This is a genomic window from Microbacterium luteolum (assembly GCF_039533965.1).
GTDB classification, from domain to species: Bacteria; Actinomycetota; Actinomycetes; order Actinomycetales; family Microbacteriaceae; genus Microbacterium; species Microbacterium luteolum.
Genome location: NZ_BAAAUN010000001.1, coordinates 3,384,183 through 3,604,973, shown reverse-complemented (window position 1 = coordinate 3,604,973; position 220,791 = coordinate 3,384,183). Strand labels below are relative to the sequence as shown.

Annotated in this window: 239 protein-coding genes and 2 pseudogenes (2 of these 241 running past the window's edge); 97 read left to right on the top strand and 144 right to left on the bottom strand. The window is 69.3% G+C overall.

The genetic code is table 11. The annotated features are described in order from the left end of the window. The 35 genes from map to ABD648_RS17340 all read right to left on the bottom strand — a co-directional run. Positions 1–683, bottom strand: the 5' portion of a protein-coding gene (gene map / locus ABD648_RS17510) for a type I methionyl aminopeptidase (RefSeq protein ID WP_282216225.1). The gene continues 169 nt to the left of window position 1, outside the view; the window shows 683 of its 852 coding nt (coding positions 1–683); it begins with the start codon at positions 681–683; its stop codon lies off the left edge, out of view. A 9-nt stretch (positions 684–692) separates the two neighbouring features. Then, on the bottom strand, positions 693–1,289 hold the full coding sequence (locus ABD648_RS17505) for an adenylate kinase (protein WP_282216224.1): 597 nt from the start codon (positions 1,287–1,289) through the stop codon (positions 693–695). After that, positions 1,286–2,608, bottom strand: a complete 1,323-nt coding sequence (gene secY, locus ABD648_RS17500; RefSeq protein ID WP_136055209.1) for a preprotein translocase subunit SecY — start codon at positions 2,606–2,608, stop codon at positions 1,286–1,288. The genes ABD648_RS17505 and secY overlap by 4 nt, the downstream gene beginning before the upstream one ends. Before the next feature lie 153 nt (positions 2,609–2,761). Further along, entirely contained in the window at positions 2,762–3,412 is a 651-nt protein-coding gene (gene rplO, locus ABD648_RS17495) for a 50S ribosomal protein L15 (RefSeq protein ID WP_282216223.1), read from the bottom strand. Further along, positions 3,412–3,597, bottom strand: a complete 186-nt coding sequence (rpmD, locus tag ABD648_RS17490; RefSeq protein ID WP_046013417.1) for a 50S ribosomal protein L30 — start codon at positions 3,595–3,597, stop codon at positions 3,412–3,414. Before rpmD ends, rplO begins: the two co-directional genes overlap by 1 nt. Continuing rightward, complete coding sequence (gene rpsE / locus ABD648_RS17485) at positions 3,597–4,316, bottom strand: 30S ribosomal protein S5 (RefSeq protein WP_282216222.1); 720 nt, start codon at positions 4,314–4,316, stop codon at positions 3,597–3,599. The genes rpmD and rpsE overlap by 1 nt, the downstream gene beginning before the upstream one ends. Continuing rightward, positions 4,313–4,672: a 50S ribosomal protein L18 gene (rplR, locus tag ABD648_RS17480; RefSeq protein WP_029260926.1), complete on the bottom strand. Its 360-nt coding sequence runs from the start codon at positions 4,670–4,672 to the stop codon at positions 4,313–4,315. The genes rpsE and rplR overlap by 4 nt, the downstream gene beginning before the upstream one ends. A 2-nt stretch (positions 4,673–4,674) precedes the next feature. Further along, positions 4,675–5,211 (bottom strand): 50S ribosomal protein L6, encoded by a 537-nt coding sequence (gene rplF, locus ABD648_RS17475; protein WP_116635689.1) that lies wholly within the window; start codon positions 5,209–5,211, stop codon positions 4,675–4,677. Between the two features lie 6 nt (positions 5,212–5,217). After that, on the bottom strand, positions 5,218–5,616 hold the full coding sequence (gene rpsH / locus ABD648_RS17470) for a 30S ribosomal protein S8 (protein ID WP_046013414.1): 399 nt from the start codon (positions 5,614–5,616) through the stop codon (positions 5,218–5,220). Positions 5,617–5,747: 131 nt separating this feature from the next. After that, complete coding sequence (rplE, locus tag ABD648_RS17465; RefSeq protein ID WP_282216221.1) at positions 5,748–6,338, bottom strand: 50S ribosomal protein L5; 591 nt, start codon at positions 6,336–6,338, stop codon at positions 5,748–5,750. Continuing rightward, positions 6,338–6,697, bottom strand: a complete 360-nt coding sequence (gene rplX, locus ABD648_RS17460; protein ID WP_116635687.1) for a 50S ribosomal protein L24 — start codon at positions 6,695–6,697, stop codon at positions 6,338–6,340. Before rplX ends, rplE begins: the two co-directional genes overlap by 1 nt. Positions 6,698–6,699: 2 nt before the next feature. Continuing rightward, positions 6,700–7,068 carry a 50S ribosomal protein L14 gene (gene rplN / locus ABD648_RS17455; protein WP_116635686.1) on the bottom strand — a complete coding sequence of 123 codons (369 nt, stop codon included), beginning with the start codon at positions 7,066–7,068 and terminating at the stop codon, positions 6,700–6,702. Beyond that, positions 7,065–7,397 carry a 30S ribosomal protein S17 gene (rpsQ, locus tag ABD648_RS17450; RefSeq protein WP_282216220.1) on the bottom strand — a complete coding sequence of 111 codons (333 nt, stop codon included), beginning with the start codon at positions 7,395–7,397 and terminating at the stop codon, positions 7,065–7,067. The genes rplN and rpsQ overlap by 4 nt, the downstream gene beginning before the upstream one ends. Further along, the gene (gene rpmC, locus ABD648_RS17445) at positions 7,397–7,714 is read right to left on the bottom strand and encodes a 50S ribosomal protein L29 (protein ID WP_017829202.1); all 318 of its coding nucleotides are present in this window, start codon (positions 7,712–7,714) and stop codon (positions 7,397–7,399) included. Before rpmC ends, rpsQ begins: the two co-directional genes overlap by 1 nt. After that, the gene (gene rplP, locus ABD648_RS17440) at positions 7,714–8,133 is read right to left on the bottom strand and encodes a 50S ribosomal protein L16 (protein ID WP_045278748.1); all 420 of its coding nucleotides are present in this window, start codon (positions 8,131–8,133) and stop codon (positions 7,714–7,716) included. Before rplP ends, rpmC begins: the two co-directional genes overlap by 1 nt. Beyond that, positions 8,133–8,888 carry a 30S ribosomal protein S3 gene (gene rpsC / locus ABD648_RS17435; protein ID WP_017201587.1) on the bottom strand — a complete coding sequence of 252 codons (756 nt, stop codon included), beginning with the start codon at positions 8,886–8,888 and terminating at the stop codon, positions 8,133–8,135. Before rpsC ends, rplP begins: the two co-directional genes overlap by 1 nt. Then, a complete protein-coding gene (rplV, locus tag ABD648_RS17430; protein WP_116635684.1) occupies positions 8,888–9,286 on the bottom strand; it encodes a 50S ribosomal protein L22 in 399 nt (132 codons plus the stop codon). Before rplV ends, rpsC begins: the two co-directional genes overlap by 1 nt. Beyond that, the gene (gene rpsS, locus ABD648_RS17425; protein WP_116635683.1) at positions 9,286–9,567 is read right to left on the bottom strand and encodes a 30S ribosomal protein S19; all 282 of its coding nucleotides are present in this window, start codon (positions 9,565–9,567) and stop codon (positions 9,286–9,288) included. Before rpsS ends, rplV begins: the two co-directional genes overlap by 1 nt. 12 nt (positions 9,568–9,579) lie before the next feature. After that, positions 9,580–10,419 (bottom strand): 50S ribosomal protein L2, encoded by an 840-nt coding sequence (rplB, locus tag ABD648_RS17420; protein WP_116635682.1) that lies wholly within the window; start codon positions 10,417–10,419, stop codon positions 9,580–9,582. A gap of 20 nt (positions 10,420–10,439) precedes the next feature. Continuing rightward, positions 10,440–10,763, bottom strand: a complete 324-nt coding sequence (rplW, locus tag ABD648_RS17415; RefSeq protein ID WP_017829206.1) for a 50S ribosomal protein L23 — start codon at positions 10,761–10,763, stop codon at positions 10,440–10,442. After that, entirely contained in the window at positions 10,760–11,422 is a 663-nt protein-coding gene (gene rplD / locus ABD648_RS17410) for a 50S ribosomal protein L4 (RefSeq protein WP_282216219.1), read from the bottom strand. Before rplD ends, rplW begins: the two co-directional genes overlap by 4 nt. Before the next feature lie 2 nt (positions 11,423–11,424). Beyond that, on the bottom strand, positions 11,425–12,084 hold the full coding sequence (gene rplC, locus ABD648_RS17405) for a 50S ribosomal protein L3 (protein ID WP_223622187.1): 660 nt from the start codon (positions 12,082–12,084) through the stop codon (positions 11,425–11,427). An 8-nt stretch (positions 12,085–12,092) separates the two neighbouring features. Continuing rightward, the gene (gene rpsJ, locus ABD648_RS17400) at positions 12,093–12,401 is read right to left on the bottom strand and encodes a 30S ribosomal protein S10 (protein ID WP_030147986.1); all 309 of its coding nucleotides are present in this window, start codon (positions 12,399–12,401) and stop codon (positions 12,093–12,095) included. A gap of 842 nt (positions 12,402–13,243) precedes the next feature. Then, the gene (locus ABD648_RS17395) at positions 13,244–13,456 is read right to left on the bottom strand and encodes a hypothetical protein (protein ID WP_282216218.1); all 213 of its coding nucleotides are present in this window, start codon (positions 13,454–13,456) and stop codon (positions 13,244–13,246) included. 152 nt (positions 13,457–13,608) lie between these two features. Further along, the gene (gene tuf / locus ABD648_RS17390; RefSeq protein WP_116635678.1) at positions 13,609–14,799 is read right to left on the bottom strand and encodes an elongation factor Tu; all 1,191 of its coding nucleotides are present in this window, start codon (positions 14,797–14,799) and stop codon (positions 13,609–13,611) included. Positions 14,800–14,963: 164 nt separating this feature from the next. Then, a complete protein-coding gene (gene fusA / locus ABD648_RS17385; protein ID WP_282216217.1) occupies positions 14,964–17,081 on the bottom strand; it encodes an elongation factor G in 2,118 nt (705 codons plus the stop codon). Positions 17,082–17,165: 84 nt separating this feature from the next. After that, complete coding sequence (rpsG, locus tag ABD648_RS17380; protein WP_223622188.1) at positions 17,166–17,639, bottom strand: 30S ribosomal protein S7; 474 nt, start codon at positions 17,637–17,639, stop codon at positions 17,166–17,168. 5 nt (positions 17,640–17,644) lie between these two features. Beyond that, a complete protein-coding gene (gene rpsL / locus ABD648_RS17375) occupies positions 17,645–18,013 on the bottom strand; it encodes a 30S ribosomal protein S12 (protein ID WP_028502478.1) in 369 nt (122 codons plus the stop codon). 499 nt (positions 18,014–18,512) lie between these two features. Further along, positions 18,513–19,160 carry a spermidine/putrescine ABC transporter substrate-binding protein gene (locus ABD648_RS17370; protein ID WP_282216216.1) on the bottom strand — a complete coding sequence of 216 codons (648 nt, stop codon included), beginning with the start codon at positions 19,158–19,160 and terminating at the stop codon, positions 18,513–18,515. A gap of 60 nt (positions 19,161–19,220) precedes the next feature. After that, a complete protein-coding gene (locus ABD648_RS17365) occupies positions 19,221–19,595 on the bottom strand; it encodes a hypothetical protein (RefSeq protein WP_282216215.1) in 375 nt (124 codons plus the stop codon). A gap of 125 nt (positions 19,596–19,720) precedes the next feature. Continuing rightward, complete coding sequence (locus ABD648_RS17360) at positions 19,721–20,737, bottom strand: ABC transporter (RefSeq protein ID WP_282216214.1); 1,017 nt, start codon at positions 20,735–20,737, stop codon at positions 19,721–19,723. A gap of 120 nt (positions 20,738–20,857) precedes the next feature. Beyond that, positions 20,858–21,010: a hypothetical protein gene (locus ABD648_RS17355; protein ID WP_282216213.1), complete on the bottom strand. Its 153-nt coding sequence runs from the start codon at positions 21,008–21,010 to the stop codon at positions 20,858–20,860. A 157-nt stretch (positions 21,011–21,167) separates the two neighbouring features. Further along, positions 21,168–22,076, bottom strand: coding sequence for a sugar ABC transporter permease (locus ABD648_RS17350; protein ID WP_282216212.1), 909 nt, complete (start codon positions 22,074–22,076; stop codon positions 21,168–21,170). Beyond that, a complete protein-coding gene (locus ABD648_RS17345) occupies positions 22,076–23,680 on the bottom strand; it encodes an ABC transporter permease subunit (RefSeq protein WP_282216211.1) in 1,605 nt (534 codons plus the stop codon). Before ABD648_RS17345 ends, ABD648_RS17350 begins: the two co-directional genes overlap by 1 nt. A 70-nt stretch (positions 23,681–23,750) precedes the next feature. Continuing rightward, positions 23,751–24,959 (bottom strand): sugar ABC transporter substrate-binding protein, encoded by a 1,209-nt coding sequence (locus ABD648_RS17340; protein WP_282216210.1) that lies wholly within the window; start codon positions 24,957–24,959, stop codon positions 23,751–23,753. Positions 24,960–25,146: 187 nt separating this feature from the next. On the opposite strand from ABD648_RS17340, the gene ABD648_RS17335 reads away from it, so the two are divergent. Then, a complete protein-coding gene (locus ABD648_RS17335; protein WP_282216209.1) occupies positions 25,147–25,635 on the top strand; it encodes a YajQ family cyclic di-GMP-binding protein in 489 nt (162 codons plus the stop codon). A 294-nt stretch (positions 25,636–25,929) separates the two neighbouring features. Continuing rightward, positions 25,930–26,562 (top strand): GntR family transcriptional regulator, encoded by a 633-nt coding sequence (locus ABD648_RS17330; protein ID WP_282216208.1) that lies wholly within the window; start codon positions 25,930–25,932, stop codon positions 26,560–26,562. On the opposite strand, the gene ABD648_RS17325 is transcribed toward ABD648_RS17330, so the two are convergent. The 6 genes from ABD648_RS17325 to ABD648_RS17300 form a co-directional block, all read right to left on the bottom strand. After that, positions 26,537–27,574, bottom strand: a complete 1,038-nt coding sequence (locus ABD648_RS17325; RefSeq protein WP_282216207.1) for an alpha/beta hydrolase — start codon at positions 27,572–27,574, stop codon at positions 26,537–26,539. The two genes, ABD648_RS17330 and ABD648_RS17325, sit on opposite strands and share 26 nt — an antisense overlap. Positions 27,575–27,609: 35 nt before the next feature. Beyond that, entirely contained in the window at positions 27,610–28,647 is a 1,038-nt protein-coding gene (locus ABD648_RS17320) for a hypothetical protein (RefSeq protein WP_282216206.1), read from the bottom strand. Positions 28,648–28,711: 64 nt separating this feature from the next. Continuing rightward, positions 28,712–30,085, bottom strand: coding sequence for an FAD-dependent oxidoreductase (locus ABD648_RS17315; RefSeq protein WP_282216205.1), 1,374 nt, complete (start codon positions 30,083–30,085; stop codon positions 28,712–28,714). 61 nt (positions 30,086–30,146) lie between these two features. After that, positions 30,147–31,208, bottom strand: a complete 1,062-nt coding sequence (locus tag ABD648_RS17310) for a polyprenyl synthetase family protein (RefSeq protein ID WP_282216204.1) — start codon at positions 31,206–31,208, stop codon at positions 30,147–30,149. 47 nt (positions 31,209–31,255) lie between these two features. Continuing rightward, on the bottom strand, positions 31,256–31,975 hold the full coding sequence (locus ABD648_RS17305) for a class I SAM-dependent methyltransferase (protein WP_282216203.1): 720 nt from the start codon (positions 31,973–31,975) through the stop codon (positions 31,256–31,258). Continuing rightward, complete coding sequence (locus ABD648_RS17300) at positions 31,972–32,535, bottom strand: DUF402 domain-containing protein (RefSeq protein WP_282216202.1); 564 nt, start codon at positions 32,533–32,535, stop codon at positions 31,972–31,974. The genes ABD648_RS17305 and ABD648_RS17300 overlap by 4 nt, the downstream gene beginning before the upstream one ends. 56 nt (positions 32,536–32,591) lie before the next feature. Here ABD648_RS17300 and ABD648_RS17295 point away from each other — a divergent pair, with 56 nt between their 5' ends. Next, complete coding sequence (locus tag ABD648_RS17295; protein WP_282216201.1) at positions 32,592–33,845, top strand: isochorismate synthase; 1,254 nt, start codon at positions 32,592–32,594, stop codon at positions 33,843–33,845. Positions 33,846–33,849: 4 nt separating this feature from the next. Here ABD648_RS17295 and ABD648_RS17290 read toward each other — a convergent pair whose 3' ends face one another. The 3 genes from ABD648_RS17290 to ABD648_RS17280 are packed head-to-tail and all read right to left on the bottom strand — an operon-like array spanning position 33,850 to position 36,723. Next, a complete protein-coding gene (locus ABD648_RS17290; protein WP_282216200.1) occupies positions 33,850–34,692 on the bottom strand; it encodes a polyphosphate kinase 2 family protein in 843 nt (280 codons plus the stop codon). A 16-nt stretch (positions 34,693–34,708) separates the two neighbouring features. Then, complete coding sequence (menD, locus tag ABD648_RS17285; protein ID WP_282216199.1) at positions 34,709–36,376, bottom strand: 2-succinyl-5-enolpyruvyl-6-hydroxy-3-cyclohexene-1-carboxylic-acid synthase; 1,668 nt, start codon at positions 36,374–36,376, stop codon at positions 34,709–34,711. Beyond that, the gene (locus ABD648_RS17280; protein ID WP_282216198.1) at positions 36,373–36,723 is read right to left on the bottom strand and encodes a PLD nuclease N-terminal domain-containing protein; all 351 of its coding nucleotides are present in this window, start codon (positions 36,721–36,723) and stop codon (positions 36,373–36,375) included. Before ABD648_RS17280 ends, menD begins: the two co-directional genes overlap by 4 nt. A gap of 75 nt (positions 36,724–36,798) precedes the next feature. On the opposite strand from ABD648_RS17280, the gene ABD648_RS17275 reads away from it, so the two are divergent. The 3 genes from ABD648_RS17275 to ABD648_RS17265 all read left to right on the top strand — a co-directional run bounded on the left by ABD648_RS17275 (position 36,799) and on the right by ABD648_RS17265 (position 38,742). Beyond that, entirely contained in the window at positions 36,799–37,227 is a 429-nt protein-coding gene (locus ABD648_RS17275) for a hypothetical protein (protein ID WP_282216197.1), read from the top strand. A gap of 67 nt (positions 37,228–37,294) precedes the next feature. Then, positions 37,295–37,948 (top strand): DsbA family protein, encoded by a 654-nt coding sequence (locus ABD648_RS17270; RefSeq protein ID WP_282216196.1) that lies wholly within the window; start codon positions 37,295–37,297, stop codon positions 37,946–37,948. A gap of 41 nt (positions 37,949–37,989) precedes the next feature. Further along, the gene (locus ABD648_RS17265; protein WP_282216195.1) at positions 37,990–38,742 is read left to right on the top strand and encodes a hypothetical protein; all 753 of its coding nucleotides are present in this window, start codon (positions 37,990–37,992) and stop codon (positions 38,740–38,742) included. Positions 38,743–38,771: 29 nt separating this feature from the next. Here the strand turns inward: ABD648_RS17265 and arfB are convergent, their stop codons facing one another. Then, a complete protein-coding gene (arfB, locus tag ABD648_RS17260) occupies positions 38,772–39,212 on the bottom strand; it encodes an alternative ribosome rescue aminoacyl-tRNA hydrolase ArfB (protein WP_282216194.1) in 441 nt (146 codons plus the stop codon). Between the two features lie 54 nt (positions 39,213–39,266). Beyond that, positions 39,267–40,550, bottom strand: a complete 1,284-nt coding sequence (locus tag ABD648_RS17255; RefSeq protein ID WP_282216193.1) for an MFS transporter — start codon at positions 40,548–40,550, stop codon at positions 39,267–39,269. A gap of 70 nt (positions 40,551–40,620) precedes the next feature. On the opposite strand from ABD648_RS17255, the gene ABD648_RS17250 reads away from it, so the two are divergent. After that, the gene (locus ABD648_RS17250; protein WP_282216192.1) at positions 40,621–41,259 is read left to right on the top strand and encodes a TetR/AcrR family transcriptional regulator; all 639 of its coding nucleotides are present in this window, start codon (positions 40,621–40,623) and stop codon (positions 41,257–41,259) included. A 5-nt stretch (positions 41,260–41,264) separates the two neighbouring features. Here the strand turns inward: ABD648_RS17250 and ABD648_RS17245 are convergent. Beyond that, positions 41,265–41,340, bottom strand: a pseudogene (locus ABD648_RS17245). A 139-nt stretch (positions 41,341–41,479) separates the two neighbouring features. Between ABD648_RS17245 and ABD648_RS17240 the strand changes: the two are divergent. Further along, a complete protein-coding gene (locus ABD648_RS17240; RefSeq protein ID WP_282216191.1) occupies positions 41,480–42,397 on the top strand; it encodes a hypothetical protein in 918 nt (305 codons plus the stop codon). A gap of 115 nt (positions 42,398–42,512) precedes the next feature. After that, positions 42,513–43,232, top strand: coding sequence for a DUF3800 domain-containing protein (locus ABD648_RS17235; protein ID WP_282216190.1), 720 nt, complete (start codon positions 42,513–42,515; stop codon positions 43,230–43,232). Between the two features lie 113 nt (positions 43,233–43,345). Here the strand turns inward: ABD648_RS17235 and ABD648_RS17230 are convergent, their stop codons facing one another. Further along, the gene (locus ABD648_RS17230) at positions 43,346–44,344 is read right to left on the bottom strand and encodes a helix-turn-helix transcriptional regulator (protein ID WP_282216189.1); all 999 of its coding nucleotides are present in this window, start codon (positions 44,342–44,344) and stop codon (positions 43,346–43,348) included. A 62-nt stretch (positions 44,345–44,406) separates the two neighbouring features. Here ABD648_RS17230 and ABD648_RS17225 point away from each other — a divergent pair, with 62 nt between their 5' ends. Both ABD648_RS17225 and ABD648_RS17220 read left to right on the top strand, forming a co-directional pair. Continuing rightward, positions 44,407–45,456 carry an ATP-binding cassette domain-containing protein gene (locus ABD648_RS17225; RefSeq protein ID WP_282216188.1) on the top strand — a complete coding sequence of 350 codons (1,050 nt, stop codon included), beginning with the start codon at positions 44,407–44,409 and terminating at the stop codon, positions 45,454–45,456. Then, the gene (locus ABD648_RS17220) at positions 45,453–46,232 is read left to right on the top strand and encodes an ABC transporter permease (protein WP_282216187.1); all 780 of its coding nucleotides are present in this window, start codon (positions 45,453–45,455) and stop codon (positions 46,230–46,232) included. Before ABD648_RS17225 ends, ABD648_RS17220 begins: the two co-directional genes overlap by 4 nt. A gap of 66 nt (positions 46,233–46,298) precedes the next feature. On the opposite strand, the gene ABD648_RS17215 is transcribed toward ABD648_RS17220, so the two are convergent. Further along, entirely contained in the window at positions 46,299–47,309 is a 1,011-nt protein-coding gene (locus ABD648_RS17215) for an NADP-dependent oxidoreductase (RefSeq protein WP_282216186.1), read from the bottom strand. Between the two features lie 4 nt (positions 47,310–47,313). Beyond that, a complete protein-coding gene (locus ABD648_RS17210; RefSeq protein ID WP_282216185.1) occupies positions 47,314–48,027 on the bottom strand; it encodes an SDR family oxidoreductase in 714 nt (237 codons plus the stop codon). Positions 48,028–48,127: 100 nt separating this feature from the next. On the opposite strand from ABD648_RS17210, the gene ABD648_RS17205 reads away from it, so the two are divergent. Then, positions 48,128–48,730, top strand: a complete 603-nt coding sequence (locus ABD648_RS17205) for a TetR/AcrR family transcriptional regulator (protein WP_282216184.1) — start codon at positions 48,128–48,130, stop codon at positions 48,728–48,730. Between the two features lie 42 nt (positions 48,731–48,772). On the opposite strand, the gene ABD648_RS17200 is transcribed toward ABD648_RS17205, so the two are convergent. From ABD648_RS17200 to ABD648_RS17180, 5 genes are all read right to left on the bottom strand, one after another. Beyond that, positions 48,773–50,161 (bottom strand): DUF6716 putative glycosyltransferase, encoded by a 1,389-nt coding sequence (locus tag ABD648_RS17200; RefSeq protein ID WP_282216183.1) that lies wholly within the window; start codon positions 50,159–50,161, stop codon positions 48,773–48,775. After that, positions 50,158–51,030, bottom strand: coding sequence for an N-acetylneuraminate synthase family protein (locus ABD648_RS17195; RefSeq protein ID WP_282216182.1), 873 nt, complete (start codon positions 51,028–51,030; stop codon positions 50,158–50,160). The genes ABD648_RS17200 and ABD648_RS17195 overlap by 4 nt, the downstream gene beginning before the upstream one ends. A 95-nt stretch (positions 51,031–51,125) precedes the next feature. Next, positions 51,126–52,280: an acylneuraminate cytidylyltransferase gene (locus ABD648_RS17190; protein ID WP_282216181.1), complete on the bottom strand. Its 1,155-nt coding sequence runs from the start codon at positions 52,278–52,280 to the stop codon at positions 51,126–51,128. Positions 52,281–52,285: 5 nt separating this feature from the next. After that, complete coding sequence (locus ABD648_RS17185) at positions 52,286–53,638, bottom strand: polysialyltransferase family glycosyltransferase (protein ID WP_282216180.1); 1,353 nt, start codon at positions 53,636–53,638, stop codon at positions 52,286–52,288. Then, complete coding sequence (locus ABD648_RS17180) at positions 53,635–54,645, bottom strand: glycosyltransferase family 2 protein (RefSeq protein WP_344709595.1); 1,011 nt, start codon at positions 54,643–54,645, stop codon at positions 53,635–53,637. Before ABD648_RS17180 ends, ABD648_RS17185 begins: the two co-directional genes overlap by 4 nt. Positions 54,646–54,759: 114 nt before the next feature. Here ABD648_RS17180 and ABD648_RS17175 point away from each other — a divergent pair, with 114 nt between their 5' ends. Next, a complete protein-coding gene (locus ABD648_RS17175) occupies positions 54,760–55,656 on the top strand; it encodes a hypothetical protein (RefSeq protein WP_282216178.1) in 897 nt (298 codons plus the stop codon). 41 nt (positions 55,657–55,697) lie between these two features. Further along, the gene (locus ABD648_RS17170; RefSeq protein ID WP_282216177.1) at positions 55,698–55,988 is read left to right on the top strand and encodes a DUF4229 domain-containing protein; all 291 of its coding nucleotides are present in this window, start codon (positions 55,698–55,700) and stop codon (positions 55,986–55,988) included. A 132-nt stretch (positions 55,989–56,120) separates the two neighbouring features. On the opposite strand, the gene ABD648_RS17165 is transcribed toward ABD648_RS17170, so the two are convergent. From ABD648_RS17165 to ABD648_RS17155, 3 genes are all read right to left on the bottom strand, one after another. Further along, positions 56,121–57,116, bottom strand: coding sequence for a 1,4-dihydroxy-2-naphthoate polyprenyltransferase (locus ABD648_RS17165; RefSeq protein WP_282216176.1), 996 nt, complete (start codon positions 57,114–57,116; stop codon positions 56,121–56,123). A 70-nt stretch (positions 57,117–57,186) separates the two neighbouring features. Beyond that, positions 57,187–57,477, bottom strand: a complete 291-nt coding sequence (locus ABD648_RS17160) for a DUF4287 domain-containing protein (RefSeq protein ID WP_282216175.1) — start codon at positions 57,475–57,477, stop codon at positions 57,187–57,189. 14 nt (positions 57,478–57,491) lie between these two features. Next, a complete protein-coding gene (locus ABD648_RS17155; RefSeq protein WP_282216174.1) occupies positions 57,492–57,857 on the bottom strand; it encodes a cupin domain-containing protein in 366 nt (121 codons plus the stop codon). Between the two features lie 45 nt (positions 57,858–57,902). Here ABD648_RS17155 and ABD648_RS17150 point away from each other — a divergent pair, with 45 nt between their 5' ends. Continuing rightward, positions 57,903–58,928, top strand: a complete 1,026-nt coding sequence (locus ABD648_RS17150) for an ArsR/SmtB family transcription factor (RefSeq protein ID WP_282216173.1) — start codon at positions 57,903–57,905, stop codon at positions 58,926–58,928. Between the two features lie 120 nt (positions 58,929–59,048). Here ABD648_RS17150 and ABD648_RS17145 read toward each other — a convergent pair whose 3' ends face one another. Further along, a complete protein-coding gene (locus tag ABD648_RS17145) occupies positions 59,049–59,507 on the bottom strand; it encodes an Lrp/AsnC family transcriptional regulator (protein ID WP_116635623.1) in 459 nt (152 codons plus the stop codon). A 72-nt stretch (positions 59,508–59,579) separates the two neighbouring features. On the opposite strand from ABD648_RS17145, the gene ABD648_RS17140 reads away from it, so the two are divergent. Then, a complete protein-coding gene (locus ABD648_RS17140; RefSeq protein ID WP_282216172.1) occupies positions 59,580–61,040 on the top strand; it encodes a DUF6421 family protein in 1,461 nt (486 codons plus the stop codon). 94 nt (positions 61,041–61,134) lie between these two features. Then, entirely contained in the window at positions 61,135–61,776 is a 642-nt protein-coding gene (locus tag ABD648_RS17135) for an SDR family oxidoreductase (RefSeq protein WP_282216171.1), read from the top strand. 18 nt (positions 61,777–61,794) lie between these two features. Here ABD648_RS17135 and ABD648_RS17130 read toward each other — a convergent pair whose 3' ends face one another. Further along, positions 61,795–63,264, bottom strand: a complete 1,470-nt coding sequence (locus tag ABD648_RS17130) for an MFS transporter (RefSeq protein ID WP_282216170.1) — start codon at positions 63,262–63,264, stop codon at positions 61,795–61,797. Between the two features lie 85 nt (positions 63,265–63,349). Between ABD648_RS17130 and ABD648_RS17125 the strand changes: the two genes are divergently transcribed. Continuing rightward, positions 63,350–64,417 (top strand): threonine aldolase family protein, encoded by a 1,068-nt coding sequence (locus ABD648_RS17125; RefSeq protein WP_282216169.1) that lies wholly within the window; start codon positions 63,350–63,352, stop codon positions 64,415–64,417. A gap of 36 nt (positions 64,418–64,453) precedes the next feature. Here ABD648_RS17125 and ABD648_RS17120 read toward each other — a convergent pair whose 3' ends face one another. The 7 genes from ABD648_RS17120 to ABD648_RS17090 all read right to left on the bottom strand — a co-directional run bounded on the left by ABD648_RS17120 (position 64,454) and on the right by ABD648_RS17090 (position 71,822). Then, positions 64,454–65,176 (bottom strand): FadR/GntR family transcriptional regulator, encoded by a 723-nt coding sequence (locus tag ABD648_RS17120; protein WP_282216168.1) that lies wholly within the window; start codon positions 65,174–65,176, stop codon positions 64,454–64,456. A gap of 14 nt (positions 65,177–65,190) precedes the next feature. Then, a complete protein-coding gene (locus tag ABD648_RS17115; protein ID WP_282216167.1) occupies positions 65,191–66,633 on the bottom strand; it encodes an aldehyde dehydrogenase family protein in 1,443 nt (480 codons plus the stop codon). 1 nt (position 66,634) lies between these two features. Continuing rightward, the gene (locus ABD648_RS17110; RefSeq protein WP_282216166.1) at positions 66,635–68,008 is read right to left on the bottom strand and encodes a glutamine synthetase family protein; all 1,374 of its coding nucleotides are present in this window, start codon (positions 68,006–68,008) and stop codon (positions 66,635–66,637) included. Next, complete coding sequence (locus ABD648_RS17105) at positions 68,005–68,769, bottom strand: SDR family NAD(P)-dependent oxidoreductase (RefSeq protein ID WP_282216165.1); 765 nt, start codon at positions 68,767–68,769, stop codon at positions 68,005–68,007. The genes ABD648_RS17110 and ABD648_RS17105 overlap by 4 nt, the downstream gene beginning before the upstream one ends. Before the next feature lie 23 nt (positions 68,770–68,792). Then, on the bottom strand, positions 68,793–69,566 hold the full coding sequence (locus ABD648_RS17100; protein WP_282216164.1) for a gamma-glutamyl-gamma-aminobutyrate hydrolase family protein: 774 nt from the start codon (positions 69,564–69,566) through the stop codon (positions 68,793–68,795). 34 nt (positions 69,567–69,600) lie between these two features. After that, positions 69,601–71,085, bottom strand: coding sequence for an APC family permease (locus ABD648_RS17095; RefSeq protein ID WP_282216163.1), 1,485 nt, complete (start codon positions 71,083–71,085; stop codon positions 69,601–69,603). Between the two features lie 131 nt (positions 71,086–71,216). Next, complete coding sequence (locus ABD648_RS17090; RefSeq protein WP_282216162.1) at positions 71,217–71,822, bottom strand: DUF4916 domain-containing protein; 606 nt, start codon at positions 71,820–71,822, stop codon at positions 71,217–71,219. A gap of 70 nt (positions 71,823–71,892) precedes the next feature. Here ABD648_RS17090 and ABD648_RS17085 point away from each other — a divergent pair, with 70 nt between their 5' ends. After that, the gene (locus ABD648_RS17085; protein WP_282216161.1) at positions 71,893–72,552 is read left to right on the top strand and encodes an alpha/beta hydrolase; all 660 of its coding nucleotides are present in this window, start codon (positions 71,893–71,895) and stop codon (positions 72,550–72,552) included. Here the strand turns inward: ABD648_RS17085 and ABD648_RS17080 are convergent, their stop codons facing one another. Then, positions 72,553–72,798, bottom strand: a complete 246-nt coding sequence (locus ABD648_RS17080; protein ID WP_282216160.1) for a glycine zipper domain-containing protein — start codon at positions 72,796–72,798, stop codon at positions 72,553–72,555. A 353-nt stretch (positions 72,799–73,151) separates the two neighbouring features. On the opposite strand from ABD648_RS17080, the gene ABD648_RS17075 reads away from it, so the two are divergent. After that, positions 73,152–74,849, top strand: coding sequence for an ABC-F family ATP-binding cassette domain-containing protein (locus ABD648_RS17075; RefSeq protein WP_282216159.1), 1,698 nt, complete (start codon positions 73,152–73,154; stop codon positions 74,847–74,849). Here ABD648_RS17075 and ABD648_RS17070 read toward each other — a convergent pair. Further along, positions 74,846–76,135 carry a PA2928 family protein gene (locus ABD648_RS17070; RefSeq protein WP_282216158.1) on the bottom strand — a complete coding sequence of 430 codons (1,290 nt, stop codon included), beginning with the start codon at positions 76,133–76,135 and terminating at the stop codon, positions 74,846–74,848. The two genes, ABD648_RS17075 and ABD648_RS17070, sit on opposite strands and share 4 nt — an antisense overlap. Positions 76,136–76,225: 90 nt before the next feature. Here ABD648_RS17070 and ABD648_RS17065 point away from each other — a divergent pair, with 90 nt between their 5' ends. The 4 genes from ABD648_RS17065 to ABD648_RS17050 are packed head-to-tail and all read left to right on the top strand — an operon-like array spanning position 76,226 to position 81,604. Continuing rightward, the gene (locus tag ABD648_RS17065) at positions 76,226–77,554 is read left to right on the top strand and encodes a hypothetical protein (RefSeq protein ID WP_282216157.1); all 1,329 of its coding nucleotides are present in this window, start codon (positions 76,226–76,228) and stop codon (positions 77,552–77,554) included. Then, entirely contained in the window at positions 77,551–78,633 is a 1,083-nt protein-coding gene (locus tag ABD648_RS17060; RefSeq protein WP_282216156.1) for a hypothetical protein, read from the top strand. The genes ABD648_RS17065 and ABD648_RS17060 overlap by 4 nt, the downstream gene beginning before the upstream one ends. Then, positions 78,630–80,285, top strand: a complete 1,656-nt coding sequence (locus ABD648_RS17055; RefSeq protein ID WP_282216155.1) for a hypothetical protein — start codon at positions 78,630–78,632, stop codon at positions 80,283–80,285. The genes ABD648_RS17060 and ABD648_RS17055 overlap by 4 nt, the downstream gene beginning before the upstream one ends. After that, positions 80,279–81,604 carry a CHAT domain-containing protein gene (locus ABD648_RS17050; protein WP_282216154.1) on the top strand — a complete coding sequence of 442 codons (1,326 nt, stop codon included), beginning with the start codon at positions 80,279–80,281 and terminating at the stop codon, positions 81,602–81,604. The genes ABD648_RS17055 and ABD648_RS17050 overlap by 7 nt, the downstream gene beginning before the upstream one ends. 9 nt (positions 81,605–81,613) lie before the next feature. On the opposite strand, the gene ABD648_RS17045 is transcribed toward ABD648_RS17050, so the two are convergent. Beyond that, a complete protein-coding gene (locus ABD648_RS17045; protein WP_282216153.1) occupies positions 81,614–82,024 on the bottom strand; it encodes a DUF6157 family protein in 411 nt (136 codons plus the stop codon). An 88-nt stretch (positions 82,025–82,112) separates the two neighbouring features. Here ABD648_RS17045 and ABD648_RS17040 point away from each other — a divergent pair, with 88 nt between their 5' ends. The 6 genes from ABD648_RS17040 to ABD648_RS17015 all read left to right on the top strand — a co-directional run bounded on the left by ABD648_RS17040 (position 82,113) and on the right by ABD648_RS17015 (position 89,453). Beyond that, positions 82,113–86,729, top strand: coding sequence for an ATP-dependent helicase (locus ABD648_RS17040; RefSeq protein WP_282216152.1), 4,617 nt, complete (start codon positions 82,113–82,115; stop codon positions 86,727–86,729). A 42-nt stretch (positions 86,730–86,771) separates the two neighbouring features. Then, complete coding sequence (locus ABD648_RS17035) at positions 86,772–87,020, top strand: type II toxin-antitoxin system Phd/YefM family antitoxin (protein WP_282216151.1); 249 nt, start codon at positions 86,772–86,774, stop codon at positions 87,018–87,020. Then, entirely contained in the window at positions 87,017–87,283 is a 267-nt protein-coding gene (locus ABD648_RS17030) for a Txe/YoeB family addiction module toxin (RefSeq protein WP_282216150.1), read from the top strand. The genes ABD648_RS17035 and ABD648_RS17030 overlap by 4 nt, the downstream gene beginning before the upstream one ends. A 17-nt stretch (positions 87,284–87,300) precedes the next feature. Continuing rightward, positions 87,301–88,167 (top strand): EI24 domain-containing protein, encoded by an 867-nt coding sequence (locus tag ABD648_RS17025; protein WP_282216149.1) that lies wholly within the window; start codon positions 87,301–87,303, stop codon positions 88,165–88,167. Further along, entirely contained in the window at positions 88,167–88,940 is a 774-nt protein-coding gene (locus ABD648_RS17020; protein WP_282216148.1) for a DNA-formamidopyrimidine glycosylase family protein, read from the top strand. Before ABD648_RS17025 ends, ABD648_RS17020 begins: the two co-directional genes overlap by 1 nt. A 105-nt stretch (positions 88,941–89,045) precedes the next feature. Further along, positions 89,046–89,453, top strand: a complete 408-nt coding sequence (locus ABD648_RS17015; protein ID WP_282216147.1) for a DapH/DapD/GlmU-related protein — start codon at positions 89,046–89,048, stop codon at positions 89,451–89,453. A 24-nt stretch (positions 89,454–89,477) separates the two neighbouring features. Here the strand turns inward: ABD648_RS17015 and ABD648_RS17010 are convergent, their stop codons facing one another. Then, on the bottom strand, positions 89,478–90,137 hold the full coding sequence (locus ABD648_RS17010) for a LuxR C-terminal-related transcriptional regulator (protein ID WP_282216146.1): 660 nt from the start codon (positions 90,135–90,137) through the stop codon (positions 89,478–89,480). Continuing rightward, the gene (locus ABD648_RS17005) at positions 90,130–91,404 is read right to left on the bottom strand and encodes an ATP-binding protein (protein ID WP_282216145.1); all 1,275 of its coding nucleotides are present in this window, start codon (positions 91,402–91,404) and stop codon (positions 90,130–90,132) included. Before ABD648_RS17005 ends, ABD648_RS17010 begins: the two co-directional genes overlap by 8 nt. Before the next feature lie 114 nt (positions 91,405–91,518). On the opposite strand from ABD648_RS17005, the gene ABD648_RS17000 reads away from it, so the two are divergent. The 4 genes from ABD648_RS17000 to ABD648_RS16985 all read left to right on the top strand — a co-directional run bounded on the left by ABD648_RS17000 (position 91,519) and on the right by ABD648_RS16985 (position 95,067). Then, entirely contained in the window at positions 91,519–93,084 is a 1,566-nt protein-coding gene (locus ABD648_RS17000; protein ID WP_282216144.1) for a PspC domain-containing protein, read from the top strand. Beyond that, complete coding sequence (locus ABD648_RS16995; protein WP_282216143.1) at positions 93,081–93,419, top strand: hypothetical protein; 339 nt, start codon at positions 93,081–93,083, stop codon at positions 93,417–93,419. Before ABD648_RS17000 ends, ABD648_RS16995 begins: the two co-directional genes overlap by 4 nt. A gap of 134 nt (positions 93,420–93,553) precedes the next feature. Continuing rightward, positions 93,554–94,306, top strand: coding sequence for a LysR family transcriptional regulator substrate-binding protein (locus tag ABD648_RS16990; RefSeq protein ID WP_282216142.1), 753 nt, complete (start codon positions 93,554–93,556; stop codon positions 94,304–94,306). A gap of 44 nt (positions 94,307–94,350) precedes the next feature. Further along, positions 94,351–95,067, top strand: coding sequence for a glutamine amidotransferase-related protein (locus ABD648_RS16985; RefSeq protein WP_282216141.1), 717 nt, complete (start codon positions 94,351–94,353; stop codon positions 95,065–95,067). Here ABD648_RS16985 and ABD648_RS16980 read toward each other — a convergent pair. Beyond that, the gene (locus ABD648_RS16980; RefSeq protein WP_282216140.1) at positions 95,064–95,531 is read right to left on the bottom strand and encodes a glutaminase; all 468 of its coding nucleotides are present in this window, start codon (positions 95,529–95,531) and stop codon (positions 95,064–95,066) included. The two genes, ABD648_RS16985 and ABD648_RS16980, sit on opposite strands and share 4 nt — an antisense overlap. 86 nt (positions 95,532–95,617) lie before the next feature. Here ABD648_RS16980 and purU point away from each other — a divergent pair, with 86 nt between their 5' ends. Beyond that, positions 95,618–96,469 carry a formyltetrahydrofolate deformylase gene (gene purU, locus ABD648_RS16975; protein WP_282216139.1) on the top strand — a complete coding sequence of 284 codons (852 nt, stop codon included), beginning with the start codon at positions 95,618–95,620 and terminating at the stop codon, positions 96,467–96,469. Positions 96,470–96,602: 133 nt separating this feature from the next. On the opposite strand, the gene ABD648_RS16970 is transcribed toward purU, so the two are convergent. Further along, entirely contained in the window at positions 96,603–97,649 is a 1,047-nt protein-coding gene (locus ABD648_RS16970; protein ID WP_282216138.1) for an NAD(P)H-dependent flavin oxidoreductase, read from the bottom strand. 79 nt (positions 97,650–97,728) lie between these two features. On the opposite strand from ABD648_RS16970, the gene ABD648_RS16965 reads away from it, so the two are divergent. After that, a complete protein-coding gene (locus tag ABD648_RS16965; RefSeq protein ID WP_282216137.1) occupies positions 97,729–98,001 on the top strand; it encodes a DUF6412 domain-containing protein in 273 nt (90 codons plus the stop codon). 63 nt (positions 98,002–98,064) lie between these two features. Further along, positions 98,065–98,823 (top strand): YidC/Oxa1 family membrane protein insertase, encoded by a 759-nt coding sequence (locus tag ABD648_RS16960; RefSeq protein ID WP_282216136.1) that lies wholly within the window; start codon positions 98,065–98,067, stop codon positions 98,821–98,823. A gap of 23 nt (positions 98,824–98,846) precedes the next feature. Here the strand turns inward: ABD648_RS16960 and ABD648_RS16955 are convergent, their stop codons facing one another. The 3 genes from ABD648_RS16955 to ABD648_RS16945 form a co-directional block, all read right to left on the bottom strand. Beyond that, a complete protein-coding gene (locus tag ABD648_RS16955; RefSeq protein WP_282216135.1) occupies positions 98,847–99,764 on the bottom strand; it encodes an EamA family transporter in 918 nt (305 codons plus the stop codon). A gap of 59 nt (positions 99,765–99,823) precedes the next feature. After that, a complete protein-coding gene (locus ABD648_RS16950; protein ID WP_282216134.1) occupies positions 99,824–100,708 on the bottom strand; it encodes an SDR family oxidoreductase in 885 nt (294 codons plus the stop codon). 127 nt (positions 100,709–100,835) lie between these two features. Beyond that, positions 100,836–101,183 carry a DUF7882 family protein gene (locus tag ABD648_RS16945; RefSeq protein WP_282217448.1) on the bottom strand — a complete coding sequence of 116 codons (348 nt, stop codon included), beginning with the start codon at positions 101,181–101,183 and terminating at the stop codon, positions 100,836–100,838. A 75-nt stretch (positions 101,184–101,258) separates the two neighbouring features. On the opposite strand from ABD648_RS16945, the gene ABD648_RS16940 reads away from it, so the two are divergent. Then, positions 101,259–101,612, top strand: a complete 354-nt coding sequence (locus tag ABD648_RS16940) for a DUF7882 family protein (RefSeq protein WP_282216133.1) — start codon at positions 101,259–101,261, stop codon at positions 101,610–101,612. A 76-nt stretch (positions 101,613–101,688) separates the two neighbouring features. Beyond that, positions 101,689–102,258, top strand: a complete 570-nt coding sequence (locus ABD648_RS16935) for an FHA domain-containing protein (RefSeq protein ID WP_282216132.1) — start codon at positions 101,689–101,691, stop codon at positions 102,256–102,258. 33 nt (positions 102,259–102,291) lie between these two features. On the opposite strand, the gene ABD648_RS16930 is transcribed toward ABD648_RS16935, so the two are convergent. The 6 genes from ABD648_RS16930 to ABD648_RS16905 all read right to left on the bottom strand — a co-directional run bounded on the left by ABD648_RS16930 (position 102,292) and on the right by ABD648_RS16905 (position 108,895). Next, entirely contained in the window at positions 102,292–103,380 is a 1,089-nt protein-coding gene (locus tag ABD648_RS16930; RefSeq protein ID WP_282216131.1) for an alcohol dehydrogenase catalytic domain-containing protein, read from the bottom strand. A 13-nt stretch (positions 103,381–103,393) separates the two neighbouring features. Beyond that, complete coding sequence (locus ABD648_RS16925; protein WP_282216130.1) at positions 103,394–104,101, bottom strand: HAD family hydrolase; 708 nt, start codon at positions 104,099–104,101, stop codon at positions 103,394–103,396. Further along, positions 104,098–105,234 (bottom strand): TIGR03364 family FAD-dependent oxidoreductase, encoded by a 1,137-nt coding sequence (locus tag ABD648_RS16920; protein ID WP_282216129.1) that lies wholly within the window; start codon positions 105,232–105,234, stop codon positions 104,098–104,100. Before ABD648_RS16920 ends, ABD648_RS16925 begins: the two co-directional genes overlap by 4 nt. Continuing rightward, positions 105,231–107,033 carry a phosphonate ABC transporter, permease protein PhnE gene (gene phnE, locus ABD648_RS16915; protein WP_282216128.1) on the bottom strand — a complete coding sequence of 601 codons (1,803 nt, stop codon included), beginning with the start codon at positions 107,031–107,033 and terminating at the stop codon, positions 105,231–105,233. Before phnE ends, ABD648_RS16920 begins: the two co-directional genes overlap by 4 nt. Continuing rightward, complete coding sequence (phnC, locus tag ABD648_RS16910) at positions 107,030–107,857, bottom strand: phosphonate ABC transporter ATP-binding protein (RefSeq protein ID WP_282216127.1); 828 nt, start codon at positions 107,855–107,857, stop codon at positions 107,030–107,032. Before phnC ends, phnE begins: the two co-directional genes overlap by 4 nt. 108 nt (positions 107,858–107,965) lie before the next feature. Then, a complete protein-coding gene (locus ABD648_RS16905) occupies positions 107,966–108,895 on the bottom strand; it encodes a phosphate/phosphite/phosphonate ABC transporter substrate-binding protein (RefSeq protein WP_282216126.1) in 930 nt (309 codons plus the stop codon). 169 nt (positions 108,896–109,064) lie between these two features. On the opposite strand from ABD648_RS16905, the gene ABD648_RS16900 reads away from it, so the two are divergent. After that, on the top strand, positions 109,065–109,808 hold the full coding sequence (locus tag ABD648_RS16900; protein ID WP_282216125.1) for a GntR family transcriptional regulator: 744 nt from the start codon (positions 109,065–109,067) through the stop codon (positions 109,806–109,808). Positions 109,809–110,088: 280 nt separating this feature from the next. Here the strand turns inward: ABD648_RS16900 and ABD648_RS16895 are convergent, their stop codons facing one another. Continuing rightward, positions 110,089–111,231: a sensor histidine kinase gene (locus ABD648_RS16895; protein ID WP_282216124.1), complete on the bottom strand. Its 1,143-nt coding sequence runs from the start codon at positions 111,229–111,231 to the stop codon at positions 110,089–110,091. Between the two features lie 226 nt (positions 111,232–111,457). Between ABD648_RS16895 and ABD648_RS16890 the strand changes: the two genes are divergently transcribed. Then, positions 111,458–112,114 (top strand): response regulator, encoded by a 657-nt coding sequence (locus ABD648_RS16890; protein WP_282216123.1) that lies wholly within the window; start codon positions 111,458–111,460, stop codon positions 112,112–112,114. Between the two features lie 21 nt (positions 112,115–112,135). Here the strand turns inward: ABD648_RS16890 and ABD648_RS16885 are convergent, their stop codons facing one another. Then, the gene (locus tag ABD648_RS16885; RefSeq protein WP_282216122.1) at positions 112,136–112,999 is read right to left on the bottom strand and encodes an EamA family transporter; all 864 of its coding nucleotides are present in this window, start codon (positions 112,997–112,999) and stop codon (positions 112,136–112,138) included. Positions 113,000–113,240: 241 nt separating this feature from the next. Between ABD648_RS16885 and ABD648_RS16880 the strand changes: the two genes are divergently transcribed. From ABD648_RS16880 to ABD648_RS16870, 3 genes are all read left to right on the top strand, one after another. Beyond that, complete coding sequence (locus ABD648_RS16880; RefSeq protein WP_282216121.1) at positions 113,241–114,530, top strand: M18 family aminopeptidase; 1,290 nt, start codon at positions 113,241–113,243, stop codon at positions 114,528–114,530. Between the two features lie 35 nt (positions 114,531–114,565). Beyond that, the gene (locus ABD648_RS16875) at positions 114,566–116,008 is read left to right on the top strand and encodes a purine-cytosine permease family protein (RefSeq protein ID WP_282216120.1); all 1,443 of its coding nucleotides are present in this window, start codon (positions 114,566–114,568) and stop codon (positions 116,006–116,008) included. Between the two features lie 68 nt (positions 116,009–116,076). Then, the gene (locus tag ABD648_RS16870; protein ID WP_282217447.1) at positions 116,077–116,607 is read left to right on the top strand and encodes a cysteine hydrolase family protein; all 531 of its coding nucleotides are present in this window, start codon (positions 116,077–116,079) and stop codon (positions 116,605–116,607) included. A 4-nt stretch (positions 116,608–116,611) separates the two neighbouring features. On the opposite strand, the gene ABD648_RS16865 is transcribed toward ABD648_RS16870, so the two are convergent. Further along, the gene (locus ABD648_RS16865) at positions 116,612–117,322 is read right to left on the bottom strand and encodes an MBL fold metallo-hydrolase (protein WP_282216119.1); all 711 of its coding nucleotides are present in this window, start codon (positions 117,320–117,322) and stop codon (positions 116,612–116,614) included. Positions 117,323–117,400: 78 nt separating this feature from the next. Here ABD648_RS16865 and ABD648_RS16860 point away from each other — a divergent pair, with 78 nt between their 5' ends. Further along, the gene (locus ABD648_RS16860) at positions 117,401–117,925 is read left to right on the top strand and encodes a TetR/AcrR family transcriptional regulator (RefSeq protein WP_282216118.1); all 525 of its coding nucleotides are present in this window, start codon (positions 117,401–117,403) and stop codon (positions 117,923–117,925) included. Between the two features lie 12 nt (positions 117,926–117,937). On the opposite strand, the gene ABD648_RS16855 is transcribed toward ABD648_RS16860, so the two are convergent. Beyond that, positions 117,938–119,671 carry an ABC transporter ATP-binding protein gene (locus ABD648_RS16855; RefSeq protein ID WP_282216117.1) on the bottom strand — a complete coding sequence of 578 codons (1,734 nt, stop codon included), beginning with the start codon at positions 119,669–119,671 and terminating at the stop codon, positions 117,938–117,940. Beyond that, positions 119,668–121,248, bottom strand: a complete 1,581-nt coding sequence (locus ABD648_RS16850; RefSeq protein ID WP_282216116.1) for an ABC transporter transmembrane domain-containing protein — start codon at positions 121,246–121,248, stop codon at positions 119,668–119,670. Before ABD648_RS16850 ends, ABD648_RS16855 begins: the two co-directional genes overlap by 4 nt. 160 nt (positions 121,249–121,408) lie before the next feature. Between ABD648_RS16850 and ABD648_RS16845 the strand changes: the two genes are divergently transcribed. Next, positions 121,409–122,464, top strand: coding sequence for an alpha/beta hydrolase (locus ABD648_RS16845; protein ID WP_282216115.1), 1,056 nt, complete (start codon positions 121,409–121,411; stop codon positions 122,462–122,464). Positions 122,465–122,580: 116 nt separating this feature from the next. On the opposite strand, the gene ABD648_RS16840 is transcribed toward ABD648_RS16845, so the two are convergent. Together ABD648_RS16840 and ABD648_RS16835 are read right to left on the bottom strand one after the other, a co-directional pair. Next, the gene (locus ABD648_RS16840; protein ID WP_282216114.1) at positions 122,581–123,954 is read right to left on the bottom strand and encodes a pyridoxal phosphate-dependent decarboxylase family protein; all 1,374 of its coding nucleotides are present in this window, start codon (positions 123,952–123,954) and stop codon (positions 122,581–122,583) included. Next, entirely contained in the window at positions 123,951–124,604 is a 654-nt protein-coding gene (locus ABD648_RS16835; protein ID WP_282216113.1) for a TetR/AcrR family transcriptional regulator, read from the bottom strand. The genes ABD648_RS16840 and ABD648_RS16835 overlap by 4 nt, the downstream gene beginning before the upstream one ends. An 80-nt stretch (positions 124,605–124,684) precedes the next feature. On the opposite strand from ABD648_RS16835, the gene ABD648_RS16830 reads away from it, so the two are divergent. The 7 genes from ABD648_RS16830 to ABD648_RS16800 all read left to right on the top strand — a co-directional run bounded on the left by ABD648_RS16830 (position 124,685) and on the right by ABD648_RS16800 (position 131,817). Then, positions 124,685–125,713, top strand: coding sequence for an agmatine deiminase family protein (locus tag ABD648_RS16830; protein WP_282217446.1), 1,029 nt, complete (start codon positions 124,685–124,687; stop codon positions 125,711–125,713). A 72-nt stretch (positions 125,714–125,785) separates the two neighbouring features. After that, on the top strand, positions 125,786–127,525 hold the full coding sequence (locus tag ABD648_RS16825) for an amidase (RefSeq protein ID WP_282216112.1): 1,740 nt from the start codon (positions 125,786–125,788) through the stop codon (positions 127,523–127,525). A gap of 4 nt (positions 127,526–127,529) precedes the next feature. Beyond that, a complete protein-coding gene (locus ABD648_RS16820) occupies positions 127,530–127,736 on the top strand; it encodes a hypothetical protein (RefSeq protein WP_282216111.1) in 207 nt (68 codons plus the stop codon). A gap of 30 nt (positions 127,737–127,766) precedes the next feature. Then, on the top strand, positions 127,767–128,618 hold the full coding sequence (locus tag ABD648_RS16815; RefSeq protein ID WP_282216110.1) for a tryptophan 2,3-dioxygenase: 852 nt from the start codon (positions 127,767–127,769) through the stop codon (positions 128,616–128,618). Beyond that, the gene (locus tag ABD648_RS16810; protein WP_282216109.1) at positions 128,618–129,661 is read left to right on the top strand and encodes an amidohydrolase family protein; all 1,044 of its coding nucleotides are present in this window, start codon (positions 128,618–128,620) and stop codon (positions 129,659–129,661) included. The genes ABD648_RS16815 and ABD648_RS16810 overlap by 1 nt, the downstream gene beginning before the upstream one ends. Position 129,662: 1 nt before the next feature. Beyond that, the gene (locus tag ABD648_RS16805; protein WP_282216108.1) at positions 129,663–130,904 is read left to right on the top strand and encodes a kynureninase; all 1,242 of its coding nucleotides are present in this window, start codon (positions 129,663–129,665) and stop codon (positions 130,902–130,904) included. Then, positions 130,894–131,817 carry a PaaX family transcriptional regulator gene (locus ABD648_RS16800; RefSeq protein ID WP_282216107.1) on the top strand — a complete coding sequence of 308 codons (924 nt, stop codon included), beginning with the start codon at positions 130,894–130,896 and terminating at the stop codon, positions 131,815–131,817. Before ABD648_RS16805 ends, ABD648_RS16800 begins: the two co-directional genes overlap by 11 nt. Here ABD648_RS16800 and ABD648_RS16795 read toward each other — a convergent pair. Further along, a complete protein-coding gene (locus ABD648_RS16795; RefSeq protein WP_282216106.1) occupies positions 131,786–132,787 on the bottom strand; it encodes a LacI family DNA-binding transcriptional regulator in 1,002 nt (333 codons plus the stop codon). The genes ABD648_RS16800 and ABD648_RS16795 overlap by 32 nt on opposite strands. A 164-nt stretch (positions 132,788–132,951) precedes the next feature. Here ABD648_RS16795 and ABD648_RS16790 point away from each other — a divergent pair, with 164 nt between their 5' ends. Genes ABD648_RS16790 through ABD648_RS16775 form a run of 4 tightly spaced genes read left to right on the top strand, consistent with a single transcriptional unit; the run spans position 132,952 to position 138,401 of the window. Then, entirely contained in the window at positions 132,952–134,247 is a 1,296-nt protein-coding gene (locus ABD648_RS16790) for an ABC transporter substrate-binding protein (protein WP_282216105.1), read from the top strand. After that, on the top strand, positions 134,228–135,166 hold the full coding sequence (locus ABD648_RS16785) for a carbohydrate ABC transporter permease (protein ID WP_282216104.1): 939 nt from the start codon (positions 134,228–134,230) through the stop codon (positions 135,164–135,166). Before ABD648_RS16790 ends, ABD648_RS16785 begins: the two co-directional genes overlap by 20 nt. After that, positions 135,163–136,041 carry a carbohydrate ABC transporter permease gene (locus tag ABD648_RS16780; protein ID WP_282216103.1) on the top strand — a complete coding sequence of 293 codons (879 nt, stop codon included), beginning with the start codon at positions 135,163–135,165 and terminating at the stop codon, positions 136,039–136,041. The genes ABD648_RS16785 and ABD648_RS16780 overlap by 4 nt, the downstream gene beginning before the upstream one ends. A gap of 32 nt (positions 136,042–136,073) precedes the next feature. Continuing rightward, positions 136,074–138,401 carry a beta-xylosidase/alpha-l-arabinosidase gene (locus tag ABD648_RS16775; protein ID WP_425561733.1) on the top strand — a complete coding sequence of 776 codons (2,328 nt, stop codon included), beginning with the start codon at positions 136,074–136,076 and terminating at the stop codon, positions 138,399–138,401. Here ABD648_RS16775 and ABD648_RS16770 read toward each other — a convergent pair. After that, on the bottom strand, positions 138,398–138,892 hold the full coding sequence (locus ABD648_RS16770) for an FBP domain-containing protein (RefSeq protein ID WP_282216102.1): 495 nt from the start codon (positions 138,890–138,892) through the stop codon (positions 138,398–138,400). The two genes, ABD648_RS16775 and ABD648_RS16770, sit on opposite strands and share 4 nt — an antisense overlap. Positions 138,893–139,200: 308 nt before the next feature. Between ABD648_RS16770 and ABD648_RS16765 the strand changes: the two genes are divergently transcribed. Further along, complete coding sequence (locus ABD648_RS16765; RefSeq protein ID WP_282216101.1) at positions 139,201–139,548, top strand: hypothetical protein; 348 nt, start codon at positions 139,201–139,203, stop codon at positions 139,546–139,548. An 80-nt stretch (positions 139,549–139,628) separates the two neighbouring features. On the opposite strand, the gene ABD648_RS16760 is transcribed toward ABD648_RS16765, so the two are convergent. After that, complete coding sequence (locus ABD648_RS16760; RefSeq protein ID WP_282216100.1) at positions 139,629–139,988, bottom strand: four-helix bundle copper-binding protein; 360 nt, start codon at positions 139,986–139,988, stop codon at positions 139,629–139,631. A gap of 238 nt (positions 139,989–140,226) precedes the next feature. Here ABD648_RS16760 and ABD648_RS16755 point away from each other — a divergent pair, with 238 nt between their 5' ends. Beyond that, entirely contained in the window at positions 140,227–140,412 is a 186-nt protein-coding gene (locus ABD648_RS16755; protein WP_282216099.1) for a CsbD family protein, read from the top strand. A 33-nt stretch (positions 140,413–140,445) separates the two neighbouring features. On the opposite strand, the gene ABD648_RS16750 is transcribed toward ABD648_RS16755, so the two are convergent. Continuing rightward, on the bottom strand, positions 140,446–140,610 hold the full coding sequence (locus ABD648_RS16750; RefSeq protein WP_162836769.1) for a hypothetical protein: 165 nt from the start codon (positions 140,608–140,610) through the stop codon (positions 140,446–140,448). Between the two features lie 125 nt (positions 140,611–140,735). Here ABD648_RS16750 and ABD648_RS16745 point away from each other — a divergent pair, with 125 nt between their 5' ends. The 4 genes from ABD648_RS16745 to ABD648_RS16730 all read left to right on the top strand — a co-directional run bounded on the left by ABD648_RS16745 (position 140,736) and on the right by ABD648_RS16730 (position 144,332). Continuing rightward, positions 140,736–141,002, top strand: coding sequence for a DUF7218 family protein (locus ABD648_RS16745; RefSeq protein ID WP_282216098.1), 267 nt, complete (start codon positions 140,736–140,738; stop codon positions 141,000–141,002). A gap of 7 nt (positions 141,003–141,009) precedes the next feature. Then, positions 141,010–142,110 carry a carboxylate-amine ligase gene (locus tag ABD648_RS16740; protein WP_282216097.1) on the top strand — a complete coding sequence of 367 codons (1,101 nt, stop codon included), beginning with the start codon at positions 141,010–141,012 and terminating at the stop codon, positions 142,108–142,110. A gap of 44 nt (positions 142,111–142,154) precedes the next feature. Beyond that, the gene (locus ABD648_RS16735; protein WP_282216096.1) at positions 142,155–143,552 is read left to right on the top strand and encodes an MFS transporter; all 1,398 of its coding nucleotides are present in this window, start codon (positions 142,155–142,157) and stop codon (positions 143,550–143,552) included. Between the two features lie 84 nt (positions 143,553–143,636). Then, the gene (locus ABD648_RS16730; RefSeq protein WP_282216095.1) at positions 143,637–144,332 is read left to right on the top strand and encodes a DUF899 domain-containing protein; all 696 of its coding nucleotides are present in this window, start codon (positions 143,637–143,639) and stop codon (positions 144,330–144,332) included. A gap of 55 nt (positions 144,333–144,387) precedes the next feature. Here the strand turns inward: ABD648_RS16730 and ABD648_RS16725 are convergent, their stop codons facing one another. Then, positions 144,388–144,954, bottom strand: coding sequence for an NADPH-dependent FMN reductase (locus ABD648_RS16725; protein ID WP_282216094.1), 567 nt, complete (start codon positions 144,952–144,954; stop codon positions 144,388–144,390). Between the two features lie 96 nt (positions 144,955–145,050). Between ABD648_RS16725 and ABD648_RS16720 the strand changes: the two genes are divergently transcribed. The 5 genes from ABD648_RS16720 to ABD648_RS16700 all read left to right on the top strand — a co-directional run bounded on the left by ABD648_RS16720 (position 145,051) and on the right by ABD648_RS16700 (position 147,954). Further along, positions 145,051–145,899 (top strand): endo alpha-1,4 polygalactosaminidase, encoded by an 849-nt coding sequence (locus tag ABD648_RS16720; RefSeq protein WP_282216093.1) that lies wholly within the window; start codon positions 145,051–145,053, stop codon positions 145,897–145,899. Positions 145,900–146,017: 118 nt separating this feature from the next. Then, positions 146,018–146,173: a hypothetical protein gene (locus ABD648_RS16715; protein WP_282216092.1), complete on the top strand. Its 156-nt coding sequence runs from the start codon at positions 146,018–146,020 to the stop codon at positions 146,171–146,173. A 52-nt stretch (positions 146,174–146,225) separates the two neighbouring features. Continuing rightward, complete coding sequence (locus ABD648_RS16710) at positions 146,226–146,903, top strand: hypothetical protein (RefSeq protein WP_282216091.1); 678 nt, start codon at positions 146,226–146,228, stop codon at positions 146,901–146,903. Further along, positions 146,900–147,469 carry a hypothetical protein gene (locus ABD648_RS16705; protein ID WP_282216090.1) on the top strand — a complete coding sequence of 190 codons (570 nt, stop codon included), beginning with the start codon at positions 146,900–146,902 and terminating at the stop codon, positions 147,467–147,469. Before ABD648_RS16710 ends, ABD648_RS16705 begins: the two co-directional genes overlap by 4 nt. Then, a complete protein-coding gene (locus ABD648_RS16700; protein ID WP_282216089.1) occupies positions 147,466–147,954 on the top strand; it encodes a hypothetical protein in 489 nt (162 codons plus the stop codon). Before ABD648_RS16705 ends, ABD648_RS16700 begins: the two co-directional genes overlap by 4 nt. Here ABD648_RS16700 and ABD648_RS16695 read toward each other — a convergent pair. Then, positions 147,841–149,106: a hypothetical protein gene (locus tag ABD648_RS16695; RefSeq protein ID WP_282216088.1), complete on the bottom strand. Its 1,266-nt coding sequence runs from the start codon at positions 149,104–149,106 to the stop codon at positions 147,841–147,843. The genes ABD648_RS16700 and ABD648_RS16695 overlap by 114 nt on opposite strands. A gap of 134 nt (positions 149,107–149,240) precedes the next feature. On the opposite strand from ABD648_RS16695, the gene ABD648_RS16690 reads away from it, so the two are divergent. Then, complete coding sequence (locus tag ABD648_RS16690) at positions 149,241–150,284, top strand: iron-containing redox enzyme family protein (RefSeq protein ID WP_282216087.1); 1,044 nt, start codon at positions 149,241–149,243, stop codon at positions 150,282–150,284. Then, the gene (locus tag ABD648_RS16685; protein WP_282216086.1) at positions 150,281–150,508 is read left to right on the top strand and encodes a CDGSH iron-sulfur domain-containing protein; all 228 of its coding nucleotides are present in this window, start codon (positions 150,281–150,283) and stop codon (positions 150,506–150,508) included. The genes ABD648_RS16690 and ABD648_RS16685 overlap by 4 nt, the downstream gene beginning before the upstream one ends. Positions 150,509–150,510: 2 nt before the next feature. Here ABD648_RS16685 and ABD648_RS16680 read toward each other — a convergent pair whose 3' ends face one another. Continuing rightward, positions 150,511–151,995, bottom strand: a complete 1,485-nt coding sequence (locus ABD648_RS16680) for an HNH endonuclease signature motif containing protein (RefSeq protein ID WP_282216085.1) — start codon at positions 151,993–151,995, stop codon at positions 150,511–150,513. Between the two features lie 236 nt (positions 151,996–152,231). Here ABD648_RS16680 and ABD648_RS16675 point away from each other — a divergent pair, with 236 nt between their 5' ends. Further along, complete coding sequence (locus ABD648_RS16675; protein WP_282216084.1) at positions 152,232–153,083, top strand: MBL fold metallo-hydrolase; 852 nt, start codon at positions 152,232–152,234, stop codon at positions 153,081–153,083. Further along, positions 153,080–154,006, top strand: a complete 927-nt coding sequence (locus ABD648_RS16670) for a shikimate dehydrogenase (protein ID WP_282216083.1) — start codon at positions 153,080–153,082, stop codon at positions 154,004–154,006. Before ABD648_RS16675 ends, ABD648_RS16670 begins: the two co-directional genes overlap by 4 nt. Before the next feature lie 60 nt (positions 154,007–154,066). Here ABD648_RS16670 and ABD648_RS16665 read toward each other — a convergent pair whose 3' ends face one another. The 3 genes from ABD648_RS16665 to ABD648_RS16655 are packed head-to-tail and all read right to left on the bottom strand — an operon-like array spanning position 154,067 to position 156,455. Further along, complete coding sequence (locus ABD648_RS16665; RefSeq protein WP_282216082.1) at positions 154,067–154,597, bottom strand: phosphatase domain-containing protein; 531 nt, start codon at positions 154,595–154,597, stop codon at positions 154,067–154,069. Further along, a complete protein-coding gene (locus ABD648_RS16660) occupies positions 154,594–155,574 on the bottom strand; it encodes a transketolase family protein (protein ID WP_282216081.1) in 981 nt (326 codons plus the stop codon). The genes ABD648_RS16665 and ABD648_RS16660 overlap by 4 nt, the downstream gene beginning before the upstream one ends. Further along, positions 155,571–156,455 carry a transketolase gene (locus tag ABD648_RS16655; protein ID WP_282216080.1) on the bottom strand — a complete coding sequence of 295 codons (885 nt, stop codon included), beginning with the start codon at positions 156,453–156,455 and terminating at the stop codon, positions 155,571–155,573. Before ABD648_RS16655 ends, ABD648_RS16660 begins: the two co-directional genes overlap by 4 nt. 59 nt (positions 156,456–156,514) lie before the next feature. On the opposite strand from ABD648_RS16655, the gene ABD648_RS16650 reads away from it, so the two are divergent. Next, positions 156,515–157,222, top strand: a complete 708-nt coding sequence (locus ABD648_RS16650; protein ID WP_282216079.1) for an SDR family NAD(P)-dependent oxidoreductase — start codon at positions 156,515–156,517, stop codon at positions 157,220–157,222. On the opposite strand, the gene ABD648_RS16645 is transcribed toward ABD648_RS16650, so the two are convergent. Beyond that, positions 157,207–158,310 (bottom strand): zinc-binding dehydrogenase, encoded by a 1,104-nt coding sequence (locus ABD648_RS16645; protein ID WP_282216078.1) that lies wholly within the window; start codon positions 158,308–158,310, stop codon positions 157,207–157,209. The two genes, ABD648_RS16650 and ABD648_RS16645, sit on opposite strands and share 16 nt — an antisense overlap. 117 nt (positions 158,311–158,427) lie before the next feature. On the opposite strand from ABD648_RS16645, the gene glpK reads away from it, so the two are divergent. Next, positions 158,428–159,927, top strand: a complete 1,500-nt coding sequence (gene glpK, locus ABD648_RS16640; RefSeq protein ID WP_282216077.1) for a glycerol kinase GlpK — start codon at positions 158,428–158,430, stop codon at positions 159,925–159,927. Positions 159,928–159,969: 42 nt separating this feature from the next. Here the strand turns inward: glpK and ABD648_RS16635 are convergent, their stop codons facing one another. The 8 genes from ABD648_RS16635 to ABD648_RS16600 all read right to left on the bottom strand — a co-directional run bounded on the left by ABD648_RS16635 (position 159,970) and on the right by ABD648_RS16600 (position 167,584). Continuing rightward, positions 159,970–160,872 (bottom strand): MurR/RpiR family transcriptional regulator, encoded by a 903-nt coding sequence (locus ABD648_RS16635; protein WP_282216076.1) that lies wholly within the window; start codon positions 160,870–160,872, stop codon positions 159,970–159,972. A gap of 59 nt (positions 160,873–160,931) precedes the next feature. Continuing rightward, entirely contained in the window at positions 160,932–161,525 is a 594-nt protein-coding gene (locus tag ABD648_RS16630; RefSeq protein WP_282216075.1) for a glucose-6-phosphate isomerase family protein, read from the bottom strand. Continuing rightward, positions 161,522–162,583, bottom strand: a complete 1,062-nt coding sequence (locus ABD648_RS16625; RefSeq protein ID WP_282216074.1) for a zinc-dependent dehydrogenase — start codon at positions 162,581–162,583, stop codon at positions 161,522–161,524. Before ABD648_RS16625 ends, ABD648_RS16630 begins: the two co-directional genes overlap by 4 nt. Beyond that, positions 162,580–163,683 (bottom strand): galactitol-1-phosphate 5-dehydrogenase, encoded by a 1,104-nt coding sequence (locus tag ABD648_RS16620; RefSeq protein ID WP_282216073.1) that lies wholly within the window; start codon positions 163,681–163,683, stop codon positions 162,580–162,582. Before ABD648_RS16620 ends, ABD648_RS16625 begins: the two co-directional genes overlap by 4 nt. A 6-nt stretch (positions 163,684–163,689) precedes the next feature. Beyond that, a complete protein-coding gene (locus tag ABD648_RS16615) occupies positions 163,690–164,526 on the bottom strand; it encodes an SDR family NAD(P)-dependent oxidoreductase (protein WP_282216072.1) in 837 nt (278 codons plus the stop codon). 47 nt (positions 164,527–164,573) lie between these two features. Further along, positions 164,574–165,380: an ATP-binding cassette domain-containing protein gene (locus tag ABD648_RS16610; RefSeq protein WP_282216071.1), complete on the bottom strand. Its 807-nt coding sequence runs from the start codon at positions 165,378–165,380 to the stop codon at positions 164,574–164,576. A gap of 2 nt (positions 165,381–165,382) precedes the next feature. Next, positions 165,383–166,456 (bottom strand): ABC transporter permease, encoded by a 1,074-nt coding sequence (locus tag ABD648_RS16605; RefSeq protein WP_282216070.1) that lies wholly within the window; start codon positions 166,454–166,456, stop codon positions 165,383–165,385. A 93-nt stretch (positions 166,457–166,549) separates the two neighbouring features. Continuing rightward, a complete protein-coding gene (locus ABD648_RS16600; protein WP_282216069.1) occupies positions 166,550–167,584 on the bottom strand; it encodes a substrate-binding domain-containing protein in 1,035 nt (344 codons plus the stop codon). A gap of 277 nt (positions 167,585–167,861) precedes the next feature. On the opposite strand from ABD648_RS16600, the gene ABD648_RS16595 reads away from it, so the two are divergent. Genes ABD648_RS16595 through ABD648_RS16555 form a run of 9 tightly spaced genes read left to right on the top strand, consistent with a single transcriptional unit; the run spans position 167,862 to position 178,765 of the window. Beyond that, positions 167,862–168,902 carry a substrate-binding domain-containing protein gene (locus tag ABD648_RS16595; protein ID WP_282216068.1) on the top strand — a complete coding sequence of 347 codons (1,041 nt, stop codon included), beginning with the start codon at positions 167,862–167,864 and terminating at the stop codon, positions 168,900–168,902. A 51-nt stretch (positions 168,903–168,953) separates the two neighbouring features. After that, positions 168,954–170,471: a sugar ABC transporter ATP-binding protein gene (locus ABD648_RS16590; protein ID WP_282216067.1), complete on the top strand. Its 1,518-nt coding sequence runs from the start codon at positions 168,954–168,956 to the stop codon at positions 170,469–170,471. Positions 170,472–170,491: 20 nt separating this feature from the next. After that, positions 170,492–171,493 carry an ABC transporter permease gene (locus tag ABD648_RS16585; protein ID WP_282216066.1) on the top strand — a complete coding sequence of 334 codons (1,002 nt, stop codon included), beginning with the start codon at positions 170,492–170,494 and terminating at the stop codon, positions 171,491–171,493. A 4-nt stretch (positions 171,494–171,497) separates the two neighbouring features. Then, entirely contained in the window at positions 171,498–172,475 is a 978-nt protein-coding gene (locus ABD648_RS16580; RefSeq protein WP_282216065.1) for a sugar-binding transcriptional regulator, read from the top strand. Continuing rightward, entirely contained in the window at positions 172,472–173,464 is a 993-nt protein-coding gene (locus ABD648_RS16575; protein WP_282216064.1) for an aldo/keto reductase, read from the top strand. The genes ABD648_RS16580 and ABD648_RS16575 overlap by 4 nt, the downstream gene beginning before the upstream one ends. Continuing rightward, entirely contained in the window at positions 173,461–175,179 is a 1,719-nt protein-coding gene (locus ABD648_RS16570) for a glycerol-3-phosphate dehydrogenase/oxidase (protein WP_282216063.1), read from the top strand. The genes ABD648_RS16575 and ABD648_RS16570 overlap by 4 nt, the downstream gene beginning before the upstream one ends. Next, positions 175,179–176,021 carry a class I fructose-bisphosphate aldolase gene (locus ABD648_RS16565; protein WP_282216062.1) on the top strand — a complete coding sequence of 281 codons (843 nt, stop codon included), beginning with the start codon at positions 175,179–175,181 and terminating at the stop codon, positions 176,019–176,021. Before ABD648_RS16570 ends, ABD648_RS16565 begins: the two co-directional genes overlap by 1 nt. Then, positions 176,011–177,543, top strand: coding sequence for an FGGY-family carbohydrate kinase (locus ABD648_RS16560; RefSeq protein WP_282216061.1), 1,533 nt, complete (start codon positions 176,011–176,013; stop codon positions 177,541–177,543). Before ABD648_RS16565 ends, ABD648_RS16560 begins: the two co-directional genes overlap by 11 nt. Positions 177,544–177,592: 49 nt before the next feature. After that, positions 177,593–178,765, top strand: a complete 1,173-nt coding sequence (locus tag ABD648_RS16555) for an iron-containing alcohol dehydrogenase (RefSeq protein ID WP_282216060.1) — start codon at positions 177,593–177,595, stop codon at positions 178,763–178,765. Positions 178,766–178,787: 22 nt separating this feature from the next. Here ABD648_RS16555 and ABD648_RS16550 read toward each other — a convergent pair whose 3' ends face one another. From ABD648_RS16550 to ABD648_RS16520, 7 genes are read right to left on the bottom strand one after another with little or no spacing between them, the layout of a single operon-like run. Beyond that, the gene (locus ABD648_RS16550) at positions 178,788–178,928 is read right to left on the bottom strand and encodes a hypothetical protein (RefSeq protein ID WP_282216059.1); all 141 of its coding nucleotides are present in this window, start codon (positions 178,926–178,928) and stop codon (positions 178,788–178,790) included. A 52-nt stretch (positions 178,929–178,980) separates the two neighbouring features. Further along, positions 178,981–179,349 (bottom strand): hypothetical protein, encoded by a 369-nt coding sequence (locus ABD648_RS16545; protein ID WP_282216058.1) that lies wholly within the window; start codon positions 179,347–179,349, stop codon positions 178,981–178,983. 55 nt (positions 179,350–179,404) lie between these two features. Then, the gene (locus tag ABD648_RS16540; RefSeq protein ID WP_282216057.1) at positions 179,405–180,214 is read right to left on the bottom strand and encodes a DUF1206 domain-containing protein; all 810 of its coding nucleotides are present in this window, start codon (positions 180,212–180,214) and stop codon (positions 179,405–179,407) included. Continuing rightward, positions 180,201–180,893 (bottom strand): phosphatase PAP2 family protein, encoded by a 693-nt coding sequence (locus tag ABD648_RS16535; RefSeq protein WP_282216056.1) that lies wholly within the window; start codon positions 180,891–180,893, stop codon positions 180,201–180,203. Before ABD648_RS16535 ends, ABD648_RS16540 begins: the two co-directional genes overlap by 14 nt. A 9-nt stretch (positions 180,894–180,902) precedes the next feature. Then, complete coding sequence (locus ABD648_RS16530) at positions 180,903–181,343, bottom strand: hypothetical protein (protein ID WP_282216055.1); 441 nt, start codon at positions 181,341–181,343, stop codon at positions 180,903–180,905. After that, on the bottom strand, positions 181,340–182,476 hold the full coding sequence (locus tag ABD648_RS16525; RefSeq protein ID WP_282216054.1) for a serine/threonine-protein kinase: 1,137 nt from the start codon (positions 182,474–182,476) through the stop codon (positions 181,340–181,342). Before ABD648_RS16525 ends, ABD648_RS16530 begins: the two co-directional genes overlap by 4 nt. Before the next feature lie 3 nt (positions 182,477–182,479). Then, positions 182,480–182,740 carry a DUF6458 family protein gene (locus ABD648_RS16520; RefSeq protein WP_282216053.1) on the bottom strand — a complete coding sequence of 87 codons (261 nt, stop codon included), beginning with the start codon at positions 182,738–182,740 and terminating at the stop codon, positions 182,480–182,482. 115 nt (positions 182,741–182,855) lie between these two features. On the opposite strand from ABD648_RS16520, the gene ABD648_RS16515 reads away from it, so the two are divergent. Beyond that, entirely contained in the window at positions 182,856–183,518 is a 663-nt protein-coding gene (locus ABD648_RS16515; protein WP_282216052.1) for an arsenate reductase/protein-tyrosine-phosphatase family protein, read from the top strand. A gap of 55 nt (positions 183,519–183,573) precedes the next feature. On the opposite strand, the gene ABD648_RS16510 is transcribed toward ABD648_RS16515, so the two are convergent. Further along, positions 183,574–184,377, bottom strand: a complete 804-nt coding sequence (locus ABD648_RS16510; RefSeq protein WP_282216051.1) for a MerR family transcriptional regulator — start codon at positions 184,375–184,377, stop codon at positions 183,574–183,576. Positions 184,378–184,465: 88 nt separating this feature from the next. On the opposite strand from ABD648_RS16510, the gene ABD648_RS16505 reads away from it, so the two are divergent. From ABD648_RS16505 to ABD648_RS16495, 3 genes are all read left to right on the top strand, one after another. Beyond that, positions 184,466–185,296 carry a zinc-ribbon domain-containing protein gene (locus ABD648_RS16505; RefSeq protein ID WP_282216050.1) on the top strand — a complete coding sequence of 277 codons (831 nt, stop codon included), beginning with the start codon at positions 184,466–184,468 and terminating at the stop codon, positions 185,294–185,296. A gap of 11 nt (positions 185,297–185,307) precedes the next feature. Then, positions 185,308–186,234 carry an alpha/beta hydrolase gene (locus ABD648_RS16500; RefSeq protein ID WP_282216049.1) on the top strand — a complete coding sequence of 309 codons (927 nt, stop codon included), beginning with the start codon at positions 185,308–185,310 and terminating at the stop codon, positions 186,232–186,234. A 73-nt stretch (positions 186,235–186,307) separates the two neighbouring features. After that, positions 186,308–187,708: a threonine/serine exporter family protein gene (locus tag ABD648_RS16495; protein WP_282216048.1), complete on the top strand. Its 1,401-nt coding sequence runs from the start codon at positions 186,308–186,310 to the stop codon at positions 187,706–187,708. A 22-nt stretch (positions 187,709–187,730) separates the two neighbouring features. Here ABD648_RS16495 and ABD648_RS16490 read toward each other — a convergent pair whose 3' ends face one another. Beyond that, positions 187,731–188,366 carry a DUF1684 domain-containing protein gene (locus ABD648_RS16490; RefSeq protein WP_282216047.1) on the bottom strand — a complete coding sequence of 212 codons (636 nt, stop codon included), beginning with the start codon at positions 188,364–188,366 and terminating at the stop codon, positions 187,731–187,733. Between the two features lie 95 nt (positions 188,367–188,461). On the opposite strand from ABD648_RS16490, the gene ABD648_RS16485 reads away from it, so the two are divergent. After that, a complete protein-coding gene (locus ABD648_RS16485; protein WP_282216046.1) occupies positions 188,462–188,854 on the top strand; it encodes an ester cyclase in 393 nt (130 codons plus the stop codon). 17 nt (positions 188,855–188,871) lie between these two features. Here ABD648_RS16485 and ABD648_RS16480 read toward each other — a convergent pair whose 3' ends face one another. The 6 genes from ABD648_RS16480 to ABD648_RS16455 form a co-directional block, all read right to left on the bottom strand. Then, positions 188,872–189,381: a MarR family winged helix-turn-helix transcriptional regulator gene (locus ABD648_RS16480; RefSeq protein WP_282216045.1), complete on the bottom strand. Its 510-nt coding sequence runs from the start codon at positions 189,379–189,381 to the stop codon at positions 188,872–188,874. Positions 189,382–189,468: 87 nt separating this feature from the next. Further along, positions 189,469–190,416 (bottom strand): ABC transporter substrate-binding protein, encoded by a 948-nt coding sequence (locus tag ABD648_RS16475; RefSeq protein WP_282216044.1) that lies wholly within the window; start codon positions 190,414–190,416, stop codon positions 189,469–189,471. After that, positions 190,413–191,183: an ABC transporter permease gene (locus ABD648_RS16470; RefSeq protein ID WP_282216043.1), complete on the bottom strand. Its 771-nt coding sequence runs from the start codon at positions 191,181–191,183 to the stop codon at positions 190,413–190,415. Before ABD648_RS16470 ends, ABD648_RS16475 begins: the two co-directional genes overlap by 4 nt. Beyond that, positions 191,183–191,908: an ABC transporter permease gene (locus tag ABD648_RS16465; protein ID WP_282216042.1), complete on the bottom strand. Its 726-nt coding sequence runs from the start codon at positions 191,906–191,908 to the stop codon at positions 191,183–191,185. The genes ABD648_RS16470 and ABD648_RS16465 overlap by 1 nt, the downstream gene beginning before the upstream one ends. Positions 191,909–192,055: 147 nt before the next feature. After that, positions 192,056–192,511: a MarR family winged helix-turn-helix transcriptional regulator gene (locus tag ABD648_RS16460; protein WP_282216041.1), complete on the bottom strand. Its 456-nt coding sequence runs from the start codon at positions 192,509–192,511 to the stop codon at positions 192,056–192,058. Between the two features lies 1 nt (position 192,512). Next, complete coding sequence (locus ABD648_RS16455; protein WP_282216040.1) at positions 192,513–194,231, bottom strand: MDR family MFS transporter; 1,719 nt, start codon at positions 194,229–194,231, stop codon at positions 192,513–192,515. Between the two features lie 156 nt (positions 194,232–194,387). Here ABD648_RS16455 and dinB point away from each other — a divergent pair. After that, a pseudogene (dinB, locus tag ABD648_RS16450) lies at positions 194,388–195,598 on the top strand (DNA polymerase IV). A gap of 59 nt (positions 195,599–195,657) precedes the next feature. Further along, entirely contained in the window at positions 195,658–196,485 is an 828-nt protein-coding gene (locus tag ABD648_RS16445) for a MerR family transcriptional regulator (protein ID WP_282216039.1), read from the top strand. Here the strand turns inward: ABD648_RS16445 and ABD648_RS16440 are convergent. Beyond that, a complete protein-coding gene (locus ABD648_RS16440) occupies positions 196,480–197,895 on the bottom strand; it encodes a dihydrolipoyl dehydrogenase family protein (protein ID WP_282216038.1) in 1,416 nt (471 codons plus the stop codon). The two genes, ABD648_RS16445 and ABD648_RS16440, sit on opposite strands and share 6 nt — an antisense overlap. Before the next feature lie 48 nt (positions 197,896–197,943). Continuing rightward, a complete protein-coding gene (locus ABD648_RS16435) occupies positions 197,944–198,270 on the bottom strand; it encodes a hypothetical protein (RefSeq protein ID WP_282216037.1) in 327 nt (108 codons plus the stop codon). Positions 198,271–198,373: 103 nt separating this feature from the next. Between ABD648_RS16435 and ABD648_RS16430 the strand changes: the two genes are divergently transcribed. The 3 genes from ABD648_RS16430 to ABD648_RS16420 are packed head-to-tail and all read left to right on the top strand — an operon-like array spanning position 198,374 to position 200,273. Next, a complete protein-coding gene (locus ABD648_RS16430) occupies positions 198,374–199,090 on the top strand; it encodes a TetR/AcrR family transcriptional regulator C-terminal domain-containing protein (RefSeq protein ID WP_282216036.1) in 717 nt (238 codons plus the stop codon). A 58-nt stretch (positions 199,091–199,148) separates the two neighbouring features. Continuing rightward, positions 199,149–199,481 (top strand): DUF7882 family protein, encoded by a 333-nt coding sequence (locus ABD648_RS16425; protein WP_282216035.1) that lies wholly within the window; start codon positions 199,149–199,151, stop codon positions 199,479–199,481. A gap of 45 nt (positions 199,482–199,526) precedes the next feature. After that, on the top strand, positions 199,527–200,273 hold the full coding sequence (locus ABD648_RS16420; protein ID WP_282216034.1) for a DUF2071 domain-containing protein: 747 nt from the start codon (positions 199,527–199,529) through the stop codon (positions 200,271–200,273). Here ABD648_RS16420 and ABD648_RS16415 read toward each other — a convergent pair. Then, positions 200,261–201,247 (bottom strand): aldo/keto reductase, encoded by a 987-nt coding sequence (locus tag ABD648_RS16415; protein ID WP_282216033.1) that lies wholly within the window; start codon positions 201,245–201,247, stop codon positions 200,261–200,263. The genes ABD648_RS16420 and ABD648_RS16415 overlap by 13 nt on opposite strands. A 61-nt stretch (positions 201,248–201,308) precedes the next feature. Here ABD648_RS16415 and ABD648_RS16410 point away from each other — a divergent pair, with 61 nt between their 5' ends. Then, positions 201,309–201,614: an NIPSNAP family protein gene (locus ABD648_RS16410; protein WP_282216032.1), complete on the top strand. Its 306-nt coding sequence runs from the start codon at positions 201,309–201,311 to the stop codon at positions 201,612–201,614. 54 nt (positions 201,615–201,668) lie between these two features. On the opposite strand, the gene ABD648_RS16405 is transcribed toward ABD648_RS16410, so the two are convergent. The 4 genes from ABD648_RS16405 to ABD648_RS16390 form a co-directional block, all read right to left on the bottom strand. Continuing rightward, positions 201,669–201,872 carry a hypothetical protein gene (locus ABD648_RS16405; protein ID WP_282216031.1) on the bottom strand — a complete coding sequence of 68 codons (204 nt, stop codon included), beginning with the start codon at positions 201,870–201,872 and terminating at the stop codon, positions 201,669–201,671. Between the two features lie 217 nt (positions 201,873–202,089). Then, the gene (locus ABD648_RS16400) at positions 202,090–202,284 is read right to left on the bottom strand and encodes a hypothetical protein (protein WP_282216030.1); all 195 of its coding nucleotides are present in this window, start codon (positions 202,282–202,284) and stop codon (positions 202,090–202,092) included. Next, positions 202,284–203,036, bottom strand: coding sequence for a hypothetical protein (locus ABD648_RS16395; RefSeq protein ID WP_344709530.1), 753 nt, complete (start codon positions 203,034–203,036; stop codon positions 202,284–202,286). The genes ABD648_RS16400 and ABD648_RS16395 overlap by 1 nt, the downstream gene beginning before the upstream one ends. Positions 203,037–203,215: 179 nt before the next feature. Next, a complete protein-coding gene (locus ABD648_RS16390) occupies positions 203,216–203,866 on the bottom strand; it encodes a response regulator transcription factor (RefSeq protein ID WP_282216028.1) in 651 nt (216 codons plus the stop codon). A 259-nt stretch (positions 203,867–204,125) separates the two neighbouring features. On the opposite strand from ABD648_RS16390, the gene ABD648_RS16385 reads away from it, so the two are divergent. Both ABD648_RS16385 and ABD648_RS16380 read left to right on the top strand, forming a co-directional pair. Beyond that, positions 204,126–205,364, top strand: coding sequence for a sensor histidine kinase (locus ABD648_RS16385; protein WP_282216027.1), 1,239 nt, complete (start codon positions 204,126–204,128; stop codon positions 205,362–205,364). A gap of 42 nt (positions 205,365–205,406) precedes the next feature. Continuing rightward, on the top strand, positions 205,407–205,661 hold the full coding sequence (locus ABD648_RS16380) for a hypothetical protein (RefSeq protein ID WP_282216026.1): 255 nt from the start codon (positions 205,407–205,409) through the stop codon (positions 205,659–205,661). A gap of 38 nt (positions 205,662–205,699) precedes the next feature. On the opposite strand, the gene ABD648_RS16375 is transcribed toward ABD648_RS16380, so the two are convergent. From ABD648_RS16375 to ABD648_RS16335, 9 genes are all read right to left on the bottom strand, one after another. Further along, the gene (locus ABD648_RS16375) at positions 205,700–206,023 is read right to left on the bottom strand and encodes a hypothetical protein (RefSeq protein ID WP_282216025.1); all 324 of its coding nucleotides are present in this window, start codon (positions 206,021–206,023) and stop codon (positions 205,700–205,702) included. A 112-nt stretch (positions 206,024–206,135) separates the two neighbouring features. Next, positions 206,136–207,107: a Gfo/Idh/MocA family protein gene (locus tag ABD648_RS16370; RefSeq protein ID WP_282216024.1), complete on the bottom strand. Its 972-nt coding sequence runs from the start codon at positions 207,105–207,107 to the stop codon at positions 206,136–206,138. Continuing rightward, on the bottom strand, positions 207,100–208,539 hold the full coding sequence (locus tag ABD648_RS16365; protein WP_282216023.1) for an MFS transporter: 1,440 nt from the start codon (positions 208,537–208,539) through the stop codon (positions 207,100–207,102). The genes ABD648_RS16370 and ABD648_RS16365 overlap by 8 nt, the downstream gene beginning before the upstream one ends. Before the next feature lie 172 nt (positions 208,540–208,711). Continuing rightward, positions 208,712–209,749: a LacI family DNA-binding transcriptional regulator gene (locus ABD648_RS16360; RefSeq protein WP_282216022.1), complete on the bottom strand. Its 1,038-nt coding sequence runs from the start codon at positions 209,747–209,749 to the stop codon at positions 208,712–208,714. A gap of 23 nt (positions 209,750–209,772) precedes the next feature. After that, the gene (locus tag ABD648_RS16355; RefSeq protein WP_282216021.1) at positions 209,773–209,907 is read right to left on the bottom strand and encodes a hypothetical protein; all 135 of its coding nucleotides are present in this window, start codon (positions 209,905–209,907) and stop codon (positions 209,773–209,775) included. Positions 209,908–209,936: 29 nt separating this feature from the next. Next, on the bottom strand, positions 209,937–211,730 hold the full coding sequence (gene uidA, locus ABD648_RS16350) for a beta-glucuronidase (RefSeq protein ID WP_282216020.1): 1,794 nt from the start codon (positions 211,728–211,730) through the stop codon (positions 209,937–209,939). Positions 211,731–211,810: 80 nt separating this feature from the next. Next, positions 211,811–212,638: an SDR family NAD(P)-dependent oxidoreductase gene (locus ABD648_RS16345; RefSeq protein WP_282216019.1), complete on the bottom strand. Its 828-nt coding sequence runs from the start codon at positions 212,636–212,638 to the stop codon at positions 211,811–211,813. Positions 212,639–212,667: 29 nt separating this feature from the next. After that, the gene (locus ABD648_RS16340; protein ID WP_282216018.1) at positions 212,668–214,041 is read right to left on the bottom strand and encodes an MFS transporter; all 1,374 of its coding nucleotides are present in this window, start codon (positions 214,039–214,041) and stop codon (positions 212,668–212,670) included. A 27-nt stretch (positions 214,042–214,068) separates the two neighbouring features. Next, positions 214,069–215,313 (bottom strand): family 1 glycosylhydrolase, encoded by a 1,245-nt coding sequence (locus ABD648_RS16335; RefSeq protein WP_282216017.1) that lies wholly within the window; start codon positions 215,311–215,313, stop codon positions 214,069–214,071. A gap of 101 nt (positions 215,314–215,414) precedes the next feature. Between ABD648_RS16335 and ABD648_RS16330 the strand changes: the two genes are divergently transcribed. Beyond that, positions 215,415–216,029 (top strand): TetR/AcrR family transcriptional regulator, encoded by a 615-nt coding sequence (locus ABD648_RS16330; RefSeq protein ID WP_282216016.1) that lies wholly within the window; start codon positions 215,415–215,417, stop codon positions 216,027–216,029. Here ABD648_RS16330 and ABD648_RS16325 read toward each other — a convergent pair whose 3' ends face one another. The 4 genes in view from ABD648_RS16325 to ABD648_RS16310 are tightly spaced (at most 35 nt apart) and all read right to left on the bottom strand, a layout consistent with a single transcriptional unit that may run on beyond the window. Further along, positions 216,030–217,493 carry a glycoside hydrolase family 43 protein gene (locus ABD648_RS16325; protein WP_282216015.1) on the bottom strand — a complete coding sequence of 488 codons (1,464 nt, stop codon included), beginning with the start codon at positions 217,491–217,493 and terminating at the stop codon, positions 216,030–216,032. It abuts the gene before it with no gap. Then, positions 217,490–218,314 (bottom strand): ATP-binding cassette domain-containing protein, encoded by an 825-nt coding sequence (locus ABD648_RS16320; RefSeq protein ID WP_282216014.1) that lies wholly within the window; start codon positions 218,312–218,314, stop codon positions 217,490–217,492. Before ABD648_RS16320 ends, ABD648_RS16325 begins: the two co-directional genes overlap by 4 nt. After that, a complete protein-coding gene (locus tag ABD648_RS16315) occupies positions 218,311–220,095 on the bottom strand; it encodes a dipeptide/oligopeptide/nickel ABC transporter permease/ATP-binding protein (protein WP_282216013.1) in 1,785 nt (594 codons plus the stop codon). Before ABD648_RS16315 ends, ABD648_RS16320 begins: the two co-directional genes overlap by 4 nt. A 35-nt stretch (positions 220,096–220,130) precedes the next feature. Then, a protein-coding gene (locus tag ABD648_RS16310; protein WP_282216012.1) for an ABC transporter permease crosses the window boundary here: on the bottom strand, positions 220,131–220,791 show its 3' portion. It continues 281 nt past the right edge of the window; 661 of the gene's 942 nt are visible here — the last part of the coding sequence; its start codon lies off the right edge, out of view; it ends in the stop codon at positions 220,131–220,133.

The window sequence follows — 220,791 nt, the reverse complement described above, 5'->3', positions numbered from 1 at the left end:
TAGGTCGCCTCGCCGCCGGCGGTCACCATCGGCTCGATGGCCAGGACCAGTCCCGGCCGCACGTCGGCGCCGCGGTCCGGTGTGCGGTAGTTGAAGACGCTGGGTGCCTCGTGCATCTTGCGCCCGATGCCGTGGCCGACGTACTCGCGGAGGATGCCGTAGGGCTCCCCCGACACCGCCGAGGGTCCCTGCGCCTCGATGTACTCCTGGATCGCCGCGCCGATCTCGTCGATCGACTCCACCGACGCCATGGCGGCGATGCCCGCCCACATCGAGCCCTCGGTGACGCGCGAGAGCTCCTCGCGCTGCGCCACCAGCTCAGCGCGCTCGGGATCCGGGACGACGACCGTGATGGCGCTGTCGCCGTTCCATCCCTGGAACTGCGCGCCGCAGTCGACCGACACGATGTCACCGGGTCGCAGGACGCGCTCTCCGGGGATGCCGTGCACGACCTGCTCGTTCACGGACACGCAGATGGTGTGGTGGTACCCGCGCACCAGCTGGAAGTTCGACTCCGCTCCCCGCGCGAGGATCGTGCGGTTCGCTGCGGCATCCAGCTCCAGCGTGGTGACTCCGGCCCTGATCAGCGGACGGACGGCGTCCAGCGCCGCCGCCGTGATGAGCCCTGGCTCGACCATGGATCGAAGCTGGGCCGGGGTCTTGTAGATCGACCGGCGGAACATCGCGAGGCCTCAGGCCGCGAGGCGCAGGCCGCGAGCGGCCAATGCGGCGGAGATGCGCTCGGTGATCTCGTCGAGCGAGCCGACGCCGTCGATCCGGTCGACGATGCCCTTGGCGCCGTAGACCTCGATGATCGGAGCCGTCTCGTGCTCGTAGATGTCCAGACGGTGCGCGATGGCAGCGTCCGTGTCATCCGAACGCCCCTGCTCTGCCGCGCGCAGACCGAGGCGGGCGATGCTCTCCTCGCGCGGGACCTGGAGCAGGATGACGGCGTCGAGCGCCTCTCCACGACCGGCGAGGAACTCCTCGAGGTGCGCCACCTGGGCGACGTTGCGGGGGTACCCGTCGAGGAGGAAGCCGTTCGCGGCATCGTCCTGCGACAGACGGTCGCGCACGATCTCGCTCGTCAGCTCGTCCGGAACGAGATCTCCCTTGTCGAGGATCGCCGTGACCTGCTGACCGAGGGGCGTCCCCTCCTTGATGTTCGCCCGGAAGATGTCACCGGTCGACACGACCGGGATGCCGTAGGACTCGGCGATGCGCACGCCCTGCGTGCCCTTTCCGGAGCCCTGCGGGCCGACGATGAGAAGACGTGCGGATGCTGTCATCGGAGGAGCCCTTCGTAGTGACGCTGCTGCAGCTGTGCGTCGATCTGCTTCACCGTCTCGAGGCCGACGCCGACGATGATGAGGATCGAGGCGCCACCGAACGGGAAGTTCTGGTTGGCGCCGACAGTGGCCAGGGCGATCAGCGGGATGAGCGCGATCAGGCCGAGGTACAGCGAGCCGGGGAGCGTGATGCGGGTGAGGACGTAGTCGAGGTACTCGGCCGTCGGACGACCGGCACGGATGCCGGGGATGAACCCGCCGTACTTCTTCATGTTGTCGGCGACCTCGACGGGGTTGAACGTGATCGCGACGTAGAAGTAGGTGAACCCGATGATGAGCAGGAAGTACGCGGCCATGTAGACCGGGTGGTTGCCCGTGGTGAAGTTCGCGCTGATCCAGGTGACCCACGGCGCCGGCACGGAGCCGTCCTGCGGGGTGTTGAACTGCGCGATGAGGGCAGGGATGTACAGCAGCGACGACGCGAAGATCACGGGGATCACACCCGCCATGTTCACCTTGATCGGGATGTAGGTGTTCGTGCCGCCGTAGGTGCGGCGACCGACCATGCGCTTGGCGTACTGCACCGGGATGCGGCGCTGCGACTGCTCGACGAAGACGACGAGCCCCATCACGATGATGCCGACCGCCAAGACCAGGAGGAACACCTCGAAGCCCTTGGTCTGCCAGATGAGTCCCATGGCGCCGGGGAACGTCGCGGCGATGGAGGTGAAGATGAGGAGCGACATGCCGTTGCCGATGCCGCGCTCGGTGACGAGCTCGGCGAACCACATGATGAGTCCGGTGCCGGCGGTCATCGCCATGATGATGAGCAGCTGCGCCCACCACACGTCGTTGGTCAGCAGCTGCTGGCAGGCGGCGAGATCGGTCGTGCCGAAGAGCTGGCCGCTGCGGGCGACGGTGACGAGAGTGGTCGACTGGAGCAGCGCGAGCGCGATGGTGAGGTAACGCGTGTACTGGGTGAGTCGGGCCTGACCGGCCTGACCCTCCTTGTGCAGCGCCTCGAAGTGCGGGATGACAACGCGGAGGAGCTGCGTGATGATCGTCGCCGTGATGTACGGCATCACGCCCAGCGCGAAGATCGACAGCTGGAGGAGCGCGCCTCCGGAGAAGAGGTTGACGAGTCCGAGCAGTCCGTCGGTACCGGAGTTCGCGGCGAGGCACTCCTCCACGTTCGGGAAGTTCACGAACGGTGCAGGGACGTTGGAGCCGAGTCGGTAGATCGCGACGATGGCGAGAGTGAAACCGATCTTCCGACGCAGGTCGGGCGTGCGGAAGATCCGCGCGATGGCGCTGAACAAGAACGTTCCTCCTGAAAAGTTGCCGATTCCCGAAGGACGGCTGAAAGACCAGGGTAACCCATCCGGGAACCCCGGACTGCGTGGGCCGAACCTGACCCGCGTGGTGTAACCACAAGAGGGGCCGGAGAATCTCCGGCCCCTCTTGTGCAGTGGTTACTTGACGGAACCGCCCGCAGCCACGATCTTCTGCTCGGCGGAACCCGAGACCTTGTCGACCGCGACGGTGAGCTTCACGGCGATATCGCCGTTTCCGAGAACCTTGACCTTCTCGTTCTTGCGAACGGCGCCCTTGGCGACCAGGTCGGTGACGGTGACGTCGCCGCCCTTCGGGTACAGCTCCGCGAGCTTCTCCAGGTTCACGACCTGGTACTCGACGCGGAACGGGTTCTTGAACCCGCGCAGCTTCGGGGTGCGCATGTGCAGAGGCATCTGCCCACCCTCGAAGCCGACGCGAACGGTGTTGCGAGCCTTGGTGCCCTTGGTACCACGACCGGCGGTCTTGCCCTTGGAGCCCTCACCGCGACCGACACGGGTCTTCGCGGTGTTGGATCCGGGGACCGGACGCAGGTGGTGAACCTTCAGCACGCCGGGGCGGGATGCCGGAGCATCCTTCTTCGGCGCAGCCTTCTTGGCGGCGGGCTTCTTGGCAGGAGCGTCGGCCTTGGCGTCGGCAGCGGCGGACTTGGCCGGCGCCTTCTTCGCGGCGGGCTTCTTCTCTGCCGGCTTCTTCTCGGCGGCAGCCTTGGGAGCGGCAGCCTTCTTCGGGGCCTTCTCAGCCTCGACGGCGTCGTTCTTCTCAGCCATTAGTCGATCTCCTCAACCTTGACGAGGTGGGCGACGGTCTTGACGTAACCGCGCGTCTGCGCGTCGTCGGGGCGCACGGTGCTGTCACCGATGCGCTTCAGACCGAGGCTGCGCAGCGTGTCGCGCTGGTTCTGCTTCTCGCTCACCTTGGACTTGACCTGCGTGACCTTGAGGCGCGAAGCCATCAGGCACCTACCTTCTGTGCGGCGATGGCGTCTGCCTCCGCACGGACGAGACGCGCCGGAGCGACCTGGTCGAACTCGAGGCCACGACGTGCGGCGACCGCACGAGGCTCCTCGAGCTGCTTCAGGGCAGCGACGGTCGCGTGCACGATGTTGATCGTGTTCGACGAGCCGAGCGACTTCGACAGCACGTCGTGGATACCGGCGCACTCGAGCACGGCGCGGACCGGACCACCGGCGATGACACCGGTACCGGCAGCGGCCGGACGAAGCAGGACCACACCGGCGGCCGCCTCACCCTGCACCGGGTGCGGGATCGTGCTGCCGACGCGCGGAACGCGGAAGAAGTTGCGCTTGGCCTCTTCGACACCCTTCGAGATCGCCAGAGGGACCTCGCGGGCCTTGCCGTAGCCGACGCCGACCAGACCGTTTCCGTCGCCGACGACCACGAGAGCGGTGAAGCTGAAGCGACGACCACCCTTCACGACCTTCGAGACGCGGTTGATGGTGACGACGCGCTCCAGGAACTGGTTGTCGCCACGGTCGCGCGAGTTGCGGTCGCGGCCGCCACCCTGGTTGCGGTCACCACGACCGCCGCCACGGCGGCCTTCGCGAGCCGGCTCGGCCTGAGTCGTTCCGGCGGCCGTCTCAGAGACGACCGCGGCCGCCTCGGGAGCGGCAGCAGCCGTTTCGGTCACTTCGTTCTCCTTGTTGTCACTCACAGTGCCAGACCCCCCTCGCGGGCGCCGTCGGCGATGGCGGCGACACGACCGGCGTAGCGGTTGCCGCCACGGTCGAACACTGCCTCGGAAACGCCGGCAGCCTTCGCGCGCTCGGCGAGAAGCTCGCCGACCTTGCGGGCCTTGGCGGTCTTGTCACCCTCGAGCGAGCGCAGGTCGGTCTCGAGCGTCGATGCCGACGCGACGGTGTGACCCTTGCTGTCGTCGACAAGCTGCACGAAGACGTGGCGAGCCGAACGGTTGACGACGAGGCGCGGACGCACCTCGGTGCCGACGACCTTCTTGCGAAGGCGGGCGTGACGACGCGCGCGGGCGTCAGACTTTGACTTGAGAGCCATGGTTACTTACCACTCTTTCCGGCCTTGCGACGCACGTTCTCGCCGGCGTAGCGCACACCCTTGCCCTTGTACGGCTCGGGCTTGCGGATCTTGCGGATGTTGGCAGCTGCCTCGCCGACAGCCTGCTTGTCGATCCCGCTGACGGTGAGCTTGTTGGTGCCCTCGACCGTGAGCGTGATGCCGGCGGGCGGGTCGATCAGGACCGGGTGCGAGAAGCCGAGGGCGAACTCGACCGAGCTGCCCTTCTGTGCCACGCGGTAACCGGTGCCGACGACCTCGAGACCCTTGGTGTAGCCCTGGGTCACGCCGATGATGTTGTTGTTGATGAGCGTGCGGGTCAGGCCGTGAAGCGACCGCGACTCGCGCTCGTCGTCGGGGCGGGAGACCAGAACCTGGTTCTCCTCGACCGCGACCTCGATGGGGCTGGCCACCGTCAGGGTGAGTTCACCCTTGGGGCCCTTCACCGCGACCTCACGGCCGTCGACCGAAACGGTGACGCCCGCAGGCACGTCGATGGGAAGTCGTCCAATACGCGACATGAGGGATTACCACACGTAGGCGAGAACTTCTCCGCCCACGCCCTTCTGCTCAGCCTGACGGTCGGTGAGAAGACCGGAGGAAGTGGACAGGATGGCCACGCCGAGGCCGCCGAGCACCTTGGGGAGCTCCGTCGACTTCGCGTACACGCGAAGGCCGGGCTTCGACACGCGCTTGATGCCAGCGATCGAGCGCTCACGGTTCGGGCCGTACTTCAGCGACAGCGTGAGGTTCTTCCCGACGCGGGCGTCAGAGGTCTCCCAGCCGGCGATGTAGCCCTCCTGCTGGAGGATCTCGGCGATGTGCGTCTTGAGCTTGCTCGACGGCAGGGTCACGGAGTCGTGGTGCGCCGAGTTCGCGTTACGCAGACGGGTCAGCAGATCTGCGACCGGGTCTGTCATTGTCATTGTTGTTTTCCTTTGTTCATGAGGTTCCGGCTGCCGTTACACGACAGACGGCCTGCGATGACACGCAATCTTCAATTGTACGTGCAGATCGACGGGCTCAGTGACCAGTGACCACTGAGCCCGCCGAAGGCTTACGCCTGTGCGTCGGTCGACTGGAACGGGAAGCCGAGGTGGCGGAGCAGTGCCCGACCCTCGTCATCCGTCTTCGCGGTGGTGACGACGGTGATGTCGAAACCGCGAACCCGGTCGATCTTGTCCTGATCGATCTCGTGGAACACGCTCTGCTCCTGGAGACCGAAGGTGTAGTTGCCGTTGCCGTCGAACTGCTTGGGCGACAGGCCGCGGAAGTCGCGGATGCGCGGCAGTGCGAGCGAGACGAGGCGATCCACGAACTCCCACGCGCGGTCACCGCGGAGGGTGACGTGCGCGCCGATGGCCTGGCCCTCGCGCAGCTTGAACTGCGCGATGGACTTGCGAGCCTTCGTGACGATCGGCTTCTGGCCGGTGATCTTGGTGAGATCGTCGACCGCGCCGTCGATCACCTTGCTGTCGCGAGCTGCCTCGCCGACACCGGTGTTCACGACGACCTTGACCAGCCCGGGGATCTGCATGACGTTCGGGTAACCGAACTCGTCCTGCATCGCCTTCTTGATCTCGGCGTTGTACTTCTGCTTCAGGCGCGGCTGGATCTTGCCAGCCGGCGCGGCAGTGTCGGTGCTCATCAGAGGTCCTTACCGCTCTTCTTCGCGAAGCGCACGCGGACGGTGCGCTTGACGCCGTCCTTGGTCTTCTCCTCGACCCGGTGGCCGACCTTGGTCGGCTTCTTGGTCGAAGGGTCGACGACTGCGACGTTCGAGATGTGGATGGAGGCCTCGACGGTCTCGAGGCCACCGGTCTTCGTGCCACGCTGCGTCTGACCGACGCGCGTGTGCTTGGTGACGTAGTTCACGCCTTCGACGATGACGCGGTTCTTCTCGGCGAGGACCTCGAGGACCTTGCCCTGCTTACCGCGATCGCCGCCACGCTCCTGCGTGGCTCCGGTGATGACCTGAACCAGGTCACCCTTCTTGATCTTCGCCATGACTAAATAACCTCCGGCGCGAGCGAGACGATCTTCATGAACTTCTTGTCGCGAAGCTCACGACCGACCGGTCCGAAGATGCGGGTGCCGCGAGGCTCCCCGTCTGCCTTCAGGATGACGGCGGCGTTCTCGTCGAACTTGATGTACGAGCCGTCGGGACGGCGCGTCTCCTTCTTGGTGCGGACGATGACCGCCTTGACGACGTCGCCCTTCTTCACGTTGCCACCGGGGATCGCGTCCTTGACGGTCGCGACGATGGTGTCGCCGAGACCGGCGTAACGACGCTTCGATCCGCCGAGCACGCGAATGGTGAGCAGCTCCTTGGCGCCGGTGTTGTCGGCGACCTTGAGGCGCGATTCCTGCTGGATCACTTGGCCTTCTCCAGAATCTCCACCAGACGCCAGCGCTTGGTGGCGCTCAGCGGGCGGGTCTCGTTGATGAGGACCAGGTCGCCGATGCCGGCGGTGTTCGCCTCATCGTGCGCCTTGACCTTCGAGGTGCGGCGGATGACCTTGCCGTAAAGCGGGTGCTTCACGCGGTCCTCGACCTCGACCACGATGGTCTTGTCCATCTTGTCGCTGACGACGTAGCCACGACGCGTCTTGCGGTAGCCGCGGGCTGCGGCGTCGCGGACGTCGTGCTCGGACGACTCGTGTCCGGCGGTCTGCGTCTCCACAGTCGCTTCCTTCTTGGTGGCCATCACTCAGCCTCTTCCTTCACGGCGTCGTCGGCGGAGTCCGCCTTCTTCGCCTTCGACTTGGTCGCCTTCTTCGCCGGAGCCTCGACCGGAGCGGGCGTCGCACGGATGCCCAGCTCGCGTTCGCGGATCACGGTGTAGAGACGCGCGATGTCGCGCTTGACGGCGCGGATGCGGCCGTGGCTCTCCAGCTGGCCGGTGGCCGACTGGAAACGGAGGTTGAACAGCTCCTCCTTGGCCTTGCGCAGCTCCTCAACGAGGCGCTGGTCTTCGAACGTGTCGAGCTCTGCCGGAGCGAGCTCCTTGGTGCCGATCGCCATTACGCGTCGCCCTCCTCGCGCTTGATGATGCGTGCCTTGAGAGGCAGCTTGTGAATGGCACGGGTCAGTGCCTCGCGGGCGAGCTCTTCGCTCACACCGCCGACCTCGAAGAGGACGCGACCCGGCTTGACGTTGGCGACCCACCACTCGGGGGAACCCTTACCGGAACCCATGCGGGTCTCAGCAGGCTTCTTCGTGAGCGGACGGTCCGGGTAGATGTTGATCCACACCTTGCCGCCACGCTTGATGTGACGGGTCACCGCGATACGAGCGGACTCGATCTGACGGTTCGTGACATACGCAGGCGTGAGCGCCTGGATGCCGAACTCGCCGAAGGAGACCTTCGTGCCGCCGGTGGCCTGACCCGAGCGACCCGGGTGGTGCTGCTTGCGGAACTTGACCTTACGGGGGATGAGCATTATGCCGACGCTCCTTCTGCGACAGGTGCCTCGTTGCGCGGCGCGCGGCGGCGGTCGCCACCACGGTCGTCACGACGGGCCTTGGGTGCATTGGCCTGCTCGCGAGCGAGCTCCTTTGCGGTCAGGTCACCCTTGTAGATCCAGACCTTCACGCCGATGCGGCCGAAGGTGGTCTTCGCCTCGTAGAAGCCGTAGTCGATGTTCGCGCGCAGCGTGTGCAGCGGCACACGACCCTCGCGGTAGAACTCCGAGCGGCTCATCTCGGCGCCGCCGAGGCGGCCGGAGACCTGGATGCGGATGCCCTTGGCGCCGGCGCGCTGTGCGCCCTGCAGACCCTTGCGCATCGCACGACGGAACGCCACGCGAGCAGAGAGCTGCTCGGCGATGCCCTGTGCGACGAGCTGAGCGTCGGCCTCGGGGTTCTTGACCTCGAGGATGTTCAGCTGGATCTGCTTGCCCGAGAGCTTCTCGAGGTCGCCGCGGATGCGCTCGGCCTCGGCGCCACGACGACCGATCACGATGCCCGGACGGGCGGTGTGGATGTCGACGCGGACGCGGTCACGGGTGCGCTCGATCTCGATGTTCGAGACACCGGCGCGGTCGAGCTGCGTCTTCAGCAGGTTGCGGATCTTGATGTCCTCGGCCACGTAGTCGGCGTAACGCTGACCCGGCTTCGTCGAATCAGAGAACCAGCGCGAGACGTGGTCCGTCGTGATGCCGAGGCGGAAGCCGTACGGGTTTACCTTCTGTCCCATTACTTGCTCGCCTTCTTCTTGCTGTCGCCCGCAGCGGCCGGAGCCGCCTCAGGCGTCGAGAGCACGACCGTGATGTGGCTCGTGCGCTTCTTGATCTGGAAAGCGCGACCCTGTGCACGGGGCTGGAAACGCTTGAGCGTCGTGCCCTCGTCCACGTACGCGTTGGCCACGTACAGGTCCTGCTCGTCGAGGAACTCCCCGTCGCGATCCGCCTTGACCTGCGCGTTGGCCATGGCCGACGCGACAAGCTTGTAGATCGGCTCGCTGGCGCTCTGCTGTGCGAACTTCAGGATCGCCAGAGCCTCCTGGGCCTGCTTGCCCTTGATGAGCGCGACGACACGACGAGCCTTCTGAGGGGTCACGCGGATGTGTCGCACGCGTGCGATCGATTCGACCATTAGCGGCGCCGCCCCTTCTTGTCGTCCTTCTCGTGGCCGCGGAAGGTGCGGGTGGGCGCGAACTCGCCCAGCTTGTGACCGACCATGGTCTCGGACACGAACACAGGGATGTGCTTGCGTCCGTCGTGGACCGCGATCGTGTGACCCAGCATGGCCGGGATGATCATGGACCGACGGGACCAGGTCTTGATGACGTTCTTGGTGCCGGCTTCGTTCTGCACGATGACCTTGCGAAGCAGGTGATCGTCGACGAAGGGGCCCTTCTTAAGACTGCGAGGCATCTTCTCTTACTCCTACTTGCGCTTCTTGCCGGCGTTACGACGACGCACGATGTACTTGTCGCTTTCCTTGTTGGCGTGACGGGTACGACCCTCAGCCTGGCCCCACGGGGTGACGGGGTGACGTCCACCGGACGTCTTGCCCTCTCCACCACCGTGCGGGTGATCGACCGGGTTCATCGCGACACCACGCACGGTCGGGCGGACGCCCTTCCAGCGCATGCGGCCGGCCTTGCCCCAGTTGATGTTCGACTGCTCGGCGTTGCCCACCTCGCCGATGGTCGCGCGGCAGCGCGCATCGACGTTGCGGATCTCGCCCGAGGGCAGACGCAGCTGGGCGTAGGGGCCGTCCTTCGCGACGAGACGCACGGATGCGCCCGCCGAACGCGCCATCTTCGCGCCGCCACCGGGGCGGAGCTCGATCGCGTGGATGACGGTACCCGTCGGGATGTTCTTCAGCGGGAGGTTGTTGCCCGGCTTGATGTCCGCCCCGGCACCCGACTCGACGACGTCGCCCTGCTTCAGCTTCGCCGGCGCGAGGATGTAGCGCTTCTCGCCGTCGAAGTAGTGCAGCAGCGCGATGCGCGCGGTGCGGTTGGGGTCGTACTCGATGTGAGCGACACGGGCGTCCACGCCGTCCTTGTCATTGCGACGGAAGTCGATGACGCGGTACTGGCGCTTGTGGCCACCACCGATGTGACGGGTCGTGATGCGGCCCTGGTTGTTGCGACCACCGGTCTTCGAGAGCGGGCGCAGCAGCGACTTCTCCGGCGTCGATCGGGTGATCTCGGCGAAGTCAGCCACCGACGAGCCGCGACGGCCCGGGGTCGTGGGCTTGTACTTGCGAATAGCCATGATTGTCCTTATCCCCCGGATCAGCCGATTGCCGTGAAGATGTCGATGGTGCCCGACTTCAGGGTGACGATGGCGCGCTTGGTGTCCTTGCGCTTACCGGTGCCGAAGCGGGTGCGGCGAGCCTTGCCGACGCGGTTGAGGGTGTTGACCCCTGCGACCTTGACGCCGAAGATCTTCTCGATGGCGAGCTTGATCTCGGTCTTCGAAGCGCGCGGGTCGACGAGGAAGGTGTACTTGCCTTCGTCGATGAGTCCGTAGCTCTTCTCGGACACGACCGGCTTCAGGATGATGTCGCGCGGGTCCTTGTTCAGGGCCGTCTGGAGAACAGATGCCTGCTCGCTCATGCGGAGACCTCCTGGTTGGCGCCGGACTTGGAGGCGATGAAGCCCTCGAGCGCGGCCTGGGTGAAGACGATGTCGTCAGAAACGAGCACGTCGTAGGCGTTGAGCTGGTCGAACGTCAGCACGTGCAGGTTCGACAGGTTGCGGATGCTCTTCAGCGTCACGTCATCGTTGCGCTCGATCACGACGAGCACGTTCTTCGACGACACGACGTTCGTGAGGAAGTTCACGGCGGTCTTGGTCGAAGGCGTGCCGTCGATCCCGAAGGACTCGATGGCGTGGATGCGGTCGCCGCGGAAGCGGTCGCTGAGCGCACCCAGGAGGGCGGCCGCGATCATCTTCTTGGGCGTGCGCTGCGAGTAGTCGCGCGGCTTCGGGCCGTGGACGATGCCACCGCCGGTCATGTGCGGCGCGCGGATCGACCCCTGACGGGCGTTACCCGTGCCCTTCTGCTTGAAGGGCTTGCGGCCGGCACCGGAGACCTCACCGCGACGCTTGGTCGAGTGGGTGCCCTGGCGAGCCGCAGCGAGCTGCGCGACCACGACCTGGTGGATGAGCGGGATGTTCGTCTTGACGTCGAACAGAGCGGCGGGAAGCTCGACCGAGCCTGCCTTCTTGCCGTCTGCCTTGAGGACGTCGAGCGCGAGAGTGGAGTCAGCCATGATCAGGCACCCTTCACTGCGTTGCGGACGTAGACGATGCGGCCACGAGCACCGGGGACGGCGCCCTTGACGAGCAGCAGACCCTTCTCGATGTCGACGGCGTGCACCGTGAGGTTGAGGACGGTCACGCGCTCGCCACCCATACGGCCGGCCATGCGCATGCCCTTGAAGACGCGGCTCGGGGTCGACGATGCGCCGATGGAGCCGGGCTTGCGGTGGTTGCGGTGCGAACCGTGGGATGCCGAGACGCCCTTGAAGTTGTGACGCTTCATGACACCGGCGAAGCCCTTGCCCTTGCTCGTGCCGACGACGTCGACGAGCTGACCGGCTTCGAACGTGCCGTCGACCGTGAGCTCCTGACCGAGTGAGTAGTCAGCAGCGTCAGCCGTACGGATCTCCGTGATGTGGCGGCGCGGCGTGACGCCGGCTGCCTCGAAGTGAGCCGTGAGGGGCTGGTTCACCTTGCGGGGGTCGATCTGGCCGTACGCGATCTGCACGGCGTTGTAGCCGTCCTTCTCGGGCGTGCGGACCTGCGTGACCACGTTGGGTGCGAGTTCGATGACGGTGACGGGAATGAGCTTGCCGCTCTCGTTCCACACCTGGGTCATGCCGAGCTTGGTGCCCAGCATTCCCTTGGAGATCTTGGAGTTGATGTCAACCATGCCGGGCCTCAGAGCTTGATCTCGATGTTGACATCGGCAGGCAGGTCGAGACGCATCAGCGAGTCGACGGCCTTGGGCGTCGGGTCGACGATGTCGATCAGGCGCTTGTGGGTGCGCATCTCGAAGTGCTCGCGGCTGTCCTTGTACTTGTGCGGCGACCGGATGACGCACACGACGTTCTTCTCGGTCGGAAGCGGCACGGGTCCGACGACGGTCGCGCCCGCACGGGTCACGGTGTCGACGATCTTGCGTGCCGACGAGTCGATGACCTCGTGGTCATACGACTTCAGGCGAATGCGGATTTTCTGTCCCGCCATTGTCTGCTCACTCTCTTTAAGCGTCTTACCGACCTGGGCCGGGTGACCCAGGGGCATTGGACGCACGTCGGCGCTGTTCGCGCCTTCGGCACTCGAACGGCTCTTGCGAGTCGATCTGCTGCACCACTGTTCTTGTGTCAGCCGCACGTCGAGGACGTGCGGATGCCGACCTCCGCCGCGCACGGCGAACCTCCGGGAAGGAGGTGTCGGGGATTTGTCCTGCTACCCGCGGCCTAGAACCCTGCACCATCCCGGAGGAGGCGCCGTCTATGCACTGCCCTGGCAGTGATCCGACGCACGCACAGCGGCGACGGAATATCGAACCTGTCTATTCTGCCATGCCCGATTTCACTTCTGCAAACCCGGGCGTGTCGCGCCTCTCCCGATGACCCTGGAACGGGTCCGAATCGGGGTCGGAGCGGGGTCAGAACGCAGAGGAGAGCGGGGCGAGGCATCCCCATGCCTCGCCCCGCTTGGGGAGGACGTTCAGTGCGAGGGGGCACACCGAACGCGAGGATGCCGACGTGAAGGGACGCCGGAATCCTCGATCGAGGGCGCGGCGGAGTACCCGCCGCGCAGGCAGGGAGACGCTCAGGCGCACAGAGTGCGCGCGTCGTACGATGATCCCCAAGATCGCTTATCCCCAGTTTGTTCGCGAAGAACGCGAGTTTCGGGAGCCGAACCCCTTCGGCTGCCCCGACCGCAAGATCCCCAGGCGGTCTCGAACATCATACGTGGTCCGGTGGCCCAGATGCGAGTCCGCCGCACCGGAATACTGGTCAGATGCGAAAGCAGCGGCCCGCCATCATGGCGGGCCGCTGCTTCAGAGCTGGTGTCGAGTGCTACTCGTTGCCGACGGCCTTGTCGGCGTTGTCGCGGATCTCATCGATCTTGTCGGCGGCACCGGGGGCGACCTTCTTGGCGAAGTCCGCGACACCGTCGAGGACCTTGTCGCTGATGTCCTCGGCCTGCTCGCTCTTGACGGCCTCGGCGATCTTGTCCTTGTTCTGCTCGTACAGGTCCTTGCCCTTGTTGACGGCGTCCTCGATACCCATGATTTCCCTTTCAAGGTGTGTGCTGCCGACCGCTGGTGGGCCGACACCACTCATTGTGCCTGCCAGCCCCCGCAAAGGGAACCCTCGCGTCGTCGGTTAACGACAGAGGGGCCGGACCCGAAGGCCCGACCCCTCTACGAGGAAGCAAATGCTTACTTGATGATCTTCGTGACCGTACCGGCGCCGACGGTGCGTCCACCCTCACGGATGGCGAAGCCGAGGCCCTCCTCCATGGCGATCGGCTGGATCAGCTCGACCGTCACGTCGGTGGTGTCGCCGGGCATGACCATCTCGGTGCCCTCGGGCAGCGTGATGACGCCGGTGACGTCGGTGGTGCGGAAGTAGAACTGCGGGCGGTAGTTCGTGTAGAACGGGTTGTGACGCCCACCCTCATCCTTGGACAGGATGTACGCGGTGCCAGCGAAGTCGGTGTGCGGCGTGACCGAACCCGGCTTGACGATGACCTGACCGCGCTCGACGTCCTCACGCTTCGTGCCACGGAGCAGGAGACCGCAGTTCTCGCCGGCCCATGCCTCGTCGAGCTGCTTGTGGAACATCTCGATACCCGTGACCGTGGTCTTGACGGTCGGACGCAGTCCGACGATCTCGACCTCGGAGTTGATGGCCAGCGTGCCACGCTCGGCGCGACCCGTGACGACGGTTCCACGACCGGTGATCGTGAAGACGTCCTCGACGGGCATCAGGAACGGCTTGTCCTTGTCGCGCACGGGGTCCGGAACGTGCTCGTCCACGGCCTCCATGAGGTCGAGGATCGACTGCGTCCACTTCTCGTCGCCCTCGAGGGCCTTGAGAGCGGAGACGCGCACGACAGGAGCGTCCTCGGCGAAGCCCTGCGAAGCGAGCAGCTCGGAGACCTCGAGCTCGACGAGCTCCAGGATCTCCTCGTCGTCGACCATGTCGGACTTGTTCAGCGCGACCAGCAGGTACGGCACGCCGACCTGCTTGGCGAGCAGCACGTGCTCACGCGTCTGAGCCATCGGGCCGTCGGTGGCGGCGACCACGAGGATCGCGCCGTCCATCTGAGCCGCACCGGTGATCATGTTCTTGACGTAGTCGGCGTGGCCGGGAGCGTCAACGTGCGCGTAGTGGCGCTTGGGGGTCTCGTACTCGATGTGCGAGATGTTGATGGTGATACCACGCTGGCGCTCTTCCGGCGCCGAGTCGATGGAAGCGAAGTCGCGCTGCACGTTGGTGTCAGACGGGAACTTGTCAGCAAGCACCTTCGAGATCGCTGCGGAGAGCGTGGTCTTGCCGTGGTCAACGTGACCGATGGTTCCGATGTTGACGTGCGGCTTGGTCCGCTCGAACTTGGCCTTAGCCACTAGGTCCTCCTCAGGACGTCATGTAGAGGTTGCCGGGCACTGGTTTGCGACCGGTTCTCTACGGGTGTGAATCTCAGTTTAGTAGAGAGGGAATGTGAAGTTGTAGGGGACCTGGGAGCCGGCCCTTCGACAGGCTCAGGGGAATCCGACTCCCAGGAAGATGACTACTCGCCGCCCTGGTGCTTCTGGACGATCTCGTCGGCCACGTTGCGGGGAACCTCAGCGTAGCTGTTGAACTCCATCGAGTAGACGGCGCGACCCGAGGTCTTCGAGCGCAGGTCGCCGATGTAGCCGAACATCTCGGACAGCGGCACGTGTGCACGCACGACCTTGACGCCTGCGGCATCCTCCATCGACTGGATCTGGCCACGACGGGAGTTCAGGTCGCCGATGACGTCACCCATGTACTCCTCGGGCGTACGGACCTCGACGGCCATCAGCGGCTCGAGCAGCACGGGGCTCGCCCGACGGAGAGCCTCCTTCATACCCATCGATCCGGCGATCTTGAACGCCATCTCCGAGGAGTCGACGTCGTGCGCCGCACCATCGACGATGGTCGCCTTGACGCCGACGATCGGGTAGCCCGCGAGGACTCCGACGTTCATGGCGTCCTGGAAACCGGCGTCGATCGAGCCGATGTACTCGCGCGGGATGCGACCACCGGTGACGGCGTTCACGAACTCGTACGTCTTCTCGTCGTCCAGATCGAGCGGCTCGATGTTGAACTGGATCTTGGCGAACTGACCCGATCCACCCGTCTGCTTCTTGTGGGTGTAGTCGTGCTTCTCGACGTTCTTGCGGATCGTCTCGCGGTAGGCCACCTGGGGCTTGCCGACGTTCGCCTCGACGTTGAACTCGCGCTTCATGCGATCGACGAGGATGTCGAGGTGCAGCTCGCCCATGCCCTTGATGGTCGTCTGACCGGTCTCGGGGTTGAGCTCCGTGCGGAAGGTCGGGTCCTCCTCAGCGAGCTTCTGGATGGCGACACCCAGCTTCTCCTGGTCGGCCTTGGTCTTCGGCTCGATGGCGACCTCGATGACGGGCTCGGGGAACGTCATCGACTCGAGGACGACCGGCGAGGCCGGGTCGGTCAGGGTGTCACCGGTGGTGGTGTCCTTCAGACCGATGACCGCGTAGATGTTTCCGGCGGTCACCGAGGCGACGGGGATCTCCTTGTTGGCGTGCATCTGGAAGATCTTCCCGATGCGCTCCTTCTTGCCCTTGGTCGAGTTGATGACCGCGGAGCCGGAGTCGAGGTGACCCGAGTAGACGCGCACATAGGTGAGGCGACCGAAGAACGGGTGCACGGCGACCTTGAACGCCAGGGCTGCGAACGGGTCGTTGGCGTCGGGGTGACGCTCGATGATCGTGTCGTAGTCCTTCGGGTCGTGCGCCTCGATCGAACCCACGTCGAGCGGGTTCGGGAGGTAGTCGACGACCGCGTCGAGCATCGGCTGGACGCCGCGGTTCTTGAACGCCGAGCCGCAGAGGACCGGGTAGATCTCGGAAGCCACGGTGAGCTTGCGGATCGCGCCCTTGATCTCGGCGACAGTGAGCTCCTCGCCGCCGAAGAACTTCTCGAGCAGCGCGTCGTCGGTCTCGGCGACGGTCTCGAGGAGCTGCTGACGGTACTCGTCCGCCTTCTCCTTGAGGTCGGCCGGGATCTCCTGGATCTCGTAGGAGGCGCCCATCGTGACGTCACCCTTCGAGTCGCCCGCCCAGACGAGAGCGCGCATCTCGACCAGGTCGACGACGCCGATGAAGTCGTTCTCCGCACCGATGGGCAGCTGGATGACCAGCGGCTTCGCACCGAGGCGGTTGATGATCGTGTCGACCGTGAAGTAGAAGTCGGCGCCGAGCTTGTCCATCTTGTTGACGAAGCAGATGCGCGGGACGTTGTACTTGTCGGCCTGACGCCACACGGTCTCAGACTGGGGCTCGACGCCCTCCTTGCCGTCGAAGACGGCGACGGCACCGTCGAGGACGCGGAGCGAGCGCTCCACCTCGACCGTGAAGTCCACGTGACCGGGGGTGTCGATGATGTTGATCTGGTTCTTGTTCCAGTAGCAGGTCACGGCGGCAGACGTGATCGTGATGCCGCGCTCCTTCTCCTGTTCCATCCAGTCAGTGGTCGAGGCGCCATCGTGCGTCTCGCCGAGCTTGTGGTTGACGCCCGTGTAGAACAGGATGCGCTCGGTCGTCGTCGTCTTGCCGGCATCGATGTGCGCCATGATGCCGATGTTGCGGACCTTGCTCAGGTCGGTGAGCACGTCTTGTGCCACAGGAGTGTCCTTATCTTTTCGTGCAGTCGTACTGCGCGGAGGGGGTGCCCGCTCCCGGCGTGTGGCCGGGAGCGGGCGAAGTGTTTACCAGCGGTAGTGAGCGAACGCGCGGTTCGACTCGGCCATCTTGTGCGTGTCCTCGCGGCGCTTGACCGCGGCACCCAGGCCGTTCGACGCGTCCAGGATCTCGTTCTGGAGACGCTCGGTCATCGTCTTCTCACGACGACCCTTGGCGTAGCTCACGAGCCAGCGCAGCGCGAGGGTGTTCGCGCGGTGCGGCTTGACCTCGATCGGCACCTGGTAGGTCGAGCCACCGACGCGGCGGCTGCGGACCTCGAGAGTCGGGCGCACGTTGTCGAGCGCCTTCTTCAGGGTGGCGACGGCGTCCTGGCCGCCGTTCTTCGCCTCGACACCGCTGAGGGCGCCGTAGACGATGGCCTCGGCGATCGACTTCTTGCCGTCGACGAGGATCTTGTTCACCAGCGAGGTGACGATCGGAGCGCCGTATACCGGGTCGTTGACCACGGGACGCTTGGGGGCGGGACCCTTACGAGGCATCTAACTCAACCCTTCTTCGCGCCGTAGCGGGAACGAGCCTGCTTACGGTTCTTGACGGCCTGGGTGTCCAGGGCGCCGCGGACGATCTTGTAACGCACACCGGGGAGGTCCTTGACACGACCGCCGCGGACGAGCACGAGCGAGTGCTCCTGCAGGTTGTGACCCTCACCGGGGATGTAGGCCGTGACCTCGGTCCCGTTGCGGAGCTTCACACGAGCGACCTTGCGCATCGCCGAGTTCGGCTTCTTCGGGGTGGTGGTGTAGACGCGGGTGCAGACCCCGGCCTGCTGCGGGTTCGACTTCAGGGCTGGCGTCTTGGTCTTGGTGACCTTCGGCGAGCGACCCTTGCGAACCAACTGCTGAATGGTTGGCACGTTCTCTCCTCATAGTGCTGCACGGTGACAGCGTGATGGGTTTCACATCATGCCCCACCGGCACGCCGGAATCGGCGGGCTTTTGTGTGGTGGGTATGCCGTGGAGGCGGACCGGCAAGGTGCCGACGCCCGGTGCGCACGTCAAGACGTGCACACACCTGACCAAGTGTAATGCCGCGTAACCTGGCGGTCAAATGAGCGCCGGACGCAGACGAGCCCCGCAGCGTCTGCTGCGGGGCTCGTCGTACGGAGAGAGGGGGTCAGCTGCCGGGGCCGTACAGATCCCAGAGGAACTGCGCGTCGCAGGTCAGCCACCACGGGTCGTCTGCGGGAGGGAATTCGAACATGATCGGTCCTTTCGTCGGAGCATCGCCGTCATCCGCGCTGCGGGGCGTCCATCCCTGCGTGGGGCAGGAATCCGGTCAGACTAGATTCGCGCGCACGCACGCAGCAACGGATCTCGGCGCTGTATGCCGATACATCAGGATGATGCGGGAAGCTATGCAGCGTCCGGGTCGAACGGAGAGTCCAGCGACTGCGTGAGCTCCGCCAGCAGCGCCTCGATCTGCGGCTCGACGTGCTGCGAGATCGCGGCCTGGATGTGCAGGCGGTGTCGGAGCAGGATGCCGCAGATCTCGCGCCCGACCATGTTGGCGTACTCGTCGGCGAGTGCGACCTCCTGGCGCAGCGCGATCTTCGCCTCCTCCGTCAGAGGCGGGAGGGGCGGCAGCTGATCGGCCGCGTCATCGGCGAGCCCGGCGATCGTGAACAGGAAGGGTGCGCCGGGCACCGGTTCGGGATCGAGCGGGAGGCCGTCGAACTCGGGGTCGAGGTCTTCGGACGGCCGGTAGCTGCGTGCACGGTTGCGTGCGGCCTGATCGTCGAGTTCGCGCTGCAGCATCGGGAGATTCCGAGATGTGTAGTCGGCGACGGCGTGATCGACGATCGTCTTCATCCGGGTAGACAGACCGTGCTGCACGCCGTGCGGCGCGTTGGCGCCGATGCCGGCGGCCGACAGGATCGGGGACCCCAGGCAGCGGCGGCAGGGCGCGACGCGTCCGCGATGCGTCGCCGGCTCCCAGCGCGGCACCCAGCGCAGCCAGGCCTCGACGGCCTGGTCCACCTGCGTCTCCAATGAGCGCTCCACCCCTCCAGCGTACGGCGCGTCGCGCGGCACCGCCGCGATTTCCCGCGTCACGGCGGGGCGTCACTCGTCTTCGTCGCCCTCCCAGGGCCAGCGCGGTCGAGCGGCGCGCGTTCGTCGCAGGGCGATGCCGCCCCACGCGCCGATCGCGGCCGCCAGCAGCAGCACCGCGCTCGCTCCCCCGCGGACGAGGTCGCCGGCCACGGCCGTGGCGATGATGACGTTGCCGACGCCGATGAGCACGGCCGCCCAGACGCCCGCGAGATGGGCGAGCCCGGTGACGAGGGCGATCGCGATGGTCGCGACGAAGGATGGATGCTGCCGCCGGAGCGTCGACCACAGCATGAGGGCGAAGGCGACGACGGCCGCCAGCATCCCGGTGACTCCCGGAACAGGTCCGAGTCCCGGCACGGCGATGATGTCGGCATCCGTCAGCACGCTGACCGCGCCCAGCCCGCATACGGCGAGAGCGAAGAATCCGATGGTGGCGAAGACGATCGCCAGGACAGCCGAAACCCCCGCGGACTCGGGTCCGCGGGGGTTCGGCGTGGTGGAGTTCGTGATTACCTCGCGAGCGTCGGACCGGCTTCGAGGGTGCGCTCGTACTCGCGCTGCGCCTCGGCGTTGTACTCGGTCTTGCGTGCCCCGCTGCGTGCGACCCACGCGCCGAACCAGACGGTGAGCTCGCGCGCGAACACGAAGGCCGCGATCGCCAGCGGCGCGAGAAGCTGCGAGCCGGCGAGATCGAGCCCCTCGGATGCCGTGAGCTTCCAGAAGGGGGCTTCGAAGAGCTGGCCGAGGATGTGTCCGGCGTAGGCGATGACACCGACGACGATGCCGAAGACGACCCAGAGGCCCCAGCGTCCGCGGTTGATGATCGCGCCCAGCAGCCAGAAGCCGAGGAAGAAGACCACGACAGGCGTCCAGTAGCCCCAGGTGAGCAGCGGCGCGACGAGCGCCTCGCCGATGTTCTCACCGGTCACGTCACCGGCGATCGCGCCGAAGCCGATCGTGGCGCCGAGGTAGAGGACGGCGAACGCGACGGTCGCGAGCAGACCGATCGCACCGGCCGTGCCGCGGTTGCCGCGGTCGCGCGGCGGCTCGGGAGCCTGCACGAAGATCGGCTGCGGCGCCTGAGCCGAAGCGGCGATCAGCGGCTCCGAGGGGACGATGCGGGTCTCGGTCTGGTCCGCGGGCGGAGCGTAGGCCGTGTCGGCGAGGGGCGCCTCGTCGCGGTCGTACGAGGAGACGCGGTCGTACGCGGCCGTGGCGTCGTCGTGCCGCGAGACGGGCGGGACGAACGCGGCGGTCGTATCCGCGTCGGAGTAGTCCCTGGCGCCGTCGGACGTCGCTGCGGACTCCGTGGGCGTCGGCGACGAGAACAGGCCGGGGTGCTCGCGCTCCGCCTCTTCGAACGCGGCGAGGTCGGGGTCGACGGGCTTGCTCTCCGGCGACTCGGGCGAGGTGCCGGGAACGTCCGCACCCGCGGCGGCGGCGGCGTCGAGACCGGCGTTCGCGCTGCCGACGACGTCGTCGACGTCTGCCGGCTTCTCGGGCTTGTGAAGCTCAGGGTCGCTCATGGGATGCGCCTCTCATCGGATGTGTGCAGTGCGAGGCTACCGCCGGGCGGGCGGCCGCTCACGCAGGCGTGCCGACGTGTCGGCATACCGCTGTTTTCCCGGGTTTCGGTCGGGTTGCCGTCAGGGGAGCGCGCTGCGCAGCGCATCTCCGGCGAACTCGGCGAGGACCGGGAGGATGGGGATCGAGAACCACACGAGGGCGCCGATGATCCCGGCGCAGATCACGCCGGCCACCCAGCTCATCGCGAGGTTGCGTCCGCCGACCCGTGCCATGCCTCCACGGTAGGCCCGCGGCGGCGGTCGCACCGGTCGCAACGCCGATCATCGGGCGGCGCGACCGCGCAGCCGCCACACCAGCCAGAGCCCGGATGCCGGCACGAGAACGAATCCGAGGAGGACGAGGAGGTGCCCCTCCCCCAGTCCCGTCGGCTCAGCCCTTCGTGGCTCCCGCCGTGAGCCCGCCCACGATGTACTTCTGCAGGAAGAGGAACAGGATCATCACCGGGATCGCGGCCATGACCGCACCGGCCGAGAACGCCGACCAGTCCGCGTAGCGCGGGTTCGCGACGAGCTTGGTCAGTCCGACGACGAGCGTCTGCTGCTCGACGTCGACGAGCATCACGCTGGCGATCACGTACTCGTTGACGGTGCCGATGAAGGACAGGAGTCCGACGACCGCGAGGATGGGCGCGACCAGGCGCAGGATGATCGTGAAGAAGATGCGGGCGTGACCGGCGCCGTCGATGCGGGCGGCCTCGTCGATCTCCTTCGGGATCGTGTTGAAGAAGCCGTACATGAGATACGTGTTCACGCCCAGCGCGCCGCCGAGGTACACGAGGATGAGCCCGGTGTGCGTGTTCAGCCCGATCGCGGGGAACCAGTCCCCCAGCGTCGACATCAGCAGGAAGATCGCGACGACCGCGAGCAGCTGGGGGAACATCTGCACGACGACGATCGTGACGAGCCCGACCCGGCGTCCGGCGAAGCGCATGCGCGAGAAGGCGTACGCCGCGCAGGCGCCGATGAACACCGTGACCGCTCCGGTCACGACGGCGACGAGCAGGGTGTTGAGGAACCACAGGCCGTAGGGGTTCTGCGGATCGCTGAGGATGCGCACGTAGCTGTCGATCCCGATGGCGGAGAAGAGCTGGTTCGATCCGGTGAGCGTGCCCTTCGGGTTCAACGAGGCCGAGACCACGTACAGCAGGGGGAACAGCGCGAAGGCGCTGACGACGATGGCCACGAGGTGACGCCATCCGGTGTCGGCGAACCAGGCGCCGAAGCTGCGGCGGCGCGGGGCGACGCTCCGCTCGACGGTGACGGGGCTGGCAGTGCTCATCAGTTCAGCTCCTCGAGGGCCTTGGTCTTGCGGAAGCTGATGATCGAGATCGTCGCCACCACGATGAAGATCAGGATGGTGAAGGCGGATGCCAAGCCGTAGTCGCGCGCCTGTCCGGTGAAGGCCACCTTGTAGACCATCGAGATCAGGATGTCGGTGTGACCGACCGGGATCGACACGTCGCTGAAGCGCGGCCCGCCCTTGGTCAGCATGTAGATCAGGTTGAAGTTGTTGAAGTTGAACGCGAACGACGAGATGAGCAGGGGGGCGACCGTCACCAGCAGAAGCGGCAGCTTGATGCGGCGGAAGACCTGCCACGGGTTCGCTCCGTCCATGACCGCGGCCTCGTTCACGTCCTCCGGGATGCCCTGCAGCGCCCCCATGCAGACCAGGAACATGTACGGGAAGCCGAGCCACAGGTTCACCAGCAGCACCGACACCTTGGCGAGCGCCGGATCGGTGAGCCACGGGATGGATGCCCCGCCGAAGATGACCTGGTTGATGAACCCGAAGCTCTCGTTCATCATGCCTGCCCATACGAGGGCCGAGAGGAACGCGGGGAACGCGTACGGGAGGATCAGGATGATGCGGTAGCCGTTGCGGAACCGCATCCGGGTGTTGTTGAAGACCAGGGCGAGCAGCAGGCCCAGGAAGAACGTGGACGCGACCGAGATCAGGGCGAAGGCGAAGGTCCAGATCGTGACCGAGATGAGCGGGCCGCGGATCGATGCGTCGGTGACGGCGCGCACGAAGTTGTCGAACCCGACGGTCGTCTGCCACCCGGGCAGGAGCTCCGCCCCGGCCTCGGACGTGAACGCGCCGGCGCCGGTGTCGGAGTAGACGGTGCCGCTGTCGGTATCCGTGATGGTGTCGGCATCCGCGTCGTACTCGAGAGTCGAGACGTACAGGTAGCCCTTCTGCCCGTCCGGAGCGCGCAGGCTGCCGTCGTTCGGGTCGTCGCTGAAGGGGACGGAGAGCTTGTCGAGCTCTTCGGAGAGCGTGAACACGGTCGCGAGCGGCAGGGTGGTCCAGCCTTCGACCGCGACGGCCTGGCCTCCCTCGAACTCCGCGTCGACCTCCTGCAGCGGCTGCTCCGCAGTGCCGAGCAGCGCGTCTCCGGTCTCGGGGTCGGTGACCAGCAGCCCGTAGCCGCCGAACTGCTCGACGACGGTCACCGGGTAGGTGGGCGAATCCTCGACCCGCTCCTGCGCCGAGGCGAGGAGCGAGGAGATGGCCTGTTCCTTGGTGCCGTTGTGGCCCGTGCCGTAGTTGGTGAAGCCGATGTAGCCCGTGTAGAGCAGCGTGAAGACCTGGAACACCACCAGGAAGATGATGCCGGGCGTCAGATACTTCGCCGCGATGCGCTTGCGAGAGAAGTAGAGATAGTTGACGAGGACCGCGACGGCGACGACGATCCCGAGGATCAGCCACTCCTGGTGGGTGAAGAGCACGAACGCCGCGTAGAGCGCGATCGCATCGACGACCGCGAGCAGCAGGATCTTCAGCAGCAGCCAGCCGATCGGGCCGGACGCGGCCTCCGCGATCTTCGCTGCCTGTCGCTGGCGCGGGGTGGGCGGAGCCGTGGGCTCGACGGTCTCTGTCATGTCGTCCTCGTCATGATCCTGCCGGGGTGGGCGATGCACGCCCACCCCGGCAGAGTCGGTATCTCAGCTGTTACTTGATCGCCGCGGTCACGTCGTCGACGAGCTTCTGCCACGTCGTCGTCGGGTCCTCGCCGTTGATGATCGCCGCCTCGGCGACGCCCCAGAACTGCCAGACCGAGCCCATGGCCGGGATGGCCGGCATCGGGACGGCGTCGGCGCCGACGGCCTGGAAGCCGGCGATGATCGGGTCGGATGCCGCGGAGTCGGCGGCGGCGGTGAGTGCGGGCAGGACGTTGCCGGCCTCGAACAGCGCGAGCTGCACGTCCTCCGTGCCGATGTAGTTCACGAGGAAGTCGTTCGCTGCGACCTTGTTCTTCGACTCGGAGCTGACGAAGAAGCCCTTCACTCCGGCGAACGGCGAGGCCGTCTCCGCCGTCGGGCTCGGCACGGGGTCGATCGCGACGTTGATGCCGGCGTCGACGGCTGCGCCGACGTTCCACGGGCCCGTCAGCCAGAAGGCCGCGGTGCCGTCGAGGAACTGCTGCTTGGCGATCTCGCCGTCGATGTCGGTGTTCAGCGTGCCTGCGGCACCCTGCGCGGCGAGCCAGGCCGCGAAGGCGGTTCCGCCTGCGCTGCCGAGCTGCAGGTCGGTCGAGTCGTAGCTGCCCGAGTCGTCGGTACCGAAGACCGGAGCGCCGAAGGCTGTCTGGAACGGGTAGAGGTGGTACGGGTTGCCCTCGGCGCCCTGCTCCACGACGAAGGCGCCCTTCGAGATCATGTCGTCGAAGCTGGTGGCGGCCGCGGGAACGAGGTCGGCGTTGCGCAGAACCGCGATGTTCTCGACCGCGTACGGGAGCATGTAGACGGTGCCGTCGTAGGTCGCGGCCTGAAGCGCGACGGGCAGATAGTCGGCGGAGCTGTCGCCGAGCTCGAGAGGCGCCACGACCCCGTTCGTCGAGAGCTCGCCGAGCCAGTCGTGCGCGCCCATGACGACGTCGGGGCCCTTGCCGGTCGGGACCTGCTGGATGAAGTCGTCCTTCATGTCGTCGACCGACTTGCCCACGAGCTCGACCTTGACGCCGGTCTTGTCCTCGTACGAGTCCGCAGCACCCTGCAGCGCGTCGACGCGCTCCGCGTCGACCCACACGGTCAGCGTGCCGGCCTTGTCGCCGCCGGACGAGTCGTCACCGCTGGTCCCGGTGGAGCAGCCGGCGAGCGTCAGAGCCGAAACGATGGCGATCGCGCCTGCCGCGACGATGCCCCTCTTGTTCACCTTCATTGGTGTGTGCCTCTCTCAGTGCTGATGGCCTGCAGTACTGCAAGCGCTTACAGTATGCAACGAGATCAGCGGGATTCACAAGGGAAGAGGCTGTCGATATCAACCTGTGACCCGGCACAGCAGGGGGCCGACAGCTGAAAACGCTTCCACGAGTTCACGGATACGGCAGTCTCGATACACTTCTCCTATGGCTGACAGTTCCTTTGACATCGTCTCGAAAGTGGATCACCAGGAGGCCGAGAACGCCCTCAACCAGGCCCGCAAGGAGGTCGAGCAGCGCTACGACTTCAAGGGCACCGGAGCATCGATCGCGTGGAGCGGCGAGCAGATCCTCATCATCGCCAACACGGAGGAGCGAGCGAACGCCATCCTCGACGTGTTCCAGTCCAAGCTCATCAAGCGCGGCATCTCGCTGAAGAGCCTCGAATCCGGAGACCCCTTCGCCAGCGGCAAGGAGTTCCGCATCGTCTCGACCCTCAAGGACGGCATCTCCTCCGAGAACGCGAAGAAGATCAACAAGATCATCCGCGACGAGGGGCCGAAGGGCGTCAAGAGCCAGATCCAGGGCGACGAGCTGCGCGTGCAGTCCAAGAGCCGCGACGATCTCCAGTCCGTGATGGCGCTGCTCCGCGGCTCCGACCTCGAGGTCGACCTGCAGTTCATCAACTACCGCTGAGCCTCCGCGACGGTCGTCGAGACCGAACGCGACACCAGAGACGATTCATCGGATGCCAGGGCATCCGCTGAATCGTTTCGTCGTTTCCGGATCGCATATCGATATACCGGTTTGCATGCCCAAGACTGGGTGGGATCCCGACTCGAGATGCGCCCGCAGGCAGCATGCGTCATGTGAACTTCGGAAAAGTCTTTTGCGCGTAGTGTGTTGGCATCCTGCGCGATCTGTGATGAAGTTGCCCACCCGGGCGCATCACGAGGCCGGGGAGAAGGAAGCAACTGGGGGCGGGGGTCCATGGGCAGCATGGGAACGAAGAGCACGAGCGAGAACAAGCAGCTGCTGGCGGACGAGGTCTTCCAGCACATCGGCCGGCAGATCGTCGATGGGACGCTGGCCCCGGGCCAGCGCATCCGAGACCACGAGGTCGCCGAGCGGCTGCACGTCTCACGGACGCCGGTGCGCGAGGCGCTGCAGCGCCTGGAGCGGCTGGGGATGGTGATCATGTACCCCAGCAGATACACCGAGGTCACTCAGGTCACCACCGACACCATCGCGCAGTCTCTCGCGTTCGCGGGGTACCAGGCGGGGATCGCCGCGCGTCTGGCGGTGCCGCGACTCACCGCGTCGCAGCGCGAGCACGTCGCCCGACTCGTGCAGGCGATGTACGGCTCGCTCCATGACAGCACGTTGACCACCAACACGCGATGGGCGGTCTTCGCCTACTTCGGCGCGCACAGCGAGAACGCCCAGCACTGCACGGTCATCGAGGAGACGACCGTCGCGCTGCTGCGCAATCTCCGCCACTGGACGGTGCCGGTCGACGACCGCGAACGGATGCTGCAGGTCTACGTCGACTTCCATGACGCCGTCCTCCGCGGAGACGGCGACGAGGCGGAGCGCCTCACCCGGGCGATGCACTACGTGTGATCGAGCGACCGTCGGACGCACGCCAGCCGGCGACCCAGCGTCCGAGTCGTCGATACGCGTCTTCCCTCGCCTCGTGCCGGGAGAGGAACACGTCGTGCAGGGCACCGTCGATCCGTTCCACCGTGACGGAGGGTCCGAGATGCAGGGCCGCGCGCGCGATGTCGTCGACGACCAGCACGGAGTCCGCGGCGGTGAGCTCCTCCGACCACCGGGTGGGCACGGCCGAGCGAGCCGAGAGGAGCACGCAGACCGGCACCGGGATCGACAGCCCGGACGCGACCGTCCGGTGGCCTGACAGGATGGCGTGCAGCCAGCCGGCGTACACCGCCATCGTCTGCGCGGGGCGCCAGAGCGGATTCACCTCCATCGGATCGTCCGGATCCGCGACCTCCTGCTGCGCCCTCGAGTAGAAGCCGAGATCGACCTGCGGGGCCACCTCGCGCGGACGGATCCTCGCCTGCAGCTCCACCATCGGCGCGATCGCCGCACGCACCGGCGCGATCTGGAACTCCAGCCACGGACTGTTCAGGATCACCGCATCCGCGGCCTCCGGATGGCGCGATGCCCAAAGGCTCAGGACCAGTCCGCCGGTCGAGTGACCGAGGAGCACCAGCTTGCGACCGTCGCTTCCATCGATCGCGTGCCCCATCGCGTCGAGCGCCGCGGCGATGTCCTCGTCGTAGGTCGCGAGATCGGCGACATATCCCGGCGTCTGTCCGTCGCGGAGGCTGCGGCCGTACTTGCGCAGGTCGAGCGCGAAGAAGCGCGCTCCCCTCGATGTCCAGAAGCGGGCGAGGCGCTTCTGGAAGAAGTAGTCGGACCAGCCGTGCACGTACAGCACGTCGACGCCGTCGAGCATCGGGGTCCGTCCGCGCAGCCGATCCCACCATCCCTGCTCGGGCGGCAGCGCACGGACGAGCGTGGCCACGACCGGCCCCTGATCGTCGTCGCCGAGAGCGAGCGTGAGCTGCTCGAACTCGTCGCCGAGAACGTCTGCGATCCAGTCGGCCATGCGCTCCTCCCCCGTCGCCAGGTTAGCCGAGGACACTACTGCGGCGCCGGACGCCCGACGGTGAAGTTCTGCACGACCTGCTCGGCGATCGGCGTCAGGTCCGAGATCCCGGAGCCCTGATAGGTGGTGAGGCGGATCCAATCCGTACCGAGACGCAGATCGATCAGCGGGCGATCGAACTCGTCGACGCCGCGGAGTGCGGCATCCGCTCCCTCGATCTCGACGGCTGTGCCGCCCTCGATCCGCTCGAAGGCCCACGCGCCGCCGGGCAGGGTGGTGATCGTCAGGAACCCCTGCGATTCGTACTCGTTCCCGTTGGAGGCGTAGTGGCAGATGCGCGACCCGTTGACCACCTGATAGACCTCTGACGGGATGCCCCAGCCGCCGAAGGAGTCCCTGAGGACGACCTCGGTGCCGAGGTCCTCGCCGAGCTCCACGGCGGTCAGGTACCGGGCGCACTCCACTCCGACGATGTCGCTCGGGGCGAGCTCGACCTGCGTACTCGTGGCTACGGCCGCGGCCGCGATGCGGCGCAGCCCCTCGTCGATGCGCCCGGCGTCGTCGGCCGCAAGCTCCGGGTCGAACACGAGACCGGAGACGAGGACGTCGCCGTCGACCACCTGGAGGACGCACATCCCGTTGCCCTCGTAGCGGGCCTCCTCGCCCCACCATCCGCCGCGGGATTCCGCGCCCGTGATCACGGTCTGCGCTCCGGGAACGATGGTCACCTCCCAGCTGCGCGAGTCGTCTCCCGTCGAGCAGGCGATGCCCCCGGCCCGCTGGAACGCATACAGAGCGGGCCCGGGGTACCAGTTGGGCATCGAGACGAGCGACAGGTGCTCCTCGACCGCACCGGCGGGAGGGCCGACGAGGGCGGACATCTCCGCCGCCACGTCGTCGCAGGTCACATCGAACGCGGGCGTCGGCGCGACGATCGGATCGGGGGTCGGCGTCGGGGTCGCCGAGGGCGACGGATCGACCGACACGGTGGGCTTCGGGTCGGGCGTGGGTGTGCAGCCGGACACGAGCAGGAGCGCAACCGCGCCGAGGATGAGGAGAGATCGGCGTCGCATGCACTCAGCCTAGGAGAGCATCTCCGACAGGTCGGGACCTGCTCGCAACGATCCGGTGACGGCCCTACTCGCCGCGCGAGACCCGCACCATCTCGTCGCGAGGAACGACCTTCACTCGGGCGCGCTCGTGCGGTGCGCCGAGTCCGATCTCGTGCTCGTCGAGACGGTGCCACCCCTCGAGGTCGGTCCACTTCACTCCGCGCTCCTGCAGGAGGGCGGGGATCGACTCCTCCGACGGGTCCTCCGGCTGCCACCACGACCCCTGGTCGTTGATGATGTGCCGGACGGTCTCCATGGCGTCGGACTTCGTGTGGCCGATCAGGCCGACCGGTCCGCGCTTGATCCAGCCCGTCGCGTAGATGCCGGGCACGCGCTGGTTGGAGTCCTTCGCGAGCACCTGGCCCTCGCGGTTCGGGATGACCCCGTGCTTCTTGTCGAAGGGGACGCCGGGCAGGGGCGAGCCGAAGTAGCCGATCGCACGATACAGCGCCTGGATCGGCACCTCGCGCAGCTCGCCGGTGCCGACCGCTCCACCCTCGCCGTCCGGCTGGGTGCGCTCGTAGACGAGCGCAGCGACGCGGCCGTCCTCGTCCTTGCGGACCTCGATGGGCCGCGCCCAGAAGTGCAGGTGCAGGCGCCGCGATGCCGTGCCGCCCGCGTTGTTCACCGAGTCGCGCTTGCGCCACGACTGCAGGACGCGGTCGATCACCATGACCTGCTTGTTGCTCGCGACCGCCTCCTTCGAGGCCTCGTCGTAGTCGAAGTCCTCGTCGTAGACGACCATGTCGACATCGCGCAGCTCGCCGAGCTCGCGCAGCTCCAGCGGCGTGAACTTCACCTGCGCGGGGCCGCGGCGTCCGAACACGTGCACGTCGGTGACTGCGCTGGCCTGCAGGCCCTCGTAGACGTTCGCCGGCACCTCGGTGACGAGCAGATCCTCCGCGTGCTTGGCCAGCATCCGCGCGACGTCGAGCGCGACGTTGCCGTTGCCGATCACCGCGACCGACTCGGCGTCCAGCGGCCACTCGCGCGGGACGTCGGGGTGGCCGTCGAACCAGCTGACGTAGTCGGCCGCCCCGTAGGAGGCGACCGCGTCGACACCGGGGATGTCCATCGACGTGTCCCGGATGGCGCCGGTCGCGAAGATGACGGCGTTGTAGTGGTGCTTGAGGTCTTCGAGCGTGATGTCCTCGCCGAAGCGGACGTTTCCGAACAGGCGGATGTCGCCGCGGTCGAGCACATCCCGGAGCGCTCCGATGATGCCCTTGATGCGGGGGTGATCGGGCGCGACGCCGTAGCGGACCAGGCCGTAGGGCGCCGGGAGCTGTTCGAACAGGTCGATGGAGACGTCGAACTTGCGCTCGGCCTTCAGCAGGATGTCCGCGGCGTAGATGCCTGCGGGGCCCGCACCGACGATGGCCAGTCTGAGCTTGGTCATGGGAGGTCCTTTCGTGTGCCGTCGCGCCCGTCGTGCGACCTCGCGGGTCGCAGGGCCGGATTCAGCTGGAGCGATCGGCGAGGGTCTCAGCGAATCGGGTCAGCGCCTCACGCACCGTGCCGCGCGGGAGCGGGCCGAGCGCATCGATGGCATCCTGCGTCCAGGCGTGGGCGAGTTCGAGGGTCTTCTGCGTCACCGCATGGTCGCGCAACTCGTCGAGAGGGCCGTCGAGGAGCGCCGGATCGGCGCCGTCGGCGATGAGGGCGACCCCGGCGTCGATGCGCGCGGCCAGGTCGACGGATGCCGCATCGGGCTCGGCCTTGAGCAGCAGGTAGGGCATGGTGGGCACCCCGGCACGCAGGTCGGTGCCCGGCACCTTCCCGGTGTCCTCGGGCTTCGCCGAGAGGTCGATCACGTCGTCCATGAGCTGGAACGCGACGCCGATCTTCTCGCCATAGACCCGCATCGGCTCTTCGTACTCGGCCGGGGCGTTGGAGAAGATGACTCCGCCCTGCGTCGCGGCGGCGATCAGCGAACCGGTCTTGTCGGCGAGCACCTGGATGTAGAACTGGATCGGATCGTCATCCGGCTGCGCGCCGATCGTCTCGTGCATCTGCCCGAGCACGAGGCGTTCGAACGTGTCGGCCTGGAGACGGATGGCGCGCTCGCCGAGCCGTGACATCAGCTGGCTGGCGCGCGAGAACAGGATGTCGCCGGTGAGGATCGCGATGCTGTTGCCCCAGACCGCATGGGCGGCGGGGACGCCGCGCCGACGGTCGGCCCCGTCCATGACATCGTCGTGGTACAGCGAGCCCAGATGCGTGATCTCCAGCGCCTTCGCGACGTCGATCACCTCGTCCGTGTTCCCCTCGCCGAGCTGGGCGGCGAGCAGCGTCAGCACGGGACGGATCCGCTTGCCGCCCGCCTCGTAGAGATACCGGCTCGCGGCGTCGGCCAGCGGATCGGCGACACGCACGTCTTCGGCCAGCCCGGTCTCGACACGCTCCAGACCGTCTTCGATGGCGCGCGCGACGCCGCGGGCGGCGGGGCCGATGAAGACGCGATCGCTGAAGCCGAGACGGCTCGCCAGTCGCGAACCCGGGGCGATGGGGCTCGAAGTCACGGTCCCAGCCTACCTTCGTCGGGTGCAGCGGATTTCGCCCGGGATTCTCACTCGGGCTTGCGGGCTCTGTGCAGGGCGACGATGCCGAAGGAGAGGTTGCGGTACGCGACGTCGACCCAGCCGGCTTCGCGGATCCACGCCGAGAGCTTCTTCTGATCCGGCCACTCGCGGATCGACTCGTTGAGGTAGTCGTAGGCGTCGCCGTTCGTGCCCGCGACCCGGGCCACCCGCGGCAGCACCTGGTCGTTGTAGAAGCGGTAGGCGCCGCGGAAGATCTTGGCCGGCGGTGTGGAGAACTCGTTGATCACGAGACGCCCTCCCGGCTTGGTCACGCGGAGCAGTTCGCGGAGCGCCTTCTTCGGGTCGCTCACGTTGCGCAGGGCGTACGACATCGTGACCGCGTCGAACTCGGCATCCGCGAAGGGCAGGTCCGTGGCGTCGGCCTGCACGAAGGAGAGGTTGCGCATCGCGCCGTGCCGGCGCTGCCCCTCGGCCAGCATCCCCGGCGAGAAGTCGGCAGCGATCACCTCGGCGCCGCTGCGGGCGAGGGATGCCGAGGACGAAGCGGTGCCCGCCCCGAGATCGAGGATGCGCTCCCCCGGCTTCGGCGCGACGGCCCTCGTGGTCGCCGCGCGCCAGAGCGCGTCGTTGCCGAAGGTCATCGCGGTGTTCGTGCGGTCGTAGCCGGCGGCGACCTGGTCGAACATGCCGCTCACGCGGGCGGGGTCCTTGCCGAGATCGGCGCGGTTCTTCTCGTTCGGGGTCACGCGTTCAGTCTAGGCGCGAGGTCCAGGGCTTCGAGGCGGTCGAGCCAGACATCGGCCGTGGCGTCGTCGAACGGCGCGGCCCGGGTGCGGACGCGCTCCTCGAGGTCGAGCGCGAGGGCTTCGAGGCGGGTCATGATCTCGGCCGGATAGCCGTACTGCACGCTGTGCTCGGCCCACTCGTCACGGTCGTCGACCCAGGTCCCGCGCTCGCCCTCGACGCGCACGACGTCGAGGTCCATGTCGATGCCGGTCGCCAGCAGCGGGTCCTCCGACCAGCGGACGTCCCATCCGAGGTCGATGTAGATGCGCATGCCGTTCGGGTGATCGCGGTTGACCGTGAGCGCGAAGTCGGTCTGCCGAGGCACGAGGGTGACGTTCGGTCCCGCAGCGATGAACTGCGCGCCGGGGCGGGCGCTCTGCCATCCGACCGGCTGTCCGATCCAGTCGCCCCACTGGTCGGCGCCGAGGTACACGCACTCATGACGCCAATGCGGGGATCCGTCCCACTTGCGCCACTGGAAGATCATCTCGGCGCCGACGGCAGGACGTGCATCGCTCATGCGCCCACCCTACGACGACGCGGATCCGGGTCTTCCGCGCGGCATAGGCTGGAGACGTGCACACCACCCACCTGGTCGTGGAGACCCGCGAGATCGACCCGGTCGAGGACCTCCTGGCCTACGCGGATCCCGCCCGCCCGCTCGCCTGGCTGCGCCGTGGCGACGGCATCGTCTCGGTCGGCGAGCCCCTGGCGGCCATCCGCCCGCCCGCCGGAGGAGCAGAGCCGCGCAGCGCGTCCCTCGCCACCTTCTGGCGGGGCATGGCCGGCCAGGCCGAGATCGACGACACCGTCGGGCTCCCCGGCACCGGGCTGGTGGCTTTCGGCGCATTCGCCTTCGATGAGGAGTCGGCCGCCGACAGCGTGCTGATCGTCCCGACGCAGGTGCTCGGCCGGCACGGCGACCGCTTCTGGCGCACGCGCATCCGCATCGCTGTCGCCCCGCCGACGGAAGAGGACCTCGTCACCCAGCCGTACGGACCCCACTGGGCGGGCACCGTGGGCCCCGGTGCGCAGAGCCCGCAGGGCTACCAGGACTCGGTCCGAGCCGCGCTCGCGCGCATCGCCGACGGCGAGCTGAGCAAGGTCGTGCTGGCCAGAGACCTCACCGGCAGCATCCCGGCCGGCTCCGATCTGCGCCGCCTCGTCCGCGCCCTGTCGACCGGCTACCCCGACACCTGGGCCTTCTCGGTGGACGGACTGATCGGAGCGAGCCCGGAGACGTTGGTGACCGTGCAGAAGGGCACGGTCACGGCACGCGTCCTCGCCGGCACGATCGGACGCGGAGCCGACGCGGATGCCGACACCGCGGCATCCGCTCATCTCGCCTCGAGCACCAAGGACCTCGACGAGCACCAGTACGCCGTGCAGAGCGTGCTCGCCTCGCTCCGCCCGCATACGCGGGCGCTGGCCGCGAGCGAGCAGCCGTTCCTGCTCAAGCTGCCGAACCTGTTCCACCTGGCCACCGATGTCGAGGGCGAGCTCGACGACGGCGAGTCGGCGCTCGACCTCATCCGGGCACTGCACCCGACGGCCGCCGTGGCCGGGACGCCGACCTCGGCCGCGATCGCCGCGATCCGCGACCTCGAGCCGTTCGACCGCGGGCGCTATGCCGGGCCGGTCGGATGGGTGGATGCCGCGGGCAACGGCGAGTGGGCGATCGCGCTGCGCTGCGCGCAGTTCACCACCGCCGACGACGACATCCGCGTGACGGCGTACGCGGGCGCGGGCATCGTCGCGGGCTCCGACCCGGAGTCGGAGCTGCTGGAGACCAGGGTCAAGTTCCGCCCGCTGGTCGACGCGCTCGCCTGACGGCTCAGCTCGCGGCGAGGCGCTTCTTCTCGGCCTCGACGTCGAAGTCGGCGGCGGGCCACTGCGGATCGATGTCCTCGAGCGCCGCGAGCAGCAGCTCCTGCACGGCCAGACGCGCGAACCACTTGGAGTTCGCCGGCACGACGTACCAGGGGGCGGCCTCGGTGGAGGTGCGGTCGAACACGGTCTGATACGCCTCCATGTACTGCGGCCACAGCAGCCGTTCGTCGACGTCGCCCGGGTTGTACTTCCAGTGCTTGTCGGGGCGCTCGAGGCGCTCCATGAGACGCGCCTTCTGCTCCTCCGGCGAGATGTGCAGCATGACCTTCACGATGCGGGTGCCGGATGCCGCCACCCGTGCCTCGAACTCGTTGATCGCGTCGTAGCGGCGCTCGATCTCTGGTCCGTCCGCGAGCTCGCGCACGCGTCCGATCAGCACGTCCTCGTAGTGGGAACGGTCGAAGACCCCGATGAACCCGGGCTCCGGAAGGCGCTTCTCGATGCGCCAGAGGAAGTCGTGCGTGCGCTCCTCGGCGGTCGGCGCCTTGAACGCCGCGAGCGAGACGCCCTGCGGGTCGACGCCGCCGACGACGTGCCGCACGATCCCGCCCTTGCCCGCCGAGTCCATCGCCTGCAGCACCAGCAGCACCGAGTCCTTCGCGACGCCGACGCGGCTCTCGGCGAAGAGCCGCTCCTGCAGGACGTTGAGATTCACGAGTCCCGCGGCGAGGTCTTTCGCGCCGTGCGCCTTGCCCTTGTCGTAACCGGGCTTGGCGTCGGGGTCGACGTCGGCAAGGCGGAAGCCGTCGGCGACCCGCAGCGTGTTCGTCCAGGTGTGCGCGTTCATACGCACATCCTGCCAGTCATCGCGGCAGCGGGACCTCGATGATCTGACGTCCGCCACGCGGCGACGTGAGCGCCTGATCGAGCGCGGTGCGGGTGGTGACGCGCTGGTACTCCCAGCCGTAGGCGCGGGCGAGATGCTCGAGGCGCACCGTGTGCGGCGTGTAGAAGGCGCGGTCGAGATCGGCCGGACGGGCGGATGCCGCGACCTCGAGGGAGTCGAAGATCGTGCCGCCGCCGTCGTTGCCGACGATGACCTGCACGCGGGGCTCGATCTCGTCCGGCGGGAGCAGCAGTGCGCCGACGTCGTGCAGGAACGCGAGATCGCCGAGCAGCACGCGGGTGATGCCCGGGGCGCCCGCGGCCTGGCTGGCGAGGGCGATGCCCGTGGCGGTGGCGATCGTGCCGTCGATGCCGGCCAGCCCGCGGTTGGCGTGCACGGGGACCTTCTTGCCGCCGAGCACCGCGTCGGCGACGCGCACGAGCCGCGACGACCCGAACATCAGCCGGTCGTGCGGCCACGTCGCCCGCCACACCGCATCGACGAGGAGCTCCCGGTCGAGCGGACGGCGGACGGCGTCGAGCTCGGCCTTGACGGCGTCCCGGCGGGCGGCGAAGTCCTTCGATGCGAGGGCGTCCGGATCGGGGGCGTGCTCGCTCAGGTCGACGGCTTCGGCGGCGGAGGCCGCGAGCCACTCGCCGAGCCAGGTGCGGTCGACATCACCGGCCGCGACGACGACGGCGCCGACACCGAGGGTGCGGCCGTTGAGGTTCAGCTCCTCGCCGCCCCGTCGCACGGCGACGACGTCGACGCCCTCCCGGGACAGGAGCGCGGCCACCTCGCGGCTCAGCGTCGGATGGCCCAGGACGACCACCCGCTCGATGCGGCCGCCGAGGTCGTCGCGCCGCAGGAGCGCACGATAGCCGTGCACGACCTGGCGGCCGAAGCGGGACCCGCTGACGATCTCGGCGATCAGGGGCCAGCCGCCGGCGTGCGCGATCCCCTCGGCCGCCGCTCCCGCGTCGGCGCCCGCGACGACCACCGTGCGAGGTCCGAGCTCGAGCACGAAGGACTCGGCAGCGACCGCGCGGGGCGCGTCACCCGAGACGATCGCGAGCGCGGGTGGGAGTCCGGAGAGCGGCTCCCGCGACGGCAGGTTCAGATGCACGGGGCCCGCGACGCCGGGCAGACCGGCGGCAGCGTCCGAGACGCCCATCGCCGCCTCGATCGCGCGTGCCGCGAGGCCGCTCCACTCGCCGTCTCCGGGAACGGGCGCGTCGATCTGGTCGCGCACCCAGCGGTCGAAGAAGCGCTCCTGCCGGGTGGCCTGGTTCGCCCCGACACCGCGCAGCTCAGGAGGGCGGTCGGCGGTGAGGAGCAGCAGCGGCACTCCGGAGTGGAATGCCTCCATCGCAGCGGGCAGCAGGTTGGCGACGGCCGTGCCCGAGGTGCAGATCACCGCGGCGGGGACACCCGTCTCCCGACCGATGCCGAGCGCGGTGAATCCGGCGACGCGCTCATCGATGCGCACGTGCACGCGGAGCGCGCCCTCATCGGCGAGGCGCACCGCGGCGAGCGCGAGCGCCTGCGAACGGGACCCCGGCGAGAGCACCACGTCGCGCACTCCGTGCACGACGAGATCGGCGAGCAGCGATGCCGCGGCATCGGATGCCGGCGATGATGTCACGGGCGCGAATCCGCGGCGGGAGGCTCGTCGGTCTCCTCGTCCAGGCGCGCGAGCTCCTCTTCGAGGCGCTTGATGCGGGCGTCCTGCTCGGTCTTGCCGATGCTCTGGAGGAACGTGGGATCGTCGTCGGGAGCGAGCACCCGACGCTGGCTCTGATCGTTCGCGCGACGGCGTCCGATCGTGAACCAGAGGATGCCGCCGATCACGGGGATCAGCACCACGATGGCGATCCAGGCGGCCTTGGGCACGCCACGGTGCCGCGTCGCCGGCTGCACAGCGCAGTCGACGATGCTGAACACCCAGAACACGGCGGCCAGGAAGCCCCCGACGATCAGTAGTCTCGCCACCCTTACAGTGTAGGCGCGTCCACGGTGTCACAGCTCCGGAGTCGGCAGAGGCACCGTTGCTAGACTGCGCGGGAAATGCTGCCCTCATCGCCGGACCGGATGCCGCGAGCGCGGGCCGAGCGGATGCTGGTCGTCAGGATCGCCATCGCCGTCGGCCTCGCGCTCCTGCTGGTCGTGGGAGCGTGGTCCACCTCGCACGGCTCGGCCGACGTGCATGCGTCGCTCTGCCTCGCACCGGGCGTCGCGCACCCCGCGGGCTCCTCGAACTCCGGCGAGCAGCACGACGGAGCATCCGCGGTCGATGTCCTGTCATCCGATGCGGCGCTCTGCGTCATCGCGGTGCTCTGCGGCGTCGCACTGGCCCTGCTCTTCCTGCGGTTGCGCGGCGCGACCGGCCGAGCACTCGGCGGACTCGTTGCCCGTCCGACGTCACCGCCGCGTGCCGGCCCCGCCCGGCTCCTTCCCGCTCTCACCCTCACGCAGCTCTCCCTCTCCCGCACCTGAACCTCGACGCGCTTCGAGCCGCCTCGCGCGGCATCCATCCCGTCGTACCCCTGTGTCTGGAGACCCCATGAAAACCTCTGTCAAGGCGACCCTGATCGCCATCGCCGTCGCCGTCGTCCTGCTGATCGTCGGCATCGTCTACGCCATCACCCAGCGGGCGCCCGCCTCCGATCCCTCGGAGGGCGGCGCGCCGCAGGCCGTCCGCGCCGATTCGCACGTCCTCGACGAGGGCGGAGCGGATGCCGTCACCGTCGTCGAATTCCTCGACTTCGAGTGCGAGGCGTGCGGTGCGTTCTACCCGATCGTCGAGGACCTGCGCACGACGTATGCGGGCGAGATCACCTACGTGGTGCGCTACTTCCCGCTGCCCGGGCACGTGAACTCGACCCAGGCCGCCCTCGCTGCCGAGGCGGCAGCCCAGCAGGACCGTTTCGAGGAGATGTACCACCGGCTTTTCGAGACCCAGGCGCAGTGGGGCGAGAACACCGAGGAGACGCCGGCGGTGTTCCGCGGGTTCGCCGAGGAGCTGGGGCTGGACATGGCCGCCTACGACGCGGCGATCGCCGACCCGGCGACGCGGGAGCGCGTCGAATCCGACAAGAGCGACGGCGAGACGCTCGGTGTGAGCAGCACGCCCTCGTTCTTCATCGACGGCGAGCCCGTCCTGCTGCAGGAATGGGACGACCTCGAGCAGGCGATCGAGAAGGCCGTGAACGGCTGAACACCTGTCGCGTGCGACTTCCGCGGGTGCATGATGTCGGTATGAGCGAGCGCTCAGCGTCGGAATCCCCTCCCCCCGAAGGCGAGACGATCCCGGCATCCGAGGACGAGCACACCGCACCGGCGACGGAGTCGGATGCGGCGCTCGCTCGGCGCGCGCAGATCCTGGCGACCGAGCACTGGGGGCTGCTCGCCGCGCGCAGCACCGCCCAGAGCGAGGTGCTGACCCGCATCACGATCTTCCTCACCCTCGTGTCGGCGGGACTCGTGACGATCGGGCTTCTGGGGCAGGCCTCGGGGTTCTCCGGGTGGTTCGGCGGCGCGTCGATAGCGATCCTCGCGTTCCTGAGCCTCATCGGCTTCATGACGCTGTTCCGGGTCATGAACGTGTCGGAGGAGGACATGATGTACGTGGTCGCGATGAACCGGCTCCGCGGTGCGTACGTCGACCTCGATCCGCACGTCGAGGAGATCTTCCTCGCCTCGACCTACGACGATCAGGCCGGAATGAAGATGACCTACTCGTTCCTGCGACACCGGAGCGTCAGCATCCTGCTCGGCAGCTCCGTGATGCTGCTGATCGTGGTCGATTCGTGCGTGACAGGGCTCCTCGTCGGCTCGGCGATCATCGCCGGCGGCGGGACGTTCGAGTGGGCCGTCGGCCTCGGTATCGCCGTCGGAGCGGTCTTCGTCGCCGGGTTCATGACCTTCGGCGGCGTGGGGTTCCGCTCCGCCTGGAAGAACTACGTGCCGCGCCGCCGCACGCCTGCATCGATGCCGCGATCGCAGCGCTGATCCCGGACCGGCCGGCGGCCGGTGCCGGATCAGGAATCGCGGGGGCGCTGCCGCAGCTGCTTGACGTCGGTGCGGCGCTGCTTGGCCTTCAGCCGCCGCTCCTTCGAACCACGACTCGGCTTCGTCGGTCGGCGCGACGGCGCCGGCGGCCGCAGCGCCTCGGCGACCAGGGCCGCGAGCCGAGCACGAGCGGCATCCCTGTTGCGCAGCTGGGCGCGGTGCTCGGATGCCGCGATCGTCAGGACTCCGTCCACGAGGCGCCCGCTCAGCCGTTCGAGAAGCCGCTCGCGCTGCGCCGGGGTGAGGGCGGCGGAGCCTGCGGCATCCCAGACGAGCTCCGCGCGGGAATCGGCCGTGTTCACGCCCTGCCCGCCCGGACCGGATGACCGGGAGAACCGCCAGGACAGCTCGGACTCCGGGATCGTGACCCCCTCCGTGACGCGGAGGCCGGGTCGATGAGGAGCGGCCATGGGACCATCATCCTCCCCGCGCGAGCGCGGGACGACCCGGCGCAGCATCCGATCTCAGCCGACCGCCGGGACCTGCGCGCTCGGCTCGGCGATCGGCTCGGTGATCGCCGACCTCTTCGCCGTGTTCGCGATGTGCGCACGACCCACGACGATCGCGGCGACGACCATGAGCGCGGCGCCGAGCCAGTACGGAGCGGCGTGGCTGACCGTGACGTACAGGGCGCCGGCGATGAGCGGTGCGACCGTGCCCATCGCGGCGTTGAGCGACTGCGTCGCCCCACCGAGCCAGCCCTGCTCGTCGTCGCCGACCGCGTTCGACATGGCACCGTCCATCGCCGCCTGCGAGGCGCCCTGCCCTGCGGCGAGCATGAGCGCTCCGACGATGAACAGCCAGGGCTGCGCGAAGATCGAGGCGACGACGGCGAGACCGATGAGGCCGATCATCTGGGCCACGATGCCGCTCACGATCACGCCGCGCTCGCCGATACGAGGCAGCAGGATGCCGAGCAGCACACCCTGGATCAGGATGTCGATGATGCCGACCGCCGCCGTCATCAGCCCGATCTGCGTCGGCCCCCACTGGATCGAGTCGAGCGCGAGCACGCTGAAGTTGTTCACGAAGAAGCCGAACGGGAGGGCGAGCAGGCCGAAGCCGATCATCAGCCCGCGGAGCTCCCGGCGTCCGAACGCGTTCTTGAACACGGCGAAGGGCTGGATCTCGCGCAGGGCGATCGCGCCGATCCGGTTCTCGGGCTTCAGGCTCTCGGGGAGCAGGAAGATGCTGAGGATCGCGATCGTCAGCGCGACGGCGGCGGTGAGGAAGACGGGGAGCTGGATGCTGATCGCCGCCAGGAGTCCGCCGATCGCGGGGCCGATCATCATGCCGATGCCGGAGAGCGCACCGAGCAGACCGAATCGCTGTGCGCGCTTCTCGGGAGGGGTGATGTCGGCGAGGTAGGCGAACAGAGCGGGCAGGTCGCCGGCGGTCAGCCCCTGGATGACACGCGCGAGAACGAGCACCCAGAGCGCGCCGCCGATGCCGAACAGCGCCATCGAGAACGCCGCACCGAAGGCGGCGGCGATGATCACGGGCCTGCGGCCGAAGCGATCGGAGAGGCGTCCGAGGAACGGCGCGATGAGGAAGGCGCAGAGTCCGTTGACGGCCTCGAGGACACCGACCCAGATGGCCAGGTCCTTCTCCTCGGAGACGTACTGCAGGACGACGAAGGGGAGAACGGGGAGGACGACCGTCATTCCGATGACGGTGAGCATCGTGAGCACGATGAGCATGATCCAGGCGCGCTTCGCGCTTCGGATCGAGAAATTGGGTGAAGTCATACCGAAAGTGCATCGATACCAGTTTTGGTGTCAAGCCAGTTTCGGATCGAGTACGCGGTAGGCTCGGAGCATGACATCCACCGAGCAGCCCTCCCCCGAGCCGATCGGGCGCCGGGAGCGGAAGAAGGCCGCGACCCGCAAGGCGATCTCCGACGTCGCGACGATGATGTTCCTCGAGCGTGGATTCGACAACGTGAGCATCCGGGAAGTCGCGGACGCCGCCGACGTCTCCCCCACGACCGTGTTCGCGCACTTCCCGCAGAAGGAGGCGCTCGTCTTCGACGAGGACGACGAACAGCGCGACCGGCTCGTCTCGGCCGTGCGCGATCGGCCGAAGGGGAGCACGATCAACCGCGCGATCCACGATTTCTACGCCGCCGAGATCACGGCGAACGTCGACGAGCACGGCAACGACGTCACGCGCGTCTTCCTGCGCTTCCTCAACGAGACACCGGCGCTGCGCGACTACGCGGCGAAGATGTGGCTGCGGCACGAAGACGCGCTCTCCGCCGCCATCGCCGAGGAGCTCGGCCTGCCGGAACCCACCGCCGAGACCCGCGTTTACGCCCGCTTCGTCCTGCAGATGCAGCTTCTCGTCAACGAGGACGAGGACCAGCTCAGCACGCTCGACGCCGGGTTCGCGATCCTGGAGAGCGGGTGGGAGCCGATCGAGGAGCGGCTCGCCGCACAGGCGACCAGCCGCTCCTGACAGAGTGGACGCGACGGCGGGAGTCGAACCCGCAACGCCGTCAGATATGAGCTGAGGCCCGGGACCGCCCGGATCGCCGCGATGGAGACGACGTTACCTGGCCGTGACCTTGTTGGCCAGGATCGTTGCCTGGGATAACCCGATGAGTCTTCCGATGACTCCTCCGATCCTCTGGAGTCGTGCGGGTTCGCCGTCGGCGGTCGGGTGTACCGTCACGGGCATGGCCCCTGCGCTCGACTCCGCGACCACCGCGCAGAAGACGCATCGCTACCTGCGGCTGTCGCTCGTCTTCGTGGTCTTCGCGCTCCTGGTGAGCGTGGCGATCGAGACGGTCGTCGTCTCCTGGGAGCCGCTCGCCTTCGGCTGGGAGCCGCTCCCCTCGATCAGCCACTACTTCTACACGCCGGCCCGGAACGTGTTCGTGGGAGCGCTGATCGCCGCATCGCTCGCACTCCTCGCGCTGTCCGGACGCAACAGGGCGACAATCCTGCTCGATATCGCCGCCCTCTTCGCGCCACTCATCGCCCTCGTCCCGACGGGCATCGACGCCGAGCATCCGGTCGACGGGCTGAACTGCCCCGGCGCCCACGAATGCGTGCCGGCGGTCTACCTCGACGATGTCCGCGCGGGTGTCGCCACCTATGCCGTCGTCGTGATCACGGTCGTCGTCACGCTGGCCGTGATCCGCGCGAAACGGGGGATCACGACGCCGGGTGCTGGTGTGGTGTCGATCATCGCCATCACCACCGCAGTCGTGATGGCCGGCCTCGCCTTCATCCCCGGGCTGAACACCGACTTCCCGTTCAACTTCTGGCCGTATCCCCCCAGCATCCACTTCGCCGTGACGCTGATCTTCTTCGGGATCTTCGCCGCCGTGCCGATCCTGCACTCGCGCGGTCCGATCGACGAGACCGAGACGCCGCCGACCGCGCGGCAGCGAGCCGTCTACCGCTGGGTGGCAGGACTCATGATCGCGGATCTGCTGCTGCTCCTCGCCGCCTTCGTCTTCCGCGAGCAGCTGGGCGACATCCCGCTCGTGCTCCTCGGCGAGGCCGTCGCCCTCAGCCTCTTCGCCTGGTTCTGGTGGGTGCAGACGTTCCAGCGCTGGGACGACGCGAATCCGCCGAGCGTCCGATGAGCGGGGCTGCGCGCGCTGCGGAGGCAAACGCTATATATCGCAGAGTTCACGGCTCGTCGGTTCCGCATCGAGTGTGCGGCCTTACGCTGGCGCGATGTCAGACTTCAGCGACCATGTGATCTACGTCGACGAGAGCGGCGACCACAGCCTCACGAACATCAATCCGCAGTTCCCGATGTTCGTGTTGTCCTTCTGCGTGTTCCCGATCAACGACTACATCTCGACCGTCGTTCCGCAGGTCCAGGCGATGAAGTTCGAGTTCTTCGGACATGACATGGTGATCCTCCACGAGCGAGAGATCCGGAAGTCGGCCCCTCCTTTCGACATCCTTCTGAACGAGGGCGTCCGCGAGGCTTTCATGGAGCGGATGAACGGCATCATCGAGACCTCGCGATTCGGAATCGTGGCGTGCGTCATCGACAAGGCGCGCTTCCGTGACCGCCGGGGCGGCCACGTGAATCCTTATCACGTCGCCCTCGAGTTCGGTCTCGAACGAGTCTTCCTCCAGCTCCAGCAACGCGGCCAGGCACATCGGACTGCACGCGTCGTGTTCGAGAGCCGCGGCGCGCGCGAGGATCGGGACCTGGAACTCGAGTTTCGGCGAATCATGGACACCACTCGGATGCGCGGCATGCGAGAGACCCTTGCCTTTCACTGCGCTCCGAAGAGCGCCAACAGCTCAGGTCTGCAGATCGCTGACATGACAGCCAGGCCGATCGGAATCCACGTGATGCGTCCCGCGCAGGTGAACCGCGCGTGGGACCTGATCCGCACCAAGCTGGTCCGTTCACGGAGCGGGGAGATTGAGGGATACGGCCTCAAAATCTATCCGTGAAAAGCGAAAGGCCTCCGAGAATCCCGGAGGCCGAACGCCGATCGAGCATTCCCGATCCACTTGTGACAACTCTATTCGACTCGCGCTTGTTCCACCAGGACAGCACACACCCATCAAGGTCGGCGTTCACCCCGCGCCACCGGCGTCGGCCGGTCGATCGCCCGCAGCAGCCGCTCCACCGCTTCACGGAGCTCGGCGCGATCCTGATCGGGGAAGGTCATCGCATACTCGACCCCCTCGGGGATCCAGAGGAACGCGTACATCGCCTCGCGCCAGTCCGACCCGCCGATCGGCCACCGGGTGTGCGTATCGCCCTCGGCCGTCGCGCCCTGCGACCACGGCCCGAAGCGGTCCTGCATCTCGGCGAGCGACAGCTCCATCACGGCATCCCCCTCGACCTTCTGCGGCGACCACGACGACGCGATGAGCACGCGCTCTTCGATCTCGGCGTCGGTGATCTCCCGGCGCGGGAACAAGACGCGGGTGTGCTCGACCGATTCGATCCGGTCGACGCGGAACGTGCGCCAGTCCTCACGGTCGAGATCCCAGCACAGCAGAAACCACTTGCGTCCGGAGGGTGCCAGCGCGTGCGGCTCGACCCGACGGATGCTCTCCACCCCCTCGGCATCTATGTAGCGCAGGCGCAGCCGCTCGGTGTCGCGGGTGGCGAGGGCGATCTCGCCGAGCACGACGGGCGAGACGACCGGACCGTCGCCGATGCGCGGAGGCTGCACCGAGGCCGCGAGCGCGTTCACTCGTCGGCGCAGCGCCTGCGGCAGCACCTGCTCGAGCTTGGCAAGCGCGGTGAGCGTGACCTCCGGTCCGCCGACGAGCTGCTGCGTGGCCGCGACCCGCAGCCCGATGGCCATCGTGACGGCTTCGTCGTCGGTGAGCAGCAGCGGAGGAACAGCGCTGCCCGCTTCGAGCCGGTAGCCGCCCGCCGCCCCGGGCGAGGACTCGACGCGGTAGCCGAGCTCGCGAAGGCGGTCGACGTCACGGCGCACGGTGCGCTCGGTGACGCCCAGCCGTGACGCGAGCTCCGTGCCCGGCCAGTGCCGATGCGTCTGCAGGAGGTTGAGCAGGGCGAGGGCTCGGGAGGTGGTGTCGGACATGTCTCACAGATTGCCAGATATTGCGGACAGGATCTGTCCTGGTTGCCTTCTAGCTTCGAAGCATGACGAACCAACCGATCATCGAAACCGAGGGCCTCACCAAGGTCTTCACCGTCAAGAAGAAGAAGGTCGAAGCCGTCACCGACCTCTCCTTCACAGCCGCACGCGGCGAGCTCGTCGCGTTCCTCGGCCCGAACGGCGCCGGCAAGTCCACCAGCCTCCGGATGCTCACCACCCTCATCCCGCCGACCGCCGGCACCGCCCGGGTGGTCGGGCACGACATCAGGACGGATGCCGCCGGCGTCCGCGCCCGGATCGGCTACGTCGGGCAGCTGACCAGCGGCAGCTTCTCGCAGCGCGTGCGCGACGAGCTGCTCAGCCAGGGCTCGTTCTACGGAATGTCGAAGCGCGACAGCATCCATCGGGCCGACGAGCTCATCGAATCGCTCGACCTGACGTCGTTCGCGACGCGGACCGTGCAGCAGCTCAGCGGCGGGCAGAAGCGCCGGCTCGACATCGCCCTCGGGCTGATGCACGCGCCGCCGCTGATCTTCCTCGACGAGCCCTCCACCGGGCTCGACCCGCAGAGCCGGGCGAACCTGTGGGAGCACATCCTCGACCTGCGCACTCAGCACGGCACGACCGTCTTCCTCACCACGCACTACCTGGAGGAGGCCGACCGCTACGCGGAGCGGGTGATGGTCATGGACAAGGGCCGCATCATCGCCGACGACAGCGCGACGGCTCTCAAGGCGACGCTCGCCGGCGACGTGCTCACCTTCGGCTTCGCGGATGCCGCAGCGGCAGCATCCGCCCGGTCCGTGGTCGCGCGCCTCAGCCCGGCACCGGTCACCCTCGACGGCGATGCGCTCTCGCTCGCGGTGCCCGACGGTGCCCGGCTGCTGCCGGTGGTCGTGCGGGAGCTGGACGCCGCGGGCATCGCGGTCGTCCGGGCGACAGGCGTCCCGCCGACGCTCGACGACGTGTTCCTCGCCCTCACCGGCCGCACCCTCCGCGAAGCGGGCGAGGGTGCGGGCGACGAAGCATCCGATTCGGAAGCGGCAGCCGACGCCGCCGCTTCCGAGACCGACAAGACAGGAGTCCTCTCATGACCGCCATCGACACGCTCGTGCGCCCGAACCTCGCGCGCGACACCAGGAACGTGCTGACCCGCGAGCTCAAGCCGGTGCTCCGCGATCCCTTCACCCTCATCTTCAGCCTGCTGCAGCCGCTAGTCTTCCTCGGGCTGTTCGCCCCACTGCTGATCGGCGACTCCGGTCAGCCGGCCGGTGAGACGCTGGCGTGGTTCGTGCCGGGCGTGCTTGTGATGATCGTGCTGTTCGGCACCGGGGCGACCGGCTCCAACCTGCAGTACGAGATGATGACCGGCTCGCACGAGCGCACGCTGGTCGCTCCTCTGGCCCGGTCCTCGCTGCTGGTGGGCCGCGCGCTCAAGGAGATCGCGCCGATCGTCGTGCAGGCGCTGGTGATCGTCCTGATCGCGTGGCCGTTCGGGTTCGCCGCCGACATCCCCGGCCTGCTCATCGGGCTGGCGCTGCTCGCCGTCTTCGGCGTGGGTCTCGGATCGCTCTCCTATTCGCTGGCGCTCGCCACGAAGGACCGCGAGTGGCTGTTCTGGGGCGTGCAGCAGTCGCTCATCTTCCCGCTGCTGATCCTGTCGGGCATGCTGCTGCCGCTCGACGACGCCCCCGGCTGGATGCGGGTCGTGGCCTCGGTGAACCCGGTCAACTGGGTCGTGCAGGCCGAACGCGCGCTGTTCGCGGGCGACCTCGGCGACGTGACCGTGCTCTGGGGCTGGGTCTCCGCGCTGGCGGTGGCGGTCGTCGGTCTCGTGGTCGGAGTGCGCGCGATCAAGCGCAGCAGCTGAGCTCTTCGCAGTGAGGGGTCGGTATTCGTCGCTCGCACCGCGGTACGAGCGACGGATACTGGCCCCTCAGCCGCGTGAACGTACCGGCATCGTGACCACGAGCTTGCCGCGGCTCACACCGGTGGCGAGATCGGCCAGGGCCTCGGGCAGTTCGTCGAACGGGTACGTGCGTGCGAGGACCGGACGGAGGACACTGTGGTCGACCAGGGCGGCGATCTCGCCGAGCTGCTCACCGTCGGCGCGCATGAAGAGGAACTCGTAGGTCACGCCGAGCTTCTTCGCCTGTCGGCGGATCTTCCGGCTGAGCGCTCCGACCGCGAGGCGCAGCACCGGATTCATACCTCGACGGCGCGCGAATGCGGGGTCGGGCGGTCCCGCGATGCCGATGGCCGTACCGCCGGGTTTCAGAACGCGAAGGGACCGCTCCAGGTTCTCGCCGCCGAGACTGTCGAGGACCAGGTCGTAGTCCGACAGGATCTGCGTGAAGTCCTCGCTGCGGTGATCGATCACGATGTCGGCACCGAGGCCGCGCACGAAGTCGGCGTTCGCGGCGCCGGCCGTCGTGGCGACCGTCGCGCCGAGGTGCGCCGCGAGCTGGATCGCGATCGAGCCGACACCCCCGGCGCCGGCGTGGATCAGCACCTTCTGCCCCGGCTGCACGTTCCCGCGCTCGACCAGCGCCTGCCACGCGGTGAGAGCGACCAGCGGCAGCGATGCCGCCTCCGCGGTGGAGATGCTCGTCGGCGTCAACGCGAGATCGCTCTCGGCCACTGCGATGCGCTCGGCGAACGTGCCGATTCGCGCGTCATCGGGCCGGGCGAAGACCCGATCGCCCGGCTGGAATCGACGTACGAGCCGCCCCACGCGGATCACCGTCCCGGCCAGGTCGTTCCCGAGGACGACCGGCAGCCGGTACGGGAGGATCTGCCTGAACTCTCCGATCCGGATCTTCTCGTCCAGGTGGTTGAGGCCCGCCGCCTCGACGCGCACGAGCACGTCGCTGTCTCCCACCTCGGGCTCCGCCACGTCCTGGAGCTCGAGCGCCCGTTTGTACTTCGTGACGGCGAAAGCGCGCATGCGCTCAGACCGCCGCGGCGCGGAGCTGCGGATAGACGGCCTCGAGTGGGGCGCTCAGACCGGTCTTGAGCTGCACGGATGTCGCATCCGCCAGCACCTCGTACTCATCCCGCTCCACAGCGTCGAGAACGGTGCGGACCAGGTCGGCCGGGTCGGTCTTGGGGTCCGAGACGTGCGCGGCCATCGCGGTGTCCACGTACCCGACGTGCACACCGACGACGTGCACGCCCGCGGGAGCGAGCTCGAGACGGAGCGAGTTCGTCGCCGACCACAGCGCCGCCTTGGTCGCGCTGTAGATGCCGCCCACCGCGTACCATGCGAGCGCGGAATGGATGTCGATGATCGCTGCTCCCGGACGACCGGCGAGCAACGGAGCATAGGCGCGGGCGAGGAAGAGGGGACCGAGGAAGTTGGTCTCGACATTGCGACGGATGTCCTCGTCGGTGTGCGTGAGGATCCCGGAGGAGGGCACCGAGGCGCCGGCGTTGTTGACCAGCACCGTGACGTCGGGCGCCGCCTCCACCGCGGCACGGATCGACGCGGGGTCCGTGACGTCGAGGACGAGGGGCACGACGCGCTCGTCGTCCCAGTCGCGCGGACGGCGCGCGCTGGCATAGACCTTCGCGGCGCCGCGGGCGAGTGCTTCGGCGACGAATCGACCGCCGATGCCTCCGTTCGCGCCGGTGACGAGGACGACGGCTCCGTTGAGTGAAGGCATGGCCGGATCTCTTTTCTTTGCGACAATGGATATCTGAGTTCGCCCGTAAGCGACTCCAGTCATAACTGAGGCTACTCAGTTTGTATTCCCGGAGGACTCGATGACCACCGACGCACACCCTCTCGGGCGCCGGGAGCGGAACAAGCAGGAGAAGCTCGAGCGCATCACCGCCGCCGCCGCCGAACTCTTCGCGGAGCACGGGATCGACGACGTGACGACCCAGCAGATCGCCGAGCGGGCAGACGTCGGCACCGGCACGCTGTTCCTGTACGCCAAGACGAAGGGCGAACTGCTGCTGCTCGTGCAGAACGCGCACTACGCCATCGCGTTGGCGAAGGGCATCGATGCCTCAGCGGCTGTCACCGGCACCCTCGACGCGGTCATGGCCCTGCTGCGCCCCATCATCGAATGCAACCGCGTGCAGGTCGACAACGGGCGCACATACTTGCGCGAGATGGTCTTCGGTGCCACTGACGATGCGCACCGTGCCGAGGCTCTCGGCATCGTCGCCGACACCGAGACCGCGGTCGCGGCGATCCTCCGCCGCGATCAGGGGACCGGAGAAGACCGCGCGGCGACACTCGCACGGATCGTCTCCGCCATCATGTTCCTGACGATGTCGGCGGGCCCGCACGTCGGATCGACCGTCGACGAGATCGCACAGGACGTCCGGATGCAGGTCGCCGCGCTCCTCGGCTCGTAGATCGGACCCGGCGCGCGCCGGACATCTTCCGACCGCCCGAGTTCAGCGCCGGATCGAGTCCTGGAACGGGTTGGGCTCGAGCGTGAAGTCGGTCGACGGGTCCGCCCAGGTGCCGCCGTCGGACGGTTCGCTCCGACGGCGCACAGCCGACAGCATCCGCGTCGCCGGAGCGCCGACGGTCAGCGCGAGCGCCCCGCCGAGCGACCGGTCCTCTCGCCCGAGCACACTCGCCCGGTGCCACGCCTCGTGCAGCGCGCCGCCGCGCGCCGCGGGCACCCGCCGGTGCGGGAGGGCTCCCGAACGGCGCATCGCCACGAGCTCCTGCACCCGCTCCCACCAGTTCGACTCCGCCTCGGGGTGGAAGTAGTTGTCGCGCAGCCAGTCGGGGTGCGGATGCCGGAACCGACCCGCCACGACCTCGTTCCGGCCGCCCAGCAGACCGCTGCCCACGAACACCGTGTTCAGGAGGCTCTTGTTCACGCCGAAGGAATCGAGCGCGATCACCGGGACGCCGAGGGCCGTCGCCTCGATCGCGGCGGTCGAGCTCACCGTGACCAGCCCGGCCGCGCTCTCCAGCGCCGACGCCATCGAGTCGTACGAGAAGACGAGGTTGCGCGGGCGTCGGCTGGGCAGCATCGCCGTGTACGGGTCCCGTTCGAGATGCGTCTCTGCCTCCCCCGGCCGTGAGCGCAGCTTCACCACGACGCGGCGACGGGGGTCGGCCTCGGCGGCACGCACGAGCGTCGCGGCGATCTCGGCCCGCTCCTCGTGAGCGACCGGGACGAGCGCCTGGGCAGCGAACACGATGTCCGTCGCCGGGGGCCGCACGGCGACCCGCGGCTGCGGGCGTTCCGCCACGGCGACGCCACCGGATCGAGCGGAGACCGCATCGACACGCACGCGGTCCGGGCGCAGCATCCGTGCCCGGCGCCGCGCGAACGGCAGAGTCGCGAGGGCCGTCGGCATCGAGACGCCGATGCGTTCGCCGAGCTCGGCGAACGCGCGCTCCTCGCGGTGCGAGTGCACCACCAGCAGATCGGTGTGCCGTCGATAGTCGAGAGCTCCGCGCTGCGCGGGGATCGCCATGCCGGGGAGGCCCGATACCGTCACCGGACGATGCGTGAGCGAGTCGATCACCCGCCCCATGAGACGGACGAACGGTCCGCGACCCGCGAGCAGCACGACGTCGGGGCGCTGCCCCTCCAGCCATCCGGCCGTCTCGGCGAAGCCGATGCGGGTGACGTCCTCCGCCCGCAGGCCGGTGCCGGCGATCGCGGTGCGCTGCTGTGCGACGCTCGCGGTCAGCGGCGTGCGCACCAGCAGCACGTGCGCCCGGAGCCCCGGCACACCGCCGAGGAGCGCGGCGGACCACTTCACGAACGAGTCGGCATCCGCGATCGCGACGACGCGGATGCCCGCGGCATCCGTCATGCGGAGATGCGGCGGAGCTTCGCCATCGGCGCGCGCTCGCTGTCGAACACCCGCTTGACGCCGTCGCCGAGCGCCTTCTCGATCACGCGGATGTCGCGGACGAGGTGCTCGAGGCCGGTCGGCTCGAGGGAGGCCGCGTGGTCGGAGCCCCACATCGTGCGGTCCAGTGTGATGTGACGCTCGACGGCGACAGCGCCGAGGGCCACCGCCGCGAGGGAGATCTGCAGCCCGCGCTCGTGGCCGGAGTAGCCGACCGGCACGCCGGCGTAGCGGTCGCGCAGGGTCGAGATGACGCGGAGGTTGGCCTCCTCGGGCTCCAGCGGGTACGTCGAGGTCGCATGCATCAGGACCACGCGATCCGTGCCGAGAGTGTCGAGCGCCCGGTCGATCTGCTCGATCGTCGACATCCCGGTGGACAGGATGACGGGCTTTCCGGTCTCGCGGAGGGCGATCAGCAGATCGGTGTCGGTGAGGCTCGCCGAGGCGACCTTATGCGCGACGACGTTGAGCTCCTCCAGGAAGGCGACGCTCGGCACATCCCACGGCGAGGCGAACCAGTCGAGGCCCTGCATCGTCGCGTGGTCGCCGATCTCGACGTACTCGTCGCGACCGAACTCGACGCGGCGGCGGTAGTCGAGGTAGCTCATGGTCCCCCACGGCGTCTCGCGCGGGACGTCGCGCATGTGCTCCGGGGTCGAGATCTCGGGCGTGCGCTTCTGGAACTTCACCGCATCGGCGCCGGCGCGTGCGGCGACGTCGATGAGCCGCTTCGCGATGTCGACGTCGCCGTTGTGGTTCAGGCCGATCTCGGCGATGACGTAGGCGGGACGGCCGCCGCCGATCACGCGTGAGCCGATGCTGACAGTCATGATTCCTCCGGTCGTCGAACGGCCCTCGCGGACCCTTCCCTCCTGGGTACGCGCCGAGAGTGAACGACGTGCGTCCGGAGGGTTACCGGGGTCGGTCAGCTCGACAACACCCGTTCGACCAGCTCGCGAACGGCGCCGGCGCCGCCGCGGCGCTGCAGCACGACGCGCGCCTCCTCGAGGACCAGCGGATGCGCGTCCGCGACGGCGACCGGCCATCCGACGATGCGCATGGCCGGCAGGTCGTTCACGTCGTTGCCGAGGTAGGCGATGTCGGCGAGGGGCAGATCGTTGTCCTGCGCCCAGGTGCGCAGAGCGGTCTCCTTGTCATCGATGCCGTGCAGCACCGGGACGCGCAGCTTGTCCGCACGCGCACGGACGACCGGATTGACCTCGGTGGAGAGGATCAGCATCGGCACTCCGGCCCGGCGGAGCAGCGCCACGCCCATGCCGTCCTCGCGGCTCACGCGGACGCGCTCCCCGCCGTCGGCATCGATGATCGCCGTGTCGTCGGTGTGCACGCCGTCGAAGTCGGTGACGACGGCGCGCACCGGGATCGACGCCGGCGCCTCGTGCAGGGCGGCGAGAGCGCGGGCGACCCGCAGCTGCTGCTCGTCGTCGATCTCGATCGCCGTCCATTCGGGCACCTCGGCGATGCGCGTGCGCCCGAAGAACCGGTGGCGGCTCTCCCGGAAGCCCTCCGCCCGGAAGACGTAGAACGCCCCGGTCTCGAGGTGATGCGGCTCACGGTCCTGACGACGAGGGCGGTGCGCCGCGTCGTGGTTGATCGCGAGCGCCAAGCCCGCGGCATCGCGTCGCCATAGGAATCCGTAGGTCTCGTAGGCCGAGAACACGCTGTCGGCGCGGTCGGCGCGCACCTCGTCGACCGCCGCGGCCAGGGCGTCGCTCGGGATGAACGGCGACGTCGCCTGCAGGAAGGCCACGATCTCGAACCGCTCGCCGTCGGCCTCGAGGGCGTCGAGCGCGTGCAGGATCGCGCTCTCGGAGGTCGCCGTGTCACCGGAGATCTCCGCGGGACGATGGATGATCCGCGCTCCCGCCGCCGTCGCGATCTCCGCGATCTCGGTGTCGTCCGTCGAGACCACGACGAGGTCGACGCCCGCGGCGACTGCCGCTCGCACGGCGCGCGCGACGAGCGGCACGCCGCCGACCCGCTGCACGTTCTTGCGCGGAACCTGCTTCGAGCCGCCTCGCGCCGGGATGATCGCCACCGTCTTCGAAACCGTCGTCATCGTCCTCATCTTCCTCGTATCGCCCGCCACGCCCGCCCGGCTCGTCGGCGCGCGCCGAGAGCGGTCAGCCGCCATTCCTCCACCCTGCCCACTCCCCCGGCCGGGCGCAGCATCCGCTGCACGGCGCTCTCGGCCGGAGCTCCTGGCAGCCGCAGCGCCGACAGTCGCTCGGGGGTGAAGTAGCGGTCGCGTTCGACGGGCTCGAGTCCGGTCAGCAGCTCCTCGGCTCGCTCACGCAGGTGTCCGGCGATCTCCGGTTGCATCGCGTAGCCGACCGCGTCGACCAGGAGCTGCAACCGATCGGGATCCTCATACGGAGACCCGTCGCGGGTGAGCGCGTCGACGATGGTCGCCGGGATCCGGTTGCTGTTCTCGTACGGGGTCAGGAAGAGGAGCACCGTCTCGGTGCCTGCTGCGCCGATCGCCCGACCGAACAGCGCCTGCGAGGTCGGGAGCGCGGTGGAGAACCCCGCGACGACCGCCACGGCGTCGAGCCGCTCCGCGAGCAGTTCGGCGGCGAGCGCTCCGGTGTACTCGACGAACGCGATGCCCTGCGCCGCCGCGCGTGCACGGACCGCGTCGGTGTGCAGCGGCGGAGCCGACGGATGCGGCTTGAAGACGATGCGCCGCGGAGACCAGCGGGCGGCCCGGTCGATCATCTCCTCCTGGAGCGCGATCTCCTCGGCGGGGCTCATGAGCCCGAGCGCCGACAGGTACTGGCCGAGAACCAGCACGGTGGGCAGCTCCTCGTCGAACAGGGCATCCGTGTCCCCGACATCCGTCTCGCGGAGCGCGGCGGCGAAGCGCTCCGGCGGCACCGGGATGATCTCGGCGTGCGGCGACCCGACGAGCGGACGGACTCCGGGCACGACGTCGGCGTGCACCACGCGCCCGATGCGGGCCGCGACCGTGTGCGGCAGACTCACGCGCATCGGCGAGTAGGTCATCAGGCCGTCGCCGATGATGGTGATCCGGGCCTGTGGGAACAGCGACATCAGCGTGCGGGCGGGCGCGACCTGCGGGCTCTGCACGAACAGCTCCAGGTCCCCCAGGTCCAGGTCCCACGCGCGGGTCAGCAGACGCTCGAGGATCGGGAGATCGGCGTCCGCAGGCTCCCAGGAGCTCGGATGCAGGGGCCCCAGGATCGCCTCGAGCTCCTCGATCCAGTCGAAGCGCGCCCGCAGCGCCCGCAGCGCCGGGTCGGCCGCGATCCCGACCGTCGTCTCGGGGACTCGCGCCGAGACGAACGGCACCAGCAGGCGGTCCCCGCGGGCTCCGGTGTCGAGGAGGCCGGCGTCGATGGCCGCGGCCGCCGTCGCGAGTCCGTAGGCGCTGTGCAGCGCGAAGAGCTGGGTCATGCCGCTCGTCCCGCCTCGCGGAGGATGCGCGCGAGCACGCGACGACGCGGGCCGTCGAAGCAGCCCAGCACGCCGTCGACCGTGGCGTCGGGGAGCCGGCCGAGCATGTCCCGGATGCCGGCGCGCATCTCGGCACGGAGCCGCGGTCGCATCCGTCGTGCACGAACGAGGTGGTGCGAGCTCAGCGCGAGCGCGGTCCAGACGGCCTTCGCCCGGAAGCGCTCCGCCTCGCGATCGCCCTCGACGATGTCGAGCACCTGGTTCATGGCCGTGGCGAAGTCGAGCTGGCGCCGGTCGCGCACCTGGGTCAGCGACGTCGCGACACCGCGGCGGTACAGCAGCGCCGGAGCGTCGACGACGGCGAAGGATTCGGCGTCCAGATGCAGCCGCCAGATCCAGGGCCTGTCCTCGGCCGTGAACAGCCCCGACGGGAAGGCGGCCAGGCCGCGGTCGATGATCCTCCGGTGGAAGATCCCTGCCCAGGCGTACGGATAGTCGACCATCGTGGACTCGTTCTCCGGGAGGATCGCCTCCCGCGGCGACGAGACCTGCTCGCGCCACGGATGCGGCGCGCGGACGAGCGTGCGGCGCCCGTCGGCCACCGTGACGTGGTCGGTGCGGAGGAAGTCGCAGTCGAGGTCCGTGAGCCGTGACGCCAGGACCTCGAGGCGCCGCGGCTGCATCCAGTCGTCGCCGTCGAGGAAGCAGAACGCCTCGGCCTCCACGAGCGCGAGACCCTGGTTGCGCGCGCTGGCCAGGCCGCGCGGCCGCGGATTCCGGATGACGTCGGCCCGTCCGAACCGCTCCGCGTATCGCTGCATGATCGCGCCCGTGTCATCGCGCGACCCGTCGTCGATCGCGACGAGCTGGAGCGATGCCGGGTCGTCGAACTGACGGGTGAGCGTCTCGAGGGTGGTCCCGATGTACTCGCCGGCGTCCTTGGCAGGCAGGATGACGGTGACGAGGGGTGTGCGCACGGAGCTCCCGGAGGTGGACGGTGTCCGCATGGTCGCAGTCGTTCGTTGCCGATCGACGACGTGAAGGTGAACGCGGGGTGTCCTGCGCGGCGCGCGGAACAGCCCGGTTCGCGCCTTCGGCCGCGATCGGCGACGATGGTCAGCATGCTCTGGCCCTTCGGATCGACCTGGCGCCCGGTGCGCCAGAAGCGGCGCGACACCGTGGATCTGCGATGGCTCAGCGCCCGATCCTGGACGCAGCGCTGGTATCCGCAGGGCATCGACCTCGGCCTCTGGCGCGGGCGGCGCACGCTGGCGGTGAGCTGGTTCCGCCAGGACCGCTCCCGGAACCACCTGGCGTCACGGGTCGCCTTCGTCGACCTCGAGCGGTCGCGGCACCTCGACGTGCTGCTCGCGGTGGATGACGGCGACGGAGACCTCGCCCCCGCGCAGATCCATGCCGGCGGGCTCGCCTGGTTCGATGACCGCCTGTTCGTCGCGGCGACGGGGCAGGGCATCTGGGAGTTCGATCTCTCCGACATCCGCCGCGTGCGCGGCAGCCTCGCGCGGCGTCTCGCGGGAGCACGCGGCCGCGGCTGGCGCGCGACCGCGCTGGTCGCCGTCCGCACCCGCGTGCATCCGATCGGCCTCCGGTGCTCCTACCTCGGACGCGTGTTCGACGAGGCGGGCGAGCCGCTGCGCCGGGTCATGATCGGCGAGTACCGCACCGACGGGAGTGGGCGGATCGGCGAGTTCGCGATCCCGGACGGCCCGGACGAGGAGTTCGAGGAGCAGGACCGCTTCTCCCCCGGCATCCGCTCGATGCAGGGAGCGGTGCGGTGGGGTGACAGGTATTTCGTGTCGCAGTCGGACCGGCTGCGTCCCGGCATCCTCTGGCGCGGCCGACGCGATGCACTCGAACGCGACCCGATCTCCCTGCCCGTCGGATGCGAGGACCTCGCGCTCGACCTGGAAGCGGGGCTCCTCTGGTCCCTCGGCGAGCACCCCTGGCGGCGCGTGGTGCGCGGCATCCCCGTCGACCGGCTCGGCATCGACGACTGAGCGCTCGGGGAGCTCATAGAGCGCGAACGTAGAATGACGGGGTGAAGAAGACCGCCCCTTTCCTCGTCTACACCGTGCTGCGGCTGCTGGCGTTCCTCGTACCGCTCGCGATCCTCTGGTTCTTCTTCCCGATCTTCCGCGAGTTCTGGTGGCTCGCCGCGATCTTCTCCGCCCTCATCGGCGTCAGCATCTCGATGATCTTCCTGCGCACGCCGCTGACCGATGCATCCGCGCGCCTGCTCGAGCGTCGCGAGAGCCGCACCTCGGGCGGGCAGGCCGACGCGGATGCCGAAGCCGAGGACGACGCGATCGACGGCGACGCGAGGGTCTGAGGCTCGCTCGCTCTGGTCCCGTTCGTGAGCCCGCCGAGCCACCCCTCTACGCGCGAACCGGCCCCGTGAATCCGTTCTCAAGGGGCCGGTTCGTCCACACGGGGCCGGTTCGGCGAGTGGCGGATGCCGTCGTCAGCCGACGAACGCCCAGAACAGCGCGCCCGCGTACAGCAGCGCCGTGAGCGACGTGAGCGCCAGGGCGACGACGAGCTCCCGCGGCTGACGGTACGTCCACACGATCAGGATCGCGGGGAGGCCCGCGAGCAGGGCGAGCAGAGCGATCCAGGCGATCGGGAACAGCAGGGCGAGGAAGATCGCGATCCCGAACGGCGCGAGCACGAAGAGCGTGAACAGCACCTGGGTCGCTCGGCGGCCGATCAGCACCGTCAGCGTGCGCTTGCCGACCTCGCGATCCTGATCGATGTCGCGGAGATTGTTGGCGAGCAGCACCGCGCAGGCGAAGAGGCCCGCCGCGATCGCGCCGAGCCACGCCTGCTGCGGCAGATCGAAGATCTGCACCCACGTCGTGCCGAGGGTGGCGACGAGCCCGAAGAAGACGAACACGAACACCTCGCCGAGGCCGTAGTACCCGTAGGGTCGCTTTCCGCCCGTGTAGAACCAGGCCGCGACGATGCAGGCGGCGCCGACGGCCAGCATCCACCACTGCCCCGTCCGCACCACGATCGCGACGCCGACAGCGGCGGCGAGGGCGAAGAAGATCAGTCCGATGATGAGCACCGTGCGCGGCTTCACCCGTCCGGACGCGGTGAGGCGCGCGGGTCCGACCCGGTGCGCATCGGTGCCGCGGATGCCGTCGCTGTAGTCGTTCGTGAAGTTCACGCCGATCTGCAGCAGCACGGCGACCGCGAGGCAGGCGAGCGCGATGACCCAGTGGAACTCCGGCCCGGTGCTGCGCGCGGCCCCGGTACCGATGACCACGGGCGCGACCGCAAGCGGCAGCGTACGCAGACGCGCGGCGCCGATCCAGTCGGATGCCCTGACCGGGCCCGCTTCGAGCACCGGGCGCTTCGCGGGGTTGCCGCTGCGCTTCGCCGGGTTGCCGCTCGTGCGGGGCGGGGTGCGCTTCGCGCTCGTGCTCTTCTTCTTGCGCTGTGAGGATGCTGCCACGCAGGGAATCCTACTGGCCGCGGCGATGCGGACCCTTCGAAAGGCTCAGGGACCCAGCGCGCCGAACGGGTCAGGGATTCGGGTTGCTGTCCTTGCCGTCGAGCCAGAGCGTGTCGGAGGCGTCGCCGTGCGCGCCGCCCTTGCCGACGTGCTTGTCGCTGATCTTCGGCCCCTTGAGGATCACGTGGACCATCGCCTGCGCATGTCCGTGCCCGAGGCTGTACTCCTCTTTGAGCCAGTTCAGGACGACGGTCGACTTCGTCGTCTCGTCGAAACCCTTCTCCTTCGCGAGCGCGATGAACTGCCGCGGGGTGAGGCCGGTCTGGGTCTCGACCTTGTCGAGGTATGCCTGGAAGGACATGGGGTCTCCTGGTTTCAGTCCTCGTCGAGGAACGTCTGGATGATGGTGGCGGATGCGTGGATGCCGATGATCTTCAGGACGCCGTCCCCGACGTTCGTGAAGCAGTGAGGCGTGAACGCGGGACCGGTGGCGGTGTCTCCGGCCCGCGCGACGAAGGTGTCTTCACCGACGGTGATGCGAGCAGTGCCCTCGAGCACGACCCAGGTCTCAGGATACGGATGCCAGTGCAGCCCTGGGCCCTCGCCCGGCTGATTCTCGACGTAGAAGTAGGAGACGGCTGCGCCGTGCTCGGCTCCGACGAACCGGCGGCTGCGACCGGTGCCGATGCGGATGTCAGCAGCGGCGACGATTCCCTCGGGGAGGAGTTCTGTGCTGTTCATGGCTCCAGTCTCGACAGCCACCGGAGCCCGCCCTAGAGTTTCGATGTGGATCGAAACAGTGCGCCGGTCGAGGGCGTCGAGCATCCGGATCACCGGGTCGAGTTCCACCTGAGCCCCGGCGACATCCAGGCGGTGCGCTTCGGGATCTCGCCAGGGCACGAACTGGCGCACGCCGTGCGGGTGCTGCTGCGACCCGAGCAGCATCCGCTGCAGTGGGGCTGGCTCCGCGTGGTGCGCGACCGCCTTCCGCGCGACGCATTCGGCCTGCTCGCCACCGTGATCGGCGACGACGGCTACCTGCCCGACTTCCTCACGGCGGCTCCGCACTGGGAGATGACCCCGGATGCCGAACTCGCAGCTCTGCGCGATGCCCCGCTCGCGGGGATGCGCGTGGACTTCGGCAAGATGGTGGTCCGCTCGACCGGCGCGCGGCAGCGGGCGCTGCGCGGGATGCAGGACGACCCCGCTCGCGCACGGCGCATGATCGCCGACGCCTGGTCGGAGGTGTGGGATGCCGCGCTCGCGCCGGTGTGGCCGCAGCTCGAGCGCCTGCTGCGCGCCGACGTCGCCGTGCGATCCCGCACGATCGCGACGGCGGGCATCGCGCGCATGGCCGATGCCCTGCACCCGCAGGTGAGCTGGGGTGCGGGCGCCGTGCGTGTCTCGCTGCGCCGCCACAGCGAGCAGGTCGACTGCCACGGCAGCGGGCTCGTGCTCGTCCCCTCGGTCCTGTCGTCGTGGGGATGCATGGTGCTCACCGAGCCCCCTGCGCAGCCGACCCTGTTCTACCCGGCGCGCGGCGTGACCGCAGGCTGGGCCCGGGACGCGACCGAGATCGCGGATGCACTGGGTGCTCTGCTCGGCCCCGCCAGGGCCGGCATCCTGCTCCGGGCGGGGACCGCGCGCACGACCTCGCAGGTCGCAAGGGAGGCCGGGATCGCGGCGTCGACAGCCTCGCACCATCTCACCGTGCTCCGCGAGGCCGGGCTGATCACGAGCGAGCGGGACGGCGCGCGGATGCTGCATCTGCGCTCACCCCTCGGCGAGGCCATGGTCGGCGCGGTGCTCTGATCTCGGCCGGACTTCCGCGGCCAGATCGAACTTCTGCGGCCATACTTGCCCGAGGATGCCGCAGAAGTTCGGAATGGCCGCAGGAGTGCGGGGCGCACCCGCCGGACGTGCACTCCGCGGCTAGGCCTCCGTGGCCAGCGGGATGATCGGCCGGTGCTCGTAGTACGTCTGCAGCACGACCGTGGTGCGAGTGCTGACGTTCGCCGCGGTCCGCACGTCGCGCACCAGCTCCTCGAGCGCGCGCGGAGAGGCGACGCGCACGAACAGCATGTAGCTGGCGTCACCGGCGATCGAATGACAGGCCTCGATCGCGTCGAGGTGCTCGAGCAGTTCGGGGGCGTTGTCGGGCTGCGCCGGGTCGAGAGGGGTGATCTCGATGAACGCGGAGAGCGGCGTGCCCACCAGCTCGGGGTCGAGGATGGCCCGGTAGCCGGAGATCACGCCGCGCGTCTCGAGGCGGCGCAGGCGCGACTGCACGGCGGAGACCGACAGCCCGATCGCCTCGGACAGCTGAGACAGCGTGGCCCGACCGTCTCGGGCGATCTCCGCGACGATCGCGCGGTCGACAGAATCATCCATGGATGTAAGATTATCGTGAGTATTCCGTTATGACCGGAAAATTTCCGTCAAACTCTCCGATCGGAGGTCCCGATGTCCATCATTTCCGCCAACAGCTCCGCTGCACAGGCCATCGTCGGCGAACCCGAGGTCGTGGAAGACGCTTCGACAGGCTCAGTGCAGGCGCAGGTCGCTGAGAACTCCGCGGCCTGGGCGCAGCTCAAGGACGCCGCGATCGCGATCCGCGAGCTCCAGGTCAAGGACGGCTCGATCCCCGACGCGGCGCACCACGCGGTCGCCCACGAACTCGTCGCCGCGATCACCGCCGGCATCCGCGCTCTGACTCCCGCCTTCCCGCACGACGCCGACTACCTCGCCGCCTCGATCGTCGACTTCGACCGCTGGGCGTCGGAGGGCTTCGGCGTACCGGACTTCCTCGACTCGCTCGTGGCCTTCCAGCCGCAGCAGCACCGTGTCGACGGCATCCGTCACCTCGTGGTCTTCCCGATGTACACGCAGAACGGTTCGAGCGACCGCCTCGTCGAGGCGCTCATCGTCGAGACCATCTGGCCGGAGTTCATCGCCGACCTCGAAGCCGGCGACTACGGCAACAAGCTGTTCGTCTCGCTCCGGCTCGTGGACTTCACGCCGGGCTACGACACCAACTCGGCCGTGCTGTTCCCCGAGACCGTCGCGATGCGCGAGATCCCGTCGTTCACGTGGGGCGCGATCTTCCAGGATCGCGAGGCCGCTCGGTACCGTCGCGTCACCCGCGCCGCCGCCGAGATCACGAAGCTCGACCTGCCGGAGCGCGCTGCCGCGATGCTCGACGACCAGGCGCTGACCGAGCGCGCGTTCGTGATGTGGGACATCATCCACGACCGCACGCACATGCGCGGCGACCTGCCGTTCGACCCGTTCATGATCAAGCAGCGGATGCCGTTCTTCCTCTACTCGCTGGAGGAGCTTCGGTGCGACCTGACCGCCTTCCGCGAGTCGGTGAGGATCGAGCGGTCGCTCGCGGCTCGCGCCGCCGCGGATGAGCAGCTCACCGCGATCGAGCAGGAGACGCTCGACCAGGCCGGTCTCGTGCAGTACGCCGTGATCTTCGACCGCATCTTCCGGTTCGCGATCACGGGTTCGCGCGTGCGCAACTACGACGGGCTCGGCGGCCAGCTGCTGTTCGCCTGGCTGCACCAGCGCGGCGTGCTGCACTGGACCGACACCGCTCTGGCGTTCGACTGGGATGCCGTGCCCGACGCGGTCGTGGCTCTCGGCGACGCGATCGACGAGCTGTACTGGCGCTCGATCGACCGCCCGAAGACCGCGCACTGGCTCGCCGCCTACGACCTGGTCCGCAGCGTTCTCACGCCGCACCCGGCGTCGAACTGGGCGCGCGGGTTGTCGGACGAGATCCTCTCCGGCGCGCCGAAGGGGTACACCGACGCGGTGCTGGACGACGAGTTCCCGCTGTCGATGTTCTTCGAGGCGCTCGACAAGAAGATGAAGCCCGTGATCGAGTCGACCGTCGGCATCCGCGGCACCGACGACTGATCCGCCGGCCGCTTCTGCGGCTTTTCCGAACTTCTGCGGCCTCTACGGGCCGGATCGGCCGCAGAAGTTCGCATCATCCGCGAAAGTTGAGCACATGACTGTCACCGATCGCACCATCGTCCTGGCCGGAGCGACCAGCGCGTCGGGCCTCGCCGTCGCGCGAGCCCTGCTCGACGCCGGCGCCCGCGTCGTCGCCACCGGTCGCTCGGCCGAGCACCTCCAGCCGCTGGCGGATGCCGGTGCTCAGGTCGAGGTCGCCGACGCGACGTCGCTCGAAGACATGACCGCTCTCGCCGACCGTCTCGACGCCGTCGACGGCGTGGTCTCCCTGGTCGGCGGATGGCGCGGCGGCGGCGGCCTCGTCGGGCAGTCCGACGAGGACTTCCACGCCCTGCTGCCCGCCCTGGAGGCGGTGCGTGCGACGAGCCGCGCCTTCGACACCGCCCTGCGCGCCTCGGGGGCCGGACGCTTCGCGATCGTGTCGTCGACGGCGGTCGCCCGCCCATTGGCCGGAGGGGCGAACTACGCGGCGGTGAAGGCCGCGAGCGAGGCCTGGGCCCGTGCGGTCGCGCAGGGTTATGCGAAGGCAGCGCGGGATGCCGGCGAGCCGCTGCGCGCGGCATCCGTCGTCTTCCGCGCGAAAGCGCTCGACCCCGCGACGCTCGCTCCCGCGGTCCTCGCTCTGTGGGACGCGGATGCCGCCGAGCTCAACGACCGGATCATCGACCTGGCCTGAGGCCCTGCGGCGGCGTGTCTAGCGGCGCTCCGGAATCTCCGGCGGCAGTCCGCGCACAGGCGGAGGCGCATCGAAGACTCGATCGTCGGCATCCCGATTCTCGGCGTCATCCGCGGCCTCGGCACCTGCCCGGTCCTCGTCCGCACCGTCAGCATCCTCGTCTTCCGGCTTCGGATCGGGCGCCGTCGCGTACAGCTCGGTGAGGTGGCGATACGAGCGCGTGAAGAACGCCAGCGTCGCGGCGACCACCATGATCAGCCCGGCGAACAGGCAGATCAGTGCGATGCCCCGAGCCTCCCCCTCGCCGAGCAGCCAGCCCCATTGCTGCTGCCCCGTGGAGCTGTCCATGTACGGGATGATGAGGAACTCGGCGAGCGGCGCGATGAGGAACGCCGTGATCGGGGCTGCCGCCGCCTCCATGGCCGCGGCCACACCGAACACCCTTCCCTGGCGCTCGAACGGCACGACCTTCTGGATCACGGTCTGCTCCGCTGCTTCGACCGGTGGGACGAGAGCCATGTACAGCCACATGCCGATCACGTAGAGCGGCCACCACTCGCGCAGCATGAAGACCGCGCCGAGCAGTCCCATCGCGATGACGACGAGCAGCATGGTGCGCACGGGTTTGCGTCCGAGGCCGAACTTCGCGACGAGGCCGCCGCCGATCAGGAACCCGGTCGAGGCGAAGGCCAGGGCGAAGCCCCAGGTCTGTGCGTCGAACAGCGTGAGCCCGTACGGGTCCATCAGCGCCATGTAGACGCCGCCGATGAGGTTGTTGAACGTCGAGAAGATGATCAGGGCGAACAGCCCCGGCGCGAGCCTGATCGCCTGCACGCTGCCGCGGAAGTCCAACGCGCTCTTGCCGTTCGGATCAGGTTCCGGCGTGCCCTCCGGGATACGGATGAACAACAGGTGAGCGAACGTGACGGCCATCGCCGCGATCGCTATCGCGAGAGTCCATCCCATGCCGAGGAACCCGATCGACAGTCCGGAGAACACGCTGGTCACCAGGAACGCGAGGCCCTGCACCGTGCCGACGAGGCCGTTGGCGTTCGCACGCTTCTCTTCCGGCACGAGGAGCGTGACCGTGGTCGACAGCGCGATGTTGCGCAGCTGCTCGATCACCCCGCCGAACAGGATGAACCCGGAGAAGAGCCAGAACCAGGGCCCGCCGAGATCGAGGAGAGGCGCCTCGCCCTGCCAGACGTAGAGGACGCCGGCGATGAGGAAGGCCACAGCCGAGATCACGCTCGACAGCAGCATGACAGTGTGCTTGCGGTGCCGATCGACGATCGTGCCGAACAGCATCGCGAAGAACGCGACGAAGAGCATGTAGGCACCGCCGATGATGCCTGTGGCGAGCACGGACTGGGTCTCGATGTACACCCAGAAGGTGAGCGCGAACCACAGGAAGCTCGTCGTCACGTTCGCGATGAGCGTGTTGACGAGGACGTTGGCGAATGCGGTCTTCGCTGCGGTGCGCTCCATGTCTCCGAGGGTAGGTGCCCCCTCCGACATCCGGAACCCCCTCGGCCGTGCCCGACGGTGCCCGTCCGGGACATAGGCTTGTGCGGTGAGCCTTACGCATGACCCCGCGATCCGGGGATTCGCCAGTGACAACTACTCCGGCATCCACCCCGAAGTCCTCGCGGCGATCGCCGCGGCGAACGGGGGCCACCAGGTGGCCTACGGCGAGGACGCCTACACCGTGCGCCTGCAGGAGGTCTTCCAGGCGCAGTTCGGCGAAGGCGTACAGGCCTTCCCGGTGTTCAACGGCACCGGCGCGAACGTCACGGGCCTCCAGTCGATGCTCCCCCGCTGGGGTGCGGTGATCGCGGCCTCGACCGCGCACATCAACGTCGACGAGGGCGGCGCCCCCGAGAAGATCGGCGGGTTCAAGCTGCTCACCGTCCCCACCGACGACGGAAAGCTCACCCCCGAGCTCATCGATCTCGAGGCGTGGGGCTGGGGCGACGAGCACCGCGCGCAGCCCCTCGTCGTCTCGATCACGCAGTCCACCGAGCTCGGCACCCTCTACACGGCCGAGGAGATCCGCGCGATCGCCGACCACGCCCACGAGCGCGGCATGAAGCTGCACCTCGACGGTGCGCGTCTGTCGAATGCGGCCGCGGCCCTCGACCTGCCCCTGCGCGCCTTCACACGCGACGCCGGCGTCGACGTGCTCAGCTTCGGCGGCACGAAGAACGGCGCGATGCTCGGCGAGGCCGTCGTCGTGCTGAACCCCGCGGCATCCGACGGCCTCATCTACTCGCGCAAGTTCAACATGCAGCTCTCCTCGAAGATGCGCTTCGTGTCGGCACAGCTGATCGCGCTGCTCGAGGGTGACCTGTGGCTGCGCAACGCGCGGCACTCCAACGCGATGGCCGCCCGACTCCGGGCATCCGTCGAGGCGGGCATCGCCGACGGCTCGATCCGCGGCGTGAGCTTCACGCAGCCGACCCAGTCGAACGGCGTCTTCGCGACGCTGCCCGACGGCGTCGCCGACAGCCTGCGCGAGTCGTTCCGCTTCTACGACTGGGATGCCGCACGCAACGAGGTCCGCTGGATGTGCAGCTTCGACACCGAGGAGTCCGACGTCGACGCCTTCGTGGCGGAGCTGTCGCGCCTCACCAGCGCCTGAGCGCGCGACTCACGCGCCCGGAGACTCCCCCGCGCGTCAGGATTCGACGACGCGGGTGAACTCCTCGCGCGTCGTCTGCAGATGCGCGCGCATCGCGGCATCCGCCGCTGCGGCATCGCCACGGCGCACGGCCTCGAGGATCTGCTCGTGCGCGTCCCAGCTCGACTCCTTGACGAAGTCGAAGCTGATCAGGTCGACGGGCTCGAACATCCGCACCCTCGCCTCCTCGACCGCGTCGCGCACGAAGGAATTGCCCGACGCCTCGGCGAGCGCGATGTGGAAGTCCGTGTCGGCGATGCGCGACTCCGCCTTCGTGGCAGCCTCGGCGAGGTCGCGCTGAGCCTGCGCCATCGCCTCCAGGTCGTCGTCGCTGCGGCGGACAGCGGCCAGCGCCGCCCCGCCGGATTCGACGATCGCGCGGAACTCGGTGAGCTCGCCGATCTCGCCCGAGCGCGTGCGGACCTCTTCGCGGATGAGCCGCGGGTCGAGTGCGGCATCCTGCACGATCGCCCCGCCGGACGCGCCGCGCGAGATCACGATCTGACCGCTCCCCTCGAGGATGCGCAGGGCCTGCCGGAGGGTCTCGCGCGAGACGCCCAGCTGCTCGGAGAGCCGCCGCTCCGGCGGAAGCCGATCGCCGGGCCGGATGCGTCCGAGAGCCATCTCGCGCCGGAGGAAACCGGCGACGGCCTGATACCCGGACACGGGCTGCAGCACGGCACGGGAGAAGTCGTGCGGCGCGTCGTCACGCTCGCTCATCCGCACTCCTCCGATCAGAGGGGGAGCCCTGGGCGATCGGAGCCCACGACCTGCTTCCCCACGAAGAAGTCAAGCACATCGGCGTCTCCGTGCCCGCCCAGACCGCTCGCGCCGAAGAAGCTCTGCGCCGATTCCGGCGACATGTCGAGCACGCTCGTGCCGTTGACCTTGACCTCTCCCGCGACGAGCCGGGTGCCGAGTGCGGCCGCAGCTTCCTCGTCCGCGCCGAAGACGTAGCCGGCGAGCCCGACCTGGCCGGTGTTCGCGAGGGCGACGGCTTCGTCCTCGTCGGCGTACCCGCCCACGAGCAGCATCGGTCCGAACACCTCGTCGGCGAGACCCGGCCCGTCGAGCACTGCCACCGTCGGTGCGAAGAACCACCCCTGCGCCGGAGTCTGCGAGACGCTCAGCACCTCGGCTCCGGCATCCGCCAGCCGGTCCCGCTGTGCGGCGAGCTCATCGCGGCGGGCGGCGAAGGCGACGGGCCCCACCTCGGTCGCATCGTCGAGGCTCGAGCCGATCACGCGCCGCCCGAACTCGGCGATCAGCAGTGCCGCCAACTCGTCGCGACGTTCCCGGTCGACGAGCACGCGCCGCGGCGCCTCGCACCACTGACCTGACAGCTTGAGAACCCCGTCGGTCAGCGCCTTCGCCGCAGCCTCCAGGTCGGCATCCGCACGGACGATCGCCGCGTTGTTGGAGCCGAGCTCCAGCTGGAGCCGGGCGAAGCGCGGGGCGGCCGTCGCGGCGATCGCCCGGCCCGTCGGCGTGGAACCCGTCATCGAGATCGCGGCGATCCGCTCGTCGGCGACCAGGGCGCGTCCGATCCCTCCGCTGCCCTGCACGAGCCCGACCACCCCGTCGGGGATGCCCGCCGCGTGCACGCCCTCGAGCAGGAGCTGAGCGCTCCACGGCGAGAACGACGAGGGCTTCAGCACCACTGTCGCTCCTGCCGCGAGCGCGAACGCCGTCTTCTTGACGGCCATGGCCGAAGGAGCGTTCCAGGGCAGGATCAGCGCGGTCGGTCCCCACGGCACCCGGTGCAGTCGCACGCCGCCCTGCGTGGAGGGCAGGTCGCGCACATCGCCGACCTCCACCGCTCGCCGCGCGGCATCCCGCAGCGTTCCGCCGTTCGCCCCGCCGAACAGTCGTGTGATCGAGATCGGGACTCCGCTGTTGAGGGCGTCCAGCCGGGCGATCTCCTCGGCGCGCTCGTCCAGCCAGTCGGCGAGGGCGATGAGCTTCTCGGCCCGGCGCTCCGGCGCGAGGCTGCGCCAGCGCGCGTCGTCGTGCGCCTCCTGCGCAGCGGCCACGGCGCGGTCGACTTGATCGAGCGTGCTCGACGCAGAGGCGGCCAGCCTCTCCCCCGTGTTCGGGTCGTGCAGCCACGTGCCGTCGCTCTCGGGGCTCTCCTCGGCGACGCCGCCGATCCAGGTGCGCAGGGCGGGATAGGTCATGTCAGATCCGATCGAAGTAGCGGTGCAGGTCCCAGTCCGTGACACGGGACATGAACGTCGTCCACTCGTGCTCGAGCAGCACCTGCTGGTGCGAGATGACGTCGGGCGTGAGGAGCTCCTGCACCAGCGTGCTCTCGCCGAACAGGATGCTCGCCTGACGTGGATCCGCGGGCATCGCTCCGTCACCGGGCAGGTCGTAGGCGCTGCCGGTCACGGGATCCGCGAGCGCGGTGTCCTTGTCCATGCCGTCGCGCGCCGACGCCAGGAGCCCGGTGAGGGTGAAGTACGGGTTCGTGTCGGCCCCGGGGAGACGGAACTCGAACCGCAGCGCCTTCGGCGAGTGCCCGACCACGCGCACGGTCGTCGTGCGGTTGTCGAAGCCCCAGGTGCGCCCGTTCCCCGCGACGTCGGCGGAGTTGCTGCGACGGTAGGCGTTCACGGTCGGGGCGTACCACGCCATCAGTGCGGGCGCGTGCTCGAGCGCCCCGGCGATCGCCGCCCGCATCCGCCCGCTGAGGTGATCGTCGGCCGACTCGTCCCAGAACACCGCCGTGCCCTGCTCGTCCACGAACGACACGTGCACGTGGCAGGACGACCCCGGCTGGTCGTTGAGCGGCCGGGCCATGAACGTCGCCGACATGCCGGCGCGCGCCGCGGTGTCGCGCACGGCCAGCTTGTAGAGCGCGTGCCGGTCGGCCATCTCCAGCGGATCCCCGTACTCGAACGTCATCTCCCACTGCCCGAGTCCCCACTCGCTCTGCGCGGTCTCGACGAGGATGCCGCTGGCACGGAGGTCGGAGCGCAGCTTCTGGAAGAACGGCTCGTAGAGGTTCCCCTCGTGGATCAGGAAGTCCGAGGGGGTGAGCGTGGTCGGGTCGAGGTCGCGGAAGCCCGAACGACGAAGCTCCCGAGGGTCGTTGCGGAACAGGTAGAACTCGAGCTCGGTCCCCGCGAGCGGGGTGAGTCCTCTCTCGCGGAGGCGCGCGAGCTCCTGCTTCAGGAGCACACGGGGCGAGATCGGCATGGGCTCGTGCGAGTGCACGTCGACCGGGTCGGCGAGGCAGATCGCGACACCCTCGAGCCACGCCGCGGGGCGGAGGGTCTCGAGATCGGGGATGAGCGTCACGTCGGGCACGCCGTTGTGCATGCCGCAGAGGGCGAACCGATTTGCGTCGATCAGCTCGAGGCCCTGCTCGATGTCCCACGACCATGCGCAGGTGCAGATGTCGACGCCGTTCTCGACCACACGACCGAACCCCTCGACGGGGATGCGCCGGCCGACGAGGCGCCCTTGCATGTCGGGCGTCGCGACGATCACCGTGCGGATGCCGGCGGCCTCGAGCTCCTCGGGCGCGAGGCGTACATCATCGATCATCGTGTCAGCCACCCTCCGTCGACAGGGAGCTGGATGCCGTCGATCCAGGACGCCTCGTCGCTGAGCAGCCAGGATACGGCCGACGCGATGTCGGCGGGGAGCCCGACCCGGGGCACGAGCAGGCGCTGCTTCATGAACTCCAGCGCCTCGTCGCTCGTGACGCTCTCGTAGTCGAAGAAGTCGGTGGCGATGGGACCGGGCGCGACGCAGTTGACGCGGATGTTCTTCGCGGCGAGCTCGACCGCCAGAGCCTTGGTGAGCATGGGCACTCCGCCCTTGCTCGCGTTGTAGTGCGGCTGCGCGGTGCCGGTGCTCGTCACGACGACGAGGGCCTCGACCGTGGAGAGGTTCACGATCGCGCCGCCGCCGGATTCGGCGATGAGCGGGGCGACTTCCTGGGCGACGAGGAACTGGCCCTTGAGGTTGATGTCGAAGACGAAGTCCCATGCTTCCTCGGTGAGGGTCTCGAACGAGTGCTCCGTCACGACGCCGGCGTTGTTGATCAGCAGGTGCAGCGCTCCCCATTCCTCGCGGGCGCGTTCGACGGCGGCGCGGATCTGGTCCCGCGACCGCACGTCGACGACGGCGGCGACGGCGGTGCCGCCGGCCTCCTCGATGAGGCGCACGGTCTCGGCCGCACCGTCTGCCGAGACGTCGGTGACGAGAACCCGGGCGCCCTCGCCCGCGAGGCGGAGGGCCGTCTCGCGACCGATCCCGGAGCCTGCGCCGGTGATGAAGGCGTTCTTGTCTGCGTGTCGCATTTCTTCTCCTTGCTCGGTGACGCCTAGGCGACGTTCTGCGTTGCGGACACGACGGCGAGCGTCGTGCGGGCGGATGCCTGATCGACCAGCCAGCCGAAGACCGGATCGGTCTCGAAGACCTCGGGATGCCACTGCACCCCGACGACCGGGAGGCCTTCGAGCTCGATGGCCTCGACGATCCCGTCCGGCGCCCAGCCGGTCACCACGATCCCGGTCCCCGGCACGTCGACCGCCTGATGGTGGAACGAGTTGACCCGCGTCGTCTCGCCGTAGAGGGCGTGCGCGACGCTGCCCGCCGCCGTGCGCACCTCGTGCACGCGGTGCGCACGGGGGTAGGCGTACGAGCCGTGCGACTCTCCCTCGCCGTGAGCGAGGTGCGGGTGGAGCGTGCCGCCGCGGACGACGTTGAGGAGCTGGGCGCCGCGACAGACGCCGAGCAGCGGGACGGCCCCGTCGATCGCGGCCTCGATGAGTCCGGCCTCGAACTCATCTCGCTGCGGGTCGATCAGCGGTGTGAACGGCCCCGGCGTCCGACCGTAACGACGCGGGTCCACATCATCGCCGCCGACGATCACGACGCCGTCGAGGCGCTCGACGAGCTCCGCCGGCGCAGCATCCATGGGCAGGTGCACCGGCAGGCCGCCGGCACGGAGAACGGATGTCGAGTACTCGCTGAGATATGCCTCGAGCGGCGCGTCGGCGAAGCCGTGCGGTGCGCCGATCGCGGCGCCCCGCAGTCGTCGACCGGAGATGCCGATCAGGGGGCGGGCCAGGGCGGAAGTGCCGATGATGTCCATCCTTCGTCTGCGTGGTCGGGGTCGGGGTCGTGGGTCAGGCGTTCTCGTCGAAGCGGCGCATGATCTGCGCGTACGCCTCGGGGGCCTTCGCCCGCATGACGGCGGCCTGCACGAGGCCGATCACGGGCGCGAGGACGACGACGGCCACCAGCGTGACGCTGATCGGACCCCAGGCGGGGTTCCCCTCGGCATCGACGTCGCTCACGAGCAGCGGGAAGTTGGCGGCGATGAGCACGGCGGAGACGGCCAGCCCGAGGAAGCCCAGGACGGGAGCGATGACGGTGTGCCACGGGCTCCGCAGCTGGCGCGTACGGCCGAAGTACACGACGACCGCGAGGCAGGTGACCGCCATGAGGATGACGATCGCGAGCGTCCCGATGCCGGCGAACCAGGCGAAGATGTTCTCCGGCGCGAAGCCGATCAGCGCGAGCACGATGATCGCGAGGCCGGAGGTCGCCACCTGCACGATCGAGGCGACGTGAGGCGAACCGTGGCGCGAGTGCACGCCGCCGACGCGGTGCGGCAGCACGCGGGCGTTGGCCATCGCGTGGTGGTAGCGGGTCAGCACGTTGTGCAGCGAGAGGACCGCCGCGAACATGCTGCCGAGGAACAGGACGGCGACGGCGATCGAGCCGACCGGGCCGAGGTACTGCTCGGTCACGCGGGTGATCAGCGTCGTGGGGTCGGCGGCCGCCTCGTCGATGATCGCGCCTTCGCCGACGCCGATCACGATCGCCCAGGCGGCGAACGCGTAGAACACGCCGATGACGATCGCGGAGGCGTAGGTGGCGCGCGGGATCGTGCGCTCCGGCGTGCGCACCTCGTCACGGTAGACGACCGTCGACTCGAACCCGATGAAGCTCGCGATGGCGAACATGAGGCCGAGAGCGGGGGCTCCAGAGAGCACGTTCTGCAACAGGAACGAGCCGAAGGTCACGCCATCCGCTCCCCCGGTGAGCAGGATCACGATGCCCAGCAGCACGACGATGCCGATCTCGGCGAGCAGCACGACCACGAGCACGCGGGAGCTGAGCTCGATCTGCCGGTACCCGAGAGCGCCGACGATCGCGACGGTGGCGAGCGTGAGCAGCCACCACGGGATCTCGGGGCCGCCCAGGAGGGCGATGCTGGAGCTGATCGTCGCCCCCAGGTAGGAGAACACCGCGATCTGCACGGTCGTGTAGCAGATGAGGGCGAGATACGCCGTGGCGAGGCCCGGAGTACGGCCGAGTCCATGCGTGGCGAAGACGAAGAAGGATCCCGCCTTGGGGAGATAGCGGCTCATCGCCGTGAGGCCCACCGAGAAGAGCAGCAGGATCACGGTGGCGACGAGGAACATGACCGGGAATCCGATGCCGTTCCCCACGAGATAGCCGATCGGCACGAGGCCGCCGACCACCGTGAGCGGCGCGGCCGCGGCGATCACCATGAAGGTGACCGAGACCGCCCCGAGGTTTCCGCGGAGGCTGCGGTCCTGTCCTGTTCCTGCGCTGCGCGACGTCGTTGTCGAAGCATCCATGCGAACATCCTTTGCCGATTGGACTAATGGTCTACTTTCTAGCCCATTAGTCCAGCCAGCGCAAGAGTCGCACGCCGAAGAGGCCCCTTCACATCACGCGAGGGGCATGCCGGCAGTCGGCGTGCGGGGGTCTAGCGGAGCAGTCCGAGGTTCGCGAGAGCCAGGCGGATGAGCGTGCCGCGGCCGCCCTCCATCTCGGCGGCGACCGCGTCGGATGCCGCAGCCTCGGGCGGGAACCAGGTCACCTCGAGCGCGTCCTGACGCGGCTCGCACGTACCGGTCACGGGCACGACGAAGGCGAGCGACACCGCGTGCTGGCGGTCGTCGTGGTACGCGCTCACTCCCGGGATGGGGAAGTACTCGGCCACCGTGAACGGCAGCGGCTGCGGCGGAAGGAGCGGGAACGCCATCGGGCCGAGATCGTTCTCGACATGACGGAAGAGCGCGTCGCGGATGGTCTCGCCGAAGCGCACGCGACCAGAGACGATCGTGCGCGTCATCTCACCCATCGGCGTCGAGCGCAGCAGGATGCCGACCTCGGTCACCTGACCGGAACCGTCGGTGCGCACCGGGATCGCCTCGACGTAGAGCATCGGCAGATGCCGCCGCGCCTCTTCGAGCTCGATGTCGCTCAGCCACCCGGGGTTCGAGCCGGGTGCCGACGGATTCGCATCGCGGAAGGCGCCGAGACCGTCGTCTTCGGGTTCCGGGTCGGGATCAGGTGTGCGGACGGACATGTGTCCTTTCTACCAGCCGCGCCTGACCGCGCGGGGTGGACGTGTCGGCATCCGCTGGCAGGATATCGGTGTGAGCGAGAACCTGACGATCGACGATGCGGCGACCAGATGGTCGTCCGCCGACAGAGGGCGGATGCCGCTGCTGGTGCTGCTGCACGGCTACGGCGCCGACGAGCACGACCTGTTCGGCCTCGTCCCCTACCTCCCGGCGGGCATCGCCGTGGCATCCGTTGCCGCCCCCCTGGCGCCGCCGTGGCCGATGCCGGGGCGCTCCTGGTATCCGATCGAGGGCTTGGACGGACGCAGCCCCGACGCGGTGACCGCAGCCGCCGACGCCTTCCTGCGCTGGCTCGACGCCGTGGCCGGCGACGCACCGTCGTCGGTCGCGCTGCTCGGCTTCTCCCAGGGGGCCGCTGTCGCATTGCAGGCCCTCCGTCTCGAACCGGAACGCTTCGGCGCGATCGTGGCACTGAGCGGCTACGCCTCGCCGGGCGATCTGCCGCGCGACGAGGAGCTGCGCGAACTCCGGCCGGCCGTGTTCTGGGGCCGCGGAACGAACGACGACGTCATCCCGCCCGCGCTGATCGACCACACCGCGCAGTGGCTGCCCGACCACTCCGAACTCTCCGGCCGGGTCTACACGGGCCTCACGCACAGCATCTCCGAGGAGGAGCTCGCCGATGTGCGCCTGTTCCTCACGAAGTGGCTCGACGGGATCGAAACGCCCTGATCACGGCGTCGGGCGGCCGTCGTCGCTCGCAGGGCCTTCCGGGTCCTCCGCCGTACCGGGCTTCGTGTTCGGGCGCGCGCTGAACGCGATGGCGAACGTGACCCCGATCGCCACCCCGATGCCGAGGCCGAGGCCCCAGTTCTCCAGGGCGACACCGAGCGAGACGCCGATGCCCACGCCGAGCGCCAGTCCGATGCCGACGCCTTCCAGTGATCGCGGAGGGCTGCTGCGCCCGTTTTCTTCCATGCGCTCACGGTACGGCGACGGGCCTCACGCCACATCCCCCGCACGACGGACCCGCGACACGCCCGGGGTTGCGCGTCGCGACACGCCCGGGTATCGTCGATGCGTCCTGTCCGCCGTGTCTGGAAGTCCTTTGATCTGATCCGTCGCCTCCGCGCTCCTCTTTCCGCGCGCTGACCCGACGACCCTTCGACAGGCTCAGGGATCCATCCCGTTCATGGATCATCCCTTCAGGGACCATCCCGTTCATGGATCATCCCGCCTCTCCAGGACATTCCGCCTCCGCTCCGACCCCTCGCGGCTCGTGACCGAGGCCCGGTGTCAGTGCACCCTCGCACTCGACAGGAGACATCCCCATGTCACAACCCACCCTTCACGCGTCGGTCACTCTCGACCGGCTCACCTTCACCTGGCCGGACGGCTCGACAGCGCTCGACGGGCTCTCCGGCGCCTTCGGCTCTGGACGCACCGGACTCGTCGGCCGCAACGGCGCAGGCAAGTCGACGCTGCTGCGTCTGATGGCCGGCGAACTCGAACCGACATCGGGCGTCGTCGCGGCATCCGGCGAGGTCGCGTACCTCCCACAGCAGCTGACGCTCGACGTCGATCGCCGTGTCGCGGAGCTCCTCGGCGTGTCCGAGGCACTCGACGCGGTGCGCGCGATCAGCGCCGGCGATGTCGACCCGGCGCACTTCGACGCGGTCGGCGACGACTGGGACATCGAGGCGCGCGCCGAGGCGTCTCTCGCCGAAGCGGGCCTCGCCCCGGACTTCCTCGACCGCACGGTCGGCGAGCTCTCGGGCGGCGAGGCGGTGCTGGTGGCGATCGCCGGCATCCGCCTGCGTCGTGCGCCGATCACGCTCCTCGACGAGCCGACCAACAACCTCGACCGCGACGCCAGGGCGAAGCTGGGTGCGATGGTGCAGGCCTGGAAGGGCACGCTCATCGTGGTCAGTCACGACCTGTCGCTGCTCGAGCTCATGGACGACACCGCCGAGCTCTACGCCCAGACCCTGAGCGTCTTCGGAGGCCCGTACTCCGAATGGCGCGCCTGGCTGGACACCGAGCAGGATGCCGCGAAGCAGGCCGAGGTCACCGCGGCGCAGGCGCTCCGCAAGGAGAAGCGCCAGCGCATCGAGGCCGAGGTGAAGCTGTCGCACCGCGCCCGTACGGCGAAGAAGGCGGAGCTCGAGAAGCGCGTGCCGAAGATCGTCGCGCACGGTCGCAAGATGGCGGCCGAGGTGTCGGCGGGAAGGCTGCGCACCGAGGTCGGAGCCAAGGAGGATGCCGCACGCTCCGCCCTCGACGAGGCCGGACACCGCGTGCGCTCGGACGCGTCGATGAAGATCGAGCTGCCCGATCCACAGGTGTCCCGGTCGCGACGCATCGCGACGCTGGCCGACGAGGAGCGGGCCTGGGTCATCCAGGGCCCGGAGCGGGTGGCGCTGATCGGGCCCAACGGGGCCGGGAAGACGACGCTGCTGGAGCGGTTGGTCGCCGGCGCCGCGCTCGAGGCCGGTCACAATTCAGCAAGAACGGAGGATGCGGAGCCGGACGCCCGCGCCGATACGCGGAACCCGCCGGAATCCGACGAGGATGTGCTGAATACTGCACCGCGTCTCGTCGCAACGGCCTCGACCGACCGGATCGGCTACCTGCCGCAACGGGTCGACGGCCTGGACGAGAACCGCTCGGTGTTCGAGAACATCGCGCTCGCCGCGCCTCAGGTGCCCGAGAAGGAGCTGCGCAACCGGCTCGCCCGGTTCCTGATCCGAGGGGCGACGGCCGATCGTCCGGTGTCGGCGATCTCGGGCGGCGAGCGCTTCCGCGTCGCGCTGTCGAAGCTGCTGCTCTCGGATCCACCGCCGCACCTCGTGGTGCTCGACGAGCCGACGAACAACCTCGACATCGACACGGTCGACCAGCTCGTCGAGGCGCTGCGCGCCTACCGTGGGGCCGTGCTCGTCGTGAGCCACGACGACGCGTTCCTCGCGCGGCTCGACCTCGATCTCACGCTCGAGATCGAGGCCGGCGGCACCTTGCGGGAGGTCTAGCGCAACGGAGCCACCCACCACGGCACGACTCCCACTCCGACCGGCCGGAGCGTGCCGTCCTCGTCCAGCACGAGCAGGGTGTTCGGGAACCAGGAATCGGGGGCGGGGGCGATCACCGCCGTCGTCCCCGATGGTCCGGTGACGGCGCGCACGGCATCCGCTCCCATCTCGACGGTGTCGACGACGCGGCCGGTGGCGATCTCGACGCTGCTGAGCAGGGTCTTCTCGGCGTTCACCGACTCCCGATGCTGCACGAGCACGAACCCGGAGCCGGATGCCGCCGGAGCCGGGATGTCTTCTCCCGTCATCCGGCTCGCCGCCTCGAGGAGAGCCTCGATGTCGTCGGGGTCGACGCCGGTGAAGTCGCCCTCGAGGAACTGGCCGGTGTCGAGCATCACGCCGAGCTGCGGCTCCACACCCGTCTCGGGAAGGATCTCCGCGTCGACCAGTTCCGTGCGGCGGATGGTCTGCTGGTCGGACGAGGCGATCACCAGGGCGTCTCGGCTCACCGCCTCGGAGAGCTGCTCGATCGTGAAGGTCGTGCCGTCGGGAGCCATGGCCTCGTCGACGAGGCGCGTGAGCGCGGAGGTGTCGAGGAACGCCGAGGAGCTCAGCGTGCCCTGCCAGCGGCTCGCCACCGCGGGATCCGCCGGCTGGGCGTCCACCCCGCCCACCGGGATCTGCACGAATCCCCCGGTCGCACTGAGTGCGACGACGGCGTTCGCCTCCGCGTCGTAGCCGTAGGCCGACGCGGAGAGCACCGCGTCGGTGCCGAGCCCGGCGATGCCGGTGCCCTGCGCCTCGATCGCCCCCGTCGCCGCGTCGAGGATCACGAGGCCCTCGTCGGTGCCGACGTAGACCCGCGACGAGTCGCCGGCCAGGGTGGCCGCCTCGCTCGCGAGCTCCTCGTTCAGCCGCTGGTCCCACAGCGCCTTGCCGTCGCTGAGGCGGATCGCCGTCGCCCTGGTCTGGAAGATGGGCTCGAACATGCCGGGGCGGGACGTGTCGGCGTAGACGACGACTGCCACGTCCTGCTCGTCGATACTGATGACCGCGGACCCCGGCAGGATCTCGACATCGCGGGTCGGTGGCGTGGAGATCCAGGCGACCAGGGCGATCACCCCTCCGATGAGGACCGGCGCCAGGAAGAAGCCGAGGAACCGCAGCCGGATGCGCCGGCGCACCTTCCGCGGATCACGCGGGCCTCGCGTCGGAAGCGACGTCGACTGCAGCGGCAGGACCGAGGTGCCGTTCAACACATACCCTCGCGACTCGTTGGTGTTCATGCCGCCAGGATCCCGTGGCGCACGGATCTCCCGATCACGGGTTTCTGCCGCGCGCGCTTCAACGGACCCTCCCTCTATAGGCTGGCGGACATGAGTGCGCCTGCCGAGCTCACGCCAGTGAGCCCCGACGTCGATGCGGTGGTCGCGCTGTATCCGCGGGCCCAGGTGATCGCGCAGGCCTGGCAGGAGCTGGGCGACGGCGTCGCCCCGTTCAGCAACGGTTCGGGCCGCCCGCTGGCGCGCACGATGAAGCTGATCCTCGACCCGCTGGTGATCCGTCCGGTGCAGAATCCCGGGCTCGCCGGTGGCACGCTGACCGCTGAGGCCGCGGACGAGCTCCGGGACCGCATCCGCGCCGCCAGGGTCGAGCTGGCCGCGGCATCCGCCTGGTTCCTGGAGCTCAAGGCCGCCAGACGACGCCTGCGCATCACCGACGGCAACCCGCAGGAGAAGTACTTCCAGCGCTGCTACGAGCTCGCCCGCAACGCGGGGGCCCCGAACGCGGATGCGGATGCCGTGGCCCTCGAGGTCGTGTCCGAGATCGCACAGGCGTCCGGCGACTCGCTGCTCGCGCAGGTGCGGCAGCTGCTGCGCGACGAGGACCAGACACCGCGCCTGGTCGCCGAGCTCGCACAGGCCTGGGCATCGCGCCCGGTTCCACCGAAGCATCGCGTCCCCGACGACGCGATCGCGGGCGCGCTGGACGACTGCACCGGTGACGGCTACGGCGGACGCTTCGCCGCTCTGGTCGACGCGGATGCCGGGTCGACGGCCGCCGCCGCGCTCGACGACGACGGCGCGGCCCGGGCGCTGGGCCTGACACGGAACCCCGCGCCGCCGCTGCCGCCGCTGGGCGGGACCGCGTCGAAGCGCGATCTTCCACTCCCCTTCGACCGGTCGATCTTCGAGCGGCTGTTCGCCGCGCTCGCCGGCGGCGCCGCACCCGATCTGGCCGTCGACGCCCGCGGGCTCGTCGAAGAGGAGATCCTCCGGTCGGCGCGCGCGTGGGAGCTCGGCGAGGAGGAGAGTCGGGTGGCCATGGTGCTCGGCGTCGAGGCGAGTCGTGCGCTCGATCCCGCGGAGGCCGGCGAGGCACAGCAGGCGACGGCGGCGCACCGGCGGCTCGCCGCGCGCTGGCGACGTGAGGCCTATGTGCGGCGCGCCCTGCGGCTGCCGATCGAGTTCAGCGGGGTTCCGGCATCCGTCGTCGCCGACATCCGCGACGTGCGCCGCGGCTATCTGCGCCGGCTCTGGGTGCGGTTGCACGGCCGCGAGCTCCGCGAGCAGGCGATCGCAGCCGGCGACCTGTGGGATCTGCTCGACGGCGTGCTCCGCTCGGTCGTGATGGATCAGCGTCAGCGGCTGAAGGTCGCGATGGGCCGCGGAGCACTTGAGACCACCGGAACGGAGGCGGCATGAGCACGCTGATCCGGGTGCGTGACGGGTTCGCGCACGTCTCGTCCGGCGTGGCCGCAGCCGAGGACCCGTCGTTCCTGACGGCGGTCGTCGAGGGCGCCGGCGCGCTGCTGCACTGGGACGCGACCGCGGGAGCACAGCGGCCGGACGCGGACATCCATGACATCGACGCGGCGGCCGGATGGCTCGCCGACGTCTACGGTCCGGCAGTGGCCGCTGCCGCGCGGACCGGCGCGGAGGCGGTCGTCGAGATCGCGGCATCCGAACCCGGCATCGTCGAGGCGGTGCTCCGACTCGGGCACCTGACCTGGGCGCGCTCGTGGTGGCCGGCAAGCGCCCGGATCGCGGCCCTCGACCCCGCCCTGCTCGCCGCCGAGATCGCCCTCACGAGCCACGCGGTCTCGCATCTCCTCGACGACGAGGATGCCGTCGAGCACGCCCTGCGGGAGGCGGTCGATGCCACCTCCGCCCTCGCGGCACTGCCGCTCCCCCTCACTGCCGACGGTGCGGCGGTATCGACCGCTCTGGCCGAGCTGGCCGAGGACCACGGCGTCGCCCTCCGCCCCGTGACGACCACCCAGGAGGCGATGATCGCCCGGGAGGAATGGGCGCTCGCCGCCGGCGGTACAGGCCCCTCCGCGGCCGGGATCGAGCTCGCCAGCGGGACGGCTCCCGTGCGGTGGGCCGACGTCCCCGCCCAGTCGGTCGACGCCGAGGGCGAGGCGCGCTGGTCGCTGCGGCAGCACGACGGCCGCACGACGCTGCACGTCGAGGTCCCAGCCGTCGACGCCGAAGGCGCGGCGACGACGCTCGAGGCCCGGTTCGGACCGTCGGATTCCGCGGTCGACCTCGCTCTCGAACGCGTCGGCGCCCAGTTCATCGGGGAGACCGGTGTGCCGGCATCCGTCGCCTTCCTCCCCCCGGGCGCACGCACCCTCTGGGTCCACGATCCGGTGCTGGCGCCGTCGCCGGGAGCGCCGGAGAGCGCCGAGGCCCGCGAGCGCGTGATCCGGTTCGCCGCCGATCGCCTCGAGTCGCCGAGCGCATCGCTCGCGGAGCGCAGCGCAGGGGCGGGCCGGTGAGCGACGAGGACGCCCGGCCGCCGAGCGCGATCCGTGGACGCCTTCCGGCGACGGCGCGCTGGAAGGCCGGGCGCGACATCAACAACGCGGCCGCGATGCTGCTGCACGAGGGGCGTGTCAACGAAGGGGCCGTGAAGCTGCGCGAAGCGGTGGCGCTCACGCGCGTGGATGACATCGACGGCGAGGGGCTCGACCTCCGCGCGCGAGCCCTGTTGAATCTGGCCTCCGCCCACGAGTTCGGCGGGGACCTCGACGGCGCCCTCCGCCTCACCGACGAGGGGCTCGATGCCGCGGCGCAGACCATCGCCCTCATCGGCGATGAACGTGCGACCCGCACCGTGCAGATCAACGGGATGCTGTCGCGCGCGCAGACCCTGACGCTCATGGACCGGCTCGACGATGCGCTCGACGGCATCGCCGACGCCGAGGCGCTGCTCGACGATCCTGCCGGAGACGAGGTCGACCAGCGCGACCTGCTCGCCTTCGCGGTGCACAACGCCCGCACCGCGGCGCTGATCATGACTGGGCGCCTGCAGGAGGCCGAGGACGAGGCGAAGCGCGGCCTGGCCATCGCCGTGACGGTCGGCCCCGAGCTGTCGGGACACGCGTATGCGAACCTCGGCGTGATCGCCCAGCGCACCGGCGACGATGCCGCCGCGCGGGAGTATCTGCAGCTCGCGCAGCACGCCCAGCAGCTCGGCGGCGACGCCACCGGCCGGCAGCTCGCGGTCGAGAATCTCGCGCGGGAGGCGATGCAGGCGGGTCGGCACCGCGAGGCCGAAGACGGATTCCGGAAGGCCGCAGAGCTCGCCGGACGGATCGGACTGAAGACGCGCCTCGCCGCCAGCCGCACCGGTCTCGCCGCCGTGCAGCTGCGGGCCGGTCGCGCCGGCGCGGCGGCCAAGACCCTGCGCGTCCTGCTGACCGACCTCGGACAGGATGCCGCGGTGCACGAGCGACTCGAGGCGCAGGCGTTCCTGGGCGACGCCGAGTCGGCACGACACCGGTATCCGGCGGCCGACGAGGCCTACCGGGCGGCCCTCGACCTCACCCGTTCCGCGAGCGAGCGGGCGCGGGTGAATCTGCGTCGCGCCGAGATGCACGCCGAGTGGGCCGCCATGTCGTTCACCCCGCGGTCGCGGATGCAGCGCCTGGAGAAGGCGCGGGATCTGGCCATCCCCGTCCTGCTCGTCACCGAAGCGCTCCGCGACGGCTTCGCCCCCGGCGGCACGCGCGAACGCTGGAGCCTGCAGGTCGCGGCGCCCGCGCGCGAGCTGGCGTTCCGGCTGGCGCGCACGCTCGGGGACGCCGCGCTGCTGTTCGAGCTCGTGGAGAACGCGGCCGCGGCTGTCACGCTGCAGGCGGTCGCCGAGTCCGCCGACGCCGCGCCCTCCGCCGGCACACTGCTGCCCTTCCCGATCCCTGAGCCCCCGTCGGCCCCCGACGCGCCTTCTGGCGACCTCGACGAGCTGCCCGCCGCGGCCGCCGGGCTGACAGGCGGCGCGTCGGCGACGGCATCCGTCCGGTTCGCCCCGCCGCCGCGCGTCGTCGCGATGCCGGGGGCAGCTCCCGTGCTCGACGCCTGGATCGACGCGGCGGAGGCCGAGTACGGTCTGACGCTGCGCTCAGCGACGATGGTGGCGGCGTGGTGAGCGGCAACTGGCGCGATATCCCGCAGCTGGGCGCTCCGATGCCGATGACGCGGACCGACGGCGATGCCGTGCTGACCGATCTGCCTCCCGGCGTCCGTCCGACCGCCCGGCTGCGCTACATCGACGCCGACGACCTCCTCGTGAGCTGGGTGTGGGAGCACCAGCGCAGCTCGCCACGGATGACGATCGTCCCGCGCGCGCATGTCGCACCCGTCATGGACGAGCTCGCGCAGGCGCTGCCCTCCCCCCTGCCGGGCGAGAGCGGGCTTCAGGCGCTGCAGCGCGCACTCACGGATGGTGCGCTGCTCGATCCCGAGCGCGAGCAGGCCCTCGCCGCGCTCCTGACATCCGTGCTGGTTCCGCAGTGGCTGGGCTCCGAGCTGAACGCGCTCGAGCAGGCGGGAAGGCGGCCGCACCTCCGCATTCAGCTGTCGCCGTCGACCGCCCAGGTTCCGTGGGAGCTGATCAGCACCGCGGGCGATGAGCGCGGCATCGACATGGCCGACGTCTCGGTGCTCCTGCCCGCGACCCTGCGGAACGACGCTTCGAGGGCGGTGTCACCGTGGTCGGCTTCGTCGGCCGTGGCGGCCGTGCTGGATCCGGTGGTTCCCGGCTTCTCGTCGACCGGCGAGCTGGGGAGCGTGCTGGGTCCCGTGTCCGCGGGGTCGCCACTGGAGCGGGCGATCGCCGACCTCGGACCCCGGCGGGTGCCGTTCGGCGAGGCCTTCCGCCGGGCGGACATCGGCCGGCTCGCTCTCGCGGATGCCGTGGTCGATGCGGGGAGACTCCTCTACGTCGGGCACGTCACCGCCTCGACGCACGCCCTGGACGCACGGCTGCATCTGTCGGACGGCGCGGATGCCCCGGGCACCACCCCGATCATCGGAGCGCATCGGCCGTACTCCGCCGCCGAGATCGCGCTGGGCGGAGCAGGTCTCGCACCTCTCCGTGCACCGAACCGGGTGGCACTGATCGCGTGCGACTCGGGGACCGACCTGCGCTTCGCCGAGCCGACCGGACTCGTGGCCGCCTTCCTGCACCGCGGCGCGGAGTACGTCACGGCCACCCGCTGGACCCTGCCGACCGAGGCGGGGCTGCGCCGTCTCGTGCCGGGTCTCGGCGATCACGCCGAGGGGATGCTGACCGAGGCGATCGTCGCCGTGAACGCAGCGCACGAGCAGGACGACCCGATCAGTGCGCTCGGAGCCTGGCAGCGAGAGCGGCGGGAACTCTGGACCTCGACCGGCGACCCTCGTCACTCGCCGATCATCTGGGCCGCGTTCGCGACCGCGTGGGCCCCGGCACCGGCACGGCTCTGACGGCAGGTCTCACACCCGTCTCGATCTCATCGCCTTCGTGTGGGCGAGCGCGGGGTCGGCGGCGAGCAGCTCGTACTGCTCGGCTTCGCGTGGCACGAGCGCCACGCGGCCTTCGGCGTCATGATGGATGCCCCAGCCGTAGCGCTTGCCGAGGGGCGAGGAGCGCAGACACGGCTGCCCCTTCGAGAAGAACTCCTCGCGTGCCGCGGCGTCGTCGACGGCGATGCCCCGTCGGAGTGCATGCGTCTCGAAGATCACGTCGTCGGAGGTGCGGCTGTAGGGCTGTTCCACGATCAGGCGATGATGCAGGGCGGCGATCGACGGCGACTCCGCCAGCGGCGGCTCTTCCGCGTGGTCGGTGGGGCAGTCCTCTGCGACCTCGATGAAGGTCTCGCGATAGTTCGTCGTGTGCGTCGCCATGGCCTCAGCATCGCGCACAGGTCGGACATCCGTCGAGTGCTCCGTCAATCCCTTCCCCGATGTCGGTGGTCTCGGGGAAGATGGACGGATGGGGGATGTGCTCGAGCGCTTCACTCCGGCCACGCAGGACTGGTTCCGGGGTGCGTTTCCCGCGCCCACGCCCGCGCAGGCCGGCGCCTGGGATGCGATCTCGGCCGGCAAGCACGCGCTCGTCGTCGCACCGACCGGTTCGGGAAAGACCCTGTCGGCCTTCCTCTGGGCGATCGACAGCGTGTTCCGCGAGCGCCTCGACCCTTCGACAGGCTCAGGGACCCAGGAGAAGCCGTCGAAGCCCAAGAAGGATGCCTCGCGCACCCGCATCCTCTACATCTCGCCGTTGAAGGCGCTCGGCGTCGATGTCGAGCGCAACCTCCGTTCGCCGCTGATCGGCATCGGCCAGTACGCGCGACGCCTCGGCCTGGCCGCTCCGTCGGTCACGGTCGGCGTCCGGTCGGGCGACACCACCTCGAGCGACCGACGCAAGCTCGTCTCCGATCCGCCCGACATCCTCATCACGACCCCCGAATCGCTGTACCTGATGCTCACCAGTCGCGCCGGCGAGACCCTGCGCGACGTGCACACCGTGATCATCGACGAAGTGCACGCGGTCGCGGCGACCAAGCGCGGTGCGCACCTCGCGGTGAGCCTGGAGCGCCTCGACGCCCTGCGCGCCTCGCACGGCAACGAGACGGCGGCGCAGCGCATCGGCCTGTCCGCGACGGTGCGCCCGATCGACGAGGTCGCCCGCTTCCTCGGGGGTTCGGCCCCCGTCGACATCGTCGCGCCTCCGGCATCCAAGACCTTCGAGCTCTCGGTGGTCGTGCCGATGGACGACATGACCAATCCCCCGCCGCCGCCCGGCCCCTCGACAAGCTCAGGGACCCAGCCGACGGAAGACGCCGAGTACACCGAGGTCACCGGTTCCGTCTGGCCGCACGTCGAGGAGGCGATCGTCGACCGCATCCTGCAGAACAACTCGACGATCGTGTTCTCCAACTCGCGGCGTCTGGCCGAGCGGCTGACCGGCCGCCTCAACGAGATCTACTCCGAGCGCATCGGGGCCGCGCTGCCTGCAGCCACGGTCCCTGCCGCGATGATGGCGCAGGCGGGCGCGACCGCCGGCGCCGATCCGGTGCTCGCCAAGGCGCACCACGGCTCGGTCTCGAAGGAGCAGCGTGCCCAGGTCGAAGAGGAGCTGAAGTCCGGAGTCCTGCGCTGCGTCGTCGCGACGAGCAGCCTCGAACTCGGCATCGACATGGGGGCGGTCGATCTCGTGATCCAGGTCGAGGCGCCGCCGTCCGCGGCATCCGGCCTGCAGCGCGTCGGCCGGGCCGGGCACCAGGTCGGCGAGATCAGCCGCGCGGCTCTGTTCCCCAAACACCGGGGCGACGTGCTGCACACCGCGATCGTCACCGAGCGGATGCTCGCAGGCAGGATCGAGGCGATCCAGGTGCCGCGCAATCCGCTCGACATCCTCGCCCAGCAGACCGTCGCGGCGAGCGCGCTCGGCGCCATCAGCGTCGAGGAGTGGTTCGAGACGGTCCGCCGCTCCGCGCCCTTCCAGTCGCTGCCGCGCTCGGCGTACGAGGCGACTCTCGACCTTCTCGCCGGTCGCTTCCCCTCCGATGAGTTCGCCGAGCTCCGGCCCCGGCTCGTCTGGGACCGCGATGCCGGCACGCTCACCGGGCGGCCGGGGGCACAGCGCATCGCCGTGACGAGCGGCGGCACGATCCCCGACCGCGGCCTCTTCGGCGTCTTCGTCGCGGGCGAGGGCGCCGGCCGCCGCGTCGGCGAGCTCGACGAGGAGATGGTCTACGAGTCGCGGGTCGGCGACGTCTTCACGCTCGGCACCACGAGCTGGCGGATCGCCGAGATCACCCACGACCGCGTCAACGTGATCCCGGCCTACGGCCAGCCGGGCAAGGTGCCGTTCTGGCACGGCGACGGCATCGGGCGGCCCTTCGAGCTGGGCGAGGCGCTCGGGAAGTTCTCCCGCGAGGTCGCTGCGGCGACCCCCGAGAAGGCGGCGCAGCGCCTGATCGAGGCCGGCCTCGACGAGCAGGCGCGGACCAACCTCATGGCGCATCTCACCGAGCAGCGCGAGGCGACCGGAACCCTGCCGACCGATCGCACGCTCACCGTCGAGCGCGGACACGACGAGGTCGGCGACTGGCGCGTCATCCTGCATTCGCCCTACGGCATGAAGGTGCACGCACCCTGGGCCCTGGCGATCAACGCCCGCATGCGGGAGCGCCTCGGCGTCGAGGGCTCCGCGGTCGCGAGCGACGACGGCATCATCGTGCGCATCCCGGATGCCGAAGCCGAGCCGCCCGGGGCCGAACTGTTCGTGTTCGACCCCGACGAGCTCGAGGTCCTCGTCACGCAGGAGGTCGGCGGCTCCGCGCTGTTCGCATCCCGCTTCCGCGAGTGCGCGGCGCGCGCCCTGCTGATGCCGCGGACGAACCCGAACCGCCGCAGCCCGCTCTGGCAGCAGCGCCAGCGCTCGGCCCAGCTGCTCGAGGTCGCGCGACGGCATCCGACGTTCCCGGTGATCCTCGAGACGCTCCGCGAGGTGCTGCAGGACGTCTACGACCTCCCCTCACTGCGCAAGCTCGCGACCTCGATCGCCGACCGGCGCATCCGCCTGGTCGAGACCCAGCCGGGCCAGCCCTCGCCGTACGCCCGCGATCTGCTGTTCGGCTACGTCGGCGCTTTCATGTACGAGGGCGACTCCCCGCTCGCCGAACGCCGGGCCGCGGCGCTCTCGGTCGACCCTGCCCTGCTCGGCGAGCTGCTGGGCACGGTCGAGCTACGGGAGCTCCTCGACCCCGACGTGATCGCGCAGTTCGAGCGCGAGGCGCAGCGCCTCGACCCGGAGCGGCGGGCGCGCGGACTCGAGGGCGTCGCCGATCTCCTGCGCATGCTCGGCCCCCTCGACGCCGAGGAGGTCGCCGCGCGCCTCGACCCCGACACCGTCACGTCCTCGGCATCCGCCCTTCTCGATGACCTGGTCTCGGCGCGACGGGCGATCCCGGTGACGATCGGCGGGGTGAGCCGGGTCGCCGCGATCGAAGACGCCGGGCGCCTGCGCGATGCTCTGGGCGCAGCTCTTCCCACCGGCATCCCCGTCGCGTTCCTCGAGCCGATCGCCGACCCGCTCGGCGACCTCGTCGCCCGGCACGCACGCACCCACGGCCCCTTCACGACGGATGCCGTCGCCACCCGGTTCGGCATCGGCTCGGCCGTCGCCCGGCACACCCTCCAGCGTCTCGAGAACTCCGGCCGACTGACGAGCGGCTACTTCCTGCCGGAGGCGGCGGGCTCCGCCTCCGACATCGAATGGTGCGACACCGAGGTGCTGCGGCGGCTGCGCATGCGGTCGCTCGCCGCGATCCGCGGATCGGTCGAGCCGGTCTCCCCCGATGCGTACGCGCGCTTCCTGCCCGACTGGCAGCACCTGGGGCGCCCCTTGGAGGGGCTCGACGGCGTGCTCACCGTGATCGAGCAGTTCGCGGGCGTGCCCATCCCCGCGAGCGCCTGGGAGTCGCTGGTGCTGCCGTCGCGGGTGCGCGACTACTCCCCCACCATGCTCGACGAGCTGACGACGGCCGGCGAGGTGATCTGGTCGGGTCACGGCACGCTTCCCGGACGCGACGGCTGGGTCTCGTTGCACCCGGCCGACCTCGCGCCCTTCACGCTCCCCGAGCCCGATGCCGAGCTCGCGACCGACTCTCTGGAGGCGCGCGTCCTGGCCGCGCTCCAGGCGGGCGGGGCGTACTTCGCGAGCCAGCTGAAGGAGATGGCCTCGGCCGAGAACGAGCAGTCCGTGCTCGAAGCCCTGTGGAACCTCACCTGGTCGGGGCATGTCACGAACGACACGTTCGCACCGATCCGCTCCCTGCTCGCCGGCGGCTCCCAGGCGCACAAGGTCACGCGCCGCGCCCCCCGTGCCCGCACCTACCGGGGCATGTCTCTCACCCGCACTGCGCCGCGCCCCACCTCGATCGGCGGCCGCTGGTCGCTGCTGCCGACGATCGAGACGGATGCCGCCCGTCGCGCGACCGTGACCGCCGGACTCCTGCTCGACCGGTACGGCGTCGTCACACGTGGTGCCGTGCAGTCCGAGGGCGTTCCCGGCGGATTCGCCCAGGCGTACCGGGTGCTCGCCGGCTTCGAGGAGGCCGGCCACTGCCGCCGGGGCTACGTGATCGAGCGGCTGGGCGCGGCGCAGTTCGCGGCATCCGCCACGGTCGACCGCCTGCGCACCTATGCAGGTCTCGCCGATCCGCCTCCGCGCAACGCCGTGACTCTCGCCGCGACAGACCCGGCGAACCCCTACGGAGCCGCACTCGGGTGGCCCAAGCGCGACGAGGTGTCGCACCGGCCGGGGCGCAAGGCCGGCGGCCTGGTCGTGCTCGTCGACGGCGCGCTCGTGCTGTATCTCGAGCGCGGCGGCCGCACCGTGATCTCGTTCACCGACGACAGCGACGTGCTGCGCGCCGCAGCATCCGACCTCGCGGCGACGGCCCGCGCCCGCCGTCTCGATACGCTCACGGTCGAGAAGATCAACGGCGAGGGCGTCTACGGCACGGATCTGGCGCTCGCGCTGCAGGAAGCCGGCTTCGTCGCGACCCCGCGCGGTTACACCCTGCGCAAGTCCGTCTGAACCTCGGAGTGGTACCATATCTGGTACGAGAAGGGACCTGACATGGCCATCACCACCAGCGAAGCACGACGAGACCTCTTCGGGCTCATCGAGCGGGTGAACCTCGATCACTCCGAGGTGGAGATCACGTCACGCCGGGGTTCTGCCGTCCTCATGTCGAAGGCCGAGTACGACTCGCTCATCGAGACCACGCACCTCCTTCGGTCTCCCGCGAACGCGAACCGCCTCCTGTCCGCCCTCGCGGCCGCCCGGGCGGGCGACGTCGCGGAGCACGACCTTTCTGAGGCATGACCCAGCGACTCCTCGTCTGGACCGCCGAGGGGTGGGAGGACTACGTCTACTGGCAGACGCAGGATCGACGCACTCTCAAGCGCATCAACCTGCTCATCGCAGACGTGCTGAGAGACGATCCGTTCGAAGGGATCGGGAAGCCCGAGCCGCTGAAGCACGTGCTGGCAGGGGCCTGGTCGCGGCGCATAGACGAGACGAACCGACTCGTGTACACCGCGACGGATCACCACGTCACAGTCCTGCAAGCCCGCTACCACTACTGACGCCTACGCTGAGAGCCATGATCAGAGAGTTCGCCGCCGGCATCCGCACACTCCTGCGCGGGTTCGGCCTGTGGCGCACCCGCCCTGGGCTGATGAACCTCGGGCTGATCCCCGCCATCATCACGATCGTCGTCCTCGGTGCCGTGCTGCTGCCCCTGGCCCTCAACATGACCTCGATCGCGGCCTGGATCACGCCCTTCGCCGAGGAGTGGCCGGCGCCCTGGAAGGGCCTGGTCCGCGGTGCGGTCGGCTTCGTGGTGGTCGTCGCGTCCCTCGCCCTGGCCAGCGCCGTGTTCACCGCGCTGACCCTGACGATCGGCGACCCGTTCTACCAGCGCATCTGGCACGCGGTCGAGGTCGAGCTCGGCGACGCGCCGCCGGAAGACGGCGGCGGGTTCTGGAGCACGGTCGCTGAAGGCCTGCGGCTGGTCGTGCTCGGCATCCTGATCGCGATCCTCGTCCTGCTCATCGGCCTCATCCCCGCCGTCGGCGGCTTCCTCGGGCCGGTGGCCGGCGTGGTCCTCACCGGACGGCTCCTCGCGCGCGAACTCACCGGCCGCGCCTTCGACGCCCGCGACCTCTCCCCCGCCGACCGCGCAGCCCTGTTCTCGGGCAGCCGGGCCCGCGTGCTCGGGTTCGGGGTCGCGACACAGCTCTGCTTCCTCATCCCCGGCGGCGCCGTCGTCGTCATGCCCGTCGCGGTCGCCGGCAGCACGATGCTCGCGCGCGACATGCTCGCCCGCACGCCGCTGCCTTCGGGGTCGGACCCTTCGACAAGCTCAGGGACCCAGAACTCGAGTTCAGGGACCCAGGCCTCGAGCTCAGGGGCCCAGGCCACCGGCTCAGGGACGCACTCCCTTCCGCCCCGCACGGGAGCGGTCTGATGCCGGAGGGCGACACCGTCTTCCGCACGGCGCGGCGCCTCGACGACGCGCTGGCCGGCGGCGAGGTCACGCGCTTCGATCTGCGCGTGCCCCGGTTCGCGACGCTCGATCTCACCGGTCAGCCCGTCCACGGCGCGGTGTCGCGCGGGAAGCATCTCCTCCTGCGCATCGGCGACAGCACACTGCATTCCCATCTGCGCATGGACGGCGCCTGGTTCGTCTATCGTCCGGGTGAGAAGTGGCGGCATCCGGCGTTCAAGGTCCGGGCGATCGTCGGCACGGCGGAGCGCGAAGCCGTCGGCGTGGACATCGCCGAGATCGAGGTCGTGCCGACCCGAGACGAGAGCGAGCTCGTCGGATATCTGGGACCCGATCCCCTCGCCGATGACTGGGACATGCCCGAGGCCGTCCGCCGCCTCGGCGCCGACACGCGCAGCATCCACGTCGCCCTCCTCGACCAGCGCAACGTCGCAGGGTTCGGCAACGAATACGCCGCGGAACTCCTGTTCCTGCGCGGAATCCTGCCGACCACTCCGACACCGGAGGTCGACGTCACCGCCCTTCTCTCCCTCGGCGTCCGCACGATCCGCGCCAATCGCGATCGCCCCTCCCGCACGTTCACCGGGATCGATCGTCCCGGCCAGGCCGCGTGGGTGTACGGACGGTCCGGCCGCCCCTGCCGACGCTGCGGAACGAGAATCCTGCGCGGCGAGCTCGGCGCCGATCCCACCCGCGAACGTGTCACGTTCTGGTGCCCCTCCTGCCAGCGGTGAACCCCACCGCCTGACCCCCTCGAACGACATCCATCCGCGGGAATGAATCCGCGCCTCCAGTGGTTGTTGATATATCCGGGGAAACTCCGGAACACGGGAGGAATCGTGGGCAAGAACTACGTCGACATCGAGAACGACCAGGGAGCGACGCTGCGGTACCGCAAGCACGCCAACGGTCGCGGTCTCGTCGCGCATGGAGCCAAGGTGCACCCGAAGGCGCACATCGAGGCCGGCGCGTACATCGAACCCGGAGCGCGCATCGGCGCGGGAGCGACCATCGCTCGTGGCGCATGGATCGAACCGGATGCCGTCATCGGCGAGGGTGCGCACATCGAAGCGCACGCGCACATCGGTCAGGGTGCCGCCGTCGGCGACAACGCATACGTCGGTGTCCGCACCGAGGTCGGACCCGGAGCGCGCATCGTCCGCGGCGCGCGGATCGGCGACGACGAGACGGTCGCCGCAGGGCTCACCGTCGCGACGACCTCGAAGGGCCTCTGGCTCGCCGCCTGAGCGCGCGAACACAGCCGCCGACTGTCAGAGCAGGCGGCGCTCCGACGCCCACACGGTGAGCTCGTGCCGTGAGGAGAGCTGCAGCTTGCGCAGCACCGACGACACGTGCGTCTCGACCGTCTTGATCGAGATGAACAGCTCCGAGGCGACCTCTTTGTAGGCGTATCCGCGGGCGATGAGTCGCATGACCTCCTGCTCGCGCGCCGAGAGGCGGTCGAGCTCATCGGTCGCGGTGGCGATCTCGCCGGCGACGGCGCCGAACGCATCGAGCACGAAACCGGCGAGCCGCGGCGAGAACACCGCGTCGCCGCCGGCCACCGCATGCACGGCACCGCTCACCTCGGCGCCCGACGAGCCTTTCGTGATGTAGCCGCGCGCTCCGGCACGGATGACACGCACGACGTCGGCAGCGGCATCCGACACGCTCAACGCCAGGAAGCGCGACGACGTCGGCATCGCGCCGCGGATCACGGACTCCCCGCCGGTGGAGTCGTCGCCGCCTCCGCCAGGAAGGTGCACGTCCAGCAGCACGACGTCGGGCTGCGTCTCACGGATGACCGCGATCGCCGAGGGCACATCGGCAGCCTCTCCGACCACGTCGACGCTCGCATCGAGGTCGGCACGGAGCCCCGAGCGGAAGATCGAATGGTCGTCGACGATCACGATCCGGATGCTGTCAGCCACGCTCGTCCTCCTCGCTCTGCGACGGGCTCGCCGGCTGCGGGGTCGATCCGCCGCGTGGCCCCGTCGTGATGCGCAGATGCACCTCGGTCCCGTTCTCGTCGCTGCGCAGTGTGCCGGAGCCGCCGGCGCGCCGCATCCGTCCGATGATCGACTCGCGCACGCCCAATCGGTCGCTCGGCACGTCGTCGAGCCGGAATCCGGTGCCGCGATCGCGGACGAACACGTCGACGCCGGTCGCACTGCCCTCGATGTACACCGAGATCTCCCCCTCGGCATGCCGTGCGGCGTTCAGCATCGCCTCGCGGGCAGCCGCGGCGAGCTCGCCGCTCGCGCGTTCCGTGGACAGCCCGGCCGATACGACGTCGATCCTCACCGGGTAGTCGAGTTCCAGGCCTCCGGCGTAGTCGCGCAGGTCCGTCGCCAGGTCGCTGTCGGCCGGGGCATCGCCGTCGTAGAGCCAGGCGCGCAGCTCGCGCTCTTGCGCTCTCGCCAGACGAGCCGCCTCGCTCGACGCCCCCGCCCTGTTCTGGATCAGCGCGAGAGTCTGCAGCACGGAGTCGTGCAGATGCGCGGCCATCTCGCTGCGCTGCTCTTGGCGGATGCGACGGACGCGTTCTCCGGCCAGCTCCCGCCAGCGCGGGATCAGGGTCGAAGAGATGACGGCGAGGAGCCCGGCGAGCGGGATGAGCACGAGGGCGACGCTGCCGACCGGCCTCGTGAGGAGCAGACCGAACGTCACCGCGAGGAGCAGGATCGACAGGATGCGGAGGATCGTCGTGTGCCGCGGGCCTCTGGCCGTGTCGGTGCGGTCGATCAGGGTGGCCCAGAGCCCCGCACCGGCGGCGAGCGCGACGGTCGCGGAAACCACCACGGCAGAGGAAACCACCACGACAGCGGCATCCGACGGCATCTCTGCGCGGACGTCATCAGCGCTGTGCCCCCCGAGAGCGACGAGCAGCACACCGAGCACGGCGGGGGCGAGCAGCAGCCAGGCCACCGGCATCCGTCTCGTCGGCGTGCCGTCCCCCTCCGCCCATGGCGTGAACGTCCAGCACCAGGCGTAGAGCAGGATGCCGGCACCCCCGCACATCGCGAGGGCGAGGAACAACCCGCGCACCATCCACACGGGAACGCCCAGGTGACGGGCGAGGCCGGCGCTCACGCCGGAGACCAGGCAGTCGCGATCCCGCGTCAGCGGGGGCCGCGGAGGTCGCTCAGGCACCGCGACGCGAGAGGGTCGCGCGGGGGCGGGCGCTGAAGAGGACATGTCGACATCCAATCATCCGGGCCGCTCATCCGGGGCCTCCCCCGAACAGAATCAGGGGGCGCTCAGGGGTTCCCCCCATGGCAGGACAGCTGCCGCTGCCGCCAGGATCGAAGCATGACGATTCCGACTGCGCCTCCGCCCCCCGCCGACCACGCCGATCCCGGCGTCGGCTCCTCGGGTCCGGTCGCCCCTCACGGCGCCGAGCGCTTCCTCCTCTGGGTCGCCGGTCTCGGCGTCGCCCGCTCGGACGGCTGGCTCGGCGGAGTCGCGGCCGGCATCGCGGCGCGGCTGCGCATCGATCCGCTGATCGTGCGCGGCGTGCTCGTGGTCGCGGCACTGTTCGGTCTGCCCGTGATCTTCCTCTACGCCCTCGCTTGGGCCCTGCTGCCCGATATCGATGGACGGGTCCACCTCCGCGATCTGCTGCGGCAGGAGTACCAGCCCGTCCAGCTCGGCATCCTCGGGATGGCGGTCGTCGGTCTCATTCCGACGGCGCCGCTCACCGGCCGACTGTTCGGTTTCGGCTATGAGAGCTGGTCGGCGCTGGCGCTGTTCGGCTGGATCGTCGGCCTCGTCGTCGTGGGCGGTCTGCTCTTCCTGATCGTGCGTGCTGCGAGCCGCACCCCGGGTGCTTCCGCGCCTGATCTGCCGATGGCTTCCGCAGATCAGGCGGCCCCGGCCGCGTCCGTCCCCCTCGGCGGTTCGGGTACCGCCGAGGGGGCGGACGCCACATCCGCATTCTCATCCGTCCCTGCCTCCGCGGTCGGGCCGACGACCGACGTCGAGGGAGCGACCCCTCCCGCGCCTCCGGCACCGCTGCCCGCCGGCGTCCAGGACCCGGCAGACGTGGCCGCGTGGCGTGTCCAGCACGCGGCGTGGAAGGAGCAGGACCAGGCCTGGCGCCGTCAGCAGCAGGACGCCGAGCGCGCAGTCAGGGACCAACTGCGCCGTGAGCGTCAGGCGGAAGCCGCGGTGTTCGCCGTGGAGGCCGCCGAGCGCCGCCGCATCCGCCGGGCATCGAACCCTCGCGCCGGCTTCGCGATCGTCGCATCCGTGATCGGTCTCGCCATCGTGACGGGGGCCGCGGTCGGGCTCTGGAGCGGCGCAGACGGCACAGGCGGCGCGCTCGGCCTGCTGTCCGCGGCACTGGTGCTGGCGCTCGGGATGATCGTGGCCGGTGCGTTCCGCCGGCGGAGCGGCTTCCTCGCCTTCACGACCGTGCTCACCCTGGCGGGCGGGCTCGTGGCCGGCGGCTTCTCCGCCTTCTCGGACGTGACCCTGGGCTGGGCGTCGATCTCCAACAACGAGGCCGCACAGGTGCGTCAGCCCTTCGGAGACCTCTCGGTCACCCTCAACCAGCACGACGACGGCCCGCGCCCGATCGTGATCGAGAAGGGCACCGGCAGCACCTGGATCTCCGTCGACCCCGGTGTGCAGCTCGACCTGCGCGCCACGGTGGGCACGGCGACCGTGGAGTGGCACCGCGTGGAAGCCGACACCGGCATGATCATCGACAGCGGAACCTGGACACCCACCGAGCAGGGCGGCGATTCGGTCGTCTCCGAGAGCATCGGCGCGGAGAACGCGCCGACGACCACCGTGCAGCGCGTGACGATCGATCAGCGCAACGGCGACATCTCGATCACCGTCATCGAGCCCGAGAAGGAAGACGAACGATGAGCACCTCGACCCCCCTCGCCGCGACGACCGGCCCCGCACCTGCCGCTGACTCGACGATCACGCGCCCCCGCACCCGATGGGCGGCCATCATCTGGGGCGCCCTGTTTGCCGCGGTGGCAGCGGGCGCGCTCTGGCTGCTCTCCGCTGACGACCGTCGCGCGGGCGTCGCCGACTGGACGACGTCTCTGAGTCCGACCACGATCAGCGCCCTGCTGATCCTGACCATCGGCGTGTTGCTGCTCGTCGCCGGCGCTTCCGCGCTGGTCCGCCGGGCGCAGCGCGGGATCGCGGCCCGCAGCGAGCAGCATCCGCTCGGCCACGTTCCCGCCGATTAGCCGCCCTCGCGCTGCATCTCTGCGGCCATCTCGACGTTCTGCGGCCGCATTCTGCGGAATCGGCCGCAGAACTCGCGGATGGCCGCCTTCGTGTACCCAGCCGGGCCGTCTCGCCGCCGGGTACCCTGGACCCCATGGCGAAGCAGGCACGACGACCCGGCCGCGGAACCGGCAAGCCGACGCCCGTGCGGCGGAACAAGGCCGCCCCCGCCGAGCGGTTCCCGCCGCCGAAGCCCCCGCGCAAGACCGCGAGGACGGAGCAGAAGGTCGTCTTCGACGCCCCGTCCGCCGAGTCCGATGAGCCGCGCACGTTCCGTCTCGGCGTCGTCCCCGGCGCGACGCCCGGCAAGTGGATCGACGCATGGAAGCAGCGGATGCCGCGGGTCCCGCTCGAGCTCGTCCCGATCGAGGTCGCCGGGCAGCGCACCGCGATCGACGACCTCGATGCGGCCCTCGTGCGGCTCCCCCTCACCGACTCGTCTCTGCACATCATCCCCCTCTACGACGAGGTCCCCGTCGTGGTCGCCGCCGCCGATTCGCACCTCATGGCCGTCGACGAGCTCACGGCGACCGATCTGGAGGGCGAGGTCCTGATCCCCCTGACCGACGACGTGCTCGGCCCGCTCGATCTTCCGGGCACCCGTCCGGCGACGTTCGCACCGCTGCCGACGGACGAGGCGATCGCCACCGCGGCATCCGGGGTCGGCATCCTGATCGTGCCGATGTCGCTGGCGCGCATGCACCACCGCAAGGATGCCGACCACCGGCGTCTGGTCGACGGCCCGCTGTCGACCGTGGCCCTGGTCTGGCCGCGCGATCGCACCACGCCGGATGTGGACACGTTCGTCGGGATCGTGCGCGGACGAACCGCGAATTCCTCCCGGTGACGTCGGCGGCGGGCACACCACCGCGCGATCGTTAGAATCTCCTGATGGCCTCGCTTCTCTACGTGTGCGTGCGACCCGAGACCGGGGCGGCGGATGCCGAGCACGCCTCGTTCCGGCGGGCGCTCGGCGCCGACGTGGTCGACCGCCTCGATCTGCTCCAGGAGCCCCTCGACCCGGCGCGCCTGCGTGGCTACCGCGGCGTGGTCGTCGGCGGGTCCCCGTTCAACGTGACGGACGACGCGAAGTCTCCGGTGCAGCGGCGGGTCGAGGCGAATCTCGAGGCGCTCGCGCACTCGGCCATCGCCGGCGAGATCGCGGTGTTCTTCACCTGCTTCAGCATCGGCGTCGTCACACGGATGCTGGGCGGCGAGGTCGTCACGGACAGGCCCGAATCGGCCAGTGCCGCCGTCATCGACACCACTCCCGAAGGCGCGGAAGATCCGATCTTCGGGCCCAGCGGGCGAGCCCTGACCGTGTTCACGGCGCACAAGGAGAGCGCGGCGAGCACTCCGCCCGGAGCCGTGCTGCTGGCGACGAACGAGGCCTGCCCCGTGCAGGCGTACCGCGTCGGCACTCATCTGTACGCCGCGCAGTTCCATCCGGAGCCCACGCCGCGCGACTTCGCCGACCGCATGACGTTCTACCGCACGACCGGCTACTTCGACCCCGACGAGTTCGATCGGGTGCAGGGCCAGGTGCTCGCGGCATCCGTCACCGAGGGCGCAGCCCTGCTCCGCCGGTTCGCCGAGACCTTCGCCTAGTCGACGCCTCCGCGCAGCAGGGGCACCCGTTCGCGCAGGTATGCGTCCAACGGCATGAATCCGCCGGCGGCGCTCCAGCGCACCGAGGGAACTCCGTCGATCAGCGCGAGCGGACCTGATGCCACTCCGGCATCCACCGCGTCCACGTCGATCACGCTCCAGCCGACGTGCACGACATCGCCCTCGGCGAATCCGCCGCGCAGCGCCTCCGCCCGCCGCTCCGCCCGCGCCCGCGCCGACTCGGCGGTGTAGCCACGGCGTCCGGGGTCGGCCGCCCGCAGCACCTCGGCGGTCGCCAGGGCGTGCGTCTCGGTCAGGAGCAGAGCGCCCAGGTGCCAGGCCTCGCCGACACGCACGATGCGCCGGCCGCGCCAGCGGGACTCGCGCTCTTCACCGAGCCCCTCCTTCGGCGCGCCGGCGAGCTCCTGCACGGCCTGCGTGAGAAGTGCGCTCGTCGTCGTCACCGCTCCAGAGTAGCGACCGGGCTCGCGCGATTAGCCCGCCGGTGTGCATCCACGGCAGAATCGATGCACACCCTCGAGGAGTCTCCATGTCTCAGCCCGATACCGCCCGCCTCCTGATCGCCTGCGACGACCAGCCCGGCATCGTCGCAGCGGTGGCCGGCGTGCTCGCGCGGCACGGCGCGAACATCATCTCGCTCGACCAGCACTCGACGGACTCGGAGGGCGGGCGCTTCTTCCAGCGCACGGTGATCCACCTCGACGGACTCGCTGCCGCACGTCCTGCCCTGGAGGCCGACATCGCCGTGGTCGCCGAGCGCTTCGGCATGGAGTGGTCGCTCCACGACGTCGCCCGTCGCAAGCGCGTCGCGATCTTCGTCTCGAAGTACGACCACTGCCTGATGGAGCTGCTGTGGCGCACGCAGCGCGGGCAGCTCGACATCGACATCACGATGGTGGTCTCGAACCACCCGGACCTCGCCGAGTCGGTGCGCTCCTTCGGCGTGCCGTTCGTGCACATCCCCTCGGGCGACAAGGAGCTCATGGAGCAGCGCCAGCTCGAGCTGCTGCAGGGCAACGTCGACCTGGTCGTGCTCGCCCGCTACATGCAGATCCTCACCGACGACTTCATCGAGCGGCTCGGTGCTCCGGTCATCAACATCCACCACTCCTTCCTGCCTGCCTTCATCGGCGCCAACCCGTACGCGCGGGCGAAGGATCGCGGAGTGAAGCTGATCGGCGCGACCGCGCACTACGCGACGGCCGACCTCGACGAGGGACCCATCATCGAGCAGGACGTCACGCGCGTGACGCACTCGGAGTCCGCGGCTCAGCTGCAGAGCCGCGGCGCCGACGTCGAGCGCCAGGTGCTCGCCCGCGCCGTGCAGTGGCACGCCGAGGACCGCGTGATCGTGCACGGCAAGTCCACCGTCATCCTCTGACGCGACGGACCCCCAGCCGGCTGCCCGTTCCGGTCGCGATCTCTGCCGCCCCTGCCCGTTCCGGTCGCAGTTCTGGCCGCCTCGGCGCCGCGCAGGCGGCATGGAGTGCGACCGGAACACCGGATGCCGGCGGTCAGCGCCCGCCGGGCACCCCCGCCACGAGCTCCGCGAAGACCTCGGCCGCCGTGTCGAAGCGGATCAGCGGCGCGACCTGCCCCATCCAGAGGCCCTGCAGCTCGCCGAGGCCCTGCTGATTGGCCGCGGTCCGGAAGCGGCCGGTCAGCCAGTTCTGCATCGGGAAGGGCGCGATGGTGCCGCTCGCCTCGATCGCGCGCACTACCCTGTTGCGTGCCCCGCGCGCGAGCCGACCGCTCATCGCCCGGGTGAGCACGGTCTCGTCGGCGGCGGTGGCGCGGATCGCCGCCCGGTGCGCATCCGTCGTCGCGGACTCCTCTGTGGCCAGGAACGCCGTGCCGACCTGTACGCCCGAAGCGCCGAGTGCGAGGGCCGCCGCGACGCCGCGCCGGTCCGCGATGCCGCCCGCCGCGATCACCGGCACGTCCACCGCGTCGACGACCTGCGGGATGAGTGCGAAGGTCCCGACCAGCGAGTCCTCGGCAGGACGCAGGAACGAGACCCGGTGCCCCGCGGCCTCCATCCCGGTCGCGACGATCGCGTCGACGCCGCCCTCCGCGAGCGCGACGGCCTCGGCGACCGTGGTCGCCGTTCCCACCACGCGGATGCCGCGCCGACGGGCCTCATCGACAAGCTCGGCCGACGGCACGCCGAACACGACGCTGAGCACCGCCGGCGAGATCTCCCAGATCGCCTCGAGCTGCTCGTCGAGCGACGGCAGGTACTGCTCGGGCCGCGCGGGCACGTCGACGCCGACCGCCTCGTAGAACGGCTCCAGCGCCTGGGCGAAGATCGTGTGCTGCGGATTGGGCGCGACCTCGTCGCCGGTGGGGAGCCAGATGTTGACCCCGAACGGCCGCTCGGTCGCGGCGCGCAGCTCGGCGCCGGTCGCGCGGATGCGGTCGCCGTCGTAGCCGTACAGGCCGAACTGGCCGAAGCCGCCCGCGTCGCTCACGGCCGCGGTCAGCCCGACGGAGGAGAGCCCGCCGTACGGACCGAGGAAGATCGGATGCTCGATCCCGAGCAGCGTGCGAAGGTCACTCATGCTTCGAGCCTCCCACCTCGTTTTCGAATCGCGCAACCGGTCGCCGGTGCTACCCTCGCTGGAGGAAGGGAGAGCGCGCATGAGCGAGTGGTTCGGGCAGATGCTGAGCATCCTCGCGACCGCGCTCGGGCTCGTCTCGATGCCGGATGCCGCGGCCCTCGGTCTCGCCGTCGCCCTTCTCGCCGTGACCGCTCTCACGCTCGCCGTCGTGCTGAGCGTGCGCCCGGTGACCGGGGCCGACGAGCCGCATCCGTTGCGCGCCATCGACGTCGGCACCCTCCTCGCGCAGAGCGATCCGGATGCCGCGGGCCATCCCCGCCCGCGGGAGCCGGGAGTCGCGACCGCCGCGTAGTCCGTTCACTCGGGACAACGCGGCCTTCGCCGACCCTTCCCGACGTCTCGAACGGACACCTCCATGGACCCCTTTGCCTTTCCCCCTCTCGCCGCCCTCCTGAACGCCGCCTACGGCGCTCTGGTCGGGCTCTCCACGCTCCTCGAGCCCCTCGCCGGGGCATCCGCCGCGGCCCTCGCCGTCGTCCTCGTCACGCTGCTCGTGCGGGCGCTGCTCATCCCGGTCGGCATCTCGCAGGCCAAGGCGGAGCAGACCCGATCCCGCCTCGCCCCGAAGCTGCGCGAGCTGCAGCGCCGCCACAAGAAGAACCCGGAGCGCCTGCAGAAGGAGACGCTCGCGCTGTACCGCGAGGAGAACACCTCCCCCTTCGCCGGCATGCTGCCGGTGCTCGCACAGGCTCCGGTCATCGGCATCCTCTACACGCTGTTCATCCGGACCGACATCGCGGGGCACGCCAACGATCTGCTCGCCCACGATCTGTTCGGCGCTCCGCTCGGCACGAGCCTCGTGTCGGCGATCTTCGGCGGCACCGCGACCGCCTCGACGTGGCTCGTCTTCGGCGCGCTGCTCCTCGTGATGATCGCGGTCGCGGAGGTCACCCGTCGCGTCTTCCGCCCGACGCCCGTCGAAGGAGACGATTCGCCGATGAACTCGCCGACGATGCTGCGGATCGCGTCGGCGCTGCACTACCTGACCGCCGTGTTCGCGGTGTTCGTCCCGCTCGCCGCGGCCCTGTATCTCACGGTGACGGTCATCTGGACGCTGGTGCAGCGCGTGATCCTGCGGCGCCGGTTCCCGCTGGCGGTCCCCGTGCGGGCATGATGCTTCGCGTGCGAGACGGCGGATCAGTCGGGCAGCGGGATCGGTGCCGTGAACGGGCCCGACGCGCCGTCTCCGCGGCGTCCCCCACGCGCACCGAGCGTGGTGCCGACGCTGGCCGCGATGACGAGCACGACCGCCAGCAGCCGGAGCGGGGTCGCGTCCTGGCCGAGGATCAGCCATCCCGCCAGCGTCGCGAACGCCGGCTCGAGGCTCAGCAGTACGCCGAACACCCGCTGCGGCAGACGCCGGAGCGCCGCGAGCTCGAAGCTGTACGGGATGACCGATGCGAGCACCGCGGTGACCGCTGCGAGCAGGAGCAGCTGCAGGTCGGCGGCGACCACCGGCACGGTCGGAACACCGACCGGGAGCAGCAGCACGGCCGCCACGACGAGCCCCATCGCCAGTCCGCTGTTGCCGGGGATGAGCGCGCCGACGCGCGCGCCCAGCCGGATGTACATCATCCAGAAGCCGGCCGCGATGAGGACGAGGACGACGCCGAGCGGGTCGAGCGCTTCCGCGCCGACGAGTCCGTCGATTCCCAGCAGCACCATGCCGAGGAGCGCGACCCCCACCCAGGCGGCATCCGCGAGTCGCCTGGTCAGGACGGCGGCGAGCACGAGCGGCCCGAGGAACTCGATCGCGACCGCTGGACCCAGGGGGATGCGGTCGATCGCCGCGTAGAAGAAGCCGTTCACCCCGGCCAGCGACACCCCGAAGAGGATCACCGTCAGCCATTGGCTCCGCGTCCATCGGCCGGGCCGCGGCCGCACGATGACGACCAGGAGGAGGGCGGCGATCGCGATGCGGAGCGAGGTGACTCCCCAGGGGCCGAGCGCCGGGAAGAGCTGGGACGCGACCGCCGCGCCGAACGGCAGGGAGAGGCAGGACCCGACGACGAGTGCGACCCCCACGAGGGGACCGGATGCCGCGGGCTTCTGCACCCGTCCAGCCTAGGCGCGATCGCCGCGACGGCCGCGTCGTGTCGGTGGTTCGTCCCGCGTCAGAGCGCCTTTCCGCCGGTCACCGCGATCACCGCTCCGGTGACGTACGACGATTCCGTCGACGCGAGATGCACGTAGGTGCCGGCGAGCTCCGCCGGCTGTCCGGCGCGTCCGAGCGGGGTGTCGGCACCGAACGTCGCGAGGCGCTCGGCATCCCATCCGGTGGCGGGGATCAGCGGCGTCCAGATCGGGCCGGGAGCGACGGCGTTGACGCGGATGCCGCGCGGCCCCGCTTCCTCCGCGAGCGCGGTGACGAAGGCGACCTGGGCGGCCTTGGTCATGGCGTAGTCGATGAGGCCTGGCGAGGGCTGCGATGACTGGATCGACGACGTCACGATGATGCTCGCCCCGGGCTCGAGGTCGGGGTAGGCCGCACGCGCCGTGAATACGAGTCCGGCCAGGTTCGTGTCGAAGACGCGGCGCATCCGCTCGGTGGAGAGGGTCTCGAACCCGTCGATGTCGTGCTGGTACGCGGCATTCAGCACCAGCACGTCGAGGCCGCCGAACTCGCTGCGCGTCTGAGCGACGATATCCGTGGCGAACGTCTCGTCGCGCACGTCGCCGGCGAGGCTGAGGCCCTGGCGTCCAGCTTCCCGCACGAGGGCGAGCGTCGCGTCGGCGTCGGCCTGCTCCTCGGGCATGTGCGCGATCGCGACGTCGGCGCCCTCGCGGGCGAAGGCGATCGCGACGGCCCGTCCGATGCCGGAGTCGCCGCCGGTGATCAGGGCGCGGCGCCCCTCGAGGCGCCCGTGCCCGACGTAGCTCTCCTCGCCGTGATCGGGCGTCGGTGTCGTGCGGTCCGTGAGACCCGGCTGGTCCTGCTGCTGCGCAGGGAAGCCGTCTTCGCGGTGGGCGTGCCGGGGGTCGGATGTGCTGTCGGCCATGCTGGCTCCTCGTCTGCTCGGCGTGTGCTCAAGCAGGCGTCGCCCGAGCGTCAGCGACGAGCCTCCCCGACGGCAGGCATCGCGGGCAGGGGGTTGACAGCGGAGACCGCCGGACGGAGAGTGCCCGCTAGACCGGGGCGCTGACCGGTGCGTCTCCCGAACCCGACGCTTCGCCCGTGTCGGAGGGTTCGGGCACGAGGTACAACCCGCTGGGGGCGTTCGCCGTGAAGGCGAGCGCTTCGATCCAGGCGCGGTTGATGGAGGGCTGACGGCTGCCGAAGTACTTGAAGACCAGCGAGCTGCTGGGCTGGATCCAGACCGTGGTCCGCCCGCCGCCGACGCTCGCGTCCTCGCGCCAGCTGAACGGGAACGGCTCCCCACGACGCAGCTTGGCCGTGATGACGAGCTGCAGGTGCGTGAGAGCGCGATCCTCGATCTCGGTCTTCACGCCGCCCTCGTAGACGAACTTGCCCATGTTCTCCTCGGTTCTCGGGTGCGGCGGCCCGACGAGCCTTGTCCGATTCATCCCCGTCTGCGTAGCGTAGGGCCTATGGGCATCCTGTACTACGGTGACGCGAGGAATCCTATCCAGATCGACGATCTGGTGCTGGCACACCTCAAGGTGGTGATCGCGACCAAGCTGCGTCGGAATGAGAGCTTCACCCTATCGTGGCGGCATCCCGACGGTGACCCCGAGGGCCGTTCGACGATCTGGCTCCACCCGTCCATCCCCCTGCGTTTCACGTTCGAAGATCCCGTGGTTCCGGAACTGCAGCCGGAGTGGATCACGGCGATGGCGACGTCGGCGAACTCCAGCGGCGGCATCACCCTGCTCACGGCCGACATGATCCCGAAGGACGAGACGGACGAGGCGGTCGAGACCGACGAGACCGACGCTTCGTGAGAGGGAAGTCAACCCCCTCACGCAGAACCATGAGCGCCGCCTAGTTTTGTGAGACCGACCCGAGGAGGCCACCGCCATGAACGCACGACACATCGACGACCGCCCCGACGAGGGCTACACGCCGACGACCACGCATGCGGAATGGGGTGCCGGCAACCCGCTCCTGCGCATCACGCGCGACGATGAGCGATCGGAGTTCGCTCTCGAGGCCGACGTCGTGCGCATCGGCTCCGCCGAGGGCAACGAGCTGCGGCTGGCCGACACGGATCCCGTGCACGCCACGATCACGCACGACGAGCGCGACGAATACGTCCTGACGCTCCACGGCGAGGGCGAGATGAACGCGAACCCCAGCGCGGATGCCACCCACGACGGCGACGCCACCGAGACCCTGCGCACCGGAGCGCGGTTCACCGCCGGGCCGTGGACCCTTGTCTTCGCGCGAGAGGAGTTCGCCGATCACGGGCGCCCCTTCGGCGGCCGCAAGGGCGGCGAGTACTCCGACCAGCCGTTGCAGCCCCCGCGTCCCGACTACGCGGCAGGTGAGGCGCCCCAGTCGGCCACCGAGCCGCTGCCGGAGGATGCCGCGTCCACCGACGCCCCGCAGTCCAACGAGCCGCAGTCCGCGCCGGACCGGGGCATCTGACCGGGAGACCCGCCGGACTCAGGACTCCCTGACTCAGCGTCCCGGCACGAGTCCGATGCGCAGCGGCGCCTCGGGTCCCGCGGCCTCGACGAGCGCCTCGTCGATGTCGAGCAGCGAACGGACAGACCCGACCGCGTCGGCGAACGGATAGGCGCGGCCGCGACCAGCGAGGAACGCCACCGCCTCCGCCAGCTCCGTACCGGTGTAGTTGTGGATGCCGGCGATGGTGACCAGGCGGCGCACGATGCTCTCGGCGTCGAACGGCACGGGATCGGCGGGGAACACGCTGCCCACGAGCACCACGGTGCCGCCGATCGCGACCCCGTCGAGCGCGTCGACCACCGCGTGCCCCGATGCCTCGATGACGACATCGGGCTCCCGCGAGAGGTCGCCGGCACCGAAACGTGCGGCCAGGGCCCGACGCGCCGGGTTCGGATCGAGCACCTCGACCTCAGCCCCGTGCTCCGCCGCGATGGCCGCGGCGGACAGACCGACGAGACCCGCTCCGTGGATGCGCACCGCCGCGCCGTCGAGATCGTGGTCCCGGCCCGCGCGCGACACCGCCGCCCACGCCGTCGCCGTCGCGCAGGACGCCGGAGCGAGGACGGATGCCGGCAGCGCCTCCGGCACGCGCACGATGGCGGTGCCCTCGCGGAGCTGCACGTGGGTTCCGAACGCTCCCGTGAGGTCGCCGTGCGCGCCGACGCGGTCGTGGCCGTACTTGCCCAGGGTCCGGCATTTCTGCGGCATCCCGTGCAGGCAGCGATCGCAGCTCCGGCAGGAGACCGTCACGGACCAGACCACGCGGTCGCCGATGCGGAGCGGGGTGCCGTCGACCGCGTTCGCCCCGGAATCGCCGGTCGCGATCACGCGCCCCACACTCTCATGCCCGAGCACGAGCGGGGTCGGGGCCGACCGCCGCCCCTGCACGGTGTGCACGTCGGAGCCGCAGATGGTGGACATCTCGACCGCGACCAGCACGTCGCCGTCGGCGAGCGCGACGCCCGGCACCGCGATCGTCTCGTGCGGATGCCCCTCGCCGATCCACACCATCGCGGTGGCCGCGGGGCGCAGGGCGACGTCGCGCCGGTGGCCGGGCGGACGGATCAGCAGTGTGCCCATGTCGCGCCGCGTCTCAGGAGGCCGGGACCGCGCGCAGCAGTCCGCGATCGGCGAGCACGTCGCGGAGGTCGGTGACGTCGTCGAGCACGGCATCCGCTCGCGCGCCCTCGAGTGCGGCCCGGTCATGGGCGCCGCTGAGGACACCGGCGACGAAGCCCGCCCCCGCACGGAGTCCGGACTCGACGTCGCTGACGGTGTCGCCCGCGACGCCGACCGCCGCGACGGAGGACGTCTGCGTGCGGAGCAGAGCGGTGAGCACCAGGTCGGGGGCAGGGCGGCCGCGGCCGGCGTCGATCGGCGAGAGCACCAGGTCGACGAGTCCGTGCCAGCCGAGCCCGTCGATCAGCGCGTCGCGGGTGACCGGCGCGAAGCCCGTGGTCAGCACGACCGTGAGTCCGGCGTCCTTGAGCCCCTGGATCGCATCGGCCGCACCGGGGATCTCCGTGACGCCCTGCTCGGCGACGATCTCGGCGTACGCCCCCTCGAAGGCGGCGGTCGCGTTCTGGGCCGCCTCGACATCGCCGCCGGCGAGGTGGGTGAAGACATCGATCTTGGACTGGCCCATGGTCACGCGGACGTGATCGAGGGCCTCGGCCCACGGCATCCGGTCGGCGACGCCGGTGCGCTCGGCCGCCCGCTGGAAAGCCTGCTCCACGACGCCGTCGTCGAGCACCGTGGTTCCTGCCATGTCGAGGACGAGGAGTTCGAGAGGAGTGGTCATGATGTTCCTTCCATTGCGGGTGCCCACCCGAAGGCGGCGGTGAGATTCTCTTCGGCGAGCCCCAGACCCGTGGTCATTCCGATGCCGGTCGTCGCGGCGAGCACCAGCGCGCCCTCATCGCCCCGCTCGATGAGGAACTCCTGCGAGCCCTTCGCGTAGACGCCCTGCCAGCGCTCGAGCACGCGCGGCGTCGGCATGTCGAACAGCGCCTCGGCCTCGGCGAGGAACGCCGTGAACGCGGCCTCCGGCTGGAAGGGCGCCGGCGAGGTCGCTGTCGCATGGGAGTCGCCGATGATGAGCGAGCCGTCCGGCAACTGGGTGTACATCTGGTTCAGATCGAGGGCGGCGAGGTCAGGGCGCTCGGCGTGCAGTCGCTCGCGGAGCGCGGCGGCCTCCGGCCCGTCGAACCGCCCGTAGCGCACCAGCGACCAGCCGGTGAAGAGGGGGGCCGCGAGCGGATGCCGGAACGTCACGGCCGCACGCATCATGTCGAGCGCGCAGCGGACGACGCCGTGGCGCTCGGCGACCTCGGGGAGCAGCTGGTCGATGTCGTGATTCACGGCGACGACCACGTTCGCGCAGCGGAGGGTGCCGCGCGTCGTGTCGACGCGACCGGCTCCCAGCGCGGTGACTCCCGTGCGGAACCGGAACTCCACGCCCAGCGCCGCGAGGTGGCGCACGATGGCTGCGGCCGCAGTGCGCGGGTCGGTCTGCAGGTCGGTCTCGATGTGCGCGCCGCCGAGGAGCCCCTCGCGCCGCAGCGGTGCGTGGCGGAGGAGCTCGTCCGCCTCCAGCATCCGGATGCCGCCGAGCCGGGCGGCCGCCTCGAGCACGGCGATCTCGTCGTCGTGGCGGGCGGCGACCAGCGTGCCCGATTCGCGCAGCCAGAACCCGGCGTCCTGGGAGAGACGGAGCCAGAGCTCGCGGGAGGCGTCGGCGTAGCGCCGGGCCTCTCCGCTCTGCGCCCCGATGCAGAGGTGCCCGAAGTTGCGGATCGTGGCTCCGGTCACGGCATCCGCACGGTCGACGACGATGACGCGAAGGCCGCGTCGGACCGCCGCGTACGCGGCGCCGAGTCCGACGATGCCGGAGCCCACGACCACGAGGTCGGCCGTGTCCTGCGCGCCGTTCATCGGAACACCTTCCGCATCCACATGGCGAGGCCCTCGACGACGAGCACGGTGGCGAGGATCATCAGCACGATCGCGGTCACGGTCTCGTACCGCGACCCCTGGCTGGCGTTCAGCAGGTAGTAGCCCACGCCGCCGCCGCCGACGATGCCGAGGATCGTCGCCGCGCGGATGTTGGTGTCGAGCATGTAGAAGCTGTGGCCGATCAGCGCCTGCATCCCCTGCGGCACGGTGGCCGACGTGTACGTCTGCAGACGGGTGGCGCCCACGGCGCGCAGTGCGCGCTCCGGTCCGCGGTCGACCTCTTCGAAGGAGTCCGCGATGAGCTTGCCGAGCAGACCGATACCGCCGATCGCGAGCGCGATGACGCCGGCCTGCGGGCCCAGCCCCGTCACCACCACGAGCACGATCGCGAGGATCAGCTCGGGGATGCCGCGGATGCCGACGAGCAGGAACCGTGCGACGCCGCGCGCTCCGGAACTCGGTGCGACGTTGCTCGCTGCGAGCGAGCCCAGGACGACGGAGGGAAGCAGGGTCAGCACGGTCGCTGCGAGTGCGATCGCGACGGTGTCGCGCATCGCCTCGAACATGACGGTCGCGTCGTAGCTGCCGAAGGAGGGCGGCCAGAACTTCGCGGCGACCTCGGGGAGCTTGCCCCAGAAGGTGAAGAAGTCGAGCCAGTTGATCTGGCTCACCACGACGCTGCCGACCACGATGAGCACGGCGACGATGCCGGCGATCGCGTGCTGCACGCGCTGCGCCGTCCACGGGCGGCGCACGGCCGTCGCGGGGCTGGCGGCCCAGGCCGGGCGGGTGGTCGTCGGCTCGGCGCTGCGCCCGCGGAGTCGCGGGTGGACGATGCGGTCCATCCACGAGCGGGTCTGCTTCTGCTGGCCGAGCATCGCGCCGCGCACCATGCTGGAGACGATCTCCATCACGATGCAGAGGACGAAGATGACCAGGGCGATGCCGAGGCCCTTGCCGTAGTTGAGCGCCTTGAAGGCGTACGACATCTCGAGTCCGAGGCCGGCGACGCCGACGTAGCCGAGCACGACGCTGCCGCGCAGGTTGATGTCGTTGCGGTGGAGCACCGTGGCCACCCAGCTGGGCAGCACCTGAGGCAGGATGCCGGAGGTGAACTCCTGCATCTTCGAGCCGCCGGCGGCGCGGATCGCGAGGCGGGGCCCCTCGTCGATCTGCTCGATCGCATCGGCGAACATCTTCGAGATCATGCCGATCGAGTGGATGCCGATGGCCAGGATGCCGGGGAGCGTGCCGAGCGAGAACATGAGGACGAAGGCCATCGCGAGGACGACGTCCGGAAGCGCGCGGGTGAGCACGCCGATGAAGCGGGCGGCCGCACGCCATCCGTTGCCGGGCGTGGTGTTGGAGGCGGCGAGGTAGGCGATCGGCACCGAGAGCACGGCGGCGAGCAGGGTGCCGACGAGCACGAGGCCGACGGTCAGCGCGATCAGCCAGGCGAGGTCACCGGGCTCGGGGAACGACAGGCCGCCGACGCGGGCCATGAAGTTCTCGGCGTTGCCCCAGCTCTGCACCATCGCGGGGATCGAGATGCCGACCTCGTTCACGGCGAGGATGCCGACCACGAGGAGCGCGAGCAGCGTCAGCGACGCCGCGATGCGCTCCGGGGAGAGCGGGCGCCGCGGTGCGCGCGCGGCGACCCCACCCGGGGCCCCGGAGCCCCCGGAGTGGGCGCCTGAGCCTGTCGAAGGGCCCCTCCCCTGGGTCCCTGACCCTGCCCCCTGGGTCCCTGAGCCTGTCGAAGGGCGCACGACCGTCATGACGCAGCCACCTGCGACGCGGCTTCGGCGAGTTCCATCGTGACGGCGGCGATCTCGGCGGTCGTCGTCGCGACGCGGCCGTAGATCTCCATGACCTCGGCCTTGGTGAGGTCGGTGGTCGGCATGTCGAGCACGATCTCGCCGTGCCGGAGGCCGACGATGCGGTCGGCCCAGGAGATCGCGAGATCGACCTGGTGCAGGCTGCAGACGACCGTGAGCCCCTCGTCGGCGGCGATCTCGCGGATCAGCGCCATGACCTGGTCGCTCGATTCCGGGTCGAGCGAGGCGACGGGCTCGTCGGCGAGCAGGATGTCGGGCTTCTGCATGAGGGCACGGGCGATGGCCACGCGCTGCTGCTGTCCGCCGGAGAGGGTGTCGCTGCGCTGATACGCGCGGTCGAGCAGGCCCACGCGATCGAGGTGCTCGAGGGCGGTGAGCTTCGCGGCCTTCGAGTAGCCCCAGAGGCCGAGGCGCGGACCGCGCACCCCCGAGAGGGATCCGGTGAGCACGTTCTCCAGCACCGTGAGCGAGGGCACGAGCTCGAACTGCTGGAAGATGAAGCCCACACGGCTGCGCAGGTTGCGCAGCGCCCGGCCCTTCAGCGCCGGCACCTGCTGGCCGAGCACCTCGACCGACCCGGCGGTCGGGAGCTCCAGGCCGTCGAGATGGCGGAGCAGCGTCGACTTGCCCGAGCCGCTGAGGCCGAGAAGCACGACGATCTCGCCGCGGGAGACCTGCAGCGAGGCGCCCTTCAGCGCGGTGGTGGACCCGAAGGTCTTCGTCACGCCCTCGAGGCGGATGAGGGCATCGGATGCCGCGTTCATGGGTTCTCCTGGTGAGATCGAGCGAGAGGTGGATGGCCCTTCGACAGGCTCAGGGACCCACTGGGTCGCTGAGCCTGTCGAAGCGCACGGTCAAGCGGGCTCGGGGCGTCAGCCCTGGCACTGCTCCGCTTCGGTTTCCTTGCAGATGTCGCGGATGAGGTCGTAGTACGCGTCGTCGACCGGCTTCGTGGCGTAGAAGACGCTGCGGAACGAGTCGGAGTCGGCGCTGTCGATGCCGGCAGCGATGATGTCGTCGATGGTGATCTCGGCGAGGCCGTCGACCAGCTTCTGGGAGACCTCCTCGGGGAGCGTCGACGAGAAGACCAGCGGGGCACCCGGCACCATGGTCTCGTCGATGACCTTCACGGCGTCCGACTTCTCGACCTCGGAGTCCTCGGCGAAGCCGGCCTCGCACTCGACGCCCTCACCGGTCTTCTGCACGCTGACGTCGTGCTTGCCGGCGAACACCGGCGTGATGTCGGTCTTCGGGTCGATGCCGGCCTTGAGCAGGTTGTACGAGGGGAAGAGGTAGCCCGACGTCGAGGACGGGTCGACGAAGCAGACCTTCTTGCCCTTGAAGTCGGCGATGCTGGAGATGTCGCTGTCCTTGGGGACGATCGCCTGCGAGTAGTACCCGGGCTCCTGGCCCTCGTCCGTGACGATGGAGGAGATGGGCGTGAGCTTGGCGCCGTTGTTCGTGGCGGTGACGTAGGTGAAGCCGGAGAACGACGCGACGTCGACCTTGCCGGCGACCGCGGCCTCGATCAGGGCGGCGTAGTCGGTGGACTCGTGGTACTCGACCGTCTTGCCGGTGATCTCGGCGATGTAGTCCATCAGCGGCTGGTAGTTGGTCTCGGTGTCGACCGAGTCGGGGACGACGCCGAAGACGAGGGTGTTCTCGTCGACCGCGAAGCTGGTCGTCGACGACGACTCGTCGGCTCCTGGGGTGCCGGTGGCCTCGGCCGAGCCGGAACAGGCGGCGAGACCGAGGGCGAGGATCGCCGCGCCGGCGAGGGCAGGGAGAGCGCGAAGCTTCATGAGGACCTTTCAGGGTGGGAGGGGTGATCCACGGAAGACTCTCGCACGCACTCGGTCGAGATATATACCTAACTTGGAAGAGTTCAACGGTCGTTTACCCGCCATTCGCCTGAGTGAACTCTGACGGAACGAGGTGCCGCTCTCCGAGGTGATCAAGTAATGTACCTATGTGGCTGAAGCTGTGTACACCCAGATCGCGGACGACCTCCGCGACCAGATCGCCGCGGGCGCGCTGCGTCCGGGCGATGACGTTCCGACCGAGGCGGAGCTCGCGGAGAAGTGGCACACCTCGCGCGGCCCCATCCGCAATGCGCTGGCCGCGCTGCGCGGTGAGGGCCTGATCGAGACGAGCCGCGGACGACCGGCGCGCGTGGTCGCGCGGAAGGCGAACCAGGCCGTCGACGTCTCCGTCCCGTTCACGCGATGGGCGCGGGAGCTCGGCGTTTCCCCCGGTGCGCAGACACAGGAGCTGAGTCTGCGGCGCGCCGGCGACCTCGCCGCCGCACTGGGCGTGGAGCCCGATGACACGATCGTCAGCGTCGTCCGCCTCCGACTGCTCGACGGGCGTCCGACGATGCTGGAGCGCCTGGCGTACACCGAGGTCGCGGGTCGGCGGCTCTTCGAGGTCGACCTCGACGAGGTCTCGATCACGGAGCACCTGGCGTCGGTCGGGCATCCGATCGTGAGCCTGCAGCACGTGATCGACGCCGTGGCGGCGGATGACCAGGACGCCGTGCTGCTGCGGGTGCCCCGAGGCACGCCGATCCTGCGGCTCAGCCGCACATCGCGGGATTCCGAGGGCCGGATCTTCGAGGCGTCGGAGGACAGGTACCTCAGCGAGGTCGTGCGGTTCACCGTCGCGGCATCCGGGATCTCGAACGACGGTCACTACATGCGGGCCGTGGGCGGCTAGAGGCGCACTCGCCGCATCGGCAGTTCCATCCCGACGTCGGACGCGACGAAGTCGCGATGTCCGGAGGGACAGAAGGCGATCGCGAGCGCGCAAGTGTTTCAGAAGCCAGAAAGACCGCGCTCGCGATCGCAGCGCTGGGGACGCTTTATCTGGGGAGCCTCCAGGATATTTCGGAGGAGGGCCCTGATCGTAGGGCCAAAGGTCGAGACCTTTCGTGGACTTTCGTCCACATTCGCGGAGAACTCACGCGATGCGTCGGCCCACTATACCGTGCCGCGGCTCACGCGATGGGAAGGCGGGCGGAGACCAGCCAGTGTCCGTCGACCTCACCCGCACTGAACTCTCCACTCGCGCCGATCACCCGCTCCGCCATCCGGCCGAGGCCGGTGCGGCTGGAGGACAGTTCGCGTCGGGGCGTGGTCGGGAGGGGACTGCGCAGCGTGAGCGTTGCCGCGTCGTCGTCGATGTCGAGACTGATGAGCACCTCTCCGGGTCCGGCGTACTTCAGGATGTTCGTGGCGGACTCGCGCACGATGCGCGCGAGCACGATCTCGGCTGCGCGCGGGATGCGCTCGTCCCGAAGGTCGCCTTCGAGGCGCACGGGGTGACCGGCGGATTCGAACTCCTGCCGGGCCTCGTCGATCGCGTCGGCGAGGTCACCCGTCTGCATCTCGGCGGAGCGCGGTCCGTCATCCGCGAGTTCGATCACGAATCGGAGATCCGCCATCGCCTTTCTCGCGGCGACGCGGATCGCCTCTCGTGAATCGTTGCTGGTGGAGGGGTCCTCGAGCATCTGCACGTGCAGCGCCACCACGGTGAGGTGGTGGGCGATGCTGTCATGCAGCTCGCCGGCGATCCATCGTCGCTCGGCGAGCACTGCTTCTTTCTCCTGTTCCGCCTGCTCGATGAGTTGCAGTTCGAGTCGGCGGCCCCGCGCGAAGGCCAGCCGCAAGGCGAAGCCCACAGCGCCGGCCACCGTGGCGAAGACGAGGTACAGCCCGACGTTCACGTTGGCTTCGGCGTCGCCGTTTGCGACGAGCGCCGCAGCGACGAGGAACGCACCTGTGTAGGAGAGGATCAGGGAAGTCCACCCCAACCGCATGACCAGCCCAGCGGCGACAGCGGCGGCGGTCAGAACCTGAAGCTCTGACCCGGGGATGAAGGAGAGGGCGAACACGGCGCCGAGGGCGCATGTCGCGATGAGGGGCTTCCAGAGGTAAAGAGTGAACGCCGCCGTCGAGGCGATGCTCACGAGCAATGCGATCGGGTTCACCCCTGGTGTGGTGAAGAAGCCTATGAGGTCCGTGGCGACGGTGATGGAAACGATGACCAGAACGACGATCCGCTCGATCGTGCTGAGCTTCTCACCACGAGCCAAGCGGAACGTATCCGCGGATGCTCGGGCTGAGTGGTCGAAGGCCATGCTTCACTATCTCCTATTCGCCAGGTAGCCTAGCTGTGAAGACCAAAGAACTTGCCAACCTGCTGCCAGAAAGTCATAACACTCACCTCCGATTCCTAGTCGTTTGTCGATGTCTGTACCCATCTTCTCGGCGCAGCGCAGTGAGCACATCTGACTTGCAGCTAGACCTTTTTGGCCAAAGGTCTACATACGAGCAGGCCCCAGCCCGCGCCGTTAGGCTTCCCTCATGCCTGACATCCGCGTCCTGATCGTCGACGATGACCCCCTGGTCCGCTCGGCGCTCTCGCACTTCGTCTCTCGCGACCCCGAGATCAAGGTGATCGGACAGGCGGAGGACGGCGTGGAGGCCATCGCGACGGTGGAACGCGAGCAGCCGGATGTCGTCATGATGGATGTGCAGATGCCGGAGATGAACGGCATCGAGGCCACCGGCGCCATCGTCGAGCGGTGGCCCCACGTGCGGGTTCTCGCCGTGACCACGCTCGACGGTCGAGACACGGTCCTGCCGATGCTGAGTGCCGGCGCTTCCGGGTACCTGCTCAAGGACTCCAGCGCCGAGGAGATCGTGGTCGGCGTGCGCGAGGTGTTCAGCGGTCAGAGCTCCCTCTCGCCGCGCATCGCGTCGATGCTGATCAAGCACGTGCGCGACTCCGAACCCCTCACGGGGGATGCGACGGACCTCGAGCCGCTCACCGATCGCGAGTCCGAGGTGCTCCAGTGCCTGGCGAAGGGCATGTCCAACGCCGAGATCGCCCGGGCTCTCATCGTCTCCGAGGGCACGGTCAAGGCGCACCTCGGACGGATGATGTCGAAGTGGCACCTGCGCGACCGCGTGCAGATCCTCGTGGCCGCGGCTCACGCCGGGCTCGTCAACTTCCGCTGACGAACTCTCGGGTCGCTCCGCTCACACGGCGAGCAGCACGATCCCGAGGACCACGACCAGCGATGCCGCGATGCGCCACCACGGTCGCGACTCCCGCAGCACCACCACGCCGAACAGGCTGACGAGCACCACGCTGACCTCGCGCAGGGGCGCGACGAGGGCGACGGGCGCGATCTGTACGGCGGTCAGCACGAGGATGTACGACAGCGGCGACAGGATGCCGAACACGAGGATCCGCCGCCAGTGCAGGCGACCGAGCGCCCAGACCGCGTCCCAGCGCCGACGCACCGCGAACGAGTAGAACGGCACCTGCAGCAGAGTGGTCCCGACCATGAACGCGACCGGGGAGAGGTTCCAGGTGCGCACCGCGTGCGCATCCCAGATCGTGTAGATCGCGATCGCGACACCGGTGAGCAGCCCGAACAGCAGGCCGGGGTCGATCCGACGGGTCTGCGCTCCCATCCCCCGATCGACGAGACCGATCGCCACGACGCCGACGATGATCGCGGCGACGCCCACGAGCGCGACGGCCGAGGGCCGCTCGCCCAGCAGCAGCACGGCGACGATCACCGACAGGAACGGTCCGGTGCCGCGCGCCGTCGCGTACACGGTGGACAGGTTCCCCTCGCGGTAGCCGCGTTGCAGCACCACCATGTAGCCGACGTGCAGCGTCGCGGAGACGCCGACGCCGAGCGCGAACGAGCCGAGATCCTCGGCGCCGAGCCCGCCCGTGAACGGCACGGCGCCGATCCACACGAGCGTGCTGCTGACGGCGCCCCACCACAGGAAGGGGAAGCCCGCTCGGCTCACACCGTGCGCGATGACATTCCAAGCCGCGTGGGCGATGGCGGCGCCGAAGACGAGGACGAACGCGAGAGGGGACATGACGAGACCCTTCCGTTCGACGCGGGCGCGACGAACAGGGTCCTCCGGGCTTTTGTCCTGTCAGATGACGGCTCGCCTGCGGAGGCGGACCGTGGCGCCGCTCGGACCAGTCGGGCGCGAACCCCGGAACCCTAGGCGCTATCGCGGTACACCATAGTCGATCGTCGCGAACGGGAGATGAACAGGTCGAGAGCGTCGTGCCGCCTACGATCGAAGGACACCCCTGCAGGAAGGTCACGCCATGCCCGTCACCCCGGATGCTCTCGCCCACGCCGAGGATCTCGCCGACTTCGTCGCCGCCTCGCCGTCGAGCTATCACGCGGCTGCGGAGGTCGCGCGCCGCCTCGAGGCCGCCGGGTTCACCCGACTGCAGGAGGAGGACGCGTGGCCCGCACAGGCCGGCGGCCGCTTCGTGGTCGTCCGCGACGGAGCCGCGATCGCCTGGGTGGTGCCGACGGATGCCGCGGCGACGACGCTCGCGCACGTCTTCGGCGCGCACACCGACTCCCCCGGGTTCAAGCTCAAGCCGCAGCCGACCACCGGCGCCCGCGGATGGCTGCAGGCGGCGGTCGAGGTCTACGGCGGCCCGCTCCTGAACTCCTGGCTCGACCGCGAGCTTCGCCTGGCCGGTCGCCTCGCCCTCGCCGACGGCCGGGTGGTGCTGGCCGACACCGGACCCCTGCTGCGCCTGCCTCAGCTGGCGATCCACCTGGACCGCGGTGCGAACAACGGCCTCTCCCTCGACAAGCAGACCGAGACGCAGCCCGTCTGGGGCCTCGGCGACCCGACCCAGGCCGACATCCTCGCCGAGCTCGGCGCGTCCGCCGGCGTCACGGCATCCGACATCCGCGGCTACGACGTCGTGGCCGCCGACACGGCACGCGGCGCCGTCTTCGGGAAGGATGACGCGTTCTTCGCCTCCGGACGCCTCGACGACCTCGCGTCCGTGCACGCCGGGGTGGTCGCTCTCGGCGAGATCGCCGACCGTACGCGCACGAAGGCCCCGATCGCGGTGCTCGCCGCGTTCGACCACGAGGAGCTCGGCTCGGCGTCCCGCTCCGGAGCTGCGGGCCCCTTCCTCGAGGACGTGCTCGAGCGCCTGTACGCCGGGCTCGGCGCCGATGCCTCCGATCGCCGACGGGCCTACGCCTCGTCGTGGTGCCTGTCCAGCGACGTCGGCCATTCCGTGCACCCGAACTACATCGCCAAGCACGACCCGGTCGTGCAGCCCGTGCTCGGGTCCGGCCCCATCCTGAAGCTCAACGCCAACCAGCGCTATGCGACGGATGCCGTCGGCACGGCCGCCTGGCGGGCATGGTGCGAGCGGGTCGGCGTCACGACGCAGGAGTTCGTGTCGAACAACTCCGTGCCGTGCGGCTCGACGATCGGCCCGATCACCGCGACGCGCCTCGGCATCCGCACCGTCGACGTCGGCATCCCGATCCTGTCGATGCACTCCGCGCGCGAGCTCGCCGGGGTCTCCGACCTCTACGACCTCTCCCGCACCGCGGAGTCGTTCTTCACGGCCTGACCCCCGGCACGCCCGCGCAGTGCCAAGATGTGTCCATGACGGACATCAAGCCTGCTCTCATCGAGCGCGCGGGCATCGAGATCATCCCCGAATCCGAGCGGAACGCGAAGCCGCGCGACCTGTTCTGTCCCTGGTTCGCGGCGAACGTGTCGGTGTTCGGCATGTCGTACGGATCGTTCGTGCTGGGCTTCGGCATCTCGTTCTGGCAGGCGACGCTCGTGTCGATCATCGGCATCGTGGTGTCGTTCCTGCTGTGCGGGCTCATCGCGATCGCCGGCAAGCGCGGCTCGGCGCCGACCATGGTGCTCTCCCGTGCCGCGTTCGGCGTGCAGGGGCAGAAGGTGCCGGGCATCATCTCGTGGCTGACGTCGATCGGCTGGGAGACGTTCCTCGCGATCCTCGCCGTGCTCGCGACCGCGACGATCATCACGCAGCTCGGCGGTGACGGCGACAGCGTCGCGCTGAAGATCATCGCGACCGTGATCGTCGCCGCGCTCATCGTCACGGCATCCGTCCTCGGGTATCACACGATCATGAAGCTGCAGTCGGTGCTGACCTGGATCACCGGCGTCGTGACGGTCCTCTACATCATCCTCGCGGCGCCGAGCATCGACCTCGCGGCCGTGATGGCGCGCCCCGACGGCGGCATCGGCCAGGTGATCGGCGCCCTCGTCATGGTGATGACCGGCTTCGGACTCGGCTGGATCAACATCGCCGCGGACTGGTCGCGCTACCAGAAGCGCACGGCATCCGACGGCGCGATCGTCGCCTGGAACACGATCGGCGGCTCGGTGGCCCCGGTGATCCTGGTGGTCTTCGGCCTGCTGCTCGGGGGCTCGGACGACGAGCTGATGAACGCGATCGCCGCCGACCCGATCGGCGCACTCGCCTCGATCCTCCCGGTCTGGGTGCTCGTGCCGTTCCTGCTGACCGCTGTGCTCGCGCTGGTCTCGGGCGCGGTGCTCGGCATCTACTCCTCCGGGCTGACGCTGCTGAGCCTCGGCATCCGCATCCCCCGTCCCTCTGCGGCCGCGATCGACGGCGTGATCCTCACGATCGGCACGGTCTTCGTGGTGTTCTTCGCGACCGACTTCCTCGGCCCGTTCCAGAGCTTCCTCATCACGCTCGGCGTGCCGCTCGCGTCCTGGGCCGGCATCCTCATCGCCGACATCCTGCGCCGCAGGAAGGACTACGACGAGGACGCGCTGTTCGACAGCCGCGGCCGTTACGGCGCCTGGGACTGGACGTCGATCGGCACCATGGTCGTGACGAGCGTGATCGGCTGGGGGCTCGTGCTGAACGGCTTCGCGGATGCCGCACCATGGAACAACTGGCAGGGCTATCTGCTGTTCCTCGTCGGTGGCGCCGACGGCCCCTTCGCCTTCGCGAACCTCGGCGTGTTCTTCGCGCTGGTGCTGTCGTTCCTCGTGACGTACTTCGCTCGGGCCGCGAAGATCCGGCGGCAGGAAGAGGCGTGAGCCCTGACCCGGTCGTTGAGCGAGGAGCGCAGCGACGAGACGAGACGCCGTCCCCCGACGCGTGGCTGGTGGTGATCGACCCGCAGACGATCTTCGCGGCTCCGGACTCCGCGTGGGGCTCGCCGTTCTTCGCCGAGGCGATGCCCCGCATCCGTGCGCTGGCCGAGGCCTTCGGCGAGCGCGTCATCGTGACCCGCTGGATGCCGACCGCCGACCGCTCGACCTCGTGGGGCGCGTACTTCGCGGCCTGGCCGTTCGCCGACCAGCCGCCGACGGATCCGCTGTTCGCCCTCGTGCCAGAGGCTGTCGGGCTGTCGCCGCATCCGACCCTCGATCTGCCGACATTCGGGAAGTGGGGCCCCGATCTCGAGGCCCTCGTCGGGCGCGGCGCGCACATCGTGCTGGCCGGGGTCTCGACGGACTGCTGCGTGATGTCGACGGCCCTGGCCGCAGCGGATGCCGGGGCGCACGTGACCGTCGCCGCCGATGCCTGCGCGGGGTCGACGGCCGAGAACCATGCGGCCGCGATCCAGGTGATGGGCCTGTATCCGCCGCAGATCACCGTGAGCGACACGGCATCCGTCCTGGCCGCGCGCTAGCTCGTCAGCCCGCCGCGCGCACGGCAGCGGCGATGTCGGCCGGCGAACCGTGCCAGGGCGCCCCGTGACCGGGCAGCACCCACGACGCCGACACCCCGGCCAACCGGTCGAGCGAGGCCAGCGCGGTGTCGGGCTCGTCGGTGAACGGCGCCGGCTGCGCGCCCACCTTTCCCGTGAGCACGTGACGCGTGGTGAGCGCGTCACCCACGAACACCGCATCCGCGACGGGCACGTGCACCGAGATGCTCCCCGGCGAGTGGCCAGGCATCCCGATGATCACGGGGGCGCCGGGCAGATCGAGCACGTCGCCGTCGGCGACCTCGACCACCTCGCTCACGTGATGCGTGCGCAGGGCGTTCTTGCGGATGCCGTAGGCGAAGAACCCGAGCGTCGGCCCGAGTCTCGCCGGCCCCATCGCCGTCTTCGGCTTCTCGCCGGTGCGCACGCGATGGGCGTCGGCCGCGTGGATGAACACCGGCACCCCGGTCTCGCGGCGCAGGCGCTCGGCGAAGCCGATGTGGTCGCCGTCGCCGTGCGTCAGCACGAGACCGCGGATGTCGGACATCGGCCGGCCGATCGCCGCGAGCTCGGCCTTCAGGTCGTTCCAGTGTCCGGGGAGGCCCGCGTCGATCAACGTGATCCCCTCCGGGACCTCGATCAGGTACGAGGCGACGATGTCATTGCCGAGCCGGTGCAGGTGCGGTGCGAGCTTCATGGCGATTCCTTCCGATGTTTGCGATGGCTACGTTACGTAGCTATCATGGCTATTGTCAATAGCCATGAAGGAGACGTCATGCCGACACCCGACCGCACCTCGCTCGAGCAGATCATCGCCGCCGGCCGCGAGATCCTCGACACCGCAGGATCCGCGGGCGTCACGATGCAGGCGGTCGCCACACGCGTCGGTGTGCGGGCGCCGTCGCTCTACAAGCGCGTGCGCGATCGGGATGCCCTGCTCTCCGCCATCGCCGAATCCGTGATCGACGACCTCACCGCACGTCTCGACGCCGCCGACGCGGACCTCACCGATATCGCCCAGGCCTACCGCGCCTTCGCCCGACAGCATCCCGAGGCCTTCCGGCTCATGTTCAGCGCCGCGGCTCCGCATGCCGCTCTGCAGCGCTCGGCCGCGCCGCTCATCCGCGCGGCATCCGCCCTGGTCGGCGACGACGACGCGCTCGACGCCGCGCGCCTGTTCACAGCCTGGGCGACGGGATTCCTGCAGATGGAGCTCGCCGGCGCCTTCCGCCTCGGCGGCGACGTCGATCGCGCCTTCGACTACGGCCTGCGCCACCTCGTCGCCGGGCTCACTGCCTGACGAGGATCTCCTTCACCACGCGGTCCAGGCCGCCCACAGCTCGGCGTAGGGTCCTGCGGCGGCGACCAGTTCGTCATGCGTGCCGGACTGCACCACCCGGCCGTCCTGCATCACGAGGATCCGATCCGCCGTGACGGCCTGGCTCAGCCGGTGCGCGATGACGATGCCGGTGCGTCCGCCGATCGCGGCGAGCGCGGCCTGGTCGAGCAGCTCGGCATCGGCGGATCCCGCCTCGGCGGTGGCCTCGTCGAGGATGACGACGGATGCCGCGGCGAGCGCGACCCGCACGAGGGCGAGGTGCTGCGTCTGCCCCGGCGTGAGCGGCAGCCCCGCTTCTCCGACGACCGTGTCGAGGCCATCAGGCAGGGCGAGGATCCACCCCGCGCCGAGCTGGTCGATCTCACGACGCATCTCCTCCTCGTCGGCGTCGCTGAACAGCGCGAGGTCGTCGCGGATCGACCCGGCGAAGACATGGGGCTCCTGCGTCAGCATCACCACGGCATCGCGCAGGTCGTGCGGATGCCAGGCCTCGATGTCGACCTCGTCGTGCCGCACGGCGCCCTCTCCATGAGGCAGAGCGCCGGCGAGCACCCGCGCCAGAGTCGTCTTGCCCGCGCCGCTCGCACCGACGACGGCGATCTTCTCCCCCGGCTCCGCCGACATCGACACGGCGTCGAGGTCGCGCTGTCCCGGTCGGTGCGCGAAACCGAGGTCCTGCACATCGATCGCGCCGCGGCGCGGAGCGGCGACGCCTTCGCGCGGGGCGGGCTTGGGCAGTCCGATCACGCCGAACAGGCGGGCGAGGCTGGCCCCGGCATCCTGCAGCTCGTCGATCCGGAACAGGAGCGTCCCCATCGGACCGAAGAGCCCGAGGAAGTACAGTGCTGCCGCGGTCGCGGCGCCCAGCCCGACCTGGCCGTCGGCGACGAGGAAGTAGCCGACGACGAGAACAGCCGACAGCCCGACCAGCTCGGCGCCGTTCAGGAACACGTTGAAGTCGTTGCGCACCTTCGTCGCCCTGACCTCGAGTCCGATGGCCTGTTCGCTCGCCTCGGCGATGCGCTCCAGGTGCTGCTCCTCGGTGCGCAGCGCGAGCACGGTGTCGACGCCTCGGACCGCTTCGATCGTGCGCTGTCCGCGCTCCGCGACCACGGCGCGGTGCCGCCGGTAGACCGGGGCCGAGCGACGCAGGAACCAGCGCAGCGAGAAGTACTGCACGGGGGCGGCCAGCAGCGCGGCGAGCGCGAACCGCCCGTCGAGCAGCCCCATCCCGGCGAGGCTCAGCACGATGCCGAACAGCGCGGCGAGGAAGGCCGGGAGCGCCTCCTCGACGACCTGGCCGACCGCGCGCACGTCGCCCGAGAGACGAGCGACCAGGTCGCCTGTCCCTGCGGCCTCGATGCGGGCCGTCGGCTGTGCGAGCGCCGTGCGGAAGGCCGCCTCGCGCACCTCGCGGATGGTCCCCTGCCCGAGTCGGGCCAGCAGCACGCGCCCCGCCCAGGTGAGCGCGGCGCCCACGGTGAGAGAGCCGACGAGGGCGAGGCCGTAGGGCAGCAGCGAACCGCCGCCCCGGGTGATGTCGTCGACCATGAGGCCGATGATCCAGGGCGCCACGAGCGCGGCGCCGACACCGGCGCACAGGGTGACCAGCGCCATGATCGTCAGACCTCGGCGACGCCCCAGCGCCGCGAGCAGCCCGCGTGCGGTGTCGCGACCCGATGCGATCGGCAGCTTCTCCTCCGTCATGACGCCGCTCCTCGCAGGTCGTGCACGCGATGGCAGGCCGACAGGAGCGAGGCGCGATCCGTGAGCAGGACGATCGTGCGCCCCTCGCTCGCGAGTCCTGCCGCGACCTGCGCCTCGGTGATCGGGTCGATCGCCGTGGTGGGCTCGTGCAGCACGAGCAGACGCTGAGGCTGATGCAGTGCGCGCGCGAGCAGCAGTCGCTGCCGCTGCCCTCCCGACAGCCGCAGTCCGCGTTCGCCGATGCGCTCGTCCAGCCCGTCGGGCAGTCGGTGCACGACCTCGTCGAAGGCGGATGCCGTCAGATGGGCATCCTCGATGCGCTCGGCGATGTTCTCCGCGGCCGAACCGGTGAACACGGCCGCGTCATGCGGCGGCGCGAACACCAGCGCGCGCAGCCCCTCGCGCCCGAGGTGGGCGGCATCGATGTCGTCGACGACGAGCTCGCCGCGAGCGGCTTCCCTGCGCCCGCCGAAGAGGCTGGCGAGATCCGAGATCCGCTCTGGATCGGCGCGGATGCCGGTGACCTCGCCGTCGGCGATGTCGAGGCGTCTCCCGTCGACGACCACCTGGGCGACGATGTCGCCCCCTCCGGTCGAGGTCGTCGGCGCGGCATCCGGAGCAGCCGAAGCCTCTCCCGCCTCGTCCGCGAACTCGGCGATGCGCGTCGCCGAACCGTGCTTCGACGCGACCTCCGCCGGCAGGTATCCGAGTGTCGACAGGGGGCCGCGGATGGTCTGCGCCAGCCCCATCGCGGTGACGAAGCCGCCGACCGTGATCGCCTCGTCCAGCGCCAGCCACCCGCCGAGGACCGCGATGCCGGTGAAGGCGAGACCGCTGACGACGAGGTTGAGCGCCGTCAGCGCGGCGGCGGCCTTCTCGGCACGATAGGCGGCCTCCGCGGCGACCGCGCTCTCGGCGACGTAGCGCTCCGTCGCCCGCGCGGCACCGCCGAGGGCGCCCAGCACGCGGAGCCCGGTGGCGAAGTCGGTGCTCACCGCGTCGAGACGGGCCGCCTGCCGCTGCGCCTCGTACCCGCGCCGCCGCAGTCCGCCGCTCACGGCGTTGACCACGAGCGCCTGCACGAGCGTGCCGATCACCACGGCGACGGCGAGCGGCCAGGCGATGACCAGCAGGGTGATGCACGCGACGATCACGGCGGTCGCCGCGGCCGCCTGCTCGGCGACCACCCAGAAGAAGCCCGCCGTCTCCCCGGCATCCGAGGAGGAGATCGTGAGGACCTCGCCCGCCGGTCGACGGGTGCGTCGGCGCAGTGCCAGACCGAGGATGCCCTGCCGGAGGGCGTGCTCGCCGCGCGCGTAGACGACGGTGCCGACGCGGTCTCCCAGCTGCCAGGCGCAGATCAGCACCGCGAAGACCGCGACGAGGAAGACCAGCGACCAGGCGAGCGCGACCGGATCGTGCGGGGCGATGGCACGGTCGATCACGACGCCGACCGCGACAGGAACCATCACCTCGGCGAGCTGATGTCCGCAGAAGCCCACGATCGAGAGCGCGGCGCGCGCGCGGCGTCCCGTGCCCCAGACCGCCTCCCGGAACACTCCGCCGACGGTCGTCACGAGAGCGTCGCCGAGGCAGGGCGGAACAACATGGGACTCCTGAGGTCGGTAAGGGTTACCTTACTAACCTAGTCGACGCTCGACCCGCGCCGATTCCGCCGGCGACCATCGCGCGCGCCGAACCGGAATACTGGCACACTGATGCGCAGGGAGGGGTTCCATGAGCACTGTCGCGCACGCCGAAGAGTCCGATCACCCGAAGAAGGCCCGTCGGCCGTGGCACCGCACGAAGGTGGCGTTGGGCATCATCGTGGCCGTGGTCGCGGTCGTGGCGATCATCGGGTCGATCAGCCCCTGGCCCTCGGCGATGATCATCCGCGCGGTGTTCACCAAGGGCGGCGACGCGACTGCCGCGGAGATGGACAAGCACGTCCCCGACACGAAGCTCGACGAGCAGCTCGACGTCTCGTACGGCGACGCGGGCGCCGACACCACGATGGACGTCTTCCGTCCGGCATCCGCCGACGGTCCGCTTCCGACCGTGGTCTGGATCCACGGCGGCGCCTGGATCTCGGGGGCGAAGGAGAACGTCGACCCGTACATGCGGATCCTCGCGGCCGAGGGCTACACGACCATCGCGGTGAACTACACGATCGGCCCGGAGGGCGTGTACCCGCTCGCCGTGCACCAGCTCAACGACGCACTTGCATACATCGACGAGCACGCGGAGGAGCTCGGTGTCGACCCGAAGCAGATCGTGCTCGCGGGCGACTCGGCCGGCGGACAGCTGGCGAGTCAGATGGCCACGCTCATCACCAGCCCGGACTACGCCGAGATCATGGGCATCAAGCCGACCCTCGCGGCCGATCAGGTCGTCGCCACCGTGCTGAACTGCGGCGTGTACGACCTCGCCGCCCTCGCCCGACTGGACGGCATCGCCGGCTGGGGCTTCAAGTCGGCGATGTGGGCCTACTCCGGTACTCGCACCTGGGCCGAGGACTCGACCGGGGCGACCATGTCGACCGTCGACTGGGTGACCGCGGACTTCCCGACGACCTACATCTCCGGCGGCAACGGCGACGGTCTCACCTGGCTGCAGTCGATCCCGATGGCGCAGCGTCTCGACGAACTGGGTGTCGATGTGACGACGCAGTTCTGGCCCGCGCCGCATGAGCCCGCACTGCCGCACGAGTACCAGTTCCACCTGGACATGCCCGACGCGCAGACGGCCCTGGAGAAGACGATCGACTTCCTCAACGCGCACACGACGCGCTGACGGCATCCGCCTCCCCCGCCGAGCGGCCCCTTTTCGACCGAGCGGCCCCTTTGTGAGCGCACCCAAAGGGGCGGCTCGATCACAAGAGGGCGGCTCGACGCGAAGCGCCGCGCGTCCTACTTCATCGTGTCGAGGATGCCGACCAGGTCGTCGAAGGTCGTCAGCGGATTGAGGATCGCGAAACGCGTGTTCGGGCGGCCGGCGTGCGAGCTCGGGACCACGAACGCCCGCTGCGAGTCGAGCAGCGCGGCGGACCAGCGGTCGTAGTCGGTGCGCTCCCACCCCTCCCGCTCGAACACGACGACCGACAGCTGCGGGTCGCGCACCAGCCGCAGCTCCGGACGACGCGAGATCTCGCCGGCGATGCGCTTCGTCAGAGCGATCGTGCTGCTGACGGCATCCCGGTAGGCGGTGATGCCGTAGGTCGCGAGCGAGAACCACATCGGCAGGCCGCGCGGGCGCCGGGTGAGCTGGATCGAGTAGTCCGAGGGGCTGAACTCGTCGACGTCGGTGAGGATGTCGAGGTACTCGGCGTGCTGGGTGTGTGCACGACGGCCGTTGTCGGGGTCGCGGTAGATGAGGGCGCAGCAGTCGAACGGTGCGAACAGCCATTTGTGCGGGTCGACGATCACCGAGTCGGCGCGCTCGACGCCCGCGAAGATGTGCCGGGCCTCCGGGGCGAGCATCGCGGTGAGCCCGTAGGCCCCGTCGATGTGCAGCCAGAAGTCGAACTCGTCCTTCAACGCAGCGATGCCGGCGATGTCGTCGACGATGCCGAAGTTCGTGGAACCTCCGGTGGCGACGACGGCGCAGATCTCGTCACCGTGCTCTGCCAGCGCCTCGCGCACGGCATCCGCCCGCAGCACTCCGTCGTCGCCGGCGGGCACCAGGAGCACGTCGGCATCCATGACCTTGGCGGCGGACTTGTTCGACGAGTGCGCCTCGACGCTGCAGACGATCTTCCAGCGGGTCGGCAGGTCCTTGCCTGCGGCGATCAGGCGCGCCTTCGCGGCCTCGCGTGCGGCGACGAGCGCCGACAGGTTCCCGATCGTGCCGCCCTGCACGAACACGCCGCCCGCCGTGTCGGGGAGTCCGAACTCGGCGGCGAGGAACGACAGCACCTCGTTCTCGGCGTGCACGGCACCGGCGCCCTCGAGCCAGCTGCCCCCGTAGAGCCCGGATGCCGAGACCACCAGGTCGAACGCGATCGCCGCCATCGTCGGTGCCGTCGGGATGAACGACAGGTAGAGCGGATGACTCGTGGTCAGGCACGCGGGCGCGAGCACGTGCTCGAACAGGCTCAGGGCACGAGAGGCCCCGAGCCCCGCGTCGGTGATCGTCGCCCCGATGAGCCGGTTGAGCTCGGCCTCGGTCTGCGGCTTGTCCAGCGGGACGTCGGTGGCCAGCATCCGTCGTCGGGAGTAGTCGAGGACCGCGTCGACGATCGCGGTCGATTCGGGCGACGCGGCATGCATCCGCTCAGCACTCATGGGCGTTCCTCACTGGTTCGGGTCGTGACGGCGGATGCCGGGGGTTCTGGTCGATCGAGGACGGCGGCGACCGTGCGGCGGGCGAGGTCGGCGCGGTCGCGGGGCGCCCACTTCACGAGGGCGTGCGCGCTCATGCCGTCGACCATGGCCAGCAGCATCCAGGCGGCGAACGCCGGATCGGCGGAGTCGTCGGGGTCGCGCGAGGCGGCGTCGGCGATGACCTCCTCGAGGCGGCTCTGCCAGAGATCCATCTCGGCGCGGACGCGCTCCCCGAGCGGCTCGTTGCGCACCCCGAGCGACCACGCCTGCACCCAGACGAGGGCGACGTCTTCCCGGGAGTCGTCGAGCAGGGTCTCGACCAGCCGTCGCAGGCTCGCGCGGAGGCCGCCGGCCGGCGTGAAGTCGTCGAGGACCTCGTCGCGCTCGGCCGCGACGATCGTGCCGAAGACCTCGGCGACGAAGACGTCCATGACCGGCCGATAGTGCGCCACGAGGGCCGGGGTCACCCCGACGCGAGCGGCGACGGCGCGCACGGTGAGCGTGTCGATCCCGCTCTCGCGCGCCAGTGCGACGGCGCCGTCGACGATCGTGCGCTCGCGCTCTTCGGGTGGCAGCCGCCGCGGTGCGGGTGCTCTTGACGCGGTGTTCATCGAGGGATACCGTAGCACCCGTTGATCACGTGTTCAACAGCGTTGATGCTGTGAACGGGACCACCAGCGAGGAGATCACGATGAGCTGGCGCATGCCTGCCGAGACCGCACGCCACGACCGCACCTGGATGGCGTTCCCCGCCGAGGGCCAGACCCTGGGCGAGACCGCCGCCGAGCGCGAGGAGGGCTACGCGACCTGGACGGCCGTCGCCCACGCCGTCGCCGAGTTCGAGCCGGTCTCGATGCTCGTCGATCCGCGCGAGCTCCCCCGTGCGCGGCGCATGCTCAGCGGGAGCATCGAGATCGTCGAGGCACCGGTCGACGAGTTCTGGATGCGCGACTCCGGCCCCACCTTCGTCGTCGACGACGAGCGCCCCGGCGTGCTCGGCGCAGTCGACTGGATCTTCAACGGCTGGGGAGCACCGGACTGGGCCGAGTGGCGCCTGGCCGGCGAGCACGGCAGCATCGTCGCCGGAGCTGTCGGGGCGGAGCTCGTCAGCTCGGTGCTCGTGAACGAGGGCGGCGGCATCCACGTCGACGGCGAGGGAACGGTGCTGCTCACCGAGACCGTGCAGCTCGACCCGCGACGCAACCCCTTCGCCGACCGGGCGCGCGTCGAGGCCGAGATGCTCCGCACGATCGGTGCGTCGAAGGCCGTCTGGCTGCCCCGCGGCCTCACCCGCGACTACGACGACTTCGGCACGAACGGCCACGTCGACATCGTCGCGACGATCGTCTCCCCCGGTCGCCTGCTGTTGCACGACCAGCAGGACCCGGAGCACCCCGACCACGCCGTCACCCGCGACCTGCGCGCGCTGCTTTCCGCGCAGACGGATGCCGCGGGCCGCCGCTTCGAGATCATCGACCTTCCCGCACCCGCCACGCTGCGCGACGAGGAGGGCTTCGTCGACTGGAGCTACGTCAACCACCTCGTCACCAATGACGGCGTGGTGGCCTGCGGCTTCGGCGAGGAGAAGGCGGATGCCGCGGCGCGGGCGATCCTGGAGGACGTCTATCCCGGTCGCCGCGTCGTCACGGTCGACGCGCGCCCGCTGTTCGCCCGCGGCGGCGGCATCCACTGCATCACCCAGCAGCAGCCCTCCCTCTGACCGCCCGGTCGTCGAGCCCGGTCGTTGAGCGAGCGCCAGCGAGACGAAACGCCCACCACCGAAGGACCTCTCATGATCGACGTCACCGAAGCCACGATCGCCGACCTCCGCCACGCGCTCGACACGGGCGCCGCCACCGCGGTCCAACTCGTCGACGCCTATCTCGCGCGCATCGCGGCGTACGACGGACCCGACACCGCGACCGCCCTCAACGCGGTCGTGGTCGCGAATCCCGCCGCCCGCGAGGAGGCCGCGACATCCGACGCTCGTCGGGCGCGTGGCGAGGCACGCGGCCCGCTCGACGGCATCCCGTACACGGCGAAGGACAGCTACCTCGTCGAGGGGCTCACCGCGGCCGCCGGCAGCCCGGCGTTCGCCGACCTCGTCGCCCAGCGCGATGCCTTCACGATCGAGCGCCTGCGGGCGGCCGGAGCGATCTGCCTCGGGCTGACGAACATGCCGCCGATGGCGAACGGCGGCATGCAGCGCGGGGTCTACGGCCGAGCCGAGAGCCCCTACAACGCTGAGTTCCTCACCGCGCCGTTCGCCTCGGGCTCGTCGAACGGATCGGGCACGGCGACAGCCGCGAGCTTCGCCGCCTTCGGGCTGGGCGAGGAGACCTGGTCGAGCGGCCGCGGTCCGGCGACCAACAACGCGCTCTGCGCGTACACGCCGTCGCGGGGCGTGATCTCGACGCGCGGCAACTGGCCGCTGGTCCCGACGATGGATGTCGTGGTGCCGCACACCCGCACCATGGCCGACCTGCTCGAGGTGCTCGACGTGATCGTCACCGACGACGCCGAGACCCGGGGAGACTTCTGGCGTGCGCAGCCGTGGGTCGAGCTTCCCGCCGCATCCGCCGTTCGTCCGCGGTCGTATCGGGCGCTGCGCGACGAGGCTTCGCTCGACGGCGTCCGCATCGGCATCCCGAAGATGTACATCGGCGCCGACCGGGATGCCGGCACGGCCGACGCCCCGGGGATCGGCGGTCCGACCGGGCAGCGCATCGAGACGCGGCCGTCCGTGCTCGCGCAGTGGGAGGCCGCGCGCCGCGACCTCGAGGCCGCGGGCGCGACCGTGGTCGAGGTCGACTTCCCCGTCGTGTCGAACTACGAGGGCGACCGCCCTGGCGCGCCGACCATCGCGACGCGCGGCCTCGTCGCGCCCGAGTATCTGCATCGCGAGATCGTCGACCTCTCGGCCTGGAGCTGGGAGGACTTCCTGCAGGCGAACGGCGACCCAGCGATGTCCTCGCTCGCCGACGTCGACGGGGCCGCCATCTCGCCCCCTCCCGCGGGCGCCCTGCCCGACCGGTACACCGGCTTCGACGACGACATCGCGGAGTACCCGGGCTGGGTGCGTTCTCACCCCGGCGTCGGGTTCGAGGACATGCCGGAGCTCGCCGACGGACTGCGCGGTCTCGAGGAGACGCGCCGCCTCGACCTCGAGGCTTGGATGGACGAGCTCGGCCTGGACGCAGTGGTGTTCCCCGCGGTCGCCGACGTGGGCCCCGCCGACATGGACGTGAACGTGGCATCCGCCGATCTCGGTTGGCGCAACGGCACCTGGATCGCGAACGGCAACCTCGCCGTGCGCCACCTCGGCATCCCGACGGTGACCGTGCCGATGGGGCTGATGGCCGACATCGGCATGCCGATCGGGCTGACCTTCGCCGGTCGCGCCTACGACGACACCGCACTGCTGCGGCTCGCGGCGGCGTTCGAGGCCACGGGCGAGCCCGGCACCCGCCGCACTCCGCCGCCGCGGACACCGAGGCTCTCGGCGGATTTCCCGGGAGGACACTTACGCTGAGCGCATGGACAATGGGGCGTTCTTCTTCGTCTTCTTCGTCGGGCCGCTCCTGCCTGCGATCGTCGCCATCGGTGCGGCCGTCATGTTCGCTTTGGGGGTCGCAATCCATGCCGCGATCGGAGCTGCGATCAGCGCGATCGCGGAGGGCAGTCGCCCGCGCCGCGAGCGAGCCTATGTGCGAAGGCATCAGCGCGACATTTCACATCTATGACGATCGACACGTCTCTGATATGTTCAAGGCATGAGCACCGAGAACGAGCGCACGCTGGAGTCCGGCATCGTCACGGACCTGTCCGGAAAGATGACCTACGGGTCGTACCTCGCGCTCGACCAGCTGCTCACGGCGCAGCATCCGGTCAGCGTGCCGGAGCACCACGACGAGATGCTGTTCATCATCCAGCACCAGACCACGGAGCTCTGGCTCAAGCAGCTGCTGCATGAGCTCTCGTCGGCCCGCGAGCTGCTCGCGAGCGACAACCTCCGCGAGGCGCTGAAGCGGGTCGCGCGCGTCAAGAAGATCCAGGAGGTGATGACGCAGCAGTGGGCGATCCTCGCGACGCTCACCCCCACCGAATACGCGCAGTTCCGCGGATCGCTGGGCAACTCGTCCGGCTTCCAGTCGGTGCAGTACCGCGCGGTGGAGTTCGCCCTCGGCAACAAGAACGAGAAGATGCTGCAGGTCTTCGCCGATCATCCCGCGAATCTCGCACTGCTCACGGCCGAGTGGGAGAAGCCGACCCTGTACGACGAGTTCCTCCGCTACGCCTCGCGGCGCGGGCTGCCCGTGCCCGCCTCGATCCTGGAGCGCGACGTGCGCGAGCCGTACCGCGAGACCCCCGAGCTCGTGCCGGCCATCCGCGAGATCTACCAGAACCACCAGCAGAACTGGGACCTGTACGAGGCGTGCGAAGACCTCGTCGACCTCGAGGACAACTTCCAGTTCTGGCGCTTCCGGCATCTGAAGACCGTCGCCCGCACGATCGGCATGAAGGTCGGCACCGGCGGATCCAGCGGCGTCGGCTTCCTGCAGCGGGCGCTCGATCTGACCTTCTTCCCCGAGCTCTACACCGTCCGCACCGAGATCGGCGGCTGATGATCGCCGTCACGTTCTTCGACGGCGACGGCTGGCGCGAGGGCGTCGTCGCAGGCGTGGACGGCGGCGGGATGCTGCTCCGCGAAGAAGCCGTTCCCACCGCACTCCCCCGCCTCGACGGCGTGATCACCGGAGGTTTCACCGACCACCACGTGCACCTGCAGCTCGTCGACCATGCACTTCTGGCGGATTCGGTGCTCGGTCGCGTTGTCGACCTCGGCGCGAATCCCGAAGTGCTCCGCGACCTGTCCGGGCGTTTCGTCTCGCTTCGCTCGCTCAACGACCGGTCGTTGAGCGAGGAGCGCAGCGACGAGACGAAACGCCCGCACGTCGCGCGCACCTCGACCGCCATCGCCTTCGCCGGCGCGTTCCTCACCCCACCCGGCGGCTATCCGTCCGACCGGGAGTGGGCACCCGCCGGCTCGTTCCGCGAGATCGCGACGGTCGAAGACGCCGCCAGGGCCATCGCAGAGATGGCGGATGCCGGTGCCTCACGCATCAAGGTCGCGAGCAACAGCGACGCGGGGCCGGTGTTCGACGATGAGCTCCTCCGCACGATCATCGAGCTCGCCGCGGCGCGCGACCTTCCGGTCGTGGTGCACGCGCAGGGCCCTGGCGAGGCGCAGCGCGCGGCCCGCCTCGGCGCGCACACCCTCGCACACGCCCCGTTCACCGAACGCCTGACCGACGACGAGATCTCCGAGCAGGCGGCATCCGTCTCCTGGATCTCGACGCTCGCGATCCACGATGGCGCCGAGCGCGCGACCGCGATCGACAACGTCGGTCGCTTCCACGCCGCCGGCGGGACCGTGCTCTACGGCACGGACATGGGCAACGGTCCGACCCCGGTCGACGTGAACCCGCGCGAGATCGAGGCCCTGCGCGAGGCGGGTGTCGACGGCCTCGACCTGCTGCGAGCGCTCGCCCCGGCCGACCCGCTCGACCCGGCATCCGCGCTCTTCATCCTCCCCGGCACCCCCGACCGCACCGACGCCGACCCGCTCCGCGCCCGCCGCCTCACCCCCGCCGACCTGAAGGTGTGACATGACCGATCTCCTCGACACCGCCCGCGCCCTCGACGCCGCCGACCCGCTCGGTGCGCACCTCGACGCCTTCCTCGACGCCCCCGGCGTCACGGCCTACCTCGACGGCAACTCGCTCGGTCGTCCGCTGCGCGACGTCCCCGACAAGCTCGCCGCGTTCGTGCGCGAGGACTGGGGCACGCGGCTGATCCGTTCCTGGGACGAGCAGTGGATGGCCCTGCCGATGGAGCTCGGCGACCGCATCGGACGCGTGGCCCTGGGGGCCGCCGCCGGACAGACCGTCGTCGCCGACTCGACCAGCGTGCTCATCTACAAGCTCATGCGGGCCGCCCTTCGACGACCCCAGGGCACCAACGGTGCCCCCGCGCGGACCGAGATCGTGATCGAGGCGGGCAACTTCCCGACCGACCGGTTCCTGGCCGAAGGCGTCGCCGCCGAGGCCGGCATGACGTTGCGCTGGCTCGACCCCGATCCGGTGCGCGGCGTGACGGTCGCCGACGTGCACCACGCCGTGTCGAAGCGGACGGCGCTGGTCTCGCTCAGCCACGTCGACTACCGCTCCGGCGCCCTCGCGGACATGCCGGCCATCACGGCGGCCGTGCACGAATCCGGTGCGCTGATGATGTGGGACCTGTGCCACTCCGCCGGCATCATCCCGATGCAGCTCGACGCCTGGGGCGTGGACATGGCCGTCGGCTGCACCTACAAGTACCTCAACGGCGGACCCGGCTCCCCCGCCTTCGCGTACCTCCGCCACGACCTGCAGGGTGTGCTGCGCCAGCCGATCCAGGGGTGGTGGAGCGCGGCCGACATCTTCGCGATGGGTCCGGAGTACGCACCGGCCGGCGACATCCGCCAGCTGCTCAGCGGCACCCCACCGGTGACCTCGATGATCGCGATGCAGGGGATGCTGGACCTGATCGAGCAGGCCACGATCGACGAGGTCCGCGCGAAGTCGACGTCGCTGACGGAGCTCGCCGTGCAGGCATACGACGAGGTGCTCGCGCCGCTCGGCGTGCGCCTGCTGAGTCCGCGGGATGCGCAGCTCCGCGGCGGCCATGTGACGATCGGCCACCCCGATTTCCGCGAGGTCACCCGGCGCCTGTGGGCGGACGGCATCATCCCGGACTTCCGCTTCCCCGACGGCATCCGCCTCGGACTGTCGCCTCTGAGCACCTCGCACGTCGAGACCGTCACGGGCACCCTCGCGGTGCGCGACGCGCTGGAGTCCGATGGGCGCTGAGCACCCTTCGACAAGCTCAGGGACCCAGGGCACGGGCTCAGGGACCCAGGGCACGGGCTCAGGGACCCTGGGCGCTGAGCACCGCGACACCGCGGCCGTGCTGGACGACATCGATGCGCGTCCGGGCAGCACCGCGTCGCTGCTGCGGACGCTGATCGGCGTCTACCTGCGGCCGCTGGGCGGAGAGATCTCGGCAGCCGACCTGGTCGCGCTCGCGGGCGATCTCGGCATCCCCGCCGCTCAGGCGCGGACCGGCATCACGCGTCTCAAGCAGAAGGGCCTCCTCCTGGCCGAGCGTTCGGGCACGATCGGCTACCGCCTGAACCCGGCGGCCGTCGGGATGTTGGAACGCGGCGACCGCCGCATCTTCGAGATGCGCGAGATGACGGATGCCGACACCTGGTGCCTCGTCTCCTTCTCGGTCCCGGAGAGCGCCAGGAGCGTCCGTCACCAGCTGCGCCGTCGCCTGCAGTGGATCGGTGCGGGCAACGTGTCGCCGGCGCTCTGGATCTGCCCGGGGCACCTGCAGGACGAGGTGATCGAGATCCTCGAGGATCTCGACGCACGCCCCTGGACCACACTGTTCCAGGCATCCGCCCCGCTGCCGTCCGGTTCGCTGATCGACGCCGCGGCGCAGTGGTGGGATCTCGACGCTCTGCGCGGTGAGCATCTCGCGTTCCAGGCCTCGCTCCCCTCCCTTCCCGCCGAGCCTTTCGCGGCGTACGTGCGGCTGATCGACGGCTGGCGGGTGCTGCCCTACACGGATCCCGGCCTGCCCCCGTCGATGCTGCCGTCCGACTGGCCGGGCCGCCGCAGCTTCGACGAGTTCGCCCGGCTGTCGGCCGCCCTCGCCGCTCCCGCCTGGGAGCACGTGCGGGCGGTCACTCGGCGGGACGCGCCGTCGTCGCCCTGACCACCAGCCGTGTCGGCAGCGTCACGTGCGTCTGCTCGATCTCGCGTCCGGCGAGCAGGGTGAAGACCATGTCGGCCGCCACCTGACCCAGGCGACGCATCGGCTGTTGGATCGTGGTGAGCGGCAGCGCGCGACGTGACGCCTCCGGTACGTCGTCGAAGCCGATCACCGAGAGATCCTGCGGCACCCGCAGCCCCATCTCCTGAGCGACCTCGATCACGGCGATCGCCGACAGATCGTTCGCGGCGAACACGGCGGTGGGCCGCGTCGGACTCGCGAGCAGCAGGCGAGCCGACTCGCGCGTCGTCTCGAGTTCGTAGCGGCCGACCCCGACCAGCGCGGGATCGATCGGGATGCCGGCATCCGCCAGGGCCCGCCGGTAGCCGGCATCGCGCAGGCCCGCCGAGCGCAGGTCGGGGCGTCCCGCGAGGAAGCCGATCCGACGGTGGCCGAGCTCGATGAGGTGCCGAGTGGCCGTGAGCGCGCCGGCGAAGCTGTCGGACTCGACGGTCGGCAGATCCGCTCCCCCGGTGTGCGGGTCGATCGCCACGACCGGGATCTCGGTGGCGGCGCTGACGACGGTCGGCGTCACCATGATCGCCGCGTCGATCAGGGTGCCCGAGAGACGGCTGAGCGATCGACGCTCCCAGCCGTCGCCGGCGCCGTGGTGCGATCCGCTGTACGCGAGGAGATCGAAGGCGGTGTCGTGCACGGCGAGACCGACGCCCTTGAGGATCTCGGCGCTGAACGGCTCGAAGTCCGCCAGCAGCACCCCGATCACCCCGGTGCGGCGCGCGCGCATGCTGCTGGCCACGAGGCTCGACTCGTAGCCGAGCTCGCGCACCGTGTCGAGCACGCGCTGCACCGTGGCATCCGCGATCCCGTACCGGCCGTTGACCGCCTTAGAGACGGTCGACACCGAGACGCCCGCCGCTCGCGCGACATCGTGGATCGTCGTTCTCCCGCTCATGATCCGCCAGCGTAGACCCTGCGCACCGTCGGATGGAAACTGTTTTCGAAAACGTTTGACGACCGGCGCCCGCGGCAGAAGACTGCATCCCACCGCGGTCTCACCCGAGGCACCGTGGGCGCCCGCATCGACGCGGCGCGCAACTCGATGAGGAGAACAATCACATGATCAGCAGAAGGCTCCCCCTTGCCTCCGCGGCGCTGCTCGCCGTCGGAGCACTCGCCCTCTCGGGCTGTACGGCAGGCGACACCGGCGGCGGCTCCGACGGCGACGGCGCCGCGATGACCCTCTGGCACAACTCCACCACCGGTCCCGGCGTCGAGTTCTGGGAGGCCACGGTCGCCGACTTCGAGAAGGCGAACCCCGGTGTCACGATCGAGATCCAGTCGATCCAGAACGAGGACCTCGACGGGAAACTCCAGACGGCCCTCAACTCCGGCGACGCCCCCGACATCTTCCTGCAGCGCGGCGGCGGAAAGATGGCCGCGATGGTGAAGGCCGGTCAGCTCAAGGACCTGACCGACGCGATCACCGGGCCCGCGGCCGAGGAGATCCCGGACGCCGCCTACTCGGCGAACAGCCTCGACGACAAGATCTACGCGATGCCGGTCGCCGTGCTCCCCGGCGGGCTCTTCTACAGCCAGGATCTGTTCGACGAGGCCGGGATCACCGAGAACCCCACCACGATCGACGAGCTGGAGACGGCGACGGAGGCGCTCAAGGCCGCCGGCATCGATCCCGTCGCCCTCGGTGCGAAGGACGCCTGGCCCGCAGCGCACTGGTACTACTGGTTCGCCCTGCGCGAGTGCAGCCCCGAGACCCTCGCCCAGGCCGCCGACGAGATGAACTTCGACGACGACTGCTGGATCCGCGCCGGCGAGGACCTGCAGGACTTCGCGGCGACGGAGCCGTTCAACAGCGGCTTCCTCACCACGACCGCACAGCAGGGCGCGGCGAGCTCCGCCGGCCTCATCGCGAACCACCAGGCGGCGATGGAGCTGATGGGCGCCTGGAACCCCGGGGTCATCGGCTCGCTGACGCCCGACCAGAAGCCGCTCGCCGATCTGTCCTGGTTCCCGTTCCCCGAGGTCGAGGGCGGCGAAGGACTCCCCGGATCGATGATGGGCGGGGTCGACGGCTACTCCTGCTCGGTCGACGCGCCCGATGCGTGCGTCGACTTCCTCAACTATCTGGGCACCTCCGAGGTGCAGACCGCGTACTACAAGGCGTTCAACGCCCCGCCGGTGAACACGGTCGCCCAGGAGGCGGTCACCGAGCCGTACCTCCAGACGATCCTCGAGGCCTACAACGCGGCGCCCTACGCCTCGCAGTGGCTCGACACGGTCTACGGGCAGAACGTCGGCAACGCGCTCAACGTCGCGGTCGTCACCATGCTCGCGGGTCAGGGGACGCCGGACGACATCGTCAAGGCTGTCAAGGATGCCGCGGCGAAGGCGTGAGGCGGCAGCCCGGCTGGAAGTGATCCTTCTGGCCGGGCCCGCCCTGCTCGTCTTCCTCGCCTTCGTCATCTTCCCGGTGCTGATGGCCGCGTACTACGGCTTCTTCAGCTGGCAGGGGTACGGTCCGCCCACGGATTTCGTCGGCTTCAAGAACTACCTGACGATCCTGCAGGATCCGCTGTTCCACGATGCGCTCGCGCACAACGGCGTCATCCTGGTGATGTCGCTGGTCCTGCAGGGACCGGTGGCGATCCTGCTCGCCCTGCTGCTCAACCGGCGGATGCGCGGACAGTCGCTGATCCGCATGCTGATCTTCGTGCCCTACGTGATCTCCGAGGTCGTCGTGGGAACCGGATGGAGCCTGATGCTCCAGACCAGCGGCGCCCTCAACGGGCTGCTGACGAACATGGGGCTGGGCTTCCTGGCGAATGACTGGCTGTCCGACCCCGGCATCGCGATCTGGACCCTGATGGCCATCATCACGTGGAAGTACGTCGGCTTCGCGGTCATCCTCTTCCTCGCCGGCCTCCAGGGGATCCCCGAGGAGCTGCACGAGGCCGCGGCGATCGACGGCGCCTCGTACTGGCAGATCCAGTGGCAGATCACCCTGCCGCTGCTCGCACCGACCCTGCGGATCTGGGCGTTCCTGTCGATCATCGGATCGCTGCAGCTGTTCGATCTCGTCTACATCATCTGGGGGCAGTACATCGCCTCCACCGCCGGCACGTCGACGATGGCCACCTACATGGTCTCGGAGGGCCGCAACGCCGGCAACTTCGGCTACGGGAACGCCGTCGCCGTCGTGCTGTTCCTGATCTCGCTCGTCGTCGCCCTCATCTATCAGCGGGCCGTGCTGCGGCGCGACACCGACGGCGCGCTCACCGGATCCGGAACCCGAAGGAAGAGGAGCACGCGATGACCGCCACCTCCATACTCGTCACCCAGCGGGCGGGCCGCCGGCGCGCAGCCCGGCCCCGGCTGCCCTGGGCGAACCCCGCCGTGTACTTCGTCGCGCTGATCGCCGTGGGGCTGATGCTGGCGCCGATCGCGTACATCATCATCGGCGGCTTCCGCACGAACGCGCAGATCACGACGGATCCGTCGGGGCTCCCGCAGCCGTGGGTGCTCTCGAACTACCTCGACGTGCTCACCGGCGGCATCTTCTGGAAGCAGGTGCTCAACTCCCTCATCGTCGCGCTCACGACGACGCTGGGCGTGGTGGCGCTCGGGCTGATGGCCGCGTACGTGCTGGCCCGCTACCGGTTCGCCGGCCGCGGAGTCCTCTACGCGTTCTTCGCGGCGGGCCTCATGTTCCCGCTCACCGTCGCGATCACCCCGCTCTACATCGTGGTGCGCAGCCTCGGGCTGATGAACTCCCTCGGCGGTGTCATCCTTCCGCAGATCGCGTTCGCCCTGCCGACCACGATCATCATCCTGGTGCCGTTCCTGCGGGCGATCCCCGACGAGATCCAGGAGGCGGCCTTCATCGACGGCTGCAGCCGGCTGGGCTTCTTCTGGCGGATGGTGCTGCCGCTGTCGCTCCCGGGAGTCATCACGACCGGCATCCTCGCCTTCATCGGCAGCTGGAACGGCTATCTGCTGCCGCTGTTCATCCTCAACGATGCGGCCGCGTTCACGCTTCCACTCGGGGTGCAGTCGTTCGCGTCGCAGTACTCGGTGGACACCGCGAAGGTGCTGGCATTCACCTCGCTGTCGATGATCCCCGCGCTCATCTTCTTCAGCCTGTTCGAGCGCCGCATCGTCGGAGGACTGACGGGTGCGGTGAAGGGATGACCGCGGTGCACCCGACGGCAGGACCCACGACCATGAAAGAGGCGACCGTGTCGCAGCAGAACCCCCGCCCGCGCCTCTCCGAGCGCGTGGAAGCCCTCCTCACGCAGATGACGCTCGAGGAGAAGCAGGCTCAGCTCGTCGGCTTCTGGGTCGACCAGGGCGACGAGGTCGTGGCTCCCCTCGCCGGCGAGAAAAAGAGCTCGTCGAGGTACGAGGAGGCGAGCGCGCACGGGATCGGCCACCTCACCCGCGTCTACGGGACGCGCCCGGTCGACCCGATCGAGCGCGCACAGTGGCTCTGGGCGGAGCAGGCGCGACTGCAGCGGGAGACCCGGCTCGGCATCCCCGCGATCGTCCACGAGGAGTGCCTGACCGGCCTCGCGGCGTGGAAGGCGGCGACGTTCCCGACGCCTCTGGCATGGGGCGCGTCCTTCGACCCGGAGCTCGTCGCAGAGGTGGGCGCGGCGATCGGCGACTCGATGCGGGCGCTCGGCATCCACCAGGGACTCGCTCCGGTGCTGGATGTGATCCGCGATCCGCGGTGGGGCCGGGTGGACGAGTGCATCGCGGAGGATCCGCTGGTCGTCGGCACCATCGGCACCGCCTACGTGCGAGGTCTGCAGTCCACCGGTGTGCACGCCACGCTCAAGCACTTCGTCGGGTACTCCGCATCGCGCGCCGGTCGCAATCACGCACCCGTGCACGCGGGGCCGCGCGAGATCGAGGACGTCCTGCTGCCGCCGTTCGAGATGGCGGTGCGGGAGGGCGGGGCGCGCAGCGTGATGAACTCCTACACCGACATCGACGGCGTACCCGTGGGAGCGCATCCGCGCTACCTCACCGGCGTCCTGCGCGATCGCTGGGGATTCGACGGGGTCGTCGTCTCCGACTACTTCGCGGTCGACTTCCTGCGCAGCATGCACCGGGTCGCCGCAGACTCCGCGGATGCCGCGCGCCTCGCGCTCACCGCGGGCATCGACGTCGAGCTGCCGTCGCCGGACGCCTACGTCACCCTCGCCGCGCAGGTGCGCGACGGCCGCCTGCCGCAGGAGATCCTCGACCTCGCCGTGGGACGCGTGCTGGCGCAGAAGGAGGAGCTCGGACTGCTCGACGCCGACTTCTCGACGCCTCCGGCATCCGTCGATCTCGACTCGCCCGCCCACCGCGCTCTCGCCCGACGCCTCGCGGAGGAATCGATCGTGCTGCTGAGCAACGACGGTGTCCTCCCTCTCGTCGACTCCGGCCCGTCCCGCATCGCGGTGATCGGCCCGAACGCCGACAGCGCGGAGGCGCTCATGGGCTGCTACTCGTTCGTCAACCATGTGCTCGCCCACCACCCGGAGGTGCCGGCCGGCATCGCGCTGCCCTCTGTCCTCGAATCGCTGCGCGAGGAGTTCCCGGATGCCGTGATCACGCATGCGGTCGGGAGCGATGTGGAGAGCGCGAACCGGAGCGGCCTCGCCGCCGCGGTGGCCGATGCATCAGCCGCCGACGTCGCGATCGTCGTCGTCGGAGACAGGGCAGGACTCTTCGGCCGCGGCACCGTCGGCGAGGGCAACGACGTCGAGTCGCTCGAGCTGCCCGGAATACAGCGCGAGCTCGTCGAAGCGGTCGTCGCGACCGGCACTCCGGTGGTCCTGGTCGCGATGACCGGGCGCCCCTACGCGCTGGACTGGGCTCTTCCGCCCCGGTCGGGCGCCGTCGGCGCGATGGTCGGTCTCGGAGCCGTGAACTCCTCGGCGCCGTCCTCGATCGCCGGCTCCGCCACGGACACCGCTCGCCCGGCGGCCGTGCTGCAGGCGTTCTTCCCCGGCGAGGAAGGCGGCCCCGCACTTGCGAGCCTGCTCAGCGGACGGGTGTCCCCCTCGGGGCGGCTTCCGGTGTCGATGCCGCGGTCGGCGGGCGCGCAGCCGTACTCGTACCTGCATCCCGTGCTCGGCGGTCGCGCCGACGTCACGAGCGCCGATCCGACTCCCGCACGGCCGTTCGGCTTCGGTCTGGGCTACACGACCTTCACGCACGAAGACCTCACGGTCGCGGCGACCGCGACCGCCGGCGAGACCCTGCGGGTGTCGGTGCGGGTGCGCAACACCGGCGAGCGCGACGGGGTCGATGTCGTGCAGCTCTACGCGCACGACGAGGTCGCCAGCGTCACCCGCCCGGTGGCGCAGCTGATCGCCTTCCGGCGCATCGGCCTCGCCGCGGGTGCCGAGGAGCTCGTGACCTTCGACGTGCCCGTGGATCGCCTCGCCTTCACCGGCGTCGACGGAACCCGCCGGGTCGAGCCCGGCGGGTTCCGCCTCTGGGTCGGCGCCGCCTGCGACGACGAGGAGACCGTGGCGACGTTCGAGGTCGTCTAGGCGGAGGTTCCGGCGACCTCGCGGAGGAACCCCGCGATGTGCTCCTGCAGCCGCAGGATGCGCATCTCGCGGGCGAGCTCGCGGTCGTAGCCCTGGTATGCCAGCGGCGGCAGGACGCGCACGTTGCGCGAGCAGCCGAACTCGGCGCAGGCCAGGTTGCCGACCGTGTCGCCCTTGCGGCCGGCGGGACCGGCCTTGCGGGCGACGAACAGCTGCACGTCGTTGCGGAGGGTCACGTCCTCGCACCACGAGCACTGCGCACGGGAGAGGACGCGCTGCTCGGCACGCTGCAGCACGACCCCGACCGGCGCATCGTCGATCCACGCCACGACGTACGCGCGGCGCGGCATCTTCGGATCGGTCCAGCCGAGGTAGTCGAGCTTGTCGAAGTCGAGCTCGGCGAAGTCGGCGGGCAGGGTGATGACGGAGACCTCTTTGCGGGAGGCGTTGATGAAGGAGGCGCGGATGGCGCGCTCGTCGATGGGACGCATGAGAGATGTGCTTTCGGAGTGGTCGCCGCAGAGGGCGAGTCGATCAGGGGTGAGGTTCCCGGCGACGGATGCCGGGTATGACGCAGCACCGGCGACGGGGGTTCCGTCTCCGGCTGGACCTCAGCCTCTGTCCGCGGCGCGGAAGGCGCCTGCGGCTCCGTTCTGCCCCGAAAGGGCACTCATCGACAACAGCACCCGGCGAGCTTGCACCCGTTTGTTTCACTCCGTGTCGGGGCGCCTATCGTCTCGCAGGATGCCGACCTACGCTTTCGGAAACGCCCGATCCGTCAATCCTGAAGGAGACCACCGTGTCCACGCCGCTGAACCGCCTTTCGCCCCTCCCGGTGCGTGAGCGTGCGGCGTGCATGTGCCAGCACGGCGATCGGTGCTCCTCGTTCGCGCCCGGCCACGCCCTGCACCTGATCCAGGCGCGCATCGCCTCGGCGACGCCGGCCGAGTGGGTCGACGGCATCGTGGAGCAGGCGGATGCCGCGACCGGCGACCTCGTCGTGCGCAGCCTCGACGGCGCCGCGCACGCGCTGTGGAACGGCTCGGGCGCAGCACTGGAAGCAGCGCAGGGCACTCCCGTGGCCCTGCATGCGCGCTACGGCGTGCTGGCCGTCGGCCGCACGCAGTTCAACGTCGCTGCCGCCTGAACACTCTCGGTCCCTGCGTTTCGTCTCGCTGGCGCTCTGCGTTTCGTCTCGCTTCGCTCGCTCAACGACCGGTCGAAGGGTCAGGCGCTCGCCATCATCATGTCCTTCATGGCCATGCAGGCGTCCATGCAGGCCTGGCACGCCTGAGCGCACATCTTGCAGACCTCGCTGTGGTCGGCGTGCTTCATGCACTCGTCCATGCACAGCTGGCACATCGCGATGCAGGCGTTGAGCATCGACATCATGGTCGCCGGGGTCATCCCCTGCATCCGCATCATCGAACGCATCATGGTGTTGCACATGTCGGCGCAGTTCATGCACGCCGGGGCGCAGTCCATCAGCTGAGTGGAGCACACCGTACAGGCCTGCTCGCAGGCCGAGCACGCGTCCATGCACGCCTGCAGGACGGACATGTCCATCATGGCCATGTCGTCGGTCATCGACTCCATGTTCTTCGACATGGCGCCCATCATCATCGAGTCCATCGCACACCGCTTCCTTCGTCGAGAGGTCCGCGGGCAGGACACCCGCCTGGCGCCAGGCTAGTCCTTCGATGAGCTCCCGTCGACGGGTGTCGCGCGGTGACACGGCATCCGGAGATTGTCAATCCCTTGGCCGACTCTCCGCCGATTTGCGAGGGTGTGTGTGCAAGCGATCCGTCAAGGAGAGGAGCAGCACATGAGTGCCGCAGATGACATCAAGAACGCCGCCGAGAAGGCCGCCGGCAAGGCGAAGGAAGGCCTCGGCAAGGTCACGGACAACGAGCGGCTCGAAGCCGAGGGCAAGGCCGACCAGGTCAAGGCCTCGGCGAAGCAGGCCGGCGAGAACGCGAAGGACGCCGCCAAGACGGCTTTCGACAAGTGAGGCCCGCCGACGGGCGGGCCTCACTTGCTGGGGTCAGGCCCGTCGGCTCCCACTGATCGCACGGATCAACCAGGCGATCACAGCGATGGCCAGCAGGACCAGTCCGACCCAGAGCAGGAACTGAAGCGACTGCACGAGTCCGCCGGTGATCGCGAGGATCACAGCGACGACGATGACGATGATCAGCAGAATGTTCATCAGATTTCCTTTCGCCGGGGCACAGTGCGCCCGTCTACAGCGACCAAACGTAGCCACGTACGACTTTCCCCGTCAGGGGGTTGACTCAGGCACCTCCCAGGTGCCATCGGGAGGAGACACGGATCATGCCGGGACGACGGAACAACTCGCTGAAGGATCCGGAGCTGTACGAGGAGCTCCGCGACGACGGGGCGTCCAAGGAGAAGGCGGCACGCATCTCGAACGCCGCGGCGCGCGACGGACGCAAGGCGGTCGGTCGCCGCGGCGGAGAGTCGGGCGACTACGACGACTGGACGGTCCCCGAACTGAAGAAGCGCGCCAAGGAGCTGGGCCTCACCGGCTACAGCAGCAAGCGCAAGTCCGAGCTGATCTCCGCGCTCCGGAACCACTGAGCGCGCCATGGCGCGATTCGGCATCGAGGAGGAGTTCCTCCTTCTCGACGAGGACGCCCTCGTGCCGCTGGCCATGGCCGCAGGCACCCGTGAACGATTCACGCGACTCCGCACCGGAGGGAGTGTCACGGCCGAGTATCTGACCTCGCAGCTCGAGACCGCGACGGAGCCGGTGCGTGACCGCGCGGATGCCGAGGCGCAGCTGCGTCACCTCCGAGCGATCGTGGGCTGGCATGCGCAGGAGCAGCACGCCATCGCGGCTGCCACGGGCAACCCCTTCGCAACCACGCGCTCTTCGGTGATCTCGCCGTCGCCGCACTACGACGACGTCGCTCGCCGACTCGGGCACCTCAGCCGCGATCACGAGGTGAACGGCCTGCACGTGCACGTCGAGATCGCCGACGATGAGGAGCGGGTCCGCGCGCTCAACCGGATCCGCGGCTGGCTCCCCGTGCTGCTGGCCCTCACTGGCAACAGTCCCTTCGCCGACGGCCTCGACACCGCCTTCTCCAGTTGGCGGAGCGTGCTGATCCACCGTCTTCCGTCGTCCTGGAGTCCCCCGCGGTTCCACGACCTCGAGGACTATCGGGGCCGCATCCGGCAGCTCCTCGACCTCGATGCGATCGGCGAGACGTCGTCGCTCTCGTGGGCGGTGCGCCTGTCGGAGCGGTTCCCCACGGTCGAGGTCCGCGTCTTCGATGCGCAGCTGGAACCCGAGGACTCCGTGTTCGCCGCCCTGCTCTGCCGTGCCCTGCTGCTGTCCGACGACCGATCGCTGCACGGCGACCGCCTCGACGGCATCGATGCCTCGCTCTGGACCGCCGCACGCTCGGGCATGGACGCCCGCATCGTCGATCCCACGACGGGCGAGGCCGCCGACGCCTGGGTGGTCGTCGATCGGATGCTGGCTGCCGGCACGCCTGCGCTGCAGGAGTTCGGCGACGAGGAATTCGTCTCGGAGCATCTCGCACGGCTCCGCGTCGACGGCACCGGCGCCGCGCGGCAGCGGCGCGCTCTCGAGACCGACGGGACCCGCGGCCTGGCCGCCCTCCTCCGCGCCGGGACCCCGGCGCCGATCACCGGACGGGATCGCACGCCGACGCCGTGATCCGCACCGACCCCGACGTGCGCCGCCGGGAGTAGTCTCGGCCTGTGGCATCCTTCGCCCCTGTTCAGCGTCTCGTGATCTCGATCGCGGTGCTCGCCTCCTTCGTCACCTTCCTCGACGGCACGGTCGTCAACGTCGCGCTGCCGGCGATCAGCCGGGAGATCGGGGGCGGCATCACCACTCAGCAGTGGGTGGTGGACGCCTACCTGATCACGCTGAGCGCGCTGATCCTCCTGGCCGGTTCTGTCTCGGACGCCTACGGACGCGTGCTGGTGATGCGCATCGGGCTGATCGCCTTCGGCGTGGCATCCATCGCGGTCGCGGCGTCGTTCGACCCGCTGACGCTGATCATCGCGCGCGCGGCACAGGGCGCGGCGGGGGCGCTCCTGGTGCCGAGCTCGCTGGCGCTGATCACGGCCACGATGCGTGGCGAGGTGCAGGCCAAGGCGATCGGCGTGTGGACGGCGTTCACGACCGGCGCGATGCTCGTCGGTCCGCTGCTCGGCGGCCTGTTCGTCGACTTCCTGTCCTGGCGCTTCGTGTTCCTCATCAACGTCGTGCCGATTGCGATCACCCTCGTGCTGCTGAGCCGCCTGCACCTGCCGGAGCACGAGCGCACCGCGAAGGTCGACTGGTGGAGCGGGGCGCTGTGCGCGCTCGGCCTCGGCGCCGTGGTCTTCGCGCTCATCGAACAGCCCAACCTCGGCTGGCAGTCCCCCGCGATCTGGCTTCCCGCTGTGGTCGGCGTCGCCCTGTTCGTGATGTTCCTGCTTCGTCAGCGCGGAACATCGGCGCCGCTCATGCCGCTGTGGCTCTTCCGCGTGCGCGACTTCGGCTGGGGCAACCTGGCGACGCTCTTCGTCTACGCCGCGCTCTCGCTCAACGGCTTCGTCGTCGGCGTGTACCTGCAGCAGGGCGCAGGGCTCAGCGCCACGGCCGCCGGTCTCGCCAGCCTGCCGATGACGATCCTGATGATCCTGCTCAGCTCGCGCGCCGGCGCGTGGGCAGGACGCTGGGGCCCGCGCATCTTCATGACCGTCGGCCCGATCGTGATGGCCGCGGGAGCACTGCTGCTGCTCACGGTCGGCGCGGCCTTCGACTACTGGTGGCAGGTGCTCCCGGCGATGATCGTGATGGGCCTCGGCCTGTCCCTGACCGTGGCCCCGCTCACCGCGGCGATCCTCGGCGCCATCGACGAGAAGCACTCCGGCATCGCCTCGGCCGTGAACAACGCGGTTTCGCGCGTCGCCGGTCTGCTCGTGGTCGCGATGCTGTCGACCATCGTCGGCGGAGCGCTCGACCTCGGCGGATTCCACAACGCCGCCTGGGTCACCGCGTCACTGCTGGTGCTCGGCGGCGTCGTGTCGTGGATCGGGATCCGACGGAACCCGGCCGAGGTCGCGCCGGCGGAGGCCGCGGCATCCGATCTCGATCCCCGGTGACGCTCCGCCTCATCACCCCTCATTGACCCTGTCGGCGGCCGCGCGCACACTGGAGGCACCGTCTCCCCGCAACCGGAGGTCACCGTGAGCACTGCCCAGACGCCCCTTCCGCCCGTCGTCGACGCCGAGACCTGGCAGCGCGAGCTCGACGCGCTGCGGGTGCGCGAGAAAGCCGCCACCCGGGAGCTCGACGCCATCGCGGCGCAGCGCCGACGTCTTCCGATGGTGCGGATGCCGGAGTACACGCTCGTGGGCGCCGACGGCCCGGTGCGGCTCGCCGAGATCTTCGACGGACGCTCGCAGCTCATCGTCTACAACCACATGTGGTCGGACGGGAACGAGTGGCAGTGCCCGGGTTGCACCGGGTTCACCTCGCAGTTCACGCGCCTGGACTTCCTCGAGCGCTACTACGACGCGCGCTTCGTGATCGTCACGAACGGTCCGATCGACGAGGCCCTCGCCTACCGCGACCGCGTGGGGAACCGGATGGAGTGGTACTCGAGCGCGGACAGCACGTTCGGTGCCGACGTCGACGCGCCGCCCGACGGCGGGTTCGCGGTGAACGTGTTCCTGCGCGACGGCGACGCCGTCTACCGCACCTGGCACACGAACGGTCGCGGGACCGAGCGGTTCAGCCATCTGCAGGCTCTCGTCGACGTCCTCCCCTACGGCCGGCAGGAGGACTGGGAGGACTCTCCGGAGGGCTGGCCGCAGCATGGCACCTACGACCAGGGCATGGGTTCGAAAGAGGTCGCGGCACTGTACGGCGCCGGGAGCTGAGGCCGGGAGACACGAAGGGACCCGCGCACCGCGCGAGCCCCTTCGTCGTCGGGCCTCAGGTGACGGGGCTGAGCGTCTTCGCGATGTGCGTGTGCACGGCCTTCAGCCAGGAGACGAGGAACTCGACGGTCGAGTCGTCGGTGACCTCGCCGTCCTCGGTGAACAGTCCGTCGCGCATGTGGATGTACGCCTCGGGCTGCGACAGCTCGGGCGAGGCGAGGAACGACAGGATCGAGCGCAGCTGCTGCTGGGCGACCGCGGTGCCGATCGGTCCGATCGAGCCCCCGATGACGGCGGAGGGCTTTCCGGCGAAGCTGTTCTGACCCCACGGGCGGCTCGCGGTGTCGAGTGCGTTCTTCAGCACGCCGGGGAGCGACCGGTTGTACTCGGGAGTGACGAGGATGATCGCGTCGGACGCCTCGATGCCCTTCTTGAACTCGGCGGCTTCGGCCGGGATCGCGGTGTCGTGGTCGGCCGAGTAGAACGGGAGGTCGGCGATCGGGATCTCGGTCAGCGCGAGATCGGCCTGCGGGGCGAGCTTCACCAGAGCACGCGCGAGCCGGCGGTTGATCGAGGTCGAGGAGATGCTGCCGACGAGGAAGCCGACGTTGTAGATGGTCATACCGATGAGGTCCTTTCCAAGGTCCATGCAATTGCATGTAACGGCAACGACGCCTCCCCTCGGAGAATTCCCGATCGGCGGCGATAGATTTCTGGAATGCTCCGTCGACACGCCTTCGTCCGCGGTCTCCGCGTCGTTGCGGCCGCCGGAATCCTGCTCGGCCTCACCGGCTGCGCCGCGGCGACCGAGGCCCCGACGGCATCCGCTCCGTCCGGCGACTGGTCGCCCCCTCCCGCCGGAGCCGTGGTCGACTACCAGCTCGGCGGCGCGTACGAACCCGCCGCCGAGGTCGGCATCGTCGGGCGCGACCGCGCGGCCGAGCCTGCGCCCGGTATCTACTCCGTCTGCTACCTGAACGGCTTCCAGACCCAGCCGGGCGAGCTCGCGGCGTGGGACGCCGACCTGCTGCTGCATCGCGACGGCGACGTCGTGTTCGACCCGGACTGGCCGGACGAGGCGCTCCTCGACACCTCGACTCCGGATCGCCGCGAGCGGATCGCCGCGCAGGTCGTCGCGTGGATCGACGGCTGCGCGGATGCCGGATTTGACGCGGTCGAGTTCGACAACCTCGATACCTACACCCGCTCGGACGGGGCACTCTCCCTCGACGACAATCTGGCGCTCGCCGTCGTTCTCGTCGACGCCGCGCACCGCGCGGGGTTGGCGGCCGGCCAGAAGAACTCGGCCGAAGACGCCGCTGTGCTGCACGAGAAGGCCGGATTCGACTTCGCGGTCACCGAGGAGTGCGCGGCCTACGAAGAGTGCGAGGCGTACACGGCGGTCTACGGGGATGCCGTGATCGACATCGAGTACACCGACAAGCTGCCGCGGTCGTTCGCGGAGATGTGCGCCGACGAGAGCTCACCCGCGTCGATGGTCCTGCGCGACCGCGACCTGCTCACGCCCGCCGACGACGGCCACGTGTTCGAGGCGTGCGCGGACTGAGCTGCTGCCTGCCGAGCTCCGGCGAGGCGACTCTCAGACGATCCGCGCTCTGTCAACGGGCGCGCGCACGGGCACCGCGTGCGGGAGTCTGAGCATCCGACCCGAGAGGACACATCTCATGACCGACCCCCGCAGCTATCCCCAGGACTCCGGCCCCTTCGACGCCGCCGCAGAAGCCGCCGCCGAGACGCCCGCGGACGACAAGGTGTTCACCTCCGACGACGGCATCGACCACGAGGCCGACGAGACCGACCCGCTCGAAGAAGGCGACTGACCGCGCGCACGCCACCGATCGACGGGCGGTCCGCCCCGGCTAGGCTGACCTCGTGACGAGGACGCAGGGGGTGGCGGCCGGCGTGCGTGATGCCGCGGCCGGAGCGGCGCGCACCGCGTTCAGCCGTCGGGCGGTACCGCTCTGGATCGCCGCCGCGGCGGTCATCGGCCTGCTCGCCGGCTTCATCGGCTTCGGCGGACTCGCTCCGGCATCCCGGACGCCGGCCATGGTCGCGACCGGCGACGAGGCGCGCACCTCGCTGTACACCGTCTCGGTGCTCGACGTGGAGCTCGCGGACACGGTCGAGAGCCAGTTCCTGGAGGCCGGGCCCGGCGAGACCCTGCTGCTGGTCACTGTTCGGCTGGAGAACCTGTCCGACCGCGCGGTCGGCGTCGAGCGCTCTGCCGACCGGGTCGAGTCACGCCTGCTCGTCGGCCGTGAGCCGATGCTCGAGCTCTCCGGCGTGACGCCCACCGACACGGCGCGCTCGTGGCGCGCGGACGAGTCCACCCGGGCGGTCATCCTGCAGCCCGGTGTGCCCGCCGAGGTGACCATCGCCTGGCCGGTCCCGGACGACGCCGCCACCGCCGCAGCCTTCGACGAGGGAACCGTGCGGCTCGATGCCTACGACGCCGTGGAGCAGTCCGGTCAGGTGATCCTCGCGGCATCGACGATCACGTGGCGCCGCGCCGAACTGCGTGCGCAGCTGGATCTCGAGGTGGCGCCGTGAGCCGTCGGGCGCGCAGGGCGGTGCCATGGTTCTTCGGGGCCGGGCTCCTCGCTGTCGCCGCCGTGGTGACCGCGATCACCCCGCCGGACGCGGCTCTGCGGGACCCGTTCGCGGTCGGCGCGGCGGACGACGGGATCGCGACGTCCCGCACGCTGGCCGCCGCGGTCGTCGATGTCGACCGCACCGGGCGCATCACGATGGCCGATGAGGGGTGGGAGGCCGAGGGCAACTGGCTCGTCGTCACGCTCAGCGTCTCCGCCCCGACCACCGAGGTCGATGCGGCGATCGGCGTGGCCAGCCTCCTGATCGACGGGCGACTGTTCCAGGCGAGCGAGCGACCGCCCGCGACGCTCGTCGGCACCGACCTCCGCGTGGGAACGGACACGGTCGGGATGCTGGCCTTCGAGCTGCCCGCCGACCTTCGCTCCGGAACCGGAGAGCTGCGCCTGAGCGGCCGCTATCCGACGCCCGAACTCGACGACGTGATCGTCTTCCCGGTCGACCTCGCCGACGTGCCGACCGCCACCGCCGTCGAGATCGACGAACCCCGGTTGGGTGCGCCATGACGTCGTGGTGGCACCGCCAGCGCGTCGCGCTCATCGCCCTTCTCGTGGCGGTCGTCGCGGTCGTCGGCGTGCACGTGTGGTTCGACGTGCTGCCGGCCTCGACCGACGACACGGCCGTGATCGACGCGCGGAACGGATCCGCCGAGATCGCCGGGCAGTCGCTCGCTCTGGACTCCGCGCGTTGGGACGAGTTCGACGCTCCGGCCGGCTCCCGCACCCTCAGCATCCGCATCGAATCCGGCGGCGGCTCCGATGCGACGACCTGCGGGCTGTTCACGCTCGCCGAGGCAGAGGGCGCCCGCGTCTGGAGCAACGCGCGCTCCGTGCTGGACGTGCCGTTCGATGCGGGCGAGTCCTTCTGTCAGGAGGAGTCAGGTCCGTACGTCATCCTCGCCGTGTTCCTGCTGCCGGACGACGCCGAGGGGCCGTTCGTGCTCGAGATCCCCGGCGACGGCGAGGTCGCGCGGTTCCCCGTCGAGCTCTGACTCGCGCGTTCCCATCTCGGCCCCCGGTCGGCCGATGACCGCGTCGAAGGCGCTGGCCACGATCGCGACGCGCAGCGGTTCGGCGATCACACCGACCGCGACGAGCAGCAGCGGGAGGAAGCTCGACCAGAACGCGACCTCCTGGCCTCCGAAGAGGCCGAGCATCGCGCGCGATCCGGACTGCTCCGCCCCGGCCCACACCGCGTAGGCCAGCGCGAGGCATCCGAAGATGACGGGTCCGCCCCGCCAGAGCAGGGCCACCGCCGCCCACAGCTCCTCGAATCGTTGGGCGACGATCCGTGTGAGTCGTGACACCGTGCCCTTCGGCGACTCCTCGAGGCGACGGAGCACGGGCGGCGTCGTGTCGAACGTGGCGCCGTAGGTGACGCCGGCGATGGTCAGCCACGCCGCGGGGAAGAGGACGGCGGCGACGAGGACGCCGATGAGCCACAGCGCGCCCTCCCACAGTGCCGCGACCGGCACGAGGTTCGCTGCGAACCAGTCGCCGATGCCTTCGAGCCACACGGCTCCGGCACGCTCGCCGATCCACGCCTTCGCGTTCGCCCACCACTGCCCCACGAGCGTGAAGAGCATGAAGGTCCAGAGCACCTCGGCGTAGGCGGCGACGACGAGCGTCCACGACGGCAGCCGTCCGCCGAATCGGGCGATCAGGATGCGGACGGCGAGGGCGACCACGAGCACGGCGACCGGCAGCACGCCGATCGAGACGAGACCGCCGCGATCGCCCAGCTGTGCGAGGTCGTATCCGGCGTCGCGCAGCGCGATGCTGCTCGCGATCCGGAAGAACTCGATGAGGTCGGCGTCGAGCATGCCCCAGGCGGCGGAGAACGCGAAGAAGGGCAGGATCGCGGTCAGGATCGCCTGGGCGAAGCGACGCGGGCCGGCAGCCTCTTCACCCGCCACATGCGGGAGCGACGGCTGCACCGTGAGGTACATCGCGACGTACGAGATGAGCCGCGCCGCGACCGCCAGCGGCAGCAGGAGCAGCCCGCCGAGCGTGGTCAGCCCGCCGACGAATCCGGCCAGCTGCAGCAGGAGCTGATGCACGGCCTCGCCGCCGAGATACCAGGCCACCAGCGCGGGCCAGTGCCGCGCGAGGATGCGCCCGAAGGTGCGGAGGGCCTGGAGCATGCCCCCACCGTATCGGGTCGGCATCACCGGGAGATTCAGCGCGCATGCCTGACCGACGGCCGCGCGTCAAGTCCCTTGGACGCACTCGGCTTCCGCGTCAGGCTCGGAATGTTCGAACCCCCGGGAGCCTGACCATGACCACATCCGCGCTCGTCGCCGACACCGCTGTCCCCTTCGCCGCTCGCGGCCCCCTCAGTGACGCCGTGTTGCGCGCTCTCACGGGCGCCGGCGGCGACGCGGAGCACTCCGCGCTCGCTCTCGGTGCGGTCGCCGAGAGCGTCGACGTCATCCGCGACGACGACATCCAGCTCGCGCTGTTCCTCCTCTACAGCTCGGCATACGGGTCGCTCCCCGGGCTGGACGCCGACCTCGAGTGGGATCCCCACCTCCTCACGACGCGCCGCATCCTCGAGGACGCGTTCGAGCGCGCCGTGCGGGAGAGCGTGCCGATGCCGGAGCTCCCCGAGCCGACCGTGGATGCCGTCGGCCGGGCGCTCTTCGCCCTCGCCGCTGCCGACACGGGTCCCAGCCTCTCGCGCTACTTCGCGAAGAAGGCGACCAGGGAGCAGGCCGAGGAGATGCTGATGCAGCGTTCGGTCTACACGCTCCGCGAGGCGGACCCGCACTCCTGGGCGATCCCGCGGCTGACCGGCCGGGCGAAGGCCGCTCTGGTCGAGATCCAGGCCGACGAGTACGGCGGCGGGCGTCCGCAGCGAGTGCACGCGGTGCTGTTCGCGAACGCGATGCGGGCGGCCGGACTCGATGCGACCTACGGCGCCTACATCGACGACGTGCCCGCCATCACGCTCGCGTCGTTCAACATGATGTCGATGTTCGGCCTCAACCGGCGACTGGTCGGCGCGATCGTCGGGCACCTCGCGGCGTTCGAGATGACGTCGTCGATCCCGTGCAAGCTGTACGCCGACGGGCTGCGCCGGCTGGGCTTCGACCAGGACGTCGTGGAGTACTTCGACGAGCACATCGAGGCGGATGCCGTGCACGAGCAGATCGCCGCACGTGACCTGGCGGGCGGTCTCGCCGAGGACCGGCCGGAGCTGCTCGCCGACATCATGTTCGGCGCGGCCGCGTGCCTGACGATCGACGGTTGGTCGGGCGCCCACATGCTGGACGCGTGGGCGGCAGGAGAGTCGTCTCTGCGCGGCTCGGTGCCGGCATGAGCACCGACCAGGAGCCGACCACGATCACCCCGTACCCGGACGGGCCGCTGCTGGTGCGGGGCGAGATCGAGCTGCGGACGCCGGAGGGCGAGGTCATCCGTCCGCACCGCCGCACCATGGCGCTCTGCCGGTGCGGACTCTCGGTCATCAAGCCCTTCTGCGACGGCACGCACAAGGCTGCAGGGTTTCGCACCGAAGATGAAGGATCCTCCGAAGGACCGTGAGCTCAGGCGGTGGCGAGGTGTCGTGAGACGCGGGGTCGTGGCGCGCGCCAGCGTCGGTGGGGGTCCCACCAGGCGGGTCCCCGAATCTCCGGGATACCGCCGTTCATCCTGATCTCCCACCCGGACCAGTCCAGCGACCGGTGATGCCACCAGCACAGCGGCACCCCGTTGTCGGTGTGCGTCGGCCCGCCGCGGGAGTGTTCGGTGACATGGTGGATCTCGCACCATGACGCGGGCACGTGGCAGCCGGGGATGAGGCATTCCCTGTCGCGGGCGACGATCGCCCTGCGTTGGTGCACGGTGAACACCCGATCGGTGACGTTGATCCCGATGATGCGGCCCTCGTCGAACAGCACCCGCTGGATCGCGCCGGTGCAGGCGGTGTGCGCTGCGACATGCAATGGGATCGGCGCCTCGGACCCGGCCATCGTCGCCCACCCGCGCCCTGCGGCGAGGTCTTTCGCATCGACGTGCACGACCAGGGTCGGGGACGCGCCACCCAGGGTGGGCATTTCCTCGTGCCGGGCGGCGATACCGAGGGCGGCGGCAAGGGCATCGTGCCGTTTCTGGCCGGCACTGCGCCGATCGAACGGCTCGTCATCCTCACCGGTGCCGGCGCCGGTATCGTCGGCGCCGTCGCGCTCGTCGTCACCGTCGTCGAACTGCACCCCAGGCTTCGGGGGCCCGTCGGTCTTCGGATTGCACTGCGCGTCGAACACCGCCTGCATCTGCGCCGCGACATCCGGGAGCAGATTCCCGCGGATCGCGTGGAGGCCGTTGCGGAGACGACCGATGGTGAAGAACCGCTGGTTCTGCGCACCCCGATCCGAAGGCTCGGGTCCGTCGGGATCCATCGCCGCCGCGATCATGTGCGCGTATCCACGCAGGTCCTCCGGCGTCGCCGGTGGGCCGAGAGGCTCGTCCACGCTCTCAGCCGTCTGGGGTTCGGCCGCTTCGGGTTCGGCTGGAGCGTCCGCATCACCCGGGGTGTCGAAGAAGGTCCGCTGCCCGCGGGCGCAGGCCGCCAACAGAGCATCCGCTTCCAGGACCGTCTCCCGCCCGACCTTGTGCGCCGCCTTGTCGATCGGACCCACCGCCGCGAGCATCCCGGCCACACCGATCACCCCGTCGAGCATCGCCTCTCGCAACGCCGGAAACCTCGCCTCGAGCCGCTCCCCCGAACTGACACTGATCTGCCGACGCACCGCATCCGCGGCCTTCCCGACCCGCGTCGCGCCCGCCACATCCGTCCGCAGCACCCGCTGCAGCAACTCGTTCTGGCCGCGGCATCCGAACGAGTGCGAGAAGTCCGGGTGCGCGGACGCGGTCGTCTCCACGACCACCGCCTCGATCCTCCGGAATGCGTCCCCCGCGACCCGCAGCACATGCATCCGCTCCGCGTCGGGCAACCCCGCCAGCACATCCGCGGACAGCACCAGGTCGAGGTCGGCGACGACCCGATCCAGGAGTTCCTCGGTGCTGTTCATACCCCCAGTCAACCCGGGACCACCGACATTCAGACCTCGAAAATGACCTGATCAGACCCGCATATCGATATGCCGGAATCCGCTGGCGCCCGCGAACCCGAGAACGATTCGGGGCATCACGCCGCTCCCCGACGGCACGCACCACGCCACACCGTTCCCGCATCGCCGACCCGGCGAACCTTGCAGGATATTTCTGCTCTAGCTATCGTTAGAGAAATTCTTTCGAAGGAGCTGCGATGACGCCCGCCCGATTCCCGCTGGACCCCACCTTCCCCGCGCCGACCGGTCAGGAGGACGCCGTCGTCCTCTGGTGGCTCGGACAGGCCGGGTTCGCGATCCGCGCGGGAGACGAACTCCTGTTCATCGATCCGTATCTGAGCGACGTGCTCGCCGACAAGTACCGCGGCCGGATCTTCCCGCACAGCCGGATGCATCCGAGCCCCGTGAACCCCTCCGATGTCACGGGCCTCTCGCTGGTCCTCTGCACGCACGGGCACACCGATCACATGGATCTCGGCTCCATCCCCTACCTCCAGAGCGCGAGCGACCCGCTCTTCGTGGTGCCGCGCTCCGAAGCGGTGAAGGGCGTCGCGCGTGGCATCCCCGCCTCACGGCTGCTCGGCCTGGATGCCGGTGAGACCTTCCGCAGCCGCGGCGGCATCTCGGTGACCGCCGTGCCCGCCGCGCACGAGGAGCTCACGACCGACGACCATGCGCAGAACCTCTTCCTCGGATACGTCATCGAGGTGGGATCCCGGCGGATCTACCACTCCGGGGACTGCGCGCCGTACCCCGGCCAGGCCGACCTCGTCCGCGCCCTGAACGTCGACATCGCGCTCCTGCCCGTGAACGGCCGCGACACGCATCGTCGCGACCACGGCGTGCCCGGGAACTTCACGCTGGAAGAGGCGGTGGCGCTCTGCCGCGATGCGGACATCCCCGCCCTCGTCTGCCACCACTGGGGCCTCTTCGAGTTCAACTCCGCCGATCCCGCCGATCTCGAGCAGCGGCTGTCCGACGTCGACGACATCGCCTGGCGCATTCCCGAGCTCGGAGTGCCGTTCTCTCTCACGGAGGCCTCGGCATGAACTCGACGTTCTGGTTCTTCGGGGTTTCGACGGCCGAGTCCGCGATGCAGCGGATCTATCCGCTGTGGATGACCGAGCTCGGCATCGGCTCCCGCCTCGTCGGCGTCGACTTCCCGCTCGACGCCCCCGCGGCGGAGTATCGCGCCGCGGTCGAGCGCGTGATCGCCACGCCCGGCTCGATCGGCGGCCTGATCACGACGCACAAGCTCAACGTGCTCGCTGCGGCCGGCGATCTGTTCGCGGATCTCGACGACTCGGCCCGCCTGCTGCACGAGGTGAGCTGCCTGGCGATGCGCGACGGCGCGCTGCACGGTGCAGCTCTCGACGACCGCACCAGCCGCCTCGCCCTCGAGGCCCTCATCCCCGACGGCCACTGGGACCGCGGCGGAGAGCTCCTGCTCCTCGGAGCAGGGGGCGCGTCGATCGCGACGACGCTGGGGCTGCATCGGGCGGCCGCGGAGGGTCGGCCGGTCCCCACACGCATCCATGTCACCGCGCGCTCGGCGCAGCGGCTCGACGAGATGCGCGCCCTGCACGAGCGCATCGGCTTCACGATCCCCGTCACCACCCACGTCACCGCCGATGCACACGAGGCCGATGCCGTCGTCGCCGCCCTGCCGCCGGCATCCGTCCTCGTCAATGCGACGGGTATGGGAAAGGATCGTCCGGGGTCTCCCCTCACCGACGACGTGGTGTACCCGACCGGGTCCATCGTCTGGGATATGAACTACCGCGGCCCGCGGCACTTCCTCGTCCAGGCCGAGGCCCGTCGTCAGGAGCGCGATCTCGCCGTCGAGGACGGGTGGGACTACTTCGTCTACTCCTGGACCTCGGTCGTCGCGGCAGTGCACGGTATCGACATCCCCGCCCGCGGCGAGCTCTTCGACCGCCTCTCGCGCATCGCCCGCTCCACGATGGCATGAGAGGAGGGGCGGCGGGATTCCCGCCGCCCCTCCTCCGGGCATCCGCCCGGTCGCGGGCGTCTACACGCCGCCGTCGTAGCGGGAGCTGCTGTCGTAGTAGCCGCTCGGGAAGTAGAGGCTCGGGATGTCGAACTCGGCGTACATGTCGATGATCTTGCGGTTGTCGTCGATGCCGAGGATCGGCTCGATGCCCCACGCCAGCATGCGCCCGATCTCGATCCTCTTGTAGTCCACCGCGACGGTGGCGTCGTCGTCCTCCCGCGGCGGCCGGCACACCAGCAGGTCGAAGCGGAGCCCCTGCGCGGCGAGCCACTCGCGCGTCACGATCGCGACCTCGTCGACGCGTGCGGTGAGGATGATGATCGTGACGTCGTCGCGCATGCACGACAGCAGGGCACGTCCTGTCTCGATCACGGCATCCGCGTGGACGTCGCGGTAGAACGCCTCCCAGTCGGGCGTCTCGCGGTGCAGGAAGTGCTGGCGGTGCATCGCGTCCGCGAGCACGCCGTCGAGATCGAACACGACCGCCGGGCCGGGGCGCACCGCCGTGGCGGCGTGCCAGTGCGCATGCGGGAGGGTCGCGGCGGTCATGCGAGCGCCTCACGTGCGACGGCGGCGATGCCCGGGGCATCCAGCCGGTAGTGCGCGTAGAGATGCGTCGGCGGAGCGATGAGACTGTACTCGTCGCGGATGCCGTGGCGCACGAGCCGGGCACCGGAGGGCACCTCCGCCATGACCTCGGCGACGGCTGCACCCAGGCCCCCGAGGATGTTGTGCTCCTCCACCGTCAGGACGACGGCGCTGCGTGCGGCTGCGGAGCGGACGAGACCCTCGTCGAGCGGCTTGATCGTCGGCATGTCGATGACCCCCACCGAGAGGCCCTCGGCGCGGAGAGCGTCGGCCGCGGCGAGCGCCGGGTGCACCTGCGTGCCGCAGGCGATGATCGTCAGGTCGGTCCCGGTCGCGTGCTCGATGCCCTTGCCGAACTCGAAGACGACGTCATCGCCGTACACCTGCGGATCGCGGCCGCGGCTGGTGCGGAAGTAGATCGGCTCGGGCCAGTCCGCCGACGCCCTGATCGCCGCGCGAAGCTGGGGTCCGTCGGCGGGAGAGACGATCGTGAGCCCGGCGATGGCGCGCAGCGCGGAGATGTCCTCGGTCGCGTGATGGCTGGTTCCGTAGAAGCCGAGCGCGATGCCGGTGTGATGCCCGATGAGCCGGACGGGGAGCTTCGTGTAGGCGACGTCCATGCGGATCTGCTCGCAGCACAGCAGCGCGAGGAACGACGCGAAGGTCGCCACGAACGGAACGGCACCGGTCGTGGCGAGTCCCGCCGCGGCCGACACCATGTTCTGCTCGGAGATCCCGAACTGCACGAAGCGATCCGGATGCCGCTGCGCGAACTTCACGAGCCCGTTCGAGTACTGCAGGTCGGCGGTACCCGCGACGACGGGCACTCCCGCCTCGACGAGGTCGAGCAGACCGTCCGACAGGTGGTCGAGGCCGGGGTTCTGCGCGTTGATGCTCCGGTACTGCCAGGAGCCGTCGGCCAGCTGCGGGGCGCTCATGCGCGGCCTCCTTCGAGGATCTCGGCGACGGCTCTCTCGGCGTCGGCGGGCATGAGGTACCCGAGGTGCCATCCGGGCTCCTCCTCCATGTACGACACTCCCTTTCCCTTCTTCGTCTGCGCGATGACGCAGCTGGGCGCTGTGCCGTCGGGGCGCTCCGCCAGCGCGAGCAGCAGATCACGGACGGCGACCGGGTCATGCCCGTCGACCTCGTGCACGTTCCAGCCGAACGCGCGCCACTTGTCGGCGAGCGGTTCGATCCCGATCACGTCGTCGACGCTGCCGTCGAGCTGGAAGCCGTTGCGATCGACGATGGCGACGAGCTTTCCGAGTCGGTGATGGGCGGCGCCGAGTGCAGCTTCCCAGACCTGCCCCTCCTGCATCTCGCCGTCGCCGAGCATGACGAAGACGCTGAAGTCGCGCCCCGCCATCCGGCCGCCGAGCGCCATGCCGAGCCCGTTCGACAGCGCGTGGCCGATCGACCCCGAGCTGAAGTCGATGCCGGGGACCTTGGTCATGTCCGGGTGGTCGCCCAGCGGGCTGCCGAGGCGCGTGTAGCCGTCGAGGACCTCGGTCGGGAAGTATCCGAGATCGGCGAGGATCGGGAAGAGCCCGACCGCGGCATGCCCCTTCCCCATCAGGAACCGGTCGCGGTCCGCCCATGCGGGACGGGCGGCATCCGTGCGCATCACCCCGTAGTACAGGGCGGCGAAGATCTCGGCGGCGGAGAAGACCGAGCTGTAGTGGCCGACCTTCGCGATCTCGATGAGGCGGATCGTCTCGGTGCGCACGAAGGCGGCTCGATCGGCCAGGAGAGCGGCGACGGCGGTGGGTCGGTCGGGTGTCAGCGTCGTCGATGAGGGCACGTGAGACATGCTCATTGAAATTTCCCCCGGTGTCAAGCTACGGTCGAATAAATTTCGATACGTCAGGAGACGACATGTCCAGCACGCCCCTCACCGAACCGCTCGCCGTGATCACAGGAGGAGGAACCGGCATCGGCCGGGCGGTCGCCGACCTGTTGCGGGAGCGCGGCTGGCGCATCGTGGCGCTGGGCCTGGACGCCGACGCCGACCTCCCGGAAGACATCTCGTTCCGCCGTTGCGACGTGAGCGACAGCGAGGCTCTCGAGATGTCGCTCGCCGACCTCGGTCCAGTCAGCGCGCTTGTGACCTGCGCGGCCGTACTGCGCGACGACGAGTGGCAGCCCGAGCAGTTCGACGCGGTGCTCGGCGTCAACGTGACCGGCGTGCTCGCCGTCGCCGAGCTGCTCCGCTCGCGCCTCGCCGACGCCGGCGGATCGATCGTGAACTTCGCGTCGATGTGGAGCTACTTCGGCTCCGCGAACTCGCCCGCCTACGCCGCCTCGAAGGGCGCCGTCGTCTCGCTCACCCGGTCACAGGCGGTCGCCTACGCCCCCGAGGGCATCCGCGTGAACGCGGTGGCCCCTGGATGGATCGCCACGCCGATGTCGCGACGCGCGCGCGACGACGCCGAGCGCTTCGAGCGGATCAGCGCGCGCATCCCTCTCGCACGCTGGGGCGAGGCCGACGACGTGGCGCGCGCGATCGGATTCCTCGTCTCCCCCGACGCCGGTTACATCACCGGCACGATCCTCAATGTCGACGGCGGCTACTCGATCGGCTGAAACACCACCAGCGTGCGGGCGCCGACCCCGGCCTCGAGGTCGGCGATCCCGTCGTTGATCTGCTCGAGCGGGATGCGGCGTCCGGCGAGAGCGTCGAGTTCGAGCCGCCCGGCGAGGTACTCCTCGACGAGCCGCGGCAGATCCTTCTGCGGCTCGAGAGACCCCGCGCGCACGCCCTGGACGCCCTTGCCCGCGTGCAGATGTCCGGCCGGGAACGCGATCTCTGCCTCGTCGCCGAACACGCCGACCGCCCAGACCGACCCGCCACGGGCCGTCGCATCGAGGGCGATTCCGATCAGGCCGGGAACACCGACGGCCTCGAACACGTGATCGGCCCCGCCGTCGGTCAACGCGCGGACCGCGGCCGCGGCATCCGCCACCTCCGAGGTGTTGATCCCGTGGGTCGCACCGAAACGCTCCTGGGCGAGGCGCAGGCGCTCGTCGCTGCGATCGATCGCGATCACCGTCGCCGCCCCGGCGAGCGCCGCGCCCTGGCAGACGTTGAGCCCGACGCCACCGGCGCCGATCACGACCACATGGTCGCCTTCCGCGACGCGCGCGACCTTCCGCGCCGACCCGACCCCCGTCGCGACCGCGCACCCGAGCATCGCCGCGAGGTCGAGCGGCATGCGCCGATCGATCACCGTCACGGCGTTCCGGTGCAGGACCATCTCCTCGGCGAACCCGGCGATGTTCGTCCACTGCTGCACCTCGGCTCCGCGCTGCGACAGCCGCGGCTCCGCACCCGGAGCCCGCATCGTCGCCTCCCGGTCCTGGCACATGGCCGGCCTCCCAGCCCGGCACATGCGGCACGCGCCGCAGAACACGACGAAGCACGCGATGACGTGATCTCCGACAGCCACGTCCTCCACGGCAGACCCCACTTCGCTGACGATGCCGGAGGCCTCGTGGCCGAGCACGATCGGCATAGGCCGCGCGACGCGGCCGTCGATCACGTGGAGGTCGGAGTGACAGAGCCCGACGGCGGCCGTCGCCACGCGCACCTCGTTCGGCTCGAGCACGGCGGGCGTCTCGACATCCTCGATCCGCAGCGGCTCATGGGGACTGAACAGGACGGCGGCACGCATGGATGCTCCATTCGGTAAATATTTCTCTGATTCACTTGCGTTCAGAATAAACTTCGGTCACTCTAGTCACGGGCACGACGCCCGGTCAACACACGACGAAGTGGAATCGGTTCGAGGATGAACAAGACACACGTGATGGCGCTCGACGCCGGCACCGGAAGCGTTCGCGCGATTCTCTTCAGAGAAGACGGGTCGATCGAGCACATCGCGCAGGAGGAGTTCGAGCAGCACTACCCGGCGCCCGGCTGGGCGGAGCACGACGCCGAGGTGATCTGGGAGTCCCAGCTCCGCGTCGCGCACCAGGTGCTGTCGGACTCCGGGGTCTCGGCCGAGGCCGTCGCGGCGATCGGCATCACCAACCAGCGCGAGACCTGCGTCATCTGGGACCGCGTGACGGGGGTGCCCGTCCACAACGCCCTCGTGTGGCAGGACGGCCGCACCGCCGAGTTCTGCGACGTGCTGCGCGCCGACGGCCACGCCGAGTACATCCGCGAATCGACCGGACTGCCGATCGACACCTACTTCTCAGGCACGAAGATCCGCTGGCTCCTGGAGAACGTGCCCGGCGTGCGCGCACGGGCCGAGGCCGGGGATCTGCTGTGCGGAACCATCGACTCCTGGCTCATCTGGAAGCTGACCGACGGCGCCGCGCACGTGACCGACTACTCCAACGCCTCCCGCACGATGTGCTTCAACATCCGGGAGCTCACGTGGGACCAGAAGATCCTCGACATCCTGGACATCCCGCGCGGCATCCTTCCCGACGTGCGCCCTTCGAGCGAGGTGTACGGCACGACGGGCACCGCGGCCGGCTTCGGCGCGGCCATCCCGGTCGCCTCGGCCACGGGCGACCAGCAGGGCGCACTCTTCGGACAGGCCTGCTTCACGCCGGGCGCCGTCAAGGCCACGTACGGCACGGGCGGCTCGGTCATGATGAACACCGGCACGACGCCGGTCCACTCCGAGGCCGGCCTGATCACGACGATCGCCTGGGGCCTCGACGGCCGCGTCGAGTACGCCCTGGAAGGCGTCTTCTTCGGGGTCGGGGTCACGATCAAGTGGCTGCGCGATGAAATGCGCATCATCGACGACGTCGAGGAGACCGCGGCGATCGCGGCATCCGTCCCCGACACCGGCGGGGTCTATCTCGTGCCCGCGTTCACGGGACTCGCATCGCCCTACTGGGACCAGTATGCGCGTGCGGCCGTGTTCGGCATCACCCCCGGGACCGGTCGCGCCCACCTGGTGCGCGCCGCCCTGGAATCGATGAGCTACTCCTACCGCGACGTCATCGACGCCATGACCGCGGAGTCGGGCACGCCCCTCCCTGAGCTGCGTGTCGACGGCGGCGCCGTCGCCAACGACTTCCACCTGCAGTTCCAGGCCGACCAGCTCGGCGTGCCGGTGCGCCGTCCGCGAGTGACCGAGTCGACCGCTCGGGGGGCGGCGTTCCTCGCGGGGCTCGCCGTCGGCTTCTGGGCCTCGCAGGACGAGCTGCGCGCGTCGATCGAGATCGAGCGCACCTTCGAGCCGCAGATGGATGCCGGTACGCGCGAGCGCCTCTACGCCGGGTGGACGAAGGCCGTTTCGCGGTCGCTCGACTGGGTGGACCACTGAGCACCCCGCCCTCGAGCGGATGCCGCGATGCGGCGTGCAGCGTCAGTCGCCGCCGCTCCCCCGTGTCGGCTTGATCGCCGACAGGTAGCTCTCCTGCAGGTAGTCGGCGGTCTCCTCGAAGAACCGCGTCGCGTACGTGGCGTAGAGCACGTCGATCGCCAGCAGCTGCCCCCACTTCGCGGTGACCGACTCGCCGTAGACGTCGGAGCTCGCGACCGTGCCGGCGGTGAGGAGCACGTCGTCGACCACCGACGCCAGCGCCGAGTCCACGTTCGAGGTGACCCCGAGCACGTAGGCGCCGTGGAACTTCGCGATCTGAGCCGACGAGACGACGGAGGTCGAGTCGCCGGAGTCGCTGATCGCGATCAGGACATCTCCATCGCGGAGCGTCGCGCTCCCCATGGTCTGCACGCTCTGATCGCGGAAGAAGTGGCAGCGCTTGCCGGCGCGCACGAAGCGCATCATCGCGCTCTCGGCGGCCGTCGCCGACGATCCCATCGCGGCGAAGTAGACCGCCGACGCGTCGTGGATGCGATCGACAGCGGCACTCATGACCGCGGGGTCGAGCCGCTCCGTCGTGCGCGTCAGGGATTCGAAGCTGCCGTGCAGCACCTTCTCGACGATCTGCTCGCTGCTGTCGCCCTTGAGGACCCCCTCGTACACCCAGTTGGTGCGCTGCTCGGTCGAGACGGGGCGCGAGTAGATCGCCTGCGCGATGCCCAGCCGCAGCTGGTTGTACCCGTCGAGCTGCAGCTCGCGGAGGAAGCGCGACACGGTGGAGTCCGCGACGCCCGCACGCCCGGCGAGCTCGGTGATCGACAGGGCCTGCGCCTCTTCGGGATCCGCGAGGATCACGTCGGCGACGCCGCGCAGGGCCGGGCTCATCGCTCCGGCTCGACGGGAGATCTGGTGGAGGAGGTTCCCTCCCGTGTCCTGGTCAGTCACGTGTGGAGTCTAGACGGTCGTCCGGCTGTTGCCATGGCAGCGCTCCGGGGCTCCGGGCGTCAGCTCTGCCAACGAGGGTTGTCCTGCAGGGTGGGCACGCCGTCGCGTTCGACGACGATCTTGCGGAAGCCCTTCGTCTCGATCGTCCCGTAGTCGTGCCCGGCATCCCCGGGGAAAGCGAAGAAGGTGATCAGGGGCTCGGTGGCCGAGGTGTTGATGCTGCGATGCGCGTAGCGGCCGGGCACATACACCGAACGTCCGGCGCGGAACTCCTCGACCTGCACATCCCCCTCGGGACTCTCCATCAGCATGAGCCCTTCGCCGGAGAGGCACAGGTAGATCTCTGCGGCCTCCAGACGGGTGTGGAAGTGCCCCTTGGTCATGAAGTACTCGTCGCCGACGCGGCCGGGGTAGGTCACGCTCGTCCCGTAGGCGATCTCGGTCTCGAGCGACGGCACCCCCATGTCATAGAACTCGTAGCTCAGCACGTCCTCGACCGCGACGGCCACGGCGAAAGCCTCCGCGTCCGCGTACATGCCGGCCATCGCCGAGAGAGGGCGACGCAGCGACGCCGTTCCGGCGGCGAGGCCGGTCGACAGGTCGAACTGCGTCGCGACGGAACGGGTGGTGGGAGTGAGGGATGCGATGCTCATGTCTGTCCTTGTCTGTCGGGGAAGGTGATCAGCGACTTCATGCCGACGCCGGAGCGGGAGTGCTCCATCGCCGCCTCGATGTCGTCGAGCGCGAACCGCGCGGTGATGATGGGGCTGAGGTCCACGTCGCTCTCCGCGATGATGTCGATGACGTCGCCGTAGTCGGTGACGCTCGACCCGGTCGTGCCGGTGAGCGTCTGCTCCTGGTAGTGGAGCGCGTTCACGTCGATCGCGGGCCTGGCCTGATCGCCGAGCCCGGAGAAGACGTTGATGCGTCCCAGGCGTCCGGCGAGGTCCGTGGTCGAGGCGATGACGTCGGGTTTGGAGACGCAGGTGATGACGACATCGACGCCGGCGCCGCCGGTCAGAGCCATGACCTCTTCATGCAGGTCCTGCTCGGTCACGTTGATGAGGTGGTCGGCGCCCAGCCGCCCGGCGATGTCCAATCGCGGCTGTCGCGTGTTGGCCACGATCACCTGGCGGGCGCCCGCGCGCTTCGCGAGCACGGTGTGGAAGCAGCCGATGGGACCTGCGCCGATGATCAGCACCGAGTCGTCCGGAGAGACCTCGACCTTGCGCTGACCGTGCAGGCAGCACGACATCGGCTCCATGATCGCGGCGATCTCGTCGCCGACCGCGTCGGGCACATGGAACAGATTGCCGCGCTCGATCGCCACCGCCGGCACGAGCATGTACTCCTCGAATCCGCCGTTCAGCGTGATGCCGAAGGCGTCGTACGTCGGGCACAGCTGGTTCAGCCCGCGGCGGCACATCGCGCACTCTCCGCAGCCGACGTTCGGCGCGACGCTCACCCGGTCTCCCACGGCGAAGCCGTGGACATCCGCACCCGCCTCGACGATCCGGCCGTTGAGCTCGTGCCCGAGCACGCGGCGCGTGCCCTCGGGGATGCGGAAGTGCCCGTGCTTCATGATGCGCAGGTCGGTGCCGCAGATGCTGGCCGCCCGCACCTCGACGAGCACGTCGCCGGGGCCCACCTGGGGCACCGGGATGTCCGTGACCTCGATGCGCCCCGGCCCCAGGAACACCGCGGCCTTCATCGCCGGGCCAATCGCGCCGAGAGCGATTCCCTCAGGGCGGCATCCGCCTCGGCGACGGCCTCATCGGAGATCGCGAAGATCGTCTTGTTCGACCATCCCCCGCGGTCGGCGAGCCTGGCGAAGACCTCCTGCGCGTCGTCGATGCCCTCGATATGGCTCACGAGCCCGTCGACGACAAGCGACCGTCCGAGACAGGCCACCACCATCTCCCAGTCGTTGGTCACCCGGGGGGTGATGACGGCGTTCCACGTTCCGCGCAGGACGAGCTCCCGCCGCAGCACGCGGGAGACGAGCTCCTTCGGCAGCGCGACGTCGTCGGCGAGGTCTCCGAGCAGGACGACCTGTCCGCGGTGCGCCGCCGAACGGATGGCCTGGAGGAACGTCACGGAGAGTCCGGATGCCTCCACGGCGATGTCGACGCCACGGCCGGCGGTCGCCGCGGCCGCGAGCTCGTCGGACGGTGCCGTCGACGCATCCAGCGTCTCGAAGCCGAGGCTCTCGGCGATCTCCCGCTTTCGCTCATCCACGTCGGCGACCAGCACGCGCACGACGCCGAGGATCCGCAGCCACTGCGCGGCGAGGATGCCGATGGGACCTGCGCCGATGACGAGCGCGGTCGCGTTCGGGGGGATCACGGCCTTGCGGACCGCATGCAGGGCCACACCCGCCGGCTCCACCATCGCGCCGGCGATCAGGGACGTGCCCGGTCGCAGCGGGATGAGGTTGCGTTCCGGCACCCGCAGGTACTCCTCGAGTCCGCCGTCACGACGGGAGCCGAAGTAGTCGTAGCGATCGGCGAGCGCGTACTCGCCGATCTCGCTCATCGGATCGAAGGGCTCGGGGATGCACGGGAAGATCGCCACGCGATCGCCGGCCTTCAGCTCCCCCGACGGGGAGTCCTCGACGAGGGTGCCCGACATCTCGTGACCGAGCACCCTCGGGAAGCCGTACCCCTTCCCGATGCCGAAGCGGAGGACGTCGGATCCGCAGACCCCGACCGCCCCGATCCGCACGAGGACCGAGTCGACGCCGACGGGATCAGGCATCGGCACGTCGAGGACGGCGATGTCGCGGATGCCGCGCAGAACTGCAGCCTTCACGGTCGCTCAGACCTCCATGCCGTATCGCAGCACCTTGTGCGTCGGGTACAGCGAGAAGGTGGGGATGGTCACGTCCGGCGTGCGCGTCCCGATGTAGAGCGCGGCCTCAGCGACGTTTCCGACGTCGATGCAGCTGGCGGACAGGCCCTCTTCGATCTCCTTCTCATCGAGCCAACCGTCGGTGTAGGCGGGCAAGTCGCCGTCGTACAGGCCCTTGTCGATGATCTCGGTCATCGGCGTACGCACGTGCGAGGGGTTCAGGACCGTGACACCGATGTTCTTGTGCATGCCCTCGATCAGGATGTTCTTCGAGAAGCCGAGCATGCCGTGCTTCGAGGCGCGGTACGGGCTGTGCCCCGGCCCCGAGGCGACCTTGGTCGAGGAGGAGCCCATGTTGATGATGCGCCCGCCCGACTCCTGACCTTCCATGACGAGGAACGCCTCGCGGCAGCAGAGGAAGACGCCGGTGAGGTTCGGGCCGATCGTCTTGTTCCATTCCTCCAGGGTCACCTGGGTGACGGGAGGCGCCAGCGAATCGCGGCCGGCGCTGTTGATCACGAGGTCGATGCGGCCCCAGCGGGCCACGGTCTCGGCGAAGAACGCGCGCACCTCGTCCTCCTCCACGACGTTCCCGACGATGGAGAGCACCTCGCCGCCGCGTTCCGCGATGTCGGCCGCGACCTCTTCGAGGCGGGCCGCGTCGATGTCGATCAGGGCGACGCGGCATCCGTTGGCGGCGTAGATGCGGGCGACCGCTTCGCCGATCCCTGAGGCGGCGCCGGTGATGAGCGCCACCTTGTCGGCGAGCGCCGTGCCGGGCACGGGGAGGTAGTTGGGCACCATGCGGGTGCTCCTTTCTTGAGACTGGTCCGTGGGTTCTTGTCGCGAGCTCATGAGTCGAGTCCGAGCTGCTCGGGGGTCTTCGCGCCGACCATGAGCGCGACGGCATCCGCCATGTCGATCTGCGATGTCTCGACGAGCGCGATGCGCTTTCCGAGGCGTTGGATGTGGATGCGGTCGGCGACCTCGAAGATCTGCGGCATGTTGTGGCTGATCAGGATGACCGGGATGCCGCGCGCGTTGATGTCCTTGATGAGCTTGACCACACGGCCCGATTCCTTGACGCCGAGCGCGGCGGTGGGCTCATCGAGGATGACGACCTTCGAGCCGAAGGCCGCGGCACGGGCCACGGCGACGCCCTGACGCTGACCGCCGGAGAGGGTCTCGACCGACTGGCCGATGTTCTGGAGCGTCTGCAGCCCGAGCTGCGACATCACCTCGAGCGACTCCGCCCGCATCCGCTTCTTGTCGAGCATGCGGAACACGGAGCCGGCGATGCCGGGGCGGCGCAGCTCGCGGCCGAGGAAGATGTTGCTGGCGATGTCGAGCGCCGGCGAGACCGCGAGGCTCTGGAAGACGGTCTCGATACCGAGCCGACGGGCGTCGACCGGCGTCTTCAGCGCGGTCGGCTGTCCGCTGACGAGCAGTTCGCCCTCGTCGGGCTGCACGGCGCCCGAGAGGCACTGGATCAACGAGGACTTGCCGGCGCCGTTGTCGCCGATCACGGCCAGCACCTCCCCCTGGCGGATCTCGAAGTCCGTCTGGTCGAGGGCGACGACGCGTCCGTAGCGCTTCACGATGCCGCGCGCTTCGAGCACCAGGTCGGTGGAGCGCGGGGTCTGGGTTGCGGTGGTCATGGTCAACGTCCGATCTTGCGGAGGCGCTGGTCGACGGCGACCGCGCCGATGATGAGGAGGCCGATGGTGAACTCCTGCCAGAGACTGTCGAATCCGGCGAGCGAGAGACCGCTGGAGAAGACTCCGACGATGAGGGATCCGAGCAGCGTGCCCATGATCCGTCCCCGGCCGCCGAAGAGGCTCGTCCCGCCGATGACCACCGCGGTGATCGAGGCGAGGTTGTACGAGGCACCGGCGGTGGGTGAGATCGAGCCGATGCGCCCGATGAGCAGCCAGGCGGTGACGCCGATGATGAGGCCGGCCACCACGTACACCGACATCAGCACGCGGTTGACGCGGATGCCGCTGAGGCGCGCGGCCTCGAGGTTGTCGCCCACGGCGTAGATGTGCGTCCCCCACGCGGTGTTGCGCAGGATGTAGGCGAACAGGATGAACATGAGGATCGTGAGCACCTGACCGAAGGTGAACGTCGTGCCGAACACGCGGAAGCCGGTGCCGAGCCAGTTGAACAGCGGGGGCACGTCGGCGTACGGCACGCTCTCCCCGTCGGAGATGAAGATGTTCAGCGCGTAGAAGATGCTCAGGGTGCCGAGGGTCGCGATGAACGGCGGGATGTTGAGCTTCGTCACGATGAAACCGTTGATCGCCCCGCAGGCGATGCCGACGACGATGCCGAGCACGAGCGCGAGCTCGACAGGGAGTCCGACCGAGACCGCGAATCGGCCCATGGCGACCTGGGACAGCAGCATGACCGCCGCCACGGAGAGGTCGATGCCCGCGGTCAGGATGATCAGGGTCTGCGCGATACCGAGCATCGCGATCACCTGGACCTGCTGCAGGATCAACGAGAAGTTCTGAAGGGTGCCGAAGTTCGGCGACACGATCGAGAAGACGATCAGCGCGATGATCAGCACCGCGACGGGGCCGATCAGCGGTCGCGACAGCATCCGTCGTTCGATCCACTGCAGCGGGCTGAGACGGGCTCCCTGGTCGATCTCGACCAGACCCATCGAGAATCCGGCGGTGACGGTGCTCGGTCGCTCGTCGTCCGGGAGATCGGTGGCGCTTCGGTTCATGATGGGCTTTCCTACGTCGTTGTATGGAGGAGGAGGGTGAGGGCCGGTCGGCAAGAGCCGACCCTCACCCGGTAGGGATGCAGCAGGGGCGGCTCAGCCCCAGCACTGCTCCAGTCCGAACGTCGTGTCCTCGGATTCGACGCCGTCCTGCGGCTGGTCGGTCACGAGCGTGACTCCCGTGTTGGTGAAGTCGAGGCCGTCGCTGTTCTTCGGCTTGGTGCCGTCGGCGAGGTAGTCCTCGACGGCCTGGAGGGCCTGCTTCGCCATCTCGAGCGGGAACTGCATCGAGGTCGCGGCGATGATGCCCTTCTGCACGTTGGTCACGCCGGGGCAGCCGCCGTCGACGGAGACGATAGTGATCTGGTCCTCGAGCCCTGCGGCGACGACGGCCTGGTAGGCGCCGGCGGCCGTCGGCTCGTTGATCGTGTAGACGAGGTTGATGGTCGGGTCCTTCTGCAGGAGCTTCTCCATGCCGGTGCGTCCGCCCGCCTCGTTGGCGTCGGTCACCTCGTGCCCGATCAGGCGTGGATCGGTCTCGTCCCACATCTTCGACGGATCGCCGAGCTCGATGCCGAAGCCCTCGAGGAATCCCTGGTTACGGGCGACATCGACGGGGATCTGATCGGTGCTGAGGTCGAGCGTGGCGATCCGGGGCTCGGTGTCGCCGAGCGCGGCCTTGGCCCACTCGCCGATCATGACGCCCGCGAGATAGTTGTCGGTCGCGAAGGTTCCGTCGATGCCGGAGTCGGCGCCGAGCGGCGAGTCCATCGCGAACACGACGACGCCCGCTTCCTGCGCCTTCTTGATGGCCGGGATGATGCCATCCCCGGCCGGTGTCACGAGAATCGCCTTGGCGCCCTGCGCCGTGAAGTTCTCGATGGCCTTGATCTGCGAATCGACGTCGCTCTGCCCGTCGCCGCTGGCGACCTGCAGATTGAGTCCGAGGGCTTCTGCCTCGTCCTTGGCCCCTTCCGTCATCTTGACGTAGAAGGGGTTGTCCTGCGTCTTGATGACGAGCCCGACGAGGGGTTCGTCGGATCCTCCGGAGGCGGCGCAGCCGCTGAGGCCGACGAGCGACATCGCTCCGACCGCTGCCGCAGCGACGATGCTGCGAGTTCGTGCGTGCATGATTTCCTCTCGACACGAAAGTGAGAAATGATTACCGACATGGTGACTCTACCGGAAATTTCTGTTTTGTCGAGAGGTGCGCGGAAATTGCTTTTGAGAGGATGGCGCGGCCACGCGCGGTCGGCACCCCAGGCGGCAGCACAGAGCGGCCGATCCCTGTCATGCCGCGGATCTGCAAGATATTTCAGTGGGCGAAATCTATTGCATCGAGGTGCGGACTCTGTCACCATCAATCAGTCGTCCTCCGCAGTACCCATCCACACAGTTAGGGCAATCAATGAAGATCTCCCGCATCACCGCAGCTGCCGTCGTGGCCATCGCCGCCATCGCCGTCACCGGCTGCACCGCGCCATCCGATAAGACCTCGACAGCGACGGAGTCCGCAGGATTCCAGTGCGCCGAGGGCGAGACCTACGTGATGAACGTCATGGTCTCCTCCCACCAGTACTGGGTTCCCGTCTACCAGGGGTTCAAGCAGGCCGCCGAGGCGATGGGGTGCGAGACGGTGTTCTCCGGAACCCCCGACTACGACATCAGCAAGCAGGTCGCCTCCTTCGAGCAGGATCTGGTCGAGAAGCCGGCGGGCGTGCTGCTGCACCCCATGCAGGCGGACCCCTTCATCGAGCCGATCAACTCCGCGATCGATGAGGGCATCGAGGTGGTGACCTTCGCCGCCGACTCCCCCGATTCGAACCGCACCTCGTACGTCACCTCCGACAATCGGGCGGAAGCAGCATTCGCCGCCGAGGAGATCGTCAAGGTCGTCGGAGAGAGCGGCGAGTACGCCGTCCTCGAGAACCCCGGGCAGAGCAACCACGACCTGCGCGTGACGGCGTTCATCGAGTACATGGAGAACAACTACCCGGACATGAAGCTCGTCGGCCGCCAGGCGACGAACCAGGACAGCACCAAGGCCTACCAGGCCACCGGCTCGATCCTGCAGGCCAACCCCGAGCTCGACGCGATCTGGATCCCGGAAGCCGGGTCCGCCGAAGGCGCCGCCGCCGCCATCACCGAGGCGAACGCCGACGTGCTGATCCTGCACGCCGACATCACGCCCACCACCCTCGACCTCATCAAGGACGGAACGATCCACCTGTCGGTGAACCCGAACCAGGGCATCCAGGGCTTCATGGGGTTCATGACCCTCTTCATGGCGGCGCACCCCGACCTGATCGATCCGTTCAACGACTACAAGGAGTCCGGCTACAACCCGGCCCAGGTCCCGTTCGTCGACAACGGCTTCTCCGTCATCACCAAGGAGAACGCCGCGTCGTTCGACCTCGAGAAGTACATGGAAGGCCGCAGCACCGAGTAATCGGCGCTCGCCCCTCCCCCTTGTCCTCGAGCTCGATCAATGGAGACGACCTTGGAACACACGACAATCCTCGACATCAAGAACGTCAGCAAGTCGTTCGGTTCGATCCACGCACTGAGATCGGTCGACTTCACTCTCCGCAAGGGGGAGGTCCACGCCATCGCCGGCGAGAACGGCGCGGGCAAATCCACTCTGATGAACATCATCGACGGGATCGTGCGGCCCGACAGCGGCACGATCCTGCTCGACGGCGAGCCGGTGGAGATCTCCTCGCCGGCCGTCGCGCAGAAACTGGGCATCGGCTTCGTCCACCAGGAGATCGAGCTGTGCCCCGACGTGACGGTCGCCGAGAACATGTTCATGGCAGCCACCAACGCGAGCCGCTCCTGGCTGATGGACCCTGAGTCACTCGAGCGCAAGGCCGGCGAGATCCTCCGTCAGCTCGGCAACATCGATCCGCGAGCGCTGGTTCGAGACCTGTCGATCTCGAACCAGCAGCTCGTCGAGATCGCCAAGGCGCTCACGCTCGACTGCCGGGTGCTCATCCTCGACGAGCCCACGGCCGCGCTCACCGAGATCGAGGCGCAGACGCTGTTCCGCATCATGCGGGAGCTCTCCGCCCGCGGCATCTCGATCATCTACATCTCTCACCGCATGGTCGAGATCTTCGAGAACTGCGACCGGGTCTCGGTGTTCCGCGACGGTCAGCACATCATGACCAGCCGCGTGTCCGAGACGACTCCGAACGACCTGGTGCGCTCCATGGTGGGACGCACCCTCGACAACCAGTACCCGGAGAAGCAGCGAGAAGACGAGCGCTCCGACGAGGTCATCCTGTCCGTCCGGAACCTGACCGACGGCCCGCGGTACGCCGACATCTCGTTCGATGTGCGACGCGGCGAGATCCTCGGCCTCGGCGGCCTCATCGGCGCCGGCCGCAGCGAGATCGCGAAGGGCGTCTGCCGACTGGAAGGTGACGCGACGGGCGAGGTCGCCCTGAACGGCGAGCCTCTCCGCCTGAAGCATTATCAGGACTGCATCGCCCACGGCATCGTCTACCTGTCGGAGGACCGGAAAGCCGAAGGCGTGTTCCTCGACCTGTCGATCGCCGAGAACACGTCGGCGATGTCGCTGCGAGAGGTCTCGCGCTTCGGTCTGATCGGGAAGCGCCGTGAGGACCGCCTCGCCGCCCGCGTCGGCCGCGGACTGCGCCTCAAATACGGACAGCTCGACGACGCCGTCTCGACCCTGTCCGGCGGCAACCAGCAGAAGGTCGCCCTGGCGAAGCTGCTGGCCGTGAACCCGAAGGTCATCTTCCTCGACGAACCCACCCGCGGGGTCGACGTCGGCGCCAAGGCCGAGATACACGCGATCCTGCGCGATCTCGCACGGAAGGGGATCGGCATCGTGGTCATCTCCTCGGAGATGCCGGAACTGATCGGAGTCTCGGACCGGGTGATCGTCGTCCGAGAAGGCGAGATCAGCGGCGAGGTCACCGGCGACGACATGACGGAAGAGAACATCTTGAGCTTGGCCTCGATGGCCGAACGGAAGCAGGAGCTGGTGTGATGACGCAACAACAGACTTTGATGACCGCCCCGCCGATGCCGGCGGAGCCCGAAGCCCGACCCGATCTGAAGCATCTCGTCTCGCGCTTCCTCCGGATGCGCGAGACCGGGCTGATCCTGATCCTGCTCGTCCTGGTCGTGGCGATGTCGTTCGCCTCGCCGCACTTCCTGACGCTCGCGAACATCGAGGCGATGGCCATGGTGTTCGCCGTCGAGGGCATCGTCGTCGTCGGCATGACGATCCTGCTCATCTCGGGTGGCATCGACCTGTCGGTCGGGTCGGTCACGGCGTTGTCGATGGTGCTGGCGGGCTGGCTCTACCTTCAGGGCATCGACCCGTGGCTGGCATCCGGCATCGCCATCCTCGCGAGCATCGCCACCGGCGCGGTGATGGGCGTCCTCGTGACGAAAGTGGGGCTGAACCACTTCGTGGTCACCCTCGCCGTCATGGTCATCGCCCGCGGAGTCTGCCTTCTCCTCACCGGCGGTCGGCCGCTCGGGCTGTACTCCCTGCCCAGCGAGTTCAAGTTCATCGGCCAGGGCTCCATCGGGCCGATCCCGCTCGTCATCGTCATCTTCCTGGTCGTCGTCATCGCCTTCGACTTCATGCTGCGGCGGACGACCGCGTTCCGGAAGGTCTTCTACACCGGAAGCAACGAGAAGGCGGCCGCCTACTCGGGAATCCGCACCAAGCACGCCATCTTCTTCACGACCGTCCTGTGCTCGGCTCTCGCCGGCGTCGCCGGCATCATCTACATGGCACGCTTCGGGTCCGCGCAGCCGACGTTCGGGATCGGAATGGAGCTGAACGTCATCGCCGCGGCCGTCATCGGCGGCGCCAGCCTCAAGGGCGGTTCGGGAACCATCTTCGGTGCGACCCTCGGCGCGATCCTGCTCTCGGTGGTCTCGAGCTCGCTGACTCTTCTGGACGTCTCCGTGTACTGGCAGGACATCGTTCGCGGCAGCATCCTGCTCGTGGCGCTGCTCGTCGACCACTACCTGTCCCGCCGACGGACGGTGTGACGCCATGGTCTTCGAGAACAGGGAAGATCTCGCGACGATCCGCAAGATCCACACCGTCGTCACGCTCCACTTCGTCGAGGGAATGACGCAGTCCGAGATCGCCGCGCGCCTCAATCTCTCCGCGTCGAAGGTGAATCGCCTCATCCGGCGAGGGCGCGAGCTCGGCATGGTCAAGATCTCCATCGACGCAGGGCCGTTCCAGCGGCTCGTCGACCTGGAAGGCGAGCTGGTCCGGTCGACGGCTCTCGGCACCGCGGTGGTGACCCCCACCGTGGAGGGGAACCCGGACACGAATCTGCAGGTCGTCGGCCGTGCCGCGGCCAACGAACTGCTGGAGACGATCCGCGACGGAGACGTGATCGCGATCACCGGCGGCAAGGCGCTGAGCGCCGTCGTCGATGGGCTCGACCCCGACCGCGTGTTCGATGTGACGGTCGTGCCGCTCACGGGGGGCGTGCAGGGGAAGTACTACACCGACGTCAACCACCTCGCGACGCAGCTCGCCGAGCGTCTCGGCGGGAGGGCCGTGCTGATGCATGCCCCGCTCTTCGCCGAGAGCCGCGAGGAACGCGACACGCTCATGGAGGTCGGATCGATCAAGCAGGCGTTCGATCTCGCCCGGCGTGCGAACGTCGCGATGGTCGGCATCGGATCCGTCGAGACCGAGGGATCGAGCTACTACGACCTCGCTCCGCTCTCGGAGTCCGATCGTGCGCTGCTCCGCGGCGGTGAGGTCGGCGGAGAGTTCCTCGCCCACCTGATCGCGGACGACGGATCGCTCGCGGACTCTCCGCTGAACTCGCGTCTCCTCGCACTCTCCCCCTCCGAGCTCGCCGCCTGCCCCACCACGATCGGTGTGGCTGTCGGGCCGGAGAAGGTGCGTCCCATCCGAGCCGCGCTGGCCGGCGGCTACATCCGATCCCTCATCGTCGATGAGGAGACTGCAGCGTCGGTGGTCGCACCGGACGAGGAGAAGAAATGACGGAGATGCTCACCCGGCCGCTCGGCGGCTCATCGATCGACGCCTCGGCCGTCGGCCTGGGTACCTGGGCCATCGGCGGGTGGATGTGGGGCGGCACGGATGAATCGGAGTCGATCGCCGCGATCCAGGCCTCGATCGACGAGGGGATCTCGCTGATCGACACGGCGCCGGCCTACGGGCAGGGCCGTGCCGAGGAGATCCTCGGATCGGCGATCCGCGGACGCCGCGACGAGGTGGTCCTCGCGACCAAGTGCGGCCTGGTGTGGCACACCACCAAGGGCAATCGCTTCTTCGACTTCGACGGAGAAGCGGTCCACCGGTACCTCGGCCGCGAATCGATCGTCCACGAGGTGGAGGAGAGTCTGCGGCGCCTCGGGACCGACCACATCGATCTCTACATCACGCACTGGCAGGACCCCACGACCCCGATCGAGGAAACCGTCGCTGCCCTCGTGCAGCTGCGCGAGCAGGGCAAGATCCGCGCCATCGGAGCGAGCAACGTCTCGGAACAGGAGCTGCGGTCCTACGTGGCGACCGGCGAGCTCGACGCCATCCAGGAGGAGTACTCGATGATCGCCCGCGACATCGAGACCACTCTCCTTCCGATCGCACGGGATGCCGGCGTCTCGACGCTGAGCTACTCCTCGCTGGCCTTGGGCCTGCTCTCGGGGAGCATGGGCCCGGATCGAGTGTTCTCGGGCGACGATCAGCGCAAGGGAAACCCCCGCTTCTCCCTCGGGAATCGCGAGAAGGTCGCCCGCTTGATGGAGGCCATCGAACCCGTCGCCGACGCGCATGCGGCGACGAAGGCGCAGATCGTGATCGCCTGGACGCTGCAGCAGCCCGGCATCACCTACTCGCTGTGCGGCGCGCGCAATCCGAAGCAGGCGAGGGAGAACGCCGCGGCCGGGCGCCTCCGGCTGTCGGACGACGACCTCACGCTGATCGATGCGGCCGTGGCCCTGCACGTGAACGATCTCGACGCATGAACGCCGCCAGGAGTGCCAGGTTCGACAGCATCCGCGCCGACGGAGCATTCGACGCGATCGTGGTCGGCGGCGGGATCAACGGCGTCGGAGCATTCCGCGAGCTGTCCCTCCAGGGACTGCGCGTGCTGCTCGTGGAACGTGTGGACTTCTGCTCCGGATGCAGCGCCGCACCGTCGCGCATGATCCACGGCGGGCTCCGGTATCTGGAGAACGGCGAATTCGGCCTCGTGCGCGAATCGCTGCGGGAGCGGGACGCCCTTCTCCGCAACGCGCCGCACATGGTCCGCCCGCTCGCGACGGTAGTGCCGATCACCTCGGTGTTCTCCGGGCTGTTCAACGCGGCGGCGAGCTTCTTCCGCCTCTCGACCCGACCGGCCAGTCGAGGCGCTGTGCCGTTGCGGATCGGACTGAGCATCTACGACTGGGTCACCCGGACCCGACGGATGCTGCCTCGACACCGGTTCCTCGGCACACGTGCGGCGTTCCGTCGTTGGCCGAAACTGACGTCGCGCATGAAGTTCGCCGCGGTGTTCTACGACGCGTGGATCAGCTACCCCGAGCGGCTGGGAGTCGAGCTCATCGTCGACACCGCGCGGATGGCTCCGGATTCCGTCGCGCTCAACTATGCCGAGATCGTCAGCGACGGGTCGGGGTTCGTGGTCACCGACAGCGAGACGGGCACGCGGTACCCGGTGACGACGAAGACGGTCGTGAATGCCACCGGCGCGTGGTTGGACGAGTCGCTCTCGACGCTTCTTCCCGCCGGTGACCGCCCGGGTCAGCTGGTCGAGGGCACCAAGGGGTCGCACCTCGTGCTGGACAACCCCGAACTGTACGCCGCGCTCGACGGGCACATGGTGTACTTCGACAACTCCGACGGCCGGATCTGCATCGCGTTCGGCTACCTCGGCCGGGTGCTCGCCGGTTCCACGGACATCAAGGTCGAGCGTGCGGAGCGCGTGCGATGCGAAGACGACGAGCGCGACTACATCCTGGGTTCCCTGCAGGCAGTGTTCCCCGCGGTCACGATGTCGGCGGACCAGATCGTGTATTCCTTCAGCGGCATCCGTCCCCTGCTCAAGAGCGAGCACGACTTCACGGGGCGGATCACCCGCGGCCACGACGTGAAGCGGATCGACGGCGATGTTCCTCAGTACTGCATGATCGGCGGCAAGTGGACGACGTTCCGCGCGTTCGCTCAGGACCTCGCCGATGAGGTGCTCGAGGAGCTCGGGCGCGAACGCACCACGTCGACCGCGGAGCTCGGAATCGGCGGCGGAGCGGACTTCGTCGATGCGCCGCAGATCGAGACGGCGTTGATCGCGGAGTGGGGCGTGTCCGAGGACCGGGCGGCGCACCTCGCCGATGTCTACGGAACCCGCGCCGCCGAGGTGATGGAGTTCTGCACCGCTCGCGACGACGATCAGCCGATCGGCCCTGGGGTCGCGCTCACGGCCGCCGAGGTCGCCTTCATGGTGCACCGCGAATACGCGACGAGGCTCGGCGACCTGATCCTCCGTCGCACCGCTGTCGCGATCACCGGGGCGGTGGATGCCAGGCTGATCGAGGCGATCGCCACCGTCGCGGCCGCCGAACTGGACTGGAATGACGAACGCCGTCTCGCGGAGATCGGTGAACTGGTGACGGATCTCGAGGACTACCACCGCGTCGACCGCGACGCCCTCGACCGTCGGACGATGGAAAGGACCCTGTGATGCGCCTGAGCACCCTGGCCAGGATGAACCGTCTCTTCAGCGACGGGGGCTGTCTCGACGTCGCGATCGATCACGGCGTGTGCAACGAGCCCGGCTTCCTGATCGGGTTGGAAGACATGCCCGGCGTGGTCTCGTCGCTGGTCGACGCGAAGCCGGACGCCATCCAGATGGCCTATGGCCAGGCCGACCTGCTGCAAGCCGTGCCCGGCAAGGACAAGCCCGCCCTCGTCATGCGCATCGACATGGGGAACCCGTACAACGCGCAGAAGCACCGGGTGATGTGGTCGATGCTGCAGAACCATGACGAGCCGATCATCGGGGCGTTGGAGATGGACGCGGCCTGCGTCGTCGTGAATCTCTTCATGCTGCCGGACGAACCCGAACTCTTCCGCCAGTGCGTCGAGAACATCAGCCGGGTGCGCGCGTCCTGCGCGAAGTACGGGATGCCGCTCATGATCGAACCTCTGGTCATGCTGCCCAACGACGTCAGAGGCGGGTACCAGGTCGACGGCGACGCCGAGAAGATCGTGACACTCGTGCGGCTCGCCAGCGAGATGGGGGCCGACATCATCAAGGCCGACCCCACCGACGACCCCGAAGACTTCCACCGCGTGGTCGAGGCCGCTCGGGTTCCGGTGCTGGTCCGGGGCGGCGGCAAGGAGGGCCTCGACTCGGTGCTGACGAAGTCCGCGGCTCTCATGGCGCAGGGCGCATCGGGACTCGTCTACGGGCGCAACATCTACCAGCACGCCAATCCGAAGGCCGTCGTCGACGCGCTGATGGCGATCGTGCACCGCGGCGCGTCCGGCGCCGAGGCATGGGATCTCTACAATGCCGGGTGACGGGCAGCCGGGCGACGGGAAGCAGTACCTGCTCGGCATCGACGTCGGCAACACCGTCATCAAGGCCGTCCTGTTCGGCCTCGACGGAGAGCGCGTCTCGTCCTACGCGATCGACGGCCAATCGACGACTCCGGAACCCGGGCACGTCGAGAGGGATCTCGACGAGCTCTGGCGCAACGCGAAGGAGGCGCTGCAGCACTGCATCGCCGAGGCGGGCATCGATCCCCGCCAGATCATCGCCGCCGGATGCGCAGGACACGGCAACGGCCTCTACCTGCTGGACCAGGACGACCGGCCGCTCGTCGGGATCCAGTCGCTGGACACGCGGGCCGCCGGCGTCGCCGAGGAGCTGACCTCCGCCCACGGAGACGCCCTGCACGCCGCCACGCTGCAGGAGCCGTGGCCGTCGCAGACCCCCGTGCTGCTGGCGTGGATGCGGCGGCACCATCCGGACGTCGTCGACCGTGCCGGCACCCTCGTGATGTGCAAGGACTACATCACCTTCCAACTGACCGGCCAGAAGGTCAGCGACATCTCCGACATGTCCGGTGCCGGCCTGCTGAAGATGCCGGAGTGCCGCTACGACGACGAGCTTCTCGCCCTCTACGGCCTGGACGGTCTGCAGCGGCTGCTGCCGCGGTTGATCGATCCGACCGAGATCGCCGGGACGGTCACCGCGGAGGCCGCGGCCCAGACCGGTCTCGCCGAAGGCACCCCGGTCGTCGGCGGCCTGTTCGATGTGATCGCCAGCGCGCTGGGCGCGGGAGTCGTCGAGACCGCAGCGACCTCGATCATCGCGGGAACCTGGTCGGTCAACCAGTATCTGGCCGAGGAGCCGGTGGTCGATCGCGACCTGCTCATGGTCGCGGCCTTCGGGCCGGCGCGGTTCATGATCATGGACAACAGCGCCACCTCGGCATCCCACCTGGAATGGTACGTCCGCGAGTTCGTCGAACGAGGCGGTCACCATGAGGATCCATTCGGCTTCTGCCACCGGCGCCTCTCCGAGGTCACGCCGCGGATCGACGATCCGTACTTCCATCCGTACCTCTACGGATCGCCGCAGGGCGCCGAGCGCCGGTCGGGCTTCTACGGAGTGGCCGGATGGCACGGCGAGGGGCATCTGATCAGGGCCCTGTTCGAGGGCGTGGTCTTCGAGCACCGCCGGCATGTCGAACGGCTGGAAGCCGCAGGCGCGACGATCGACAGCGCGACGCTCTCCGGAGGCGGCTCGCGAAGCCCGGTGTGGGCGCAGATGCTCGCCGACACTCTCGGCATCCCCATCTCCGTCGCGGCGGAGGACGAGACGGGCGCCCTGGGAGCGGCGCTGGCGGCCGGGGTCGGCGTCGGGGCGTTCTCCGACTATGAGGATGCTGCCGCGCACATGACCCGGATACGCAAGGTCTATGAACCCGACGTCGCGATGACCGAGCACTACGACCATCGTTATCGCGTGTCGCACGATCTCGCCACTGCTCTCCAGGGTTTCTGGCGTGAGCAGTACCGCGACTCCCAGCGCTGAGCGGCCGTCGACCGAGACCACGGCACCCGAACCAAGGAAGAAGCCCTCCATGACATTCCACGTCGCCGTCCCCGCCGACCTCCGTATCGGCGGGGGCTCCCTCTCGCAGCTGCCGGACGTGCTGCGCCTGCGCAACGCCGAGCGACCCCTGATCGTCACCGACGCGTTCCTCACGAGCACCGGCACGGCGGCCCGCGTGGTCGCCCTGCTGGAAGAGGCAGGCCTGCACCCCGCCCTCTTCTCAGGTGTCGTGCCCGACCCGACGACCGTCTCGCTCGAAGACGGTCTCGCTGCGGTGACCTCCCACCGTGCGGATGTCCTCGTCGGCCTGGGCGGCGGCAGTCCGATCGACACGGCCAAGGCGCTCGCGGTGCTCGCGGTCCGTGGCGGCCCGCTGCGCGATCTCAAGGCTCCGTTCAGCTACGACGGCCCCGCGCTGCCGGTCGTCGCCATCCCCACCACGGCCGGCACCGGCTCCGAAGCGACGCGGTTCACCGTGATCACCGACAGCGACACCGGCGAGAAGATGCTGTGCGCTGGCCCGTCGTACCTGCCGGTCGCCGGGATCGTCGACTACGAGCTGACGATGAGCATGCCGCCACGACTCACCGCCGACACGGGGATCGTTGCGCTCACGCACGCCGTCGAGGCGTACGTGAGTTCACGTCACAACGCCTTCTCGGATGCCGTCGCGCTCCGCGCGATCACGATCATCGGCAGGAGCCTGCGCACCGCCTACCGCGATGGCGCCGACCATCGCGCTCGTGGCGAGATGATGGAGGCGGCCACGCTGGCCGGGATCGCCTTCTCGAACTCGAGCGTCGCTCTCGTGCACGGCATGAGTCGCCCGCTGGGCGCCCACTTCCACATCAGTCACGGCATGTCGAATGCGATGCTGTTCGCCGCCGTCACGGAGTTCTCGCTCAGCGCCGCGGACGACCGCTACGCGGACTGCGCGCGCGCTCTCGGCGTTGCGGATGACAGCGTCTCGGACGCGGATGCCGCGGCGGCGCTCGTCAGGGAACTGCGCGCCCTCGCCGACGAACTCGCAGTGCCGACGCCCGAGCGGTTCGGGATCGCTCGCGACGACTGGGAGGCACTCGTTCCGACCATGGCAGAGCAGGCGCTCGCCTCGGGCTCCCCGGGGAACAACCCCCGGGTGCCGGCCGCCTCAGACATCGAGGACCTCTATCGAGCGATCTTCCGCGGCGACGCGCGCTGACGCCCGCCTCACCCCGACGCGGTCACACCGGTTCGGTGGCGCGGACCAGACCGCATTCGACGCACGACCACACGACGAGGAATCGCTCGTCGTCGAGGATCTCGAACGTCAGGGCATCGCCGCAGGTGGGACAGACCCGAGGATCCACGGCACGCGCGCTCATGCCTCCACCCTATGACCGGTCGAGAGACCAGGGGCGGTGAGCAGGACCGGGCTCAGCCGCAGAATGCCGAGGCCGACTCCTTCAGCTGCTCGATCGCCTCGACGGTCTCCGGCGCCTGCAGATCGGTCACCTCGCCGAGCTGCTGCGCGCCGGAGCGGATGAGATCGCCCAGCTGCCCGTCGACGTCGTCGGCGAGTCCGTCGAGCGTCGCCACGAGATCGTCGCGCGCCGCATCGAGCTGCTCCTCCGTGGCACCGCCCTGATCGATCACCGACTGGTACTGGGCGTAGGCGTCATCGATCGTCGTGCAGGTCTCCTCGACCGGGACGCCGACGACGTCTCCGGCGAACTGGGTCACCTGCGAGCATCCCGCGAGAAGACCGGCGGCGAGCAGAAGGGGGAGGACGACGAGACGGCGCATGCCCCGAGGGTAGCCGGGGCACCTGCATGGGCACCTGGGAGTCGAGCCTTCTGCCTCACATCCTCGCGTATCGGGCCCGAGCGAAGCAGAACAGGCCGTAGAGGACGAGTCCGGCACCGACCGTCCAGAGGATGATGACGCCGAACGGGAGCCCCGCCAGCGCGCGCAGCGCAGCATCCAGACCTCCGGCCGTCTCCGGATCGTGCGTGAGCGCGGCGACCACGAACAGGATGCCGGCGACTCCGACGGCGATGCCCTTCGCGATGTAGCCCACGACGCCGAACGAGATGATGCCCTTGCGGGCCGCGCCCGTGGGGAGCTCGAGGTGCTTCGTGAACGCGCGCGTGATGCCACGCACGACGAAAGCGCCGCCGACAGCGACGACGATCAGCCCCACCAGCACGAGCAGCGCGACCCCCGCCGGTGCCGCCAGCAGTCGGGCGCTGAACGACTGCGAGGAGTCGGACGACTGCGACTGGCCGCCCAGCGCGTACACGAGCGCGGTCCCGGCGATCGCGACGTACGCGGCCGCCGTGCCGAGGAACTTGATCCGATGGCCCCACTTCTTCTTCGCGTCGGGGTCGCGGTCGAGGACGGCCTCGGCGATCTGCCAGATCGCGAGCGCCACCAGCCCCAGCACGATGATCCACAGCAGGACGACGCCCGCCGGACTCCGCTGGATCTGCTGCATCGCACCGCCCTGATCCGCCTCACCGCCGCCGCCGGTGGCGATCGAGATCGCGATCCCGCCGATCAGGAGATGGAGAATGCCGAGGACGACGTAGCCGACCCTGGCCAGGGTCCGGAAGACGGTGGAGTCCTGCGCGGTCCGAGCCGCGGATGCGGCGGAATCAGTGGAGTTCATGAGGTCGAGGTCCTTCGATCGGTGGTGCGATGGAGCCCTCGGCGAGATGCAGGGCACGGCGATCCCGCACCGATTCGGCGGCGATCCAGACGAGCGCGGCCACGGCGACGCCCTCGAGCATGCCTGCGACGACGTCGCTGAGCCAGTGGGCGTTGAGGTAGGTGCGGCTCCACATCATCGTGAGCACCCACCCGGCGCCGAGCAGCCAGACGTACCAGCGTCGGAGCGCGAGGGCGAGGATCACGACCACGGTCGTCGCGACGGCCGTGTGGCCGGACGGGAACGATGTGGCCATGCGCTCCGCGAGTGAGTCGGCCGGTCGCGTGCGTCCGATGACGGCGGCCATCGTCGCGCCGACCGCGACGACCACGATCATGGCGATCGCCAGGGTCACGGCATCCGCTCGCCGTCGTCGCCACAGGAACAGCGCGATGAGGAGGGCGCCGACGACGATCATGCCGACCGTTCCACCGACGATCGCCGGCACCCACGCGATGACGACGCCGACGTCGCTGCGCGACGCGGCCATCAGATCGTGCCAGTGGATGTCGACATCCAACGGCTCGTGGCCGCCCGCCGCGACGAAGACGCGGAGCACGACGAAGGCGACGGTGGCCGACACACCGACGACGAGTGCGACGGCGCGGGCCCGCGGACCAGAGACGCGGGTTCGGTTCACGCGGCGTCCTCAGTCATCTTCGTCCTTGCCGTTGTCGTCGTTCTTCTTGCCGTTGTCGCTCTTGTTCTCGCTCTTGCCTTTGTCGCCCTTGTCGGAATCCGTGTCCGTGGTGTCGTCGGTGGCGGTCTCCTCGGGCGCGGGCGTGACGGCGACGTCGGCTTCGAGATCCGATCGGACGACCTCGATCGACTGCTGGATGATCGCCGCTCGCTCGGCACTGATCTCCCCGTCGGTGCGTGCCTGGGCCGTCTCGGCCTGGAGGGCATCGAGTTCGAGCAGAGCCGCCGGGATGTCACCGGCTTCGGCGCTCTCGGCGATCGCCAGCACGCGCGACTGCCACTCCCCACTCGTCTGCGTGTCGAGCTCCGACGCGGTGGCCGAGCATCCGGCGACCGCGAGGAGGGTGGCGAGGATGACGGCCGCGCAACCGAGGCGAAGACGGCGGCTCACGGCGACACCGCGTCCATCAACTGCTGCAGGTGCGCAGCGAGCGGCTCCTCGAGCGCGGGAAGCGCCGGCGGAGAGGCGGGCTCATCGCCCACTCCCCCGATCGAGATCCCCGTGATCACGCCGGCGACGACGAAAGCGGCCAGCGCCGAGACGGCCAGCCATCGTCGCCATCGTCGCGGTGTCCCGTCGACGGCGGTGTCCGGCGGAAGCACGGCGGTCTCCGATGGCAACACAGCCGTGCGGGTCGCCCCGGATTCGGACGGCAGCGCCACGGTGGCCGACGAGACGACGGCGGCTGCCCTTCCCGCACGCAGGTTCCGCGCCCCGGTGACGACCTCCCGGGCGGTGGGACGGTCGGCGGGATCCCGGGCGGTCATGGCCGCGAGCAGAGCGCCCCACTCGTGGCCGATCTCAGACGGGATGACCGGATCCTGCGAGAGGCGTGCGAGCACGGCCTCCCGCAGGTCGTTCTGGGCGAACGCCCGTCGTCCGGTGAGCGCTTCGAGCAGCACGAGGCCGAGCGAGTAGACATCCGTCGAAGCCCGCGGATCCGCCCCGGTGACCTGCTCCGGGCTCAGATACGCCGCGGACCCGATGATCGTTCCGGGCGTCGTCAGCCGCGTGGCATCGACCAGATACGCGATCCCGAAGTCCGCGAGCTTGGCGGAGAACTCCTCCCCCGACACCCCGGGCGAACGCAGGAGGACATTCGCTGGTTTGACGTCTCGGTGCACGATGCCCGCCCGGTGCACGGCGTCGAGCGCGTCGGCGAGATCCTCGGCGAGGCGCGACACCGCCGCCTCCGGCAGCGGTCCCCGGCGCAGCCGCTCGTCGAGTGTAGGTCCCTCGACGTATTCCATCACCAGATACCTCGGCTCCTCCGCGCCCAGATGAGCGTCGTAGAGGGTCACGAGGGACGGGTGGTTGAGCGCGGCGAGCAGCTGCGATTCGGAGGCGGTCCGCGCGATCTCGGTGGTTCCGTCACGGAACACCTTGACGGCGACGTCACGGCGCAGCATGGTGTCGTGGCCGCGATAGACCACGCCCATCCCGCCCTCTCCCAGTCGGGTCGCGAGTTCGTACCGATCGCCGAGGAGGTGGCCGGTCAGGTCACCGGGGCGAGGCGACGCCACGACTCAGACGACGGGATCGTTGTCGCGACGGCTCCGTCGGGTGACCTGCTCGCCGCTGACGGGGTCGACCGACGTCCGTGCGACCGTCTCCGTGCGACGGCTCCGCATCGTCAGGATGAGGCTGATGAGGAACACCACGACGCCGGCGCCCATGAGGATGTAGCCGATCAGGTCGAGGTCGACGAACCCGCCCGTGTCGATGTTGACCGCGAACGCGAGGATGATGCCGATGACGAAGAGCGCGATTCCGCTTCCGATTCCCATGATTGCCATACCTCTCTGCGACCGCACGTGCGATGCGCAGTACGAGAATAGGGTCAATCGCCATTGAGTCAACCCTCATGGACACAGCCTCGCGCCCATGGTATGGATGAAGGCGATGACTGATCTCACGCGCCGCGCCGGCATCTTCGCCGCACTCGCCGATCAGACGCGCCTGCGCATGGTCGATCTCCTCACTCTCGGCGACCTCTCCTCGTCCGAGATCGGCGCGCAGCTCGGACTCCGCTCCAATCTGGTCGCCCATCACCTCGGCGTGCTCGAGTCGGCCCAGATCATCGCGCGTGCGCGCTCGGAGTTCGATCAGCGCCGCAGCTACATCGGTCTGCGGCCCGAGGTCTTCGACACCCTCGCTCCCGCCAGCGTGCCGCCCCCGGAGCGCGTCGTGTTCGTCTGCACCGCGAACTCCGCTCGATCGCAGCTCGCCGAGGTCGTCTGGAAGGACATGAGCACCATCCCGGTCGCATCCGCCGGAACCCGACCAGCGGATGCCGTGAACCCCGGCGCCGTGGCCTCGGCCGAGCGGCACGGCCTGGCGATCGACGAACGTCGCCCGCCCCGCCACATCGACGACGTCCGGGCCGTGGGCGACCTGGTGATCACCGTCTGCGACGACGCGCACGAGCGGCTCCTGACCCGCGACGACCTGCACTGGTCGATCCGCGACCCCGCGCGGATCGGGACGGCCGCCGCATTCGACGCCGCCCTGGAGGCCCTGCACCGACGCATCCGCGGGTTCGTCGCCCGTCTCGCCCCCGCCTGACCGCGCATCTCGTCCGATCCGATGATGATGCGCGGTCGCGCCGGCTCCTCCGCGTCTAGGCGCGACGCACGGGCTGCTGCAGCTCGGTCACCCAGTCGGACTGGTCCTCCGAGATCGCCCGCACGTACAGCTCCCGGCAGGGACCCGCGAGCTCGAGGTCGCGGGCGAGGGTCTCGCTGTGGATCGCGTGCCAGCTCTCGGCGATACGCTCCATCGACCCCAGGTGGATGCCGCAGACGGCTGCTTCGGCAGCGGGGAGCTCGATGATCTCGAAGCCGTCCTGGACCGGCCCACCGTACTCGTAGCCGACGACGACCTCCAGACCGTCGTCGATCGATCCGTACTGCGCGATCGGCGTCGCGAGCGCGCCGCTCTCACCTCCGATGATCTCGGCGATGGCGTCGAAAGCCGGCCCCACGACGCCGGCGACTTCGGGCTGATCCGCGACGACCGTGCGGATCGCCGCAAGGCGGACAGCGGGCAGGGGCTTCTCGATGATCTCGATCCGGGACATGTGATTCTCTCTCTCGATGAGGTGGAGCCGCCTCTCGACGTCGACGAGTCGTGCAGCGGCGATCCGGTGCTCCTGCTCCACCTCGGCACGCCGGATCCGCAGCAGCGCGGCGATGCGATCCGCATCGACACCCTGATCGAGGATCGAGGAGATGTCGTCGAGACCGAAGCCGAGCTGACGCAGGGCGACGATCCGGTGCAGACGCTCCAGTTGCCGAGGGTCGTACGAGCGGTAGCCGCTGAACTCGTCCACGTGAGCGGGAACGAGCAGGCCGGCGGTGTCCCAATGCCGCAGCATCCGATGGGTCACCTGACCGATCTGCGCGAAGGCTCCGATGGATAACATGTCTCTGTTCTCCCGCCTTCCACAGTGTCAGAGTCAAGTATCTCCACGAAACGATCGCGATGTCGGTCGGCCCGGTTATCGTCGCCGTGTGCCGGAGCCAGTGCAGCAGTGGTGGGCGAGGAGACAGTTCTCGCGCGGCACCGCCGTGCCCTATGAGGTGGGCGCCTTCCGCACCGGGTGGGCCGCGTACCCCGAACTGATCCGGCAGTATCACCCCGAGCTGAATCACGGCGTCGCCCTCTCGCAGGTGCCGCTGGCTGCCGACGTGCTGCTCTGCTGGGAGTGCGCGGTCGGCCATCGGTTCGCGGCGACCCCGACCGAGCAGCGCGAGCGACCGGGCCGGGTCCGCCGACGCTCGGCGTGGTGCCCGGAGTGCTCGGCTCTCGCCCGTCCGCAGCCCGTCGTGCTCGGCGAGGCACGCGCGATTCCCGCACGACCGCGGATGCCGGCGCCCGCCGTCTGCACGAAGACCCCGGATCTCCCGAAGGGCACGGCCTTCCTCAGCGCATGCGCACCGAAGCCGGCGTCGGCCGCCGAGGCGAAGCTCCGCGCGGCGCTCACCGAGCGTCTGGTCTTCACCGGCGAGGTCAACGCGATCAAGGTGACGCGCCCGTTCTTCCGTCACACCGAGGTCTGGCCCGACATCCTGCTCCCCGAGCTGCGCATCGCGATCGAGTACGACACGGTGGGGCGACACGGCCTCGAGCATGTCGGCAAGCGAGAGGAGACCGACCGCCGGAAGGATCGCGCGGTGCGGAGCGCCGGGTGGGAGGTCGTGCGCGTGCGCACCGGGAAGCTCGAGCCGCTCGGTCCGCACGACCTGCAGACATCGTCGGTCGGCGCGCGCGGCGTCGCGCTGCTGATCGACAGGCTGCGCGACATCCGCGGCGCGCTGATGGTCGACGCGTACCTGCGTTGAGATGATCGGCTATGGCCTCCTTCCACCCGGATCTGCGGATCGCCCGCTTCATCCCTCCGTTCTTCTTCGGACCGCGGACGACGGCCCTGGCCAACCGGAGCCGGCCCCGACCACGCCCCGGCCCCGAGGATCTGATCGTCGACGACCTGATCATCCCCGGACCGGCGGGGGCACCGGAGATCGAGATGCGGGTCTATCGACCTCGCACGGCCGTCGGCACGACAGCGGCGCTCCTCTGGATCCACGGCGGCGGGATGATCACCGGGAACCGGCTGAGCGACGAGAAGAGCAACATCGCGTTCGCCCGCACGCTGGGCATCACCGTCGCGTCGGTGGAGTACCGGCTCGCCCCCGCGCATCCGGCGCCCGCCGCCCTCGACGACGTCCACACGGCCTTCCACTGGCTGGTGGATCATGCGACCGAGCGAGGCATCGATCCTGAACGCATCGCGATCGGCGGCGCGAGCGCCGGCGGCGGCCTGGCCGCGGGAGCGACGCTCCTCGCCCGGGATTCCGGAGGTCCGCTCCCCGCGTTCCAGCTCCTGGTCTATCCGATGATCGACGACCGGACGGTCACCCGTACCGACCACGACACCCGAGGGGTGCGCGTATGGACGCCGCGCAGCAACCGATACGCCTGGGGCGCGTACCTCGGTCATGAGCCGGGAAGAGCGGACGCGGTCTCCGACTACGCCGCTCCCGCGCGTCGCGCCGACCTCGGCGGACTGCCGCCCGCCTGGATCGGCGTGGGCACGAACGACCTCTTCCACGACGAGGACGTGCGCTACGCGGAACGTCTGCGCGAGGCAGGCGTGCCGTGCGAGCTCGTCGTCGTGGACGGCGCCTTCCACGGGTTCGACATCGTCATGTCCCGCCGGGGCGTCTCACGGGAATTCTGGCGCGCCCAGGCCGCGGCACTCGGGGCCGCTCTCGGCTGACAGCACCACGCGCACGCTCGACCCGACGGCGAGCGCTCGACCGACCGCTCGACCGACCCAGGAGAATGGAGACATGTCCCCGAAGTCCCCTCGACGTCTGCTCGCCGCCGCGCGCAGGCTCGTGCACACCGACCCCGCGAGCGTCGCCGCCACCGAGGTCATGCCCGTGATCGACGAGCGCACGGTGCCGAAGGTCCTCGACCTCTCGACCCGCATCGGCGAGTCCATGTTCGCGATCGGGGCCTCCGCGCACGAGGTCACGCTCGCCATCATGCGGGTCTGCGACGCCTACGGACTTCGCGGCGTGCAGGTCGACGTCACGTACAACTCGATCACGGTCTCCTTCCACCTCAGCGGCGAGGTCTGGCCGGAGACCCTGGTGCGCGTGGTGCGCGTGGCGGCACCCGATCACGCCAAGCTCCAGCGGGTGCAGGCTCTGGTCTCCGACATCCGCGGCGGACTCGATCTGGAGTCGGCCCGCACCGCGTTCCGCGCGATCCGCCGGATGCCGTTCCGCTATCAGCAGCCGATCGTCGTGGTCGCCCGCGCGATGCTCGCGGTCGGCGTCAGCATCCTCCTCGGCGCGTCGCCGATCATCGTCGGCCTCACCTTCATCGCGGCTCTGGCCGCGGCGATCACCCAGGCCGGGCTCTCCCGACTGCAGGTGCCGCTGTTCTTCAACCAGATCGCCGGGGGCTTCGTCACGACGGTCGTGGCCGTGGCCGTGTCGGCGCTGGGCGCCGCGGGCATCGAGCCGTTCGTCGGCATCCGTCCGTCGATCATCGTGGCGTCCGGCATCGTGCTCATGCTTGCCGGCCTCACCGTGGTCGGAGCGGCGCAGGATGCGATCGACGGCTTCGCCCTCACCGCGGGCGGACGCATCCTCGACCTCACGATGCAGACGCTCGGCGTCGTGATCGGCATCCTGGTGGGCCTGGAACTCGGCAGCGTGCTGGGGTTCACGATGGACCTTCCCGACGACCCTGCTCCCTTCGGCCCGCTGCTCGGCGTGTTCGCGGGCGCGATCATCATCGCGGTCGCGGTGGCGGTCTTCAACGGCGCCGGTATCCGGATCATCCTCGTGAGCGCCCTGCTCAGCGCCATCACGATCGCGGGCTACACGCTCGCGTCCGCGGTACAGCTGCATCCCGCCGCGGCGAGCGCCCTCGGCGCCCTGCTCGCGAGCTTCGTCGGAGTGATGATCGCGCACAACCTGCACGTGCCGTCTGTGGCGGTGACGACCGCGGCGATCGTGCCGCTCGTCCCGGGTGTGGCGGTGTTCCAGGGTCTGCTCGAGATGGTCCACACCGGCGGTTCGGCGTCGGATGTCGTCGTGGCCGGCAGCTCCCTGATCTACGCGGCCGTGATCGGGGTCGGTCTCGCCTCGGGCGCCTCGCTCGGGCTCTACCTCGGCACCCCGGTGCGCGCGACGCTCGGGAGCGTGAGCAAGGCGCGAGCGCGGACGCGCCGGTGACGGATGCCGCCGCCCGCGGGCGTCAGCCCGCCGTGCCGGCGTACATCTCGCCGACCGGGACCGCGACGGAGAGCACATTGCCCGGCTGGGCGAGGGGGCAGGCCCACGCGGGGTCGTAGGCGCACGACGGGTTGTACGCGAAGTTGAAGTCGAGGACGATCGTGCCGCGCTCCGCGTCCGAGCCGAGGTCGGCGCCCTTGACGGTGTCGATCAGGTAGCGTCCCCCGCCGTACGTCCCGCCGGGGCGTACGGCGAGCGCGTCGCGCACCGGGATGAAGAGTCCGCCGGCGTACGAGGTCAGACGCCAGATGTCGAGCGTCCCGGTGTCGGGGATCTCGACCATGCCGATCCGCTCGAACGGCACGACGCCGTCGGTGCCGGTCGCGAACTCGAAGCCGCCGGGCTCGGCGGGGAGGATCGGCAGCTCGAAGCGCCACTGCGGGTCGTACGAGGCGATCGGCAGCCCGTCGAACAGGAGCCGATCCTCCGACAGGAGCGGGGTCGCCGGATGATGGAGCAGCAGTTCGTCGCGCTCGATCCGCCAGAGCTCGTGCGCGTCCTCCGGGGACTCGGCGTCGCGGATGGCGGCGTACAGGGCGAAGACCCGGCGGCGCCAGTCGACGACCTCGGCGGCGGTGCGGGCTTTCTCGAGCGTCATGAGGTTCAGGCTACGCCGCGCGCGAGTATGCGGCCGTCTCCGGGTCCCTCTCGTCGGCCGCGCCGCTTCGAGAGAAGCACCCGGATAATGGAGAGGTGGAGCCGTGGCAGACGAGGGAGTGGTTCGCCGAGTACCTGGACGTCTGCAACGCGCACGATCTGGATGCCCTCCGGGAGTTCGTCGATCCGCAGGTGCGACGTGCGCACCTTCCCGGCGGCGTGGACGCGTGGATCGACGACATGGCCGACCTGTTCCATGCGTTCCCCGACTGGCGGTGGCGGCGCATCCAGCTCGTGATCGAGGATGATCGGATCGCCGCTCACCTGCGCGGCAGCGGCACGCACTCCGGGGTCTTCCACGGGCTGTCAGCGACCCGTCGGCACGTGAACGTCGCCGAGTTCGGCATCTACCGCATCGTGGGCGGGCGCATCGTGGAGCACGCGGACTCGGAACCGCACCTGCGGATACGAGCGCAGCTCGAAGCCTGACGGGTCGAGGCCCCGGATCAGTCGCCGAACGCGGCGAGCAACTCGGTGAAGTGGTCGAGGTCGTCTGCCGACCAGCGGCGCAGCCTCTCCCCCAGTCGTGCCTCGTACCGGGAGCGGGCCAGGGCCACGCGCTCCTGGGCGAGCTCGGTCGCGACGAGCACGCGCGCCCGACGGTCGTCCGGGTCGCGGACGCTCTCCACCAGCCCCAGCTCCTCGAGCTGACGAACCTGCCGGCTCACGGCCGACTTGTCGGTCTGCAGGCGCTCGATGATCGCGCCCGCAGACGTCGCCTTGCCCGACGCGATCGAGGTGAGCACCTGATACCCGAGCGGCTGCAGATCGGGATGCACGGTCGTCGCGGCCTCGCGCCAGCTCACGCGGATGCGGGCGAAGAGTCGCCCCAGCTCGTGCTCGACGCGCGAGATCGCCTGATCGAGCTCGGTGCTCGCGGATTCGGCGCTTCCCGCACCTTCGGGCGCGGCGGCGGGCGCGCCCGTGCGGGCGGGTTCGTCGGTCGAGGCGCTCATGGTCGCCAGCTTACGGCGAAGCCTCGCCGTCACAGTGACGGCGAGGCTTCGTTCGTGCGTGCGAGAGAGGTCGGAAGACCTCCGGCATCACTTCTTGAGGAGGCCTGCGGCGGTGAGCCACTCCTGAGCCGCATCCGCGGCCGAAGCCTTCTCGTCGCCCTCGACGCGGTTGCGGAGCTCGATCAGGTCCTCGGTCGTGAGCTTCGCCGAGATGGCGTCGAGCACCTCTGCGAGCTTGTCGGAGTAGATGTCCTTCGAGAGCAGCGGGATGATGTTCTGCGCCGAGATCATGTTCTCGGGATCCTCGAGCACGACGAGGTCCTCGGCGGTGATGGCCGGCGAGGTCGTGTAGATGTCCGCGACCTGCACCGTGCCGTCGACGAGCGCCTGAACCGTGTCGGGTCCGCCGAAGTCCTCGTACGGGACGAAGGTGACCTGGCCCGCTTCCACGCCCACACCGTAGACGTCGCGCAGCCCCGGGATGCCGTAGCCGAGTTCGCCGAACTGCGGGTTCGAGGCGAGCGAGAAGGGCTCCAGCGCCTTCAGGTCGCCGATCGATTTCAGGTCGTTGTCCTCGGCGGTCTTCTTCGTGACGACATAGGCGTCCTTGTCCTCCGCCTCGGCCGAGTCGAGCACCTGCAGGTCATCGGCCGCCACCGCATCCGGCAGCGCGGCGTCGACGTCCTCGGTCGTCCGCTCCGCGTAGTCCGTGTCGTAGTAGGCCAGCAGATTGCCGTTGTACTCGGGGATGAGGTTGATCGAGCCGTCCTGCAGAGCCGGAATCGTCTGCTGTCGGGGACCGATGTTGAACTTGGTCGACACGTCGAAGCCTTCGGCCTCGAGCGCCTGCGCATAGATCTCGCCGAGGATCTCGCTCTCGGGGAAGGCGAAGGACCCCACCACGACGGCGTCGCCCTTCGCCGACTCGCCACTGGGCGACGTCGGGTCGGTGGTCGCGCATCCGGCGAGTGCGACGGTGGTGCTGACGGCGAGCAGGCAGGCGGTCAACCAGGTCTTGGAGGTTCGGGAGGTCATGCGGGGATCCTTTCGTCGATGACCGGAGGCGCGGCGGCATCCGATCGGTTTCGCGGCGAACTGCGGAGAGAACGGGACGTGCGTCCCGGAGTTCTGGTGAGACGCTGGAGAAGCGCGAAGAGACCGTCGACGCTCAGCGCCAGGACGGTCACCAGCAGCGCACCGCCGAGGATCACGGTGTAGTCGTTCAGGCCGATGCCGGAGGAGATGATGCGCCCGAGGCCCCCGAGTCCGACGTACGAGGCGATCGTCACCGTCGCGATGACCTGCAGCGCGGCCGACCGGATGCCGCCGATGATCACCGGCAGTCCGAGCGGGATCTCGACCTTGAACAGGATCTGCAGCTCCGTCATCCCGATCGATCGCGCCGCGTCGATCGATTCACGGCCGACGCTCTCGAGCCCGGCGTAGGCGCCGGCGAGGATCGACGGAATCGCCAGCAGCACGAATGCGACGATCGAGCCGATGAGAACGGCGGGCGTGGTGGTGAGACCGGCGCGCAGCACCATGGTGAGGAAGAAGAGCAGTCCGAGTGTCGGAAGAGCGCGCATGGCACCGGTGAAGCCGATCACGAACTGGCGGCCGCGTCCGGTGTGCCCGATGAAGAAGCCGAGCGGGAGGGCGATGACCATCGCGATAGCGAGTGAGACGCCCGAGTAGACGAGGTGCTCGACGAGCCGGTCGCCGATGGGCAGAGGACTCTGCGAGCCCGGCACCCAGTTGGCCGGATCGAAGATCCAGGCGATGGCGTTCCGGAGGAAGTCCATCAGACCCCCTGTCCCGGGGATGCCAGGACCCGACGGGCGCTGTCGCTGCCGGTATCGCTGCCGGTAGCAGTGCCTCGCGGGGTACGTACACCGGACGCCCGGCTCCAGGGCATCAGGACCCGCCCGAGTGCCACCAGGATCAGGTCGAAGACAAGGGCGATGAGGAGGCTCATGACGATCCCGACGACGACCTCCTCGAGGATGCCGCGCTGCTTGCCGTTCTGGAACAGGTAGCCGAGGTTCTCGGAGCCGATGATCACGCCCACCGAGACGAGAGCGATGGTCGACACGGAGACGACGCGGAGACCGGCGATCAGCACCGGACCCGCGAGCGGGAACTCGACGCGCCAGAACCGACCTGCTCGGGAGAAGCCGATCGCCTCCGCCGCATCGATGACCGATCGATCGACGGATCCGAAGGCGTCCGTCGCCGAACGCAGCATGATCGCGACCGCGTAGATCGTGAGCGCGACCACCAGGTTCGTGTCATCGAGGATCCGGGTGCCGAGGATGACCGGCAGGATGACGAACAGCGGCAGCGAGGGGATCGTGTAGAGCAGGCTGCCGGTGGTGATGATGAAGGTTCGGGCGACGCGGTTGCGGCTGGCCACCCAGCCCAGCGGCACGGCGATCACGAAGCCGAGGATGATGGGAAGGATCGCCAGTCGAACGTGATTCATCGTGAGATCGATGATCAAGGCGATGTTCGAGGCGATCCAGTTCACAGAAGCACCGTTCTGTTCGGCCTTGGACTGCCGAATCGAGCAGACAAGACACTCGACTGAACCACAGAAGCGCTCGTTCACCAAGCCCGGACGTCATGAGGAAGCCCCGCCGTCGACGTGACGGCGGGGCTCCGATCCGGACTCCGGTCAGACCTCCGCGAGCAGTCGGAAGACCTTGGAGGCGGCGTCGATCTCGTCCTGCGTCAGCCCCGCCACGACCGTGCGCAGGCGTGTGGCGTGGTCGCGGCGCAGCTCGGCGAGGGCGGCGCGGGCCGACGGCGTCGCCGTCAGGATCCGCAGCCGCCCGTCGCGCTCGTCCGGGCGGGATTCGATCAGACCGAGATCCTCCAACATCCGCACCTGGCGGCTGATCACGGACTTGTCCATCTCGAAGCGCTCGGCGAGCTCGTGTGCGTTCGCGGTGTCGGCCCGCTCGATGAACGTCAGCAGCTTGTAGCCGCCCACCTGCAGTTCGGGGTCGATGCGTGCCGCCGACTCCTTCCAGAGCGTCCGGGTCCTCGCGAAGATGAGGTTCAGATGCGTCTGGAGGTCGCCGAGAGCGCTGTCCACGTCCTGAGACGTCGCCGCTTCCGTGGTGACCATGTCAGCGCCTCGGCTCCGGGTCCTCGCGCTCGAGCACGGTCACCGATCCGGTGGTCGGCGACGCGGACTCGGCGCTCGCGATCCGGATGGTCCCGGTCGAGAGCGATGCGCCCACCTCGGCTTCGGCGACCTCGATCACCGATTCCTCGGCCTGGTCGCGAAGCTGCTCTGCGGCGTTCTTCGTCGAGAGCGGCTTGTTCTTGATGAACGCGATCGCGATGATGGCGATCACGGCGAGCGGGATCGCGATGATGAACGCATCCGCGATGCCGTGGCCGTAGGCGCCCTCGACGATCGCGCGGATCGTGTCGGGGAGCTGCCCGACCTTCGGGACGTCGCCCGACGCGAGGTGCTCCAGCGCGCCGACTTCATCCGGCGTGGTCGGCACGAAGCCGTCGAGGCCGTCGGTGATGTAGCTCGCGACGCTGGTCGACAGGAGCGAGCCCATCACGGTGACGCCGATGGTGCCGGCGATGGTGCGGAAGAAGTTGACGTTCGAGGATGCTGCGCCCAGCTGCTGCGGGGCGGTGTCGTTCTGCACGATGAGCGTGAGGTTCTGCATGACCATGCCGAGACCGGCGCCGAGGACGAACATGTAGACGGCCACCAGCGGGAACGGGGTGTCGTAGCGCAGCGTCGCCATCAGGCTGACGCCGATCGTCGTCAGGACCGACCCGGTCAGCATCCAGCCCTTCCACTTGCCGAAGCGGCTCACGAGCTGGCCGATGATGATCGACGCACCCATCTGGCCGATGATCATCGGGATGGTCATCAGACCCGACTCCGTCGGCGTGGCGCCGCGGGCGAGCTGGAAGTACTGCGCGAGGAACACGGACGTCGCGAACATCGAGACACCGATGGCGATCGATGCGATGACCGAGAGCGTGAAGGTGCGGTTGCGGAAGAGCGACATCGGCACGATCGGCTCCTTGACGAAGAACTCGACCGTGATGAACGCGGCGATCGCGACGCCGGCGGTCACGGCGAGCATGATGCTCGTCGAGGAGTCCCAGTCGAACTGGCTGCCGCCCATCGACACCCAGATGAGGAGGGTGGAGACGCCGACGGCGAGGAGGACGATACCGAAGTAGTCGATCGAGACCTTGGTGTCGCGCTGGGGCTTCGGCAGGTGCAGCGTGAACTGCAGCAGCACGAGGGCGAGGATCGCGAACGGCACGCCGACGAAGAAGTTGGAGCGCCAGCCCCAGACATCGGTGAGGAGGCCGCCGAGCAGCGGGCCACCGATGGTGCCGAGGGCCATGATGCCGCCGACGACGCCCATGTACTTGCCGCGTTCGCGCGGGGAGATGATGAGCGCGACGGCGATCATGACCAGCGACATCAGGCCGCCGACGCCGATGCCCTGGACGACGCGCACGGCGATCAGCATGTTCGTGTCGGTCGAGAAGCCGGCGATCACGGTGCCGACGGTGAAGAGGATCAGGGAGATCTGGACGAGGATCTTGCGGTCGACCAGGTCGGCGAGCTTGCCCCAGATGGGCGTCGAGACGGCGGTCGCCAGCAGGCTCGCGGTGATGACCCAGGTGTACTGGGACTGCGTGCCGCCGAGGTCGGCGATGATGACCGGCATCGAAGTCGACACCACGGTGCCCGAGAGCACGGCGACGAACATGCCGACGACGAGGCCGGAGATCGCGGTGAAGACCTCGCGCGGTGAGCGCACGGCCTCGGTCGCGGAGGAAGGTGAGGCGTTAGTCACGGGGTGAATGCTCCTGTGTTGAAAGTTGACAAGGGTCAACTATACCCCTTTTGGTTGCGTAAGCGCAACTATCGACCTGGAGCAACGATCGTGCACGGAGCGGAAGATCCGATGTCCCCGGTGCATGCGACGATCTTCCCGTCGACAGGAGACGCGATGCGGGACGAAGCCACCGTGCTGCATGCCGATCTCGACGCCTTCTACGCCTCGGTCGAGCAACGGGACGCACCGGCGCTGCGCGGGAAGCCGGTGATCGTCGGGGGCGGAGTCGTCCTGGCCGCGAGCTACGAGGCCAAGGCCCGCGGCGTGCGCACCGCGATGGGCGGCCGGCAGGCGCTTCGGCTCTGCGCCCGGATGCCGTCGTCGTCCCGCCGAGGATGGACGCGTACTCCGCGGCGAGCAGAGACGTGTTCGCGATCTTCCGCGACACGACCCCGCTGGTCGAGGGGCTCTCCATCGACGAGGCGTTCCTCGAGGTCGGCGGACTCCGGCGCATCGCGGGCGCACCCGAGCAGATCGCGATGCGGCTGCGGGAGCGCGTGCGCACCGAGGTCGGTCTGGCCATCTCCGTCGGTGTCGCGAGGACCAAGTTCCTGGCGAAGGTCGCCAGCGCCGTCAGCAAACCCGACGGCCTCCTCGTGGTCGAGCCCGACCACGAGGAGGAGTTCCTGCTCCCCCTGCCGGTCGAGCGACTGTGGGGCGTCGGCGCCGTGACGGCCGAGAAGCTGCACAGGCTCGGCATCCGCACCGTCGGTCAGCTCGCGGAGCTCGAGGCGTCCGCGGCCCAGCGGCTTCTCGGCAAGGCGACCGGTGCCCACGTGCACGCGCTGGCGCGGCTGCGAGATCCGCGCCCCGTCGACACGACGCGGCGCCGCGGCTCCATCGGCTCGCAGCGCGCCCTCGGCAGCCGCCCGCGATCGGCCGAGGAGCTCGACCTCATCCTCACGCAGATCGTCGATCGACTCGGCCGGCGCCTCCGCGACGGCGACCGCGTGTGCCGCACCGTCGTGCTGCGCCTGCGCTTCGGCGACTTCGCGAAGGCGACCCGATCGCGCTCACTCGGCGCCCCGACCGACCGCAGTGCCAGACTGCTCACCGTTGCCCGGATGCTGCTCGTCGCGGCGCGGCCCGAGATCGCCGAGCGCGGCATCACCCTCATCGGCATCTCCCTCTCGCAGCTCGACCATGCCGACAGGGTGCAGCCGGAGCTTCCCCTCGACGAGCTCGGATTCAGCGACGACGGGGAGCGCCTCGACACGGTGATCGACGCGGTCCGCGATCGCTACGGCGCGGCGTCGGTCGCCCGCGCCGCGCAACTCGGTCGTGATCCGGGCTGGTCCACGCCGCTGCTGCCGGAGCACGAATGATCCGCGCGCGGAAGTGAGACTTGCTCCTCACACAGTGTCAAGAGGAAGACTGGCCAATCATGTACACCATCGGAGAGTTCGCCGCATTCGGACGCATCAGTCCGCGGATGCTGCGCCACTATGACGCCATCGGACTGCTGACACCTGCCCACACCGACGACCAGACAGGACGCCGGCAGTACGCGGCCCGGCAGCTGCCCGACCTCTACCGCATAGCGACCCTGCGGGACCTCGGGATCGGCCTGCCGGCCATCGGCCGCGTCCTGGCGTCGGATGATCCGGAGCGATCACTGCGCGCGGTCCTGCGGGAGCGTCGCGCGGAGCTTGTGGCCTCCCTCGACGCCGACGCGGCGCGGCTGCAGCGACTCGACCGACAGCTCAGCGAGACGGGACGGGAACCCACGGACGCCGTCGAGTACGCCGCGTCCGAAGCGGTCACCGTCTATGCCACCGAGGCCGTGGCTGTCGGCGGCGGGTCCGAGGCCGTCGGCCAGGTCATCGGGGACCTGATCCCGCGGCTGGACGACGCTCTCGAGGCCGCCGGCCGCCCGCTGATCGAACCGGGTATCTTCTGGTACGTCCCCCGCGAAGAGTCGGATGACATCGATGTGCATATCTCCTACACCGCGGAACCGGTGCCGGTGCCGGGCAACGGGTACGAAGTCGTGCGACTCCCGGCCGCTCCGATGATGGCACGGCTCCGCCATCGCGGCGACATGACGAGCATCCACGAGTCGTGGGGCGCGCTCATGACGCGGATCGTCGCGGACGGGTACTCGATGATCGGTCCGTGCCGGGAGGTCTACCTCGAGGCCCCCGGCCATGTCCCGGGCGACGGCTGGGTCACGGAGCTTCAGGTTCCGATCGAGCTCGCCCCTGCGTCATGACGTCGTGGCGGAACGAGGATCCCGCTCGGCGAGCACCGCGCGCGCGGCCAGTCCGATGATCGCGCTGTACGTCGGATACGCGAACCGGACGCCGGCGAGCGTCGACACGTCGACGCCGGCCGCCATCGCCGTGGTGACCGACTGGATGACCTCGATCGCGTTCTCTCCGACCGCGTGGGCGCCGAGGATGAGCTGGCGACGTCGATCGGCGATGAGCTTCAGGAAGCCGACCTCACGGTCGTCGATCACCGCGCGCTCCAGGTTCGCGTAGGGAACCGTGACGACGACGCAATCGGTGTCGCGCTCTCTCGCCTGCTCCTCGGTGAGCCCGACTCCGGCGTAATCCGGGTCGGTGAATCCGCCGGCCGGCAGCAGGTGGTGCGGCGTGCGCCGGTTCGCGCCCAGCACCGCGTTCTCCGCTGCGGCCTCGCCCTCGAACTGGGCTGCCTGTACGAGCATGTCGCGTCCGTTCGCGTCGCCGACCGCGAAGATGTGCGGCACGACGGTGCGGAAGTAGCGGTCGGCGGGGATCGAGGATCGTTCGATCGCGATGCCGGCGTTCTCGAGGCCGAGATCCTCGACGTCGGCGGGCCATCCCGTCGCCATGATGACCGCGTCGAAGGTCGACGCACTCTGCTCCCCCGCCTCTCGCCACGTGAGCCGGATGGCGCCGTCGTCCGTTCGCTCCAGACCCGCGACCGTCTCGATCCCGGTGCGCACGTCAACGCCCTGCTCGGCGAACGCGGCGCTGACGGTCGCGGCGATCGCGGCATCCGAGGCCATCAGCACCCGCGGAGCCACATCGAGGAGGGTCACCTCGGAGCCGAAGGACGAGAAGACCGTGACGAGCTGCGCGCCCGTATTGCCCGCGCCGATCACCGCGACCCGGCGCGGCAGAGTCGGGAGCGACAGGACGTCTTCCGGCACGGTGGCGAGCTCGGCGCCCGGAACCGGCAGCCGTTTCGAGTGTCCGCCGACGCAGATGAGGATCGAGCCGGCGGTGAGGCGACGACCGCTGTCGAGCACGAGGGTGTGATCGTCGGCGAAGCGTGCACGACCTTCGTGGATCAGGTCGACTCCGGCCGCGGCGAAGCGCTCCGCCTCCCGCTTGATCGAACGCACCCGGTCGACGCGTTCGTGGACCCGCTCCACCGTGGTGGCCCAGTCGATCTCGGGAGCGCCGGCGCGCACGCCGTAGTCGTCGGCATGGCGTGACTCGCGGATGAGACGCGCGGTCTTGGCCAGCACGCGGGTGGGCACGCAGCCCGTGTTCACGCAAGTCCCACCGGTGCGCCCGGCCTCCAGCACGACGACGCTCGCTCCCAGCTCGGATGCCCGCAGCGCCGCGGCCGTGCCGGCCGGCCCCGCTCCGATCACGGCGACGTCGTAGTGCTCTTCGAACTCTGCCATGCGCCGAGAGTATCGCGGGAGGACCGTCGCGACCTCGGGGACGAACAGTCAGTCGGCGTCGTACGCGTTCTCGCCGGAGATCTCCAGCAGCGGGCCCGTCGGAGACTCCACGCCCCGCGTGAGATCCTTCAGACGACCCACCAGCGCGTCGTCCTGCAGTTCCGGCCCCCGATCGTGGACGGTCTTCGACACGATCTGACTCGCCGGGCCGATCAGGAACTTCGCCGAGACGACGGATCCGTCGTCCTCGCGAACCGGGATCTCGATGATCTCCGCACGTTCTTCGTCGCCCAGCGCGCGGCCGTAGGCCAGCAGGGCATCGGCGATCTCATCGCCTGTGAGGAACTCTTCGCCGCCGTACATGATCAACTGCATGAGGCTGTTCTACGGCATCGACGGCCGAATCCCGCGCCCCTTGCCGGGGCGCGGAACTGCTGGTAGACAGCGCCAGGAGCGCCCAGGCGAGTAGCGTTGGCGCATGCCGGAACGTTCACAGGACACGAAGCGGCGATCGTCGGCCGGGCGTCTCAACCGGGATCTGATCGTCACGACGGCTCTCGCGCAGATCGACCGCGACGGGGCGTCGATCCTGTCGATGCGCTCACTGGCGCAGGAGCTGGGCGTCGAGGCGATGTCCCTGTACCGATACGTGCACGGCCGAGAGGATCTGCTGGAGGGCGTCGTCGCCCTGTTGATGGACGACCTCACGGCGAGCCTCGATGACGAGCTGAACGACCACTGGCAGGGCTTCCTGCAGACGGTGGCGCATCGGGTGCGGCAGATCGCGATCGATCATCCGAGGGCGTTCCCCCTCATCGCCACGCGCCACCCGGCGGCACCGTGGCTGCGGCCACCGCTGCGCAGCGTCGAGGTGGTCGAGCTGTTCCTGAGCACGCTGATCGACCAGGGGTTCTCCGACCAGCAGGCCGTCGACACCTATCGGTCCTTCAGCAGCTTCCTCCTCGGTCAGCTGCTGCTCGAGGCCGCTGTGCGGGGCGCCGAGATCAGTCCGCTCGATGAGCCGCTCGACGAGGGCGGCGCCGACGTCCCGGAGGGCGACGGGCAGGAGGACGTGGACGATGACGCACAGATCGTGCGGCTGCGACCCCTGCTGAGCGAGGACCGCAGCGACGAGGAGTTCGAGGCCTCGCTCGAGAGCCTGCTCGATCGTCTCAGCGGGGAACTCTCGCAGTAGGCTTACACTGTCATCACACTTACGGTGTAAGCCTACGAAGCAGGAGCCGATACGCACGATGGGGCGATTCATCTACGAGGGCAGCGTCAAGACCGAGATCGAGGACCGCGCACTGACCCACCTTCAGCTGGTCATGACCGCCAAACTCCGACGAGCGGAGCCGTTCAACTTCACCTGGCGCGAAGACCTGAGCGTCGGCGGCGGGCGCACGACTGTCTGGGTGCACGCGCGGAGCTCCCTCGTCTTCAAGTACAGCGGCAGCCGGCAGCCGGCGATCAACCGGGAGTGGATCGAGGCTCTCGCCTTCACCGCGAACGCGCCGAGCGGCCTGTATTTGGTGCCCGAGCCCGCGGAGCAGAGCGCCGCAGGTCGCGTCGACGTCCCGACCTGAGCGGCGATGCTTGTAGTAATTTAGCTATAATGCTAAATTCGCGAAATGACGATCATCCGTGGCGTCCGAGCACAGCTCCGCAGGCGGCTTCTCATCAGTTATCGCCTCGATCCCGCGGTGGCTGCCGCGCTGCTGCCGGATGGCTTCCGCCCGCAGGTCATCGACGGATCGGCGATCGCCGGCATCTGCGTCCTCGGGCTGGAATCGATCCGTCCTCTATGGTCTCTGCGACGGTGGGGCCTTCGCTCTGAGAACGCCGCCCATCGCATGGCGGTCGAGTGGGACGGTCCTGATGGCCGCGCTCGTGGAGTCTTCGTGTTCGAGCGGCACACTTCCGCATGGCATCCGGTTCTCTTCGGTGGACGGCTCTTCCCCGGCGTGCACAGAAAGGCGCGGTTCCGCATCAAGGAGGCGAGCGGGCGCTACGCCGTCGCGATGTCGGCCGACGGACACAGCATCGATGCCGATGTCGAAGTGGGTGGTGAATGGTCGAGCGGCGTCTTCGCGTCGATTGACGAGGCGTCGGACTTCTATCGCGCCGGTCGAGTCGGATGGTCGCTGGCGCACGACCGACGCACCGTCGAACCGGTCACCCTCGCGTCGGAGGAGTGGAAGGTCGAGCCTGCACGCCTGCACCGCCTCCGGTCGTCGTTCTTCGATGCTCTCCCCCGAGGGTCCGCGGTGTTCGACAGCGTCGTCGTGATGCGCGACCTGCCGCTGATCCTGTCCGATGCGCGGCGTCCCGGGCGGGATCGCACGGACGCCGTGCTTCGGACGTCCTACCAGGCGTAGGCCTCAGGGGCCTGTCCACCGGGGCCGGGGAAAATCTCGTCGAGTCCGCGCAGATCCTCTGCGCTGAGCGTGATCTCGAGCGCCGACACCGCGGACTCGAGCTGCGCGACCGTGCGAGGGCCGATGATCGGTCCGGTGACTCCGGGCTGGTGAAGCAGCCAGGCAAGGCCGAGCGCCGAAGGAGCCCAGCCGCGCTCCTTCGCGAAGAGCTCGTACGCATCGAACTGGTCGCGGTGCTGGGCACGCATCTCTGCCGCCCGCCCCGTGTTCGATCGGGCGTTGGCATCCGATGATCCGCCGCTCAGCAGCCCGCCCGACAGCGGCGACCACGGGAGGATTCCGAGGCCGTAGTTCTGCGCCGCAGGAATGACCTCGAGCTCGATGGACCGCTGGGCCAGGTTGTACAGCGACTGCTCGCTCACGAGGCCGAGGAAGTGGCGCTGCTGCGCGATCTCGTTCGCCTGTGCGATGTTCCACGCCGCGAAATTCGAGCTGCCGGTGTAGACCACCTCGCCGCGAGCCACGAGCACCTCCATCGCCTGCCACAGCTCCGGCCAGGAGATATGGCGGTCGATGTGGTGGAACTGGTACAGGTCGATCCGGTCGGTCTGCAGTCGGCGCAGCGACCCGATGGCTTCCCGCCGCACCTGCCAGGCGGATGCGCCACGAGCGTTGGGCCGGTCGCCCTCCGCGGTCGGGGCGACCATCGGCGAATGCACCTTGGTCGCCAGGACGATGTCGTCCCGCACACCGGGGCGAGCCGCGAACCACCGACCGATGATCTCCTCGGTCGCGCCGCGCCCCGCCGACCCGCCGTAGGCGTTCGCCGTGTCGAAGAAGTTCACCCCCAGCTCGAGGGCACGATCCATGATCGCGAACGATTCCTCCTCCGAGGTGCGGTCCCCGAAGTTCATCGTGCCCAGCACGATCCGCGAAACCGACGTGCCCGTGCGACCCAGCTGCGTGTAATCCATGGTTCACGAGCCTATTCAGGATCGGAGACGATAGCGATGACCGCTCTGAGAGGATGATCGGATGATCACCGTTCACCTGCGCTATGAGATCGACCCCGACAAGCTCGACGACTTCACCGAGTACGGACGCGCGTGGATCCGACTGGTGGCGAAGCACGGCGGAACCCACCACGGCTACTTCCTGCCGAGCGAGGGCGACAGCGACGAGGCCTTCGCACTGTTCACGTTCCCCTCGCTCGCCGAGTACGAGGTCTACCGGAACGCCTCGAAGACCGACCCCGAGTGCGTGGAGGCGTTCGAATTCGCGCGCAGGACGCAGTGCATCCGCCGTTACGAGCGCCGCTTCCTCAGCCCCGTCTTCGACTGAGCCTGCCGACGGTCGACGCCTGGCGGGAGTTGCGCTCCACGACCTGAACGGGACTCATCTCGACCTGACTCTGCGGTGCTCGGACGCACTTTCCCGTTGTGCGATGATCGCGCAGGCGAGAGCGGTGACGAAGGCGACCATCGCGAGTCCCCACGCGACGAAGGCGAACTGCTCGGGGAGGATCATCGACGCCAGGAGCAACGCGACACCGACAAGGGGAAGAACGAGGGTCAAGCGCTGCGTGAGGGTCTGGGGCATCGTCTTCTCTCCGATCGGGCCGCTGGAGATGCGGCCGGGGCCTCATCGACGACGACGCCCGCATCCATGCTTTCGGCCGCCGTGCCGACCGACCAAGACATTTGGCCCTTCTCTAGCCCCAGGGCCATGAACCCGACGCGATCATCGTCCACAGAGACGGCCCCGACGAGAAAGGCTCTCTCGTCGGGGCCGACTGCCCAGCGTGGTCATCCCGGCGTCAGGTCCGAGCGCGACCTGCTTGACGCCAGATGAAATAGTTCATGCACCAGAAGACGACGTTGATCACGAGAACGAAGATCATCGACCCCGACATGGTCCAGACGCCCGTCGCCAGCAGGATGAGCTCGAGGACCACGATCGGCGCCACGACGATCGTCGCGAACACTGCCGGGCTGATCCGCTTCTTCGTCATCATTGGCAGCTGAATCCCGTCGGCCCCGCCAGGGGGTATATGCGCATCTCACGATTGTTGGCACAGACGCCGTTCGCAACGATGATACCCACGATCATCGCGATGACGGCGGCGCCGACACCGCATCCGACACCTGCGGTCGTGGGTGCGAGGAGTGCGCAGATAGCCGCCACCAGAGCCCCGGACGCTCCTGTCACCATGGCCTGCTGTTCGGCGTTGGTGAGCTGGATGTACGGCCACGGATCCGCGCCGCCGGTCACGAGCGGCTGGATACCGCCGGTGCCGTCGCCGCCGGACACCAGACCGGTCGGGTAGGCGATCGTCGCGCCCGGAGTCAACGAGAAGCTCATGGCGGCCGCGCTTCCGTCGATCTCGACCGTCATCGGGCTGCCTGATGCGAGAAGTTGATCGCGGAGCTCGACGAAGGCCTCTTCGAGCTCGGACGTCGTCTCGGCCGATTCCGAGAGCGAGACTGCGGCGACGAAAGCCCTGCCCTCATCGCTGGCCAAGATCTCTGCCGACACCTTGCTCGGGTCGAACGTTTTCGTCTCCTGGTCATAGGCCGACACCAGCTGATCGATCCGAGACCCGAGTTCTTGAGTCGTCACCGTCGCTTCGGAATCCGCAGGTTGCTGCACGGCGACCGCACGAGCATCGACGGCATCGGATGCCGTCGCCGGCGATGCCTGCGCAAAACCGCAGACCACGACCACGGTCGCCGCCAGCACGGCGAGCTTTCCTGGCACTCTCATGAATATTCCTCCGGTCCTGGAGCCCCGCATCGGGCCCGGGCGTCAACGAGCGTTCTGTGCTTCCACAGGACCACCGCACAGCATCCGACTCAAGCGATCCCGATCGCTCATAGCCCCAGGGCCAGAGATTCGCGCTCACGGTCCGGGACGTTCCGACACCGCGCCGCTTCCTGCCCTCTTCAGAGGCTGATGAGGCCGAGTTCGGTGGCCCGGAGGACGATCTGCAGACGGTTCTCAACGTCCCAGAGTTGATTGATGTGGCGGATGTCGGCCTTCACGGTGCCTTCGGCATAGTGCAGCTCGTCGGCGATCTCGGCATTGGAGAGCCCCCGGGCGATCAGGTCGATGACTTGCCGCTCGCGCTCGCTCAGCACCGGGGCGTCGGTGATCCGACTGTCGCCGGATTCGATCGCGGCGCGCACGAATCTCTCCTGCACTTCGGGTGAAACGACCCGGTCGCCCGCGTGGGCAGCAACGATCGCATCGATGATCTGCTGTGGAGTCGAATTCTTCACGAGGTACCCGCAGGCGCCCGCGCGCAGGACCTCGATCGCACGCCATTCGGTGGTGAAGGTCGTCAAGGCCACGACGCGGCAACGAGGATTCCAGTCCAGGACGAGCCGGGTCGCTTCTACCCCGCCGACCTCGCGCATCTTGATGTCCATCAGGACGACGTCGGGGTTCGACGCCCTGCAGGTCGCGACCACCTCAGAGCCGTCGGTCGCCTCGCCGACCAGTGCGACGCGGTCGTCGTCGCTGATGAATGCGCGTAATGCGTGTCGCACCAGGGCTTCGTCGTCGACGACGAGGACACGGACGGCTTCGTTCACTCCCCCACGGTATCGCGGGAACTTCGTCTGATCTCCAGCCCTGGGGCCATGATCGCGTGGCCTCAGGTTCGCGACTCTTAGGGTGGAGGGAAGGAAGACCATGATGCGGCCGACGTCGCGCCCAGCGCTCACGTCGCGAACCACCTGACTGAGGAGCCCGACGTGGGATCGACAACCGAGTTCGCCGTCCGAACGTTCGCCCGTGCCGTCGGGGCGAATGCCGATCTGGGCGAATGGCTCTGTCAGATCATGGGCATCTGTGCCTGAAACCTCCGCGCCGTCCGCCGACAGCCGGGCGCCGATCTTCGCTGCGCGGTCGTCGATCGTGAAGATGCTGCGGTCTCGCACGTTCTGGGATCAGCGCGGTCTCCACCCCGTCGCGCGCCTCCTCCTGCTCCTGGCTGTCGGCGTGCTCGTGATGATCGCCATCGGGTTCGGCTTCGCGAGCGGCGGGTTCACGCGCCACGACCTTCTCGCCATCGTGCTGTACGCGGGAATCGCCGCCTTCGCGTGGCACCCGGCGACCGCAGCGTTCATCGTCATGCTCCTCACCAGCGTGGGTGTCGTGTTGACCGAGAGCGGCGGAGATCTCCTCGAGCTCGCAATCGCGCTCAGCCTGGTCGCCGCGACGTGTGCGCCATGGGTGATCATCGCGCACGCGGTGCTGCTGGCGTTGCTGACCGCGTACATCGCCAGCGACGGCTCGACGCTTGCCGCGGGCGGCGTCTACGGAATCGCCGGCATTGCGGTGATCGCTTTCCTCCTGGGTGTGGCATTCCGGCTCGTCGCCGCGCGTGAGACGTTCCTGGTCGCGGAACGCTCACGGATCTCGAAGGACCTCGAGGCCATCGCTCAAGAAGATCGGGAGCGTATCGCGGATGAGCTCCACGACGGCATCGCGCACGATCTCACGCTCATCCTGTTCCATGCCCGAGCTCTGCCCCTGCAGCCGGATGAAGCAGCCCGGAACGTGTCTCTCACCACCATCGAGGAGTCGGCAGAAGCGGCGCTCCAGAGTATTCGGTCTCTTCTCTCCTTGATACGGGACACGGAAACCGAAGGCCCCCGCGTCCATCCATCCCGATACGACGGGAACATCATCGACGCGGTTTCCTCCCTCGGAGCTCTCCTGAATGATGCCGGGATCCCGACGCGGGTGTCCGCGCCGAGCGCTCCTCTCCGTGTGGCGTCCGCGAACGAGCGAGCCCTGACCGAGACGGCGATCGAAGCCGTGACGAACATCATCAAGCACGCGCCGACGTCGCAGTCCGCGAGCCTCGACGTGAAAGATCGTGCCGACGTCGTCGAGCTCGTCGTGAGGAACGTCGTCGTCGCGCCGCCCTCGGGAAACAGCGATCGTCACGGAGGTCGTGGCCTTCACCGTGCGCGGCACCGCCTCGCCCAATGCTCGGGAACCCTCGAGACAGACGGCACGGGCGACGGATGGATGCTGCGGGCCACCGTTCCGACCCGCGCCGGATCATCCGATCCGATGTGACTCTCAATGCCATCATCGGCGCGCCATAGAAGGGACTTACGCATGCACACGACGACTTCTACGCCCTACAGCAAGTCATTTCAGCGCAGGCTGCGAGTGTTGTTCTCACCTGTTCGACTGAGCCTGCTCGTTGCCGCAATCGCATTCTGCGTCGTTCTGAACGTCGTCTACATCGGCAGCGGAGGATCTCTCGAGTGGATCGGCCTCTTGTCCGCGATCCCGCTGCTTGCATTCGCCGCCTGGACGCTCGCAACTGACTACTCACATCGCCGCAAGGAGAAGGCTCAGACGCGGTAGCGCGACCTCCTCTCGCGGAATCGAACGGTGTTCGTGCCCTAGGCGCCGCGCCTGACCGCCACCACCATCTCCTCGCCGCCTTCCAGGCTGGACCAGGAGGAAGTGTCGAGGTGAAGACCGAAACGAGCGACAACCTCGGTGATCATCCTCTGCACTCGCAAGGTGCCGCTCTCCGTGAAGACCTCGTCGATCTCCACCTCGAACGCATCGTAGGAGAGCGGTGCACGCAGCGACTGGGCGTCCGCGGCGCCGATCAACTGCATCTGGCGCCGACCGGAGGCGCCGTTCTGGGCGAGCTCCCCGACCATCACGCGGAAGTAGTTGATGGCACGCTTGGCTGAGCCGCGCACGTCCTGCAGCATGGGAGCCGGCGCATTGCCCTGGCTCGGGAACATCGGGTCCATGGCCGTGCCTTTCGGTGTCAATTCAGGATGCCATGTCCTGACCCGCCCGCGGGTGGGCTCAGAGTGGCGATCAGCGCGAGGCGGGCGAGATCTCGGCGAGGATACGGTCGAGAGTGCGCGTGACGGCGATGGTGGTCTTCGCGTCATGCCAGGGATGCTCACGCTGACCGGATTCGATGGCCGCGCTCACCGCCTCGAGCATCGGGCCGTAGCCGTTGCCCACCCGTGGATGCCGCACCTGCTCCGGCGCGCGGAAGATGCGCTCGGCCGAGCCGGCATGGACATGCGCATCGCTGCCCGCCCAGAACATCGGATCGAGCGTGATCCATCCGCGCTCACCGCTGATCGCCGCCGAGAGATCGAGGAACTCGACGCCCGACCAGGCAAGCTGCGCGAACGCCCCGCCGGAGTGTTCGAGCGTCGCGTGTCCGCTGAGATCGACGGCATCCGAGACGACACCACGTGCGTGAACGCCCTCTGGCGTCCCGAGGAACCAGTGCGCCAGCGTGACGGGGTAGATGCCTCTGTCGCGCAGGATGCTGCCGCCGTCTTCCGGCCGCGACTTTCCCGGACGAGGGGAGAACGGTGTGCCGAAGCTCGCCCGCACGCTCCGGATCGCCCCGAGCTCTCCCCCGGCGATGCGGTCGATCAGTTCGACGTGCAGGGGGTTGAACCGCATCCACATCGCCTCCATGAGGAAGCGATCCGATTCGGCCGCACGCGCGAACAGCAGCTCGGCGTCGGAGGCCGATGTCGCGATCGGCTTCTCGACCAGGACGTGCTTGCCTGCGTCGAGCGCCTCGAGCGTGATCTCGGTGTGGGTGTGCGCCGGGGTCGCGATGTAGACGACGTCGACATCGTCGCGGGAGAACAGCTCCGCGCGGTCGGCGGTCGCCGAGGGGATGCCGTGGCGTGAGGCGAAGTCCGACGCCCGGTCGGCGGTTCGACCCCACACAGCCGTGATCTCACCGTCGACGGCGAGCAGGTCGGCGACGAGCCGGTCGGAGATGTCGCCGGTGCCGACGATTCCCCACCTAGGCACGAGCCGGCTTCCGCTCTCTGATCGGCGCCACCGTGAGCGTCGCGAGCGCCACGAGCACGAGCGCTGCACCCCAGACCGCCTGGTAGCCGCCCGTCACCGAGACGACGACGGCAGCCAGCGCGGGCGCCAGCGCCTGGCCGAGGTTCATCGCGACGATGGCGAGTCCGAGATCCCGTCCGGCACGCGCAGGGTCGGGGAGCACGTCGATGAACATCGCGTTGTCGACCGGCAGGTATATGCCGAAGGCGAGGCCGGTGAGGACGACCTGAGCGAACAGGGCAGGCAGCGTCGGCGAGATCAACGGAATCGCCATGGACACCGCCATGAGGACGGAAGCGACGATGATGAACGGCTTGCGGCGCCCGAGGCGGTCGGAGAGCCGGCCCGAGATCGCGACGGCGATGAGCGTGAACGGGATTCCCGCGAGCCCCAGGATCGGCACCATCGCCGAAGCCTCCGCCGCGCTGAGCGCGGGGCGGACGTAGCTCTGCAGCATGTAGAGGTTGAGCACGGTCGAGGTGCTGTACCCGAAGAAGAAGAGTGCGCGCGAGATCCACAGCCACCGGTAGTTGCGGGCCTTGAGGGCGCTCGCGTAGCCGAGCAGGAACGGCTTCCAGGCGAACGGCTCCCGCTCGACCTCGACCGAGGACTCGTCGCGGTTGCGCGTGACGAACAGGATCGTCGCGATGGCGACCAGAAGGCCGAGGATCAGATAGAAGTCCAGCCCGACGAGCCCGAACAGGGCGCCCGCGCCGATGCCGCCGATGATGCCGCCGATGATCGCGCCCATGCTGGTCCACGACGTCACGCGGCCCCTGCGATCTCTCGGCACCCGGTCCGCGACCGTCGCCTGCAGTGGATTGCCTGCGACGTTCAGCGCCAGTTCGGTCGCCGACCAGAGCACGACGAGGACCACGAGCGAGGGCGCATAGCGCACCGCCACGAGCAGGACGGCTCCGATCAGCCCGGCGTAGAGGATCCAGGGCGCACGGCGCCCGAGGCGGGAGCGCGTGCGGTCGGAGAGCACGCCGATCACCGGCTGGAGGACCATCACGATGATGGCGCTGGTCGTCGTGACGAGAGCGAGCCCGTTCGCCCGCGCCGCTTCGAAGTCGGAGAGCAGGGCGAGCTGTCTGGTCTGGTCGGCGTCAGGGGTGACCTCGCCGGAGGCGACGGCTCGCCCGAGCTCGGTCAACGCCTGCAGGTCGATGCCGGCGTCGGCTCCGTGGAAGAACGAGCCGAACTCCAGCAGCTGGATCTGATTCGGCATGAGGATGCCGTTCGTCGCCGCCCAGACGGCCGACACGGCGAGCGACAGGAGCAGGTACCAGCGGATGTAGCGCGAGAGCGGCTTCTTCGCGTCGTAATGCACGGCCACGGTCGAGGTCCAGCGCGCGTCCTCGCCGGCCTCCTGCGTGATCGGCTCGCTCATGCGCGTGATCTCGCGTCGCTCCGGTGGACGGAGGGGGTACGCAGTGCATTCGACATCGAAGACTCCAGACCGTCTCGCTGCGGAGACAGTTCCATCAAAACAGATCGCAAAGAAAAAGGCAACCGATTGCCAGCCGCAGAATGCAACGGCTGCGGCCCGGGTGCGACGGCCCTCAGAGCCGCGGGACCGGACCCGTGCTCCCCCGCACGACGAGCGTCGTCGCGAGAGGCTCGTCGCTCACCGGTTCGGTGGCGTCGCCCAGCGCTTCGAGCACCTTTCCCACCGCGCGTTCTCCCGCCAGCTGGAGCTGTGCACGCACGGTCGTCAGCGCAGGCACGATGAGCTCGCTGCCGAAGATGTCGTCGAACCCCGCGATGCTCAGATCGGCGGGGATGCGCATCCCCGCCGAAGACGCAGCCTGGATCAGACCGATCGCCATCAGATCGTTGAAGGCGATCGCAGCGGTGGCCCGCGACGCCTGCACTCGCCGCAGCGCCTTGCTTCCGCCGTCGATGGTCGGGCTGAGGGGTCCGATCTCGACCACGGCGATGCCTCGCCCCTCTGCGGCGTCGAGCAGCGTCTCCCACCGTCGGCGGCTGATCCACGACGTCTCCGGCCCGGAGAGGTACGCGATCGACGTATGCCCCAGGTCTGCGAGATGCGCGACGAGGTCCGAGACTCCCTGCTCCACCTCCGGAAGGACACCGACGATGCCGTCGACCTGTCGGTTGATGAGGATGACGGGTTTGCGGTCGGCCAATCGCGTGATGCGCTCATCACCGAGACGGGTCGTCGCGAGGATCAGCCCGTCGACGCTCGGGAGGATCCGCGAGACCGCTTCGGCCTCTGCCTCGCCCGACTCCTGCGACTCGGCGATCACCAGCGTGTAGCCGGCAGCCGCGGCGGTGTGCTCCGCACCGCGGACGATCCCGAAGATCACCGGGTTCGTGATGTCCGCGACCATCAGGCCGATGGTGTGGCTGCGCCCCGTCGGCAGCGCCCGCGCCATCGGGTTGAACTGGAAGTCCAGTCGATCGGCCGCAGCGCGGATCTTCTCCTCGGTCTTCTTGCTGATCCGCCCCGGCTTGCTCAGCGCCCGGGAGACGGTCGACGGGTTCACGCCCGCGAGCTCGGCGATGTCGTAGATGGTGGCGGCGCCGTTGCGTCGCCGGATGCGCTCCGCGATCTCGCCGGGCAGTTCGTCGTCCATGGATCCTCCCGCCTCCCAGCGTGTCATGAGCGACGCGATTCGACGCGGTCGGCGGGGAAACACCCGGTCGCGTCGCGGCCGGCACCGTCGAGGAGGCGGCGCCGGCCCGCGACGCCCACCTCGGCCTCCTCGACCTCCTCGACCTCCTCGACGGTCATCGGATGCTCCTGTGCGCGACGGCGGCCGGTCAGGCGTCGGCGCCGGGCTTGCGTCCGTCGAGTCCGCGCCAGCGCTGCCGCAACGCGAACGCTGCGGCCTTCGGTCGACGCTCGCGCGTGAAGATGCCCTTGCGGTTGCCACCGACACGGTGCAGGCCGTTGGTGGTGGCGAAGTCCGCGAAGTTCCAGATCTGCTCGCCCACGAACTGCGGGAAGCGATCGAAGACCCGGTGGTACATCGCGAGCAGGTCGGTCTGGTACTCCTCGGTCCACACCTGGTCCCATACCGAATGCAGACCCGGCATGGTGTCGGCACCGTACTCGAGCATCATGATCGGCTTGCCGGTGCGATCGATCCAGCCCTGGATGTCACCCTGCAGATACATCTCCGCCGTCGCGAGATCGCCGGCGTTGATGTACCAGCCGTAGTAGCGGTTGAGGCTCACGACGTCGAACAGATCGATGATCTGATCGTTCTTGAAGGTCGCGAACATGACCATCGAGTACGTGATCGGCCGTGTCGGGTCGAGTTCACGCACCAGGTTCACGAGGGGCTCGAAGTACTCGCGCGCCCCGTCTTCGTTCGACGCGGGCTCGTTCGCGATGCACCACAGCACCACGGACGGGTGGTTCTTGTCGCGCCCGATGAGCTCGCGCAGGTGCTGTGCGTGCGCGGCCTGCGTCTCAGCACCCGCATACTGCTCGGAGAAGGTCGGGAAGGGAGGCGTGCCACTGAGTCCGCCGACGACGCCCATGTTGAGCCCGACCGCGGCGGTCTCGTCGATGACCAGGATGCCGTGACGATCGGCGAAGTCGAGAACATCCTCGGCATACGGGTAGTGCGAGGTGCGGAACGAGTTGGCGCCGGTCCATTCCATGAGCTGGAAGTCGTGCACCATGTAGGCGTCGTCGTGCCCCTTGCCGCGGACGAACGTGTCCTCGTGCTTGCCGAAGCCCGTGAAGTAGAACGGTTCGCCGTTGACGAGGAACTCCTCGCCGCGCACCTCGACCGTGCGCACCCCGACCGCGAGCGCGTAGGTGTCGAGCACGTCCTCACCGTCGACGGCGTCGACCGTCAATTCGTAGAGATGGGCGGCGCCGGGCTTCCAGAGCACGACGTCGTCGATCTGCAGGCGACCCTCCGACCCGGATGCCGTCGCTAAGACGGTGCCTGCGACATCCGCCAGACGGACGCGGACGTCGGCGCCGCCGACGGTCTCGACGCGGTAGTCGACGAACCCGGTGGAGCCGTCGAAGGTCGTCACCACGGTGACGTCGTCGACGTGCACCTGCGGGAGCGAGTAGAGCGACACGGAGCGGGCGAGTCCCGCGTAGTTGTAGAAGTCGTGGAAGTACGTCTGCGTCTTGCCGCCCGTCATGCCGACCTCGATCTTGCCCGGCGGGATGGTGATGTTCGTCAGATCAGGGCTCACCGCCACCGTGAGGCGGAACGCGGCCCCGGGCCTCACGGCATCCGTGACGTCGATGTCGAACGGCGTGTAGCCCCCGACATGCCCGCCGACGAGCTGGTCGTCGACGTAGACCTTCGCCGAATGGGTCGCCGCATCGAAACGCAGGAGGATGCGCTCCCCCGCCCAGCCGCGCGGCACCTGCACCGACCGCTGGTAGTACACCCAGCCGACGTGGTCGCGGATCGCGGGATCGGTGAAGAGATCGTTGTAGCTCGCGGGAACGGCCGCTTCGAGCGGGGTGTCCAGAACGGACGACCACGGCTCCTCCGGGAGGCGGGAGTCGATCGCGAACTTCCAGACGCCGTCGAGCTTGACGAGGTCACGGGTCGCGGTGGCGATGGGCTTGAGCATCAAGGGCCTTTCGTGCGCTTCTTTGCGTTTCTCGGTCTTCAGTACAGCAGAGTTCGACGGAAATGGCAACCGATTGCCATTCATATGGTCTCCCCGGCGTCCGCGAGGAGCGTGCTCCCCGTCATCACCATCGAGAGATCGCTCGCGCAGAACAGCACGACGCGCGCGATGTCGTCCGGCGTGCCCTGGCGCCCGATCAGGCTGTGCGACATCGCGGACGGCATCGTGGAGAGATCGATACCCGCCGCCGCCATCTGCTCCATGGCCGCGGCCGCCATCGCCATGTTGCCCTCGGTCGGCACGTAGCTGGGAGCGACGCCGAGGACGCGGATGCCCTGTGGCGCGAGCTCCAGCGCGAGCTGTTTCGTGAGCCCCCGCACGGCGTGCTTCGACGACACGTAGGCCGACAGGCCCGGAGCGGTTCCGCGGAACCCCGCGGTCGACACGATGTTGACGACGACGCCGCCCTGCGGCATCCGACGCGCCGCCTCGCGCGCGCCGTTGCGCACACCGCGCGTGTTGACCGCGAAGACCTGCTCCCAGGTCTCATCGCTCATCTCGATCAGGGACTGGCTGGGGAAGATCCCGGCGTTGTTGACCCAGATGTCCGGGGCGCCGACGGCAGTGGCGGCGGAATCCGTCGCCACTGCCACCGATCCGGCGTCGGTGACATCCATGCGCACGCCCACCGTCGGCACCGCGAAGCGCGCGGCGATCTCCTCCGCCGCCGCTTCGGAGCGCCCCTCGTCGAGGTCGGCGATCACGATGCTCGCTCCGGCTTCGGCGAGTCGATCGGCGATGGCCCGGCCGAGGCCCTGCGCGCCTCCCGTGACGAGGGCGGTGCGACCGGTCAGGTCGAGCAGCGAGGCGAGCGGGTTCGACGAGACGTCGGGGAAGGGGAAGGACATCAGTGCTCCGTTTCGAGAGGGCCGGGCGCTCAGCGGACGCTGCGCACCGAGAGAGTGATGAGGAGGCCGCCGGCGAAAGCGAGCGCAGCCGCGAGGAGGTACAGCGCGGTGAAGTTCTCCGCGCCGGCGCCGATCGCCAGCACCGCCCCGCCGAGGACCGGCGCGAAGACACCAGGGATCTTCTGCGCGAAGAGGGCGATGGCCATGTACCTCCCCGCTTCCCGCTCGCGATCGGGCAGCACGTCGAGCAGCAGCGCCTGAGCGACGGCCGAGAAGGTGGCGATGCCGAGGGAGTTCAGCAGGGTGCCGACCATGAGCGTCGGCAGATCGTGCGCGAACGCCGAGACGCCGCATCCGGCGGCGAACAGGGAGGCACCCGTGAGGATGAACGGCTTGCGCCTGCCCACCCGGTCGCTCAGCCACCCGCCGCCGAGAGAGCCGACGGTGGCGGTGACGATGCTCGACGCCGAGACGATCGCGAGCACGCCGGCGACGTCCGGCACGCGCAGCTCCAGCTGCTGGGCGACGAAGAAGACCGTGAAGCTGGTGGTGAGGGTGAGGCCGGAGAAGAAGATGAAGCGGCCGAGCCAGTTCCAGGCGAAGTCCGGGGCCGTGCGCGGGTCGAAGCCGTAGCTGCGCAGCAGTCCGCCGACGGTGAGTCGCCGCTCGAACACCATCCCCCGACTGTCGGGGTCGCGCACGACGGCGAGGAAGGCGATCACCAGCACGACGCCGATCACCGCGGGGAGCGCGAAGACGACGAGAACCTGATCACGGAAGAATCCGACGAGGATGATGCCGACGACGGGCGCGACCTGCATCGTCACGCCCGTGAGACCGGACACGCGCCCGCGTTGGTGCGGCGGCAGGCGATCCGCCTGCCAGTTGCCGAGCGAGGCGGCCGCCGTTCCCCATCCGACCGCCGAGAGCGTCCATCCGATCGTGAGGACGGCGAGACTCGGAGCGAGCGCCATGATCGGCACCGACACCGCGCCGATGAGCAGACCGATCACCGTGAAGGGGCGCCGGCGCCCCCAGCGGCTTCGCAGCCGGTCACTGAGGATGCCGGTGAGCGGAGCGAGCACGAGCGTCGCTGCCGAGCCGACGGCGAGCACCAGACCCAGCGCCTCGGTGCGACCGGGAGCCAGTTGGTCCAGCCGCACGGCCAGCGAGTACGCCATCGGTACGATCATCGCCATGCCCGCACCGAACGTCGCGGCGACGAGCAGCACGATCGAACGCAGCCGGACGTCACCCGTGCGGGCGTCGGATGCCTCGGGTGCCGTCAGGGCGGGTACCGAGCCCGTGGCCGGGGGCTGCGGGAGCGCGAGGTTGCCCTCGGGAACGCGCCCCGCAGCCCCCGCGGAGCTCTCGCCCCGGGGGTCGTCGACGTCGACGGTCATGAACTCGGCCTCTGCGTGCAGCGCCGCTCAGCTCAGACCGTTGCGCTTCGCGACCTCGCCGAGCCAGCCGAGGCTCGGCTTCGGCGTGCGCACGAACGTCTCACGGTCCACGGCGATGAGGCCGAAGGTCGGGGCCCAGTGCCCCCACTCGAAGTTGTCGAGGAGCGTCCAGTGCAGGTATCCGCGCACGTCGATGCCCTCGTCGATGGTGTCGGCGAGTCCGCGCAGCGCGGCATCCGTGTAGCGGATCCGCTGGGTGTCGTCAGCGGTCGCGATGCCGTTCTCGGTCACGATGACGGTGACACCCTCCGAGACCTCCCACGCGTGGCGCACGGCCATGGCCAGCGAGTCGGGGCGGAATGCCGTGCCGACCAGCGTGTTGTCGGGGTGCGGCGGATGCGGGACGAGGCCGTCCGCATCGACCTCCTGGGAGGAGTACGCCTGCACTCCGACGAAGTCGTCGCCCCGGGATCCCTCCCAGTAGACGTCCTCCTTGCCGTAGCGGATCTGCCGGAGCTTCTCCTCGCCGCCCGGCGCTGCCGTGAGCGCGCCCGCGGCGATGGTCCAGCCCACCTTCGCGTTCGTGCGCGCACGCACGATCTCGCGGGCGGCGTGGTGGATCTCGACGAAGGCGCGACCGATCGCGGGGTCGGCGTCCTGCAGGAAGGCGCCGTGCTGCTTCTTCTCGACGCTCTTCTCCTCGCCGCCCTCGCGCTCGGTGTCGCTCTCGACGGTCGGGCTCTGCCACTGGCCGCCCTGCGTCTCGGCCATCCGGCGCATCGCGGTCATGATGGCCGCCTGCATGTTCGGCTCGTTCATGGTCGCGACCCATTCGACGCCGTCGAGGATCGTCGTGGCCTCGGTCACGAAGCGGAGGAAGCGGTCCTTGGCCGCCGGCGACGTCCACCCGCCGTCGTTCGCGAACCAGCGGGGCGTGGTGAAGTGCTGCAGGGTGACGAAGGGCACCACTCCGCGGGAGAAACAGTACTCGATCACGCGACGGTAGTGGGCGAGCTCGGCCCGCGAGAAATGTCCCTCCACCGGCTCGATACGCGACCACTCGAGACTGAATCGGTAGGTCGTCAGACCGGCATCGGCCAGCAGGTCGATGTCCTCGCGGAACCGGTGGTAGCTGTCGACGGCGTCGCCGGAGAGCTCCATGCCGGGCATCGTCAGCTCGCGCTCCCACCAGTCGCTGTTGACGTTGTTGCCTTCGATCTGGTGTCCGGCGGTGGCGGCACCCCAGAGGAAGCCGGTGGGGAAGTTCGTCATTGAGGGATCCTCTCGATCGGGGCAATCGTGACAACCGATTGCCATGCTCACGGTAGCATAAATTAGTAAGCGCTCACTATTTTTGATGGCAGGAGGCCTCGATGGTCCAGTACGCCAAGACCGCGGCCGTGCGCCGCGGCATCCTCGACGCGTGCCTGACGATCTTCGGCGAGTCCGGATTCCATGGGGCGTCGATGGCCGAGATCGCACGGCGGGCGGGCATCAGCCACACCGGGCTCCTGCATCACTTCCCCCGCAAGGAAGACCTCCTCATGGCGGTGCTCGAGTTGCAGGACGAGCGCAGCGCCGACTACCTCGCCCGCAACGCGGTCCTCGACGCCGGCGCCGATCCCCTCGACGTCCTCCGCGGCATGGCCACCACCCTGATCGAGAGGGACCAGCGAGTGGGCCTGGTCGAGCTGAGCGCCGTGCTCACCGGAGAGGCCACAGCGACCGGCCACCCAGCGCACGAGTACTTCGCCACGCGCTACCGCTACATCCGCTCCTTCATGACACGGCTGTTCACGCGTCTCGGCGACGAGGGCCGCCTGTCGACGGATCTCTCGCCGACGCATCTCGCGGCACTCACGATCGCCGCCACAGACGGGCTGCATACGCAGTGGCTGTTCGATCGCGCGGCGATCGACGTCGACGGGTGCGTCACATCGCTGATGTCGTCGTTCGTGCCCGAGCTGCGCGCTCGCCCGCAGGAGTGATCAGGCCGGGAGACCGCCCTCATATGCGAACCGCCGGACGACGACCCCCTCGCCGAGCGCCTCGACACCGATCACCCGTCCGGTGAATCCGCCGGCCACCTCGGTCGAGAGGTAGCGGCCGTCGATGCTCGCCAGTTCGACGAAGCCCTCGGCAGACGCGTAGCCCGCCCGCAGCAGATCGGGTCCGCGACGTGCGCCGCGCTCGGCCTCGAACTCCGTGGCCCTGATCTCGAGCGCCGCGTCCGCCGGCGCCGCCGCACGTGCGACGACGTCGCTGAGCGGGCCGATCACGACACGCACCCGCACCTCGGCATCGATCCTCTCGACCAGCACCTGATGCGCGTCGTCGATGCGGACGGAGAGCGCGACATCGCCCGTCGCCCGCACGCGCGCCGACCAGAGCTCATCCTCGGCCCGCACCGCGAGCAGCCGTTCGGCGCTCGTGGTGAGCGGGTCGCGTCCTCGCGCGAGGCGCAGACCATCGGCGCCCGGGTGAGCGAAGGACGACGGGGAGACTCCGGGCGAGATCCACCGCGGATGCAGCGCCTCGCCGTCGAACTCGTCGACGAACGCGGACGTCGCGGGTGGGACGTCGTAGCGCGCCTCGTCGATGACCGGCCAGCCGTCGACCCAGTCGACGCCCGCGAGGAAGGTCTCACGGCCGTTCGTGTGCCACCGGGGAAAGGTGCCCCGGGGACGCGTCGCGAGGAAGACGAGAGCCCACGAGCCGTCCGCGAGCTCGACGAGGTCGGAGTGTCCGGTCGACTGCACGGCTGCGCTCGTGCTGCGGTGGGTGAGGATCGGGTTGCTCGGCGCGGGCTCGAACGGGCCGTCGATGTCCGGCGACCGCGCGATCGTCACCATGTGCCCCGGTCCGGTCCCGCCTTCCGCGACGAGGAGGTACCACCACTCGCCACGGCGGATCAGATGAGGCCCCTCCGCATGCGCGCCACCGGTTCCTGCCCACAGCGAGCGCGGCTCGGAGAGCACCTGGCCGGTGAGCGGGTCGATCACCGCCTGCGAGATGCCGCCGCGCATCACGTCGCTCCAGGTCACGAAGCAGGTGCCCTCATCATCCCAGGCGATGTCGGGATCGATGCCGATGAGACCTGCGACGCGCACGGGCTCGCTCCACGGCCCCGTGGGAGCGTCGGCGTGCACGAGGATGTGTCCGTGAGCCACCTCGTGGATGTTCGTCGTGATCATCCAGAACCGGCCGTCGTGGTGGCGCAGGGTCGGGGCGTAGATCCCCCCGCTGGCGCCCGCGACACCTGTGCGCACGTCGAGGTGCTCCGGTCGATCGAGGATGTTGCCGAGCTGCGTCCACGAGATCAGGTCGCGCGAGCGGAACAGCGGGACTCCCGGCGAGTACTCGAAGCTCGAGTGGGCGAGGTAGTAGTCCTCGCCCACGCGGCAGATCGAGGGGTCGGGGTGATAGCCGGGGATGATCGGATGCTGCGTCATGATGCGGCCGCCACTCGTTGGCGCTCCTGTCTGCGTTCGCGCTGCCGTGCGGGGTCGGCGACGGGCGCTGCGAGGAGCAGCTTCCGGGTGTAGGGGTGATCCGGAGTCGAGGTGACGTGCTCGGCCGAGCCCGTCTCGACCAGGTCTCCGCGATACAGCACGGCCACGCGGTGACTGATGTGACGGACGACCGAGAGGTCGTGGGAGACGAAGAGATAGGCGACACCCGTCGCTCGCTGGATCTCGACGAACAGGTCGAGCACTCGGGCCTGCGTCGAGAGGTCCAGCGCCGACACCGGCTCGTCGCACACGATCAGACGAGGCTGGGGAGCGAGCGCCCGGGCGATCGCGACCCGCTGACGCTGACCGCCCGAGAACTCCCGGGGCAGCCGCTCGACGGCATCCGATGGCAGCCCCACCTGGTCGAGCAGGGCCTTCACCCGCGCCCGGGCGTCCTTCGCCGTCGCGCCCTGGATGACCAGCGGCTCGGCGAGGATGTCGCCGATCGTCATCGAGGGGTTCAGCGAGGTGTACGGATCCTGGAACACCACCTGGATGTCGCGGGCGAGCCTCCGACGCTCACGGGCGTGGATGCCGGCGATCGACGTGCCGTCGAACCGGATGTCGCCCCCTGACGGATTCACGAGACCCAGCACGGCTCGTCCGATCGTGGTCTTCCCCGATCCGGATTCGCCGACCAGCCCCAGGGTCTCCCCCGGCGCCACGCTCAACGAGACGCCGTGCAGGACTTCCACCGGCTTCGCGCGCCATCCCCGACCGGGGAAGGAGACGCGAAGCTCATCGACCTCGAGCAGACTCATGGCCGGTTCCCTTCCTCAGAGGTCGTGACGGGCGGATCCGTGCGGACCGCACTCTCGTCGAGGATCGCGCCGAGCAGCATCTTCGTGTACTCGTGCGTGGGGTGCGAGAACACCTCGGCAGCCGTGCCCGCTTCGACGATCACGCCGTTCTGCATCACGGCGATGCGGTCGCAGAGGTCGGCGACGACGCCGAAATTATGCGTGACCAGGAGGATCGCCATGTCGAGCTCGGACTGCAGGTCGCGCAGCAGGTCGAGGATCTCGGCCTGTACGGTGACATCCAGCGCCGTCGTGGGTTCGTCGGCGATCAGGAGCTTCGGCCGACTCGCGACGGCCCCTGCGATCAGCACGCGCTGGGCCATCCCGCCGGAGATCTGATGCGGATAGGAGTCGAACGTGCGCTGCGGATCGGCGATCCCGACACGCTCGAGGAGCGCGAGCACGCGGGCCGTCGCCTCTGCGCGGGTCACTCCGAGCGCCGAGCGCACGCCCTCGATCAGCTGCGCGCCGACCTTGTAGGACGGGTCGAGGTTCGACATGGGCTCCTGCGGGATGTAGGCGATCTGCTTTCCCCGCAGCGGACGCATCTGGGCGTCCGTCAGCCCGACGAGCTCGCGCCCGTCGAAACGGATCGACCCGCGGGTGATCACCGCCTCGTTGGGCAGCACACCGAGCGAGGCGAACGCCGTCTGCGACTTCCCCGATCCGGATTCACCGACCAGACCGACGATCTGCCCGCGGGCGATCGACAGGTCGACGCCGCGGACGACCTCGTTGAGGCCGCCGCTCGGCCCCGGGTAGGCGATCGCGAGATCGCTGATCTCGAGCAGCCCGGTCCGTGCGGCTGTCGCCTCTCCGGCGCTGTCGAGCACACGCTGGCCGCGTCCGACCTTGGCGGGTTTCGGCATGGAGCCCTCGAGGATGTCGCGCAGAGCGTTGCCGAGCAGCACGAGCGACGCCGTGATGATCCCGAGCAGAAGGCTCGGCCACAGGAACTGCGTCGGTGCGATGTAGAGGTTGCGGAATCCCGACGAGATCATCGAGCCGAAGCTCGGGATCTGCAGAGAGCCGACACCGAGGAAGGCGAGACCAGACTGCACGGCGATCGCGGAGCCGGCCAGGAAGGCGGCGGCGATGATGATCGGCCCTCGGATGACGAAGAGCACGTGGCGTCCGAGGATGCGCAGGTTGCCGAGTCCCGACACCCGCGCAGCATCGACGTACAGCTCGTTCTTCACTCCCAGCACCAGGTTGCGCACGATCCGGTAGATGCCCGGCGACAGGAGGACTCCGAAGATCAGCATCGTGAACCGGTAGTCGCCACCGGTCACCGGCATCAGGATGATCAGCAGCAGGATGCCGGGGAACGTCATGACGAGGTTGAACAGCCACTCGGTCGTCGCTCGTGTCACGGTTCCGAAGTAGCCGCCGATGAGTCCGGCGACGACACCGACGGCCAGGGCGACACCGGCGCCGATCAGCGCCGAGACGGCCGCCGTGTTGATCGAGTGGAGCAGGCGCGACAGGATGTCGCGCCCGGCCTCGTCAGCGCCGAGCAGATACCCGGGCGTGCCGACCGGCGCATTGATCATCGCGAGTTCGGCGTCGTTCGGGCCGTGCGGTGCCAGCCACGGCGTGAGGAGTCCGAGGAGGAAGATCACGGCGAGGAGCCCGAGCGTCACGACGGCCTGCGGATCGCGCAGGATGCGGCGCCAGGTCGACGTCCGCGCCTTGGCCGCGTTGTCGAGGGTGACGAGCAGCTCGGTGCTGGGCGTCGTCACCGTGCGGGTGTTCGTCGGGAGTGGGCGTTCGTCGCTCAATGGACTCTCGCTTTCGGGTTCAGCCAACCGTTGGCCAGGTCGGTGAGGAGGTTGACGACGGTGACGAGCAGCACGCCGAACGCGGTGATGCCCAGGATCACGGGGATGTCGCCCTGTAGAGACGCGTTGAAGGCGAAGCTGCCGTAGCCCGGCAGCGCGAAGACGTTCTCGATGATGAGCGCACCGCCGAACATCTGGATGAACTCCAGCGACATCACGGTGAGTGCGGGACTCGCGGCGTTGCGCAGCGCGTGCTTGATCACGATCGACGTCGTCGACGATCCGCGCGTGCGCAGGGTGCGGATGTAGTCCCGGCGCAGCTCGTCGATCATGCGCCCTCGTACCTGGGCCGCCATGTTCGCGACGCCGCCGATGGTGAGCACGATCACCGGGATGGTGATGCTGCGCACCCACGCGCCCGGGTCCTCCGCGAAGGGCGTGAACCCGGTCGCGGGCAGCCACTTGAGCTGCACGGCGAAGACCACCACGAGGACGATCGCCAGCAGGAGACCGGGGACGATGTAGCCGATCAGGGAGATCCCCTGCGCGATGCGGTCGACGACTCCCCCGCGCGACGCCGCCCAGACTCCGAGGAAGACGGAGAGGACGACGGTCAGCAGCAGGGCCGGCACGATGATCGACAGCGTGACGGCGAGG

Bases quoted from the DNA above. Each gene is read 5' to 3' on its own strand.
- ABD648_RS16800 (WP_282216107.1), top strand. From the start codon at position 130,894: ATGGGCGCTGAGCACCCTTCGACAAGCTCAGGGACCCAGGGCACGGGC.
- ABD648_RS16380 (WP_282216026.1), top strand. From the start codon at position 205,407: ATGCACACGACGACTTCTACGCCCTACAGCAAGTCATTTCAGCGCAGG.
- ABD648_RS17275 (WP_282216197.1), top strand. From the start codon at position 36,799: ATGCTGCCCTCATCGCCGGACCGGATGCCGCGAGCGCGGGCCGAGCGG.
- rplB (WP_116635682.1), bottom strand. From the start codon at position 10,419: ATGGCTATTCGCAAGTACAAGCCCACGACCCCGGGCCGTCGCGGCTCG.
- ABD648_RS16415 (WP_282216033.1), bottom strand. From the start codon at position 201,247: ATGGATTACACGCAGCTGGGTCGCACGGGCACGTCGGTTTCGCGGATC.
- ABD648_RS17320 (WP_282216206.1), bottom strand. From the start codon at position 28,647: ATGCGACGCCGATCTCTCCTCATCCTCGGCGCGGTTGCGCTCCTGCTC.
- ABD648_RS16595 (WP_282216068.1), top strand. From the start codon at position 167,862: ATGAAGATCTCCCGCATCACCGCAGCTGCCGTCGTGGCCATCGCCGCC.
- rplE (WP_282216221.1), bottom strand. From the start codon at position 6,338: ATGAGCACCGACACTGCCGCGCCGGCTGGCAAGATCCAGCCGCGCCTG.
- ABD648_RS16580 (WP_282216065.1), top strand. From the start codon at position 171,498: ATGGTCTTCGAGAACAGGGAAGATCTCGCGACGATCCGCAAGATCCAC.
- ABD648_RS16630 (WP_282216075.1), bottom strand. From the start codon at position 161,525: ATGAGCATCGCATCCCTCACTCCCACCACCCGTTCCGTCGCGACGCAG.
- rpsC (WP_017201587.1), bottom strand. From the start codon at position 8,888: ATGGGACAGAAGGTAAACCCGTACGGCTTCCGCCTCGGCATCACGACG.
- ABD648_RS16510 (WP_282216051.1), bottom strand. From the start codon at position 184,377: ATGTTATCCATCGGAGCCTTCGCGCAGATCGGTCAGGTGACCCATCGG.
- ABD648_RS16675 (WP_282216084.1), top strand. From the start codon at position 152,232: ATGACGCCCGCCCGATTCCCGCTGGACCCCACCTTCCCCGCGCCGACC.
- ABD648_RS16550 (WP_282216059.1), bottom strand. From the start codon at position 178,928: ATGAGCGCGCGTGCCGTGGATCCTCGGGTCTGTCCCACCTGCGGCGAT.
- ABD648_RS17255 (WP_282216193.1), bottom strand. From the start codon at position 40,550: ATGACTTCACCCAATTTCTCGATCCGAAGCGCGAAGCGCGCCTGGATC.
- ABD648_RS16780 (WP_282216103.1), top strand. From the start codon at position 135,163: ATGACCGCCACCTCCATACTCGTCACCCAGCGGGCGGGCCGCCGGCGC.
- ABD648_RS16925 (WP_282216130.1), bottom strand. From the start codon at position 104,101: ATGACCACTCCTCTCGAACTCCTCGTCCTCGACATGGCAGGAACCACG.
- rplR (WP_029260926.1), bottom strand. From the start codon at position 4,672: ATGGCTCTCAAGTCAAAGTCTGACGCCCGCGCGCGTCGTCACGCCCGC.
- ABD648_RS16460 (WP_282216041.1), bottom strand. From the start codon at position 192,511: ATGGTCACCACGGAAGCGGCGACGTCTCAGGACGTGGACAGCGCTCTC.
- ABD648_RS17155 (WP_282216174.1), bottom strand. From the start codon at position 57,857: ATGAACAGCACAGAACTCCTCCCCGAGGGAATCGTCGCCGCTGCTGAC.
- ABD648_RS16355 (WP_282216021.1), bottom strand. From the start codon at position 209,907: ATGACCGTCGAGGAGGTCGAGGAGGTCGAGGAGGCCGAGGTGGGCGTC.
- ABD648_RS17110 (WP_282216166.1), bottom strand. From the start codon at position 68,008: ATGATCGATGATGTACGCCTCGCGCCCGAGGAGCTCGAGGCCGCCGGC.
- ABD648_RS17060 (WP_282216156.1), top strand. From the start codon at position 77,551: ATGAGCACGCTGATCCGGGTGCGTGACGGGTTCGCGCACGTCTCGTCC.
- ABD648_RS17330 (WP_282216208.1), top strand. From the start codon at position 25,930: ATGGGCAGCATGGGAACGAAGAGCACGAGCGAGAACAAGCAGCTGCTG.
- ABD648_RS16555 (WP_282216060.1), top strand. From the start codon at position 177,593: ATGACATTCCACGTCGCCGTCCCCGCCGACCTCCGTATCGGCGGGGGC.
- ABD648_RS17290 (WP_282216200.1), bottom strand. From the start codon at position 34,692: ATGAACGCGCACACCTGGACGAACACGCTGCGGGTCGCCGACGGCTTC.
- ABD648_RS16790 (WP_282216105.1), top strand. From the start codon at position 132,952: ATGATCAGCAGAAGGCTCCCCCTTGCCTCCGCGGCGCTGCTCGCCGTC.
- ABD648_RS16400 (WP_282216030.1), bottom strand. From the start codon at position 202,284: ATGACGAAGAAGCGGATCAGCCCGGCAGTGTTCGCGACGATCGTCGTG.
- ABD648_RS17350 (WP_282216212.1), bottom strand. From the start codon at position 22,076: ATGAGCACTGCCAGCCCCGTCACCGTCGAGCGGAGCGTCGCCCCGCGC.
- ABD648_RS17095 (WP_282216163.1), bottom strand. From the start codon at position 71,085: ATGGATGCTTCGACAACGACGTCGCGCAGCGCAGGAACAGGACAGGAC.
- ABD648_RS16930 (WP_282216131.1), bottom strand. From the start codon at position 103,380: ATGGGCACACTGCTGATCCGTCCGCCCGGCCACCGGCGCGACGTCGCC.
- ABD648_RS16565 (WP_282216062.1), top strand. From the start codon at position 175,179: ATGCGCCTGAGCACCCTGGCCAGGATGAACCGTCTCTTCAGCGACGGG.
- ABD648_RS17000 (WP_282216144.1), top strand. From the start codon at position 91,519: ATGACGATTCCGACTGCGCCTCCGCCCCCCGCCGACCACGCCGATCCC.
- ABD648_RS17090 (WP_282216162.1), bottom strand. From the start codon at position 71,822: ATGTCCGTCCGCACACCTGATCCCGACCCGGAACCCGAAGACGACGGT.
- ABD648_RS16810 (WP_282216109.1), top strand. From the start codon at position 128,618: ATGATCGCCGTCACGTTCTTCGACGGCGACGGCTGGCGCGAGGGCGTC.
- ABD648_RS16920 (WP_282216129.1), bottom strand. From the start codon at position 105,234: ATGAACGGCGCGCAGGACACGGCCGACCTCGTGGTCGTGGGCTCCGGC.
- ABD648_RS16615 (WP_282216072.1), bottom strand. From the start codon at position 164,526: ATGGTGCCCAACTACCTCCCCGTGCCCGGCACGGCGCTCGCCGACAAG.
- ABD648_RS16720 (WP_282216093.1), top strand. From the start codon at position 145,051: ATGCTCCGTCGACACGCCTTCGTCCGCGGTCTCCGCGTCGTTGCGGCC.
- ABD648_RS16835 (WP_282216113.1), bottom strand. From the start codon at position 124,604: ATGAACACCGCGTCAAGAGCACCCGCACCGCGGCGGCTGCCACCCGAA.
- rpsJ (WP_030147986.1), bottom strand. From the start codon at position 12,401: ATGGCGGGACAGAAAATCCGCATTCGCCTGAAGTCGTATGACCACGAG.
- rplX (WP_116635687.1), bottom strand. From the start codon at position 6,697: ATGGCGAAGATCAAGAAGGGTGACCTGGTTCAGGTCATCACCGGAGCC.
- ABD648_RS17210 (WP_282216185.1), bottom strand. From the start codon at position 48,027: ATGCCTTCACTCAACGGAGCCGTCGTCCTCGTCACCGGCGCGAACGGA.
- ABD648_RS16950 (WP_282216134.1), bottom strand. From the start codon at position 100,708: ATGGCCGACAGCACATCCGACCCCCGGCACGCCCACCGCGAAGACGGC.
- ABD648_RS16575 (WP_282216064.1), top strand. From the start codon at position 172,472: ATGACGGAGATGCTCACCCGGCCGCTCGGCGGCTCATCGATCGACGCC.
- ABD648_RS16995 (WP_282216143.1), top strand. From the start codon at position 93,081: ATGAGCACCTCGACCCCCCTCGCCGCGACGACCGGCCCCGCACCTGCC.
- ABD648_RS16495 (WP_282216048.1), top strand. From the start codon at position 186,308: ATGTCCCCGAAGTCCCCTCGACGTCTGCTCGCCGCCGCGCGCAGGCTC.
- ABD648_RS16360 (WP_282216022.1), bottom strand. From the start codon at position 209,749: ATGGACGACGAACTGCCCGGCGAGATCGCGGAGCGCATCCGGCGACGC.
- ABD648_RS16445 (WP_282216039.1), top strand. From the start codon at position 195,658: ATGTACACCATCGGAGAGTTCGCCGCATTCGGACGCATCAGTCCGCGG.
- ABD648_RS16885 (WP_282216122.1), bottom strand. From the start codon at position 112,999: ATGTCCCCTCTCGCGTTCGTCCTCGTCTTCGGCGCCGCCATCGCCCAC.
- ABD648_RS16715 (WP_282216092.1), top strand. From the start codon at position 146,018: ATGACCGACCCCCGCAGCTATCCCCAGGACTCCGGCCCCTTCGACGCC.
- ABD648_RS17075 (WP_282216159.1), top strand. From the start codon at position 73,152: ATGTCACAACCCACCCTTCACGCGTCGGTCACTCTCGACCGGCTCACC.
- ABD648_RS16970 (WP_282216138.1), bottom strand. From the start codon at position 97,649: ATGAGTGACCTTCGCACGCTGCTCGGGATCGAGCATCCGATCTTCCTC.
- ABD648_RS16740 (WP_282216097.1), top strand. From the start codon at position 141,010: ATGGCGCGATTCGGCATCGAGGAGGAGTTCCTCCTTCTCGACGAGGAC.
- ABD648_RS16880 (WP_282216121.1), top strand. From the start codon at position 113,241: ATGCCCGTCACCCCGGATGCTCTCGCCCACGCCGAGGATCTCGCCGAC.
- ABD648_RS17140 (WP_282216172.1), top strand. From the start codon at position 59,580: ATGTCCATCATTTCCGCCAACAGCTCCGCTGCACAGGCCATCGTCGGC.
- ABD648_RS16500 (WP_282216049.1), top strand. From the start codon at position 185,308: ATGGCCTCCTTCCACCCGGATCTGCGGATCGCCCGCTTCATCCCTCCG.
- rplW (WP_017829206.1), bottom strand. From the start codon at position 10,763: ATGAGCGAGCAGGCATCTGTTCTCCAGACGGCCCTGAACAAGGACCCG.
- ABD648_RS16610 (WP_282216071.1), bottom strand. From the start codon at position 165,380: ATGACCACCGCAACCCAGACCCCGCGCTCCACCGACCTGGTGCTCGAA.
- ABD648_RS16755 (WP_282216099.1), top strand. From the start codon at position 140,227: ATGAGTGCCGCAGATGACATCAAGAACGCCGCCGAGAAGGCCGCCGGC.
- ABD648_RS16785 (WP_282216104.1), top strand. From the start codon at position 134,228: ATGCCGCGGCGAAGGCGTGAGGCGGCAGCCCGGCTGGAAGTGATCCTT.
- ABD648_RS16760 (WP_282216100.1), bottom strand. From the start codon at position 139,988: ATGACCGACGACATGGCCATGATGGACATGTCCGTCCTGCAGGCGTGC.
- ABD648_RS16560 (WP_282216061.1), top strand. From the start codon at position 176,011: ATGCCGGGTGACGGGCAGCCGGGCGACGGGAAGCAGTACCTGCTCGGC.
- uidA (WP_282216020.1), bottom strand. From the start codon at position 211,730: ATGCTCAAGCCCATCGCCACCGCGACCCGTGACCTCGTCAAGCTCGAC.
- ABD648_RS17030 (WP_282216150.1), top strand. From the start codon at position 87,017: ATGACCCAGCGACTCCTCGTCTGGACCGCCGAGGGGTGGGAGGACTAC.
- rplP (WP_045278748.1), bottom strand. From the start codon at position 8,133: ATGCTCATCCCCCGTAAGGTCAAGTTCCGCAAGCAGCACCACCCGGGT.
- ABD648_RS16515 (WP_282216052.1), top strand. From the start codon at position 182,856: ATGACTGATCTCACGCGCCGCGCCGGCATCTTCGCCGCACTCGCCGAT.
- glpK (WP_282216077.1), top strand. From the start codon at position 158,428: ATGAACAAGACACACGTGATGGCGCTCGACGCCGGCACCGGAAGCGTT.
- ABD648_RS16340 (WP_282216018.1), bottom strand. From the start codon at position 214,041: ATGACCGTCGACGTCGACGACCCCCGGGGCGAGAGCTCCGCGGGGGCT.
- ABD648_RS16625 (WP_282216074.1), bottom strand. From the start codon at position 162,583: ATGAAGGCCGCGGTGTTCCTGGGGCCGGGGCGCATCGAGGTCACGGAC.
- ABD648_RS16690 (WP_282216087.1), top strand. From the start codon at position 149,241: ATGACCACATCCGCGCTCGTCGCCGACACCGCTGTCCCCTTCGCCGCT.
- ABD648_RS16650 (WP_282216079.1), top strand. From the start codon at position 156,515: ATGTCCAGCACGCCCCTCACCGAACCGCTCGCCGTGATCACAGGAGGA.
- ABD648_RS17230 (WP_282216189.1), bottom strand. From the start codon at position 44,344: ATGTCCGACACCACCTCCCGAGCCCTCGCCCTGCTCAACCTCCTGCAG.
- ABD648_RS16320 (WP_282216014.1), bottom strand. From the start codon at position 218,314: ATGAGTCTGCTCGAGGTCGATGAGCTTCGCGTCTCCTTCCCCGGTCGG.
- ABD648_RS17080 (WP_282216160.1), bottom strand. From the start codon at position 72,798: ATGGAAGAAAACGGGCGCAGCAGCCCTCCGCGATCACTGGAAGGCGTC.
- ABD648_RS16330 (WP_282216016.1), top strand. From the start codon at position 215,415: ATGGTCCAGTACGCCAAGACCGCGGCCGTGCGCCGCGGCATCCTCGAC.
- ABD648_RS17100 (WP_282216164.1), bottom strand. From the start codon at position 69,566: ATGGACATCATCGGCACTTCCGCCCTGGCCCGCCCCCTGATCGGCATC.
- rplO (WP_282216223.1), bottom strand. From the start codon at position 3,412: ATGGCTGAGAAGAACGACGCCGTCGAGGCTGAGAAGGCCCCGAAGAAG.
- phnC (WP_282216127.1), bottom strand. From the start codon at position 107,857: ATGAACGCGGCATCCGATGCCCTCATCCGCCTCGAGGGCGTGACGAAG.
- ABD648_RS17130 (WP_282216170.1), bottom strand. From the start codon at position 63,264: ATGGAGCGCACCGCAGCGAAGACCGCATTCGCCAACGTCCTCGTCAAC.
- ABD648_RS16815 (WP_282216110.1), top strand. From the start codon at position 127,767: ATGAGCACCGAGAACGAGCGCACGCTGGAGTCCGGCATCGTCACGGAC.
- ABD648_RS16490 (WP_282216047.1), bottom strand. From the start codon at position 188,366: ATGACGCTCGAGAAAGCCCGCACCGCCGCCGAGGTCGTCGACTGGCGC.
- ABD648_RS16985 (WP_282216141.1), top strand. From the start codon at position 94,351: ATGGCCTCGCTTCTCTACGTGTGCGTGCGACCCGAGACCGGGGCGGCG.
- ABD648_RS16545 (WP_282216058.1), bottom strand. From the start codon at position 179,349: ATGCGCCGTCTCGTCGTCCTCCCCCTTCTGCTCGCCGCCGGTCTTCTC.
- ABD648_RS16540 (WP_282216057.1), bottom strand. From the start codon at position 180,214: ATGAACTCCACTGATTCCGCCGCATCCGCGGCTCGGACCGCGCAGGAC.
- ABD648_RS17135 (WP_282216171.1), top strand. From the start codon at position 61,135: ATGACTGTCACCGATCGCACCATCGTCCTGGCCGGAGCGACCAGCGCG.
- ABD648_RS16945 (WP_282217448.1), bottom strand. From the start codon at position 101,183: ATGGGCAAGTTCGTCTACGAGGGCGGCGTGAAGACCGAGATCGAGGAT.
- ABD648_RS17020 (WP_282216148.1), top strand. From the start codon at position 88,167: ATGCCGGAGGGCGACACCGTCTTCCGCACGGCGCGGCGCCTCGACGAC.
- ABD648_RS17505 (WP_282216224.1), bottom strand. From the start codon at position 1,289: ATGACAGCATCCGCACGTCTTCTCATCGTCGGCCCGCAGGGCTCCGGA.
- ABD648_RS16700 (WP_282216089.1), top strand. From the start codon at position 147,466: ATGACGTCGTGGTGGCACCGCCAGCGCGTCGCGCTCATCGCCCTTCTC.
- rpsS (WP_116635683.1), bottom strand. From the start codon at position 9,567: ATGCCTCGCAGTCTTAAGAAGGGCCCCTTCGTCGACGATCACCTGCTT.
- ABD648_RS16745 (WP_282216098.1), top strand. From the start codon at position 140,736: ATGCCGGGACGACGGAACAACTCGCTGAAGGATCCGGAGCTGTACGAG.
- ABD648_RS16725 (WP_282216094.1), bottom strand. From the start codon at position 144,954: ATGACCATCTACAACGTCGGCTTCCTCGTCGGCAGCATCTCCTCGACC.
- ABD648_RS16335 (WP_282216017.1), bottom strand. From the start codon at position 215,313: ATGACGAACTTCCCCACCGGCTTCCTCTGGGGTGCCGCCACCGCCGGA.
- ABD648_RS16410 (WP_282216032.1), top strand. From the start codon at position 201,309: ATGATCACCGTTCACCTGCGCTATGAGATCGACCCCGACAAGCTCGAC.
- ABD648_RS17040 (WP_282216152.1), top strand. From the start codon at position 82,113: ATGGGGGATGTGCTCGAGCGCTTCACTCCGGCCACGCAGGACTGGTTC.
- ABD648_RS17240 (WP_282216191.1), top strand. From the start codon at position 41,480: ATGGCCCCTGCGCTCGACTCCGCGACCACCGCGCAGAAGACGCATCGC.
- ABD648_RS16860 (WP_282216118.1), top strand. From the start codon at position 117,401: ATGCCGACACCCGACCGCACCTCGCTCGAGCAGATCATCGCCGCCGGC.
- ABD648_RS16685 (WP_282216086.1), top strand. From the start codon at position 150,281: ATGAGCACCGACCAGGAGCCGACCACGATCACCCCGTACCCGGACGGG.
- ABD648_RS17035 (WP_282216151.1), top strand. From the start codon at position 86,772: ATGGCCATCACCACCAGCGAAGCACGACGAGACCTCTTCGGGCTCATC.
- ABD648_RS16845 (WP_282216115.1), top strand. From the start codon at position 121,409: ATGAGCACTGTCGCGCACGCCGAAGAGTCCGATCACCCGAAGAAGGCC.
- ABD648_RS17175 (WP_282216178.1), top strand. From the start codon at position 54,760: ATGCTCTGGCCCTTCGGATCGACCTGGCGCCCGGTGCGCCAGAAGCGG.
- ABD648_RS16470 (WP_282216043.1), bottom strand. From the start codon at position 191,183: ATGGACTTCCTCCGGAACGCCATCGCCTGGATCTTCGATCCGGCCAAC.
- ABD648_RS16895 (WP_282216124.1), bottom strand. From the start codon at position 111,231: ATGGCCTTCGACCACTCAGCCCGAGCATCCGCGGATACGTTCCGCTTG.
- rpmD (WP_046013417.1), bottom strand. From the start codon at position 3,597: ATGGCTTCGCGCCTCAAGGTCACGCAGGTCAAGTCCAAGGTGAGCGAG.
- ABD648_RS16405 (WP_282216031.1), bottom strand. From the start codon at position 201,872: ATGCCCCAGACCCTCACGCAGCGCTTGACCCTCGTTCTTCCCCTTGTC.
- ABD648_RS16375 (WP_282216025.1), bottom strand. From the start codon at position 206,023: ATGCTGCAGGACGTGCGCGGCTCAGCCAAGCGTGCCATCAACTACTTC.
- ABD648_RS16825 (WP_282216112.1), top strand. From the start codon at position 125,786: ATGATCGACGTCACCGAAGCCACGATCGCCGACCTCCGCCACGCGCTC.
- ABD648_RS16645 (WP_282216078.1), bottom strand. From the start codon at position 158,310: ATGCGTGCCGCCGTCCTGTTCAGTCCCCATGAGCCGCTGCGGATCGAG.
- ABD648_RS16890 (WP_282216123.1), top strand. From the start codon at position 111,458: ATGCCTGACATCCGCGTCCTGATCGTCGACGATGACCCCCTGGTCCGC.
- ABD648_RS17145 (WP_116635623.1), bottom strand. From the start codon at position 59,507: ATGGATGATTCTGTCGACCGCGCGATCGTCGCGGAGATCGCCCGAGAC.
- ABD648_RS17335 (WP_282216209.1), top strand. From the start codon at position 25,147: ATGGCTGACAGTTCCTTTGACATCGTCTCGAAAGTGGATCACCAGGAG.
- ABD648_RS16820 (WP_282216111.1), top strand. From the start codon at position 127,530: ATGGACAATGGGGCGTTCTTCTTCGTCTTCTTCGTCGGGCCGCTCCTG.
- rpsG (WP_223622188.1), bottom strand. From the start codon at position 17,639: ATGCCTCGTAAGGGTCCCGCCCCCAAGCGTCCCGTGGTCAACGACCCG.
- ABD648_RS16665 (WP_282216082.1), bottom strand. From the start codon at position 154,597: ATGACCGCCGCGACCCTCCCGCATGCGCACTGGCACGCCGCCACGGCG.
- ABD648_RS17250 (WP_282216192.1), top strand. From the start codon at position 40,621: ATGACATCCACCGAGCAGCCCTCCCCCGAGCCGATCGGGCGCCGGGAG.
- ABD648_RS17045 (WP_282216153.1), bottom strand. From the start codon at position 82,024: ATGGCGACGCACACGACGAACTATCGCGAGACCTTCATCGAGGTCGCA.
- ABD648_RS16670 (WP_282216083.1), top strand. From the start codon at position 153,080: ATGAACTCGACGTTCTGGTTCTTCGGGGTTTCGACGGCCGAGTCCGCG.
- ABD648_RS16440 (WP_282216038.1), bottom strand. From the start codon at position 197,895: ATGGCAGAGTTCGAAGAGCACTACGACGTCGCCGTGATCGGAGCGGGG.
- ABD648_RS17190 (WP_282216181.1), bottom strand. From the start codon at position 52,280: ATGACGACGGTTTCGAAGACGGTGGCGATCATCCCGGCGCGAGGCGGC.
- ABD648_RS16655 (WP_282216080.1), bottom strand. From the start codon at position 156,455: ATGAGCATGTCTCACGTGCCCTCATCGACGACGCTGACACCCGACCGA.
- purU (WP_282216139.1), top strand. From the start codon at position 95,618: ATGTCTCAGCCCGATACCGCCCGCCTCCTGATCGCCTGCGACGACCAG.
- ABD648_RS16605 (WP_282216070.1), bottom strand. From the start codon at position 166,456: ATGAACCGAAGCGCCACCGATCTCCCGGACGACGAGCGACCGAGCACC.
- ABD648_RS17315 (WP_282216205.1), bottom strand. From the start codon at position 30,085: ATGACCAAGCTCAGACTGGCCATCGTCGGTGCGGGCCCCGCAGGCATC.
- ABD648_RS16750 (WP_162836769.1), bottom strand. From the start codon at position 140,610: ATGAACATTCTGCTGATCATCGTCATCGTCGTCGCTGTGATCCTCGCG.
- ABD648_RS16430 (WP_282216036.1), top strand. From the start codon at position 198,374: ATGCCGGAACGTTCACAGGACACGAAGCGGCGATCGTCGGCCGGGCGT.
- rpsH (WP_046013414.1), bottom strand. From the start codon at position 5,616: ATGACAATGACAGACCCGGTCGCAGATCTGCTGACCCGTCTGCGTAAC.
- ABD648_RS16420 (WP_282216034.1), top strand. From the start codon at position 199,527: ATGACGATCATCCGTGGCGTCCGAGCACAGCTCCGCAGGCGGCTTCTC.
- ABD648_RS16475 (WP_282216044.1), bottom strand. From the start codon at position 190,416: ATGACCTCCCGAACCTCCAAGACCTGGTTGACCGCCTGCCTGCTCGCC.
- ABD648_RS16940 (WP_282216133.1), top strand. From the start codon at position 101,259: ATGGGCATCCTGTACTACGGTGACGCGAGGAATCCTATCCAGATCGAC.
- ABD648_RS17215 (WP_282216186.1), bottom strand. From the start codon at position 47,309: ATGCGCGCTTTCGCCGTCACGAAGTACAAACGGGCGCTCGAGCTCCAG.
- ABD648_RS17355 (WP_282216213.1), bottom strand. From the start codon at position 21,010: ATGGCACGGGTCGGCGGACGCAACCTCGCGATGAGCTGGGTGGCCGGC.
- ABD648_RS17265 (WP_282216195.1), top strand. From the start codon at position 37,990: ATGAGCGAGCGCTCAGCGTCGGAATCCCCTCCCCCCGAAGGCGAGACG.
- rplD (WP_282216219.1), bottom strand. From the start codon at position 11,422: ATGGCTGACTCCACTCTCGCGCTCGACGTCCTCAAGGCAGACGGCAAG.
- ABD648_RS16680 (WP_282216085.1), bottom strand. From the start codon at position 151,995: ATGAACAGCACCGAGGAACTCCTGGATCGGGTCGTCGCCGACCTCGAC.
- ABD648_RS17025 (WP_282216149.1), top strand. From the start codon at position 87,301: ATGATCAGAGAGTTCGCCGCCGGCATCCGCACACTCCTGCGCGGGTTC.
- ABD648_RS16855 (WP_282216117.1), bottom strand. From the start codon at position 119,671: ATGACGGAGGAGAAGCTGCCGATCGCATCGGGTCGCGACACCGCACGC.
- ABD648_RS16435 (WP_282216037.1), bottom strand. From the start codon at position 198,270: ATGCAGTTGATCATGTACGGCGGCGAAGAGTTCCTCACAGGCGATGAG.
- rplF (WP_116635689.1), bottom strand. From the start codon at position 5,211: ATGTCGCGTATTGGACGACTTCCCATCGACGTGCCTGCGGGCGTCACC.
- arfB (WP_282216194.1), bottom strand. From the start codon at position 39,212: ATGGCCGCTCCTCATCGACCCGGCCTCCGCGTCACGGAGGGGGTCACG.
- ABD648_RS17180 (WP_344709595.1), bottom strand. From the start codon at position 54,645: ATGCGGACACCGTCCACCTCCGGGAGCTCCGTGCGCACACCCCTCGTC.
- ABD648_RS16865 (WP_282216119.1), bottom strand. From the start codon at position 117,322: ATGAAGCTCGCACCGCACCTGCACCGGCTCGGCAATGACATCGTCGCC.
- ABD648_RS16600 (WP_282216069.1), bottom strand. From the start codon at position 167,584: ATGCACGCACGAACTCGCAGCATCGTCGCTGCGGCAGCGGTCGGAGCG.
- ABD648_RS16990 (WP_282216142.1), top strand. From the start codon at position 93,554: ATGGCGAAGCAGGCACGACGACCCGGCCGCGGAACCGGCAAGCCGACG.
- ABD648_RS16570 (WP_282216063.1), top strand. From the start codon at position 173,461: ATGAACGCCGCCAGGAGTGCCAGGTTCGACAGCATCCGCGCCGACGGA.
- ABD648_RS16520 (WP_282216053.1), bottom strand. From the start codon at position 182,740: ATGGGAATCGGAAGCGGAATCGCGCTCTTCGTCATCGGCATCATCCTC.
- ABD648_RS16425 (WP_282216035.1), top strand. From the start codon at position 199,149: ATGGGGCGATTCATCTACGAGGGCAGCGTCAAGACCGAGATCGAGGAC.
- ABD648_RS17270 (WP_282216196.1), top strand. From the start codon at position 37,295: ATGAAAACCTCTGTCAAGGCGACCCTGATCGCCATCGCCGTCGCCGTC.
- ABD648_RS17220 (WP_282216187.1), top strand. From the start codon at position 45,453: ATGACCGCCATCGACACGCTCGTGCGCCCGAACCTCGCGCGCGACACC.
- rpsQ (WP_282216220.1), bottom strand. From the start codon at position 7,397: ATGGCCACCAAGAAGGAAGCGACTGTGGAGACGCAGACCGCCGGACAC.
- rplC (WP_223622187.1), bottom strand. From the start codon at position 12,084: ATGGTTGACATCAACTCCAAGATCTCCAAGGGAATGCTGGGCACCAAG.
- rpmC (WP_017829202.1), bottom strand. From the start codon at position 7,714: ATGGCGATCGGCACCAAGGAGCTCGCTCCGGCAGAGCTCGACACGTTC.
- ABD648_RS17115 (WP_282216167.1), bottom strand. From the start codon at position 66,633: ATGACCTATCCCGCCCTGCGCACCTGGATCGGCGGCGTCGCCGAGGAG.
- ABD648_RS17325 (WP_282216207.1), bottom strand. From the start codon at position 27,574: ATGGCCGACTGGATCGCAGACGTTCTCGGCGACGAGTTCGAGCAGCTC.
- ABD648_RS16875 (WP_282216120.1), top strand. From the start codon at position 114,566: ATGACGGACATCAAGCCTGCTCTCATCGAGCGCGCGGGCATCGAGATC.
- ABD648_RS16395 (WP_344709530.1), bottom strand. From the start codon at position 203,036: ATGAGAGTGCCAGGAAAGCTCGCCGTGCTGGCGGCGACCGTGGTCGTG.
- ABD648_RS16960 (WP_282216136.1), top strand. From the start codon at position 98,065: ATGGACCCCTTTGCCTTTCCCCCTCTCGCCGCCCTCCTGAACGCCGCC.
- ABD648_RS17070 (WP_282216158.1), bottom strand. From the start codon at position 76,135: ATGAACACCAACGAGTCGCGAGGGTATGTGTTGAACGGCACCTCGGTC.
- ABD648_RS16325 (WP_282216015.1), bottom strand. From the start codon at position 217,493: ATGACGCAGCATCCGATCATCCCCGGCTATCACCCCGACCCCTCGATC.
- ABD648_RS17195 (WP_282216182.1), bottom strand. From the start codon at position 51,030: ATGACTGTCAGCATCGGCTCACGCGTGATCGGCGGCGGCCGTCCCGCC.
- ABD648_RS16795 (WP_282216106.1), bottom strand. From the start codon at position 132,787: ATGAGCGGGAGAACGACGATCCACGATGTCGCGCGAGCGGCGGGCGTC.
- ABD648_RS17300 (WP_282216202.1), bottom strand. From the start codon at position 32,535: ATGAGCGATGCACGTCCTGCCGTCGGCGCCGAGATGATCTTCCAGTGG.
- ABD648_RS17205 (WP_282216184.1), top strand. From the start codon at position 48,128: ATGACCACCGACGCACACCCTCTCGGGCGCCGGGAGCGGAACAAGCAG.
- ABD648_RS16365 (WP_282216023.1), bottom strand. From the start codon at position 208,539: ATGAGCGAGCCGATCACGCAGGAGGCCGGCGAGGACGCGCGCTGGACC.
- ABD648_RS17005 (WP_282216145.1), bottom strand. From the start codon at position 91,404: ATGTCCTCTTCAGCGCCCGCCCCCGCGCGACCCTCTCGCGTCGCGGTG.
- ABD648_RS17345 (WP_282216211.1), bottom strand. From the start codon at position 23,680: ATGACAGAGACCGTCGAGCCCACGGCTCCGCCCACCCCGCGCCAGCGA.
- ABD648_RS17340 (WP_282216210.1), bottom strand. From the start codon at position 24,959: ATGAAGGTGAACAAGAGGGGCATCGTCGCGGCAGGCGCGATCGCCATC.
- ABD648_RS16805 (WP_282216108.1), top strand. From the start codon at position 129,663: ATGACCGATCTCCTCGACACCGCCCGCGCCCTCGACGCCGCCGACCCG.
- ABD648_RS17395 (WP_282216218.1), bottom strand. From the start codon at position 13,456: ATGGGTATCGAGGACGCCGTCAACAAGGGCAAGGACCTGTACGAGCAG.
- ABD648_RS17105 (WP_282216165.1), bottom strand. From the start codon at position 68,769: ATGCGACACGCAGACAAGAACGCCTTCATCACCGGCGCAGGCTCCGGG.
- rplV (WP_116635684.1), bottom strand. From the start codon at position 9,286: ATGGTCGAATCGATCGCACGCGTGCGACACATCCGCGTGACCCCTCAG.
- ABD648_RS16775 (WP_425561733.1), top strand. From the start codon at position 136,074: ATGAAAGAGGCGACCGTGTCGCAGCAGAACCCCCGCCCGCGCCTCTCC.
- ABD648_RS16660 (WP_282216081.1), bottom strand. From the start codon at position 155,574: ATGAGCGCCCCGCAGCTGGCCGACGGCTCCTGGCAGTACCGGAGCATC.
- ABD648_RS16585 (WP_282216066.1), top strand. From the start codon at position 170,492: ATGACCGCCCCGCCGATGCCGGCGGAGCCCGAAGCCCGACCCGATCTG.
- ABD648_RS17200 (WP_282216183.1), bottom strand. From the start codon at position 50,161: ATGACGGATGCCGCGGGCATCCGCGTCGTCGCGATCGCGGATGCCGAC.
- ABD648_RS16905 (WP_282216126.1), bottom strand. From the start codon at position 108,895: ATGAAGCTTCGCGCTCTCCCTGCCCTCGCCGGCGCGGCGATCCTCGCC.
- ABD648_RS17185 (WP_282216180.1), bottom strand. From the start codon at position 53,638: ATGACCCAGCTCTTCGCGCTGCACAGCGCCTACGGACTCGCGACGGCG.
- ABD648_RS16480 (WP_282216045.1), bottom strand. From the start codon at position 189,381: ATGAGCGCCTCGACCGACGAACCCGCCCGCACGGGCGCGCCCGCCGCC.
- ABD648_RS17360 (WP_282216214.1), bottom strand. From the start codon at position 20,737: ATGAGCGACCCTGAGCTTCACAAGCCCGAGAAGCCGGCAGACGTCGAC.
- ABD648_RS16965 (WP_282216137.1), top strand. From the start codon at position 97,729: ATGAGCGAGTGGTTCGGGCAGATGCTGAGCATCCTCGCGACCGCGCTC.
- ABD648_RS16770 (WP_282216102.1), bottom strand. From the start codon at position 138,892: ATGCGTCCCATCGACGAGCGCGCCATCCGCGCCTCCTTCATCAACGCC.
- ABD648_RS16840 (WP_282216114.1), bottom strand. From the start codon at position 123,954: ATGAGTGCTGAGCGGATGCATGCCGCGTCGCCCGAATCGACCGCGATC.
- ABD648_RS17160 (WP_282216175.1), bottom strand. From the start codon at position 57,477: ATGTCCTTCCAGGCATACCTCGACAAGGTCGAGACCCAGACCGGCCTC.
- ABD648_RS17120 (WP_282216168.1), bottom strand. From the start codon at position 65,176: ATGAGCGAGCGTGACGACGCGCCGCACGACTTCTCCCGTGCCGTGCTG.
- ABD648_RS17065 (WP_282216157.1), top strand. From the start codon at position 76,226: ATGAGTGCGCCTGCCGAGCTCACGCCAGTGAGCCCCGACGTCGATGCG.
- ABD648_RS17225 (WP_282216188.1), top strand. From the start codon at position 44,407: ATGACGAACCAACCGATCATCGAAACCGAGGGCCTCACCAAGGTCTTC.
- ABD648_RS16830 (WP_282217446.1), top strand. From the start codon at position 124,685: ATGAGCTGGCGCATGCCTGCCGAGACCGCACGCCACGACCGCACCTGG.
- ABD648_RS16935 (WP_282216132.1), top strand. From the start codon at position 101,689: ATGAACGCACGACACATCGACGACCGCCCCGACGAGGGCTACACGCCG.
- phnE (WP_282216128.1), bottom strand. From the start codon at position 107,033: ATGACGGTCGTGCGCCCTTCGACAGGCTCAGGGACCCAGGGGGCAGGG.
- ABD648_RS16695 (WP_282216088.1), bottom strand. From the start codon at position 149,106: ATGCTCCAGGCCCTCCGCACCTTCGGGCGCATCCTCGCGCGGCACTGG.
- ABD648_RS16345 (WP_282216019.1), bottom strand. From the start codon at position 212,638: ATGTCCTTCCCCTTCCCCGACGTCTCGTCGAACCCGCTCGCCTCGCTG.